The sequence below is a fragment of the Burkholderia sp. HI2500 genome (assembly GCF_002223055.1).
Lineage (GTDB): Bacteria > Pseudomonadota > Gammaproteobacteria > Burkholderiales > Burkholderiaceae > Burkholderia.
Genome location: NZ_NKFL01000006.1, coordinates 2,347,125 through 2,572,445 on the forward strand (window position 1 = coordinate 2,347,125; position 225,321 = coordinate 2,572,445).

At 66.3% G+C, this 225,321-nt stretch carries 213 protein-coding genes and 2 riboswitches (2 of these 215 running past the window's edge); of the genes, 92 read left to right on the forward strand and 121 right to left on the reverse strand.

From position 1 onward, the window contains the following. On the reverse strand, positions 1-601 hold the beginning of the coding sequence (locus CFB45_RS28210) for an MFS transporter (RefSeq protein ID WP_069252842.1). Its footprint begins 692 nt before the window's first position; only the first 601 of its 1,293 coding nucleotides appear in the window; its start codon is at positions 599-601; the stop codon falls past the left edge of the window. Between the two features lie 322 nt (positions 602-923). On the opposite strand from CFB45_RS28210, the gene CFB45_RS28215 reads away from it, so the two are divergent. Further along, on the forward strand, positions 924-2,402 hold the full coding sequence (locus CFB45_RS28215; RefSeq protein ID WP_089428367.1) for a bifunctional transcriptional activator/DNA repair enzyme AdaA: 1,479 nt from the start codon (positions 924-926) through the stop codon (positions 2,400-2,402). Beyond that, positions 2,399-2,932, forward strand: a complete 534-nt coding sequence (locus CFB45_RS28220) for a methylated-DNA--[protein]-cysteine S-methyltransferase (RefSeq protein WP_089428368.1) — start codon at positions 2,399-2,401, stop codon at positions 2,930-2,932. The genes CFB45_RS28215 and CFB45_RS28220 overlap by 4 nt, the downstream gene beginning before the upstream one ends. Positions 2,933-2,951: 19 nt before the next feature. Here CFB45_RS28220 and CFB45_RS28225 read toward each other — a convergent pair whose 3' ends face one another. Then, positions 2,952-3,770, reverse strand: coding sequence for an AraC family transcriptional regulator (locus CFB45_RS28225; RefSeq protein WP_069250717.1), 819 nt, complete (start codon positions 3,768-3,770; stop codon positions 2,952-2,954). 77 nt (positions 3,771-3,847) lie between these two features. On the opposite strand from CFB45_RS28225, the gene panB reads away from it, so the two are divergent. Next, entirely contained in the window at positions 3,848-4,705 is an 858-nt protein-coding gene (gene panB, locus CFB45_RS28230; protein ID WP_089428369.1) for a 3-methyl-2-oxobutanoate hydroxymethyltransferase, read from the forward strand. 59 nt (positions 4,706-4,764) lie between these two features. Here panB and CFB45_RS28235 read toward each other — a convergent pair whose 3' ends face one another. Next, complete coding sequence (locus CFB45_RS28235; protein WP_089428370.1) at positions 4,765-5,256, reverse strand: Lrp/AsnC family transcriptional regulator; 492 nt, start codon at positions 5,254-5,256, stop codon at positions 4,765-4,767. 156 nt (positions 5,257-5,412) lie between these two features. Here CFB45_RS28235 and glmS point away from each other — a divergent pair, with 156 nt between their 5' ends. After that, entirely contained in the window at positions 5,413-7,242 is a 1,830-nt protein-coding gene (glmS, locus tag CFB45_RS28240; RefSeq protein ID WP_089428371.1) for a glutamine--fructose-6-phosphate transaminase (isomerizing), read from the forward strand. A 619-nt stretch (positions 7,243-7,861) separates the two neighbouring features. Here glmS and CFB45_RS28245 read toward each other — a convergent pair. From CFB45_RS28245 to CFB45_RS28270, 5 genes are all read right to left on the reverse strand, one after another. Further along, on the reverse strand, positions 7,862-8,656 hold the full coding sequence (locus CFB45_RS28245; protein ID WP_256978384.1) for a hypothetical protein: 795 nt from the start codon (positions 8,654-8,656) through the stop codon (positions 7,862-7,864). Between the two features lie 238 nt (positions 8,657-8,894). Next, positions 8,895-9,230 carry a hypothetical protein gene (locus CFB45_RS39160; RefSeq protein ID WP_179255107.1) on the reverse strand — a complete coding sequence of 112 codons (336 nt, stop codon included), beginning with the start codon at positions 9,228-9,230 and terminating at the stop codon, positions 8,895-8,897. A 42-nt stretch (positions 9,231-9,272) separates the two neighbouring features. Continuing rightward, positions 9,273-9,376, reverse strand: a riboswitch (SAM-I-IV-variant riboswitch). Positions 9,377-9,627: 251 nt separating this feature from the next. Then, positions 9,628-10,716 (reverse strand): hypothetical protein, encoded by a 1,089-nt coding sequence (locus tag CFB45_RS38630; RefSeq protein ID WP_144025238.1) that lies wholly within the window; start codon positions 10,714-10,716, stop codon positions 9,628-9,630. A 211-nt stretch (positions 10,717-10,927) separates the two neighbouring features. After that, positions 10,928-11,350 (reverse strand): hypothetical protein, encoded by a 423-nt coding sequence (locus tag CFB45_RS28265; protein WP_089428375.1) that lies wholly within the window; start codon positions 11,348-11,350, stop codon positions 10,928-10,930. 13 nt (positions 11,351-11,363) lie between these two features. After that, positions 11,364-11,543 carry a hypothetical protein gene (locus tag CFB45_RS28270; protein ID WP_089428376.1) on the reverse strand — a complete coding sequence of 60 codons (180 nt, stop codon included), beginning with the start codon at positions 11,541-11,543 and terminating at the stop codon, positions 11,364-11,366. A gap of 226 nt (positions 11,544-11,769) precedes the next feature. Between CFB45_RS28270 and CFB45_RS28275 the strand changes: the two genes are divergently transcribed. Beyond that, positions 11,770-12,972 carry a helix-turn-helix transcriptional regulator gene (locus tag CFB45_RS28275; protein WP_306427042.1) on the forward strand — a complete coding sequence of 401 codons (1,203 nt, stop codon included), beginning with the start codon at positions 11,770-11,772 and terminating at the stop codon, positions 12,970-12,972. Between the two features lie 93 nt (positions 12,973-13,065). Here CFB45_RS28275 and CFB45_RS28280 read toward each other — a convergent pair whose 3' ends face one another. The 3 genes from CFB45_RS28280 to CFB45_RS28285 all read right to left on the reverse strand — a co-directional run bounded on the left by CFB45_RS28280 (position 13,066) and on the right by CFB45_RS28285 (position 15,330). Then, positions 13,066-13,956, reverse strand: coding sequence for a hypothetical protein (locus CFB45_RS28280; RefSeq protein WP_144025239.1), 891 nt, complete (start codon positions 13,954-13,956; stop codon positions 13,066-13,068). Between the two features lie 122 nt (positions 13,957-14,078). After that, positions 14,079-14,243, reverse strand: a complete 165-nt coding sequence (locus tag CFB45_RS39165; protein WP_179255108.1) for a hypothetical protein — start codon at positions 14,241-14,243, stop codon at positions 14,079-14,081. 49 nt (positions 14,244-14,292) lie between these two features. After that, positions 14,293-15,330: a hypothetical protein gene (locus CFB45_RS28285; RefSeq protein WP_218828879.1), complete on the reverse strand. Its 1,038-nt coding sequence runs from the start codon at positions 15,328-15,330 to the stop codon at positions 14,293-14,295. A gap of 12 nt (positions 15,331-15,342) precedes the next feature. On the opposite strand from CFB45_RS28285, the gene CFB45_RS39295 reads away from it, so the two are divergent. Continuing rightward, positions 15,343-15,720 (forward strand): hypothetical protein, encoded by a 378-nt coding sequence (locus CFB45_RS39295; protein ID WP_218828880.1) that lies wholly within the window; start codon positions 15,343-15,345, stop codon positions 15,718-15,720. 65 nt (positions 15,721-15,785) lie between these two features. Here CFB45_RS39295 and CFB45_RS28290 read toward each other — a convergent pair whose 3' ends face one another. Continuing rightward, a complete protein-coding gene (locus CFB45_RS28290) occupies positions 15,786-16,646 on the reverse strand; it encodes a hypothetical protein (RefSeq protein WP_089428379.1) in 861 nt (286 codons plus the stop codon). Positions 16,647-17,022: 376 nt separating this feature from the next. Here CFB45_RS28290 and CFB45_RS28295 point away from each other — a divergent pair, with 376 nt between their 5' ends. Together CFB45_RS28295 and CFB45_RS28300 are read left to right on the forward strand one after the other, a co-directional pair. Beyond that, positions 17,023-17,931 carry a 5'-nucleotidase gene (locus CFB45_RS28295; protein WP_089428380.1) on the forward strand — a complete coding sequence of 303 codons (909 nt, stop codon included), beginning with the start codon at positions 17,023-17,025 and terminating at the stop codon, positions 17,929-17,931. A gap of 16 nt (positions 17,932-17,947) precedes the next feature. Beyond that, entirely contained in the window at positions 17,948-18,334 is a 387-nt protein-coding gene (locus CFB45_RS28300) for a hypothetical protein (RefSeq protein ID WP_089428381.1), read from the forward strand. A 31-nt stretch (positions 18,335-18,365) separates the two neighbouring features. Here CFB45_RS28300 and CFB45_RS28305 read toward each other — a convergent pair whose 3' ends face one another. From CFB45_RS28305 to CFB45_RS28350, 11 genes are all read right to left on the reverse strand, one after another. Next, positions 18,366-19,454: a porin gene (locus CFB45_RS28305; RefSeq protein WP_089428382.1), complete on the reverse strand. Its 1,089-nt coding sequence runs from the start codon at positions 19,452-19,454 to the stop codon at positions 18,366-18,368. 196 nt (positions 19,455-19,650) lie between these two features. Continuing rightward, a complete protein-coding gene (locus tag CFB45_RS28310; protein WP_089428383.1) occupies positions 19,651-19,986 on the reverse strand; it encodes a Rieske (2Fe-2S) protein in 336 nt (111 codons plus the stop codon). 3 nt (positions 19,987-19,989) lie between these two features. Next, the gene (locus CFB45_RS28315; RefSeq protein ID WP_011356327.1) at positions 19,990-20,301 is read right to left on the reverse strand and encodes a YciI family protein; all 312 of its coding nucleotides are present in this window, start codon (positions 20,299-20,301) and stop codon (positions 19,990-19,992) included. 5 nt (positions 20,302-20,306) lie between these two features. Then, positions 20,307-20,450 carry a hypothetical protein gene (locus CFB45_RS38635; protein ID WP_254600266.1) on the reverse strand — a complete coding sequence of 48 codons (144 nt, stop codon included), beginning with the start codon at positions 20,448-20,450 and terminating at the stop codon, positions 20,307-20,309. 28 nt (positions 20,451-20,478) lie between these two features. Next, positions 20,479-21,546 (reverse strand): maleylacetate reductase, encoded by a 1,068-nt coding sequence (locus CFB45_RS28320; protein WP_089428384.1) that lies wholly within the window; start codon positions 21,544-21,546, stop codon positions 20,479-20,481. An 8-nt stretch (positions 21,547-21,554) separates the two neighbouring features. Then, positions 21,555-23,021, reverse strand: coding sequence for an aldehyde dehydrogenase family protein (locus CFB45_RS28325; protein ID WP_089428385.1), 1,467 nt, complete (start codon positions 23,019-23,021; stop codon positions 21,555-21,557). A 51-nt stretch (positions 23,022-23,072) separates the two neighbouring features. Further along, positions 23,073-24,092: a hydroxyquinol 1,2-dioxygenase gene (locus CFB45_RS28330; RefSeq protein WP_089428386.1), complete on the reverse strand. Its 1,020-nt coding sequence runs from the start codon at positions 24,090-24,092 to the stop codon at positions 23,073-23,075. A 38-nt stretch (positions 24,093-24,130) separates the two neighbouring features. After that, positions 24,131-24,625: a hydroxyquinol 1,2-dioxygenase gene (locus tag CFB45_RS28335; protein ID WP_089428387.1), complete on the reverse strand. Its 495-nt coding sequence runs from the start codon at positions 24,623-24,625 to the stop codon at positions 24,131-24,133. 115 nt (positions 24,626-24,740) lie between these two features. Then, positions 24,741-25,670 (reverse strand): LysR family transcriptional regulator, encoded by a 930-nt coding sequence (locus CFB45_RS28340; RefSeq protein ID WP_089428388.1) that lies wholly within the window; start codon positions 25,668-25,670, stop codon positions 24,741-24,743. A gap of 145 nt (positions 25,671-25,815) precedes the next feature. After that, positions 25,816-27,072 carry an MFS transporter gene (locus CFB45_RS28345; RefSeq protein ID WP_089428389.1) on the reverse strand — a complete coding sequence of 419 codons (1,257 nt, stop codon included), beginning with the start codon at positions 27,070-27,072 and terminating at the stop codon, positions 25,816-25,818. 548 nt (positions 27,073-27,620) lie between these two features. Beyond that, entirely contained in the window at positions 27,621-28,040 is a 420-nt protein-coding gene (locus CFB45_RS28350; protein ID WP_089428390.1) for a hypothetical protein, read from the reverse strand. Between the two features lie 511 nt (positions 28,041-28,551). Here CFB45_RS28350 and CFB45_RS28355 point away from each other — a divergent pair. The 7 genes from CFB45_RS28355 (at position 28,552) to CFB45_RS28385 (ending at position 37,902) form a co-directional block, all read left to right on the forward strand. After that, positions 28,552-31,314, forward strand: coding sequence for a type VI secretion system Vgr family protein (locus CFB45_RS28355; RefSeq protein WP_089428391.1), 2,763 nt, complete (start codon positions 28,552-28,554; stop codon positions 31,312-31,314). A 19-nt stretch (positions 31,315-31,333) separates the two neighbouring features. Then, on the forward strand, positions 31,334-33,646 hold the full coding sequence (locus CFB45_RS28360) for a T6SS effector phospholipase Tle3 domain-containing protein (RefSeq protein WP_089428392.1): 2,313 nt from the start codon (positions 31,334-31,336) through the stop codon (positions 33,644-33,646). A gap of 134 nt (positions 33,647-33,780) precedes the next feature. Next, positions 33,781-35,124: a virulence factor gene (locus CFB45_RS28365; RefSeq protein WP_089429184.1), complete on the forward strand. Its 1,344-nt coding sequence runs from the start codon at positions 33,781-33,783 to the stop codon at positions 35,122-35,124. A 65-nt stretch (positions 35,125-35,189) separates the two neighbouring features. Next, positions 35,190-36,533 carry a virulence factor gene (locus tag CFB45_RS28370; RefSeq protein ID WP_089428393.1) on the forward strand — a complete coding sequence of 448 codons (1,344 nt, stop codon included), beginning with the start codon at positions 35,190-35,192 and terminating at the stop codon, positions 36,531-36,533. Between the two features lie 79 nt (positions 36,534-36,612). Beyond that, positions 36,613-36,870 (forward strand): PAAR domain-containing protein, encoded by a 258-nt coding sequence (locus CFB45_RS28375; protein WP_089428394.1) that lies wholly within the window; start codon positions 36,613-36,615, stop codon positions 36,868-36,870. Further along, positions 36,871-37,203 carry a TrfB-related DNA-binding protein gene (locus CFB45_RS28380; RefSeq protein ID WP_174975079.1) on the forward strand — a complete coding sequence of 111 codons (333 nt, stop codon included), beginning with the start codon at positions 36,871-36,873 and terminating at the stop codon, positions 37,201-37,203. It abuts the gene before it with no gap. Between the two features lie 57 nt (positions 37,204-37,260). After that, the gene (locus CFB45_RS28385) at positions 37,261-37,902 is read left to right on the forward strand and encodes a hypothetical protein (RefSeq protein WP_089428395.1); all 642 of its coding nucleotides are present in this window, start codon (positions 37,261-37,263) and stop codon (positions 37,900-37,902) included. A gap of 110 nt (positions 37,903-38,012) precedes the next feature. On the opposite strand, the gene CFB45_RS28390 is transcribed toward CFB45_RS28385, so the two are convergent. Further along, a complete protein-coding gene (locus CFB45_RS28390; RefSeq protein ID WP_089429186.1) occupies positions 38,013-38,627 on the reverse strand; it encodes an NIPSNAP family protein in 615 nt (204 codons plus the stop codon). Positions 38,628-38,826: 199 nt separating this feature from the next. Here CFB45_RS28390 and CFB45_RS28395 point away from each other — a divergent pair, with 199 nt between their 5' ends. Beyond that, a complete protein-coding gene (locus tag CFB45_RS28395) occupies positions 38,827-40,317 on the forward strand; it encodes an aminotransferase class V-fold PLP-dependent enzyme (RefSeq protein WP_089428396.1) in 1,491 nt (496 codons plus the stop codon). A 96-nt stretch (positions 40,318-40,413) separates the two neighbouring features. On the opposite strand, the gene CFB45_RS28400 is transcribed toward CFB45_RS28395, so the two are convergent. Continuing rightward, entirely contained in the window at positions 40,414-40,677 is a 264-nt protein-coding gene (locus CFB45_RS28400; protein WP_256978385.1) for an MmyB family transcriptional regulator, read from the reverse strand. Then, positions 40,661-41,617 carry a LysR family transcriptional regulator gene (locus tag CFB45_RS28405; protein WP_089428397.1) on the reverse strand — a complete coding sequence of 319 codons (957 nt, stop codon included), beginning with the start codon at positions 41,615-41,617 and terminating at the stop codon, positions 40,661-40,663. Before CFB45_RS28405 ends, CFB45_RS28400 begins: the two co-directional genes overlap by 17 nt. A gap of 157 nt (positions 41,618-41,774) precedes the next feature. Here CFB45_RS28405 and CFB45_RS28410 point away from each other — a divergent pair, with 157 nt between their 5' ends. Next, entirely contained in the window at positions 41,775-42,329 is a 555-nt protein-coding gene (locus CFB45_RS28410; protein WP_089429187.1) for a flavodoxin family protein, read from the forward strand. 27 nt (positions 42,330-42,356) lie between these two features. Further along, a complete protein-coding gene (locus CFB45_RS28415; RefSeq protein WP_089428398.1) occupies positions 42,357-42,656 on the forward strand; it encodes a superoxide dismutase in 300 nt (99 codons plus the stop codon). A 126-nt stretch (positions 42,657-42,782) separates the two neighbouring features. Here the strand turns inward: CFB45_RS28415 and CFB45_RS28420 are convergent, their stop codons facing one another. Next, positions 42,783-43,883 carry a DJ-1/PfpI family protein gene (locus tag CFB45_RS28420; protein ID WP_089428399.1) on the reverse strand — a complete coding sequence of 367 codons (1,101 nt, stop codon included), beginning with the start codon at positions 43,881-43,883 and terminating at the stop codon, positions 42,783-42,785. A gap of 88 nt (positions 43,884-43,971) precedes the next feature. Between CFB45_RS28420 and CFB45_RS28425 the strand changes: the two genes are divergently transcribed. Both CFB45_RS28425 and CFB45_RS28430 read left to right on the forward strand, forming a co-directional pair. Further along, the gene (locus tag CFB45_RS28425) at positions 43,972-44,982 is read left to right on the forward strand and encodes a GlxA family transcriptional regulator (RefSeq protein WP_089428400.1); all 1,011 of its coding nucleotides are present in this window, start codon (positions 43,972-43,974) and stop codon (positions 44,980-44,982) included. A gap of 355 nt (positions 44,983-45,337) precedes the next feature. Continuing rightward, positions 45,338-46,870, forward strand: a complete 1,533-nt coding sequence (locus CFB45_RS28430; protein ID WP_089428401.1) for an amino acid permease — start codon at positions 45,338-45,340, stop codon at positions 46,868-46,870. A gap of 129 nt (positions 46,871-46,999) precedes the next feature. On the opposite strand, the gene CFB45_RS28435 is transcribed toward CFB45_RS28430, so the two are convergent. Together CFB45_RS28435 and CFB45_RS28440 are read right to left on the reverse strand one after the other, a co-directional pair. Next, positions 47,000-47,779 (reverse strand): SDR family NAD(P)-dependent oxidoreductase, encoded by a 780-nt coding sequence (locus CFB45_RS28435; protein WP_089428402.1) that lies wholly within the window; start codon positions 47,777-47,779, stop codon positions 47,000-47,002. Between the two features lie 33 nt (positions 47,780-47,812). Continuing rightward, positions 47,813-49,060 (reverse strand): D-arabinono-1,4-lactone oxidase, encoded by a 1,248-nt coding sequence (locus tag CFB45_RS28440; protein ID WP_089428403.1) that lies wholly within the window; start codon positions 49,058-49,060, stop codon positions 47,813-47,815. A 176-nt stretch (positions 49,061-49,236) separates the two neighbouring features. On the opposite strand from CFB45_RS28440, the gene CFB45_RS28445 reads away from it, so the two are divergent. Continuing rightward, positions 49,237-50,241 (forward strand): helix-turn-helix domain-containing protein, encoded by a 1,005-nt coding sequence (locus CFB45_RS28445; RefSeq protein ID WP_089428404.1) that lies wholly within the window; start codon positions 49,237-49,239, stop codon positions 50,239-50,241. An 80-nt stretch (positions 50,242-50,321) separates the two neighbouring features. Here the strand turns inward: CFB45_RS28445 and CFB45_RS28450 are convergent, their stop codons facing one another. Continuing rightward, the gene (locus CFB45_RS28450; RefSeq protein ID WP_069250688.1) at positions 50,322-50,753 is read right to left on the reverse strand and encodes a 2-oxoglutarate dehydrogenase; all 432 of its coding nucleotides are present in this window, start codon (positions 50,751-50,753) and stop codon (positions 50,322-50,324) included. A 53-nt stretch (positions 50,754-50,806) separates the two neighbouring features. Next, positions 50,807-52,651: a S10 family serine carboxypeptidase-like protein gene (locus CFB45_RS28455; RefSeq protein ID WP_089428405.1), complete on the reverse strand. Its 1,845-nt coding sequence runs from the start codon at positions 52,649-52,651 to the stop codon at positions 50,807-50,809. Positions 52,652-52,885: 234 nt separating this feature from the next. Here CFB45_RS28455 and CFB45_RS28465 point away from each other — a divergent pair, with 234 nt between their 5' ends. After that, positions 52,886-53,116 (forward strand): hypothetical protein, encoded by a 231-nt coding sequence (locus tag CFB45_RS28465; protein WP_254600269.1) that lies wholly within the window; start codon positions 52,886-52,888, stop codon positions 53,114-53,116. A 245-nt stretch (positions 53,117-53,361) separates the two neighbouring features. Here CFB45_RS28465 and CFB45_RS28470 read toward each other — a convergent pair whose 3' ends face one another. From CFB45_RS28470 to CFB45_RS28505, 8 genes are all read right to left on the reverse strand, one after another. Beyond that, positions 53,362-55,176, reverse strand: a complete 1,815-nt coding sequence (locus tag CFB45_RS28470; RefSeq protein ID WP_089428406.1) for an ExeM/NucH family extracellular endonuclease — start codon at positions 55,174-55,176, stop codon at positions 53,362-53,364. Between the two features lie 219 nt (positions 55,177-55,395). Further along, complete coding sequence (locus CFB45_RS28475; protein ID WP_089428407.1) at positions 55,396-56,337, reverse strand: CopD family protein; 942 nt, start codon at positions 56,335-56,337, stop codon at positions 55,396-55,398. Next, complete coding sequence (gene copC, locus CFB45_RS28480; protein WP_089428408.1) at positions 56,334-56,714, reverse strand: copper homeostasis periplasmic binding protein CopC; 381 nt, start codon at positions 56,712-56,714, stop codon at positions 56,334-56,336. The genes CFB45_RS28475 and copC overlap by 4 nt, the downstream gene beginning before the upstream one ends. A 14-nt stretch (positions 56,715-56,728) precedes the next feature. Beyond that, on the reverse strand, positions 56,729-57,076 hold the full coding sequence (locus tag CFB45_RS28485) for a copper-binding protein (protein ID WP_089428409.1): 348 nt from the start codon (positions 57,074-57,076) through the stop codon (positions 56,729-56,731). A 68-nt stretch (positions 57,077-57,144) separates the two neighbouring features. Further along, complete coding sequence (locus CFB45_RS28490; RefSeq protein WP_089428410.1) at positions 57,145-58,440, reverse strand: multicopper oxidase family protein; 1,296 nt, start codon at positions 58,438-58,440, stop codon at positions 57,145-57,147. Position 58,441: 1 nt separating this feature from the next. Further along, the gene (locus CFB45_RS28495; RefSeq protein ID WP_089428411.1) at positions 58,442-59,938 is read right to left on the reverse strand and encodes a TolC family protein; all 1,497 of its coding nucleotides are present in this window, start codon (positions 59,936-59,938) and stop codon (positions 58,442-58,444) included. Then, positions 59,935-60,216, reverse strand: a complete 282-nt coding sequence (locus CFB45_RS28500) for a hypothetical protein (RefSeq protein WP_089428412.1) — start codon at positions 60,214-60,216, stop codon at positions 59,935-59,937. The genes CFB45_RS28495 and CFB45_RS28500 overlap by 4 nt, the downstream gene beginning before the upstream one ends. Positions 60,217-60,306: 90 nt before the next feature. Next, entirely contained in the window at positions 60,307-60,705 is a 399-nt protein-coding gene (locus CFB45_RS28505) for a hypothetical protein (protein ID WP_089428413.1), read from the reverse strand. A gap of 244 nt (positions 60,706-60,949) precedes the next feature. Here CFB45_RS28505 and CFB45_RS28510 point away from each other — a divergent pair, with 244 nt between their 5' ends. Beyond that, entirely contained in the window at positions 60,950-61,621 is a 672-nt protein-coding gene (locus CFB45_RS28510) for a heavy metal response regulator transcription factor (RefSeq protein WP_069250678.1), read from the forward strand. Further along, entirely contained in the window at positions 61,618-63,027 is a 1,410-nt protein-coding gene (locus tag CFB45_RS28515; protein ID WP_089428414.1) for a heavy metal sensor histidine kinase, read from the forward strand. The genes CFB45_RS28510 and CFB45_RS28515 overlap by 4 nt, the downstream gene beginning before the upstream one ends. A gap of 19 nt (positions 63,028-63,046) precedes the next feature. Here CFB45_RS28515 and CFB45_RS28520 read toward each other — a convergent pair whose 3' ends face one another. From CFB45_RS28520 to CFB45_RS28535, 4 genes are all read right to left on the reverse strand, one after another. Then, positions 63,047-64,255: an MFS transporter gene (locus CFB45_RS28520; RefSeq protein WP_089428415.1), complete on the reverse strand. Its 1,209-nt coding sequence runs from the start codon at positions 64,253-64,255 to the stop codon at positions 63,047-63,049. A gap of 85 nt (positions 64,256-64,340) precedes the next feature. Further along, the gene (locus CFB45_RS28525) at positions 64,341-64,526 is read right to left on the reverse strand and encodes a DUF1289 domain-containing protein (RefSeq protein ID WP_089428416.1); all 186 of its coding nucleotides are present in this window, start codon (positions 64,524-64,526) and stop codon (positions 64,341-64,343) included. A 2-nt stretch (positions 64,527-64,528) separates the two neighbouring features. Continuing rightward, the gene (gene dmeF / locus CFB45_RS28530) at positions 64,529-65,800 is read right to left on the reverse strand and encodes a CDF family Co(II)/Ni(II) efflux transporter DmeF (protein WP_089428417.1); all 1,272 of its coding nucleotides are present in this window, start codon (positions 65,798-65,800) and stop codon (positions 64,529-64,531) included. A gap of 12 nt (positions 65,801-65,812) precedes the next feature. Continuing rightward, positions 65,813-66,088 carry a metal/formaldehyde-sensitive transcriptional repressor gene (locus tag CFB45_RS28535; protein WP_089428418.1) on the reverse strand — a complete coding sequence of 92 codons (276 nt, stop codon included), beginning with the start codon at positions 66,086-66,088 and terminating at the stop codon, positions 65,813-65,815. A gap of 119 nt (positions 66,089-66,207) precedes the next feature. Beyond that, a riboswitch (yybP-ykoY riboswitch) is annotated at positions 66,208-66,383 on the forward strand. A gap of 73 nt (positions 66,384-66,456) precedes the next feature. On the opposite strand from CFB45_RS28535, the gene CFB45_RS28540 reads away from it, so the two are divergent. After that, positions 66,457-67,467 carry a sodium:calcium antiporter gene (locus CFB45_RS28540; protein ID WP_089428419.1) on the forward strand — a complete coding sequence of 337 codons (1,011 nt, stop codon included), beginning with the start codon at positions 66,457-66,459 and terminating at the stop codon, positions 67,465-67,467. A gap of 90 nt (positions 67,468-67,557) precedes the next feature. Here CFB45_RS28540 and arsH read toward each other — a convergent pair whose 3' ends face one another. The 10 genes from arsH to CFB45_RS28590 form a co-directional block, all read right to left on the reverse strand. Then, positions 67,558-68,280 (reverse strand): arsenical resistance protein ArsH, encoded by a 723-nt coding sequence (arsH, locus tag CFB45_RS28545; protein ID WP_089428420.1) that lies wholly within the window; start codon positions 68,278-68,280, stop codon positions 67,558-67,560. Further along, positions 68,273-68,695: an arsenate reductase (glutaredoxin) gene (arsC, locus tag CFB45_RS28550; protein ID WP_089428421.1), complete on the reverse strand. Its 423-nt coding sequence runs from the start codon at positions 68,693-68,695 to the stop codon at positions 68,273-68,275. The genes arsH and arsC overlap by 8 nt, the downstream gene beginning before the upstream one ends. A gap of 20 nt (positions 68,696-68,715) precedes the next feature. Continuing rightward, positions 68,716-69,786: an ACR3 family arsenite efflux transporter gene (gene arsB / locus CFB45_RS28555; RefSeq protein ID WP_089428422.1), complete on the reverse strand. Its 1,071-nt coding sequence runs from the start codon at positions 69,784-69,786 to the stop codon at positions 68,716-68,718. Continuing rightward, positions 69,783-70,115, reverse strand: a complete 333-nt coding sequence (locus CFB45_RS28560) for an ArsR/SmtB family transcription factor (RefSeq protein ID WP_089428423.1) — start codon at positions 70,113-70,115, stop codon at positions 69,783-69,785. Before CFB45_RS28560 ends, arsB begins: the two co-directional genes overlap by 4 nt. Positions 70,116-70,309: 194 nt before the next feature. Next, on the reverse strand, positions 70,310-70,681 hold the full coding sequence (locus CFB45_RS28565) for a copper-binding protein (protein ID WP_089428424.1): 372 nt from the start codon (positions 70,679-70,681) through the stop codon (positions 70,310-70,312). Next, on the reverse strand, positions 70,678-73,884 hold the full coding sequence (locus CFB45_RS28570; RefSeq protein ID WP_089428425.1) for an efflux RND transporter permease subunit: 3,207 nt from the start codon (positions 73,882-73,884) through the stop codon (positions 70,678-70,680). Before CFB45_RS28570 ends, CFB45_RS28565 begins: the two co-directional genes overlap by 4 nt. Beyond that, positions 73,881-75,410, reverse strand: coding sequence for an efflux RND transporter periplasmic adaptor subunit (locus CFB45_RS28575; protein WP_089428426.1), 1,530 nt, complete (start codon positions 75,408-75,410; stop codon positions 73,881-73,883). Before CFB45_RS28575 ends, CFB45_RS28570 begins: the two co-directional genes overlap by 4 nt. A gap of 11 nt (positions 75,411-75,421) precedes the next feature. Then, entirely contained in the window at positions 75,422-76,714 is a 1,293-nt protein-coding gene (locus CFB45_RS28580) for a TolC family protein (RefSeq protein ID WP_306427043.1), read from the reverse strand. 92 nt (positions 76,715-76,806) lie between these two features. Then, positions 76,807-77,190: a hypothetical protein gene (locus tag CFB45_RS28585; protein ID WP_089428427.1), complete on the reverse strand. Its 384-nt coding sequence runs from the start codon at positions 77,188-77,190 to the stop codon at positions 76,807-76,809. An 87-nt stretch (positions 77,191-77,277) separates the two neighbouring features. Next, entirely contained in the window at positions 77,278-77,910 is a 633-nt protein-coding gene (locus CFB45_RS28590) for a glutathione binding-like protein (RefSeq protein WP_089428428.1), read from the reverse strand. Between the two features lie 136 nt (positions 77,911-78,046). Between CFB45_RS28590 and CFB45_RS28595 the strand changes: the two genes are divergently transcribed. The 4 genes from CFB45_RS28595 (at position 78,047) to CFB45_RS28610 (ending at position 81,312) form a co-directional block, all read left to right on the forward strand. Further along, on the forward strand, positions 78,047-78,439 hold the full coding sequence (locus CFB45_RS28595) for a winged helix-turn-helix transcriptional regulator (protein WP_089428429.1): 393 nt from the start codon (positions 78,047-78,049) through the stop codon (positions 78,437-78,439). Between the two features lie 31 nt (positions 78,440-78,470). After that, positions 78,471-78,839, forward strand: a complete 369-nt coding sequence (locus CFB45_RS28600) for a hypothetical protein (protein WP_089428430.1) — start codon at positions 78,471-78,473, stop codon at positions 78,837-78,839. A gap of 47 nt (positions 78,840-78,886) precedes the next feature. Then, on the forward strand, positions 78,887-79,744 hold the full coding sequence (locus CFB45_RS28605) for an XAC2610-related protein (protein WP_089428431.1): 858 nt from the start codon (positions 78,887-78,889) through the stop codon (positions 79,742-79,744). 182 nt (positions 79,745-79,926) lie between these two features. After that, entirely contained in the window at positions 79,927-81,312 is a 1,386-nt protein-coding gene (locus tag CFB45_RS28610) for an MFS transporter (RefSeq protein WP_089428432.1), read from the forward strand. A gap of 84 nt (positions 81,313-81,396) precedes the next feature. On the opposite strand, the gene CFB45_RS28615 is transcribed toward CFB45_RS28610, so the two are convergent. From CFB45_RS28615 to CFB45_RS28630, 4 genes are all read right to left on the reverse strand, one after another. After that, entirely contained in the window at positions 81,397-82,473 is a 1,077-nt protein-coding gene (locus CFB45_RS28615; RefSeq protein WP_089428433.1) for a C45 family autoproteolytic acyltransferase/hydolase, read from the reverse strand. 67 nt (positions 82,474-82,540) lie between these two features. Next, positions 82,541-84,121, reverse strand: coding sequence for a DUF3138 family protein (locus tag CFB45_RS28620; protein WP_089428434.1), 1,581 nt, complete (start codon positions 84,119-84,121; stop codon positions 82,541-82,543). Between the two features lie 98 nt (positions 84,122-84,219). Beyond that, the gene (locus CFB45_RS28625) at positions 84,220-85,335 is read right to left on the reverse strand and encodes a polyamine ABC transporter substrate-binding protein (RefSeq protein ID WP_089428435.1); all 1,116 of its coding nucleotides are present in this window, start codon (positions 85,333-85,335) and stop codon (positions 84,220-84,222) included. A gap of 216 nt (positions 85,336-85,551) precedes the next feature. Further along, positions 85,552-87,285, reverse strand: a complete 1,734-nt coding sequence (locus CFB45_RS28630; protein WP_089428436.1) for an amidohydrolase — start codon at positions 87,283-87,285, stop codon at positions 85,552-85,554. Between the two features lie 238 nt (positions 87,286-87,523). Between CFB45_RS28630 and CFB45_RS28635 the strand changes: the two genes are divergently transcribed. Continuing rightward, the gene (locus CFB45_RS28635) at positions 87,524-88,354 is read left to right on the forward strand and encodes a helix-turn-helix transcriptional regulator (protein ID WP_089428437.1); all 831 of its coding nucleotides are present in this window, start codon (positions 87,524-87,526) and stop codon (positions 88,352-88,354) included. A gap of 176 nt (positions 88,355-88,530) precedes the next feature. On the opposite strand, the gene CFB45_RS28640 is transcribed toward CFB45_RS28635, so the two are convergent. From CFB45_RS28640 to CFB45_RS28655, 4 genes are all read right to left on the reverse strand, one after another. Further along, positions 88,531-89,451 carry a LysR family transcriptional regulator gene (locus CFB45_RS28640; protein WP_039353976.1) on the reverse strand — a complete coding sequence of 307 codons (921 nt, stop codon included), beginning with the start codon at positions 89,449-89,451 and terminating at the stop codon, positions 88,531-88,533. A 133-nt stretch (positions 89,452-89,584) separates the two neighbouring features. Next, positions 89,585-90,775 carry an MFS transporter gene (locus CFB45_RS28645; RefSeq protein WP_089428438.1) on the reverse strand — a complete coding sequence of 397 codons (1,191 nt, stop codon included), beginning with the start codon at positions 90,773-90,775 and terminating at the stop codon, positions 89,585-89,587. A gap of 106 nt (positions 90,776-90,881) precedes the next feature. Continuing rightward, complete coding sequence (locus tag CFB45_RS28650) at positions 90,882-92,339, reverse strand: NAD(P)/FAD-dependent oxidoreductase (protein ID WP_089428439.1); 1,458 nt, start codon at positions 92,337-92,339, stop codon at positions 90,882-90,884. 83 nt (positions 92,340-92,422) lie between these two features. Beyond that, positions 92,423-92,767 (reverse strand): cupin domain-containing protein, encoded by a 345-nt coding sequence (locus CFB45_RS28655; RefSeq protein ID WP_089428440.1) that lies wholly within the window; start codon positions 92,765-92,767, stop codon positions 92,423-92,425. Positions 92,768-92,965: 198 nt separating this feature from the next. On the opposite strand from CFB45_RS28655, the gene CFB45_RS28660 reads away from it, so the two are divergent. The 3 genes from CFB45_RS28660 to CFB45_RS28670 all read left to right on the forward strand — a co-directional run bounded on the left by CFB45_RS28660 (position 92,966) and on the right by CFB45_RS28670 (position 96,471). Then, complete coding sequence (locus tag CFB45_RS28660; RefSeq protein ID WP_089428441.1) at positions 92,966-93,850, forward strand: helix-turn-helix transcriptional regulator; 885 nt, start codon at positions 92,966-92,968, stop codon at positions 93,848-93,850. Positions 93,851-94,016: 166 nt separating this feature from the next. Continuing rightward, the gene (gene speB / locus CFB45_RS28665) at positions 94,017-94,967 is read left to right on the forward strand and encodes an agmatinase (RefSeq protein ID WP_089428442.1); all 951 of its coding nucleotides are present in this window, start codon (positions 94,017-94,019) and stop codon (positions 94,965-94,967) included. 22 nt (positions 94,968-94,989) lie between these two features. Then, positions 94,990-96,471, forward strand: a complete 1,482-nt coding sequence (locus CFB45_RS28670) for an aldehyde dehydrogenase family protein (protein ID WP_089429189.1) — start codon at positions 94,990-94,992, stop codon at positions 96,469-96,471. 141 nt (positions 96,472-96,612) lie between these two features. Here CFB45_RS28670 and CFB45_RS28675 read toward each other — a convergent pair whose 3' ends face one another. After that, positions 96,613-97,539, reverse strand: a complete 927-nt coding sequence (locus tag CFB45_RS28675) for a patatin-like phospholipase family protein (RefSeq protein WP_373558420.1) — start codon at positions 97,537-97,539, stop codon at positions 96,613-96,615. A 46-nt stretch (positions 97,540-97,585) separates the two neighbouring features. Continuing rightward, positions 97,586-97,774 (reverse strand): hypothetical protein, encoded by a 189-nt coding sequence (locus CFB45_RS38640; protein WP_143329861.1) that lies wholly within the window; start codon positions 97,772-97,774, stop codon positions 97,586-97,588. 181 nt (positions 97,775-97,955) lie between these two features. Between CFB45_RS38640 and motA the strand changes: the two genes are divergently transcribed. The 4 genes from motA to CFB45_RS28695 all read left to right on the forward strand — a co-directional run bounded on the left by motA (position 97,956) and on the right by CFB45_RS28695 (position 102,057). Continuing rightward, positions 97,956-98,825, forward strand: a complete 870-nt coding sequence (gene motA, locus CFB45_RS28680) for a flagellar motor stator protein MotA (RefSeq protein WP_089428444.1) — start codon at positions 97,956-97,958, stop codon at positions 98,823-98,825. Positions 98,826-98,835: 10 nt separating this feature from the next. After that, positions 98,836-99,798 carry a flagellar motor protein MotB gene (motB, locus tag CFB45_RS28685; protein WP_089428445.1) on the forward strand — a complete coding sequence of 321 codons (963 nt, stop codon included), beginning with the start codon at positions 98,836-98,838 and terminating at the stop codon, positions 99,796-99,798. Between the two features lie 234 nt (positions 99,799-100,032). Beyond that, the gene (locus CFB45_RS28690; RefSeq protein ID WP_089428446.1) at positions 100,033-100,590 is read left to right on the forward strand and encodes a hypothetical protein; all 558 of its coding nucleotides are present in this window, start codon (positions 100,033-100,035) and stop codon (positions 100,588-100,590) included. A 120-nt stretch (positions 100,591-100,710) separates the two neighbouring features. After that, entirely contained in the window at positions 100,711-102,057 is a 1,347-nt protein-coding gene (locus tag CFB45_RS28695; protein WP_089428447.1) for a DUF2325 domain-containing protein, read from the forward strand. 74 nt (positions 102,058-102,131) lie between these two features. On the opposite strand, the gene CFB45_RS28700 is transcribed toward CFB45_RS28695, so the two are convergent. The 4 genes from CFB45_RS28700 to CFB45_RS28715 form a co-directional block, all read right to left on the reverse strand. Next, on the reverse strand, positions 102,132-102,455 hold the full coding sequence (locus CFB45_RS28700) for a winged helix-turn-helix domain-containing protein (RefSeq protein WP_034188511.1): 324 nt from the start codon (positions 102,453-102,455) through the stop codon (positions 102,132-102,134). Positions 102,456-102,560: 105 nt separating this feature from the next. Continuing rightward, complete coding sequence (locus CFB45_RS28705; protein ID WP_089428448.1) at positions 102,561-103,052, reverse strand: molybdopterin-dependent oxidoreductase; 492 nt, start codon at positions 103,050-103,052, stop codon at positions 102,561-102,563. A 141-nt stretch (positions 103,053-103,193) separates the two neighbouring features. Then, positions 103,194-103,961, reverse strand: a complete 768-nt coding sequence (locus CFB45_RS28710) for a DeoR/GlpR family DNA-binding transcription regulator (RefSeq protein ID WP_089428449.1) — start codon at positions 103,959-103,961, stop codon at positions 103,194-103,196. A 43-nt stretch (positions 103,962-104,004) separates the two neighbouring features. After that, the gene (locus CFB45_RS28715; protein WP_089428450.1) at positions 104,005-104,685 is read right to left on the reverse strand and encodes an MgtC/SapB family protein; all 681 of its coding nucleotides are present in this window, start codon (positions 104,683-104,685) and stop codon (positions 104,005-104,007) included. Positions 104,686-104,953: 268 nt separating this feature from the next. On the opposite strand from CFB45_RS28715, the gene CFB45_RS28720 reads away from it, so the two are divergent. The 4 genes from CFB45_RS28720 (at position 104,954) to CFB45_RS28735 (ending at position 109,404) form a co-directional block, all read left to right on the forward strand. Then, the gene (locus tag CFB45_RS28720) at positions 104,954-105,898 is read left to right on the forward strand and encodes a choline ABC transporter substrate-binding protein (RefSeq protein WP_089428451.1); all 945 of its coding nucleotides are present in this window, start codon (positions 104,954-104,956) and stop codon (positions 105,896-105,898) included. Between the two features lie 23 nt (positions 105,899-105,921). Next, positions 105,922-106,602 (forward strand): HAD family hydrolase, encoded by a 681-nt coding sequence (locus CFB45_RS28725; protein ID WP_089428452.1) that lies wholly within the window; start codon positions 105,922-105,924, stop codon positions 106,600-106,602. Between the two features lie 169 nt (positions 106,603-106,771). Further along, the gene (locus CFB45_RS39605) at positions 106,772-106,909 is read left to right on the forward strand and encodes a hypothetical protein (RefSeq protein WP_241022396.1); all 138 of its coding nucleotides are present in this window, start codon (positions 106,772-106,774) and stop codon (positions 106,907-106,909) included. Positions 106,910-106,953: 44 nt separating this feature from the next. Next, the gene (locus tag CFB45_RS28735; protein ID WP_089428454.1) at positions 106,954-109,404 is read left to right on the forward strand and encodes a phosphocholine-specific phospholipase C; all 2,451 of its coding nucleotides are present in this window, start codon (positions 106,954-106,956) and stop codon (positions 109,402-109,404) included. A gap of 150 nt (positions 109,405-109,554) precedes the next feature. Here CFB45_RS28735 and CFB45_RS28740 read toward each other — a convergent pair whose 3' ends face one another. Continuing rightward, positions 109,555-110,718, reverse strand: a complete 1,164-nt coding sequence (locus CFB45_RS28740) for a porin (RefSeq protein ID WP_089428455.1) — start codon at positions 110,716-110,718, stop codon at positions 109,555-109,557. A 749-nt stretch (positions 110,719-111,467) separates the two neighbouring features. On the opposite strand from CFB45_RS28740, the gene CFB45_RS28745 reads away from it, so the two are divergent. Further along, positions 111,468-112,058 (forward strand): GNAT family N-acetyltransferase, encoded by a 591-nt coding sequence (locus CFB45_RS28745; RefSeq protein ID WP_089428456.1) that lies wholly within the window; start codon positions 111,468-111,470, stop codon positions 112,056-112,058. A gap of 40 nt (positions 112,059-112,098) precedes the next feature. On the opposite strand, the gene tam is transcribed toward CFB45_RS28745, so the two are convergent. Further along, complete coding sequence (gene tam, locus CFB45_RS28750) at positions 112,099-112,884, reverse strand: trans-aconitate 2-methyltransferase (protein ID WP_089428457.1); 786 nt, start codon at positions 112,882-112,884, stop codon at positions 112,099-112,101. Between tam and CFB45_RS39610 the strand changes: the two genes are divergently transcribed. From CFB45_RS39610 to CFB45_RS28760, 3 genes are all read left to right on the forward strand, one after another. Continuing rightward, a complete protein-coding gene (locus CFB45_RS39610) occupies positions 112,883-113,014 on the forward strand; it encodes a hypothetical protein (protein WP_256978391.1) in 132 nt (43 codons plus the stop codon). The genes tam and CFB45_RS39610 overlap by 2 nt on opposite strands. A gap of 16 nt (positions 113,015-113,030) precedes the next feature. Further along, positions 113,031-113,921: a LysR family transcriptional regulator gene (locus CFB45_RS28755; RefSeq protein WP_089428458.1), complete on the forward strand. Its 891-nt coding sequence runs from the start codon at positions 113,031-113,033 to the stop codon at positions 113,919-113,921. Positions 113,922-114,066: 145 nt separating this feature from the next. Then, positions 114,067-115,350: a cystathionine gamma-synthase family protein gene (locus CFB45_RS28760; protein WP_089428459.1), complete on the forward strand. Its 1,284-nt coding sequence runs from the start codon at positions 114,067-114,069 to the stop codon at positions 115,348-115,350. A gap of 140 nt (positions 115,351-115,490) precedes the next feature. On the opposite strand, the gene CFB45_RS28765 is transcribed toward CFB45_RS28760, so the two are convergent. The 4 genes from CFB45_RS28765 to CFB45_RS28780 form a co-directional block, all read right to left on the reverse strand. Beyond that, positions 115,491-115,925, reverse strand: coding sequence for a GNAT family N-acetyltransferase (locus CFB45_RS28765; RefSeq protein ID WP_089428460.1), 435 nt, complete (start codon positions 115,923-115,925; stop codon positions 115,491-115,493). 172 nt (positions 115,926-116,097) lie between these two features. Then, entirely contained in the window at positions 116,098-116,937 is an 840-nt protein-coding gene (locus CFB45_RS28770) for an ABC transporter permease subunit (protein ID WP_089428461.1), read from the reverse strand. Then, complete coding sequence (locus CFB45_RS28775; protein ID WP_089426498.1) at positions 116,934-117,920, reverse strand: ABC transporter permease subunit; 987 nt, start codon at positions 117,918-117,920, stop codon at positions 116,934-116,936. Before CFB45_RS28775 ends, CFB45_RS28770 begins: the two co-directional genes overlap by 4 nt. A 10-nt stretch (positions 117,921-117,930) precedes the next feature. Continuing rightward, a complete protein-coding gene (locus CFB45_RS28780; RefSeq protein ID WP_256978446.1) occupies positions 117,931-119,052 on the reverse strand; it encodes an ABC transporter ATP-binding protein in 1,122 nt (373 codons plus the stop codon). Between CFB45_RS28780 and CFB45_RS39170 the strand changes: the two genes are divergently transcribed. Beyond that, complete coding sequence (locus CFB45_RS39170) at positions 119,000-119,392, forward strand: hypothetical protein (RefSeq protein WP_179255078.1); 393 nt, start codon at positions 119,000-119,002, stop codon at positions 119,390-119,392. The two genes, CFB45_RS28780 and CFB45_RS39170, sit on opposite strands and share 53 nt — an antisense overlap. A 162-nt stretch (positions 119,393-119,554) precedes the next feature. Here CFB45_RS39170 and CFB45_RS28785 read toward each other — a convergent pair whose 3' ends face one another. From CFB45_RS28785 to CFB45_RS28795, 3 genes are all read right to left on the reverse strand, one after another. Beyond that, positions 119,555-120,022 (reverse strand): nucleoside deaminase, encoded by a 468-nt coding sequence (locus CFB45_RS28785; protein WP_089428463.1) that lies wholly within the window; start codon positions 120,020-120,022, stop codon positions 119,555-119,557. Positions 120,023-120,129: 107 nt separating this feature from the next. Continuing rightward, positions 120,130-120,600: a cyanase gene (cynS, locus tag CFB45_RS28790; RefSeq protein WP_089428464.1), complete on the reverse strand. Its 471-nt coding sequence runs from the start codon at positions 120,598-120,600 to the stop codon at positions 120,130-120,132. 35 nt (positions 120,601-120,635) lie between these two features. Then, positions 120,636-121,295, reverse strand: a complete 660-nt coding sequence (locus CFB45_RS28795) for a carbonic anhydrase (protein ID WP_089428465.1) — start codon at positions 121,293-121,295, stop codon at positions 120,636-120,638. Positions 121,296-121,408: 113 nt separating this feature from the next. Here CFB45_RS28795 and cynR point away from each other — a divergent pair, with 113 nt between their 5' ends. Then, a complete protein-coding gene (gene cynR, locus CFB45_RS28800; protein WP_089428466.1) occupies positions 121,409-122,305 on the forward strand; it encodes a transcriptional regulator CynR in 897 nt (298 codons plus the stop codon). A 75-nt stretch (positions 122,306-122,380) separates the two neighbouring features. On the opposite strand, the gene CFB45_RS28805 is transcribed toward cynR, so the two are convergent. Both CFB45_RS28805 and CFB45_RS28810 read right to left on the reverse strand, forming a co-directional pair. Further along, entirely contained in the window at positions 122,381-122,584 is a 204-nt protein-coding gene (locus tag CFB45_RS28805) for a hypothetical protein (protein ID WP_089429190.1), read from the reverse strand. Between the two features lie 34 nt (positions 122,585-122,618). After that, a complete protein-coding gene (locus tag CFB45_RS28810; protein ID WP_089428467.1) occupies positions 122,619-123,938 on the reverse strand; it encodes a DUF3422 family protein in 1,320 nt (439 codons plus the stop codon). Between the two features lie 161 nt (positions 123,939-124,099). On the opposite strand from CFB45_RS28810, the gene CFB45_RS28815 reads away from it, so the two are divergent. Then, entirely contained in the window at positions 124,100-124,975 is an 876-nt protein-coding gene (locus CFB45_RS28815; protein WP_089428468.1) for a LysR family transcriptional regulator, read from the forward strand. On the opposite strand, the gene CFB45_RS28820 is transcribed toward CFB45_RS28815, so the two are convergent. The 3 genes from CFB45_RS28820 to CFB45_RS28830 form a co-directional block, all read right to left on the reverse strand. Then, entirely contained in the window at positions 124,976-125,536 is a 561-nt protein-coding gene (locus CFB45_RS28820; protein ID WP_089428469.1) for a hypothetical protein, read from the reverse strand. It abuts the gene before it with no gap. A gap of 148 nt (positions 125,537-125,684) precedes the next feature. Then, the gene (locus CFB45_RS28825) at positions 125,685-126,035 is read right to left on the reverse strand and encodes a hypothetical protein (protein ID WP_089428470.1); all 351 of its coding nucleotides are present in this window, start codon (positions 126,033-126,035) and stop codon (positions 125,685-125,687) included. 224 nt (positions 126,036-126,259) lie between these two features. Further along, complete coding sequence (locus tag CFB45_RS28830; protein WP_089428471.1) at positions 126,260-127,180, reverse strand: LysR family transcriptional regulator; 921 nt, start codon at positions 127,178-127,180, stop codon at positions 126,260-126,262. Between the two features lie 325 nt (positions 127,181-127,505). Between CFB45_RS28830 and fae the strand changes: the two genes are divergently transcribed. From fae to CFB45_RS28850, 4 genes are all read left to right on the forward strand, one after another. Continuing rightward, the gene (fae, locus tag CFB45_RS28835; RefSeq protein ID WP_011356415.1) at positions 127,506-128,030 is read left to right on the forward strand and encodes a formaldehyde-activating enzyme; all 525 of its coding nucleotides are present in this window, start codon (positions 127,506-127,508) and stop codon (positions 128,028-128,030) included. A 48-nt stretch (positions 128,031-128,078) separates the two neighbouring features. Continuing rightward, positions 128,079-129,101, forward strand: coding sequence for an aldo/keto reductase (locus tag CFB45_RS28840; RefSeq protein WP_089428472.1), 1,023 nt, complete (start codon positions 128,079-128,081; stop codon positions 129,099-129,101). A gap of 53 nt (positions 129,102-129,154) precedes the next feature. Further along, the gene (locus CFB45_RS28845; protein ID WP_089428473.1) at positions 129,155-130,606 is read left to right on the forward strand and encodes an NAD-dependent succinate-semialdehyde dehydrogenase; all 1,452 of its coding nucleotides are present in this window, start codon (positions 129,155-129,157) and stop codon (positions 130,604-130,606) included. Between the two features lie 167 nt (positions 130,607-130,773). Continuing rightward, entirely contained in the window at positions 130,774-132,108 is a 1,335-nt protein-coding gene (locus tag CFB45_RS28850) for an MFS transporter (RefSeq protein ID WP_256978447.1), read from the forward strand. 161 nt (positions 132,109-132,269) lie between these two features. Here CFB45_RS28850 and CFB45_RS28855 read toward each other — a convergent pair whose 3' ends face one another. Both CFB45_RS28855 and CFB45_RS28860 read right to left on the reverse strand, forming a co-directional pair. After that, complete coding sequence (locus CFB45_RS28855) at positions 132,270-132,563, reverse strand: type II toxin-antitoxin system RelE/ParE family toxin (protein WP_089428475.1); 294 nt, start codon at positions 132,561-132,563, stop codon at positions 132,270-132,272. A gap of 2 nt (positions 132,564-132,565) precedes the next feature. After that, a complete protein-coding gene (locus CFB45_RS28860; RefSeq protein WP_089428476.1) occupies positions 132,566-132,823 on the reverse strand; it encodes a type II toxin-antitoxin system ParD family antitoxin in 258 nt (85 codons plus the stop codon). A 229-nt stretch (positions 132,824-133,052) separates the two neighbouring features. Here CFB45_RS28860 and CFB45_RS28865 point away from each other — a divergent pair, with 229 nt between their 5' ends. The 3 genes from CFB45_RS28865 to CFB45_RS28875 all read left to right on the forward strand — a co-directional run bounded on the left by CFB45_RS28865 (position 133,053) and on the right by CFB45_RS28875 (position 134,956). Then, positions 133,053-133,772: a hypothetical protein gene (locus CFB45_RS28865; protein ID WP_089428477.1), complete on the forward strand. Its 720-nt coding sequence runs from the start codon at positions 133,053-133,055 to the stop codon at positions 133,770-133,772. A 75-nt stretch (positions 133,773-133,847) separates the two neighbouring features. Next, the gene (locus CFB45_RS28870) at positions 133,848-134,606 is read left to right on the forward strand and encodes a hypothetical protein (RefSeq protein ID WP_089428478.1); all 759 of its coding nucleotides are present in this window, start codon (positions 133,848-133,850) and stop codon (positions 134,604-134,606) included. Then, positions 134,603-134,956 carry a hypothetical protein gene (locus CFB45_RS28875; RefSeq protein ID WP_089428479.1) on the forward strand — a complete coding sequence of 118 codons (354 nt, stop codon included), beginning with the start codon at positions 134,603-134,605 and terminating at the stop codon, positions 134,954-134,956. The genes CFB45_RS28870 and CFB45_RS28875 overlap by 4 nt, the downstream gene beginning before the upstream one ends. A gap of 168 nt (positions 134,957-135,124) precedes the next feature. Here the strand turns inward: CFB45_RS28875 and CFB45_RS28880 are convergent, their stop codons facing one another. Then, the gene (locus CFB45_RS28880) at positions 135,125-136,000 is read right to left on the reverse strand and encodes a LysR substrate-binding domain-containing protein (RefSeq protein ID WP_089428480.1); all 876 of its coding nucleotides are present in this window, start codon (positions 135,998-136,000) and stop codon (positions 135,125-135,127) included. A 222-nt stretch (positions 136,001-136,222) separates the two neighbouring features. Between CFB45_RS28880 and CFB45_RS28885 the strand changes: the two genes are divergently transcribed. The 7 genes from CFB45_RS28885 (at position 136,223) to CFB45_RS28915 (ending at position 145,285) form a co-directional block, all read left to right on the forward strand. Continuing rightward, complete coding sequence (locus CFB45_RS28885) at positions 136,223-137,161, forward strand: LysR substrate-binding domain-containing protein (protein WP_011356424.1); 939 nt, start codon at positions 136,223-136,225, stop codon at positions 137,159-137,161. A 312-nt stretch (positions 137,162-137,473) separates the two neighbouring features. Further along, positions 137,474-138,898: an aldehyde dehydrogenase gene (gene aldA / locus CFB45_RS28890; RefSeq protein WP_089428481.1), complete on the forward strand. Its 1,425-nt coding sequence runs from the start codon at positions 137,474-137,476 to the stop codon at positions 138,896-138,898. 133 nt (positions 138,899-139,031) lie between these two features. Beyond that, a complete protein-coding gene (locus CFB45_RS28895) occupies positions 139,032-140,363 on the forward strand; it encodes an MFS transporter (RefSeq protein ID WP_256978393.1) in 1,332 nt (443 codons plus the stop codon). After that, a complete protein-coding gene (locus tag CFB45_RS28900; protein ID WP_089428483.1) occupies positions 140,360-141,577 on the forward strand; it encodes a mandelate racemase/muconate lactonizing enzyme family protein in 1,218 nt (405 codons plus the stop codon). Before CFB45_RS28895 ends, CFB45_RS28900 begins: the two co-directional genes overlap by 4 nt. Positions 141,578-141,591: 14 nt before the next feature. Beyond that, positions 141,592-143,259 carry a GMC family oxidoreductase gene (locus CFB45_RS28905; protein ID WP_089428484.1) on the forward strand — a complete coding sequence of 556 codons (1,668 nt, stop codon included), beginning with the start codon at positions 141,592-141,594 and terminating at the stop codon, positions 143,257-143,259. A gap of 79 nt (positions 143,260-143,338) precedes the next feature. Continuing rightward, a complete protein-coding gene (locus tag CFB45_RS28910; protein WP_179255109.1) occupies positions 143,339-143,926 on the forward strand; it encodes a class I SAM-dependent methyltransferase in 588 nt (195 codons plus the stop codon). A gap of 426 nt (positions 143,927-144,352) precedes the next feature. Continuing rightward, positions 144,353-145,285, forward strand: coding sequence for an MBL fold metallo-hydrolase (locus CFB45_RS28915; protein WP_089428486.1), 933 nt, complete (start codon positions 144,353-144,355; stop codon positions 145,283-145,285). A 153-nt stretch (positions 145,286-145,438) separates the two neighbouring features. On the opposite strand, the gene CFB45_RS28920 is transcribed toward CFB45_RS28915, so the two are convergent. The 3 genes from CFB45_RS28920 to CFB45_RS28930 all read right to left on the reverse strand — a co-directional run bounded on the left by CFB45_RS28920 (position 145,439) and on the right by CFB45_RS28930 (position 148,347). Further along, positions 145,439-146,260, reverse strand: a complete 822-nt coding sequence (locus tag CFB45_RS28920) for a quaternary amine ABC transporter ATP-binding protein (protein WP_089428487.1) — start codon at positions 146,258-146,260, stop codon at positions 145,439-145,441. A gap of 14 nt (positions 146,261-146,274) precedes the next feature. Beyond that, the gene (locus tag CFB45_RS28925) at positions 146,275-147,240 is read right to left on the reverse strand and encodes an ABC transporter permease (RefSeq protein ID WP_089428488.1); all 966 of its coding nucleotides are present in this window, start codon (positions 147,238-147,240) and stop codon (positions 146,275-146,277) included. A gap of 69 nt (positions 147,241-147,309) precedes the next feature. Further along, a complete protein-coding gene (locus CFB45_RS28930; RefSeq protein ID WP_089428489.1) occupies positions 147,310-148,347 on the reverse strand; it encodes an ABC transporter substrate-binding protein in 1,038 nt (345 codons plus the stop codon). Positions 148,348-148,917: 570 nt separating this feature from the next. On the opposite strand from CFB45_RS28930, the gene CFB45_RS28935 reads away from it, so the two are divergent. The 3 genes from CFB45_RS28935 to CFB45_RS28945 all read left to right on the forward strand — a co-directional run bounded on the left by CFB45_RS28935 (position 148,918) and on the right by CFB45_RS28945 (position 152,332). Next, complete coding sequence (locus CFB45_RS28935; protein WP_089428490.1) at positions 148,918-150,069, forward strand: porin; 1,152 nt, start codon at positions 148,918-148,920, stop codon at positions 150,067-150,069. A 317-nt stretch (positions 150,070-150,386) separates the two neighbouring features. Further along, entirely contained in the window at positions 150,387-151,196 is an 810-nt protein-coding gene (gene blaOXA / locus CFB45_RS28940) for an OXA-1043 family class D beta-lactamase (protein WP_089428491.1), read from the forward strand. Beyond that, entirely contained in the window at positions 151,193-152,332 is a 1,140-nt protein-coding gene (locus CFB45_RS28945) for an acyltransferase family protein (protein WP_089428492.1), read from the forward strand. The genes blaOXA and CFB45_RS28945 overlap by 4 nt, the downstream gene beginning before the upstream one ends. Before the next feature lie 124 nt (positions 152,333-152,456). Here CFB45_RS28945 and CFB45_RS28950 read toward each other — a convergent pair whose 3' ends face one another. From CFB45_RS28950 to CFB45_RS28970, 5 genes are all read right to left on the reverse strand, one after another. Continuing rightward, the gene (locus CFB45_RS28950; RefSeq protein WP_089428493.1) at positions 152,457-153,197 is read right to left on the reverse strand and encodes a hypothetical protein; all 741 of its coding nucleotides are present in this window, start codon (positions 153,195-153,197) and stop codon (positions 152,457-152,459) included. Between the two features lie 33 nt (positions 153,198-153,230). Further along, positions 153,231-154,622, reverse strand: a complete 1,392-nt coding sequence (locus CFB45_RS28955; protein ID WP_089428494.1) for an alkaline phosphatase — start codon at positions 154,620-154,622, stop codon at positions 153,231-153,233. A 32-nt stretch (positions 154,623-154,654) separates the two neighbouring features. Then, positions 154,655-156,088 (reverse strand): alkaline phosphatase, encoded by a 1,434-nt coding sequence (locus CFB45_RS28960; RefSeq protein WP_089428495.1) that lies wholly within the window; start codon positions 156,086-156,088, stop codon positions 154,655-154,657. Between the two features lie 154 nt (positions 156,089-156,242). Continuing rightward, positions 156,243-156,833, reverse strand: coding sequence for a class I SAM-dependent methyltransferase (locus CFB45_RS28965; protein WP_089428496.1), 591 nt, complete (start codon positions 156,831-156,833; stop codon positions 156,243-156,245). 226 nt (positions 156,834-157,059) lie between these two features. Further along, complete coding sequence (locus tag CFB45_RS28970) at positions 157,060-158,043, reverse strand: aldo/keto reductase (RefSeq protein WP_089428497.1); 984 nt, start codon at positions 158,041-158,043, stop codon at positions 157,060-157,062. A 119-nt stretch (positions 158,044-158,162) separates the two neighbouring features. On the opposite strand from CFB45_RS28970, the gene CFB45_RS28975 reads away from it, so the two are divergent. Then, positions 158,163-159,080 carry a LysR family transcriptional regulator gene (locus tag CFB45_RS28975; protein WP_089428498.1) on the forward strand — a complete coding sequence of 306 codons (918 nt, stop codon included), beginning with the start codon at positions 158,163-158,165 and terminating at the stop codon, positions 159,078-159,080. Positions 159,081-159,118: 38 nt separating this feature from the next. Here CFB45_RS28975 and CFB45_RS28980 read toward each other — a convergent pair whose 3' ends face one another. The 3 genes from CFB45_RS28980 to CFB45_RS28990 all read right to left on the reverse strand — a co-directional run bounded on the left by CFB45_RS28980 (position 159,119) and on the right by CFB45_RS28990 (position 162,131). After that, entirely contained in the window at positions 159,119-159,559 is a 441-nt protein-coding gene (locus CFB45_RS28980) for a GNAT family N-acetyltransferase (RefSeq protein WP_089428499.1), read from the reverse strand. Between the two features lie 106 nt (positions 159,560-159,665). After that, positions 159,666-161,387 carry a ubiquinone-dependent pyruvate dehydrogenase gene (gene poxB, locus CFB45_RS28985; protein WP_089428500.1) on the reverse strand — a complete coding sequence of 574 codons (1,722 nt, stop codon included), beginning with the start codon at positions 161,385-161,387 and terminating at the stop codon, positions 159,666-159,668. Positions 161,388-161,630: 243 nt separating this feature from the next. Continuing rightward, positions 161,631-162,131 carry an Lrp/AsnC family transcriptional regulator gene (locus CFB45_RS28990; protein WP_089428501.1) on the reverse strand — a complete coding sequence of 167 codons (501 nt, stop codon included), beginning with the start codon at positions 162,129-162,131 and terminating at the stop codon, positions 161,631-161,633. Positions 162,132-162,328: 197 nt separating this feature from the next. Here CFB45_RS28990 and CFB45_RS28995 point away from each other — a divergent pair, with 197 nt between their 5' ends. From CFB45_RS28995 to CFB45_RS29060, 14 genes are all read left to right on the forward strand, one after another. Continuing rightward, a complete protein-coding gene (locus CFB45_RS28995; protein ID WP_089428502.1) occupies positions 162,329-163,345 on the forward strand; it encodes a 1-aminocyclopropane-1-carboxylate deaminase in 1,017 nt (338 codons plus the stop codon). A gap of 594 nt (positions 163,346-163,939) precedes the next feature. Beyond that, entirely contained in the window at positions 163,940-165,352 is a 1,413-nt protein-coding gene (locus CFB45_RS29000) for an undecaprenyl-phosphate glucose phosphotransferase (RefSeq protein ID WP_089428503.1), read from the forward strand. A gap of 52 nt (positions 165,353-165,404) precedes the next feature. Then, positions 165,405-166,574, forward strand: a complete 1,170-nt coding sequence (locus CFB45_RS29005; RefSeq protein WP_089428504.1) for a polysaccharide biosynthesis/export family protein — start codon at positions 165,405-165,407, stop codon at positions 166,572-166,574. After that, positions 166,571-167,050, forward strand: a complete 480-nt coding sequence (locus tag CFB45_RS29010) for a low molecular weight protein-tyrosine-phosphatase (RefSeq protein WP_089428505.1) — start codon at positions 166,571-166,573, stop codon at positions 167,048-167,050. Before CFB45_RS29005 ends, CFB45_RS29010 begins: the two co-directional genes overlap by 4 nt. After that, on the forward strand, positions 167,047-169,341 hold the full coding sequence (locus tag CFB45_RS29015) for a polysaccharide biosynthesis tyrosine autokinase (protein WP_089429191.1): 2,295 nt from the start codon (positions 167,047-167,049) through the stop codon (positions 169,339-169,341). Before CFB45_RS29010 ends, CFB45_RS29015 begins: the two co-directional genes overlap by 4 nt. Then, on the forward strand, positions 169,338-170,585 hold the full coding sequence (locus tag CFB45_RS29020; RefSeq protein ID WP_089428506.1) for a glycosyltransferase family 4 protein: 1,248 nt from the start codon (positions 169,338-169,340) through the stop codon (positions 170,583-170,585). Before CFB45_RS29015 ends, CFB45_RS29020 begins: the two co-directional genes overlap by 4 nt. Continuing rightward, on the forward strand, positions 170,582-171,784 hold the full coding sequence (locus CFB45_RS29025) for a polysaccharide pyruvyl transferase family protein (protein ID WP_089428507.1): 1,203 nt from the start codon (positions 170,582-170,584) through the stop codon (positions 171,782-171,784). Before CFB45_RS29020 ends, CFB45_RS29025 begins: the two co-directional genes overlap by 4 nt. Then, on the forward strand, positions 171,778-173,070 hold the full coding sequence (locus tag CFB45_RS29030) for a polysaccharide biosynthesis protein (protein ID WP_089428508.1): 1,293 nt from the start codon (positions 171,778-171,780) through the stop codon (positions 173,068-173,070). Before CFB45_RS29025 ends, CFB45_RS29030 begins: the two co-directional genes overlap by 7 nt. Then, positions 173,060-174,187 (forward strand): hypothetical protein, encoded by a 1,128-nt coding sequence (locus CFB45_RS29035; RefSeq protein WP_089428509.1) that lies wholly within the window; start codon positions 173,060-173,062, stop codon positions 174,185-174,187. The genes CFB45_RS29030 and CFB45_RS29035 overlap by 11 nt, the downstream gene beginning before the upstream one ends. A 7-nt stretch (positions 174,188-174,194) precedes the next feature. Continuing rightward, positions 174,195-175,226, forward strand: a complete 1,032-nt coding sequence (locus CFB45_RS29040; RefSeq protein WP_089428510.1) for an acyltransferase family protein — start codon at positions 174,195-174,197, stop codon at positions 175,224-175,226. A gap of 486 nt (positions 175,227-175,712) precedes the next feature. Then, positions 175,713-177,215 (forward strand): ShlB/FhaC/HecB family hemolysin secretion/activation protein, encoded by a 1,503-nt coding sequence (locus CFB45_RS29045; RefSeq protein ID WP_256978395.1) that lies wholly within the window; start codon positions 175,713-175,715, stop codon positions 177,213-177,215. A gap of 81 nt (positions 177,216-177,296) precedes the next feature. Beyond that, complete coding sequence (locus CFB45_RS29050; RefSeq protein ID WP_256978396.1) at positions 177,297-180,857, forward strand: GLUG motif-containing protein; 3,561 nt, start codon at positions 177,297-177,299, stop codon at positions 180,855-180,857. 176 nt (positions 180,858-181,033) lie between these two features. Next, positions 181,034-183,733: a two-partner secretion domain-containing protein gene (locus CFB45_RS29055; RefSeq protein ID WP_089428513.1), complete on the forward strand. Its 2,700-nt coding sequence runs from the start codon at positions 181,034-181,036 to the stop codon at positions 183,731-183,733. A 149-nt stretch (positions 183,734-183,882) separates the two neighbouring features. Continuing rightward, positions 183,883-184,293 (forward strand): ESPR domain-containing protein, encoded by a 411-nt coding sequence (locus CFB45_RS29060; protein WP_089428514.1) that lies wholly within the window; start codon positions 183,883-183,885, stop codon positions 184,291-184,293. Here CFB45_RS29060 and CFB45_RS29065 read toward each other — a convergent pair. From CFB45_RS29065 to CFB45_RS29125, 14 genes are all read right to left on the reverse strand, one after another. Then, on the reverse strand, positions 184,260-184,928 hold the full coding sequence (locus CFB45_RS29065; protein WP_254600291.1) for a hypothetical protein: 669 nt from the start codon (positions 184,926-184,928) through the stop codon (positions 184,260-184,262). The genes CFB45_RS29060 and CFB45_RS29065 overlap by 34 nt on opposite strands. Before the next feature lie 77 nt (positions 184,929-185,005). Beyond that, complete coding sequence (locus CFB45_RS29070; RefSeq protein WP_089428515.1) at positions 185,006-185,554, reverse strand: hypothetical protein; 549 nt, start codon at positions 185,552-185,554, stop codon at positions 185,006-185,008. Positions 185,555-185,562: 8 nt separating this feature from the next. Beyond that, positions 185,563-186,291 carry a hypothetical protein gene (locus CFB45_RS38650; protein ID WP_143329859.1) on the reverse strand — a complete coding sequence of 243 codons (729 nt, stop codon included), beginning with the start codon at positions 186,289-186,291 and terminating at the stop codon, positions 185,563-185,565. A 378-nt stretch (positions 186,292-186,669) separates the two neighbouring features. After that, positions 186,670-187,143, reverse strand: a complete 474-nt coding sequence (locus tag CFB45_RS29075) for a hypothetical protein (protein WP_089428516.1) — start codon at positions 187,141-187,143, stop codon at positions 186,670-186,672. Beyond that, positions 187,143-187,829, reverse strand: a complete 687-nt coding sequence (locus CFB45_RS29080; RefSeq protein WP_373558421.1) for a pilus assembly protein — start codon at positions 187,827-187,829, stop codon at positions 187,143-187,145. Before CFB45_RS29080 ends, CFB45_RS29075 begins: the two co-directional genes overlap by 1 nt. Before the next feature lie 4 nt (positions 187,830-187,833). Beyond that, complete coding sequence (locus tag CFB45_RS29085; RefSeq protein WP_089429194.1) at positions 187,834-189,993, reverse strand: TcfC E-set like domain-containing protein; 2,160 nt, start codon at positions 189,991-189,993, stop codon at positions 187,834-187,836. 249 nt (positions 189,994-190,242) lie between these two features. Further along, complete coding sequence (locus CFB45_RS29090; RefSeq protein WP_089428517.1) at positions 190,243-190,791, reverse strand: CS1 type fimbrial major subunit; 549 nt, start codon at positions 190,789-190,791, stop codon at positions 190,243-190,245. Positions 190,792-191,271: 480 nt separating this feature from the next. Continuing rightward, the gene (locus CFB45_RS29095) at positions 191,272-194,286 is read right to left on the reverse strand and encodes a hybrid sensor histidine kinase/response regulator (RefSeq protein WP_089428518.1); all 3,015 of its coding nucleotides are present in this window, start codon (positions 194,284-194,286) and stop codon (positions 191,272-191,274) included. 136 nt (positions 194,287-194,422) lie between these two features. After that, positions 194,423-195,097 (reverse strand): response regulator, encoded by a 675-nt coding sequence (locus CFB45_RS29100; protein ID WP_089428519.1) that lies wholly within the window; start codon positions 195,095-195,097, stop codon positions 194,423-194,425. A 465-nt stretch (positions 195,098-195,562) separates the two neighbouring features. After that, positions 195,563-195,748, reverse strand: coding sequence for a hypothetical protein (locus tag CFB45_RS29105; protein ID WP_174975451.1), 186 nt, complete (start codon positions 195,746-195,748; stop codon positions 195,563-195,565). Positions 195,749-195,866: 118 nt separating this feature from the next. After that, positions 195,867-198,926 (reverse strand): ATP-binding protein, encoded by a 3,060-nt coding sequence (locus CFB45_RS29110; RefSeq protein WP_179255110.1) that lies wholly within the window; start codon positions 198,924-198,926, stop codon positions 195,867-195,869. A gap of 338 nt (positions 198,927-199,264) precedes the next feature. After that, positions 199,265-200,293: a hypothetical protein gene (locus CFB45_RS29115; protein WP_089428522.1), complete on the reverse strand. Its 1,029-nt coding sequence runs from the start codon at positions 200,291-200,293 to the stop codon at positions 199,265-199,267. Positions 200,294-200,415: 122 nt separating this feature from the next. Further along, positions 200,416-201,243 (reverse strand): hypothetical protein, encoded by an 828-nt coding sequence (locus CFB45_RS29120; RefSeq protein ID WP_089428523.1) that lies wholly within the window; start codon positions 201,241-201,243, stop codon positions 200,416-200,418. A gap of 121 nt (positions 201,244-201,364) precedes the next feature. After that, complete coding sequence (locus CFB45_RS29125; RefSeq protein WP_089428524.1) at positions 201,365-201,952, reverse strand: tetratricopeptide repeat protein; 588 nt, start codon at positions 201,950-201,952, stop codon at positions 201,365-201,367. A 360-nt stretch (positions 201,953-202,312) separates the two neighbouring features. Here CFB45_RS29125 and CFB45_RS29130 point away from each other — a divergent pair, with 360 nt between their 5' ends. From CFB45_RS29130 to atsR, 3 genes are read left to right on the forward strand one after another with little or no spacing between them, the layout of a single operon-like run. Beyond that, on the forward strand, positions 202,313-203,185 hold the full coding sequence (locus CFB45_RS29130) for a response regulator (protein ID WP_089428525.1): 873 nt from the start codon (positions 202,313-202,315) through the stop codon (positions 203,183-203,185). Positions 203,186-203,227: 42 nt separating this feature from the next. Continuing rightward, on the forward strand, positions 203,228-203,731 hold the full coding sequence (locus tag CFB45_RS29135; RefSeq protein WP_089428526.1) for a molybdopterin-dependent oxidoreductase: 504 nt from the start codon (positions 203,228-203,230) through the stop codon (positions 203,729-203,731). Continuing rightward, entirely contained in the window at positions 203,728-205,548 is a 1,821-nt protein-coding gene (atsR, locus tag CFB45_RS29140) for a hybrid sensor histidine kinase/response regulator AtsR (RefSeq protein WP_089428527.1), read from the forward strand. Before CFB45_RS29135 ends, atsR begins: the two co-directional genes overlap by 4 nt. A gap of 34 nt (positions 205,549-205,582) precedes the next feature. Here atsR and CFB45_RS29145 read toward each other — a convergent pair whose 3' ends face one another. After that, positions 205,583-206,002 carry a secondary thiamine-phosphate synthase enzyme YjbQ gene (locus CFB45_RS29145; protein ID WP_089428528.1) on the reverse strand — a complete coding sequence of 140 codons (420 nt, stop codon included), beginning with the start codon at positions 206,000-206,002 and terminating at the stop codon, positions 205,583-205,585. Positions 206,003-206,012: 10 nt separating this feature from the next. Next, positions 206,013-206,339 (reverse strand): thioredoxin family protein, encoded by a 327-nt coding sequence (locus tag CFB45_RS29150; RefSeq protein ID WP_039369742.1) that lies wholly within the window; start codon positions 206,337-206,339, stop codon positions 206,013-206,015. 227 nt (positions 206,340-206,566) lie between these two features. Between CFB45_RS29150 and CFB45_RS29155 the strand changes: the two genes are divergently transcribed. From CFB45_RS29155 to CFB45_RS39615, 5 genes are all read left to right on the forward strand, one after another. Beyond that, a complete protein-coding gene (locus CFB45_RS29155) occupies positions 206,567-207,268 on the forward strand; it encodes a flavin reductase family protein (protein ID WP_089428529.1) in 702 nt (233 codons plus the stop codon). Between the two features lie 198 nt (positions 207,269-207,466). Then, a complete protein-coding gene (locus CFB45_RS29160) occupies positions 207,467-207,799 on the forward strand; it encodes a DUF2322 family protein (protein WP_041493406.1) in 333 nt (110 codons plus the stop codon). Between the two features lie 108 nt (positions 207,800-207,907). Next, on the forward strand, positions 207,908-208,777 hold the full coding sequence (locus CFB45_RS29165) for a hypothetical protein (protein WP_089428530.1): 870 nt from the start codon (positions 207,908-207,910) through the stop codon (positions 208,775-208,777). Between the two features lie 209 nt (positions 208,778-208,986). Beyond that, positions 208,987-209,619, forward strand: a complete 633-nt coding sequence (locus tag CFB45_RS29170) for a LysE family translocator (RefSeq protein ID WP_089428531.1) — start codon at positions 208,987-208,989, stop codon at positions 209,617-209,619. Positions 209,620-209,621: 2 nt separating this feature from the next. Beyond that, complete coding sequence (locus CFB45_RS39615; RefSeq protein ID WP_256978398.1) at positions 209,622-209,858, forward strand: hypothetical protein; 237 nt, start codon at positions 209,622-209,624, stop codon at positions 209,856-209,858. Positions 209,859-209,961: 103 nt separating this feature from the next. Here CFB45_RS39615 and CFB45_RS29180 read toward each other — a convergent pair whose 3' ends face one another. The 3 genes from CFB45_RS29180 to CFB45_RS29190 all read right to left on the reverse strand — a co-directional run bounded on the left by CFB45_RS29180 (position 209,962) and on the right by CFB45_RS29190 (position 212,060). After that, complete coding sequence (locus CFB45_RS29180) at positions 209,962-210,663, reverse strand: YebB family permuted papain-like enzyme (RefSeq protein WP_089428532.1); 702 nt, start codon at positions 210,661-210,663, stop codon at positions 209,962-209,964. Between the two features lie 137 nt (positions 210,664-210,800). Continuing rightward, positions 210,801-211,370: a hypothetical protein gene (locus tag CFB45_RS29185; protein ID WP_069252831.1), complete on the reverse strand. Its 570-nt coding sequence runs from the start codon at positions 211,368-211,370 to the stop codon at positions 210,801-210,803. A gap of 231 nt (positions 211,371-211,601) precedes the next feature. Continuing rightward, positions 211,602-212,060, reverse strand: a complete 459-nt coding sequence (locus tag CFB45_RS29190; protein WP_006486309.1) for an Lrp/AsnC family transcriptional regulator — start codon at positions 212,058-212,060, stop codon at positions 211,602-211,604. 124 nt (positions 212,061-212,184) lie between these two features. On the opposite strand from CFB45_RS29190, the gene CFB45_RS29195 reads away from it, so the two are divergent. The 3 genes from CFB45_RS29195 (at position 212,185) to surE (ending at position 214,180) form a co-directional block, all read left to right on the forward strand. Next, positions 212,185-212,919: an AzlC family ABC transporter permease gene (locus tag CFB45_RS29195; RefSeq protein WP_089428533.1), complete on the forward strand. Its 735-nt coding sequence runs from the start codon at positions 212,185-212,187 to the stop codon at positions 212,917-212,919. Continuing rightward, positions 212,912-213,220, forward strand: coding sequence for an AzlD family protein (locus CFB45_RS29200; RefSeq protein ID WP_011356491.1), 309 nt, complete (start codon positions 212,912-212,914; stop codon positions 213,218-213,220). Before CFB45_RS29195 ends, CFB45_RS29200 begins: the two co-directional genes overlap by 8 nt. A 180-nt stretch (positions 213,221-213,400) precedes the next feature. After that, positions 213,401-214,180, forward strand: coding sequence for a 5'/3'-nucleotidase SurE (surE, locus tag CFB45_RS29205; RefSeq protein ID WP_089428534.1), 780 nt, complete (start codon positions 213,401-213,403; stop codon positions 214,178-214,180). A gap of 231 nt (positions 214,181-214,411) precedes the next feature. Here the strand turns inward: surE and CFB45_RS29210 are convergent, their stop codons facing one another. The 6 genes from CFB45_RS29210 to CFB45_RS29230 all read right to left on the reverse strand — a co-directional run bounded on the left by CFB45_RS29210 (position 214,412) and on the right by CFB45_RS29230 (position 222,956). Continuing rightward, positions 214,412-215,233, reverse strand: coding sequence for an SDR family NAD(P)-dependent oxidoreductase (locus CFB45_RS29210; RefSeq protein WP_089428535.1), 822 nt, complete (start codon positions 215,231-215,233; stop codon positions 214,412-214,414). A gap of 14 nt (positions 215,234-215,247) precedes the next feature. After that, on the reverse strand, positions 215,248-215,388 hold the full coding sequence (locus CFB45_RS39175; protein WP_179255111.1) for a hypothetical protein: 141 nt from the start codon (positions 215,386-215,388) through the stop codon (positions 215,248-215,250). 224 nt (positions 215,389-215,612) lie between these two features. Continuing rightward, entirely contained in the window at positions 215,613-218,279 is a 2,667-nt protein-coding gene (locus CFB45_RS29215; protein ID WP_089428536.1) for a GH92 family glycosyl hydrolase, read from the reverse strand. A gap of 67 nt (positions 218,280-218,346) precedes the next feature. Further along, positions 218,347-220,818, reverse strand: coding sequence for a GH92 family glycosyl hydrolase (locus CFB45_RS29220; protein ID WP_089428537.1), 2,472 nt, complete (start codon positions 220,816-220,818; stop codon positions 218,347-218,349). A gap of 327 nt (positions 220,819-221,145) precedes the next feature. Continuing rightward, entirely contained in the window at positions 221,146-221,613 is a 468-nt protein-coding gene (locus tag CFB45_RS29225; protein WP_089429195.1) for a cupin domain-containing protein, read from the reverse strand. Between the two features lie 119 nt (positions 221,614-221,732). Further along, on the reverse strand, positions 221,733-222,956 hold the full coding sequence (locus CFB45_RS29230) for a Zn-dependent hydrolase (RefSeq protein WP_089428538.1): 1,224 nt from the start codon (positions 222,954-222,956) through the stop codon (positions 221,733-221,735). A 144-nt stretch (positions 222,957-223,100) separates the two neighbouring features. On the opposite strand from CFB45_RS29230, the gene CFB45_RS29235 reads away from it, so the two are divergent. Continuing rightward, complete coding sequence (locus tag CFB45_RS29235) at positions 223,101-224,018, forward strand: LysR family transcriptional regulator (RefSeq protein WP_089428539.1); 918 nt, start codon at positions 223,101-223,103, stop codon at positions 224,016-224,018. Between the two features lie 3 nt (positions 224,019-224,021). Here CFB45_RS29235 and CFB45_RS29240 read toward each other — a convergent pair whose 3' ends face one another. Beyond that, positions 224,022-225,321, reverse strand: partial view of a pyridoxal phosphate-dependent decarboxylase family protein gene (locus CFB45_RS29240; protein WP_089428540.1) — the 3' portion only. The gene runs 53 nt beyond the window's last position; 1,300 of the gene's 1,353 nt are visible here — the last part of the coding sequence; its start codon lies beyond the right edge, outside the window; the stop codon is at positions 224,022-224,024.

The window sequence follows — 225,321 nt, forward strand, 5'->3', positions numbered from 1 at the left end:
CGCGCGTATCGGCCTGGCGATAGAGCACGAGCCACACCGCGAGCCACACGATGCCGATCGCGCCGACGATCACGAACGCCGCGCGCCAGCCGTAGGCCACCGCGATCGCCGGGATGATCGCCGGTGCGAACACCGCGCCGATGTTCGCACCCGAGTTGAAGATGCCGGTGGCGAGCGCGCGTTCGCGGCGCGGGAACCATTCGGCCGTGGTCTTGATCGCGGCCGGGAAGTTGCCGCCCTCGCCGATGCCGAGCAGCGCGCGCACGAACGCGAAGCCCATCACCGAGCCGACCGCCGCGTGCAGCATCGCGGCGATGCTCCACACCAGCATCGCCAGCGCATACGAGATGCGCGTGCCGAGCCGGTCGACGATGCGCCCGAAGCCGAGCAGGCCTAGCGCATAGAACGCGGAAAACGCCATCACGATGCGGCCGTACTGCACCTGGCTCCAGCCGATGTCGTGCTGGAGCATCGGCGCGAGCAGGCCGAGGATCTGCCGATCCATGTAGTTGATGACGGTCGCGAAAAACAGCAGCGCACAGACGGTCCAGCGGTAGCGGCTGGCGGCCGCGCGCACGGCGCCGACGACGGCAGATTGCATGAATGTCTCCGATGCGCGGCCGCGCCCGTCGCGCCGCACGTTGTTCGTTGACCGGCGACCGGCGCCGGGGCGGACGGCGGTGCGCCTGTCGCGCACGGCCGATTCCGTCGATCAATCTGGAAAACGTTTTTCAAAGAATAGGACGTGCGCCCCTGCCCTGTCAGTCGGGGATTTCGATGAGTCATCTCAAATTAGTCAACCGCAAAAGAGACGACTGTTTCACTACATGGCATTAACCGTTTTTCCCCGATTTTCCCGACCGGCGTGCGCGAGGGCGGCCGCCGAGACACATGTCCGATTCCAGCCAGAATCGGCGGGCGGGATGGTTTACAGTCGTCTCATGCGCCTCGATCCCGACACCTGCTATGACGCCCTGCTTTCGCGGAACCGCCGCTTCGACGGCTGGTTCTTCGTCGGCGTCGCGACGACGGGCGTGTATTGCCGCCCCGTCTGCCCGGTGAAGCCGCCGAAAGCGCAGAACTGCAGCTACTACCCGAGCGCCGCGGCCGCCGAGAAAGCCGGCTTTCGACCCTGCATGCGCTGCCGCCCCGAGCTCGCGCCCGGCCACGGACTGCTCGACCTGTCCGGCACGCTCGCCGACGCGGCCGCCACGCTGATCGAGGACGGTTTCCTGAACGCGCATTCCGTCGATGCGCTCGCACGGCGTGTCGGCGTGACCGAACGCCACCTGCGCCGGATCTTCGGCGCGCAGTTCGGTGTGTCGCCGGTCGAGTTCGCGCAGACGCACAGGTTGCTGATGGCCAAGCGGTTGCTGACCGATACCGCGCTGCCGGTGGCCGTCGTCGCGTCCACGGCCGGGTTCGGCAGCGTGCGGCGCTTCAACGACCTGTTCCTGCAGCGGTACGGCCTCAATCCACTCCGGCTGCGCAAAGGAGCCCGCGCGTCGGCCGATGGCGACATGACGTTCCCGCTGCCGTATCGCCCGCCGTTCGCGTGGGACGACCTGATGCGCTTCCTTGCGCAGCGGCAGATCGACGGTGTCGAGCGGATCGATGCGCAGGGTTATGCGCGTGTCGTCGAATTGCCGAACCCGAACGTCAACGACGGTAGCGGGCGTATTGCCGGCTGGCTGTCCGTCGCGCATGTGCCGCAGCGCTTCGCGCTGGCCGTCACCGTGTCGCCCTCGTTGACGCCGGTCGTACCGGCCGTACTCGCGCGTGTGCGGCGGCTGTTCGATCTCGACAGCCGCCCCGACGTGATCGACGCGCATCTCGGCGAACTCGCGAGCGGCTCGCCGGGCCTGCGTGTTCCCGGCGCGTTCGACGGCGTCGAGATCGCGATCCGAGCGATTGCAGGCGAACAGCTTGCGGCGACGCATGCGGGCGCGCCGGTGCTGGCGCGCATCGCCGAACGTTTCGGCACATCGATCAAAGGCGCGCCGCCGGGCCTCATGCACGCGCTGCCCTCCGCCGCGACGCTGGCCGCCCTGCCGCCTTCCGCGCTTGAAACGATCGGCATCGCGCGCGAACCCGCACGGGCGATCGTGTCGCTCGCCCGCGCCGTCGACGACGGCACGCTCTCACTCGAACCGATGGCGCCGCTCGACATGACGCTTGACGCATTGCGCGCGCTGCCCGGCTTCGACGAGCACGCGGTGCAGTACGTCGCGATGCGCGCGATGGCCTGGCCGAATGCGTTCCCGGCCGACGATGCGTGGCTGCCCGCGCGCAGCGAGCGCACCCGTGTGCCATCATCCGCGCCGCATGCGGCGCGCTGGGCGCCGTGGCGCGCGTATGCCGCACTGCACGTGTGGCGCCTTCATGGAGATGTGTCGCGATGACTCCCGCTCACCTGATTCCGAGCCCGCTGGGCGACATCGCCGTGCGCATCGAGGACGATGCGCTGACGGGCCTTTACTTCGTCGGCCAGAAATACTTCCCGCCGGTTGCGATCGTGACCGAGGCAGACGCGCTCGCGATGTCGCCGCTTGCGCGCAAGGTCGCGGAAGAAGTCGCCGAGTACTTCACCGGCATGCGCGAGACATTCTCCGTGCCGATTCACCTGCGAGGCACCACGTTTCAACGACGCGTATGGAAGGAACTGCTCGCGATTCCGTTCGGCGAACTCGTGACGTACGGCGACATCACCGAGCGCGTCGGGTTGCCGATGAGCGGCGCGCGCGCCGTGGGCGGTGCGGTCGGCCGGAACCCGGTGTCGATCATGGTGCCGTGCCATCGCGTGGTCGGCGCATCGGGCAGCCTCACCGGCTATGCGGGCGGCATCGATCGCAAGCGCGCGCTGCTGTCGCTCGAAGGCGCGGGGTTCGAGCGCGGCGCCCACCATCCGGTGCAACAGGCGCTCGCGTTCTGAGTGGAGGCGTGCGGCCGCGTCACGCGTTCAACACGGGCCGGCGCGCTTCACGCTTCGCATACGCGCCGGGCGTCACCTGAAATTTCGCCTGGAACAGCGCGATGAACGACGACGTCGAGTCGTAGCCCAGTTGCGCGGCCACCGCGCCGATCGGCTCGCCCGCATCGAGCAGCGGCAGCGACGCCAGCAGCCGCACCGCCTGCCGCCATTCGGTAAACGACAGCCCCGTGTCCTGCCGGAAGAGGCGCGACAGCGTGCGTCGCGTCGCGCCGACCTGATGCCCCCATTCGTCGAGATTGCGCGTATCGCCCGGATCCGCATGCAACGCCCGCGCGATTTTCAGCAGACGCGGATCGCGCGGCAGCGGCACCGTCAGCGGCGCCTGCCGCATGCGTGCGATCCGGTCCGCGATCAGGCAGACGAGCGCACCGTCCGGCCCCGTCTCGTCGTAGTTCACCGGCAATTCGGCCGTAGCGAGCACCAGCTCGCGCAGCAGCGGCGTCATGCAGAGGATCGCGCAATCGTCGTGCACGTCGTCGCGCGCGATCGCCGCATCGAGATACAGGCTGTGGAACGCGACGCAATCGCGCGTCGACACCGCATGCGGCACGTGCGGCGGAATCCACATCGCATAGTGCGGCGGCAGCAGGTGCCGGCCCGACGGCGTCGACACCTCGAGCACCCCGCTCGTCGCATACATCAGCTGCGCCCACGGATGACTGTGCGCGTCGATGCTCACGTTGCCGGGAATCCCGAACGCACGCACATACAGCGGCCTCGGCAGGCGCGCCATCGGCGGCACCGCGTAAGGGTCACCCGATTGTCCCGCCAGCACCATAAGACGTCCTCCGAAGGTCATTGCACGAACGAGCGCGATGCTACCGTGGCGGCTCTTCTTTCACACGGCTTCCGCTCATGAGCGCTCATACCCGCACCACCCGCAAGACCGTCACCGCGATCCGTTCGACCAAGGGCATCGGCAGCCTCGTGTCGCTGACCGCGTATTCCGCGCCGATGGCGAAGCTCGTCGACGAGGTGGCCGACGTGATCATCGTCGGCGACTCCGTCGGCATGGTGCTGTACGGGATGCCCGATACGCTGCGCGTCACGCTCGACATGATGATTGCACACGGTGCGGCCGTCGTGCGCGGCGCCGCGCAGGCATGCGTCGTCGTCGACCTGCCGTTCTCGACGTACCAGGAATCGCCCGCGCAAGCGTATCGCTCCGCCGCGCGCCTGCTCGCCGAAACCGGCGCGCAGGGCGTGAAGCTCGAAGGCGGCAGCGAGATGGCCGACACGATCCGCTTCCTGACCGAGCGCGGCATTCCGGTGATGGCGCACGTCGGCCTCATGCCGCAACGGGCCAACGCGACGGGCGGCTTCCGCGCGCAGGGGATGGACCCGCGCTCGGCCGCGCAGGTGTTCGATGCCGCATGTTCGGCGGAACGGGCCGGCGCGTTCAGCGTCGTCGTCGAAGGGACGGCCGAAGCGCTTGCGCGCCATATCACCGAAACGCTGACGATCCCGACGATCGGCATCGGCGCATCGCCCGCGTGCGACGGGCAAGTGCTCGTGACCGAGGACATGATCGGCGCGTTCGATGCGTACACGCCGCGCTTCGTGAAGCGTTATGCCGATGCGAATGCGGTGATGCGCGAGGCGATTCGTCAGTACGCGCACGACGTGCGGCAGCGTGTGTTCCCGGAACCCGCGCATTGCTTTGGGTATGGCAAGCCGCTGCAACGGATGGGCGCGGATGATGCGGCTGCGTGATGACGTGATGACGTCGCGCAGGCATTCGTGAACGCATGGCGAATGATGGTGCGATCACCTCACACGCGCTTGCGCATCGCGTGCGTGACCCGGGCGTTCGCTTCGAACTTCGCGCGATGCGTCGAGAAGAACGTCCGCACGTTGCGGACGTTCGATGCGCCGGTGAACAGCCGCCGCGCGAATTCGTCGTATTCGGCGACGTCGGCCAGATCGGCCACCACCACGAAATCCGGCCCCGGCGACACGCGATAGCACTGCGTGACGGCCGGCTCCGCGCACACGTACGTTTCGAACGCGTCGTAGTCTTCGGCCGTCTGCCGGTCGAGGCTGATCTCGATCAACGCGGTGACGGCCGTGCCGATCGCCGCCGGGTCGAGCACCGCGACCTGCCGACGAATCACGCCGGCTTCCGTCAGCCGGCGCACACGGCGCATGCAGGTGGGCGGCGACGACAGCGCCCGCTCGGCCAGTTGCAGGTTCGACACCGACGCGTCGTCCTGCAGGATCGCGAGGATGCGCAGGTCGAGATCGTCGAGGGTGATGCCGGCCATTGGCGGCTCCTTCCGGTCAGGGCGTGAAATTTAATTTCAACATGATAAATGATCTGCCATTCGTTTCATTTGTTCTTATATTTTGAAATTTAATTCCATTTGGCTCGCCCTACCATCGCTGTCACTGATCCAGACAGGACATTTACGGAGCGCGATATGTGTGGAATTGTCGGGGCGGTCGCCCAGCGGGACATCCTGCCGAACCTGGTCGACGGCCTGAAGCGGCTCGAATACCGCGGCTACGATTCGTGCGGCGTCGTGGTGTACCGCGACCGGGCGCTGGCGCGCGCCCGCAGCGTCGATCGTGTGGCCAACCTGCAGCGCGAGATCGCCGCGCATGCGCTGTCGGGCTACACCGGCATCGCGCATACGCGCTGGGCCACGCACGGCGCGCCCGTCACGCTCAATGCGCATCCGCACTTCTCGCCGAGCGACGCCAATGCGCGCATCGCGCTGTCGCATAACGGGATCATCGAGAACTGCGATCAACTGCGTGCGGAACTGCAGGCGCATGGCTACGTGTTCGCGAGCCAGACCGACAGCGAGGCGATCGCGCACCTGATCGATCATCTTTACGACGGCGATCTGTTCGATGCCGTGCGGCGCGCGGTTGCGCGACTGCGCGGCAGTTATGCGATCGCGGTGATGTGCCGCGACGAACCGCACCGGATCGTCGGTGCGCGTGATGGCATGCCGCTCGTCGTGGGTGTCGGCGAAGGCGAGAATTTTCTGGCGTCGGATGCGATTGCGCTGTCGGGGATTACCGATCGCATCGCTTACCTCGAGAACGGTGATGTTGCCGATATCCAGCTGCATCGCTACTGGATCGTCGATGCGGCCGGCCAGCGTGTCGAGCGCGCGGTGCAGCGGGTCGCCGCGCATAGCGGTGCGGCCGACCTCGGGTCGTATCGCTACTACATGCAGAAGGAAATCTTCGAGCAACCGCAGGCGGTGGCCGATACGTTGCTCGATGTGTCGTCGATCATGCCGGAGTTGTTTGGTGATGGTGCTTGGCGGGTTTTCAATGACGTCGATTCGGTGTTGTTGCTCGCGTGTGGCGGTAGTTATCACGCGGCGCTCACGGCGAAGTACTGGATCGAAAGCATCGCGAAGCTGCCGGCCAGCGTAGAAATTGCCAGCGAGTTTCGGTATCGCGATAGTGTGCCGAATCCGCGTACGCTCGTTGTCGCGGTGTCGCAGAGCGGCGAGACGGCTGATGTGCTGGGTGCGGTGCATGTCGCGAAGCGCATTGGGATGATGCATACGCTCGCGATCTGCAATGTCGCCACGAGCGCGTTGATGCGGGAATGTGCGCTGCAGTTTGTCACGCGCGCAGGGATCGAGATCGGGGTGGCTTCGACGAAGGCTTTCTCGACGCAGCTCGTTGCGTTGTTTCTGCTGACGTTGTCGCTTGCGCAGGTGCGTGGGCGGTTAAGCGACGACGACGAGAAGGAGCATCTGCGTGCGCTTAGGCATCTGCCGGATGCGATGTCGAAAGTGCTCGCGCTCGAGCCGCAGATCATGGCCTGGTCGGAACTGCTCGCACGACGCGACAACATGCTGTTTCTCGGGCGCGGGATGCATTATCCGATCGCGCTGGAAGGCGCGCTGAAGATGAAGGAGATTTCGTATATTCACGCGGAGGCTTATCCGGCGGGGGAGCTTAAGCATGGGCCGTTGGCGTTGGTGAGTGACGAAATGCCGGTGATTGCGGTGGCGCCGAACGACATGCTGCTTGAGAAGCTACGCTCGAACATGCATGAGGTCAGTGCGCGGAATGGCCGGCTTTTTGTGTTCGCGGATGTGGACTGTGGGTTGGTGCCGAGCGAAGGGATCGAGGTGATTCGGCTGAACGAATACTACGGGCCGCTTTCGCCGATCCTGCATACGGTGCCGATGCAACTGCTCGCGTATCACGCTGCACTGGCAAGAGGGACGGATATCGATAAGCCAAGGAATCTGGCGAAATCGGTGACGGTGGAGTGAGGGTGGACCTATCCGGGGCCTAAGGGCCCTGAGTCTTCCAGTACATACCTCCGGCATATTTCACAGCCTCGGATTTCGTCCGACAGGACTCGTCGAACACGGTAGACGAGTCGATAGCCTGACGAGCAGCATTGTCCGAGAGGGGCAGGTACTTGAGCATTAGCCGTAGAGATCTGTTTTTTGTAAAATAAACGGCCAATCTTTATAAATCAATAATTTACGATGATTCCAAGAGGTGTTCTGGCCGCTTGGCCGCTGAGAAACTTCGGAAAGCTCACCGGGGGTCCCCGTCCGCGCTAGATGGAACGTTCGAACGGTTGAACTAGCACGTCGCTGTACAGAAAAACAGGCTGTATGCACGACACGTACACCCCAGATCGCCTCATGTGACAAGGGTCTCGCGGTGCTGTACTTTCCACAGAAAGTACAGAAAATCTAGGGCCCGACCGGTGTGAGCCGATGGCCTCATGCAATCGGTATCGACAGATCACCCGCTTCGGCGTCATGCCCACATCGCTGGAAAACGCTGCTGCAGCGTGCGCGCGCTCAACCCCGCACACTCGACATGTTCCGTTGCGGCGCCCCCTTTACCGGCGCAAAGCCTCGCGCAAGCAACCCGCTATTTCGACAGACTCAGCTTCTTCAACAACACCGCCCCACTCGCCTGACTCACGAGCGAAATGGATTCGACATCGAGATACAACCTCGAAGTTCTCGTCGTGATGTCGGTCGGCTCGTCGTTGTTCGGCTCGGCGTGCTCGACGTGTTCGGTCAGATACGGCCGGACCAGGCGCCCGGAAAGAGCCAACACGAACCCGCCCTGCGCTTGCGCGTACGCAGCGGGTGACAGCCTCACGCTGCCGCGCACCGTGGACTTCCTGCCTTTTCCGGGATCGAGTTCGATGATGTCGATCAGCTGGATATAGCCTTTTGCCTTCGCCTCGGGTGCGATCACGAGCCCTCGCCCCCGCGGCCCGGTAATGACCTTTCTGAGCAGGATGCCTGTCCGGCCTTCGCCGTCGGCGTCGACCAGGTCGACGTTCACCTTCAACAGATGCTTCTGCGACTGATATCGCAGCCCGTACGACACCGGCACCAGGAAAGTGACCTCACGATCCAGGTTGACCGCGGCCAGGTCGGCGTTCTGGCCATGTTTGTCGGGCACGCCGGGGATCAGGCCGCGGACGCGATCGCTCAGGGACGGGGACGCGCTTTTGACGTGCAGCTTCTCCAGCGCTTCCCGAATCGCAACCGGATCGTCGCCGACGATCGGCCGTGTGAGCGACGTGTTGGCCGAAACGGCAGGCGCGACGCTCGCCGTTTCGTTGACATGGTCGGCCGCTGCACGCGTCGCGACCGGGGCCAGCATGGTCGCCACGGCGACGACGCACGCCACGTTCCTACGGCCCAACATGGATCTCCGGTGAATCACGACACACTCCTGATTTTCTAGCGAATCGGTCGACGATGAGATCGGCAGGCTCAAACGATCGGTAACGGTCCAACCGTTCGAGTTCACCGGCCCCCTGCGCGACACATCATAGGATCATTGCCAGTTCGACGGCAGGCCGGTGCGCCACACTATCGTATTGCCCAGACTACAACAATTCCCGACACGCGAGCAGCAGCGCGACGGGCGGGGGCAGTGACATTCAGTTGCCCGTCGCCGACCCACCCCGCACGAAATGATGCTCCACCTTCGTGCGCAGTACGCCATCGAGCGCGGCCAGCCGCTCGCGCAGTCGAACCGCTTGCCCCTCCGTCATTTCCCCGAGAACGATCTTTTGCTCGAGAACGTCACCACAGCGGGTGATGGCCCACCGATCGACCGTGGCGGTTTCGCCTTCGAGCACGGCAGCCGCGGTCGAGACGATGCCCGGATTCCGTCTCGACACGAGATGAACCGTATGCGTCAGCGTGAAACCAGGGAGGTAGTGTGACCAGTCTTCACAGACCGTCGGACAGGAGGCAGAGGTAGCTTGACGCATGGTTGCTCCGGATGAGTGGTTATCGAACCGGTGCCAGCCATGCTGCTCCCGTTTCGTTGCCGTAAATCGGCCGCATCGCCTCAGAGGCGTCCACCTTGCCCGGGAGGGCAGGTTGGCGTCGGAGAATCCGACTCTGGATGCTTGACTTCTTATGTTCGACATTCCGAACGTTGGTTCATTATACCGAAAACCCGATATCAGGCAAGGCGTGCCCGGAGAGCGACATTTTGGCCGGACGGCGCCACCGATCCAGCCCGCGCACCGGTGGCGCCCGTAGACGTTCAAATTGCGGGCGCCCAGCAGACGCTACGTGAAGGAAATGGTGAGGTGGCAACCTTAATTATTCTCACCGCACGCCGACGTGCGCGGTAAGACGAGTGGGGTCTCCATCAAGTCCTTACGGACAGGCCCGACTTTGGCTATCGCATCGCCACCGGACATCGTAGCCAATCATGAACAGCGCTTTCTCCGCCAGCAGGAATTCGGACTTGCCGACGATCCGGTCGATGCAGTAAGCGCCCAGGCGTGCGAATCTCGCCCGCTCGACGTTGCTCAGGCTGTGCAAGTTCGGCAACGTAAGATGCGCGCATGACGCGTCGCGGCGACGCTTCGATTCCCGGCTTGACGGGAAACGGAACGCGTCCGGCAGTGCGTGGGAAACGCGGCGTGCGATGAGGCCAAGCGCCCCCGTGACACGACCGTCGAAAATGAGCACGTCTTGCGTGGGCGCGAACCATCCTGCAGAAAAATCCATTGCCGCGGCCGCAAAGATTTTCGTCGTCCCGGACGTCATCGGAATGCCACCCTCCGAAAACACCGCATCGAGACTCGACGTCGACGTTGCGCGCAGCGCGCGCGTCGCGGTGCGAATGCTCGATATCAGGTTTCCCCGTTGCGTTTGTTCGTCGAGCCACTCGACGCGAGCAGCATGCGGACGGCCGCGAACGCCTCCCCAATCCAGAATCTTCCGGCACACCACATTCGTTGTCGCTTCATTTCCGGCGCGCATCGCGCCTTGGAGCGCGGCGCTCAACTGTTCGAACGTCCCAGCGGGATGGTTCGGCCACGAGTAGCGATGTCCGGCCTCCTGCAAACTCGAACACCACCACGTGACCGCGCCGCTGCTCTGACGTCGCCACGGCTCCCAGACGCGCGCCCCCTTCCCCCTTGTAGTGGTTTTGTAGCAGTGGAAATGGCCCGCGTTTCCGCAGTGGCCGGGGCCGCTGCTGGCAGGCTCGTCGACATCGGTGCCGAGCCAAAGTTTTCTGACGGCATCGACGTATGCGGCGGAGAGTTCCGGCCGCACTTCCTCTTGATTCAAGTCCGGACCATCGACGACTGCAGCCCACTTGTCTCGATACGGCATCAACCCTTCGATCGGCTGCCAGTCGACGACCGCCTCGCTCCGCGCAATGTCGTCGAGGCCCTTATTCGCTTCAGGGCCCGTCCATCGAGATTCGAGTTGCTTCAGTTCTTCCAGATTCACATGCCCCCCCGTAAAAACAGCACATGCGTCATTTCAATACCCGTGCACGTGAACACCGGGACCATATTGAAGCGATCGTCGTAGAGAAATGGCGAGCCGATGCAAAGTGCCATCGGGCAATGCGGCAGCGCAGAAAAGACAAAGAGCGCACAAGCGCCCTTCACTGTCGACCGCAAGCCCGACTTCGCGTTATCGAAGCAACTGCATCCCGTTAGTCATGAAACGCACTGGATGGGCGGGAACTGCGCAAGCTTTCGATCTGGCTCTCCAGTTCTTCACGCCTGTAATCGTCCTCGGGAAGTTCCTTGAGCTTCAATTCCAGATCGGAAATTTTCCAGTCGACATCGCGAATCTTTTCGTGGCGCTCACGTACCTGCCGGCCACTCTCGGAAAGCTCCTCGGCGCGCGCGATCTGCTCCGACGACATGTTTTCCCGATTCTTATCGAGATGCTCTTCCGCCCGCTTCCCTGCCTGTGAAACCATTCCCGGCACAACCTCGGTCACCGCGAATTTCCCGACGTTGAACAACCCTTTCCCGAGCAGCTTCAAACCGGCAGTAGCACGATCCCCGCCGCTCCGGTAGCTGCCTGTCAGTTCCTTCCAGTCGTCGCCCAGACCAAAGTACTTACCCATGTCGCGTCTCCCGTTACCGGATCTCGATCAAGTTGAATTCATAACCGCTGGAGAATTTGCTCGAGTGCTGGCTGCGCGCCTTGCCTTCGGCCTGCTTCATGGCCATGAAATCCGATTCGGCCTTGACCATGACGGTATATCGGCTGGCGCTCGAACCTTTGCGCAATTCGTAGGATACGGTGTAGTTCTTCATTTGACTCTCCTTGAATCGAGTGATCAGACACGATGCTTCAATACATAAATAACTATCGACAATCAGCACCGCAACTTTAGTGAGCGGTTCGCAAATTCCCGAACTTTCTGCGTCACAAAGGACCCGCAAACGCTTGCGGCCCTTTCAACCTTCCCCGCAATGCATCGCCCGATCGCAATCCCGACACCAAACTGCCGAACAGTATCGATGTGCATCGGAACAATTTGTGTCCCGATCGTACGTAGAATCCGATTCTTCTTTAGCATCGACGTCATCGCGCGCAATCGCATCGACGGTGCGCGGAGAAATCGACCAAAAAAGCGTGATCGAGGGACCAGTGACAACATCATTAGACGAAGCAATTCTGCGCATCCTGCCGACCCACCGCGATGCGACGGACTGGATTTCCACGTCTGAAGTCCGGCAACAGCTCGAAGAGCGAGGACACCGCACGAAATACCCGAAGAAGGTCTTGCGGGAACTGATGAAGCTGGAGAAGGACAAGGTCGTCATCTCGACCTCTCGTGGACGCGAATTGCTCTGGCAGCGCAAGCCGTGGCTGCAAGGCACGCGCGACAGCCCGAGTCTCATGGGCGCGGCCGAGGCCGTTGCGTTCCACATCCTCCAGCGCTTCGCAGGGACCAAGCTCCCGGCCGCGGTGACCAAGGATCTCGAACCGCTCTTCGCCGCAGCCGACGTACGGCTGTCGCAGGAGAAGGCCGACAGCCGGATCTACCAGGCGTGGCCCGACAAGGTCGATTCGGTCGACGGCAACTTCACCCTCATCCGCCCCAACCTGAGTGAAGAGATCTTCCAGGTCATTGCGACCGCAACGTTCTTCGAGCGCGAAGTGCTCGTCAAGTATCGCCCGGCCGGCAAGCCCGACACGGAAGACCTGAAGCCGAAGATCCTGTGGCCGCTCGCCCTGGTGGAGTCGGCCGGCGTGATGTACATGGTGGCGCAGGATCCGTCATTCGAGCCACGCAAGGACAAGCCGAGAATCCAGTGGCTTCGCAGTCTGTTCCGGCTGGACCGGATCGTGTCGGCGAGCGAATCCGGCAAGACGTTCAACTATCCTGGCGATTTTCATCTGCGCACCTATATCGATGGAGAGCAGGCTTTCAACTTCCTGACCGAGCCGGCCATTCACCTGAGCATCGCGTTCGACGGCAGCGCCGGCAACCATCTCAAGGAAACGCCGATGGCCAGGGACCAGAAGCTGGAAACCCTGCCCGATGGAAGACTGAAAGTGAGCGGCACCGTCATTCCGAGCCTGAAGCTGCGCTGGTGGCTCCGCTCCTTCGGGGCGAATGCGGAAATCCTCGCGCCGGCGTCCCTGCGCGACGAATTCGCACGCGAGTACGAACGGCTTGCCGCACGATACGGCGCAGCCCGAACCACGCAAGCGTGTCCACCAATGGCGTCGTGACCCCGACAGAAGGATCGACCGTCAACCGAGGGTCGGCAAAAGCCGCCCTCTCCTTCGTCTAACGCGCGCCGGCACGACCGGCCGAATTCGACGTCAGTACGTTTTGATGCGCTTGATCTTGGGAAGCAAGGGTATCGCATACGTACCGATATCCGGCACCGGCGGCATCGACGGCATCTTTTCCGACGAAGCCGCCGGGCCGACGACGTCGAGCGCGCCGCCGTTCTGCACCGTGTGGTACGCCTTCTCCCGGATGTAGGCCACCTGGACGACACACGGGACGGAGACGCGATAGGCGGGCCCCGCCAGCGCCACCGCACCGAACACCAGCCCGAGCGGGGCAACGACACTCGCGGCAGCAGCCACGGCGCCGGATGCGAGCATGGTCGACGCCGCGCCGGCTTTGCCCGCGATGGCAAGCCCCCGGCCGAGAACGGTCGCAGCCGTCGACTCGGCGACGAACGCCGCCACCTTCACCCGGATGTCGCCGTGAGCGGGCGCTTCGCGCAACGCGGCGGCAATCTCCGCGCGCCCGAAATCGGCCAGCGCGCCGAGGCCGACATCCGACAGGATGGTTCGGCGCATGTCGCCGGTCATCGCATCGAGCGCATTCAGAAACAGCTTGCGAAGCATCTGCGTCTCGACAGAAAGCGCCGACTCCCAGCTTTCCACATCGATCTTCAGGTGCTTCGCCACGTCGACGACGAGTTCCTGGTACGACACGCCTTCGCCGCCGCGCATGGCATTGGCGATGCTGTTGCCGCCAAACAGGCGGATTTCGCTCGCGATGTCGTTGCGGTCGACGTGCCCGAATACGCCCGATTCGCAACAGGCCGTCAACTGCGCGAGCCGCGTGCCCGACAGCGCACTGCGGCCCTTCCCCTTGTCGGTCAGGTGCTCGGCCAGGATGGCGAGATCGTCGTCGTCCGCCACTTGCAGCAGCGCGCTCAGGCTCCACCATTTCTCAACAAATTCGTAGGTCATGTTCTTTTCGTTTTCTTGTGTCGCCGGGGACGACAGATCCATTCGTCGGCCGAACACGGGCCGCTGCCCGAGTCCGGATCGTTCAATCGCTGCTTCGATGCGCGCCGTGTGCCCACCGGGCATTACGCAGCCGCGGGCTCGCCCTTGAACATCTCGATCACCATCGCAATCAGCGCGGCGATCAGAAAGCAGATGAAGGTAGCCGCCAGCGCCGTGCCGAGGAGGGTCCCCAGAATCTCGAGGCATCCATTGAGCGCCGTCATCAGCGCAATCCAGAAAATCGTCATGTCGAGCGTTCCTTCATGTCGAGCGTTCCTCAGTGGTTGTCGACGCGGCTTACCGCCCCGTCATGAAAGCGTCCAGGTCGGCGTCGCCCTTGATCAGCAGCGATTCGCTCACGCCGTGTGCACGGGCAAGCGTCAGGCTCGACTCGAGCAGACGCACGTTGGCCTTGAGGTCGAACGCCGCCGTGGTGAGCTCGCCCAGCCGCTCGAATTCCGCTTCGAGGAACGCGAGGGCCTTGCGGACCTCGGCATCGAGCGCGGCCACGATTTTTTTCGTGCGCTCGGCGAGCCTGTCGGTCACTTCGCGCGCCTTCTTCCCGATGAAGGTCGACAGGAACTTGCCCGCGATGGAACCCAGGACGGCGCCCAGCACCGGCACCGGAATCAACGCCTGACCTGCCGCCGTGCACAGCCCCACGATCGCCGCGTCGCTGCAAACGAACATCCCGTTGTCGATGAGCGCGTCGACCGAAATCTTCCCCGACCGATAGTCGGCCACGAGCACCGCCATCCCTTTGGCGGCGCTGACGAAAGCCCCCGCGAAAGGCGCGGACATCTCGGCGCAGTTCGTCAGCGCGTAGATGGCCCCGCCGGCAATGGCGCCACCGGCCGCTCCCTTTGCGGTGGACAGGCCGACCTCCGCCCAGTCTTCGGCGTTGAAGTCGCCGGCGAAAATGTTCTTCCCGTCCCGATACTTCTGCCACAGCTTCGTGGTCAGGCTGACCGCCGCGCCAACCGCCGCCGCGCCGCCTGCTGCCTTCAACCCTTCGGCGACGGAAGGCTCGTGTTCGATGCGGATCTGGTCCTTGAGCGTCTCGTTCTGCTGCTTGAGATCCTGTTCATGGCCGTTGACCGTTTCGTCGACCTTGCCGAGTTGAACTTCACTGTAGGTCGATACCGACGGCTGCACGACCGCCGAAAACGGCTTGCCGCTCGCCAGTTCGATTTGCGCGACCTTCTCCTGAATCGCACGGATCGTCTTGTCGCTCAGTTCGCCGGTATTGCCCTTCAGCACCTCGAGAATCTGCGCGTGCTGGTCCTTCGGGATGTGATAGACGCCGTCGGTCGGGAAATCCTTGTACTTGCCCATATGCTCGAGCACATGCGTCAGCCCCTTGCTCGAACCGTTGATGAACTTCGACTGAAAGTCGATGCCGTCGATTCGATAGTCCATCGGCGCCGTTCGCCCGACACCCTCGAAGGTCGCGCCGGGTGCGACCTGCGCGAGGAAATCGCGGGCGCGGCGAACCGCGACTTCGACCTGCTCCGCGATCTCGCCGTGCTTCGTGTCCATCCGGCCGAGAATCTTCCCGGGTTCACCGATGAATTCGCGCAACGTGTTCATTGCGTCCATCGCGCTGTCGAACGCGCGATCCTGCGCCGACTGCAATGCCGCTTCGGCGGCCACGCGCGCACTGTTGATCGCATCAACCACGACACCCGCGGCCTGGTCGGCCAGGCTCGACGTGCGAGGGAATGAAGCGGCCTCGGGCAACGCGTCGCTCCCGCCAAGGTCCGCTGACGATTGAGTTGTCATGTTCGGGCTCAGGCTGCCTCGGCCAGGATGGTTTTGTTCAACAGCGCGGACAGTGCGCGCACGTGATTGATGAGGGCGCCCAGCGCATCCTTGCTTTCCGCCGAAAACTGGCCGTAGTCGGTCGGCGCGGTTTGCTTCAGCGCGGCAAGCAAGGATTTCATGCCGGCCGAATGGGTCAGCGTCAGCGTCTTGAGCCCATCGATTTCGCCTGCGGCCATCCGGAGCGACGCGATCCCTTTCTCGATCGGGATACGCCGCTGGTGTGCTTCCTCCGCGACCTTCGCATTGGCGCGCCACATGAACACGCCGCCACCCACGACCGCCGCGCCGGCCAGCGTCCAGCCCACCGGGCCGGCCAGCGCGAGAAGCGCGCCGCCCGCGGACATCCCGCCGCCGCCCGCCGCCAGCGCGCCGCCACCCAGCCACGCCAGTGCGGCGTTGGTCGCCGCGGCGCCGGAGAGCGATGCGATTGCCGTGCCCGTCGACGCCGTGCCGAACGTGGTCGCGATGGCCATCGCCGCCGTCGGCGCCAGCAACGCGGTCGATGCGCCGGCGGCCACACCCATGCCCGTCGCCGCGCCGCCCGTCACGTTGATGTCGTGCATTTGCCGGTCGACTTCGGTCACCACGCCTTCGAAGGTCCGGTATTCGACCTTGTATTCAGCAAACGCGCGATCGAACTCCTTCGGCGTCGATGCCAGGCTGTTGACGTAGGCCTCGACTTCGCCGATCAGCAGTTCACTGCTCTCGCGCCGCAGCGTGTAAAGCTCCGTCGCGAGCGCCTGCACCGCACCCTGGCGCTTGTCGTATTCCTTGGCTGCTGCCTCGAGCTGGCTGCGTGCGGTCGCTGCCGCCTCTCTGTTAAGCATGTCAATCTCCGGTCTGTATCGTCATTCCAACGCCACCCGTTCACGTCGGGCATGCGTCGGGCCGCAACGGCGGCTGTGGGGGGCATGCGCATCTCGCGCCTGAAGCCGAGAAATATTCCATCGACTTAACGGCGCCAACAGCAGCCAACTTTAGGTTCGCGGCCGCCTCTTTGATCGATGCGTCAGGCCGGATCGTGATGTTCGTTCGGGACAATTCATGTCCCGAACGAGCATGCTGCGAAAGACTGCGCTTCAGACGCGCGTCGGATGATGCCGCGCAGAACACTTTCGACCACGCGACACGATTCCGCGGGACTATCAGGACACGATTTGTCCCAGGTGGGCCGCATCCTCGCCTGCAGTCATTGGAGAGCCCATGAATTCAGGCATGAAAATCACCGTTGCGGTTTCCGCGCGGGCACTGTTCGACTTCGACGCGGAGCATCTCGTGTATCGGGACGATGATCCGTCGGCTTACCGAGCGCTGCAGGCGTCGAGACTCGACGTGCCGGCCAGCCCCGGTGTCGCGTTCCCGCTGGTGCGCAAGCTGCTGGCATTCAATCGCGACGACGAGGCAACCGTTGACGTCGCGATTCTGTCGCGCAACGACCCCGCGACCGGCCTCCGGGTGTTTGCGTCGGCGCGGCATCACGGGCTGGCGATTCACCGGGCGATCTTCACCGGCGATGCACAGCCTCATCGCTACCTCGCACCGCTGGGCGCCAACCTGTTCCTTTCGACGCATGCCGGGGATGTCGAGAACGCGATGGCCGCCGGGTTCCCAGCGGCCTGCCTGTATCCGGCGCCAGCCTCTGCCGGCTGCACGCACGACGACGAATTGCGCATCGCCTTCGACGGGGATGCCGTCCTCTTCAGCGATGAAGCGGAGCGCGTGTTCCAACGGCGTCGGCTGTCCGCATTCAACGACCATGAAATGCGTCATGCGCACGCGCCGCTGCAGCCTGGCCCGCTCAAGCCGTTCCTCGTTGCCCTGTGTGCGCTGCGCGGCCTGCGCGCATCCGGCATCAACGTGCGCACCGCGCTGGTGACCGCACGCAGCGCCCCGGCACACGAGCGCGCCATTCGCACGCTGATCGCGTGGGGTATCACGGTCGATGAAGCAATGTTCCTCGGAGGCAGGAACAAGGCTGGCTTCCTCGCGGAATTTCGCCCCGACATCTTCTTCGACGATCACGTCCGCAACTGCGAATCAGCCGCACACCGGGTCGCGACCGGCCACGTGCCATACGGCATCAACAACGAATCCGGGCTGATTCTTCATTGAACGAGCGAATTTGCAGATGAATCGAGAACTCGAAAACAAGCTGGTCGACACTTACCCCACCATCTATCAGGCGCTGGCGCCCCGGTTCTCCGGGAGTTGCCTGTTCGAATGCGACGACGGCTGGTACGCGATCATCGACCAGCTGTCGTGCCGGCTCGAAGCGCAAGCCCGCAAGTCGCTGCTGCTCGTGCTCGAAGTGAAGGAGAAGCTCGGCGGCCTGCGTTTCCGCATGCGCGGCAACGTGACCCGCGAAGTGGACGGCTGGCTCGCCTCCGCGGCGGACCTGAGCCAGTGCACGTGCGAGCGTTGCGGCGATCCGGCCACGTTGCGCGGCCATACGGATGGCCGCGTTCGCACACTCTGCCCGTCATGCGCCGCGACGATGCGCTATCTGCTGGAATAGCGCGGCGCGTGATTCGGGGCGGATCGGCTCGTCAAAACACCGTATGCACCCCCACCCGCGCCACCGTCTGACTCGCGGAACTCGACGCCCCGTTCGGATCCAGCACGCCATTGACCTGCGCATTCGCGCCATTGTTCGCGCGCTGGTAGTCTGCCGACACATACACCATCGTCCGCTTCGAGAACAGGTACTGAAGCGCCACGCTGACCTGATGCGCGTGGTTGTTGTTCACGGCTTCATTACCTTTCATGTACATGTACTTCGCGCCCAGCACGACATCCGGCCTGACGTGCCACAGCCCACCCGCTTCGGCCATCCACACGCCGGCATCGTTGAATGAATTGCGCACGGTCGTCATCAGCGCGTTCGCGGTCACGACACCGAAGTCGTAATGCATCCCGACGCCCCAGTTGCGCACACTGGTGGACGGCACGCCGGGCGCGGGGCCGTACTTCTCGTTCGTGTAGGCCGCGCCCACCCCGAACGGCCCCATCTCGTAGTTCACCCCGGCGCTGACCGCATTGTCCGCCCCGACCGACCCGGCCACCCCACCAAACGCATACATCGCGCCGCCGGAAAAACCCGACACCGTCGGCGAACTGTACTTGACGGAATTCGCGATCGGTTTGCTACCCGCCGTGCGATCCCAATCGAATGCACCGGTCGGATTGTCCGGAAGCGTGAGACGTTGAAACGGGCCATTGCGAAAGCCGTACAACCCCGAGATATCCCGTGAAATCGCGTTGTTCTTCGAAAACAGCGAATCCACCATGAAGTCATACTGATTGCCCAGCGTGATGCTGCCGAACCGATTGCTTTCAAGGCCCACGTACGCATTGCGCCCGAAAATCCCCGTGCCGATGATCGCGCCGTTCGCCATCGAGAACTGGTTCACCAGCGCAAAGATCGCGCGATATCCGCCCCCGAGGTCTTCCGTGCCGCGAAAGCCGAAGAGATTGGGCGCGAATATGCCGTCGTCGAACTTGACGTTCTTTCCGCCACCTTCGTTGCTGACATAAGAGACGCCCGCGTCGATCAGCCCGAACATCGTCACGCTGCTCTGCGCCCATGCGCCCTGCGCCACGGCGAGAATCGCCACTGCTCCAAACCTGAGTTTCATTCCGTCTCCGTCTTTTTATGAAAAAGCGAGGCCACCACCTGCTATGTGGCGGGTGCTCGCTCGTTGCTGCACAAGGAATCGATGTCGTTCAGGTATCGATTACCAGACACCTGAAATATGATTAGCTTTACTGATCGACAAACACGATGGCCGTCACATTGAACGGCCCTGCTCGCCCTTCATCAAAACACCGGAATCAAGCGCCTCGATAGACGACCCACGCGGCAGCATCCACCTCCACCGCCACAGCCTCCAGCGCCGAACCCGAGCACGGCCCGTCGATACACAAGCCATCGTCGAACCGGAACAGCGCGCTGTGATGGGCGCACATCAGCACCTGCGACCGATAGCACGAAACGCTACCCGGCACGAAATCGAGCGGCACCGAAAAGTGCGGGCAACGATTCACATAAGCCCACACCTGCTCACCGCGTCTCACGACGATCACAGGGCGCCCGATGCATGCTTCGTCGACGACCCGCGCGCCGCCGTCGGGCACGTCGTAAAACCGGCAGAGTTGTCGTGCGTCCATGATTCACACTCTGTGCTCGGGGTTGCCGAGGCTCCAGTCCCACGGCCGCACCTCCACGTGCGAGAACAACCCTTCCTTCACGTACGGGTCGTTGCCGATGAACTGCATCACCGCCTGAATGTCGTCCGCCTCCACGACGAGCAGCGTGCCGTTCATCGCGTCGCCGTGCGGGTCCAGCGTCGGGCCGCCGAGCCGCACCACCACGCCGTGCTGGTCGGCCGAGCGCAGGTAAGTCCGGTGAATCGGCCGCACGCGATCGCGCACGTCGCGCATGCCCGGCTGGTCCGTCGCAAACACCGCAAAAAATCTTGCCATGGCGGTCAGCTCCGATCGAGGACGAACGCATGCAGATGCCGCACACGGCGCTGCATCAGCGCACGCAAGCGCGGCCCCGGCATGCCGTCGAAGCGGGCGACGGCCGGCTCGGCCAGCGTGGTGTCACCGTCATGGTGGTCAAGGCTCATGGTTGTCTCCGTTGGCGTATCCGGCCGCTCACTGCGGCGCGCACCCTTCCCATGCACGCTGAAGCAGCGCGCGAATCGCGTCGCGTTCGATCGGCCGCGGATTCACATACGGGTTGCGGCATGCGAAGTCGGCCGCTTCGTCGAGGCCGGCCTCCGGCATCCCGAGGTCGGCCAGCGCCGGCGCGATGCCGAGCCGCGCGTTCAGCGCGAACAGCAGCGGGCCCGCTTCGGCTGCGTCGTTCCCGCCCAGCGCGCGCGCCACGCGGCGCAGCGCATCGGGCGCGGCTGCGTGGTTGTAGTGCGCGGTATGCGGCAGCATCGCCGCATGCGTCTGCGCGTGCGGCAGGTTGAAGGTGCCGCCGAGCGTGTGGCACAGCTTGTGATGCAGCGCCATGCCGACCGCGCCCAGGCAGGTACCCGCGAGCCACGCGCCGTACAGCGCGCGGCTGCGCGCGTCGCGGTTCGCCGGATCGCGCACGACCACGGGCAGCGCTTCGCCGAGCGCGCGGATCGATTCTTCCGCCATCAGGCTGATCACCGGATTCGCGTCTTCCGCGTACAGCGCCTCGACGGCATGCGCCATCGCATTGATGCCCGATGCCGCGGAAATGTCCGGCGGCAGCGACAACGTCAGCGACGGGTCGTAGAGCACCGTCCGCGGCAACACGCGCGCGTCGCGCCCGGTGCGCTTCAGACGGCCTTCCGTGAGCCCGAAGATCGGCGTCATCTCCGAGCCGGCGTACGTCGTCGGCACGGCCAGGATCGGCAGCACCGATTCGAGCGCAATCGCCTTGCCCAGCCCGATCGTCGACCCGCCGCCGATCGCCACGCAGCAGTCCGCTTCCAGTTCGCCAGCCATCTCGCGCGCCGCATGCGCGACCTCGATCGGCACGTGCATGACCGCCTGCGCGCAGATGCCGGCCGCACGCTCGCCCAGGATCGCCGCCACGCGCTCGGCGAGCGGCCGCTGCTCGGGCGTCGACAGGATCAGCGCGCGGCGGGCGCCGAGCGTCGACAGCTCGTCCGGCAGCCTGTCGAGCGCGCCCCATTCGAATACCACGCGGGACGGGGTGCCCTGATAGACGAAGCGATCCATGGCGAACCTCAGCGCTTGAAGTGCGGCGGCACGTTGCCGTCGACGTTGACCCACACCGACCGCGCCTCGGTATAGTCGTGCATCGCCTCGAAGCCCATCTCGCGGCCGTAGCCCGACTGGCCGACGCCGCCGAACGGGCTGCCCGGATTGACGCGCTTGTAGCAGTTGATCCAGCACATGCCCGCGTTGATCTGCGACGCCATCTTGTGTGCGCGCGAGAGATCCTTCGTCCACAGGCCGCTGCCCAGCCCGTATTCGGTTGCGTTCGCAATGGCCAGTGCTTCGTCGTCGCTGCCGAAGCGCAGCACCGTGACGAACGGGCCGAACACTTCTTCCTGTGCGATACGATCGGTCGCGCTTTTCGCCTCGATGACCGTCGGGCGCACGTAGTAGCCGTTGGCGAGCGCGGGGTCCTGCGGCGCGCTGCCGCCGGTGAGCACACGGCCGCCCTGCTCGCGCGCGACATCGACGAACGCCAGCACACGATCGAGGTGCTGCTTCGACGTGAGCGGCCCCATCTCGGTGTTCGCATCGAGCGGGTTGCCGATCCGGATCGACGATGCGAGCGCCACGAAGCGCTCGAGAAACGCATCGGCGATGCGTTCGTGCAGCACGAGACGCGAGCCGGCGATGCACGCCTGCCCCTGGTTGTGGAAGATCGCCCACGCGGCGCCGTTGATGGCCGCGTCGAGATCGGCATCGTCGAACACGATGTTGGCGCCCTTGCCGCCCAGTTCGAGCTGCACGCGCTTCAGGTTGCCCTGCGACGCTTCGACGATCCGGCGGCCGGTGGCCGTCGATCCGGTGAACGCGATCTTGCCGACGCCCGGATGTTCGGCGAGCCGCTGGCCCGCCGTATGCCCATAGCCGGGGACGATGTTGACGACACCCGCCGGAAACCCGACCTCGGCCATCAGCTCGACGATGCGCAGCGTCGACAGCGGCGTGATTTCCGAAGGCTTGAGCACCACCGTGTTGCCGGCCGCGAGCGCCGGGCCCATCTTCCAGCTCGTGAACATCAGCGGAAAATTCCACGGCACGATCTGGCCGACGACACCGATCGGCGCGCGCTGCACGTAGTTCAGGAAGCCGGTCTCGACAGGAATCACCGAGCCTTGCAGCTTGTCGGCCATGCCGCCGAAGTAGCGGAAGCACGCGGCCGTGCGCGGCACGTCGAGCGCACGCGAATCGCGGATCGGGTGGCCGGTGTCCAGCGATTCGAGTTGCGCCAGCTCCTCCGCGTTGGCTTCGATCGCATCAGCCAGGCGCAGCAGCAACCGGCCGCGTTCGGCGGCCGGCAGCGCCGACCATTTGGGGAACGCGCGCGTCGCGGCTTCGACGGCCAGGTCGACGTCCGCCGCGGTAGCGGCCGCGATCTTCGTGATGACGGAGCCGTCGTGCGGGTTCAGCACGTCGATCGTGCCGCGGTCGACGGCGTCAACGAAGCGCCCGTCGATGAAGAGTTGGGTTTGCATGAATCGTCCTCGGTGTATGGCGTGAAGCGCAAGCGGAAACCGACGCGCCGCTCAGAACGCGATCGGATACGGCGCGAGCTCGCCGCTCTCGTAGCGCTGCGGCAGGTTCGGTGTCGCGTTTTCCCAGACCAGCAGCATCGACCGCTTCGTGGAGTAGCCCTGATGCCGGATGTCGGCGGGCATCGCGCAGATGTCGCCGGCGCGCATCGTCACGCGGGCGCGCGGCGCGCCGGTGTTCTTGTCGCCGATGTCCCACACGATTTCGTCGGATAGTTGCAGGAACCATTCGACGCGGTCGTTGCCATGGAACACCGGCAGGATGAATTCCTCGGTGGTCGGGCAGAACAGGCTGCGCCCGCACACCGACGTGACCGACGGATTCCACGTCACGTCCGAACGCGACAGATACTTGAACAGGTTGAATGCGTGCAGCTCGCCTTCGAAGCCCGGCTCGACGTGCACTTCCGGCTCGTCCTGCGCGACGTCGAGGAACGCGCGGTTGACCGGCAGGTCGTCGCGCAGCGGCGAATCGCCTTCGAGGCCCGGCATGCGGCGCGTCGCGATCCGCGTGCGCTCGATCGCCGAGCCGTTCTCGCCGTGCTTGCGCCCGAACGCGGTGCCGGTTTCCTCGGGCGCCGCGAACGGATCGAAGCCTTCGTTCGTCCAGTCGTGCAGCATCGCCTTGAAGGTCGCCATGATCGTGGGCGTGTCGAAGGTCTCGGTGTAGTCCACGCCGGCGTCCTTCAGGATGCCGTTGAAGGTGCCCGCATACATGTCCACCTTGCCGTAGTGGTTGCGCGTGCCGAACACGTGATCGAAGTTCACCCAGCCGTAGAAGAAGCCCCATGCCACGTCGCGCATCATCGCGCGCAGGAACGCGTCCGCCGGCATCGCGTGCGTGCGGGTCTGGCCTTTCGCGGGCCAGCTGATCTTCACGAAATATTCGTCGCGCTGGAATTCGAATGCGCCGAGCTGGAAGCGGCGGTAGCCGGTGACGGCATCGGCTTCGGTGGCTTGCACCAGATCGGCGGCGAAGCCTGCGGAGGTATCGAGGGTGTCGAGAGTGGCCATAACGTGTCTCCTGGAAGTGTCGAATGAGGTCAGACGAATCAGTGCAGGCAGATGTCGGCCCACTTCTCCACGGACAGCTCGCCCAGGATGGTCTGCACGAGTGCGACGCCCGGCTTGCCGGCGGTGAAGCGGTATGCACAGCCGGCCGGCAGCAGCGCCTGATGGCCCTGGCGCAATACGACGTAGCCCATCTTGCGGCCGGCCGGTTGCGTGCCGGCGTTCACGGTGCCGCGGCCCGATTGCGGCGGCGTATCGAGCTTGATGAATTCGATCCGGACTTCGCCATCCATCTGGATCACGAACTCGTCGTGCGCGCACGCGAACCACGGCGACTGGCCGTCGGTCCGCAGCACTTCGATCACGTATTCGAGGTTCTTGCCGGCGACGACCTTTTCATAAGGGGCCGACTTCGATGCGACCTCGAAGACATTCGAGAACGCGTAGTGTTGAGCGCTGCCGCTCGTGATTTCGATCTCGCCTTTCTTGTAACTGTCGAGCGAGCCAAAGACGGTGTGGAATGCCGTGTCGGTCATTTCTGTCTCCTGAGTTGAACCGCTTGTTGGATTCCACTCTAGGGGCAAGGGACCACCGCAACAAGGCACGGGACGGCGACTACGGCATTTGCGTTTCGCGAATAATCCGCGCGCTTCAACGCACCCAGCCACGCTCCAGAAGGGGGCGATCCCACGGCGATTCGTCGCCGATGGTTTCCGCGAGGAACTCGACCAGCGCCTTCACTTTCAACGCCTGTCGCTGCGTTGCGGGATAAACCGCGGCAAAGCTCAGCGGCGCGAGCTGAAAGTCGGTCAGGATCGGCACCAGCCGGCCCGCGACGAGCGCCTCGCTCGCCACGAGCGTCGGCAGGCACACGACGCCGCCACCGGACAGCGCGTACTCGCGCAACAGGTGCACGGAGTTCGAGCGGATCATGCCCGGCAGCTCCATTTCGACGACCTCGTCGCCGCGCGTCATCGTCCAGCGGTTGCGCGACGGATAGCCCGAATAGAGCGCGGTGGTGTGCTGCAGCAAATCGCGCGGATGTTGTGGCGCACCATGCGCGTCGAGGTACGCTGGCGACGCGCAGAAGAGGCGCTTGACGGTGAACAGCCGCCGTTCGATCAGCGACTCGGAGATCGGCGGAAAGATCTGGAACGCGATGTCGAACCCTTCTTCGACAGGGTCCACGACACGGTCATTGACGATGACGTCGAGCTGGATGCCCGGGTAGCGCCGGTTGAACTCCACCAGCGGCGCGCCGAAGTGATCGAGCGCGAAACCGGGCAGCATCTGGATGCGCAGCCGTCCGGTCGGGGTCGCGCGCAGCTCGCGCATCTGGTCGGTCAGCTCGTTGACGCGCCCCACCACCTCCGCGCATTCGCGATAAAACGCCTCGCCCACTTCGGACAGGCGCACGTGGCGCGTGCTGCGATGGAACAGCGGCGCGTTGACGAACTTCTCGAGCTGCTGGATGCGGTTCGTCACGACCGAGCTGGTCACGCCAAGCTGCCGCGCCGCCTCGGCGAAGCTGCTCGCCTCCGCCACCCGGACGAATGCCTCGATGCTCAGGAACCGGTCCATACCGCGCCTTTTTTCGACAGCGAAACCGGCAGTCTACCCGTGCGGATCACGGGCTGTGTCATGCGGGAGGCGTCACTCTGTCACCCAATCGATGTCAATCGTCGATGACGCCGGCCCGCACGCACCGCCCAGCCCGCCCATGGCCTTACCGCGATTGCTCGCCCGCTGCCAGTTCCGGTTGCACGGCCGCCATGCGACGTTGCAGCACGGCCGGCGCGGTTTCCTTCAGCAGCAGGCTGACCACGATGCCCAGCATGACCGCGCACATCGGCAGCCACAGAATGTTCTGGATGCCAAAGTGTGCGGCGACGTAGCCGCCCATCGCCGGCGCGATGCCGCCGCCGAAGATCTCGCCGACCCCGACCACCACGCCGATCGACGTCGACACGAGCCCGATGGGCGCGGCCTCGGTCGCCACCGGGCCGGACAGCAGCGACACCAGCCCGAGCGTGAAGAACGACGCAACGAACAGCACGCCGAACAGGGCGAGCGGCTGCGGGCCGAGGCCGCGGAAGATATAGAGCATCACGGCCGTTCCCGCGAAGCCGACGATGCTCGCGAGGCGGCGGCCAACCAGGTCGGACAGGCCCGGCAACCCGAATTGCCCGAGAAAACCGCCGAAACCGATCGCCGACACGACGAGGCCCATCTTCTGCGTGCCGAGCGCCAGGTAGTCGGTCAGGTACAGCGGCAACAGCGCGCCGAGCACGAATACGCCGGTCATCGCGCAGCACAAGGCGGCCATCGCCACGAGGATGTTGCGGCTCTTGAGCACATGGCCGAGCGACGCCGGCGCATGCTCCGACGCGACGGCCTTCGTGACCTTCGGCTCGCGGATCACGAAGAACATGATCGCGCCGAGGATCAGGCCGGGCACGGCGACGAGCGCAAAGACCCAGCGCCACGACACGAAGCCGAGCAGCTGCGTCGCGATGATCGGCGACAGCGCGAGCCCGAACAGCGCGAAGCCGCTTTGCTGCAGGCCGAGGTTCAGCCCGCGCCGCCGCGGATGTGATGCGTCGGCCGTCGCGGCGAAGCTCGTCGGGCAGAACGAGCCCTCCGCGACGCCCATCAGGCCGCGAATCGCCATCAGCCCGAGCAGGCCACCCGCGAGCCCCGAGAAGCCCGACAGCAGCGAGAACGCGATGATGGCCGGAATCAGCACCTTGCGGCGGCCGATCTTGTCGGAGATGCCGCCCATCAGCGCCGCGAAGATGCCCCACGACAGGCCGAGCACGCCGATGCAGTTGCCGACGTCCTGCGCGTTCAGGTTGAGGTCCTTCATGATCGAAGGGAACAGCGGTGCAATCAGCCAGCGATCGAGGCCGACCAGCCCGAAGCCGAGCGCCAGCAGCGTGACCGCCTTCCATTCGTATGAGGTATCCCACTCGTTTGCTTTCATGTCCGTCTCCGTGGACACAGGTTCGCCTGCGCGCGCCGCAGCGCCTGCGCATGAGCCCGGTCCGATGTCTTTTGTGTGCGACGCGAATCGCGAGGAAGTGCCGGCCGGCGTTCGGGTGCGACGCGTTGGGTTCAATCAGCCGACGTCACCACGATAGGTGCACGGCCGCCAATCGGGTATGGAACAACCGGCGAACGCGCCATTCGCGAAACGCAAATAATCGGGCGGTGTGGGCAGAAAGGGGCGGCGGAAGGGCGTGGAGAGGGTGCGCGCAAGATAGACGTGGCGCTCGCTCGTACGTGGCGGGGGAATCCCTCATAGACATCGCGAACGCCTACGCTTGGCCCGCTCACGCGGGCCATGCAACACCATCCGACAGGCTGGGCAGAGGTCTCGTCAAGCCGGTAGAGGGTGCGATTCACCCTGTATCGCTCGAAGCGCAATCGGGGCCAAACCCCTTGCAGGCGAGCTTTTCAGCTATGGAAACGGCCGCGCCCGAAAGAAGCGAACGATGGCGGGATCACTCGTCACGCCATCCGGCCGCGGGCCTAATGCGTTTTCTTGCGAATCTGGTTGACCTTTGGCAAATACGTCAGGACCGCATGGGATCGGTCGCCACCGGTCGCCACGATCGTGATGACCTCGTGTCCGGACGCACTCAACGCGCCCGTGCTCAGATCAATCGACACGACGAAGCTCGTCCCGTCCGCATACGTCCCGCGGGTGACGCGCTTGCCGTCCTCGAACGTGACGGCGAATGACGCGAGTTCCAGAATGTTCGCGCGAATGTCAGTTACGGGAAGGGTCGGCTCGAATGCGACCACACCATCGGCTTGCAGTTGGGCACACCCGTGTCGGCCCAAACTGACGTGCATTTCCGTATCGCTGTTGACAGCCACCCGCATGCGCGGGTCGTCGTACTGCGTATCGTCGGCGAACAGCAACGCTTCCTTCTCTTTCGAACTCATCACGCCTCCTGTTTCGGCTCGCGAATGACTTTCCGGCTCCATGCAGGCGACCTATAGCGAGCCATGCAAAAAAAGCCGCCCACGGACGGCAGGCAGCGAACGACCCAACGCTGGAACACACCACCGCACCCGGGCCATACGAGCGCGATCCTAGTCGCATCTTTTCGGATGCCGCAACACGGCGCGATTCATTCGATATAAGACAAATACTATATTTGAATAATCCGGCTTCGATTAGAACAACAAGAAATGCTCCCAACCGATTACCACACCCGCCTCCAGTCACGACCAACACGCCTCGAAGCAAGACCTCCGTTAAATAAAACAATCATCAAAAACGTCAAATACCGTTTCACCAACACTAAAACGTTATATAAAAATAAAAATTCATTTCATATTCACTGCGAGATTGATATTCTCCCCCACACATTTCCGAGCACATTCGTTTATTGCACTGAGAGACCCGTTCGAACCAATACGAATCAAGAACATAAATCATGAGATCGTAGTGATGTCGATAACAAAAGCATTCCGGGATTTTGCGTCCGGTCTGGCCGTCGGGAACAAGCGGCCGGTCGATCTCCATTTCGGGCGGGCGCAACGCGCGGTCGGCCATCTGCTGGCGCTCCATCACGCCAATATCCGCGAAGGGCTGATGTCGGGCATCGAAGGGCAACTGACCTGCGTGTCGACCTACGATCACCTGCCGCCTTCGCTGTTTCTTGGTTTGCCCGTATCGGTCCGGCTGACGACCGATCGGGGCAACATCCGGGCCATCAACGCGATCGTGCACGAAGTGCGAACCGGTCAATCCGACGGCGAACTCACCGTGTATCAGCTGCATGTATGCGATGCCCTGTCGCTGATGGATCGTCGCACGAACGCTCGCCTGTTCCGCTCGCGCAGCGTGCCGGAGATTCTGGCGACGCTGATGAACGAGTGGAAACAGCGTAGCCCCGCACTCGCGCGAGCGTTCGATTTCGACCTGTCGACGTTGCAGGCCGATCGGTATCCGGCACGCGAGCTGACGCGGCAAGTCAACGAATCCGACGCCCGCTTCATCCGGCGGCTGCTACGCCGGGAAGGCATCACGGTCTTCGCGACGGCCGCGCCAGTCGACGGAAGGCGCAGCGTGACCGATGAGCGGCCGATTCACACGCTCGTGTTCTGCGACGATCCGCATCGTCTGCCGGACGCGCCGGCCGGTATCGTACGCCTTCACCCGCGCGACGCCGGCGCCGAGCAACGTGACACCGTCACCCTCTTTGCGTACGACCAGAGCCTGTCGCCCGGCAAGGTCCGCCGCCCGTCGTGGGATTACAAGACCGCTCGTATGGACGACTTCGAGGCCGTCACCGGCATCGGCCAGGGCGAGTCGGGGAACGACCTTGCGCGCCTGCTGACCGACGTCGCGATCGACATCCCGCACGTCGGCGACTCGTGGAACGATCACGCGCGCATCGCGCAAGACCGGATGCTGGCCCATCAGTTCGAAGCCGCGCACTTCGACGGCATCGGCACCGTGCGCGACATGCTGGTGGGACACGGGTTCACGCTGGCGGGCGATCCCGAACTGGATATGAAGTCGATCGATCGCCGTCGGTTCGTCGTCACGTCGATTCGACACGTCATCTGGAACAACCTGCCGACAGGCTTGTCGGGTCGCGCGAGCGGGCTGTTCGCGGCAAGCCGCAATCTGACGCCAACCGCCCCGCCGCCCGATGCATCGGGATCAACGGACACGCGCTACGAGAACAGTTTCACGTGCGTGCAACGGGGCGTGCCGCTGAAGCCGGCCTACGATCCGGCGATCGACGTGCCGCCGGTTCACCTGCTGACCGGGACGATCGTCGGCACGCAGGGCGAAGAGGTGTTTTGCGACAAGGCCGGCCGCGTGCGTGTGCAGATTCATGGGCTGGACCCGGCGGACCATGCGCACGCGCAAGGCGCCGGCACGAACGGCCTGGCCGGTGACAGCGCGCCGATTCGCGTCGCGGCAAGTCTCGCGGGCGAATGCTTCGGCGCGCTGTTCCTGCCGCGTGTCGGCATGGAGGTCTTGCTGGGGAACCTGTCGGGCGATCCCGACCGTCTGGTGATCATCGGCGTGTTGAGCAACGGCGCGAATCCGCCCGCGACTTTCAGCCATACCGGCGGGCTTCCGGGCAACCGCTACGTGTCCGGGATCAAGACGCGGGAAATCAGGGGCCGCCGGCACAACCAGCTTCGACTGGACGACACGCCGTCACAAATCTCAGCGCAGTTGGCAAGCGAACATGCGCATACCCAGTTGAATCTCGGCTACCTGACGCAGCCGCGCAAGGACGGACACGGGAGCGACCGGGGTGAAGGCGCGGAACTGCGCACCGACGCCGCTGCGGCGTTGCGCGCCGCCCAAGGCATGCTGTTGACGACCTATGCGCGGTCGCACGCGACCGGCGGTCAGCTCGACCGCGATGAGCTGATTCACTTGCTCGACCAATGCACGGAGTTGTTCAAGTCGCTCGGTGATTATGCCGGCCAGCATGGTGGGCAATCCGCCGACACGGCCGGCCAGGACAATCTCGCCAACGCATTCCGTCACTGGAAACCCGACGGATCGGAAGCGGGCGCGGCAAGTGAAGCCTCCGCATTCATGGCGTTCGGCGCGCAAGCGGGGTCGCTGAACGTCACGCCGAAAACGCACGTCATGTATGCGGGCGAGAACATCGATCAGATTGCGCAGCAACACATGCAGATCACGAGCGGCGAGCGAATCAATCTGCATGCAGGACACGGCGTCGCGATGTTCGCGCACGGCAACGGCGTATCGGCGATCGCGCATCAGGGGAAAGTCGCGCTTCAATCGCAGAACGGCGACACGCAAATCGAGTCCGGCAAAAACATCCGGTTGACTGCGGCCGACGGCAAGCTTGCCGGCACGGCAAGCGACGAAGTCGTATTCGTCACGTCCGGCGGCGCGTATCTCAGGCTGCATGGCGGCGATATCGAACTGGGATGCCCTGGCAAGTTCACCGTGAAATCGGACGGTCATGCCTGGGATGGCCCCGCAAGCATGAGCGTCGACTTGCCGACATTCGATCAACGTCCGCTCGGCCGCGTCCCGAAGCTGATTCGTCCAACGGACGGTAACGCCGCACCGGGGTTCGACGGACAGGTACGCAAGGCATCGGGAACGCTGTCGAGTTTGACGACCGACACGGCAGGGGAACTGCCGGCCGTCGATACCGACCGGTTCGAGAGGCTGGCGGTGAAGTTCACCAAGAAGAATGTTTAACGAAAGCGCAGGAGTCCGGATGAACGACTCATCTCTCGATCCTCGACCGGAAGAGGACACCCGCACCAATCAGCACGCCGCGAAGACCGATGTGCCCGACGCGGCTGCGTCGCGTCCTGAGCCGCCTCAGATCGTCGTCGGCCGGAGCGACGGGGTCTCGATGTGGACGAAAGACACCCGCCTGATCTGCCTCAAGCAAATGCCGTTGCCCGGTATCGTCATCTTCGTGCATGGGGTGAACTCCGAAGGCGAATGGTTCGAAGCCGCCGAGCAGGGGCTGTGCGCTGGCCTGAATCGCCGGCTCGGGCGGCTGGACGATCAACTCAAGTATCGCGGCATCGAGGCCGGGCAACTGGTGCCCGCGAAGTACACGGAAAGCGTGACGCCGGACGGGTTTCTGAATCCGAAGCTCTGGTCCGGCAACTACATCAAATCCGACCCGTCCTTCTCTCCCGTCGTTCATTTCCGATGGGGCTATCGGGCGACCGCCGCTGAGCTGAAAGAGTATGGCGACAAGATCTTTCTGAACGAGAAGGACTACTGGGGCGGCGGCCCGTTCACGAACGGTTGCGCGAGCCTGCCCGATCTCTGGCACGGCGGCCTCGACGACCGCGCGGCCGGGTGGTTGACCGTCCAGGGGATCAACCCGACCAATCGACCGCTGTATCGCGCGCCGCCCCGCGCGTATGGCGTGCTCGCGGCGTTGCGTCTTGCGAGGTTGATCGAGTCGATTCGCCGCATGCAGGCCGACGTGCCGATTACCGTCGTGTGCCATAGCCAGGGCAACATCGTGGGCCTTACCGCAGCCTTCTTCGGCGATGCACTACCCGATGTCGAAGATCCGTGGGGACGTAGCGGGCATTGCGTGGCCGACGCCTACGTGCTGGCGAATGCACCGTACAGTCTTGCGCGCGCAGACGGCCCGAATCCATCCGATACGTTCATGGATACCTGGTCGCAACGCGCGACCAGGGACGGCAGCGGTCGTCGCGGGCGGCAGACCTACACCGCCCGCACGAAAACGTTCGGCAAGTTCCTGTCGATCATCGGCACTCGGAAGGCCTATGAACTTTCCGCAGACAAGATCGATGAAGACATGGCGAACGAACGGGTATCGCCGACCAGCAAGCGGTCTTATGCGGCACAAGAGGATCGGGTACGCCACGGCCTGAACGGATCGACGTATGGTCGCGTCACCGCGTATTGCTGTCCGCACGACCAGGTGATTTCGGCGATCACGGTTCAAGGCATCGGCTGGCGTGGCATCGACAAGAACGAGCTGAACGATATCAACGTCTCCGGCGTGCTGACGCAGCGCGTCTTTGCCTCCGGCTTCCACGTCGGCGTGCAGGAGAAATATCGGTATTGGGAAGATGACTGGCGGCATGTACAGAAGGGAAAGACGTCGGGATTCTGGTATCCGCCTTCGCCACCTGCCAAATTCAACCTCATCGGTGCGCTCAAGGGAAACGAGTCCGTGTTCGGGATAGCGGCCACGCTTGCATCCGCGCCGATCATGTTTTTCGTGACCCAGATCAGCTCGGCATTGAATATGTTCCGCGTGAACGCCAATCCGCCGCAGGGCTGGACCGTGGTGGCGGACGCGCCGGCACTCGACGAACCGTTCCCGCCGAAGGCGTTGCGGTTCGGCAAGCCCATCGAAACGAAGGACGGCAATGCGACCAGCGACTTCAACGAAGGCAACGATCCGCCGGCCGCATGGCGCGACGCAAGCAAGAGCGAGGCAGACAAGCGCGCGGACGATCCCTACGATCAGTACGAGGCGAAGAACAATGACAGCGTCGCGCAAGGCACGGCAGAGAGCGAAGCCGGACAGCGTTACGAGGACCGCGCGTTGATGCGGATGGAGGCCCGGCGCACGCTGAATACGGAATGGCTCGATGGTGATGGCCACGTGATCGGCGAGGACGGCAAGAGCGAAATGCCGGAGGGCTACAAGGAATGGCGCGACAAGCAGATTGTCGACTGGCTCGATCGTGGCTCGACCAACAGCCCGACGAATCACTCCACGACGATGACCAATCCGGAGCATGCGAAAAAGGCGCTTGCGTACGATGTGGCGATCGGGGTTTGCTATCTGACGCCAGAGCAACTCTATGACTTGCGAATTGAGGCGGATTGGCGGATAGGCAAAGGTATTCCAGAAGATAGTTCGAACAAAAAATACTATGAATATTTCTCGCGCGGCGAAATTGACAATCTGCCTGTGCAGGAATGGGTACATATAGTGAGAGGCGAAGGAAATATGCCCGACGCGATTGTGGACGAACGTGAAGGCGATTTCTATCTGAAGGTCGGGGGAGTGATTTGAAAATTCTAATCGTCACACGGTCGCGACGCGTCGCCGTCGCCGTTTCGACTTGGCTGATCGCAACCGTACTCATGGCCTCGCTGATGGCGCACGTAGAACAACCCAACCCGGCACATTTGGAGATAGGAGATTGGATGAAACGATTCATTGTAGTACCCGGCCTCGCTGCACTCATGGTGTTTCTATTCATCACCGCACTGATGCGCCCAGCACAAGCCGGGCCTGTCCAGCAGCCTGCAGAGAATGCAGCTCCGGCAGCCGAAGAACCGGCGAAGCCCTTCGTCGCACAGGTCGTGGGCTTGATCTGGTTGAATCCATTGCAACGCATGGACTACCCCACCCAATGGCAATTGTTGTGGACGCAAGGACTTGCCGTTCCAAACAAGAATGACGATATGGTTCGCACTGATCCGAAGTCGTTTACCACCTTGCAATCGGTAGCTGGTATCGCATACGGAAACAGAGGCAAGGAAACATTTAGAGGCTTCTATCGCAAGTACATGTTCGAGTTTCCTCTAATAATTCGTTCACGCTATTTCGCCAATCCAAAATATTTCTACACGGTAGGACCAAACGACAAAGGAGAGTGGCGCGAATTGGCGGGAATTCATGTTGAGCTTTCGATTCCGAATCGACTTGATTCGGCTGAATCGCAAAGCTACTTGCGCGACTCAATTCGAAAGTCATTCTCGATCGGCAACCCGCATTTCCGAGAAATGTGGAGCCGCGACACGCCCCCCGACGTGCAAATCACCCAAGGCGGCGCGAACGCAGGCTTTACATCGCTGAACAAGGCACTGGACTACTTGCAGGAAAACCCCGACAAGACCGTATGGGCGATCAACTGGGACGCGCCCAACTTCCCGCCCACGGACGCGCAGATCAACGAGAACCTCGTCGTGCTGTTCCTCGCCGGCCCGACCTTCAACACCGAGCGTGAACCACTCGCCTGGATCAGCAAGGCCGCGACCGGTAACACGCTTGATTTTCCGAAGAAGGTCGGCACGACCCGCGCCGTGCAGGCGTGGAAGGCGACCATTGACCAAGCGGCGCGCAACGCCGGCATCGCGGCCGCCGACCTCGACTACATCGTTCACGACGCAGGTAAAGGCAGTGACGCATCATCGGCACGTCTTGCGGTGCTCGGACAGACCTTGACCGAAACCCTTCCCGAATACGACCACCGCAAGCAGACATTCAACACAACCGCCCTACTCGGCGACATGGGAACCGGCAGCGCATTGACCGACGTCGCGCTCGCCATCGGCCGGATCAATCACTTCGGCGGCAACGCATTGGTCGCCGGCACGACCGATCCCGAGCATCCCGTCGCGGTCGTTGTCCGGCCGCCGTCGAAGCTCACGCCGATCGATCCCGACAAGGACTGGTTCCGCGCACGCGGCGGAAACAACGCCTACCTGCCGTGGTGGGGGCGTCGGCACGATACCAATTACGGCATGCAGGGCTATTCATGGTGATGCGCACCGGCGCGGCCGCGCGTTACATGTGAACGTATCTGCCACGTCGAGCAGCAGGAGATTCGATGAAACGATTTGTAGTTGTACCCAGTTTGGCAGCACTCGTGATTTTTCTGTTCACGACGACCATGATCCGGTCGGCGCATTCCGCACCTGTCCCGCAGCCAGTAGGAAATGCAACTCCGACCACCGAAGAATCGGTGAAGCCGGTTGTGGCACAGGTTGTCGGGTTGATCTGGCTGAATCCGTTGCAACGCATGGACTACCCGACCGAATGGCAACTGCTGTGGACGCAAGGGCTTGCCTCGCCGAACAAGAATGACGACATGGTGCGCACAGATCCGAAGTCTTTCACTACGTTGCAATCGGTAGCCGGAATCGCTTATGGAAATCGTGGCACGGAGACATTCAAGGGCTTCTACCACAAGTACATGGAAAAATTTCCCCGCTTGCTGAGTAGTCGTTACGCGATGAACGCCAAGTATTTCTACACAGTAAAACCGGATGACAAGAAGGATTGGCGCGAACTTTCCGGGATTCGCATCGAGGGTGCAGTTCCTGAGCGCCTTGATCCGGCTATCGCGCGCGAATACCTGGCAGAGCCGATCCGAAAAACCTTCTTTATCGGCAACCCGCATTTCCCGACGATGTGGAGTCGCAGTGCGCTCCCCGACGTACAAATCACGCAAGGCGGTGCGAACGCCGGCTTCACATCGCTGAACAACGCGTTGGACTACTTGCAGGCGAACCCCGACAAGAGCGTCTGGGTAGTGAACTGGGACGCACCCAACTTCCCGCCCACGGATGCACAGATCAACGAGAACCTTGTCGTGCTGTTCCTCGCCGGCCCAACCTTCAACACCGAGCGTGAGCCCCTCGCCTGGATCGGCAAGGCCGCGACCGGTAACACGCTTGATTTTCCGAAGAAGGTCGGCACGACCCGCACCGTGCAGGCGTGGAAGGCGACCATTGACCAAGCGGCGCGCAACGCCGGCATCGCGGCCGCCGACCTCAACTACATCGTTCACGACGCAGGTAAAGGCAGCGACGCATCGTCGGCACGGCTTGCGGTGCTCGCACAAACCTTGACCGAAACCCTTCCCGAATACGACCACCAGAAGCAGACATTCAACACAGCCGCCCTACTCGGCGACATGGGCACCGGCAGCGCATTGACCGACGTCGCGCTCGCCATCGGCCGGATCAATCACTTCGGCGGCAACGCACTCGTCGCCGGCACGACCGATCCGGATCACCCGGTCGCGGTCGTTGTCCGGCCACCGTCGAAGCTCACGCCGATCGATCCCGACAAGGACTGGTTCCGCGCACGCGGCGGCAACAACGCCTACCTGCCGTGGTGGGGCCGCCGACACGATACGAATTACGGCATGCAAGGCTATTCATGGTGATGCACACCAGCGCGGCAGATTGCTTCATCCGAGCGTGATCGCCGCGTCAGACCTCAAACCATTTGGAGGACGAAATCCCATGCGGGGAATTATCCGGGTAGAAGATACGCACACCCACGGCGGCCGGGTCGAATCCGGCGCCCGAAAAAGCACGGTGATGGGGCGCGCGGTCGCCCGCATCGGCGACCCATGCTCGTGTCCGATTCATGGCGCTTGCGAGATTGCCGAGGGCGACACGGCATTCAAGGTCGAAGGTCGAGACGCTGCCTTCGATGGTCACAAGACTTCATGCGGCGCGACCTTGATTTCCTCCCTTCACACTTCCGGGCGAGCTTGAATGCAAAAGACCCGACGCATGACTGCCGAACAGTTCCGCCTGTTGCGCGTGCAAAATACACGAATCAAGCCCTTGAACCAGTGGGCTCTACACGAGATTTTCGTCAAGGGCCGATCACAGCGGGCTGTGGCGGCGGAAGTCGGCATGACGTGTTCCGCGATGTCGCAGCTCGTACGAAAGGTGTGGCAGCGGTATCTGGAGCTCCCGGGAAACTGCACGCGGCTCACCACCCTCACGATCACGATCCCGGCCAGATATGAGCCCGCACTCCAGGCATGGGTGCGGGATGCCTATCGATTGGCGATTCAGAACGAACAAGATACGGCGACCTGATCGATTCCCGCCCCCGGAACTTCTCTCAAACCCCATTCACAACGGTTTTTACGTCCCATGAAGTTTTCGATCAATCCGGATGCGGCACGGTACGCGACGATCGTATCGATCGTTTCCGCCGGCATTTCCATCGTCTCGGCGTGGTCCGCTCACGAGGCGATGAAAAGTAACGAACTCATATACCGACCCTATGTCGTGGCAACACAGCACTTCGACGACGCCGAAAACAGGCGAGGCATTTATCTTTCAAATGCAGGGCTGGGGCCGGCCATCATCAAGAATATGACCGTGACGATCGGAACCCGAAAATACACCGGCCTCGGCCCCAGTATCTGGTCACGCGTCCAGTCCGATGCAGGCGTCGGCGCCACGCGATGCTTCAGGACCGGCTGGCCGCGCCCCGACGATCCGCTGAAAGCCGGCGAGATCGTCCCGCTTCTGGCCTTGTCGGATAAGGCGCCCCCTCCATGCGTACCCATCCTGCTCAAGCTGCTGGCCATGAACGATATCGCTATCGATATCCAGTACGAATCCGTGCACGGAACGGCGTTCTCCTCGACGCGCGACGTCGGCCTTCACGATCCCGACGCAATGCAGATCGCACGCCAATATGACGACATCGAACGGCGCATGGCTGAACTGCTCAAGGGCATGGATGCCGTGCATGCTCCGCACGCTGCGTCCGCTGCGCAGCCCTGAATGCTGCTCGCGGCACGGCCGATCGCGTTGCGTGTCGGCGTGCCGGCGCCGCAATCCGGCGCTCAGGCCGGGCCGGCATTCCGCGACCTCTTCGACGCTTCACCAAAGATTCAACAAAGCGGAGACCACGCCTCCGGCAGGCAAATCGTCGACGTAGCCCGCTCGATCTGCTGCGGTCCGCCCTTGGGCGGCCAAAGCCCCTCGGCATAGTGGCGCGCGCGCAATGCCATGCGCTCCTCCAGGCTCGAGAACCCCCAGATATGGGCAATGCGAGGCGGGCCGTCGATCGCGTACATATTCGCGACGAGATGCGACGTATAGGCTTCGGCCGGGCCGACCGCCTGCTCCCACGCGGCGATCGTCGGCGCGATCCCGGCCGGCTTGAGCCAATAGCGGCGAAATTCGTAGAACCTGCCCAGTTTCGACGGCTCGATCGCGGGCAGGAACGGAAACAGTTCGTAGGTTTCCATGCTGAGACCCACGTGGTCCCCGTCGATATTGAACGGCCCGCCGCTCATCAACGCACGTCGACGCTCCTGCTGCAGTTCGTCGATATCGTCGAAGCCGCGCAACACGACGATCTGCCCCAACTCGCCGATTTCCGAACGCCATGCGCCAAGCAGACGCCCCGCGGCCCCCGGATCCGATACCCATCGATGCGCACCGGCGGAAACGGCATCCTGCGCCAGCAGCAAACACGACAACGTCGTCAGTTCATACTGCATCTCGATCATCCCTCGCAAAATGGGCCGCGGACACGCAAGTCGCACCCGCTCGCCGTCATAAAAATAAATTCCCCAAATCCCAATTCCGATAAAACGTTATTCCATATCAAGCTGAATCGCCAGCCAACTTTGGATCCTTTTTCCCTTCTGTCCCCCGTATCATTTCTTCCATTCCGAAAGAAACGAGCATGAGAAGGACATGAGCGACACCACCACGCTGCACTACCTCGACTACGCCGCCACGACGCCCGCCGATCCGCGCGTGATCGAAGCGATGACGGCCTGCCTCGGCTTCGACGGCATCTTCGGCAACCCGGCATCGAGCTCGCATGCCGCCGGCCGGCTCGCGAAAGACAAGGTCGAGCAGGCCCGCGCGCAAGTCGCCGCGCTGATCGGCGCGGACGCCGACGAGATCGTCTGGACCTCGGGCGCCACCGAATCGAACAACCTCGCGCTGAAGGGCTATGCGGAAAACGCGACCGGCAAGCGCCACCTGATCACGAGCCGTATCGAGCACAAGGCCATTCTCGACACGATGGCGAACCTGTCGAAGCACGGCTCGACGGTCACGTTCCTGACGCCCACGCGCGACGGCGAGATCACCGCCGACGCGGTCGCGGCCGCCATCGGCCCCGATACGGGCCTCGTGTCGCTGATGCTCGTGAACAACGAACTCGGCACGCTGACCGATATTGGCGCAATCTCGCGCATCGTGCATGACGCGGGCGCGCTGCTCCACGTCGACGCCGCGCAGGCGCTCGGCAAGACGCCGATCGACGTGCGCGCGCTCGGCATCGACATGCTGTCGATGTCCGCGCACAAGGTGTACGGCCCGAAGGGGATCGGCGCGCTGTTCGTGCGCCGCGACATCGCGGATCAAATCGCCCCGCAGATTCACGGCGGCGGGCACGAGCGCGGCTTGCGTTCGGGCACGCTCGCGACGCATCAGATCGTCGGCATGGGCGTTGCATGCGAACTGGCCGCTGAAAAGCTCGACGGCGAAGCCGCACGGATCGCGGCGCTCGGCGCGCGCCTGACGGACGCGCTGGTCGCCCTCGGCGATGTCACGCAGAACGCGGCCGCCGCGCGCCGCATCCCGCACACGCTGAGCCTGACGGTGAATGCGCCGGGCTTCTTCCCGTTCATGCTCGGTGAAGCGCTGGCCGTGTCGTCGACGTCCGCATGCAACTCGACCAGCGGCGCACCGTCCCACGTGCTGACCGCGATCGGCCTCGATGCGGAAACGGCCGGCCGCACCGTGCGCGTAAGCTTCGGCCGCTTTACGACGGAGCAGGACGTCGATTTCGCGATCGCCTGCTTCCGCCAGGCGATCGAACAGTGTCGCGCGACGGCGGCGAACGGCTTCTCCGCGTCGCGGCAGATCACGCCGGCGGACCTGAAGGCGATCCGCAATGCCGGCTTCCGCTCGGTCATCTGCAACCGGCCGGACGGCGAAGGCGACGCCCATCCGGCGTTCGACGAAATCGCCGCGGCAGCCCGCGAACTGGGCCTCGAAGCACGCTACCTGCCGGTCGAGCGCGACGGCATCGGCGATGCGGAAATCGATGCCTTCGGTGCACTGGTCGACACGCTGCAGAAGCCGGTGCTCGCGTACTGCCGCAGCGGCAATCGCTCCGGCATGCTGTGGAATCGCCTGTCCGCCCGGCGCACGGCCACGGCTTCGGCCTGAGCGGGAACACCACCCCGTCACGCTCCGCCACCCGCGTTCGCGCACGAAGCCGATGCTTCGATGCGCGGCCGGATGGCGGTGGCGATCAACGCAACGTCATTCCCCCTCATCCCCTCTCACCGGCGTGTAAATCGCCAGCTTCAGCGCGGGATCGTCGTTCGCCTGGAACGTCGCGTATTCATAATGCTGCGCGCCCCGTTGCGCATGCTCGAACACCTTCCTGCCCGACACGCCGCTGCGCACGTCATGCGCATCCCACCATTGCGCGAACGCGCTGCTGCTCGCGCGCAAGCGCGCCACCAGCGCGACGAACGCGGGATCGCTCGCATGGAACGCGCCGCCCTCACGCGCCGTACGCATCCAGCGCCCTCAACGGCACATGCAGGCTTTCGTTCGCGGCAAACGCGTCGAGCAGATAGTCGACCGTCGCCTGTACGCGCGACGCCTTCAATGCGCGATGCGGATACTGCATCGCCATTTCGTAGCTGCCGGGCAAGTGATGGCGGTGCAGCAGCACCTTCAGCGCGCCGGCGCGCAGATGCGCCCACGCGAGGTGCACCCCGACCTGCGCGATGCCCAGCCCGTCACGGGCGGCCTGCAGCACGGCCTCCGGCGCGGAGAATGTCAGCAGCGCCGTCTCGCCCGGATCGACCGCCACGATGCTCCCGCCGCGCATCCTGAAGCTCCACGTCGCGACTCCGCCACCGAGAAACCGGCGTGCGATCAGCCGGTGCGCAACGAGATCGTCCGGCGCGCGCGGAATGCCGTGACGCTCCAGATAAGCGGGTGATGCAACCAGCACCGTATTCAGGCGAAAGACCGGCCGAGACACCAGCGCGGAATCGTGGATGTTGCCGCCGCGGATGACGATGTCGTAGCCGTCGCGTACGACGTCGACGATCCGGTCGTCGAAATCGGCCTCCACCGACAAGCCGGGGTAACGCGCCAGCAACCCGGGCAGCACCGGTTGCAGATGCTCGCGCCCGAACGCGGCGCTGGTCGAGATGCGTACGCGTCCTTGCGGCCCGAGCCGCTGCGCGACGATGCTGTCGACCGCCGAATCGAGCGCGTCCAGTGCGACGCGCGCCTCGCGCAGGAACACGCTGCCTTCGTCGGTGAGCTTCAGCGTGCGCGTGGTGCGGTTCATCAGCCGCACGCCGAGCGCCTGCTCGAGGCCCGCGACGTTCTTGCTGACGGCGGCCGACGTGATGCCGAGCATGCGCCCGGCCGCCGCGAAGCTGCCGGCATCGGCCGCATGCACGAACGACAGGATCGCCCGCGTGCGTTGTGACACATCCAAAGCAGCCTCCTTCGATCGACACGTTGCACGGTACACCTTCGCCTGCCGCCGATTATCAACCTGAAGTTGAGAGCGACTCAACCCGGGCCCGACTTCCGGTTGCGACCCGCGCCGCCCACAATCAGCCCATCGTTCAACGGACTGCAAAGGAATGTCCATGCTTGCCACCATCGTTTTCGACAGCGGTCACGGTCACACCGAGCGACAGGCGCAAGCCGTCGCGGAAGGCGTGCGGCGCGTGCCGGGCGCGGAAGTGCGGCTCGTCGCGGTCGCCGACGGCGCGATTCCGTGGGAGACGCTCGCCGCGAGCGACGCGATCATCTTCGGCTCGCCGACGTACAACGGCTCGATCAGCTCGCGGCTCAAGAAGTTCATGGAGGACTCGACGCGCCCCGCGTGGATTCCGCAAGCCTGGCGCAACAAGGTCGCGGCCGGCTTCACCAATTCCGGCGCGCAGCACGGCGACAAGCTGAACTCGCTGATGACGATGACGCTGTTCGCCGCGCAGCACGGGATGATCTGGGTCGGGCTCGACCTGTTCGCCGGCACCGCGACGAACGAGCGCAACCGGATCGGCGGCTGGCTCGGCGCGATGGCGCAGTCCGACGACGTGTCGCCGGAACTGTCACCGATCGCGAGCGACCTCGACACCGCCGCGCACCTCGGGCAGCGCGTCGCCGAACTGGCGTCGCGGTTCGCGGCCAGCGCGTAAGCAGCATCCCATTCCCAGGAGATCGACATGAAACTGCTGTGCCTTGACGTCCCGCTGCCCGGCGCCCGCCCGGACGCGTATCAGCCGCACCTGCTCGACGAAGTGCGCTACGCGTGGCAACTGCTCAAGCGCGGGATCGTCCGCGATATCTATTTCCGTCAGGATCGCCCCGGCGTCGCGATCATCGCGGAGTGCGAGTCGATCGAAAGCGCCCGCGAAGCGCTGCGCGAGTTTCCGCTGGCGAAGGCCGGGCTGATCGACTGGGACATCATTCCGCTTGGCGCGTTTCTCGGCTGGGAAGCGCTGTTTGCGACGGATCACGCGTAACTTTCACGGTCGGTGGCGTGACGCGAACGCGGCGCGCAATCGGGCTTCGATCAGGCCAGCCCCGGCGCCGGCGAATTCCGTCACAAGCCAGGCACGCATTGCCAGCCTGGCGCGCACGACGCGCTGCTACCTCGGATACTCCAGCTGCAGCGCGACCCAGCCTGACGTCGCATCGCCATAGCGTGCCGCGATGTCGGCAAGCACACCGGGCAGCACTGCTTCCCCACGCCGGTCAGCCGGCACCGTCATGCGCGCGTGCCGCGCATTCGCCGGCTGCGCCAGCAACCGCAGCCCGTGCCTCGACTCGACCACGCGCGCGTCTGCCGTCGCGACGACGTCACTGCGCCAGGTCCGCGCCCACGCGTCGGCGGTCAACGCAACCGGAAGCTCGTCGAACCCGGTTTCGACCGGCAGATCGAACGTCTCGTGCCGCCAGAACGCGACGCGGTTCGTCAGCGCGACCGCCACCGCACGCGCCGTCAACGCGAACCGGCTACCGTCGTGAACGTCGCTCCATGACTGTGCGCCCACGCGCCGCGCCGTCTCGCGCGCCGCTGCCGGCCCGGCCAGCGCATTCACCAACGCCAGCGAAGCGGGAAGCGACGCCGACACGCCGGTCGTCGTCATGGCGTTGCCGTCCATCACATAGCGGCGATCGTCGACCCACGTCGTATCGGCAAAGCGGCGACGCAGGCCTTCACGCGAATACCAGTGGGACGTCGCCGTACGATGCCGCAGCACGCCGGCGTTCGCGAGCACTTCCGCGCCCTCGCAGATCGCCACCATCGTTGCGCCGGCGGCGGCCTGCTTGCGTAACCATGCCAGCACGGCCGGGCTGTCCGCGCGATGCAGCGCGGGCACGATCACCACGTCGGCCCCCGCAGGCGTCGCGGCATCGAACCGGTCGAACGTCGTATCGGCCAGCATGCGCAGCGCGGGCATCAGCTCGACCTCGCCTTCATCGGCCGATACGGCGACGACATCGGCCGCCCCGGACGTCTTCAGCAGCGTGTACGGCACGATGAAATCGGTCGTCTCCGTTCCGGCGTTGTCCGCGACGATCGCCACGAGCGGCCGCGTGCGGCCCGCCTTCGGCGCGCCGATCGTCAGCGCTTGGGCGACCGGCCGTGCGTCCTCCGCCTTCACCGGCACCTGCCATCCCGCTGTACTTGCGCCCAGCATCGCGCACACGAGCAGCACCGCCCCGCCTGTCTTCCGTCCCCGCATCGTTCACCCGCAGCCGTCGATTGCATGTCCGGAAAATTACAAGGATCATGCTCGCGGTCACAAGGACAACTCCACCGCACTTTCCGCCATGTCCCAGTCAACCTGTTCGGCACGCGACATCGTCGTCGTCGGCTTCGAAGGCGTCCAGTCGCTCGACATCACGGGCCCGATGGAAGTGTTCGCGGTCGCGAACCGTCATCTTCCCGACCATGCCGCGCCGTACCGGCTCACGCTCGCGTCGCAACACGGCGGCGACATCGTCACGCACGCGGGCCTGCGCCTCGCCGGCACGGCCGCGCTCGCGGCGCTGCCCGAGCGGATCGACACGCTCATCGTCGCCGGCGGCGATGAAGCGGCGCTGCGCCACGCCGCGTCGGAAGCCGGCGTGCTGCCGTGGCTGCGCACGCGGATCGCGGGCACGCGGCGCATCGCGAGCATCTGCACGGGCGCGTTCGTGCTGGCGGCGGGCGGATGGCTGGACGGCCGGCGCGCGACCACGCACTGGAACCAGTGCGCGATGCTGCAGGCGCTCCGTCCCGACGCGCGGATCGAACCGGACGCGATCTACGTCAGCGATCCGCCGTTCCATACGTCGGCCGGCGTGACGGCGGGCATCGATCTGTGTCTCGCACTCGTCGAGGCGGATTGCGGCGCGCCGACCGCGCTCGCGGTCGCACGCGAACTCGTGCTGTTCATGCACCGGCCCGGCGGACAGGCGCAGTTCAGCGTCGGGCTCGGCTCGCTGGCCAACGCGACGCCGCGCATGCGCGCGCTGCTCGCCGACATCGCCGACGATCCGGCCGGCGATCTCGGCGTCGCCGCGCTGGCCGCGCGGATGCACATGAGCGAACGCTCGTTTGCGCGCAATTTTCTCAAGGAGACCGGACGATCGCCCGCGCAGTTCGTGCTGGCCGCACGCGTCGAGCGCGCGAAGGCGCTGCTGGAGCGGGCCGACTGGCCGCTCGAACGCATCGCCGAGCGGTCGGGATTCGGCAGCATCGACGCGTTGCAGCGCGCGTTCGCGAAGCAGGTCGGCGTCTCCCCGCGTGACTATCGCGCCCGCTTCGGACCGCGACACGGCAAGCCGCAAACGGAATAGGCCGTCGCCGGTTCCCGCTTGCGTCCGGGGCCGCTTGCGTGACGGCGATCCGGCGATCGCCCGCCGCCGTCGCCACCGCCACCGCCGCCGCGCCTCCGTCACGCTCCCGCTCCTCCCGACGACGAAGCGGGCCGACACGCCCTGTTCCGGTGCATCCCTCGGGATTTTCACTCCATTGCCGAAATCTGATAGAGCCGGGAAATTTGATTTCATACCGTTCACGCATCGGACTGGAAAGCGATGGCCGCTCGACACGGCATCGCGAGCCGCCGACGAATCCCAGGAGCGGGCCAGGTTCCTTGGCCCGGGCGGCGATGACGGTCCTGCCACGCAGGACATTCGTGACGGAGCGACCATGGATGCAAAACGCCAGCCTGATTCAGGCACCGACAGTGACGTAAGCCTGCTGCACAAGATGGGCTATGCGCAGGAACTGTCGAGACGTATGAGCGGTTTCTCGAACTTCGCGGTGTCGTTCTCGGTGATCTGCATCCTGTCGGGCGGCATTACCGCGTTCCAGCTCGCGTTTTCGGCCACCGGCGGCGCGTCGATCGGCCTCGGCTGGCCATTGGGCTCGCTGTTCGCGCTGATCGTCGCGGTGTCGATGTCGCAGATCGCGTCCGCGTTTCCGACCGCAGGCGGCCTCTATCACTGGGGCGCGATCCTCGGCGGGAAGAAATGGGGGTGGATGACCGCGTGGCTCAACCTGATCGGCCTGATCTTCGTGATCGCCGCGATCAACTTCGGCACCTACGATCCGTTCTTCAAGACGCTGATCGCGCCGATGTTCGGCGTCAGCCCGGACAGCCTGACCTGGTGGCACCAGACGGCGTTCATCGCGTTCATCACGATCTCGCAGGCGATCCTGAATGCGCGCGGCATCAGGATCGCGAGCAAGATCACCGACCTGTCGGGCTACCTCATCTTCGTGGTGACGATCGCGCTGGTGGTGTCGCTGCTCTATTACTCACCGGTCGCGTTCGACGCGCATCGGTTGGTGACGTTCATCAATTTCACCGGCGTCGACGGCGGCGCATGGCCGAAGCAGGCCACGCCGCTCGCGTTCCTGTCCGGCCTGCTGCTCGTGACCTACACGATCACCGGCTTCGACGCGTCCGCGCACACGTCGGAAGAGACGCACGATGCGGCCAAAAACGTGCCGCGCGGCATCATCGGGTCGGTGTTCTGGTCCGCGGTGTTCGGCTACGTGATGGTGTGCGCGTTCGTGCTGGTGATGCCCGACCTGACCGCCAGCATGAAGCAGGGCACCGGCTTTTTCGAGGCGATTCTCGCGCCGATTCCGAAGGCGTTGCGCGTCACCCTCGAACTCGCGATGTTCTTCATCAACTACGTGTGCGGGCTCGCGGCGATCATGTCGACGTCGCGAATGGTGTACGCCTTTGCACGCGACGGCGGCCTGCCGGCGTCGAAGCTGCTGCGCAGCGTGAGCCCGACGCACCGTACGCCCGGCCCCGCGATCTGGACGTGCGCGGTGCTCGCGATCGTCGTCACGCTGTACGGCGACGCGTTCTCGGTGCTGAGCGCCGGCAGCGCGGTGTTCCTGTTCATCTCGTATGCGATGCCGATCGGCTCCGGGATGCTGGCCGAAGGACGCTCGTGGACCGACAAGGGCCCGTTTCAACTGGGAATCTGGTCGAAGCCGTGTGCGCTGCTCGCGCTGGTCGGCGCGTGCGTGCTCGCGTATGTCGGCATCCAGCCGCCGAACGAGAAGGTGCTGTACGTGCTCGTCGGTTTCGTGGTGGTGCTGATGGTGATCTGGTATGGCTTCGGCGTGCGAAACACGTTCGCGGGGCCGCCGGTGCTGAAGGACACGCGCAATCTCGAGCGCATCCGCGAACTCGAGGCGAACGTCGATCCGTCTGTCTGAAGCGGATTCGAAGCAGGTTGAAAAAAAACCGACTCGCCGGCTTCGTGCCGCGAGTCGGTTTTTTCATGTCTACGCGTCACGACGAGATTCAACCGCCTTGCAGCGGTTGAATCTGGCGAGCATCCGCGATCAGACGGCGGAGAAACAGTTGTCGACGAACAGGTGCGTGCCGTTGACGAAACTCGACTCGTCGGACGCGAGGAACAGTGCGGCGGCCGCGACTTCCGAAGGCTCGCACAGGCGGCCTTGCTGCACCGCGATCGCCGCCTCGGTCGCGTCGACGCCCATCGCCTGCAGGTCCTTCAGTTCGCGCATCCCGTGCGGCGTGCGGATGAACCCCGGCGCGAGCGCGTTGCAGCGAATGCCGCGGTCGCGATACTCGACCGCGATCGCCCGCGCGAACATGTGGCACGCGCCCTTGGTCGCGTCATACAGCACTTCGCCCGGCGTCGCGCACACCGCCGAAATCGACGACGTGCAGACGATGCTGCCCCGCCCCTTCTCCAGCATCTGCGGCAGCACCGCTTGCGTCATCAGGAACATGCTCTTCACGTTCACGCCCATCAACCAGTCCCATTCCGATTCCTCGATGTCGAGGAACGGTTTGACGATCAGCGTGCCGGCGTGATTGAACAGGATGTCCGCGTTGCCGTACTGCTCCCGCGCGGCACTCACGGCCCGCTGGACTTCCGCCTGATTCGACACGTCGGCGCCGAGGCCGATCGCCTGCAGGCCCGCATCGCGCAGCCGGGACGCGAGCGTATCGGCGGCGTCGCCGTCGCGGTCGATGATCGCGACCTTCGCGCCCTGGGCGGCGAACAGTTCGGACGCCGCGCCGCCGCAGCCGCCGGCACCGCCGCTCACGATCGCGACCTTGCCGGCCAGGCGGCCGTCAATCTTGACATTCATGTTGCGTGCTCCATTCTGGTTCGTTTGGTCGGCTCAACTGAACAACGTCCGCAGGTGATCGTTGAGGAAATAGCCTTCGGGGTCCACGCTGCGACGCAGCGCGCGGAACGCCTCGGCCTTGGGGAACCAGCGATCGACGTCCTCGCGGTTCGTGAAATGCAGCTTGCCCCAGTGCGGCCGCGAGCCGTAGTCGCGCAGGATCGTGTCGACGCCCTTCAGGAACGGCCAGTAGTCGACGCCGTTCGGGCCGCCCGAGCATGAAATCGTGACGCTGTCCTGGTGGTTGAACGGGCTGATCCACGCCGGATCGCCCTTCGTGAAGCGGTACTCGACCGGGAAAATGCAGTCGCGGTGTTTCGTGAGGATCAGCTCGCGCACGCGGCGCAGCGCTTCCTTGCCGTGTTGCGCGGGCACTGCGTACTCGAGCTCGTGGAAGTTCGGCACGTAGTGGATCGCATACACCTCCGAGCTGTAGGCAATCTTCTCGTGCTCGCCTTCATGGAACGTGCGCGCGTCGGTGATATCCATCACCTTGATTTCGCACACGTCGTAGTCCTTCTTCGAATTCGACACCTTCGTCGTGTCGGGCAGGCAGTAGAGATCACGGCTGGCCGACGTCGGGCACCAGAAGAAACCGAAATGCCGGTGCTTCGCGGCCAGGTCGTCGTACTGCTCCATCAGCGCGTCGAAGTCCTCGCGCCACACGCGGTCGTGCAGCCAGAACGCATCGGTCACCTGCAGCGTGATCTCCGACACCACGCCGAACATCCCGATGTTCACCTGTGTCGCATGCAGCAGGTCGAGGTCCTGCCGGTCACTCACTTTCATGATCGAGCCGTCCGGGCGCACGATGCGCATTCCGACGACCTGCGACGACAGGTTGCCCAACGTCGTCCCCGTGCCGTGCGTGCCGGTGGCCAGCGCGCCGGCAATCGCCTGCGAATCGATGTCGCCCTGGTTGACGAGCGACAGGCCGAGTGCCTTCAGGTGGCGCGTCACTGCATTGATTTTGGTGCCGGCCTTCACGGTCACGCGCTTGCGCGCTTCGTCGACCTCCACGATGCCCTGGTAGTCCTGCAGCGACAGCAGCAGGCCGCTGGTGGCCACCACGGGCGTGAACGAGTGCCCCGACCCCGCGCACCGCACGTGCTTGCCTTGCCGCGTCGCGGCATGCACCAGTGCCGCGATCTCGGCCTCGCTGGTGGGCGACGCCAGGTGCGCGGCCACGCACGATTGATTGCCGACCCAGTTTCTCCAGAATCCGCCACGGGGAAGTTCCATCACGTCTCTCCAGCGTCGTATGGGTGCCAACGGTAAGGTACCGAAAGGTTTTCCACTATCGGATTTCGGCAAGTCAGGGTTTTGACGAGACGATACCCGTCCGGTGCTTTTTAACCGGCGCGACGAGCGGCTACAATGAATCGATCCAGCCCGCCCGTTCCCGCCCTCCGCCCTCGATGACGCCGTCTGCCCACCCGAGCGATTTCTCCGGCGATCCGCTGTTCGCGCGAACGGTCGCGTTCTGCGCGTTCACCGACGTGGAGGAACAGGCGCGCGCGTTCGACGGCTGGAACATGAACTACACGCAGATCTCCGGTGGGCGGTTTCACGGCTCGTCGTCGATCGTGTCGCTGGGCGGCATCAAGCTGCTGGTCGAGGATCTCGACAAGGTCATCCTGCAGCAAGGCGCGGTGCCGACGGAGCGGATCGCCGTGGCCGTGCCGCTGGAGCTGGAAGGGCATGCGCGCCTGTGCGGCGAGAAGAGCGGCCGCGACAGCCTGCACGTGTTCTCGAGCCAGCCGGCCTTCGAGTTCTACTCGCCCGACCGCCATCTGCTCGTGAACGTCGAGATCGAGCCGGAGAAGCTGTCGACGCAGGCGCTGCGCACGGTGGCCGCGTCGCTGCGTGCCCAAACCCATGCGCCTGTGATCCCGATGGCGACCGGCGTGGCCGATCATCTGCGCGACCTGCTGCGCCAGACACTGGCCGCCGCCGTAAAAACCACCCGCATCGACGACGTGACGACGCAGGACAGGATCGAACTGCTCGAACGCACCGTGCTGTACGCGATTTCGGAAGTGATGACGGCCGCGACGCCGGAGGCCGGCGCACAGATCGTGCGCCCGACGAAGTACTGGTCGCTGGTCAGTGCGGTGCGGGAGCGGCTGCAGGACGCATCGACCTGCCCGCTGTCGATCGCCGAGCTGTGCGTGGAACTCGGTGTGAGCCGGCGCACCGCGCAATACGCGTTCCAGGACACGTTGAACCTGAACCCGATCGCTTACTTGCGGGCCGTGCGGCTGAACCACGTGCGCCGCGAGCTTCGGCTCGGCGACTCGGTGACGACCGCGGCCACCAAGTGGGGCTTCTGGCACCTGAGCAGTTTTGCGCAGGACTATCGCGCGATGTTCGGCGAACTGCCGTCGGCCACCGCGAAGCGCTACGCGCGCCAGGCCCTCTAGCGCCTGTCGTCCACGCTGTCGTTCACCTTTCGGCGGCCGGTGCGCAAAAATCCGCACCGGCCACCACCCTGCCTGCTACGTCACTCGTCCTGCTGTTCCTGCTGCGCCTGCACCTGCCGCTGCTGGATGAACTGCCGCACATCGCTCATCGTCACGCGGCCGGTGTGCTTCGCATCGATCTCGTCGAAGTGCTTCGACACGAAGCCGAGACCGCTGCTCTGCGCCTGCGCCTTCGTCACGGCCGCGCCGTTGCTCAGCACCGTATTGGCGCCGAGCCGCGCATCGACACGCTGCTGCGCCTGCTGCTGCAGCGTCGCGCCGGTCGACGGCAACACCGGCGCCGCTTTCGTGGCGGGAAAGAACGGACCGTCGACACCGCGCCCGCCGTGCGGCAGCTTCACCGGCGCCACCGCCTGGGGCGGCAACGCGTAGGCACTGCTCATCACGGCACCGAGGACGATCAACGGAGACATACGCCGCATCAATTTGATTAGGGACATGATCACTCGCATTCAATGGATGAATAGAGGGTTCCTTTGACAAGGAGTCCGTCGCTCAGGCTCGCTCACGGGGCCGCCGCCAGCGTCGTCCCGGCGGTCGCGCCCGGGACGCTGCCGGTCGGCACGCTCGGCGGGTTTTCATCCGGCCACGGCGGCGGCAGCATGTGCAGCGTCAGCGCCGTCGGAATCCGCGCCCCCTTGTAGAACGTCTTCAGGTCCCGCTTCATCTGCGGACGGGCGACGTCGTCCAGGTAGGTCATGTGGCCGCCCTGGAAGAAGTTCACCTGCAGCTTCGGATTCAGGCCCTTCACCGTCTGCAGCCGCGCGAGTTGCTTCTCGGTGTTGAAGAACGGCGTCGCGAGATCGTGGAAGCCATTCTCCGCGAGCACGCGAAGCTTCGGGTTGAGCTGCAGCGCACCGAGCAGATCGGGGATCGTGTCGGGCATCGGCTGGCCGTCGTGCGTGAAGTCCCAGACGCCGATGATGTTGTCGTTCAGCGGCAGGTACGTCGCGTTCGGTGCGGTGTAGCCGAGGTAATCCGGCATCTGCGTCGCGAGCGCGTTCGTGAACGGCTGCGAGATCAGGATGTCGGACGGGTCGCCGTCGTTCTGCAGGCGCGGATCGGAATTCGGCAACGACACGCGTCCGTCATACCGGCCGATCGTCGTCCCGGGCAGCAGGCTCGTGCCGAACGGATTCGCGTTGAAGTAGCCGCGCAGCGCCTGTTGCGTGAGGCTCGACGGGATCGACCACAGCTTGAGCGTCGCATCGCTCGGGAACACCGGCGTGCCGAGCGCATCCGGAATGCCGAGCTGGCTCAACACCCACGACTGCGAGTACTTCTGCAGCTGGTTGTAGATCAGCGTCGTGAACAGTTCCGTCTGCAGTGCGTACAGACCGGGGTTCACCGGTGCCGGCGACACCTGGTTGAAGTACGCCGCGACCGCCGCATAACCCGGCAGGTAGCCGGCCACGGTATCGGTTTCGAGCAGCAGCCCCTCCGTCGACTGCGTGATCGCGACGGCTTCCACCGCATCCGCGAAGTAGTTCAGGATCGCCGACTGCAGCACGATGCCCGTCAGGTGCACGCCGGCCGATTCGAGTGCCAGCGCGAGCATGTCGGTACGCGGCGTGCCGTACGATTCGCCGTACAGGTAGATCGGCGACGTGCCGCGGCTGTTGACGTTCAGGTAGCGCTGGATGAAGTCGCGCATGATGTTCACGTCCGCATCCGAACCCCAGTACTTCTGGTTGGTGTTCGGCAACACGGCTTCCGACAGCCCGGTGCCGGGCGGGTCGATGAACACGAGGTCGGTGGTGTCGATCAGGCTTTCGGCGTTGTCGACGAGCGGATAGTTCGGCCAGTTGCTGCCGAACAGCGGATCGGGCGTGGCCACGCGGGTCGGCGCGAACGAGCCGAGCCGCAGCCAGATCGACGACGAGCCGGGGCCGCCGTTATAGACGAACGTGACGGGGCGCGGCTTGCCGTTCGTGCTCGGCGCGGTGTACGCGACATACGACATCGACGCTTCCGGGTTGCCGCTCGCGTCCTGCGCGGTCAGGTGGCCGGTGGTGGTCGTGTAGTTGACGGTCGTGCCGCCGTTTTTCCACTGGTAATGCATGACGGCGGCTTTCTCGGACACCTGCCCGGGGGCCAGGCCGTCGGTCGCATTCATCGAATACGCAACCGGGTCGACGTACGGCTGGTTGGCTGGCGTCTGCCCGGCCGCCTGTTGCGCGCTCGCCTGCTGGCTGGCGGTGGCCTGCGCGAGGCTCGACGCACCGACGGACGACGAATCGTCGCCGCCGCATGCCGCGAGCGCCAGTGTCATGACGGTCAATGCACCTAGCCCGGCCAACCGGCCGTGACGGCCACGGCGGCTGCCGGTACAGCTCCTGTCTGGTTTCATCTCTGTCCTTTGATTCGGATACCGTTTCACACAGGCCGCCAACGCCTGCGAAACGCGCAGGCGAACCCGCCACTCGCGTTGCACGGTCGGCAGTCGGCGGTTGGGGATTGGACTTCCAAGAGACTGAACTTGATACAGACACAGCAAACTGCTGGCGAGAATGGTGCTCGGACGCCCCCTGCAGTTTGGACAACTTTTATATGACCCAAATTTACGACAACACAAAAATAGGCGGTGCTGCGCCGCGTTGTCAAAGATCATTCGGATATTAAAAAACCCGCAATGATGCTAACGGCGGACAGTGTCTGGCAATTGAAAGAAAACGGGATTATTCGCGCATTGCGCGCTCTATCGACAATAATCCGCCGAATCTGCCGCTTTTATCGCACAACCGGCAATCCTTTACCCGCGTTGGTGTTGCGCTTCGAAAGCCTTCAGATCGCCGGAATCATTCTTTCATTTTAATTATCCGGGATCGATTAATTCGGCGTGACGGCATGCATGCGCCGCCATTCGATGATTCAAGTCACTTCAGCCATTCTTCAATCGATGCGCTTATCCGCACCGCGTCATCCATAAAATACCGATTTCTCCAATTCTATAAAATTCAGCGGAATTATTTACCCTTTCTATTGCTGGCCTTCCAGCAGGGATGAAGCGCGACATGCAGCCTCGCCGCACGCCGCGCTTCATCCGCATTCAATCCGCCATTACTTCCCGCCGCCCGGCAGCGCGATATCGATCAGCACCGGATCGTGATCCGACGAGCGATATGCATCCGGCGCGTAGAACGTCTTCTGCTGCTCGGCCGACTTGTACGCGAGCGTGTACTGCAGCGCAAGCGGCTCGTCCGCGTTGATGTGCCATTCGTGCACGGCCTTCACGTGCGATGCGAGCGGCAGCGTCGCGAGCGCGTGATCGAGGTAGCCGGCTTCGCCGTTGTACACGTAGCTGTACGCATTCGCGCCGATCCAGCGTGCGACGAGGTTGCGGTAGCCGCGCGATTCGAGCGTGCGGATCGGGTCTTCGTACGTGTAGCTGTTGAAGTCGCCGATCAGCAGCACGCCCTGGCCGGCGACGCCCGTCGGGTTGCCGGCGAGCCAGTCGGCCACCTTCGCCGCCGCGCGCGTGCGCGTCGGGTTCCAGCAGCCCTGGCCGTCGCCCTGGTCGAGATCGTCGTTCGCGGCGTCCGGGCAGTTCTTCGACTTCAGGTGGTTCACGGCCACCGTCAGCGACTGCTTGTTGCCGTTGATCAGCCGGAACGACTGCGCGAGCGGCTGGCGGTTCTTGTCGTCGATCGCGAGCGTCGCCGCGCGGCCGACCGGTTCGACCTTGCGGCTGTCGTAGATCATCGCGACCGTGATCGCATCGCCGCCGAGGCGCGACACGCCCGGATCGACGACGCGCCACTGGTTGCCGAGCTTCGCCGCGAGCTGGCGCACCGCGCTCAGTTCGCCGTAGCCGTTGTTCTGGATTTCCATCAGACCGATCACGTCGGCGTCGATCGCCTTCAGCGCGCTGACGATCTTCGCTTCCTGGCGCTGGAATTCCTGGAAGTTCTTCGCGCCGCGATTGTTCGGATCGTCGAAGCCGCCGCCGAGACCGTTGCCGTTGAAGTAGTTCAGGACATTGAACGACGCCACGCGCAGGTTCGATTTCGGATCGCGCGCCGGTGCGTTGGTGCGCGGGTTCGTGCGGGCTTCGAATGCCGGCACGGCGGCGCCCGGCAGCGGCTGCACGCGCCATGCGCCGTAACGCACTTCGAGCACGCCTTCGACGTCGCGCACCGTGTAGCCCGCGCGCAGCGTGTTCGCGGCCGACAGGCCCGGCGCCGGGTACGGCACGGTCGCGGGATTCTGCTTGTTCGAGCCGTCGTCGAGGATCAGGCGGTTGCGTGCGTTCGCCTCGATCTGCGTCTGCGCCTGCGCGGGCGGCACGACGCTCGTCGGCGTGCGCAGGCGGCCGTTGCTGAGCATCACGCTGCCGTAGCGGCCGAGCTCGTAGTTGTCGGTGACGTTCAGCGTCTGCGGCAGGCGCACCCGCATCCCTTCATACGCGGCGAACGCGTTCGGGCTGTCGACCGGCAGCGTGAGCGTCACGGGCGTGACGGTCTGGTTGTTCGCGCACACCGCGATCGCACCCGACTGCGTGAGCTGCGTCTGGCCGTATTTCTCCTCGACCTTGCCCGTCACATGCACGAGGTCGCCCGCTTTCGCCCGCACCTTCGGCGCGTAGACGAACAGCCCTTCCGACACGCCCGGCTGGTTGCGGCGCTGCGCGTCGGCCTGCTGGACGAAGAAGCCGCCGAAGCCGTCCGTGCCGCCGAAATCGGCGGTGACGACCGCTTCGATCGACACGTTCTGGCCGGCGAGCGGCGACGGCGCGCCCGGCCCCTGGATATCGGCGATCGGCGTCGTGCTGCCGCCGCAGTTCGGGCTGACGGGCGCGGCCGTGGCGGCGAAAACCGGCGCAGCGAGCGTCGGGAGCAGCAATAGCGGGGTGAAGAGGCGGATTGTCGAGCGCATGACGGGGAATCCCGGTTGTGAGGGTGGCGAAAGCTTAGCGGCGCTCAATGACAGTTTTTGGTAATCGAAAGACAGGCGGATGTAATTGTCGTCATCACGCCGCGATCGCCGTCGAGCGTGCGTTTACGCCTGAAAAGCGGGGCAATCGTCTGATGAAAATCCACCATGCCCGTGACGATTGCCCCGCGTGGTCTTGCTGCGCGGCTCCGCGCTGTCTCGCTACACCGTGCCCGGCAACGCGCTCGACACAAGCACGGCCGCGACCATCAGCACGCCGCCGAGTACGACCGCCTCGATCCGCAGCACTGTGCCGAATCGTTTCAGCGAACCAGCCGGCATCGAGGCGGCCGGATCCTTCAACGCAGCCAGCAACGTTGGCATCCCGAAGAAGCGATTGTGTCCGCCGAGCGCCGCCGCGATCAGCACGAGCGCGAGCTTCAGCAGCAGGATCTGCCCGTACGTCGATGCGAGCAGATTGGCGGGCGTATCGACGCCGCGCCAGCCGTTGTACGCACCGGTCGCGAACAGCACGATCAACGCGTAAGTCGATGCATCGGACAGCGACTGCACGAACGATGCGCCGGTCGTGCGTTCGCTTGCGGGCATCGTGGCAAGCCTCGGCATCACGCTGAATGCCGTCACGAGCACGAGCCCGACCCATGCGCTGATCGCCAGCAGATGCAGCCAGTCGATCCACACCGGCACGCTGAACAATCCGGCATCCACCGGATGTCCGCCGTTGCTGCGTGCGAGCGCGACGCAGGCCAGCGCGGCCCACATCGCAAACGGCCAGCGCGACGCGTTCGCGTGCCGGACGAACGACAGCACCACGACAACGAGCATGAACACCGCGCCGGCCAGCCACGCATGACCGAACCCGGTGCCCGCGAGCATCGCGCAGACGGCCGGCCCCGCTTCGAGCAACGACACCTCGCTCATCAGCGCGCAGTGCGCCCAGAACGCGGTGACGCTTGCGAGCAGCGAGATGACGGACGCGATGCGCAGCGTCGCGACGAGCCGCCGCCCGATGCCGTGCTGCCACGCCGACGCGCCGCGCGCGAGCCAGTGGCGGCCGAGCAGCGCGCCGATGACGACGGCGAACCCGGCGTTCTGGATCGCCACCGATACCAGCCGCAGGAGACCGATGAAACCGTCGTTCACCCCTTCACCCTGAACGTATAGGTGCCTTTCGTGCGATGCGCGTCGGCCGTCATCGCCACCCACTGCACCGTGTACGCGCCGGGCGCGAGCTTCGGCATCGCGACGGTCATCACGCGCGGGTTCGCCGCATCGACCTTCGCCTTGTCCTGCGTGACGGCGTTGCCGTTCGCATCCGATACCTTCACCGAGCTGAACGCCGGTTCGAGGTCTTCATTGAAGGTGAGCCGCACCGTGTCGGGCGCGGTGTCGACCGTGCTGCCTGTCGCCGGTGCCGCGCTTTCCAGCTTGCCGTGCGCGGATGCCGCGATCGGTGCGGCGGCGAGCATCGCACCGGTCGCGACGATCGCGGCCAGCCGCGTGAGGGTCGTGATCTTCATGTGCACGCTCCGCGTCACGGCTTCTTCAGCTCGACGACGGTCAGCGCACCGTCCACGTCTTCCGCGACGAAGTCGATCTTGTCGCCCGCTTTCACCTGCGACAGCATCGCCGGGTCCTTCACCTTGAACACCATCGTCATCGCGTCCATCCCGAGGTTTTCGAGCGGGCCGTGCTTGATCGTCAGCTTGCCGGCGGCCGTGTCGACCTTGCGGATTTCGCCGTGCGACATGCGCTGCGCCGCCGCGGCTTCCTGCTTCGCACCGCCGCTCATGTCCATGCCGGCCATGTCGCCGGCCGCGTACGATGCGCCGGAAAACACCAGTGCACACCCCATTGCCATCGAAACCAGTCCCTTCTTCATCGTGTCGACTCCCAGTGAATGAAACGAAACCGGCGGCCGCATGCACGCATGCCGCCGCATGCTGCTGCTCAACCGTCCGGCAGTTCGCCGGTGTACTCGTATGCGACGGTGCCCTTCGGATGTTTGAACCAGCCCGGATCGCGATAGTCGTTACGGCCGAGCCCCTGCCGCACCTTGCAGACCGTGAACATGCCGCCCATCTCCAGCGGCCCGAACGGGCCCGTGCCCGTCATCATCGGCAGCGTGTTGTCGGGCAGCGGCATCTCCATGCCGCCCATCGCGCCGCCGGTGCTGCCCATCGCCATGTAGTCGGGCACGAGCTTGCCGATGCGCTGCGCGAGATCCTTCTGCGGCACGCCGATCAGGTTCGGCACCTGGTGGCCCATCGCATTCATCGTGTGATGCGACTTGTGGCAATGGAATGCCCAGTCGCCCGGGCGATCGGCGGTGAACTCGATCGCGCGCATCTGGCCCACCGCGACATCCGCGGTCACTTCCGGCCAGCGCGCGGCCGGCGGAATCCAGCCGCCATCGGTGCCCGCGACTTCGAAGCTGTAGCCGTGCAGGTGGATCGGATGGTTCGTCATCGTCAGGTTGCCGAAGCGAATCCGCACGCGGTCGCCCGCGCGCACCGGCAGCGGATCGATGCCCGGGAACACGCGCGAGTTGAAGGTCCACATGTTGAAGTCGGTCATCTCGTTCACGCGCGGCGTGTAGCTGCCCGGATCGATGTCGTATGCGGCGAGCAGGAACACGAAATCGCGATCGACCGGCATCGTGCCGCGATCCTTCGGGTGCACGATGAACATGCCCATCATCCCCATCGCCATCTGCACCATCTCGTCGGCGTGCGGGTGGTACATGAACGTGCCGTGCGCTTCCAGCTGGAACTCGTAGACGAAGGTCTTGCCGGGCGGGATATGCGGCTGCGTGAGGCCGCCGACGCCGTCCATCCCGTTCGGCAGCCGCAGCCCGTGCCAGTGGATCGTCGTGTGCTCGGGCAACCGGTTGGTCACGAAGATGCGTACCTTGTCGCCTTCGACGGCCTCGATCGTCGGGCCCGGCGACTGGCCGTTGTAGCCCCACAGGTTCGCGTTCATGCCGGGCGCCATCTCGCGCACGACGGGCTCGGCCGTCAGGTGGAATTCCTTCCAGCCGTTCTTCATCCGCCACGGCAGCGTCCAGCCGTTCAGCGTCGCGACGGGCGTGTACGGGCGGCCGTTCGGCGGCACGAGCGGCGGCTGTGTGGCCGTTTTCGCCATCGTGGGCGCTTCGGGCAGCGACGCGGCGCCGGCCTTGCTGACCATCGCGGCGCCCAGCAGCGCGGCGCCCGAGCCGCTGAGAAATTGTCGACGGGACACCATGTCAATGACCTTCCGGATGCGGTTGTGTCGCGGGCGCCGGTTGCGCCGCGGATGAAGAAGCCGGCTGCGGCGCAGCGTCGGCGTGTGAAGGGGATGCGGGTTCGACGGATTGCGTCGCGCGCGGCGTGGCACCGTGGGTCGGCAGCCGGCCTCCGACGGCCATCTGCAGATCGGTTTCGGCGAGCCAGTAATCCTTCAGCGCATCGATGTAGCCGTTGACCGCGCCGACCTGCTCGCGCGCATCGGTCAGCAACTCGAACACACTCGCGAGCATCCCGTTGTAGCGCAGCAGGAGTTCGTCGGAGATCGTCTTGCGCAACGGCACGACTTCGTCGCGATAGTGGGTCGCGACGTCGTAGCTCGTCACGTACGCCGCATACGATTCGCGCACGTCGGAGCGCGCGTCGATGGCCGCTTTAGCGAGCCGGTTCGCCGATTGCATGTACACGGCCTCGGCGCGCGCGACCTTCGCGCCGCCCCAGTCGAACAGCGGAATCTCGACGCTGATCTCGTAGCCGTGCTCGTGCCCCTTGCCGGTCTCGTAGTTGTTCACGTAGCCGAGGTCGACCGCATTGACGAAGCGCGTCGCCTTGCTCAGGCCGAGCGACGACGCGACGCCCTGCGTCTGCAGCTTCGCGGCCTGGATGTCGAGGCGGTTGCTCATCGCGAACCGCTCGAGATCGGGCAGGTTCGGCCGCGCTTTCGGCAGGTCGGGCAAGCGCTCGGGCAATGCGTACCGTGTGCGTTCGCCCCACAGGCCCATCGCGCGCGTAAGCTTCTCGCGCGCGGCGACGGCCTGCTGGCGCGCCTTCGCGTGCTGCGCAACCGCATCGGCATGGAACGCCTGCTCGCGCGCGTAATCGAGGCGGCTGAAGTTGCCGGCCTGCCGCATGCGCTGCGCGAGTTCGGCGGCCGCGCTCGCGGCATCGCGCACCTGTTGCGCATAGTTCGCGGCCTGCTCGGCCGCGACGGCCTCGACGTACGCACGGCGTGCGTCGGCTGCGACCTTCAGCATCGCGTCGGCCGTTTCGAGCTTGGTCTGCTCGAAGCGGCGGCGTTCGATGTTCGTCGCGAGCGGCATCGTCAGCAGCGCGAACACGTTCGCCGAGAACGTGCGGCCGAGCGTCAGCTCGCCGTCGCCGGCACGGGTGCGGCTGAACGCGAATCGCGGATTCGGCAACCGGCCGGCCTGGACGAGATCGGCTTCCGACAATCCCAGTTCCGCATATGACGCCTGCAGGCCACGGTTGTTCAGCAGCGCGACCTGCACCGCGTCGTCCATCGACAGCGGCTTCGCAAGCAGCTCCTTCGTGCGCTTGTCGACGGCTTCGCGGTCGGCGTCGGTCCTGACCACGACCGCGTCTTTCCCGATGCGTTCCGACGCGGCGGACGACACCGCGTCGAAGCCACCGTCCTTCGAAAACGTCGTGCAGCCGGCAAGGAAGGCCAGCACGGCCGCCGCCGCGGCGATCCTCGGCGATATCGCAAGCATCGTCATTGCGCGCTGCCTCCGTGCTTCGAATGCGCGGCGCCGCTTCCGGCCGCGCCGCCCGTCGCACGGCCCTTCGCGGGCCGTTCCATCACGTCGCGGTTCAGTTGCTTCCAGCCGGGGCCCTCATCGTCCCGATACGGCCGGTAGCCGTCGAATACGGATGTCACGGTGATATCCGGCACGGCCACGGTGGCATCCGCTGGATCAGGCAGTGGGGTTTGCGCTGGCGCGAGCGACGGCACGAGGGCCGCCACGCTCAACAGCGCCGCAGTAATGAATCGCATGAATGGGTCTCGTCATGAGTCGTCCGGCGGTCGTGATGCGGATGCCGGAACGGATTGCAGAGCGCGGCAGGTCGAAGCCGCAGGCGGGGTCTAGACGAGATGCCCGCGTGGCGGCCTGTCGATGCCGCCGGTCAGGAACGACACGACGACCGGCGTCGGAGCGAAGGAAGCGAGCCCGACACCGATACCCGACGCAACGGACATCGCGGGAAGATCCGCCATGCCAGCGCCGAGGCAGCAGGACCCGCATGCGGAACATGGCTGCGCATGTCGCGCATGATCGTCGTGCGCGTGCTCGTCTTTATGCTGGCCAGCAAGCGCGCTCGGCATCGCACGCGGCGCGACCGCGTCATCGGCGCTTGCCCCGTCCCCCGCGTGCGGCATGGCCACGACCGCCCCCGCGCACACCATCGACACAGCCGCGAACGACTGGATCGGCAGGCTCAGCGCCAGCAGCACGACGACGAGGAATTTGCGCCAGTACGACATGGATGCGGAATCACGCAGGCAACGACCGGATGGGCCGGCGCAGCGCCGCGACGGCGCGCCCCGGGGACACGACGGCCGCAGCTTATCGCCGCCGCGGTGACGACGACATGGCCGAAACATGACCGGCATTTCATGACAATTCCGTCATCCGGCGGTCACCCTTCGCGCACGCACGGCGCCCTAAGCTCACGCGTTACACTGACCGGCTGGAATCACGGATGAACCACGGACAGCCTGCCTCACCATGCGAATACTGATAGTCGAAGACGAACCCAAGATGGCGTCGTACCTCCGCAAGGGGCTGATGGAGGCGAGCTACACGGTCGACGTCGCGGAAAACGGCAAGGACGGGCTGTTCCTCGCGCTGCACGAGGATTTCGATCTCGTCGTGCTCGACGTGATGCTGCCGGAAATGGATGGCTTCGAGGTGCTCAAGCGGTTGCGCGCGCAGAAGCAGACGCCCGTGCTGCTGCTCACGGCGCGCGAGGCGATCGAGGACAAGGTCGCCGGGCTCGAGCTGGGCGCCGACGACTATCTGCTCAAGCCGTTCGCGTATGCCGAGTTCCTCGCGCGCATCCGCTCGCTGCTGCGGCGCGCGCCGCGCAACGTGCGCGACATCCTGCAGGTCGCCGATCTCGAAGTCGACCTGATCCGCCGCCGCGTGCGGCGCGCCGACACCCGCATCGACCTGACCGCGCAGGAATTCGCGCTGCTGCAGTTGCTCGCCGAACGCGAGGGGGAAGTGCTGACGCGCACCTTCATCACGTCGCAGATCTGGGACATGAATTTCGACAGCGACACGAACGTCGTCGATGCGGCGATCAAGCGCCTGCGCGCGAAGATCGACAACGCCTACGAGAAGAAGCTGATCCACACGATCCGCGGGATGGGCTACGTGCTCGAGGATCGTTCGTGACACGCCGCCCCGGCTCGTATTCGCTGCTGCGGCGCCTGACGCTCGCGTTCGCCGTCGTCGCCGCGCTCGTGTTCGCGCTGACCGGCGCGTACCTGTATCGCTCGCTGTCCGCCGAGCTGACGCGGCGCGACGACATCGAGATTTCCGGCAAGCTCAACCAGTTCCTGCAACTGGCGCACGCGAGCGGATCGATCGCCGCGCTGCGCGCCGATCCGGCCGTGTTTCACGAGGTGCTGCTGTCGCACCCGGGCGTGTATCTCGGCATCTACGATGCGCAGAACCGCGCGCTCGTCGAGCATTCCGACGAAGCCGGCAATACGCTCGCGTCGGTGATCGCGGCCCCGCATCCGGCCAGTCGAGCCGGCGGGCCGTTCACCTGTTCGCCGTCCGGCATCGGCACGTCGCGTTGCGTGTACGCACGCGAAACGCTGCCGTCCGGCGACGCGATCCAGGTCGCGCTCGCGCGCACGGCGACCGATCGCCAGTCGCTGCTCGAAAGCTATCGCGTCGACATCTGGCTCGCGGCGGCCGTGGGCGCGCTGCTGGTCGGCGCGCTCGGCTATGCGGTTGCGTCGCGCGGCCTGCGCCCGGTCGAGAGCTTGGGCCGGCAGACGTCGCGCATCGAGGCCCACAACCTGAACGCACGGCTCGACGCGCGCGGCGGCCCGGTCGAGCTGCGTGAACTCGCGACGTCGGTCAACCGGATGCTCGACCGCCTCGAACGCGCGTTCGTGCGGCTGTCGCAGTTCTCGTCCGATCTCGCGCACGACATGCGCACGCCGCTCGCCAACGTGATCAGCGCGTCGCAGGTCACGCTGTCGCGCGCGCGCACGACCGAGGAATACGAAGCGTTGATCGATTCGAACATCGAGGAATGCGAACGGTTGCAGCGGATGATCGAGAACATGCTGTTTCTCGCGCGCACCGATAACGCCCGGCAGCACCTGAAGACCACCGAGCTCGATGCAGGCAGAGAACTGCGCCGGCTCGCGTCGTATTTCCAGGCGCTGGCCGACGAAGCCGGCGTGCGGATCGACGTGCACGGCGAAGCGCCGGTGGTCGCGGACGCGACGCTGTTCCGGCGTGCCGTCAGCAACCTTACGTCAAACGCGCTCGAACATGCGGAAGCCGCGTCGACGATCGAGCTCGCGGTGTCGGCGCAAGGCCGCTACGCGGTCGTCGAAGTCACGAATCGCGGCGCCGCGATTCCGCCCGAACAGGTCGACAAGATCTTCGAGCGCTTCTACCGGATCGATTCGTCGCGGCACGGCGCGGCGCGCAACGCGGGGCTCGGGCTCGCGATCGTGAAGTCGATCATGGAGCTGCATCGCGGCAAGGTCGAGGTCGCGAGCCGCGACGGGCGCACGACGTTCGCGCTTTATTTTCCGCGGGGCATGGATAGCTAGACCGTTCGCCGCCTTCCGGCTAGCGATCCTGAACGGCCGCAAATGACGCGCGAATGCAGACGAGCAACACGATGGTCACCGCGCTGAACACGGCCCCGGCGTAGAACGTGGCTGCTGCACCCACCCGGTCCCACAGGATGCCCGCGACGACGCTCGACACGAGCGTCACCACGCCGCTGAGCAGATTGAACACACCGAACGCCGTGCCTCTCAATGCGGACGGCGCGGCATGCGCGACCATCGTCGCGAGCAACCCCTGCGTCATCCCCATATGGAGCCCCCACAACGCGACACCGACGAGTACGGTTCCCCAATGCGCGCCGTGTGCGAGCACGATATCGGCGGCGATCAGCAGGACGAGCCCGGCCACCATCAGCGTCTTGTGGCTCGTCGTGTCGGCGAGCTTGCCGAACGGGTAGGCCGACAATGCGTACACGACGTTCATCGCCACCATCACGAGCGGCACGAATGCGACGGGTACGCCACTGCCCATCGCGCGCAGCACCAGGAACGCTTCGCTGAAGCGGGCCAGCGCGAACACGGCGCCGACGGCGACGACCCACCAGTAGCGCGCGCCGAGCTGCGCGACGACATCGCGTCGGATCGGGTTGACGCGCGGCTCGCCCGGCGCACGCGCCGGCTCGTCGATGCCGAACGCGAGCAGCGCCACGGCCAGCACGCCGGGAATCACGGCCAGCCAGAATGCAAGGCGGAAATCGTCGTGCCACCCCAGCATGATGAGGACGGCCAGCAACGGCCCGAGGAACGCGCCCACCGTGTCGAGCGACTGTCGCAGCCCGTAGGCGGCGCCGCGCAGGTGGACGGGGGTGACGTCGGCCACCAGCGCATCGCGCGGCGCCCCACGAATCCCCTTGCCGATCCGGTCGACGATCCGTGCCGTCACGACGACGCCGATCGTCGGCGCGATCGCGAACAGCGGCTTGCTGAGCGCGCCGAGCCCGTATCCGGCCACCGCCAGCCATTTGCGATTGCGCAGGTAGTCGCTCAGCGTGCCGGAGAACACCTTGACGACCGGCGACGTCGCCTCGGCGATCCCCTCGATGACGCCGATCGCGGTCGCGCTCGCGCCGAGCCCCGCCATCAGGAACATCGGCAACAGGCTGTGGATGATTTCCGACGACACGTCCATCAGCAGGCTGACGCAGCCCAGCAACCAGACACTGCGAGGAATCTGGCGAAGAACGCCGGTCGACGGTTCGGTCTGCATGGGTCGCTCCCGGTTCAGGAATCCCGACACGGGATGCCGGTGATACTACTGCAGTCTGGTGACACGACACACATGCCGGCCCGCGCTATTCCCCCGTCTCGCGCCGGATCTTCGCCTGGCGGCGATGGCGGTCGTTCAGTATCTGGTGCCGACGATGGTCGGTCAGTTTCTTCCAGTCACGTGCCTCGTCGCGCGTCCTCAAGCAGCCCGTGCAGAATCCGGTGCGGCCATCGAACGCGCACAGCTCGATACACGGCGATTTCACCGCCACGGTCAGGCTGCCTTTGCCGACGTCATCACTTCGACGGTCACGTGCGACACGCCGTCGAAGCCTTCGACCAGTGCATGGTAGAAGCGCGCGTCGCGCGCCGCATCGACGGTCTCGACCGACACGATCGCGCTCATGTGGCCGGGACCGACCCGCCACACGTGAAGATCGTTGACCTTGTCGCCGAACGCCTCGATCGCGTGACGCACGCGCTCCGCCAGCTTGCGATCGACATTGACGTCGAGCAGGATGCCGCCCGTATCGCGCATCAGCCCGTACGACCAGTTCGCGATGACGAGCGCGCCGACGATGCCCGCGACGGGGTCCATCCAGACCCAGCCGAAGGCGCGCGCGAGCAGCAACCCGATAATGGCCAGCACCGACACCGCGGCATCGGCGATCACGTGAATGTAGGCCGACCGGATGTTGTGATCGCGGGCCGCGGCAGCGTGCGCGCCTTCATGATGATCGTGTTCGACGAACGTCAGCGCGTGCTCGTGGCCGTTGAGCGTCACGATCGCCTCGAACGCATGGGGCTCGGGAATCGTCTCCCGCGACTCCAGGAAGCCGTTCCGCGCCACCATCGTGAAATGCTGTCGCGACTGGTCGGGACGGACGGTCGTGATCGATGCAGACACCCCGTCGACGCTCGATCCGCCGGTGGCAGGCGCGATCCGGAACACCGGCGGCACACCGTCCTCGAACACCGATACGTCGAACACGCCGGTTGTCGAGAACACCCGCATGGCTTCGTCCGCGTGATCGTCGTGCGCGTGCCCATGGCCGTGTCCATGCCCGTGATGGTGCCCGTGATGCCCGCCGCTCAGCAGCCACACGCTCGCCAGGTTGACCGCGAGACCGAGCACCGCGATCGGAATCGCCTCGCCGAAATGGATCGGGACCGGCGCCAGCAACCGCGCAACCGCCTCGTAGCCGATCAGGATCGCGATCATCGCGAGCACGATCGCGCTCGTGAACCCGGCCAGGTCGCCCAGCTTGCCGGTGCCGAACACGAAGCGCGGATCGTCGGCATGCCTGCGCGCATAGGTATAGGCCAGCGCGGCGATCAGCATCGCGCCTGCGTGCGTCGACATGTGCAGCCCGTCGGCGACGAGCGCCAGCGACCCGAACAGCGTGCCGCCGACGATCTCGACCATCATCATCGCCGCGCACAGGCCGATCACCATCCACGTCCGCCGCTCGTTCTGCTCGTGCGCGGCGCCAAGGAAGATATGGTCGTGCCCCGCGCCGAACGCGTCATTCGTGAAATTGCTCATGCTCCACCCCGATCACTTGAAATAGCTGTGCACCACGTCGATCAGCTGCTCGGTCGCGCTGCCTTCGTGCTCGTCCGGCCCATGTGCATCGACCATGTGCTCGCGAATGTGGTCTTCCAGCACGACGGCCAGCAGCCCGTTCATCGCGCCGCGACAGCTCGTGATCAATTGCAGCACCTCGTTGCAGCCGCGCTCGTCACCGAGCGCGCGCTCGATCGCCTCGACCTGGCCCTTGATGCGGCGCACGCGGTTCAGCAGCTTCTGTTTTTCACGAACGGTATGACTCATCGATGACGGACTCCTGCATAGGGAGGGGGAGTATATCTCCGGAAGGCTGCCCCTATAGGGGAGAGGGGTATATTTTTTGAGATGAAGGCTTGTCGAAAGCAATCCGCTCGACTAGACTGCCCTTCGTCTTTGGGGAGTAGCCTGCTTTCCATCCCCGGAAAGCGAACGCGTCAACACACTCGGCCTGCGGCCGTGGCGCGTTCAGCCTGATTGGCCTGGCGAGACCATGGGCGCATCGCGTCGTTCCTGGTCGGACGTCGGCGGATGCGCCATGGTTTGTCAGCGTCCGACCACGGAGTCCCCATGTTCCCCACCGCCCTCTCCCCGCGTTTCGCCGCCGTCCGCGCGCATGCCTGCGGAGGTGCCGCATGACTTTCATGTTTGTCGAACTGGCGTTCATGCTGGTCGTCATCCTCATCGCCGCCGAGGTCTTCACCAACGCGCTCGAACATCTCGGCGAACGCCTGAAGATTTCCGAAGGCGTCACCGGTTCGCTGTTCGCGGCCGTCGGCACCGCGCTGCCCGAAACGATGGTGCCGCTGCTCGCGCTCGCCGGCGGCACGGCGAACCAGGCCGTGAACGAGGAGATCGGCGTCGGCGCGATTCTCGGCGCGCCGCTGATGCTCGCGACACTCACCACCTTCCTGATGACGCTCGCCGTGATCCGCTCGCGCGGGCTGCGCGGCACGATCGCGCCCGAACGCACCGGCTTCGTGCGCGACATGAACTACTTCCTCGCCGCGTTCTCGCTGGCCACCGCCGCGATGTTCGTCCCGCATCACAACGGGGCCGTGCGCGCGCTGCTCGCGGCGATGCTGGTCGGCATCTACGTGATGTATGTCGTGATGACGTTCCGCGCGTCGAGCCAGCTCGTCGATGCCGGGCACGGCACCGAGGCGCCGCACACGATGTTCCTGTCGCGCCTCGGTGTGCCGACCAACCTCGCGACGATCGCGCTGCAACTGCTCCTCGGCGTCGCGCTGCTGGTCGGCGGGGCGAAGGGCTTCATCCACGGCGTGGAAGGCGTGTCGCACGTGCTGGGCGTATCGGCGCTGCTGCTGTCGCTGATCATCGTGCCGATCGCGACGGAACTGCCGGAGAAGGTCAACAGCGTGCTGTGGATCCGCCGCAGGAAGGACACGCTCGCGTTCGGCAACATCACCGGCGCGATGGTGTTCCAGGGCACGCTGCTGCCGGCGATCGGCATCATGCTGACGCCGTGGGAGCCGCGCCCCGAAGTGCTGACCGGCGTGATCATCACGCTCGCGGCGGCGGCGTGGCTGCGCGTCAATGCGCGCACGCGCGGGCTCGCGATCTGGGCGTTGCTCGCGAACGGCGCGGGGTATGCGGGGTATCTGTTCCTGACGCTGGCGCGCTGATCCTGCTCAACGGACTCAACGGACGCGCCGGGCACGATCCCGCTGCCCGGCGCGAACGAAGCATCGTCGCGTCACCGGCCCGCAAGCGATTCAGATGCGCGTCTGGTTCACACGCTGCGCCAGTTGCTCGGCGCTTTCCTTGCGCTCGCTGTAGCGGTCCGTCAGGTACGCACCGACGTCGCGCGTCAGCAGCGTGAATTTGACCAGTTCCTCCATGACGTCGACGACCCGGTCGAAATACGCGGACGGCTTCATCCGGTCGTCGTCGCCGAATTCCATGAACGCCTTCGCGACGGACGACTGGTTCGGGATGGTCAGCATGCGCATCCAGCGTCCGAGCACGCGCATCTGGTTGACCGCGTTGAACGACTGCGATCCGCCGCTGACCTGCATGACCGCCAGCGTCTTGCCTTGCGTCGGCCGCACCGCGCCGACCGACAGCGGAATCCAGTCGATCTGCGCTTTCATCACGCCGGTCATCGCGCCGTGCCGCTCGGGGGAGCACCACACCATGCCCTCCGACCATTGCACGAGCTCGCGCAACTCGGCCACCTTCGGGTGGTCGTCGGGCGCATCGTCAGGCAGCGGCAAGCCGGCCGGATTGAAGATCCTGGCTTCGGCGCCCATCGCCGCCAGCAACCGCGCCGCCTCCTCGACCAGCAACCGGCTGAACGAGCGCGTGCGCAATGACCCGTAGAGCAACACGATTCGAGGCGGATGCGTCGACGGCCGCGCGGGCTGCAGCCGGCTCGCGTCCGGCACGCGAAAGAGCGTGGCATCGAGTTGCGGCAAATCGTTCAGTCGGTCAGACACGCTTGCCCTCCGCATCGATCACGATTTCGCCGTCTTCCTTCGCAAACGGCCCCTTCTGCGGATCAGGCAGGATGTCGAGCACCTGCTCGGACGGACGGCACAGCCGCGTGCCGAGCGGCGTGACGACGATCGGGCGATTGATCAGGATCGGGTGAGCGACCATGAAGCCAATCAGGTCGTCGTCGCTCCACTTCGGATTGTCGAGATCGAGCGCTTCATACGGTGTCCCCTTGCGCCGCAGCACGTCGCGCACGGGCATGCCCATTGCCGCGATCAGCGCGCGCAGTTCTTCGTGTCCCGGCGGCGTTTCCAGATAAAGCACGACGCGCGGCTCGACGCCGGCGTTGCGAATCATCGCCAGCGTGTTGCGCGACGTGCCGCAATCGGGGTTGTGATAGATCGTGATGTCGGTCATTTCCGGATTCCTGAATGGTTTCACGCGCACTCGTACCAGCGCTTCGAACGGTTGACGACACGCACGACGAGCAGCATCACCGGCACTTCGATGAGCACGCCGACGACGGTCGCGAGCGCGGCGCCCGAGTGGAAGCCGAACAGGCTGATCGCGGCGGCCACGGCCAGCTCGAAGAAATTGGACGCACCGATCAACGCCGACGGACACGCGATGCTGTGCTTCTCGCCGACGAGACGATTGAGCCCATAGGCGAGCGCTGCGTTGAAGAACACCTGGATCAGGATCGGCACCGCGAGCAGCGCGATCACCAGCGGCTGCTTCAGGATTGCCTCGCCCTGGAACGCGAACAGCAGCACCAGCGTGGCCAGCAGCGCGGCGATGGACCACGGGCCGATCTTCGCCATCGCGCGGTCGAATGCCGGCGGCCCCTTCGCGAGCAGCAGCCTGCGCCACACTTGCGCGAGCATCACCGGGATGACGATGTAGAGCACGACCGACGTGAGCAGCGTCGCCCACGGCACCGTGATCGCGGACATCCCCAGCAACAGGCCCACCAGCGGCGCGAACGCGATCACCATGATGCTGTCGTTCAGCGCGACCTGCGACAGCGTGAACAGCGGATCGCCGCCCGTCAGCCGGCTCCACACGAACACCATCGCCGTGCACGGCGCGGCGGCCAGCAGGATCAGGCCGGCGATATAGCTGTCGATCTGGTCGGCGGGCAGCATCGGCGCGAACAGCTGCCGGACGAACAGCCAGCCGAGCAGCGCCATCGAAAACGGCTTGACGAGCCAGTTCACGACGAGCGTGACGCCGATCCCCCGCACATGCTGCCGAACCTCATGCAACGCGCCGAAATCGACCTTGACCAGCATCGGCACGATCATCACCCAGATCAGCAGCCCGACGGGCAGGTTGACCTGCGCGTATTCCATGCGGCCGATGTGCTGAAAGAGCCCGGGCAGCGCCTGGCCCAGCGCGATGCCGAGCACGATGCACAGCGCCACCCACGCGCTCAGGTAGCGCTCGAAGAAGCCGATGGCGGGCGGGGCCGCCACGGCTTGCGGTTGTGCAACGTCCGAGCCGGTCATGCATCGCCTCCGCAGCAATCGGGCGCCGTCGGCACGCCGCAGGCCGCGCCGGCGCAGCAGTTCTCGGTCAGGAACCCGATGAGCCCGCTCATCGATTCGAAATTCGCCGCGTAATAGATGAACCGGCCGTCCTGGCGCGCGGTGACCAGGTCGGCATGCGACAGATCCTTCAGATGAAACGACAGGCTCGATGGCGACAGCCCGATCTGCTGGGCGATCGCACCAGCCGACAGCCCTTCGGGCCCGGCCACGACCAGCGCGCGAAAGATGGCCAGGCGCGCTTCATGAGCAAGCGCGCCCAGGGCGCGCACGACGAGATTGGAGTCCATGGCGCGAAGGATAGCGCCATCATTTCGATATTTCAAGCATTGTTGAAATGATGGTGCGGATCCCGTGCTTGGCCGCTCCCCAGCCCTTCGCGCACTGACAAACCCGGCCGCACTCGCGGCTTCCGGCCCGACACGCACGGCACCGGTGCAGCCGCCCGCCTCGCGGACGGGCGACGCACCGGCATGCGCTCAGGTCAGGACGCCTTCACCAGCTTGACGATCGTCAGCGTGCCGTCGACCTTCTCGATCCGCACCTTGACCTTGTCGCCCGCACGGGCGTGCTCGAGCATCGCCGCGTCCTTCGCCTTGAACGCCATCGTCATCGGTGGCATCCCGACGTTCTCGAGTGCGCCGTGCTTCAGCGTGATCTTGCCGGTCGCGGCATCGACCTTCTTCACTTCGGCGTCGGTCAGCGCGGCATTCGACTCGGCCATGCCGCCCGACGACATCTTCATGCCGGACATGTCCATGCCGGCCATGTCGCCGGCTGCAAAGGCGGGGGTGACGAGCGTGCCGACAGCAAGTACGGCGGCAGCAGCAACGGTGACGGTAATCAACTTCTTCATCGGGATTCTCCGGTTGGGATGGATGGCACGTTCGTGCCGTGAGGAACTGCTTCGGAATGCCGCGCATGGCCCGCGCTTCGCGCACGACGGCGCTGCAGCAGGAGCCAGGCGGCGGGAATGACGAACATCGACAGCAGCGGCGCGGTGACCATGCCGCCGACCATCGGCGCGGCGATGCGCTGCATGACTTCGGAACCGGCACCGTGCCCGACCATGATCGGCACGAGGCCGGCGAGCACGACGGCCACCGTCATCGCCTTGGGCCGCACGCGCAGCACCGCGCCTTCGCGGATCGCGTCGAGCAGCAGCGCATCGTTGAGTGGTTCGCCGGCGTCGAGCCGGCGCTGCAGCGCGCCCTTCAGGTACAGCAGCATCACGACGCCGAATTCGGCGGCCACGCCCGCGAGCGCGATGAAGCCCACCGACGTCGCGACCGACACCGCGTGGCCGAGCGCCCACACGAGCCAGAAGCCGCCGACCAGCGCGAACGGCACCGTCGACATCAGCAGCAGCGCATCGGCCGCCGAGCCGAACGTGAGGAACAGCAGCACGAAGATCACCACGAGCGTCACCGGCACGACGGTGCGCAGCTTGGCCGCCGCGCGTTCGAGATACTCGAACTGCCCCGACCACGCGATCGAATAGCCGGGCGGCAACGCGACCTGCCGCGCGACGGCCTGCTGCATCGTGCGGACGGCGGTGCTCAGGTCGACGCCGCGGAGATCGACGTACACGTAGCCGGACAGTCGCGCGTTCTCGCTGCGGATCATCGGCGGGCCATCGGCGATCGCGATGCGTGCGACGTCGCCCAGGCGGATCTGCGCGCCGCGCGCGGTGACGACCGGAAGCTGCCGCAGGTTCTCGACCGAATCGCGCACCTCGCGCGGGTAGCGGAGGTTGATCGGAAAGCGCTCGCGCCCCGCGATCACTTCGCCGACATCGTCGCCGCCGACCGCCGTCGACACGACCGACTGGATGTCGGCCACCGACAGCCCGTAGCGCGCGGCCGCGAGCCGGTCGATGTCGACGTCGATATAGCGGCCGCCGTTCAGCCGTTCCGCGAGCGCGGACGTCACGCCCGGCACGGGCTTCACGGCGGCCTCGACCTGCTTCGCGATCGCGTCGATCCCGGCCAGGTCCGGCCCGGCAATCTTCACGCCGACCGGCGTCTTGATCCCGGTGGACAGCATGTCGAGCCGGTTGCGGATCGGCGGCACCCACACGTTCGACAGCCCCGGCACCTTCACCGTGCGATCGAGTTCGTCGACGAGCTTCTCCGGCGTCATGCCGGGCCGCCAGGCGCTGCGCGGCTTGAAGCGGATCGTCGTCTCGAACATCTCGAGCGGCGCGGGATCGGTCGCGGTATCGGCGCGGCCCGATTTGCCGAACACCGTGTCGACCTCGGGCACGGTCTTGATCAGCCGGTCGGTCTGCTGCAACAGCTCGCTCGCCTTGTCGGCGGAGATGCCGGGCAGCGCGGTCGGCATGTACAGCAGGTCGCCTTCGTCGAGCGGCGGCATGAATTCGCCGCCGAGCCGCGACAGCGGCACGGCCGTCAGCACGAGCGCGACGACCGCGATGCCGATCGCGACCCACGGGCGCCTGAGCGTCGCTTCGAGCAGCGGCCGGTACGCGCGAATCAGCACGCGGTTGATCGGGTTCGCGTGCTCGTGCGGAATGCGGCCGCGCACGAGATAGCCCATCAGCACCGGCACCAGCGTCACCGACAGGCCGGCGGCGGCGGCGATCGTGTAGGTCTTCGTGAACGCGAGCGGCGCGAACAGCTTGCCCTCCTGCCCTTCCAGCGAAAACACCGGGATGAACGACAGTGTGATGATCAGCAGCGAGAAGAACAGCGCGGGCCCGACCTCCGCGGCCGACGTCGCGACGAGTTCCCAGCGTCGCGCGGCCGTGATCGGCTCGCCGGGATGCGCGTGGTCGTACGCTTCGAGATGCTTGTGCGCGTTCTCGATCATCACGATCGCCGCGTCGATCATCGCGCCGATCGCGATCGCGATCCCGCCGAGCGACATCAGGTTCGCGTTCACGCCCTGGTAGCGCATCACGATGAACGCGGCCAGCACGCCGAGCGGCAGCGACAGGATCGCGACGAACGCGCTGCGCAGGTGGAACAGGAACACCGCGCAGACGATGCCGACGATCACGAACTCCTCGATCAGCTTGTGCTTCAGGTTGCCCACCGCGCGCGCGATCAGCTGCGAGCGATCGTAGGTCGTGACGATCTCGACGCCGGGCGGCAGCGAACGCTTCAGGTCGGCGAGCTTCGCCTTGACCGCATCGATCGTGGTCAGCGCGTTCTTGCCCGAGCGCATCACGACGACGCCGCCCGTCACCTCACCCTGCCCGTTCAGCTCCGCGATCCCGCGCCGCATCGCCGGGCCGACCTGGATGCGCGCGACGTCGCCGAGCAGCACCGGCGTGCCGGCGTCGTTCGTGCGCAGCACCACGTGCCGGAAATCGTCGAGCGTGCGCAGGTAGCCGGTCGAGCGCACCATGTACTCCGACTCGGCCAGCTCGACGACCGAACCGCCGGACGCCTGGTTCGCGCTGCCGAGTGCGCTCGCGACTTCCGCCTGCGTGATGCCGTATGCGCGCAGCTTGTCGGGATCGAGCACGACCTGGTACTGCTGCACCATGCCGCCGATGCTCGCGACTTCCGACACATCGGGCACCGCCTTCAGCTCGAACTTCAGGAACCAGTCGTTGAGCGCGCGCAGTTGCCCGAGATCGTGACGGCCGGTGCGATCGACGAGCGCGTACTCGACCACCCAGCCGACACCGGTCGCATCCGGCCCGAGCGACACCGTCGCGCCGGCAGGCAGCCGGCTCTGCACCTGGCTCAGGTATTCGAGCACACGCGAACGCGCCCAGTACGGATCGGTGCGGTCGTCGAACAGCACGTAGACGAACGCGTCGCCGAACGACGAATACGCGCGGACGGTTTTCGCGCCGGGCACGCCGAGCAGCGTGGTCGTCAATGGATAGGTCACCTGATCCTCGACGATCTGCGGCGCCTTGCCCGGATATGACGCCTTCACGATCACCTGCGTGTCCGACAGGTCGGGCAATGCATCGAGCGGCGTCTGCCGCAGCGAATGAACACCCCATGCGGCAATCAGCACGGTGGCGAGCAGCACGAGGAAGCGGTTGTGGACGGACCAGCGAATGACGTGCGCGATCATCGTTCGCCTCCCTGCGGTTCGACCTTCGTCAGCCGGTAACCGTCGTCGCCCTGCGTGAACGCGAAGCGCACCGTCTGGCCCGGCTTCACGTCCGGGAACGCGGTGGCCGACGGCTTGCCGAACGCCATCGTCATCGCGCCCCAGCCGAGCGCCGGAACGGGCTGATGCGAGAACGTGATGTCGTCGGCCGTGACCTGTTCGACCTTGCCGGTGGTTTCGTAGACCGGTGTCGCCGCTTTCGGCGTCGACGCGGGCATCGCCGCTGCCCCGCTCGCGCCGGTGCCGCTTTCCAGCCGCGGCAACACGCTTTTCAGGCTCGCCTCGGAATCGATCAGGAACTGCCCCGATGCGACGACCGTGTCGCCTTCGTTCAGCCCGCCGAGCACTTCGGTGTCGCTGCCGACGTCGTTACCCACCGTCACCGTCACGGGCTGCAGCCGGCCGTCGCGATTCTTCACGATGACGATCGAGCGCTTGCCGGTCGCGATCACCGCTTCGGACGGCACGAGCAGGCGCGACACGGTCTGCCGTGCGGCGACCCGCACGCGCATCAGCATGCCGGGCGTGAGCTTCAGCGCCGCGTTGTCGATCTCCACGCGCGCCTGCAGCGTGCGGCTGCTCGCGCTGATGCCGGGCAGCACTTCGCGGATTCGTCCGGTGAAATGCTGTGCCGGGTCGCCCGCGAACGTCGCATCGACCGCCATCCCCGGCTGCACGGTCAGCGCAAGCGCTTCCGGCACCTCGACGATGAGCCACAGCGTCGACAGCCCGGCGATCTTCGCGAGCGTCTGGCCGGGCGCGACCATCGCGCCGTCCCGCACGTTCAGCTCGCTGACGACGCCGGTTTCCGGCGCGGTCAGCACGACATGCGTCTGCACGCGGCCGGTGCGATCGAGGCGCGCGATCATGCCGTCGGGAATCGACAGCGCCCGCATCCGTGCACGCGATGCATCGAGCAGGCTGGCGTCCATCCCGCCGCGCTTGAGCGCGAGGTATTCCTCCTGCGGCGCGAGCCAGTCGGGCACGAACAGCGATGCGACCGGTGCGCCTTTCGCGATGCGCTGCATCGGTGCGCGCGCATGGAGACGGTCGATGTAGCCGGTCACGCGCGACTGGACGACGTCCGCGCGCGATTCGTCGAACTGCGTGGTGCCCACCGCATCGAATCCGGCCGCCGTCTGTTGCCGGCGCACGGTCGCATAGCGGATGCCGAGGTTCTGCTGCAGGCCCGGATCGATCCGGATGCCGGACGCGCCGCCGCCTTCGTCCGCGTAGACGGGTTGCAGTTGCATGTCCATGAAGGGCGACTTGCCCGGTTTGTCGAAATGCTGGTTCGGCACCATCGGGTCGTGCCAGTAGAGCACCTTTCGGCCGCTCGTCGAACCGGGCTTGCCGGTCGAGGCCGACGCGGCGGCGTCAGTCGCCGCGCTTGCCGCATGGCGTGCACCCACGAAATAACCCGTGCCGAGCAGCGCGGCACCGGCGAACGCCAGCACGGCCGCGCGGGCCCATGTTTGCTTCGTCATGTCGTTCTCCTTTATTGCGCGGCGGCCAGCGTCGACGGCACGACCTGGTATTCGAGCTGCGCCCAGGTCTGCGACACCTCGCGCCGGAGATCGAGCACCTGCAATTGCACATCCAGTTGCGCGCGGCGCGCGGCGAACGTATCGGCGAGCGAACCTGTGCCGGCACGGTAGGCCGCGTTCGCCAGTTGCACGCGCTGGTCGGCGGCGGGCAGCAATGCGTCGCCGAGATTCGCGATGCGCGCACGACCGCTCGCGAGCGTCGCGGACTGCGTGCGGATATCGGCCTGCACCTGGCGCAGCGTGTCCTCGTACATCAGGCGCGCCTTCGTCGCGAGCGCGGCCTTTTCGGCGACGTCGCGGTTCTGGCGGTTCTTGCGATTGAGCGGCAGCGGAATCGTCACGCCGACGGACACCATGTTCGAATACGCGCCGCCACGCTGCTGGTACGCGACTTCCCACGTCCAGTTCGGGCTGCGTTCGCTGTTCGCGACGGCCGTATCGGCCTCGGCCACCGCGATATCGTCGGCGGCGGTGATCAGCGCCGGCTGCGACAGCCGCAACTCGTCCGGCGGCAGCGACGACACGAACGATTCCGGCGCGGGCGGCGCGCCCGCAACGTCGTCGACCGGCACGGCGGTCCAGCGCGACAGCGCGATGAGCGCGGTCTGGTAGACCTGCCGCGCTTTCAGCAATTGATCCTGCGTCTGCGCGAGCATGGCCCGCGCCTGGACGACATCGGCCGCACTCGCCTTCGCGCCGCGATACGACGCCTTCGTCGCTTCAAGCTCATGGTTCATGTGATCGAGCAGCGCCTGCTGCAGCGCGAGCGCCTGCTTCGCGTAGACGGCGTTCAGCCACGCCGTCGCGGTTTGCTGGCGCACGCTCGCGAGCTGCGCGAGATAGCCGGCGCGCTCGCGCCCGACCTGCTCGTTGGCGAGCGCCGAGCGCAGGCGCCGCTTGTCGCCGGACACCCACTCCTGCTCGATGCCGATGCGGCGCATCGTCATGAAGTCCTGGCCGACGGTGAAGCGCTGGCCGCCGTTGACCGGCAGGTTGTCGATGCCGGCCTTGAGCATCGGGTCGGGCAGCTGGCCGGCCTTCACGGCCGCCTCCGCGCTCGCGCGCACCGACGCTTGCGCGGCCTGCATCGAAGCGGAATGATCGGTGGCGGACTGCAGCGCGGCGTCCAGCGTGACAGGCGATGGCTGCGCGTGAACGGCGCCCGCCACCAGCAGCGCCGCCCAAAGCATGGGCGCGCGCCGACGTGCACACCGCGCAAGCGGCATGCCGGGATGGAATGACATGGTTGAACCCCAACGGCGGAACCCCATAGGGATTCCACGTCCTGATACAGGACGAACCTCACCGCGAATGCGGCGAACCTATCGGATCGGGATCAGCTGATGCGTGGAGGGCGCCACAATCCGTTCGGATCGCGGACCGGGAGGATTTGCGCGTAGTGGAACGCGACGGTGCTGACGAATGCCGCGGGACGACTGACTTCGGCGCGCGCGGCCGGATGATAGAGACTGCCGAACTGGCATTGCGCCGTCAGCTTGCAGGCCGTGCCCTTCGCTTTCGCGTGGGCCTTGCCAGCGGACGACGACTGCATCGAATCGCAGCCCGGCATGTCGGCGGACATGCCGGCGTCCATGTCCATCGACATCGACATGCCCTGCTGCATCATCGGACATTCCCCTGCCAGGCCGCTGGCTGCCAGCCCGCTGATGGGCAGCACCGCGCAAAGCAGCAGCAGGATGAGCGTCCGGAGGAATTTCATGGCGGGGATTATAGCGCGGGGTTTTGCTGTGTGGCGGCGCGTCGATGAAGCGTAACGACGTGCCGACTCCGCGACCGCCGTCGCCTGCTACCGCGCGAGCCCGTCGGCCTCCAGCACCGCCTGCACCGCCGGCCGCGCCCGCACCCGCTCGTGCCACGCACGCAGATGCGCATAGCGGGTCAGGTCGATATCCGCGTGGTACACCGACCGCAGCCATTCCGCCTTGCCCCAGCCGGTCAGCGCGAACAGGTATGCATCGGCGAGCGTGAACGAGTCGCCCATCAAGAACGTATTGCCGTCGAGCTGGCGATCGATCCAGGCAAAGCGGCTGTCGAGCTTCGTTTTCGCCGGGTCGACGTATTTGCCCGCCTGCACCGCGTACAGCAGCGGAATGAAGCCCTTGTGGATTTCCGCCGTGAGAAAGTTCAGCCACTCCAACAGCCGATAGCGCGCGAGCGTGCCGTAGGCGGGCGCAAGCGCCGCCTGCGGACACAGATCCGCGAGATACTGCGCGATCACCGGCCCTTCGCGCAGTCGCGTGCCGTCGTCGAGCTCGAGCAGCGGCACGTAGCCGAGTTCGGTCACATCGTAGTAATTGCGCCCGTCTTCAATGACATGCTTGCGCGCGTCGACCTTGATGACTTCCGCGTCGATGCCGCCTTCGCGCAGCACGATGCAGATGGCCTGCGAACAGCTTCCGGGAGCGTGATAGAGCTTCATGCGTGTCCTTCGTAGGTTGTCCATGTATCGATTCGCCGCGACGCGGGCGCTAATATCTCGCATCGGCGCAGGGCTGAGAAGACGGCAGTCGTTTGTGCCGTAGTCACAAAAAATTTACCGACCAGGATTCGCCACGATGAAAACGAGTGCGACCGGATGTTCCGTTGAAGAAGCGATGCGCCTGCTCGGCGGCCGCTGGCGGCTGCTGCTGGTGTCGTATCTGCTCGACGGGCCGCGACGCTTCAGCGACCTGCGGCGCGACATGCCGGGCATCTCCCAGCGCATGCTGACGCTCGACCTGCGCGCGCTCGAAGACGCCGGGCTCGTGCGGCGGACCGTCTATCCGGAAGTGCCGGTGCGGGTCGAGTACGATCTGACCGCCGACGGCGACCGGCTGCGGCCCGTCGTCGAAGTCATGCGCGAATTCGGGCTGTGGCTGAAGGCGCGCGATGCCGATGCGTCGTGCGATATCGGCGTCGCGCCCGATGCGGCCGCCGCGATCGAAACAGCACACCACTCCACCCGATAACCCCAACTCCCATACGCAGGAACCCACACTCATGGAACTTCACGCCACCATCGGCGCGGCGACGTCCGATCTCGACGACGACGAAAGCTTCGCCAACATCTACTGTCACGACGCCGAGCAGGACTATTGCTTCGCGCTGTCGCGCTTTCCGGACGACGCGCTGATCGAAGTGATGGTGCGCGACCAGGTCAACGCGCGCGTCAAGGATCTGTCGGTGCGCCTGACGGACGACACGATCGACGTCGAGATCGAACCCGCGCTCGCCGCGCGGCTCGACGGCCAGACGCGCTACGTGATCCATCTCGCGCCCGGCCAATACGACCCGGTCACGCTGCGCGCCGCGCTGAAGGAGATCTTCGTCGGCAAGAATGGCTTTCAGGACGACAGCACGCGCGGCTAGGCAGTCGCCAGCCGGTTCTTCCTCGACTTTCGCTCTTACGCCTGCTCATGACGCGCTTCCCGCTTCCCAGTCTTGCCGCGACCGCGCTGCTGCTCGCCGCGTGCGCATCGCTCGCGCCTGCCGCGCACGCGGCCAAGCCGCTGCTCACGTTCAAGGTCGACGACACCGTCACGGCCCGCGTCGAACGCGCGGACAGCGCGCACATCACCGTGCGCTTCCTGCCGAGCGGCAAGACGCAAACGCTCGACGTGATCGCCGCCGACGAGGAAGGTCACTATCACCTCTCGTCGGACGACTACAACTTCGACGGCCACCGCGATCTCGCCATGCACGCGACGCTCGGCATGGTCAACGACAACTACGGCATCTACCTGTACGACGCCGCGCGCCAGCAGTTCGAGCCGCTGCGCATGCCGGCGAGCAATATGCGGCATGGCAACTGCGACGACCTGGTCAACGTGGTCGCGAAGCCGAAGGAACGCACGCTGTACAGCTCCTGCCGCGGCGGCCCGATCTGGTACACCGATGCGTACCGCTACGATGCGCGCGGCAAGCTGTATCTGTACCAGTCCAGCGAAGCGATTCCCGACGACCTGCGCGACCTGATCGATGCGGATTCCGGCCCGTCGTCGATGCTGCTGACCTACGACGCGCAAGGCAAGCGCGTATCGCGCCGCCCGGACGCGTACGGCGGCGGCACCGTCACGTTCAAGGTGCGCCCGGCGCGCCTGCCGCTGCACGATACGATGAACGATGCGCCCACGCGCCGCTACGTCGTCGCGGGCGACACGGTCGAGCTGATCGACGCGAGCGCCGATTTCCAGTGGTTGAAGGTGCGGTATCGCAACCCGCAAGCGGGCGCGGTGCAGGGCTGGGTCAGCGCGAAGGAAGCGACGGCCAACTGATGTACGCGGCGGCGTGATCGCCGCTCATTCCCACATATTGAGCGCGTCACGTCCCATTAATAGGGATGCCTGTCCAAATGTTGACGTGCTTCCCGCCACGGCTCTAACGTTCGCCCCAACGCCATTCGATTCGGCCGCCCCGTTCGCGGGCGACGGCCGGGCACCGAACACAGGAGACAACCGTGGCCCATTCCGCGTCGCGCACCCACGCCCACCCGCCGGAACAACCGCCCGCGCGCGCCGGCATCGCATCCGATCCCGCCGCCCGTTCGGCCGCGGCACCCACCACGCCACCGAGCCGCAAGCGGCTGCTGATCCTCGCGTTGCTGTTCGTCACCGTCGTGATCAACTATCTCGACCGCAGCAACCTGTCGATCGCCGCGCCCGCGCTGTTCAAGGAGCTGAACATCGATCCGGTGCGCGCGGGCCTCGTGTTCTCCGCGTTCGGCTGGACCTACGCGCTGATGCAGGTTCCGGGCGGCTGGCTCGTCGACAAGGTATCGCCTCGCGTGCTGTATGCCGGTGCGCTCGCGCTATGGTCGGCCGCGACGCTGCTGCTCGGTTTCGCGGGCTCGTTCGTCGGGTTGATCGTGCTGCGCCTCGCGGTCGGTGCGCTCGAAGCGCCTGCCTATCCCATCAACAACCGCGTGGTGACGACCTGGTTCCCGACCCGCGAACGCGCAAGCGCGATCGGCGGCTACACGTCGGGCCAGTTCGTCGGCCTCGCGTTCCTCACGCCGGTGCTCGCGTGGCTGCAGGTGCATCTCGGCTGGCACATGGTGTTCGTCGCAACCGGCCTCGCGGGCATCGTGTGGGCCGCGATCTGGTATGCGGTATATCGCGAGCCGCGCGCGTTTCGTGGCGTCAACGCGGCCGAGATCGCGCTGATCCGCGACGGCGGCGGGCTCGTCGATCTCGAGGATCGCGTCGCGGCACGCACCGAACGCGCGCCGTCGACGTGGCGCGACCTCGGTGTCGTGCTCGGCCGGCGCAAGCTGTGGGGCATCTATCTCGGCCAGTTCGCGCTGAACTCGACGCTGTGGTTCTTCCTCACGTGGTTCCCGACCTACCTCGTCAAGTATCGCGGAATGGACTTCATTAAATCGGGCTTCCTCGCGTCGCTGCCGTTCCTCGCCGCGTTCGTCGGCGTGCTGTGCTCGGGCGTGCTGTCGGACTGGCTGATGCGCCGCGGCGCATCGCAGGGCTTCGCGCGCAAGCTGCCGATCATCTCGGGGCTGCTGATCTCGACCTGCATCATCGGCGCGAACTACGTGACGTCGACCGGCTGGGTCATCGCGTTCATGACGATCGCGTTCTTCGGCAACGGCTTCGCGTCGATCACGTGGTCGCTCGTGTCGGGGCTCGCGCCCGCGCGGCTGCTCGGCCTCACGGGCGGCGTGTTCAACCTGATCGGCAACCTGTCCGCGATCGCGACACCGATCGTGATCGGGCTGCTCGTGGACGGCGCCGACTTCTCGCGGGCGATCACCTACATCGCCGCGATGGCGCTCGCCGGCAGCCTGTCGTACGGGCTGCTCGTTGGCAAGGTCGAGCGCATCGACGCGTAAACGTCACGAGGGCGGCACGCACGTGCCGCCCGGTCTTACCGCTACCGCTGACCGCGCGTCGTGCATCGTGCGTCGTGCGTCACGTCAGAACCGCAGAGCCCCATCCCGCGCGAGGTCGTGCGGATTGCCCGCCACGTAGTCGAGCGCGCACGCATCGGTGTCGATGCCGACGGTCAGCAGCGTTTCCCAGCGCTCGGTGTCGGGCATCGACAGGTCCGGATGGAAACACACGACGGCCTGGTCGCCGGCCGCCCCGCACATCGCCGCCGCGCGCTCGCGCACATCGGCACTCGTCATCCCGTTCACGACGTCATTCAGGTGCGCGAAGCGCTCGCGCGTGGTCGAGCTGTCGGGCATGCACTCGCCGCCGCTCAACGCGCGATCGAGGAAGTGGTTCGTATGCAGCAGCCAGCCGTCCGGACGCGGCACCACCACACCCACGCCTGACGGGCTCAGCTCGATGCTCGCCGCACGCGGGTTCGCGTCGTGCCGCGTAAACACGGTCAACACCGTCGACGCGCTCACGCGTGCGGTGCGCGCGATGTCGATCGCCTCCTGCACCGTCGTCGCGTCTTCGAGCAGGCGCCGCGCGATCGCATGCACGGGTACGCCGGCGCTGTCGTTGTCGCTCGCGTGATGCAGGATGTTGAAGTGCAGTCCGAGCCCCGCGCTGTTCACGCCGAGCTTCGCCAGCATCCCGAATTCGGAGAACAGCTTGACGGTGCGGCCGTGCGGCGTCGCGATCTGCATCAGCAGCCCCTGCGGTGCGAGGCTGTCGTGCCAGTCCCACGTCTGCAGCGTGCGCGGTGCGTGCGGGCCGGCCGGCGCATGGACGGTCGTCGAGCACTCGCCTTCGGCCGATGCGGGTGCGGTGGCGAGAATCTCGGTGCGTGCATTCAGGCACGCGAGCTGCCAGCGCGGCAGGTCGACGCCGTCGGCGATCTCCTCGACTTCGGCGGCAAGGCGCGGGCACCACGCGCCGAGCGTGGCGAGACTCGCTTCGCCGATCTCCCGTGCGCGCTGCGGCGCGATGCCGAGCTTCGGGAAGAACGCGAGATACAGCGCGACCGTCTCGCGGATCTCCGGCGCGAAGCGCTCGCCGATCAGGCGGCCGCGCTCGCGCGGATCGGTGATGTCGGTCACGAAGGTGTGCAGCTTCAAGGTCAAATCTCCTGGGTTGAATGCGCCGGGCCCGCGCGGCCCGGCGCGTGAGGCATCGTGCGGCCGGTCAGAACGAGTAGATGAACTGCATCCCGGCCAGGTCGTTGCTGCGCGCGTACGTGCCGTTGCTCTTCAGGAACACCGGATGGTTCGCCGCGTCGTGGCGGTATTCGAGCTTCACGGTGATCTGCTGCGTCGGATAGAACAACAGGTCGGCCGTGATCGCATAACGCTGCGCGCCCTTGCACTCGGTGCCGTTCGTCGACGAACCCTGGAAGCACGCCGGATCGATGCCGAAGCCGCTCGACCCGTTCACCGACGGGTTGCCGCCCGCGAGCCCGTACTGGGTGTTGGTGCCGCCGCCGCCGTTCGACGTGTTGTTCAGGTAGTCGAAGCGCAGCGTCGCGCCCATGCGGCCGACCCACGACGTCGTCCACTTCGTATGGCCGAGCAGCGACATCCCGTACCAGCGCGCGGTGCCGCCGTTCCATGCGCCCTTCTGCAGCTCGCCGTAGTCGACCTGCGCGTTGACCTGCGTCTTGTCGTGCGTATAGGTCACGTCGGCTTCCACGTACTTGTAGAGGCCGGTCGGCGACGCGCCGTTGCACTGGTAGCCGTAGCCGCCCGGCTGCGCGCACGGCGAGAACAGCGACTGCCGGCCGAGCATCCCGGAGAGGCCGAAGTCGAAGGCGGTCGACGTCGCGTTGTCGAAGCGCGCGGTGATCGTCGGCGTCCAGTTGGTCTTCGTCGTGTTGTTCGCCGCATTCGCGATCGCGCCGGCGGTGCGCAGCACCTCGTTGCCGATCACGACCTGCCAGAAGCGCATCATCGCCGCGTTGGAGCCCTTCAGCCCGACGCCGATCAGGTTGCCCGGCTCGCTGAAGTCGTACAGCAGCCCGTGCGTGAGCGTCAGCATCTGCGTCGACGGCTGCACCTCGTAGCCGGCGAGGCTCGGCATCATCCCGATCTCGAAGGTGTGGGTCGTGCTGAGCGGCACGGTGACCACCGCCTGCGTGACGATGTTGTTGCCGATGCCGCCGTGCGCGTTGCTGAACACGTTGCCGAAGCCGCGGTTCGGCTGGATCACGACCTCCGCCGCCGGCGCCATCGGGCCGACGCCGAAGGTCTTCTTGATGTCGAGGTAGACGTCGCCGATCGTGCTGTTGAAGTAGTCGTACGCGCCCGGGTCGTGGTTCAGGAACTGGAAGCCGGACGTGCGCTGCGCGCGGTTGAACAGGTACACGGGATCGACGTAGCCGGTGATGCTCAGGCCCGCGAGCGGGCCGGTGGTCGCCGCTTCCTGCAGCGAGTCGACCTTCAGCGACGCGTTCGCGATCTGCTCGCGCATTTGCTGCAGGTCGTCGTTCGTGAAGGCCGGCGCTGCATCCGCGGCCGGTGCAGCAGCCGCCGCCGTGTTGATCGTGCCGATCTTCGCGCCGCCCGAGGCGGCGGTGGCGGTCGTTGCCGCGCCGGCCGGCTTCGCCGCCAGCATGCTCGCGCGCAGCTCGTTCACCTGCTGCTGCAGCGCGGTGACCTGCGCCTGCAGCGCCTTCATCCGGCTCGCGTCGGTCGCCTGCGGCGTGTGCGCGAATGCCGCGGCGGCGTCGAACGCCAGCAGGCACAGCGCCGTCATGTGTGTGATTTTCATGGTGTGGGTGATCGTCGGGACGCGCGCGCCCCCGCCCGCCGCGATGAGCGGCGGGGCGCGCGAAAGGTGGTCGGGAATGGGGAGAAGCGGCGGCCGGCTTACTCGGTCTTCAGCTTCGTCCAGAGACGGTTCTGCAGACGCATCAGCTCAGGCGGAACCGGCTTGCTGAGGCTCAGCTTGCGGATCACGTCGGCGGGCGGGAACACGGCCGGATCGCTCGTCACGTCGGCGCGCACCAGATGCTTCGACGACGGCACGGCCGACGGGTACGACGTGTCGTTGGTCAGGTTCGCGCTCTCCTTCTCCGACAGCACGAAATTGACGAACTTCAGCGCGGCGTCCGGATGCGGCGCATCCTTCGGCACCGCCATCATGTCGAACCACATCGCGCTGCCCTCGGTCGGGATCACGTACTTGATGTGATACGGCTTCTTCGCGGACGCGGCCGCGATCCGCGCGGAGTTCACGTCGCCCGACCAGCCGAGCGCGAGGCAGATGTCGCCGCCCGCGAGGTCGTTGATGTAGCTGCTCGAATTGAACTGCGTGATGTACGGCCGCACCGTCTTCAGCAGCTCGTATGCGGCCTGGTAGTCGGCCGGGTTCGTCGTGTTCGGATCCTTCTTCAGGTAGACGAACGCCATCCCGAACGCATCGACCGGCGAATCGAGCACCGAAATGCCGCAGTGCTTCAGCTTCTGCGCGTACTTCGGGTCGAACAGCAGCGCCCAGCTGTCGAGCGGCGCATCGTTGCCGAGCGCGGCCTTCACCTTCTCGACGTTCATCCCGAGCCCGTCGGTGCCCCACGTCCACGGAATGCCGAACTGGTTGCCCGGATCGTCCTTCGCGAGCACCTTCATGATTTCCGGATCGAGCAGCCCGTAGTTCGGCACCTGGCTCTTGTCGATCTTGCGGTAGATGCCGGCCTGCAGCTGCCGCGCCCAGAAGATGTCGGACGGCACGACGACGTCATAGCCCGACGTGCCCGACAGCAGCTTCGCCTGCAGCGTCTCGTTCGAATCGAACTCCTGGTAGACCACCTTGATGCCGGTCGCCTTCTCGAAGTTCGCGATCGTCGCCTTGCCGATCGAGTTGCCCCAGTTGTACACGTTGACGACGTCCGCCGCGTGCGCCGCCGGCACGCCGGCCCACAGTGCACCGCCCAGCGCGAGCGCCGCGCATGCCGTTTTCAGATGCTTGCTCCAATCCCCTGCCATGGTTTCCTCCGTCGATGTCATGATCCGCTCGCGATGAACGGTGTGTGCTTCGGTCCGGAAAAATGTAGCCAGAGGAAATTGGCCGGTCTGCCCTGCCGTTAGGGGGACACGCCGCACAATCGGGGCACCCGGTTCCGGGCGGATGCCCCAATCGACCCAACACGGAAGCGATTTGAAAGCTTCCGTCGTCACTTCGTCACGCCAACCGAAAACCGCTCAGGATGCCTGCACGCCCGTGCGCGCGCCGAAGTCCTCGCCCACGTGCGTGACGCGGCCGTCCATCATCGTCAGCGCGACGTCGATGCGGCCAATGTCGTACTGGCCGACCTCGAACAGGTCGTTCTCCAGCACGACGAGATCCGCACGCTTGCCGGGCGTGAGCGAGCCGACCTCGTGCTCCATCCCGAGCTGGTACGCGCCGTGGATCGTGTACGCGGCGATCAGTTGCGGAATGCTCAGGCGCTCGGCGATGTCCGGGAACACCGGCGCATCGGGCTCGCCCGCGAGCTGACGCGTATGGCCCGACTCGATGTGCTCGAGCGGCTTGTGCTGGCAGCGGCACTGGCACGCGAGGCCGTCCATGCCGATCGACACCGTCACGCCTTCGTCGAGGAACGTGCGGAACTTGTACATGTTGCTCCAGCGCGCGTGGCCGTAGTGGTCGCGCAGTTGCTCGGTGTACGCGTCGACCACGCCCCACTGCAGCTGCGTGTTCGCCATCACGCCCGCGCGGCGGAAGCGCGGGATGTCGTCCGGATGCGTGAGGAATGCATGCGTGATCACGTGGCGGCGGTCGCGCGGCGGGTTCGTGCGGTTGACCGCGTCGAAGCCGTCGAGCGCCATCCGCACCGCCGCATCGCCGACGCAGTGGACCATCACGTTCGCGTTCACGCGATCGGCTTCGACCAGGTAGTGGTTGAACGTGTCGGCCGGCATCGTCGGCGCGCCGCAGGTGTCGGGGCGGTCCGCGTACGGTTCGAGCAGGTACGCGGTGTGGTTCGCTTCCGTGCCGTCGAGGAACAGCTTCAGCGCGCGCGCCTTCACGAGCGGTGAGTCGTACTGCTCGCGGTATTTGACGAGCGTGCCGACAGGATCGTCGATCTCGCCGATCACCGCGACGCTGCCCACCACGCGCAGCTTCAGGTCGCCCGCGCGCTCCATCGTCTGCAGCGTCTCGTACAGCAGCGACTGGTCGCCGCTCGCGTCGAAGAAGCCCGCGTCGAACACGGTCGTCACGCCGGCCGCGCACAGCTTCTTCTGCCACGGCGGGATCGATTTCAGGTACAGGTCGATGCCGGTCGGCAGCAGGCCGGCCGCGCTGATCCGTTGCATCAGCAACGAATACGCGGCGCCGTCGACGATCAGGCCGGTCGGCTCGCCCGTCACCGCGTCCTTCTCGAACCAGCTCGCGCCTTCCTGCACGGGCGGCGTCGACGCGTCGATACCGGCGATCTCCAGCGCCTTCGAGTTCACCCACATCGAATGGAAATCGGTCGACAGCAGGCACACGGGGCGATCCGCGCAGATCGCGTCGAGCGTCTCCTTGCGCAGCAGCGCCGGCGGAATCGTCGCCTGCACCCAGCCCATCCCGGTGATCGCCGGCTCGTCCGGATGCGACTCGACGTACTCACGCAGCACGGCGAGCACCTTCTGCGGATCCTCGTAGTTCACGAACGCCTGGAACGCGAACGCGGTCGTCTCGAAGTGCCAGTGCGATTCGACGAAGCCCGGCAACACGAGCCGGCCGGCCGCGTCGACGACCTTCGTGTCCGCGCCGACGTACGCCTGCACGGCCGCCGTGTCGCCGACGTGGACGATCCGGCCGTCGCGCACGGCGACCGCCTGTGCCCACGGCTTGTGCGGATCGACGGTGTAGACCTTCGCGTTGGTCAGAACGAAATCCGCCGGCGTTGAATCGTTGACGGCGGCGCGCGTCGGTTGCATCTGCATGGCCTGTCCTTTCTGTTGATCAGGTTTTCGAAGTGCTTTCACTATAGGCAGACGATTCACGGCGGTATGCCCCCCCGCTGCCGGGGCTTGGACGAATTCCGGCCGCCGCGGGCACGGTCTTGTCATCGTTTTGGGGACAACGCACGAAATTGGTGGGGTTGATTCGGTGAATTCCCGGCTGACGCGTGCACGGCGTTCGCGTAACGTCGTGCTGTCCCCTGACCGCCCACGCCCGACCATGCGACTTCTCCAGCCCGACCCGGCCGCCCGCGGCCACTACCTGATCGGTGTGCGCCCCGACACGCTCGGCGCGACGTTGCGCGCGGTCGGCACGCCGGATTTCGTCGGTGCGATCACGGAGTTCGTCAACGACAGCATCGACGCCGACGCCGTCCACCTCGAACGCTGGCGCGCGGATACGGGCAGCACGTCGGGCTTCGTCGTCGAATGGATCGGCAGCGGCAGCCTGCGCTTCGCAGCCGATACGCTGCGCGTGATGGATGTCTATTACCAGGACTACTGCCAGGTCGATCCGCTGGTCGCGCCGCTGCGCGGCAAGGCCGGCACGCTGCTGGTGCAGCGTCACGTGGAAGGCATCGCGCACGGCGAATTCCGCCGCCGGATCTTCGATGAGCCCGGCATCGAGCAGGAATGCATGCTCGTGCACGGCAACGCGCACCTGCAATACGCACTCGGACTGGCGCGCACCGTCGGCCGGCCCGCGTTCACGATGGACGAGCTGTTCCACTTCCGGCAGATGGTCGACCTGCTGTTCCCGATGTTCGAGCTGCATGCACGCACCTGCGCGGCGCGGCGCGTGGCGTCGGGGACGGTGAACACCGCGTCGCAGGCGGGCTTCGACGCGCGCCTGGAACGGCAGGACGTGCAGCTGTCGCGCCGCGAGCACGAGATCTGCCGGCTGATGCTGTGCGGGCGCTCGGTGCCCGAGGCCGCACAGCAGCTCGATGTGAAGCTGTCGACGGCGGAGTCGTACGTGAAGCGCGCGTTCGCGAAGCTCGGCGTGCGCACGCGCCGCGAGCTGTTCGACTGGGTGCTGGTCGACTGCTGAACGCGCGCCGCGGGCTTAGGGCCTGTTCACGCTAATAACGGGCTTGCGCTGGCCACCAGAAGGGCCGAGCGCAAGGATTGCGACGAAGCGAATACTCGACGTATTCGCGAGGAGCGTGACGCGGCGATCGGCCCTTCTGGTGGCCAGCCCCACGAATGAATTTTCCCGAACAGGCCCTAAGCGGCCAGCGCGGCCGCCTTGATGTTGAACGCGCGCAGCAGGTCCTCGCAGAACGCGTCGACGATCGGCTTGTCGCTCGCGCTGCGCTTCATCGCGAGATGCAGCGGCACGTCGAAGCTGAACGTCGTGCGGCCCACCGCCTTCACGAGCCCGCGCTGCTCGAACGGCTCCGCATAATGCGCGGGCAGGTAGCCGAGATGGCCGCCCGACAGGATCAGGATCGTCGCGGCCTCGATGCTGTCCGCGCTCGCGGTCACGCGCCGCTCGGGCAGCGGATACTGTTCCTCCGGCACCGGATAGGTACGCCAGACCCAGTCGTGAAGCTGCAGGTCGTCGGCGGTCACGGGCCGCGATGCATGGAACAGCGGATGCCCGCGCCCGCAGTAGATCACCTGCTGCTCGGTGAACAGCGGCGTGTAGAGCAGCCCCGGCACGCGATGCCAGAAATAGCCGATCGCGAGATCGAGCTGGTTGTTGACGAGGCTCTCCTCGAGCTCCTGCGGCGACGCGACCTTCATCGCGAACGTGACGGCCTGGTCGCGCTTGCGGAACGCGCCGATCGCATCGGCCACGCGGGCGTTCTCGACGAGCGGCGCCTGGCCGATCAGGCCGATCGACAGCGTGCCGACCAGCTTGCGGTCGATGTCGCGCACCCGTGCGACGAATTCGGAGGTGGCCGCGACGAGCGTGCGCGCGGTGGCCGCGAAGCGCTCGCCCTTCGACGTCAGGCGAAAGCCGCCGCGCCCGCGATCGCACAGCTTGAAGCCGACGCGCGCTTCGAGCGCCGACAGCTGCGTGCTGATGGTCGACTGCCGCACGCCGAGCGACGCCTCGGCGGCCGTGATGCCGCGTGCGTCGACGACGGCCAGAAAGACCCGGATGAGCCGGAGATCGAGATCGGAAGTATTCGAGAACATGCTTCAAGCCGCTGCGCGTGTGCGCGTTACCCGGCCGGCTGGCACGACGCGCCTCGCACGTCACGCTCGCCGCCTGCGCCGATGAACCGAACCGGACGCGCGCCGCCATCGGCAGCGGTGCGCGTCGCCACCGTCATTCAGATGCCACCGCGAGCGCGCGTTCCATGCCGAACACGGCCGGCCGCAGCCGCCGGTAGCAGAGGAACGCCACCGCGCACAGCACGATCGCCGCGATCAGCGCCGACTGCGTGCCCGCGCGCTCGATCAGCGAGCCGCCCGCGACCGAGCCGACGCCATAGCCGAGCGCGACGCAACCCGGCGACAACGCGGCCGACTTGCCGACCAGGTCGTACTGCGGAATCGTCGCGTAGATCAGCAGCGCGCCGCCGGTCCAGCAGCCGATGAAGACGATCGCGCCGAGCGTGAACGTCGCAGCCGAGGCCGGCAGCGCGAGCAGCACGGCCGCGACCGCGCAACCGCCGAGGTTCACGAGCGCCCAGCGGCGCAGGCCCGCGCCCGCGCCGAGCTTCGGCATCGCCGCACAGATCACGAGGCTCGCGATGTTCGCGGCGCCGAGCACCAGCGACACCGACTGGCCGCTCAGGCCCGCCGCGGTGCCGATCTTCTCGAGGAAGGTCCACACGACGCCGACGCCGCCGTACAGCGCAAGCTGCGCGCACAGCACCAGCATCGCGCCGTTGCGGTCGATGCGGCCGGCCACGCCTTCCGGCGCCGGTGCGGCCAGCGTCTCGCCGCGGCGAAACAGCGGCGTCGCGAGCACGAACACGCCGAGCACGCACGCGACGAACCCGAACACGCCGTGCGCGCCCCAGGTGTCGCTCAGCATCGGGAAGATATAAGCGAGCAGCACCATGCTCCACGTCACCTGCCCCATCAGCATGATCCCGAGATTGCGTTCCGGCGCGCGCGAATACGACAGGTAGCGCAGCGCGATGCCGTTCAGCCCGCCCGAGCCGACGCCCGCGATGAACTGCAACGCCGAATACGCCACCAGCCCGTGCGTCGCGAGCGTGCCGAGGTTCGCGCCGGCCGCGAGCGTCACCGCGCCCGCGAGCACCCACCGCACTGGCTGGCGGCCGAGCACGAACGCGACGAGCAGCGTGCCTGTCGATTCGCCGAGCACTTCGATGAAGCTCGACAGTCCGAGCGCCGCTTCGCCGAAGCCCCAATGACGCTCGACCTGCCCGACGATCGCGGGCAGGCCGAGGAAGACCGTCGGCCCGAGCATGCCGAGCAGCAGCATCACGACGACGAACAGCGCGCTTTCCTGCCGCGCTTCATCCTGCAGGTTGACTACATTCATCTGGTGTCTCTCTCCGTGTCCGCGGCGCGAACCGTGTCCTCTGGGGATCGTTTTTTGTTGTGCCGCCATGACGGGGCGCCCCGGCGTGGGGCCGCCCCGTCGTCGTCTACATCGGGAAGCCCATCGCCTTGATGCCGCTGATCCATGCGCGCTTCCAGCCGCCTTCCGCATCCGCGCCGTCGAACGCATGGAACGTGATTTTCGCGGCGACCCAGCGCATCGGCTCGGGCGGGATGTAGCTCGGGCTCTGGTTCGCGATGTCGAGCTTGCGCTCGGGGCTGTCGCGGTCGAACAGGATGTTCAGCCCCATGAACGCGCCGAACCGGCTCGCCGCGACGCCGAAGCCCGTATAGCCGGCGACGAACACGGCCTTGTCGCCGAGGTAGCGCTTCGCGAATACCGAGCCGCGCGAGCAGTAGTCGATCGGGCCGCCCCACGCGTGCGAGAAGCGCACGTCGCACAGCTGCGGGAACGTGCGGTAGAACGCTTCCGCGAGCCGGTAGTAGGTTTCGCGCTGGCCGTCCTGGTGCGGTTCCGGGTCGCCGTCGAAGTGATAGCTCACCAGCCCGCCGAAGATGATGTTGTTGTCCTTCGTCAGCCGGAAATAGTTGAGCTGCGTGCGCGTGTCGTACACGCCCTGTCGATTCTTCCAGCCGATGCGCGCGAGCTGCTCGTCGGTGAGCGGCTCGGTCGCGAGCACGTGGTCGCGCACCTGCATCACGCGGCGGTTGATGTCGGGAATCCCGACCTTCGCGGTGCCGCTGCCGAACACCACGCGCGGCGCGCGTACGCTGCCCTTCGGCGTCGTCACGAACACCGTGCTGCCTTCGTCGGTCACGGTCACGAGCGGCGTGTGCTCGTACAGCTTCACGCCGAGCGTCAGCGCCGCGCGCTTCAGCCCCCACGCGAGTTTCGCCGGATGCACGATGCCGCTGCGGTTGCGCGACCACAGCGCACCCGCGAACAGCGGCGAATTCAGTTGTTCGAGCGTTTCCTCGCGGTTCAGCAGCACGACGTTGTGCCCGTACTCGCGATGCAGGTCGTAGTCGCCCTTCAGGTGCGCGATGTGCTCGGGATCGACCGCCACCGTCATCTCGCCGTTCCACTCGATATCGGCGTCGATGTCGTAGCGCTTCAGCGTGTCCTCGAAACCGTCGAGGTTGTGATGGCCGAATGCCTCGAGCTGCGCGATGTCGTTCGGGAACACGCGCACCGCGTTCGGCAGCCCGTGCATCACCGACGTCGAGATGATCCCGCCTGCGCGGCCCGACGCGCCGTGCGCCACCTTGCCGGCCTCGATCAGCACCACGTTCAGGTGCGGCATCTGCTCCTTCGCCTGCACGGCCGCCCACAGCCCCGTGAAGCCGCCGCCGACGATCAGCAGGTCGGCCGTCACGTCGCCGACGAGTTCCGGCTCGGTGGCCGGCGCCGCCGGGTTGTCGAGCCAGTACGGGAACAGCTTCGTATTCGCGAGCGCCGCCTCGACGCCCAGTGCGACCGGCGCGCCACGCATCGCGTGCGCCTCCTCCGGTGCAGTCTCTCTTGTCTTGACTTCCATTTCCATGATCCCAGCCATCACACGCGAACAGCGAAACCGCCGCCGGGCGCGCGTCACACGGACGACGCGCTCGGCGGCGGCTTCGGACATCACGACTTCTCGAGCAGCACGTAGAACTTCTTCGCGTCCTCGATCGTCTCCCAGCGGCCCGCGAAGCCGGCCGGCAGCAGGTAGCCCTGGCCCGGCGTGAATTCCTTGCGGTTGCCTTCGACGTCGGTCAGCGCGATCCGGCCCTCGACGAGCCACACGGCTTCGTCGGCCGCGGTTTCCGGAAACTCCACCGAGCCGGCTTTGCCTTCCCACCAGCCGATGATGTAGTTGCCGCTCTTGCCTTCCGCCGCGCGCCAGTCGCTTTCGTCCATGCCGAAGTCGAGCTTCGTGAATTCGCCGATGCCTGCGCCGAGCGGCAGGATGTCCTTGATCAGTTTGGTCATGTGAATCTTTCGTCTCTTGATTGAAAAAAGCAGAAACAAAGTTACTCATTTACACTGCCCCGGTATGCCCCCCTCCGGGGGGGACAAGCGGTGTTTTCCGGGGCAAACGGGTCGGCAGGACAACCGACGGTGTTTCCCCTTAATGACGTTTTCGGTTGCGAACGCTACAATCGCGCCGCTTTTCACCCGGGGAACCGCATGCTGCTCAACGTGAACCCCTTCCACCGCGACAACGACCGCTTCAACGTGTCGTTCAAGGCGCTGGGCGAGCTGATCGAGACGGTCGGCACGCCGCACTTCGTGCCGCGCCTCACGCAACTGCTCAATGAAGTCGTGCCGCTCGACGTCGCACACGTCGAGCGCTCACGCGTCGACGGCTCGATGCCCACAGGCTATCGATGCGAATGGATCGGCAGCAGCGGCATCGATACCGAATCCACCGAAATCTCCGACGTGATGACGCTCTACTACGAGCGCTTTCTCGACAGCGACCCGCTGTTCGCGGGGCTGCGCGGCAAGACGGGCACGATGCTGGTGGTGCGCGACATCGCGGCGATCCCGCCCGGCGAATTCCGCCAGCGGCTGTTCGACGACGTGCGTATCGGGCACGAATGCGTGCTCGCGCGCGGCACGCGCTATTCGCAGCATTCGATCGCGCTGGAGCGCGGCCGCGACCGGCCGCCATTCACGCTCGCCGAGATGAACCGCTTTCGCAGCATCAGCGACGTGCTGTTCCCGCTGCTCGAACTGCATGCGTCGACCACGGCCGTGCGGCGCGTCGCGCACCCGATACCCGACGTCCATCCGCTCGCGCAGTTCGATGCGCGGATCGCGGCCGACGGCGTGAAGCTGTCGAAGCGCGAATACGAAACCTGCAAGCACCTGCTCTCCGGCAAGACCGTGCCGGAGACGGCCGAGATCCTCGGCGTGCGGGTCGCGTCGGCCGAGTCGTACGTGAAGCGCGCATTCGCGAAGCTCGGCGTGCGCACGAAGCGCGAACTCGCTGCGTGGGGTTCGGCCACCACCACGCTCCCTTCCGCCGGCGCGCACGACGGCACCGCATCGCCGGGCATCTCACGCTGACACACCCGGCCGCACTGCGCGGCCGCGTTCGGTTGCGCTGCGTCGATGCGGTAGCGCCACTTGCATCGAAGCCCGTCGATGTAAACGTTGCGACTTCAAAATCTTCGCGCGCGTGTTCTCCTCTACCATCGGCCGATCGCTTGACCTCAAATAAAGGAGACGGCCCATGCCCCGCGAACTGAATCAACCGATGGGCGGCAACGAGATGCCGCGCTTTGGCGGCATCGCCACGATGATGCGGCTGCCGCAAGCCGCGACGACCGACGGCCTCGACGTGTGCTTCGTCGGCGTGCCGCTCGATCTCGGCACGTCGAACCGCTCGGGCTCGCGCTTCGGCCCGCGCCAGATCCGCACCGAATCCGTGCTGCTGCGCCCGTACAACATGGCCACGCGCGCGGCGCCGTTCGATTCGCTGCAGGTGGCCGACATCGGCGACGTCGCGACCAACCCGTACGACCTGAAGGACTCGGTGCGCCGCATCGAGGAGGCGTACGACGAGATCGTCGCGAACGGCTGCCGGCCGATCACGCTCGGCGGCGACCACACGATCGCGTGGCCGATCCTGCGCGCGCTGCATAAAAAGTACGGCAAGGTCGCCGTCGTGCACGTCGACGCGCACGCGGACGTGAACGACACGATGTTCGGCGAGAAGATCGCGCACGGCACGCCGTTCCGCCGCGCGGTGGAAGACGGGCTGCTGCAATGCGACAAGGTCACGCAGATCGGCCTGCGCGGCACCGGCTACCACGCGGACGATTTCGACTGGTGCCGCCAGCAGGGCTTCACCGTCGTGCAGGCTGAAGAGTGCTGGAACCAGTCGCTCGCGCCGCTGATGGCGCAGGTGCGCGAACGCGTCGGCGACACGCCGGTCTACCTGAGCTTCGACATCGACGGCCTCGATCCGTCGTTCGCGCCCGGCACCGGCACGCCGGAAATCGGCGGCCTCACCGTGCAGCAGGGCCTCGAAATCGTGCGCGGGATGAAGGGCCTGAACATCGTCGGCGCGGACCTCGTCGAAGTCGCGCCGCCGTACGATCCGACCGGCACCACCGCGCTCACCGGCGCGAACCTCGCGTTCGAGATGCTCTGCGTGATGCCGGGCGTCGCCTACCGCTAACCCGACCGACAGGATGACCTTCATGTCCACCGCCGAGCTTTCCCGTTCCACCGCCACGTCCGTGCTGCCTGCCGCGCATATCGCCGGCCAGCCCGTGCACACGCCTGCCGACGCGCCCGGCGCGCCGATCTTCGACGCATCGACGGGTGCCGCGATCGGCTGGCAGGCATTCGCGACAGCCGCGCACGTCGACGCCGCGGTGCGTGCCGCGCGCGACGCGTTCGCCGGCTGGCGCGACACGCCGCCGGCCGAACGCGGCCGGATTCTCGCCAAGATCGCCGAGCGCGTCGAGGCGTCCCGCGATCGCCTGGCCGCGCTGCAGATGCAGGTGAGCGGCAAGCCGCCGTTCGAGGCCGACGCCGATGTCGGCGACGTCGCCGCGACGTTCGCGTACTACGCGAAGCTGTGCGAGGACCCGGCGCTGTTCACGGCCGAACCGGTCGCACTGCCGAGCGACGCCGTCACCGCCGAGCGCTTCTACGATTCTGTCGGCGTCGCGGCGCTCGTCATGCCGTGGAACTTCCCGATGGTCACGACCGCGTGGAAGCTCGCGCCCGCGCTCGCGGCCGGCTGCACGGTCGTGCTGAAGCCGTCCGAACTCACGTCGCCGACCGAACACGCGCTGCTCGACCTCGTCGCCGAAGCCGGTGTACCGGCCGGCGTGGTCAACGTCGTGAACGGCGGCGCCGACGTCGGCGCGGCGCTGACCGCGCATCCGCTGATCAACAAGATCTCGTTTACCGGCAGCACCGCGGCCGGCCGCAAGGTCATGCAGGCCGCCGCCGTCGACATGAAGCGCGTGACGCTCGAACTCGGCGGCAAGTCGTCGCTGATCGTGCGCGACGACGCCGACCTCGACGTCGCCGTGTCGCTCGCGGTCGCGGGCGCCTTCACGAACGCGGGCCAGATGTGCTCGGCCACCGCGCGCATCCTCGTGCACGACAGCGTGTACCGCAGCTTCATGGCCGCGTTCGAGACCGCCGTGCGCGCGCTCGTCGTCGCGCCGCCGGCCGCGGAACAGGTCGCGATGGGGCCGCTGATCTCGGCCGCACAGCGTACGCGCGTCGAAGCGATGCTCCAGCACGGCATCGATGCGGGCGCACGCGTCGCCTTCAGCGGCCGCGTGGCGGATGCCGGCGGCGACGGCTTCTTCATGGCGCCCGTCGTGATCGCCGAGCCGGCCGCCGACAACCCGCTGTGGACCGACGAAGTGTTCGGCCCCGTCGCGTGCGTGAAATCGTTCCGCACCGACGACGAAGCGATCGCGCTCGCGAACGACACGCGCTACGGGCTCGTCGCGACCGTCGTGACGCGCGATGCGGCTATCGCGAAGCAATTCCAGCAGCGCGTGCGCGCGGGGCTCGTGTGGATCAACGCGCCGCAGCTCATCTACCCGCACGTGTGCTGGGGCGGCTTCGGGCTCAGCGGAATCGGGCGCGAACTCGGCGTGGCGGGGCTGCGCAGCTATCAGGAGCTGCGCCACGCGATGCACGCGATCGACTGACCAGTGGAGCCTTCGAGGCCGTTGGCGGCACCGTGTCTCGCGGCACGGTGCCGTCTTTTTTACCGATTTATGGACCGAGGCCCAGGCGGCCCGGCAACCGGCGTTCGTCGGCCCTGCGGCTGCACGGTGCGTGAGCAACGATCAATGCGAATGCACCGCAGCATGATCGTGTTCGCGCAACTGGCCTGGAATCGCACACGCCGCGAGGCCGCCCTCCTCGATCCACGCGCGGGTGCGTGCCGCGGCCTTGTCGATCAGTTGCGCACACTGCGAGTAGTCATAGGACGACACCTCGAGCGGACAGAGCGGCGGCACGACATGAATGTGCGCGCGCGCCCCGTATAGCTCCAGATCGCGCACCAGTTGCCGCGCGATCACGAGTGTCAGCGCGTGCGTCGCATGCGCGATCGGGCTGCGTGGCGGGACGCGCAACGCGCAGGCGAACCCGGCCGGCAGCACGACGATCCGCTTGGCGCCGAGCGCGATCGCGACCGAGATCGGCGTGTTGTTCGCGACGCCGCCGTCGACGAGTTCCATGCCGTCGATGCTGACCGACGGAAACACGCCGGGAATCGCCGCGCTGGCCAGCACCGCATCCACGACCGGGCCGGCCGACAACACGACTTCGCGGCCGCTCAGCACGTCGGTCGCGACGATGTGGAGCGGCAACGCGGCCTGCTCGATCCGGCGATACGGCAGGTTCTTTTCCAGCAACAGGCGCAGCGCGTCGGCCTCGACCAGATGCGGCCGGTTGCGCAGCAGCATCGCGATGAGGCTGCGCATCGAGAACGGCATCACGTCCTGGCGGCGGATCCTGCACCACAGCGCTTCAAGCATCGCGATGCCGTCCGCGTCCGGCCGGCCGGCGAAATAGGCGGCATTGATCGCGCCCGCCGACGCGCCGATCACGCAATCGGGCCGTTCGCCGCTCGCGACCAGTTCGCGAAGCATGCCGACCTCGATCGCACCCAGGCTGCCGCCGCCGGCGAACACGAAGGCGGTCGAGGGAATGGAATCGGACGTCACGGTGCGCCCTCCTGCGGTTGGCTGCGATAGCGCTTTCGCCATGATGGATCGTGCGGCGCCTCGGTTGTCCTGATGAAAACCCTGCCGTTCAACCGGCGATGCACGCCACGTTGCCCGGCATCCCGCGCCATCCTTTTTCGGAGACGGCTGCATCACTCCCGCCCCGTTTCCCGCTCACATCCGCCCGGTCGTTCACGCGACGGCCGCGCATTTTTTGACTTCGATCAATAAAGTTGCGCACATCGGCACGCGCAAACGTGTGCAGCTCATGCGCCACGCGGGATCCGTGCAATCACGGGTTCAGTTGTCCAGACGATCGCCGTTATTGCATCAACACCCGCCGATCGACGTCGTCTTGCAGCGAACCGGCGCCATCGCGGGCATGGAGCGGGACAGCCGGGCGCCCCGCTCGCTATTGAACAACGGATGCAGCAGCGCAAGTCGCGGACGAGGTAATCATGTTTGTAGCCATCGGGTGGATCGTCGTGATCGGGTCGGTGATCGGCAGTTTTGTCGGTGTGGGTGGCCATGTGCCGGCCCTTCTCCAACCGTTCGAGCTGCTATGCATTTTCGGCGCCGCGCTGGGTGCGTTCGTCGTCAGCAATCCGGTCACGACGCTGAAGAAGACACTCAAGACCCTGCCGACCTGTTTCAAGGGCGGCGGCTATACGAAGCAGCAATACGTCGAACTGATCGCGCTGCTGTACGAGCTGCTGCAGAAGGCGCGCCGGGACGGCATGATGGCGCTCGAGGCCGACGTCGATGCGCCCGAGCAAAGCCCGCTGTTCCAGAAGTATTCGCACGTGCTCGAAGACCATCACCTGCTCGACTTCATCGTCGACTACCTGCGGATGATGTCGGGCGGCAACGTGAACGTGCTGGAGATGCAGGACCTGATGGACGAGGAACTGCATACGCACCATGCGGAGGCGTCGGTCGCGGCCAATGCGATCCAGAAGATGGCGGACGGCCTGCCGGCGTTCGGCATCGTCGCCGCGGTGATGGGGGTCGTGCACACGATGGGCTCGGTCGGCGCGCCGCCCGCCGTGCTCGGCAAGATGATCGCCGGCGCGCTCGTCGGCACCTTCCTCGGCATCCTGCTCGCGTATGGCTTCGTCGGTCCGCTCGCGGATCTGCTCAACGCGAAGGGCCGCGCCGCGGCCAAGCCGTTCCAGTGCGTGAAGGCCGTGCTGCTCGCGTCGATGAGCGGCTACGCGCCGCCGGTGGCGGTGGAATTCGGCCGCAAGGTGCTGTTCACCGCCGATCGCCCGAGCTTCAAGGAGCTCGACGAGGCCGTCCGCGCGACGAAATCGCCCAAGGCCGCGTAACGGAGGCGCCATGGCCGACAGTCGCTCCAACCCGTCGAAACCGTCCGTCGCGGCATCGCTCGTCGTCGTGCGCCGCAAGAAAGGCGAGGACCACGACGCCCATCACGGCGGCGCCTGGAAAATCGCGTACGCCGATTTCGTCACGGCGATGATGGCGTTCTTCCTGCTGATGTGGCTGCTCGGCTCGGTCTCCAAGTACGACAAGCAGGGCATCGAGGACTACTTCAACACGCCGCTGTCGACGTTGCTGTCCGGCGGGCAGGACGCGCAGGCGCCGCGCCCGAGCGTGGTCCAAGGGGGCGGCCGCGACATGTCCGACCCGACGCCGGCGATCAACGCGAAAGCGCAACCGGTGCCGGCCAGCTCGCCCGCGGCACTCGCCGGCATCGTCGATACGCAAAAGCTCGAACGCCTGAAGGCGAAGCTGACCGCGGCGATTGCACAAAGCCCGTCGTTGCGCGCGTACCAGGACCAGATCCGGATCGCGATCACCAACGAGGGCTTGCGCATCGAGATCGTCGATTCGCTGAAGCGCCCGATGTTCGCGTCGGGTAGCGCGCAACCCGAAAACTATGCCACCGCGATCCTCACCCAGATCGGGTCGGCGCTCGACGATGTCGACAACCGCGTGTCGATCGCGGGGCATACCGATTCGACGCCGTATCCCGACGGCTCCACGGGCTATTCGAACTGGGAGCTGTCCAGCGATCGCGCGAACGCGGCGCGGCGTGCGCTGGTCGCGGGCGGGTTGCGGGAAGACAAGTTGCTCCAGGTGCGCGGGCTCGCGGATGCCCTGCCGCTCGACAAGAATGTGGCGGACGAGCCGATCAACCGCCGCATCAGCATCCTCGTGATGAACAATGCCGCCGAGCAGGCGTTCTTTCACGACGGTGGCCGGGCGACCGTGGATCAGACGGCGGGTGCGCGGGCTGTCGTGTTGCCGGCGGCGGTGGCGGTGGCACGGCAGCATTAGGCACGTTCGCTGCTTTGGGCCGGATGGGGGGTCCTGCCACTCGCCGATCCTCCTGCCCGGCGGCAGGTCCCTCCGCGTCACGGCCGCGTCCGGAACGGCCGTAAGCGATATCGACTGACCAGTCGGCCGCTCCGGCCGTTGACGGCACCGCGTCTCCTCCACGGTGCCGTCTTTTTCTGCGCACTCGATATATTCCTTAGAATATATCGATACCCGCACTTCCGGAGACTCGCCATGCCCCGCACGCCGACGGATCGCGCCCCGCAGCGCGCCGCACGGGAACAGCCGCTCGCGCGCAAGATCCACGCGCTCAGGCCGCTGTCGAGCGACGCGCGCGCACAGCAGGTCACGGATGTCGTCGACGCGTTCCGGCGCCTGCGCGGCAGCGTCGTGCGCTTCATCCGGATGTTCTCGGCGGCGCATGCTGAAGGTTGGCCGGACGATGCGCTGTCCGCGATGGGCTTTCGGGAACTGCTGTCGACGCTCGAACACGCCGCCCGCGCTGCCCGCTTCACGCGCCTGCCCGAACTCGAACGGGTGATCGGCCACGCGCGCCGCCTCGAACGCACGCGCGACGACGTGTTTTCCGACTCGTTCAGCAACGACCCGGCCGCGATGCGCGACGCGGTCGCCGCGCTGGAGCGTGTCGACGTGCTGTTCGTCGGGTTGTGCGTCGAGTACGTGATGGCACGTCACGCGCCGCCATCGCTCCCCGTTTCGCCCGAAGCACCGGCACCGGCCCCAGCCCCCGCCGCACTGCCGCTCACCGACGATTCAACCGCGCTCTGCTGACCGCGCCGCGCGGCCTTGCTCCGTGATTTCCCCGGAATTTCCAGCGTTATATTCCGTGGTATATTTCGCAAATCTTTCGCGCATCCGTCCCCGGCCCGACCAGGCCGGACAGAGGTCAACATGCACGCTCCGCCTTTTCGCCTTGCCCGCACGGCGGATCTTTCGACGCCCGGCGGTACCCTGCCCGCGGCAACCGGCACGCGGATCGACGCATGCTGCGCGCCGTCGCGCGCGCAACTGACCGAGCTGAAGCGCCGCGCGCGCCTGTCCGAACTCGATGCGAACCTGCACTGCTCGATCATCGGCACCTGCCTGACCACGCACGAACTGCGCAGGCTCGTGCCGAAGTTCACCGACCTCGATCGCCAGCGCGCGACCGACCTCGAAATCCATCACGCGGCCGTCGAACTCGCCATCGACGGCACGGCCGGCGCGAAGGCGCTGCACAAGGCGCTCGACGAGCGCTACGCCGGCGCGATCCGCGCGTTCGACAGCGCAAAGGATGCGGATGAACTCCTCGCGCGCTGGAAGGAAGCGCTGAAGAGCGGCGATATTCCACCTGCATACTGGGCGCTGATGACGCATCCGCGCACGACGATGGGCGTGCGCCAGGCCGCGTTCGGCGACCTGCACATGCTGTCGCACCTGGTCGGCGCGGCCAATCGTGCCGATATCCGGCGGCTGGTCGCGCTGGAGGAAGAGAATGCGGCGCTGCACGCGAAGATCGAACGGCAGCAGGTGCGTCTGCACGAAATGAGCGCGCAGCGCGACGCGGCGCTGCAGGAACGCGATGCCCTCGCCGCCCGCCAGAGCGCGCAGCCGCTGGCGGCGGAAAGCGTCCTGCGCGACGAAGTCCACGAACTGCGCGAAGCACTGGCCGCGCGCGACGAACGGCTCGCACTGCACACGAGCCGCCGCGAGGCAGCCGAGCAGCGGATCGCCGCGGAACAGGCGAGCGCCCGCGCGATGCGCGCGCGGCTCGACGAATTGATGGCGATGGTGAAGACGCTGCGCGCCGAAGCAAGCGCGATCGAACAGGCGGTGCAGGCGTCGGCGGACGATCCGGCCGAACGCGCGGCCGATCCGCTGTCGATGCTTCAGGGTACGCGTCTGGTGTACGTCGGCGGGCGTCCCGGCTCGAATCGCGCAATCAAGCGGATCGTCGAAACGGCGGGCGGCGAGGTGACGCTGCACGACGGCGGCATCGAGGATCGCAAGGGCCTGCTGGCGGCGACGCTACCGGGCGCGCGGATGGTCGTGTTCCCGGTCGACTGCATCGACCACGATTCGATGAACCTGCTCAAGCGCATCTGCGAACGCCACCACATCGCGTACTACCCGCTGCGCACGGCGAGCGTCGCCAGTTTCGTCGAGCTGATCGGGCGGCTCGATGCGCAGTCGCGCGACGGGATGGCATCGGATGCCGCCACGGGCGACGCGTCGCGCTTTTGCCTGCGGCACGGCTAGGATCTGATTCGCTTCGCCGCATGGGTGGCCCTTCAGGGAGCCCGTGAAAGCCCGTTGTCAGCGTCCGCGCACCTTCAGCGCCGGACCATTTTCGTGAGCGCGGCGATGTCGTCGGCGCAAGCCGCGTAAGCGCGCGCCTCGATCCCGCGATAGAGGCGGATGATCTCCTCGCCGACCGGCGTGAGCACGCTGCCGCCGCCGCTCTGCCCGCCATGTTCGGACACCGTCGCCGGCGATTTCAGCGAGCGGTTCAGTTCGTCCATCAGCAACCACGCACGCCGGTACGACATCTTCAGGCTGCGCGCTGCCGCCGAAATCGAACCGTGCTCGCGCACGGCTTCGAGCAGCGCGACCTTGCCCGGCCCGAGCGCGATCGTGTCGGCTTGCTGGATACGCATCCTGAACCGCACCTCAGGCTTGGGGTGTGCCGGTGTCTTCATGTTGTCCTGCCCTTTGAACGATGCGGGCAAGCATACACGATGGCCGGTGCGGCAGGCGCCGGTTCAGACCTCGAGTACGCGCGCGACGATGCCGGCCAGCCGCTTCACGTGGCGCGGTGCGGGCAGGCGGTCGGCACCCGAGAACAGCAGCGGCGCGCCGTCGTCGATCGACAGCGGCGCGTCGCCGCATTCGAACGCGACGATCACGTGTTCGCCGACGGGCGTGTTGAACAGTTCGTGCCAAGAGAACGTGACCGCGTAGCCGTCGTGCGCATGCGCGATGAACACCATGCGCTTGAAGTCGCCCGGCGCGTCGTTGCGCAGCCCGGCCGCGTCGAGCAGATCCTTCAGCCGCGCGCCGCGATACGGCGCGACCGAGCGGATGAAGCGGTTCGTCGTGAAGCAGCGCAAGTCGAACGGCTCGGCCGTCGCGCTCGCGTGCCGGCGCAGGTCGTCGAGCGTCACCGTCATCGGCCGCTCGAATGCGCCCGTCAGCGCGATCGAGCCTGCCTCCGCCTGATGCGCCGAGGGCGCCGCCGTCCCTGCCATCTCCATCGCCCGCCTCCATGACGGCCCGTCGGTGGACAGGCCTGCGTTGTATCGGCGGATATATTACGCCGCTAAAAAGCCGGCCGACAGAAGGTGCGCCGCATGGGCGGCATAACGGCTGCCGATCATGCCCCGCACTGCGTGGCGCTACGCCAGCACGACGTGCTTGATGACCTTCTTGAGGCCCTTGTAGCTGTCGACCGATTCCGCCTTCGGGTCCGTCACCAGTGTGCCGATCCGCGCCGGCTCGCAGAAGCTGATCCGGCTGTTCGTGCCGAGCTTGCTGAAATCGGCCAGGATCGCGACGTCCGCCGCGTTGCTGACCATCGCGCGCGCCACTTCGGTTTCCATCCGGTCGTAGTTGGTCGCACCGCGCACGGCATCGACGCCCACCGGTGACAGCAGCGCGAGATCGGCGCGGTAGCGGAAGATCTCGGCAACCGTGCCGTCGCCGACGGTCGCGGCCGCACGGCTGCCGATCATCCCGCCGAGCAGGATCGTTTCGTTCCTCGCTTGCCCCGGGTCGCTCGACCGCATCTTCAGCGCGACGTCGATCGAGTTCGTGACGATCGTGAGGCCCGACAGCTTCGCCAGTTCCTCGGCCAGCAGCGTCGTGGTCGTGCCCGCATCGATGAACAGCGTCTGCGAGCCCGCGACCAGCCTGGCCGCCGCGCGGGCGATCGCCAGCTTCGCCTTCACGTGCGTCTGCGCGCGCTCGGCGATCGGCGCTTCGTCACCCACCTGCACCGCGCCGCCATGTACGCGCTTCAGTTCACCGAGCGCCTCGAGATCGACGAGATCGCGCCGCACGGTTTCCCGCGACACGTTCAGGTCGGCCATGATCCGGTCGGTCGACACGCGCTGCATCTTCGATAACAGAAGCCGGATCCTCTGGTATCGCTCTTCTTGCCACATGGAATGTCCTCGGAATGAACGCCAATGTTATTCGAACGGCGGACTACGCTGCGCTCTCCTCCATCTTTTTGATGCCGACGAGGGTCTGCAGGGATTGACGGACTGCCTGGAACTCGCGGCTCGTCATCTTTGAAAACACCACGTGGATGCGGTCGTCGTCCGGCTCGGCGTCGTCCTGCTCGATGATGAACTGGACGATGCGCGCCGGGTCGAGGCCGGGCATCGCCTGCAGCGACGTCAGCTTCACCGCGCCGCGGCTCGCGAGGATGCGCACGCCCCAGCGCTGCCGCGCGGCGAAGAAGCGCTTCTCGATCGGCTTCAGGCCGGCCAGGATCGCGAGCACGATCGCCGTCGCGGCGATCGCGGCGACATACATGCCGCCGCCCACCGCGAGCCCGACCGCCGCGACGACCCACAGGCTCGCCGCGGTCGTCAGGCCGCGGATGATCTCGCCGCGCAGCATGATCGACCCGGCACCGAGGAAGCCGATGCCCGACACCACCTGCGCGGCGACGCGCGACGGGTCCAGCGACACGTTCTTCGCGTCCTGGATATCCGCGAAACCGAACGCCGACACGACCATCACGAGCGCGGCGCCCACCGCCACCAGCATGTGCGTGCGCAATCCGGCGGCCCACGACAGGCGCTCGCGCTCGATGCCGACGATGCTGCCGAGCAATGCCGCCAGCAACAGGCGGGACACGATTTCCAGCTGACTGATCATGTGAAGTCTCCTTGCTTTGCCTGGCCTACCTGATGAAGCACGGCCCGCCTGGGCCGCCGCCCGACTCTTCCTGCCCTCGCCCGCCCGTGGCCAACCTCGGCAACCGGCGAGTTGTATTTTTGTGCGTTCTTGCGATTTTGTGGTTTCTAATATACGGTACGCAAAACTACAAAGCCAGACCCAGGTTCGCTTGTTTCATCCGATCGGCACGATCAATCGTCAGACCATTCAGGCTGCACGATTCGGAACACTTGCTTAGGAGACCCACATGATGAAGAAGGCATGGATGCTGGCCGCCACACTGCTGGCGGCGCTGGCGACGGCCCCCGGTCACGCGTCGGAAGGCGACGTCTGCAGGAAGGTGACGCTCGGCGATGTCGGCTGGAGCGATATCGCCGCTACCACCGGCGTCGCGATGATGCTGCTCGACGGGCTCGGCTACGAGGCGACCAAGACGATCGCGTCGCCGCCGATCGTGCTGGCCGGCGTGAAGAAGGCGCAGATCGACGCGTTCCTCGGCTACTGGGATCCGAGCATGACGCCCACGGTGAAGCCGTTCGTCGATGCCGGCGCCGTCCACCAGCTGCCGCAGCCGAACCTGATCGGCGCGCGCTACACGCTGGCCGTGCCGCAATACGCGTCGGACAAGGGCCTCAAGAGTTTTGCCGATATCGCGAAGTTCCGCGACCAGCTCGACGGCAAGATCTACGGGATCGGCGCCGGCAACAACGGCAACGCGCTGGTGCAGCGGATGATCGACAAGAACGAGTTCGGGCTCGGTGGCTTCAAGCTGGTCGAATCCAGCGAGGCCGGAATGCTCGTGCAAGTGACGCGCGCGGTGCAGGAGCACCGGATGATCGTGTTCCTCGCGTGGGAGCCGCATCCGATGAACATCAACTACAAGATCGCCTATCTCGACGGCGGCGACAGCGTATTCGGCCCGAACTACGGCTCCGCGAAGGTCTATACGCTCGTCACGCCCGGCTATCTCGAACGCTGCCCGAACGTCGGCCGGCTGCTGACCAACCTGACATTCACGACCGACGAAGAGAACCAGCTGATGGTGCCGATCATGAATCACGCCGATCCGGTCGCCGTGGCGAAGGAATGGGTGAAGAGGAACCCCGGCGTGCTGTCGAAGTGGCTCGACGGTGTCACGACCATCGACGGCAGGAACGCGAAGGACGCGATCGAGAAGCGCATCGGCGCGTAAGCACGCAACCCAAGGAACCACCCATGTACAAGCATCTCGCGCTGTTCGACCTCGACCACACGCTGCTGCCGCTCGACAGCGACCAGGCCTGGAGCCGCTTCATCACGCGGGTCGGCTGGCGGGAAGACGACGCGCACGTGGCGCTGATCGACGAGCATTACGGTCACTATGCGGCGGGCACGCTCGACATGGACGCGTATCTCGCCGTGACGCTCGCACCGCTCACCCGCTATCCGCGCAAGGTGCTCGAACGCTGGCATGCGCGGTTCATGGACGAAGTGATCCGCCCGGCGATCACGCCGCAGGCGCGCGAGCTGGTCGACCGCCATCGCGAGAACGGCGATCTCTGCTGCATCGTGACGGCGACCAACGTCTTCGTCACGCGGCCGATCGCGGCGGAATTCGGCATAGAGCACCTGCTCGGCATCGAGCTCGATACCGACGACGGCACGCCGGGCGGCGCGTTCACCGGGCGCAGCACGGGCGTGCCCAGCTTCCGCGAAGGCAAGATCGTGCGCACCACCGCATGGCTGGCATCACTTGGCTACGCGCCGTCCGATTTCGAGCGCACCTACTTCTACAGCGATTCGATCAACGACGTGCCGCTGCTGGACTACGTCACGCATCCGGTCGCCACCAATCCCGACTCGAAGCTGTTGCACGTGGCAGGCACGCGCGGGTGGCCTGTCATGAAGTTGTTCTGATTCGGGCGATATCCTCTGCTGTCCATTTTTCATGTCTGGAGGGGTAATGAAATACGGAGCACGCAGCAACAGTCTCGATCATTCAGGAATCCGACTCGAATCGGATCGAAAGCCCATCGTCAAGTCGCATCGGTCGGAAAGCCGCTTTCCGCACTGGCGCGGCGTTTTCATGATCGCACTCCTGTGCACGCTGGCCGCTTGCGGTGACGGCGACTCGGGCACGCCAGCCAGCATGGCGGCCGCGCGCGCGGCCGCACCGGGCTCGGCGTCCACGCCCGTCCTGCACTGCGCGAGCGCGTGCCACTGACCGACGCCGGCCCCCGGGCCAGCCATCCAAGACAGAGAGCGATCATGCAAAACAAACCCACAACCCGACGTCAATTCATTGCCGATGCGCTGAAGCTCGCCGGCGCCACCGCGATCACGGGCATGCTGCCCGAAAGCATCGCGCGCGCGCAGGCCATTCCCGCTGCCACCGTCACCGGCACGATCCAGGACGTGAAGCACGTCGTGATCCTGATGCAGGAAAACCGCTCGTTCGACCACTACCTCGGCACGCTGGGCGGTGCACGCGGCTTCGGCGATCCGCGGCCGGTCGTGATTTCGAGCGGGTATCCGGTGTGGCGACAGCCCTGGATGCTGTCTTACGTGTTCCCGTTCAACCCGTCCCCGCCCTTCGGCACGGCGAACGGCGACACCTACTACGGCGACCTCGACCACAGCTGGAGCGGCACGCACAGCGCCTGGAACAACGGCCGCTACGACAACTGGGCCGGTGCAAAGACCAGCGGCACGATGTACTACTTCACGCAGAACGACATTCCGTTCTACTACGCGCTGGCGAGCGCGTTCACGGTGTGCGACGCTTACCACTGCTCGATGCTCGGCCCGACGGACCCGAACCGCCTGTATCTGTGGACCGGGTGCTGCGGCAACGTCACCGGCTATGCGCCGTACACGACCAACACGATGACGGGCACCGGCTGGACCACGATGCCGGAGCGCCTGAACACGGCGGGCGTGACGTGGAAGTTCTACCAGGACAAGGGCAACGGCCTGGATGCCGGTCATGGCTACGGCGAATACAACGGCTCGAAAAGCGATCTCTGGTGGAACGGCAATTACGGCGACAACGTCATCCTGAACTTCAAGCAGTACCAGAACCTCGGCGCCGGCGATCCGCTCGCGCCGGCGCTCAACGGCACGCAGATCGACCCGTCAGGCGGCGGCAAGGAATACGACACGAACCTCTTCAGCCAGCTGCGGGCCGACGTCGCCAACGGCACGCTGCCGCAGGTGTCGTGGATCGCCGCCCCCTACGCGTACTGCGAACATCCGTCGTGGGCCGCGAGCGGCGGCGAATGGTACGTGAGCAACGTCCTCAATGCGCTGACGTCGAATCCGGCGGTGTGGGCCAGCACGGTGCTGCTCGTCATGTACGACGAGAACGATGGCCTGTTCGATCACATGCCGCCGGCCGTCCCGGCCAGCGCCGCTGCCGGCACCGGGCAGTCGACGGTCTCGACGGCCGCAGAATTCGTCGCGAGCAGCGGCGCCGCATCGGACGGCTCGGCCAGCGGCGACGTGCCGATCGGGCTCGGCCCGCGCGTGCCGATGTTCGTGATCTCGCCGTGGTCGAAGGGCGGCAAAGTCAACTCGCAGGTGTTCGATCACACGTCGGTGATCCGCTTTCTGGAAGCGCGCTTCGGGCTGCAGGAAACCAACATCACGCCGTGGCGACGCACGGTGTGCGGCGACCTGACGTCGGCCTTCGATTTCTCGAACGCCGACCAGGCGGTTCCCGCGATCCAGCCGCCCGCGAGCAACATGAACCCGAACGGCCCGGCCGTCCCGATCCCCTACCCGACCACCACCGCGGTGCCGGCGCAGGCCACCGGCCGCAGCACGGCCTGCCGCCTGCCCTACGAGTTCTTCGTGCAAGGCAAGGTCAACCGCGCCGGCCGCGCGCTCGCGCTGACGATGACCAACACCGGCACCGCGGGCGTGCACCTGCAGGCATGGGTCGACGGCACGAGCACGATCCCCCGCCACTACACGATCGCGGCCGGCGCGAGCCCGTGCACGAACCTGTCGGATTCGCTCGCGCTGAACAGCGGCGGCGGCTACGACTATTCGGTCTACGGCCCGAACGGCTTCCTGCAGACGTTCCGCGGCAGCATCGGCTCGTCCGGCAACACGGGATCGACCGCCGAAATCAGCCTGTGCTACGACGTGGCGAACGGCAACGTGCAGATCACGCTCGACAATTCGGCGGGGACCAGCGCGACGACGTTCCAGCTCACCGACAACGCCTACGGGATGAACACGCGGCAGTCGTACACCGTCGCCGCCGGCGAGACGCAGGCCGTCACGTGGTACGGCGACGGCGGCTGGTACGACGCCAGCATCCGCGACGCGAACGATCCGAACTTCCTGCGCCGGGTGGCCGGCTGCGTGCAGACGCAATCCGGCACGCTGCTCACGGATTCGGCGATCGGCAATACCAGCAAGAAGTTCGTCGCGGCGCTCGCGGCGCAGGGCTCGACGTTCGGCACGTTGCGGTTCGACTACGTCGCGCCGCCGTGGAGCCACAGCCCGAAGAACTGGGTGGGCATCTTCGCGCATGGCGCGCAGCCGACCAAGGGCAGCTACAAGTCGTGGGCGTACCTGCCGAAGAACTGCGGCTCGCTGCTGTTCTCGTCCACGGCCAACAGTTCGCTGGCGTCGGGGCAGTACGATGCGTGGTTCCTATTCGACGACGGCTACACGCCGCTCGCGGGCCCCGTCACGATCAACATCTGACGGTACGGTCAGCCGGTGTCGGCCGCCCGCACGGGGCCGACACGCATTCGGGCGCGACGTACCCCGTCGCGCCCGAATGCTTTTCCGGCCACGCGGCACGCGCTAGACGAGCCGAGCGTCGTGGAACGCGCCGAACGGCCGTGCCGGATATCAGAACTTGTGACGCAGGCCGATCCGCGTGACGAACTGCGTGTTCGCGCCCGCGTTGCCGATGAACGATCCCGACGAGCCGATCTCGGCCTGCACCGGCACCACGCGGCCGTTGATCGTGTTGCTGCCCGACGCCTTCTGGTAGGCCGCGCTCACGTACACGTCCGTGCGCTTCGACAGCGCATAGTCGAGCGCGGCGTTGACCTGGTGCCACTTGCCGTCGAAGCGGCCGTCGAGCTTCGAGAACGTATAGCCGAGACCGCCGCTCAGGGCCGGCGTGAACGCATAGCGGCCGCCGATTTCGTAGTTGTTCAGCTTCGACGTCTCGCCCGACAGCGGCACGAACTTCGTGTGCGTCCAGTTCGCCCACACGAGGGCCGCCGCGATCGCATAGCGCGCGCCGACGCCGACCGTCTCGAGGTCGCGCAACCCTTGCGTGTTGAGGTTCGCGATGCTCACGCCGAACGCGGGCTGCGCGCCGTTCGGGAAACGGATGTTCGTGTACGCGGCGCCGATGCCGAACGGCCCTTGCGCGTAGTTCGCGCCGAAGCTGTACGCGCTCGACGAACCCTGCGAACCGTTCGCGCCGGTCGTGGTCGGCGTGCCCGCGAACTGCGTCGAGTTCGAGAAGCCGTACATCGCACCGAACGTGAGGCCCGCGAAGTTCGCGCTCTGGAACTTCACCGCGTTGTTGATACGGCTCGACGTCAGCTGGTCGAGATCGTTGATGTGATACGCGTAGTTGCCGGCGGGCGTCTGGCTGCCCATCGAATAGTTCGCGCCGATGTAGTCGGTCGAGAACGAGTACTGGCGGCCGAACGTCAGCGAGCCGATGCCGTTCTTCGACAGGCCGACGAATGCCTGCCGGCCGAAGATCGCACCGCCCTGGCCGATCGAGCCGTCGCCGCTGCTGAAGCCGTTCTCCAGCACGAACAGCGCCTTCAGCCCGCCGCCGAGATCCTCGGTGCCGCGGATGCCCCAGCGGCTGCCCGATGCGACGCCGTCACCGTACTTGACGAGCTTGTCGTGCCCGCCCGTCGTCGCGACCTTGTTCGAATACGTGATACCCGCATCGATCAACCCGTAGAGCGTGACGCTGCTTTGCGCGTGCGCGGCGGTGCCGAACATCCCGAGTGCGGCCGCGGCCACGATGGTCTTTTTCATGCTCACTTCCTTTTTGTTGTTGACGCGCGCGCCTGCGTCGCAGCGTGACGCGCGGCGTGTTGACGAAGAACCGGCTGATGAACGAGCGCAAGCCACCGGATCGCCGCACGCAGCACTACCTCATGCGCGTGCACGATGTTTCGTTTCGATGCCAGTGTGGGCTTGCGGAAGCGGCATGCCGTGGGGCGGCCGCTCGTGTTGCAGCGTCGACAAGCGCGCGCACCGGTTGCGCATGCCGCGACGACGCGTTGCTCCGGCGATGCAGGTCAGAATCTCTTCCGGCTTTCGTGGAGCGGGTGGACGACGTGGCGCCTGACGACGCCACGACCTTCGATATATTTCACGAAATATATCGAGTTGTCACGCAACCGTAAACAGTTATTCGGGTTCCTGTCGTCTTTCATCCACATGCGATCGACGGCCATGCGGATCGAAGACACGACACGCGACGGCCGTCATCGCAGCGATGCGAGTACAGGGCCACCGCCGAAATCCAGCATAATCGGGCGAGTGAACGAGCGCCTCGGCGAGCGCGCGAACCTCGCACACGTTTGCGCGTCCGTCAGGTTCGGCGCTCGACCTCATTCCGTCGCCTCGAACGCAGCCGGTCTGTGCCGGTCTCGCGCGCGGCGAATTGTGCAGGTGCATGAAAGCGAAGCCAGAACACACTCCATGCGGCGCATATCATGGCGCCGACAATCGCATCACGGACACCACCACGCATCCCGCAGAAGACAGGACACCGACACATGGACCGAGCCGAGCACATCAGCATCGAACAGACGAGCGGGCTGCCCGCCGACGAGCTGGACCGATGCGACTTCTCGTTCGACATCGCCTGGGAATTGAACGCGCCGTATCAGGACTTGCTCGATCTTCGCGCGCTGCCGACGCGGCGCAAGAATTACGGCTTCGATCCGGCTGGCTGGGCGGACGAGGCGTCCGGCAAGACGGCGCTCTTTCGCGCGACGGCCGGCGGCCGGCTCGCCGGGTTCGTGGCCATCGGCCAGAGCTGGAACGGGATGGCGGAGATCGCGGAGCTGGCCGTCGACCGCCCGTGCCGGCGGCAAGGCATCGGGCAGTTGCTGCTGGCGACCGCCGAATCGTGGGCGCGCGGCCACGGGTTCGGCTTCATGCGGCTGGAAACGCAGTCGAACAACGTCGCCGCGTGCAGCACGTATGCCCGCTCGGGCTTCGTGCTGGGCGGACACGATCGCCTGCTGTACGCGGACGACGAGAACGACGGCGAAGTGGCGCTGTTCTGGTACAAGGACCTGCGCGACGGGCAGACCGCGCGAATCCGCACGGTCGACCCGGAATCGGTGCGGCCAGTGCGCTGACGCACGGCCGCCCGCGTGTCATGGCCGAATCAGTGTCGCGTTACGCCCGCGTCGCGACGATGAACAGGCGCGGGAACGGCAGCAGCACGGTGCCGTCGGCGAGCGCCGGATAGCCGCCCGGGCCGGCGAGCGCATCGCGATACTGCGCGAGAAACGCCGCACGCTCGCCGTCGTCGAGCGCCGCGAGGAACGGCCGCAGCGCGCTGCCCTTGAACCACTCCACGACCGCGTCGGCACCGCCAAGCAGCGGGTGGTAGTAAGTCGTGCGCCATACGTCCACCCGCGAGCACAGCGGCGACAGCAGCGCGTGGTAGTCACGCGCATCGAACCGCTCGGTGCGCGCAGCCCCCTTCAGCTTGTCCGCCCACGGCCCGGCCGCGGCGACCTCGCGCATCAGCCGGTGCGCGGGTTCGTCGAGGTTGTCGGGCATCTGCACCGCAAGATGGCCGCCGGGCGCGAGCCGGCCGACAAGTGCCGGAAACAGCGTGTCGTGCGCGGGCACCCATTGCAGCACCGCATTCGCGAGAATCAGGTCATAGCCGCCCGGATCGTCCCAGGTGGAGATATCCACGACATCGAAACGCAGGTCCGGCAGGCGCGTGCGCGCGGCGTCGATCATGTCCGCCGATGCATCGATCCCGTGGACGGTTGCGTCCGGCGCACGCGCGATCAGCGCCTCGGTCGAATTGCCGGGCCCGCAGCCGATGTCGATCGCGGTATGGATCGGCGTGTTCGGCACGGCGGCCAGCAGGTCGCGGATCGGCCGCGTGCGTTCGTCCTCGAATTGCACGTACTGGGCCGCGTATCGGTCGAGTGGGGTCGTCATGTCGTTTCTCCTGGTCGGCGTGGTCGGCGTGGTCGGCGTTGCATTCGATGCGAACGGGATGCCGGTGGCCGTCGATGCACCGCATTCTGCGATCGTCACCGAGTTCAGTAAAATGAATTTAATTTCGTGATTGATTCAAATCTCTAATGAAAATCGACACGCTCGGTGTCCAGGCCTTCGTCGCCATCGCCGACGGCGGCAGCTTCCGGCAGGCGGCCGACACGCTGCACGTCACGCAGACAGCCATCACGCAGCGGCTGCGCAAGCTCGAAACCTTCCTCGGCGTCGCGCTCGTCGAGCGCACCACGCGCCGCACCACGCTCACCGAAATCGGCCGGCGTTTCCTGCCGCAAGCGCGCCGGCTGCTGAACGAGCTGTCCGATGCGCTCACCGAAATCCGCGAAACCGGCCTGAGCCAGCGCGGCGACGTCACCATCGCGTGCGTGCCGACGGTCGGCGTGCAATACCTGCCCCGCATCCTGCGCGCGTTCTCCGCGCACCGGCCGCACGATCGCGTGAAGATCCTCGATCATGCGTCGGCGTCGGTGCTGCAGGCCGTGTTGCATCGCGAGGCCGAGTTCGGCATCGGCATCGCCGGCGACCAGCATCCGGAGCTGGTCAACGTGCCGCTGACGAGCGACCCCTATGTGCTGGTGTGCCGCGACGATCATCCGCTCGCGAAGCGGCGGCGCATTCGCTGGGCCGCGCTGCAGCCGCATCCGCTGATCTTCGCCGGTGAAGTGAGCGGCAATCGCGGGCTGCTCGACGGCGCGCTGAAGACGAGCGGCGTGTCGCTGCATTCGTTCTACGAAGTGCAGCGCAGCTCGACGGCGCTCGGGCTCGTCGCGGAAGGGCTCGGCGCGGCCGTGGTGCCGAAGCTCGCGATCCAGAAGAACGCGTATCCGATGATCCGCACGATCGAGCTCGTCGAGCCGGCGGTGTCGCGCACGCTCGTGCTAGTCACGCGCAAGCGCGCGCAATTGTCGCCGGCCGCGCGTGCGTTGTACGACATGATCGTCGAACAGGCGACACCCTGACGACTGTGTAGGGGTGCGTCACGAAGCAGCGCCTTCGGGGTAGTATCGCCACACGCGGTCGCAACGGCCGGTGCCTATCCGGCGCCGCGCGCGTCATGCCACCGCTGCAACGGCCGTTCCTCCCCCCCCCTGCACGGAGCACCGCATGGCCTATCGCAACTACCACAAGCGCAAGATTGCAGACCGGGAACTTCATCCCGAAACCCAGATGATGTCGTACGGCTACGATCCGTTCCTGTCGGAAGGATCGGTGAAGCCGCCCGTGTTCCTCACGTCGACGTTCGCGTTCCGCACGGCCGAGGACGGCGCCGAATTCTTCGACGTCGTGGCCGGGCGCAAGCCTTCACCGGAAGGCGAAGGCGCGGGCCTCGTCTACAGCCGTTTCAATCACCCGAACCTGGAGATCGTCGAGGATCGCCTCGCCCTGCTCGACGATTCCGAAGCGGCCGTCGTGACGTCGAGCGGCATGTCGGCCATCGCCGCGATCCTGCTGACCTTCCTGCGGCCGGGCGACTGCGTCGTCCAGTCCGTGCCGCTTTACGGCGGCACCGAAACGCTGATCTCGAAGTTCCTGCCCGAGTGGGGCATTCGCTCGGAAGTGATCGCCGACGGGCTGTCCGCCCACGCGATCCGCGCCGCGCTCGAAGCGGCCGCGCAAAAGGGCCACGTGCGGATGTGCTACATCGAGACGCCCGCGAACCCGACCAACGCGCTGTTCGACCTCGAAGGGCTGCGCAGCGAGATCGACGCGTTCGAGGCGCGCCACGGCTATCGCCCGCTGTCGGTCTGCGACAACACGTTGCTCGGCCCGCTGTACCAGAAGCCGTCGCGGCAGGGCATCGACCTGAGCGTGTACTCGCTGACGAAGTACATCGGCGGGCATAGCGACCTCGTCGCCGGCGGCGTCACGGGCGCTCGTGCGCTGATCACGAAGATCCGCTCGGTCCGCAGCACGCTCGGCTCGCAGCTCGACCCGCATTCGTCGTGGATGATCACGCGCTCGATGGAAACGCTCGTGCTGCGCATGCAGCAGGCGGCACGCAGCGGCAGCGCCGTCGCCCGCTGGCTCGCCGACAATCCGCATCGGCCGGTGCGCGTGCTGCACCCCGAGCTCATCGACGATCCGGCCTACCAGGCTGTCTATCAACGCCAGTGCACCGGGCCGGGCTCGACGTTCGCGTTCATCCTCGACGGCGGCCGCGAGCAGGCGTTCCGGTTCATCAACCACCTGACGCTCTTCAAATCGGCGGTCAGTCTCGGCGGCACGGAGTCGCTGATCTGCCATCCGGCGTCGACCACGCATTCGGGCGTGCCGGCCGGCGCACGTGCGGCGGCGGGCGTGTCGGAAGGGTTGATTCGCGTGTCGGTCGGGCTCGAACATCCGGACGACCTGATCGCCGACCTGTCGTACGCGCTGGAGCATTGCTGACGCGGGGAAGGTGCGCCCCGTGGCGGTTCGCACGGGGCGGCTCCCGCGGGCCCGGGGCCGGCATTCGCCGCCTCGCCCGGATACCGGCGCTCGCGCGGCGCCACCTTACTTGCCGCGCGACACGAGCCTGCTGAACCGCCTCAAAGCACCTTCACCATGAACACGCGCGACGTCCCTTCCGGCTCGCACGGCACTTCGCCGAACGCTTCGTAGCCCTGCTTCCGGTAGAAATCCAGTGCCTGGAACGAGATCGTGTAGAGCACGGCACGCGCGCATCCCCGTCGTTTCGCCTCCGCCTCGGCCTCTCGCAGCAGCCGGCTGCCGAAGCCGCCGCCGCGCAGCGATTCGGGCAGGTAGAACAGATCGATGAAGAAGAGGCCGAGCGACGTGCGCCCCGTGAGGCCGCCGATGATCTCGCCGGTCGCGGGATCGGTGACGTACACGTCGAGCGTGGCCGCATCGGCGCGCCCCGTCATCGCGTGATTGAATTCGCCGAGCTTGCGGCTGATGAAGTCGTGTGCGGCCGGCTGTTCGGTGTCGGTGAGCCGGATGGAAACGTCGGGTTGCGTTGTCATGGGGCAGGTTCGGTCGAAGAGAGACACCGCCGGGCATGCAACGCCCCGCGCGGGAATCGTACGACTATAGCGCGGCGGCGGGCATGCCGTGCTGGCTCACCCGTCGCCTTCGTCACCCGTCGTCACGCATCACGTGGCCGGCCGCGTTCATGCCCTTGCCCCACCCCTGCCCTCACGCCACCGCGAACACCGCCTTCATGTCGGCGATGCGGCGCCGCTCACGCGCGATCATCATCCGGTTCACGACGATCACGCCGATCGTCACCGCCGTGATGAACAGCGTCGCCAGCGCGTTCATCTCCGGGTTCAGCCCCAGCCGCACGCGCGAGAACACCACCAGCGGCAGCGTCGTCGAGCCCGGCCCGGACAGGAACGCCGACAGCACCAGGTCGTCGATCGACAGCGTGAACGACAGCAGCCACCCCGACAGCAGCGCCTGCGAGATCAGCGGCAGCGTCACCACGAAGAACACCTTCAGCGGCGTCGCGCCCAAATCGAGCGCCGCTTCTTCCAGCGACTTGTTCATCTCCTTCACGCGCGACTGCACGATGATCGCCACGTACGACACGCACAGCATCACGTGGCCGATCCAGATCGTCACCATCCCGCGCCCCTTCGGCCAGCCGAACATCTGCTCCAGCGCAACGAACAGCAACAGCAGCGAGATGCCCTGGATCACTTCCGGGATCACCAGCGGCGCGTTGATCATCCCCGTGTACAGCGTGAAGCCCTTGAAGCGGCCGAAGCGCGCGAGCACGAAGCCCGCCCACGTGCCGATCACGACCGATGCGGTGGCCGTCAGCAGGCCGATCTTCAGCGACAGCCACGCGGCGCTCAGCAGCTCGTCGTCGTCCAGCAGCGCCGCGTACCACTTCAGCGAGAAGCCCGACCACACCGTCACCAGCTTCGACTCGTTGAACGAGTACACGACCAGGCTGATGATCGGGATGTACAGGAACAGGAAGCCGAAGGCGAGGACGCCCGTCGACAGCGGTTTGCTCGGCTTGATCATTTCGCGTCCTCCAGTTCCTTGACCTGGTAGTACTGGAACAGCGCCATCGGCACCAGCAGCAGCAGCACCATCGCGACCGTCACCGCGGACGCCATCGGCCAGTCCATGTTGTTGAAGAATTCATCCCACATCACGCGGCCGATCATCAGCGTGTCGGCGCCGCCGAGCAGCTCCGGAATCACGTACTCGCCGACTGCCGGGATGAACACCAGCAGGCTGCCGGCGATGATCCCGTTCTTCGACAGCGGCAGCGTGATCCGCGTGAACGCGACCCACGGTTTCGCGCCGAGGTCGTACGCGGCTTCGAGCAGCGTGAGGTCCATCTTCACGAGGTGCGCGTACAGCGGCATCACCATGAACGGCAGGTACGAATAGACCATCCCGATGTAGACGCCCGCATCGCTGTGATAGAGGCGCAGCGGCGTATGGATGATGCCGAGCGCGATCAGCGTGTGGTTCAAGAGGCCGTCGTCCTTCAGGATGCCGATCCATGCGTACACGCGGATCAGGAACGACGTCCAGAACGGCAGCATCACGGCCATCATCAGCACGTTGCGGCGGTTCGGTTCGGAGCGCGCGATGTAGTACGCCATCGGATAGCCGATCAGCAAACACAGCACCGTCGACACGGCGGCCATCTTCAGCGAGCTGAGGTAGGTCGCGATGTACAGGTCGTCCTGCAGCAGGAACGCGTAGTGCGACAGCTGCAGCGCGAAGTGCACGACGCCGTCCTTGATCTCGACGAGCGACGTGTACGGCGGAATGCCCATCACCTGGTCGGCGAAGCTGATCTTCAGCACCAGCACGAACGGCAGCGCGAAGAACACGGCAAGCCATACGAACGGCACGCCGATCGCGACGCTGCGGCCCGACGGCAGGAAACGCGACAGCGCAGCAAAGCGGCCCGGGCGGGCGCGGCCGGTGCCGGCGCTCGCGGCGCCGGTCGGCACCGGCGCGGACGGATTGGAGGCGGAGGTTCTCATCGTGGCGTCCTCACTGCGTCAGCACGACGCCGCTGGCCGGCGACCACGACACGAACACGTCGTCGTTCCACGCCGGTGCGTTCTCGTTCATCAGGTGCGAGCTCGACAGGTTCGACACGACCGTCTTGCCGCTCGGCAAGCGCACGTGGTACAGCGAGTAGCTGCCCATGTACGCGATGTCGGTCACGACGCCGCGCGCCCAGTTGTGTTTCGAGCCCGGCTTCTCGCGCGACACGTGAATGCGTTCCGGGCGCACCGAGATGCCGACCGGCATGCCGAGCGGGCCCGTGACGCCGTGGCTCACGTACATGCGGGCTTCGAGGTCGTCGCTTTCGACGAAAATGTGATCGGGCTCGTCTTCGACCACGCGCCCTTCGAACAGGTTGGTCGAGCCGATGAATTCGGCCGAGAAGCGGCTGTTCGGAAACTCGTACACCTCGCCCGGCGCGCCGATCTGCACGATCTTGCCTTCGCTCATCACCGCGAGGCGGCTCGCCATCGTCATCGCCTCTTCCTGGTCGTGCGTGACCATCACGCAGGTCACGTCGACCTTCTCGATGATGTTCACGAGTTCGAGCTGGGTTTTCTGGCGGATCTTCTTGTCGAGCGCGGACATCGGCTCGTCGAGCAGCAGCAGCTTCGGGCGCTTGACCAGCGAGCGCGCGAGCGCGACACGCTGCTGCTGGCCGCCGGAGAGCTGATGCGGCTTGCGCTGCGCGTACTTGCTCATCTGCACGAGCGCGAGCGCGTCGGCCACGCGCTCCTTGATCTCGTGCTTCGGCGTGCCTTCCTGCTTCAGGCCGAACGCGACGTTCGATTCGACCGTCATGTGCGGGAACAGCGCGTACGACTGGAACATCATGTTCACCGGCCGGCGGTACGGCGGTAGCGACGCGAGGTCCTCGCCGTCGACGAAGATCTTGCCGGAGGTGGCCGTCTCGAGGCCCGCGAGCATGCGCAGCAACGTCGACTTGCCGCAGCCCGAGCTGCCGAGCAGCGCGAACAGCTCGTTCTTCGCGATCGTCAGGTTCACGTTGTCGACGGCGGTGCTGTCGCCGAATTTCTTCACGACGTTTTCGATGCGCACGAACGTGGCGTTCGGCTTGAGCATGTCCGTCGTCGGGCGATGCATCGCATCAGGTGTACTGAATGAATCCCGTTTCATGATGGTCCGTTGTAAGCAGGTAAGCGAATCTCAGGCGTCAGGCGCGAACGGCTGGGCAGCCGCACGGTGCTGGCGGAGAGGAATCGAGCGATTCCTCGTCCGGAACGTATGGCGCAACGAAACAGGGGTGGGGAAACGCACGGCGATCGGCGGCCATCCGTGGCGACCGACCGAGGTCGCTGCGCAGGCTGACATGAAGATTTCATCGGTTTTCATCGGGCTTTCCGCACGTTTCTTTCGTCTCCAGTGCGAATTTTTAAACCCGTCAAAAAGCTTTTGGATCGCGGATTTCGGTTCCGGACATTGAACGGGATCGATGTTTGGCGAGGCAGGAAAACGGGGGCACGAGCCGGCCCCGTGCGGCAGTGCGGGTGCCCGGCGGCACGGGCGCCGTCGGGTGGAACGGAGGGTGGGGAAAACGAGCAGCCGGGCGGCTGCCGGGCGCTGCCGGTGCGCCGCGCGGGTCACGTCACTTCGCGTTCAGTTCCTTCCAGCGCCGGTAGACGTTGATCGCATCGCCGTGCTTCTGCTGCACCATCGGCAACCGGCGCTCGTCGATCGGCTTCGCATATTCGGCGTAGAACGTGTCGAGCTCGAAATACTTGCGGTCGTCGCGGTAGAACGGCGCGTAGTCCTCGCGCGTCGTGATGTAGACCACGCGCTTCGGGCTGCAGTAGTACAGCGAACCGAGGCACATCGGGCACGGGCTCGCGAGAATGTAGATCTCGCAGTCGCTCAGGTGCTCGGTGCCGAGCGTGCGGCACGCATCGCGCACCGCGAGGATCTCGGCGTGCGCGGTCGGGTCGCTGGTTTGCGCGACGAGGTTCGGGCTTTCCGCGACGATCTCGCCGTCGCGGACGATCACCGTCGCGAACGGGCGGCCGCCCTCTTCCACGTTCTTCATCGCAAGGTCGATCGTGCGTTTCACAAAATCCATGGCTGCGTCCTCGTTGAAACGGAATGGCGGGAACGTGCGCCGGCCGGCGGCCCACGCACGTCGGGCGGGAACCTGCGCGGCACCGCTGCCGCGGCGCCGCGCCGGCGTCAGAACGGCTTGGTCGGCAGGTACTTGCCGTCGAGCGTGATCACCGCGCGCGAACCGCCTTCGGGATCGTCGACCTTCTTCACGTCGAGCCGGAAATTGATCGCGCTGATGATGCCGTCGCCGAACTTCTCGTGGACCAGCGCCTTCAGCGTCGTGCCGTACACCTGCAGCATTTCGTAGAACCGGTAGATGGTCGGGTCGGTCGGCACGCGATCGTCGATGCTGCCGCGCAGCGGGATCATCTGCAGCAGCAGCACCGCATCGTCGTCGAGGCCGAGCTTGTCGGCAACGCTGCGTGCGGCTTGCGCCGGCAGCGCGTGCTGGCCGAGCAGCGCGGCCGTCACGAACGCTTCGCTCAGGCCCGTGCCTTCGGTGAGCTGCGCGAACGACAGGTTCTTGCGCGCCTTCGCGAGCACGATGGTTTCGGCAAGTGCGTGGCGGGCGGTCTGGCTGTGCTGGGACTGGATCATGGCAATTCCTCGTGGTGGGTGGGAGCAATCCGGATTCAGGCCGCGACGGCAAGCGTCGCGGGCGTGGCGCGGACCTCGGGGTGGTCCGCCAGGGAGACGAACCGGCCGGTTGCGCCGTCGTAGGCGTCGATGCAGCCCGATTCGATGTCGTAGACCCAGCCGTGCAGCGCGAGGCGCCCTTCTTCGAGCGCGAGCCGCACGGCAGGGTGCGTCTTCAGGTTCGCCAGTTGCGCGACGACGTTCTCGCGCACCATCGAGTCGATCCGCTCGCGTTCGCTGCGATGCGTGCGCGCCTCGTTCACGACGCGCGCCGAATCGGCGTAGCGCAGCCAGTGGCCGACGGCCGGCATGTGATCCATGCACTGGCAGGTGGCGATCGCGGTCATCGCGCCGCAATCGGAATGGCCGCAGATCACGACGTCGGTCACGCGCAGCGCGGCCACCGCGTATTCGACCGACGCCGATACGCCGCCCGGCTCGGGGCCGTACGACGGCACGATGTTGCCGGCATTGCGGATCACGAACAGGTCGCCCGGTTCGCGCTGCGTGACGAGTTCGGGCACGAGCCGGCTGTCCGAGCACGAAATGAACAGCGCCCGCGGGTTCTGGCTGCGCGCGAGATCGCGGAACAGTGCGGCGCGCTCCGGATAGGCGTCGCGCTGGAACTTCAGGAAGCCTTCGATGATGTCCTTCATCGTGTGTTCTCCGGGGCAGGTGGAATCGATGAAGGGCAGGTTACGCCGGACTTCCAATAACGTAAAAGACTGATTTATGATCTACCCGATAAGCAGGACTTATAGGAACCGCCATGCTGCTGCGCCATATCCACTACTTCCTCGCCGTCGCCGAGCACCGCAGCTTCACGCGCGCGGCCGCCGCGCTGCACGTGTCGCAGCCCGCGCTGTCCCAGCAGATCCGCCAGCTCGAGGAGACGCTCGGCGCGCAGCTGTTCGACCGCACCGGGCGCGTGACGCGGCTGACCGACGCCGGCGACGTGTATTTCCGCTATGCGCGGCAGGCGCTGCACGATCTCGCGGAAGGCCGGCGCGCGATTCACGACGTGCAGGACCTGAGCCGCGGCTCGCTGCGGATCGCGGTCACGCCGACCTTCACGAGCTATCTCGTCGGGCCGCTCGTCGAGGCGTTTCACGGCCGCTATCCGGATGTGTCGCTGTCGGTGCGCGAGATGTCGCAGGAGCGCATCGAGGCGCTGCTCGTCGACGACGAGCTCGATGTCGGCATCGCGTTCGAGGACGTGCAGACGGCGGATATCGAAGCGCACACGCTGCTGGTCGAAACGCTCGCGCTCGTCGTGAACCGCAAGCACTCGCTCGCCGGGAAACGCAAGGCCGGCCTGCGCGCGCTGCACGATGCGTCGCTCGTGCTGCTCACGGCCGAGTTCGCGACACGCGTGCAGATCGACCGCTATTTCCGCGAGCACGACGTGCGGCCGCGCGTGTTGATGGAAGCGAATTCACTGGGGGCGGTGATCGAGATCGTGCGCCGCACGAACCTGGCGACGCTGCTGCCGGCGACGATCGCGACCGGGCACGACGATCTCGCTGCCGTCGCGCTCGATCCGGCCGTCCTGCGGCGCACGGCCGTGCTGCTGCAGCGCAAGGGGGCGTACCGAAGCGCGGCCGCGCGCGCGTTCGTCGAACTGGCGCTGGCGCAGCAGGCGGGGAAAGGGGGAAAAGGAAAGTGAACCGCGCCCGGCACGTCTCGAGACGTGCCGGGTCATGAAGGCCGGCGTTGCCCCGTACCGGGGCATGCCATCGCGTCAGTTGTACCCGAGAATCGCCACCGCCGCGACGTCCGGCCGATCGATCGTATTCCCGACGAGCGACGTCATCGGCTCCTGCAGCACGGCCTGATACGACGTCACGCGCGGCTCGTCCGGCGCGCCCGGCTCACCCGGTGCCGGTTCGTCGAACGCGGCATCGAAACCGCTGTAAAAGCCCGCTTGTGTCTGCGAAAAAGTCATCTCCATTCCTTTCATTGATTGTGTTTTAGATGTTCTAACCAGCCTGCTTCAACGCCGCCGCATGCACCGGCGCGCCGTCATGCGCAGCCTCCGATCGCGCCAGCTGCGCGCGCGTGCGCCGCGTGATGTGAATCACCGCGAACACGACCGGCGCGATCAGCAGGCCTTCCGCCAGCTCGGGATCGACCGGCAGGTTCATCACGTGCAGCGCCTTGAACGCCGCCGTCGCCAGCGACAGCACGTAGTACGAAATGGCCGCCACCGACAGCCCTTCGACCGCGTGCTGCAAGTGAAGCTGATTGCGCGCGGTGCGCTCCATGCCCGCCAGCAGGCGCGTCACGTCCTTTTCCTGGGCAAGGTTCACGCGCGTGCGCAGCAGGTCGACCGCCCGCGCGATCCGCGCAGCGATCTGCTCGTGGCGCGCCCATACGCTGCGGCAGGTTTCCATCGCCGGCGCGAAGCGGCGCTCCATGAATTCGGCGATCGTCGGCATCCCTTCGATGCGCTCCTCGCGCAGCTCGTGGATGCGCGCCAGCACGAGCTTTTCGTACGCCCGCGACGCGCTGAAACGTGCGCCCGATCCCGACAGCGATTCGACCCGCACCGCGAGATGCGTGAGCTTGACGAGCAGCGCCGTGTCGTCGCCGTCCGCGCCGCTCGCGTCCATCCGCTGCATCAGCGCGTGCAGCGCCGCGTGGATCTCGTCGAGCTCGCGGCTCATCCGGCGCGCGACGGGCAACGCGAGCAGCGCCATCATCCGGTAGGTTTCGATTTCATGCAGGCGCTGCAGCAGCCGGCCGCCCTGCTCCTCGCGGAAATCCTCGTCGACCACGAGAAAGCGCATGAAGCCGTCGTCGCGCACGTGCCAGTCGCAGAACACCTTGCCGCCGCCGAGCACGTTGCTGCCGACGAGCGCGGGCCCGTCGATCCAGCGGCGCAGGTCGCCGCACACGAGCCGCGCGGCGTCGCCCGACAGCAACTCCATGCGCACCGCGACGAAGCGGATGCCGGCCAGCCGCGCGAACCACGCGGCCGGAATGCCTTCGATCGCGAGATCGTCGAAATAGCCGGTGTCGCGACGCGGCGCGACGAACGTGAAGGTCGAGAATTCGGTGTGACGTTCCCACTTCAGGTGCCAGCCGCTCGGCGACTGCACTGCGTAGTGTGTCGCGCCTTCGTGCGGCGCGGCGATGCCGGTGTCGCGGCACAGCGCGTGCAGCAGCGTTTCGTGGATGTCGGACTGGCCGTCCGCGTAGATCGCGTAATGCGTGAGCGACACGGCTTCGGCGAGCCGCAGGAACGGCCGGGCATGCAATTCCGCGGCCAGTGCGGCGCGCAACGGATGGTCCATCATCGAGACACCACGCTTTCCTGTTCAGTGCTGCACGCCGGCTCGGCCGGCCCGAACGCCACGCCACCCTCGGGCGAAACGTCAGCGTGATCGCACTATGGCAGACACACAGCAACAATAAAAACGCATAATGCTGATCGTTACGTTCAGTTTTCCTTATACCTATGAAGATGCTCGATCACGACGTGCTGGCCACCGTCGTCGCCGTCGCGGAAACCGGCAACATGACCCGCGCCGCCGAGGCCGTGAACCGCTCGCAGTCGGCCGTGAGCATGCAGATCAAGAGCCTGGAAGACGCGATCGGCCGGCCGCTGTTCGTGCGCAAGCCGCGCAGCATCGTGCTGACGCGCGAAGGCGAGGTGCTGCTGGGATTCGCCAGACGAATGCTGGCGCTGCGCGACGAGGCGTGGGCGGCCGTGGTGCGGCCGGAAGTGACCGGCAAGGTCGTGATCGGCGTGCCGGACGACTATGCGTCGTCGCTGCTGCCGTCGGTCCTGAAGAAATTCTCGGCAACCTACCCGAAGGTCGAGATCCAGGTGATGGGACTGCCGAGCAGCGCGCTCGCGCCGCTGATCAAGGACGGCACCGTCGATCTCGTGTGCGGCACCCGCATCAAGGGGTTGTCCGGCGACTTCATCCGCCACGAGCCGATGGCGTGGGCCGCGATGACGAACGGGCCGCGCGTGTGGGAAGAACGGCCGCTGCCGATCGCGGTGTTCATGCCGGGCAGCGTCGCGCGCGAGAACGCGATCCGCAGCCTGGAACGCGCGAAGGTGCCGTACCGCACCTCCTATGAAAGCCCGAGCCTGCTCGGGCTGCTCAGCATGGTCGAGGCCGGCCTGGCCGTCGCGCCGCTCGCGCGCTGCGCGATTCCCGCGCAGCTGTCGATGCTCGGCCGCTCGCACGGGCTGCCCGACCTGCCGCCGCTCGAGCTGATCCTCGCGCGCAGCACCAAGTCGAAGCGGCCGCCGTGCGACTTTCTCGCGGAACAGCTGATGGAAGACCTGCAGCGGCAGACCGGGCAGACCGGCGAAGCCTGATCAGCGCGTCGCGCCGAACCCGGCCGCGCCCAGCGCCGCGTTGACGTTCGCGGCGACCGTATCGACGAGCGCCTCGAGCGTATCGCCGCGCACGTGCCGGTGTTCCGGCGCGACGTGCTCCTTGCGTTGCCAGCCCCACTGCGCGCCCGACGCGACCGACAGCGTCGCGCCGAACACGTTGCCGTGGCGGAGGCCGAAGGTGCTCACGCACCGCCCGGCCACATAGTCCTGTTCGGGCAAATAAAGCCGGATCTCGACCGCGACCTGGTCGCGATCGTTGACGCGCGCGGCCGGGCTGACCGTCGACGCGAACGTCTTGCCGATCCGCCAGGTCACGCAGGTTTCCCACGCCGCGAGCGGCCCGCCGGCCGCGTCGACCCGTTCGGTGTCGACCGACCACTGATGCCGGTCGGGCACGACGATCGCCTGGTGCAGCAGCACTTCGGCCACGCGCACCGTCGTCACGAGCTGACGCGCGAGCTGCTGGCCCGACGGCAACGACGCCGTCCGTACGCGGCGGCTCTCCGGCCGCGCGACAGGTACTGCTTCCATGAGGTGCATGACCCCTCCGTATTCAGGATCGGCGCCGCGCACGCGGTGTCGCGCGCGTGTCCGCCGTCGGTCGACGGACAGCACGGCGACCGGCAATCGGCAATCGGGCGGCGCATCGGACCAGCCACCCACGAGCGAGCAATAACCGTTCCCCGACTTACCGCGCGTTCGGCCCGATGCGCAGGCGGCGGGCAACCGGCCCGATCACCGCATCGGCCTGCTGCGCGATCAGCATGTGCAGCGTGAAATCCAGGTCTTCCGGCGCGATGTCGAAGTGCACGTGAACCACGTCGCGCACGGCACGCGCGCTGACGACGTACACGCCGAGCGGGGAATGCAGCAGCGCCGCGAGGCGCGCGTGCGCGTGCTCGCCGGAGTCGGCCGTCAGCGTGACGGGCAACTGCAGGCGCGGGCGCGGCGGCGGGAACGGAATGACGTTGTCGGGTGCGCCGGCGCGCAACGGGCGGCCGGCGACATGGAAAGCGGGAACGGGGTGAATGAAGGTCATGGAGCGGACGGAAGCCGTCTCGGCTGTTCGACACATCCCCAGCTTAGAAGAGACGACATAAACGTCGTGCAAAAAAACGCTGCGGCAGTGCAAAAAACGGCATAGGGGACACAACACGCCATCGGCCGGCAGCTGGCCGCGCGATCGTCATGGGTGCGCGGTGGTCGCGCGCCACGGCGCGCGTCAACCTCGCCTGCGCCGCGTTCGCCCGTCGGTTCGTCCCGTTACGCGGCGAAAGCGTCGAGCGACGCGCGCCGCCGCTCGTCGACCATCGATTCGATCAGCGACACCAGGTCGTCGGTCAGCGGATCGCAGATGCCCGGCGAGCGATGCAGTTCGAGGTCGGCCGCCGGCAGCGACGGAAAGCCGTCCGCCTCGTCGAGCACGCGCCAGTTCCCGGGCAACGTGCAGCGGTCGATCATCGTCACGGCCGCGCCGTGGTTCACCGCGATCTTGATGCCGGTCGGGCTCTGGCTCGTGTAGACGACGTGAAACGACCGGTCGGCCGTCGCGAGGGCCTGCAGCCCGCGCTGCCGGTAGCAGCACGTTTCCGGGAACAGCGCGAGCGGCACCGACGCATGGCGGTCGAGCGCGAAATCACGGTGCGCGGCCCACACGACGTCGTGCCGGCCGAGCACGCGCCCGCCCGCGCCGGGCCCGTGCCGCACGACGAGCGCCACGTCGAGCTCGCCGGCCTGCAGCCGGTCGAGCAGTTCGAGCGACATCCGGCAATGCACGTGCAGGCGCGCGCCCGGCCGCATCGCATAGAACGACTTCAGCAGGTCGGGCAGCCACAGCTCCGCGTAGTCCTCGGGCAGCCCGAAGCGCACGACGCCGCGGTCGCTGCTCGCCTGCTTCAGCGCGAGGATCGCGTCGTTCTGCACCTGGATGATCCGGCGCGCGTGGATCAGGAAATTCTCGCCGTCGCGCGACAGCTCGAGCCGCCGGCTGTTGCGCATGAACAGGTGCGTGTCGAGCCGTTCCTCGAGCGTGCGGATGCGCAGGCTGATCGTCGATTGCGTGCGATGCAGTTGCCGGGCCGCCGCGGTGAAGCCACCGCTTTCGACGACCGCGACGAACGCCCGGATCAGTTCCGGATCGAGCGAACTGAGCTTCGACCAATCGGGCTTTTGAATGGCAGCCATCGAAATTACTCGCTTTCGAAAAAAGAAGGGAAGACGAAAGATAGGGCTCGGAGTACGCCGATTGTTGTCCGGATGCGCTCGGCCCTCCAACCCCTGCCCGGGTATGACAAACCCGGAGCCGGTACGCGCATGCCCCCCCGCCGCTCCCGCCCCGCCCGCCGTCACGACCACGGCCGAGGCCCGCCCGGCGGGCGTGCGCGGGCCGGCTTCAGGGCTTTCCCGGAGACGACGAAAACTCATGGCCCGATCAGAAAACATCGATTCACCGGCCGCCTCACGGCCCACCACAATCGCCTCACCCTCACCTCATCGACGAGACACCGCAATGACCGCATCTCAACCCAGGCAGCTTTACATCGGCGAAGGCTTCGAAGGCCCCGGCGTCAACCTCGCGCACATCAACGTGCTGGTCGGCCCGCGCAACGGCCCGGCGGGCCAGGCGTTCGCCACCGCACTCGCGACGCCGTCGGCCGGCCATGCGCCGTTCGTCGTGATCGCGCAGCCGGGCGTGCCGACCAAGCCGCTCACGCTGTACGTGAACAAGGCGCAGATCGCCAGCGATTTCCACGGCAATGCCACGTGGGGCGCGTCGCAGGCCGGCATCGCAAAGGCCGTGGCCGAAGCGCTCGAGAACGGCACGCTGCCGCCCGAAGCGGAGAACGACTGGGTCGTCGTGTCGGCGAACTGGGTGAACCCGCAAACGGACGACCTCGACGCCGTGTTCGAGAACAACTACCGCGCGTGCCGCAACGCGATCGTCGCGGCGATGGAAGGGCTGCCGCATCGCGACGCGGTGTTCGCCGCCGCCCGCGACGTGTCGAACCCGTTCTACACCCCGAAGAAAAACTGACGACGACAAGCGGCCGACGCGCGACGGACGGCCGCATCTGGAGGAAACATGGAATACGTCCGCCTCGGCCAGTCCGGCCTGAAGGTGTCCCGCCTGTGTCTCGGCACGATGAACATGGGCACCCCCGAATGGAAGCCCTGGATCTTCGACGAAGCGCAGAGCGAGCCGATCGTGCGCCGCGCGCTCGACGCCGGCGTGAACTTCATCGATCTCGCGGATTTCTACTCGACGGGCGTCGGCGAGGAAGTGGTCGGCCGCATCCTGAAGCGCAACGCGCGCCGCGAGGAGCTCGTCGTGACGACCAAGGTCGGCTACGACATGGGCAGCTATCCGAACGCGGGCGGCCATTCGCGCAAGCACGTGCTCGACGGCATCGACGGGTCGCTCAAGCGCCTCGGGATGGATTACGTCGACATCTTCATGCTGCACTTCTTCGACGTGAACACGCCCGTCGAGGAAACGATGAGCACGCTGCACGACATCGTGCGGGCGGGCAAGGCGCGCTATATCGGCGTATCGACGATGTACACGTGGCAGTTCGCGAAGATCATGCAGGCCTGCGAACGAAACGGCTGGGACAAGCCGATCAACATGCAGCTGCAGCTGAACCTCGCGTATCGCGAGGAAGAGCGCGAGATGGTGCCGTACTGCATCGACCAGGGCGTCGGCGTATCGGTGTTCAGCCCGCTCGCGCGCGGCCTGCTCACCTGCGAGCCGCAATCGACGCGCAACCAGACCGACTTCTTCACCGCGCAGATGTACGGCGATGCGTCGTCGCTCGCGATCGCGGCATCGGTCGCGAAGGTCGCGAAGCGGCGCGGCGTGCCGCCCGCGCAGATCGCGCAGGCATGGGTGCTGAGCCGCCCCGGCATCGCGAGCATGCTGGTCGGCGCGGATTCCGTCGCGCAGTTCGACAGCGCGCTCGGCGCGCTCGAAACGCACCTCACCGACGAAGAGCTGCACGAGCTGGAACGCAACTACACGCCGTGCGACCTGATCAACGACTACACGGCCGGCAAGCGCATCGCGCGCGAATCGCGTCCGGCGCAGGGCAGCTTCGCGACGGACTGAAGCACTGATGCACTGAATCACGAAGCTCCGAGGCACTGAAGGAACGACACACAATGAATGAATTTCTGAGGACCGGCCATTTCATCGGCGGTGAATGGCACGAATCGCATGGTGCGAGCGATGCAACCTATCCGGTGCTGAACCCGGCGACCGGCGAGACGATCGCGAAGGTCGCGAAAGGCGGCGCCGACGACACGCAACGCGCGATCGATGCGGCAGCACACGCGTTTCCGGCATGGCGCGCATTGACCGCAAAGGAACGCGGCGCCCGCGTGAAACGCTGGGGCGAGCTGATGCTCGAAAACCGTGATGCGCTCGCCGAGCTGCTGACGCGCGAGCAAGGCAAGCCGCTCGCGGAAGCGCGTGGCGAAGTCGCGTATGCGGCGAGCTTTCTCGAATGGTTCGCGGAAGAAGCGAAGCGCATGTACGGCGACGTGATCCCGAGCCCGAAGCCCAACGCGCAGATCGTCGTCACGCGCGAGCCGGTCGGCGTGGTCGCGGCGATCACGCCGTGGAATTTCCCGCTGGCGATGATCACGCGCAAGGCCGGCCCCGCGCTCGCGGCCGGCTGCACGATGGTGTTGAAGCCGTCCGAGGAGACGCCGCTGTCGGCATTCGCGCTCGCGGTGCTCGCCGAGCGCGCGGGCGTGCCGGCCGGCGTGTTCAACGTGGTGTCGGGCGACGCGGTCGCGATCGGCGAAACGCTGACGAGTTCGTCCGTCGTGCGCAAGCTGTCGTTCACGGGTTCGACGCGGGTCGGCAAGCTGCTCGCGAAGCAGTCGGCCGACACGCTGAAGAAGCTGTCGCTCGAACTCGGCGGCAACGCGCCGTTCATCGTGTTCGACGATGCCGATCTCGATGCGGCGGTCGAAGGCGCGATCGCATCGAAGTTCCGCAACACGGGCCAGACCTGCGTGTGCGTGAACCGTTTCCTCGTGCAAGACGGCGTGTACGACGCGTTCACGCGCAAGCTCGCGGATGCCGTGCGCAAGCTGCGCGTCGGCAACGCGCTCGCGGGTGAAGTCGACCAGGGGCCGCTGATCAACGAAGCGGCGCTCGGCAAGGTCGAGCGGCACGTGGCCGACGCCACCGCGAAGGGCGCGCACGCGCTCACCGGCGGCAAGCGTCACGCGCTCGGCGGCACGTTCTACGAGCCGACCGTGCTGACCGGCATGACGGCCGACATGCTGATCGCGGAAGAGGAAACCTTCGGCCCCGTCGCCGGCTGCTTCCGCTTCGCGACCGAGGAAGAAGCCGTGGCCGCGGCCAACGACACGCCGTTCGGGCTGTCCGCGTACTTCTACACGCGCGACCTCGGCCGTGCATGGCGCGTGTCGGGTGCGCTGGAGAGCGGGATGGTCGGCGTCAACGACGGGATCATCTCGACCGAAGTCGCGCCGTTCGGCGGCGTCAAGCAATCGGGGCTCGGCCGCGAAGGCTCGAAGTACGGCCTCGACGAGTACGTGGAACTCAAGTACACGCTGATGGCCGGCCTCGGCCGCTGACCGCCGGCCGCTCCCCGCGGTCGACCCGCGCCGCGCGCCGTCCGGCCGCGCGGCGCCCTGCACGGCACGCGCGGCGGCGCTCCGCCCGCGCGCGCCGCCGCGCGCCCGATAACCATCCAGGAGACAGCTTGACTCAAGCCAACGTTCAATCCGGCACCGCACGCGCGTTGCCGCTGTCGCGTGGCGCCGATGCGCCGCACCGCCCCGTCGCGCTCGACGACGTGCCGCTCAACCGCTTCCACGTGAAGATCGCCGGCCTGACGTTCGGCGCGCATTTCACCGAGGGCTACACGCTCGGCACGATCGGCTATGCGCTCGCCGCGCTCGGCCGGCAGATGCCGATCGACGCGTTCTGGATGGGGATGATCGGCAGCTCCGCGCTGATCGGCATCTTCTTCGGCAGCCTCGTGTTCGGCTGGCTGTCCGACCGGATGGGCCGGCAGAAGATCTTCCTGACGAGCTTCGTGATCATCACGGCGGCCGCGTTCGCGCAATGCTTCGTCACGTCGCCGCTCGAACTGTGCGTGCTGCGCGTGCTGATCGGCTTCGGGATGGGCGGCGATTTCACGGTCGGCCATGCGATCCTCGCCGAATTCTCGCCGCGCAAGCATCGCGGCGCGCTGCTCGGCTCGTTCAGCGTGATCTGGACGATCGGCTATGTCGCCGCGAACGTGCTCGGCCTCGCGTACAGCGACGCCACGCCGGATGCATGGCGCTGGCTGCTCGCGTCGGCCGCGTTGCCTGCGCTGATCGTGCTGGTGCTGCGGATCGGCACGCCCGAATCGCCGCGCTGGCTGCTCGGCAAGGGTCGGGAGAAGGAAGCACGTGCGATCGTCGCGAAGCATTTCGGGCCGCACGTGATGCTCGATGGTTCGACCGAGCCGCATGCGCACGGCGGCTTCGCGCGGCTGTTCCAGCGTGACCTGATCCGCCGCACGATGTTCAACTGCGCGTTCTTCGTGTGCCTCGTGATTCCGTATTTCGCGATCTACACGTTCCTGCCGACGATCCTGAAGACGATCGGCCTCGCCGAAGGTTTCGGCGCGGACCTGCTGCTGAACGGGTTCCTCGTGCTGGGCGCGCTGATCGGCATCTGGCTGACGATCCGGCTGTCGCGGCGCGGCTTCCTGATCGGCTCGTTCGCGGTGACGTGCGCGTCGCTCGTCGCGCTGGCGGTGCTGCCGTCGTCGGCGGCCCTCGCGATGATCGTCGCGTTCGCGATCTTCACGCTGACGATGTCGGCGTTCAGCAACCTCGTCGGCGTGTTCCCGCCCGAGTGCTTCCCGACCGAAGTGCGCGCGAGCGGCGTGGGGCTCGCGATCGCGTGCAGCCGGCTCGGTTCGGCGATCGGCACGTTCCTGCTGCCGGTCGGCATCGCCACGCTCGGCTTTCACGCGACGATGTTCGCGTTGGCGGGCGTGCTGCTGGTGGGGATGATCGTGTCGATCGCGTGGGCGCCGGAGACGAAGCATCTGACGCTGGAGGAGGCGTCGGGGCATTGATGAGGGCGGCGGGTTGTGTGGCCGCCAGCTTCATCGTGCTCGATGGAGGCTTTCGTGTCGACAAGCCGCTGATACGCTGCGGCGATGCTGCGCTCGATTCGAACGAACCCGGCCGCGGCCGGGTTCGTTCATTTGGGACGCGATGCGATGCGCACGTTCGCTCAGAACAGGATCGATGCGTAGTCCCGCGCGCCGTGCAGGATGTGAAGAATGTCGATCCGCGCAGGCGGATCGCCGACGACCCGATAGAAGATCTGGTAGTTGCCGTACACGCGGTGCCGCACGCCGTGGCGCTCGTAGCGCGGCACCAGCGGAAACGCCAGCGGCATCGCGGCCAGGCTCAGGCATTTGTCGCGAATCTCTCGCACGAACATCACGGCACGTTGCGGGTTGTCGCGTGCAATGTAATCGGCGATCGCTTCGAGTTCGGCAATCGCAAAGTCGGACAGGCGCACGGTCAGGCCTGCCGATCCGCCTGGGCCCGATACTTCGCCTCGAGCCGATCGAAGACTTCCGCTGCGTCGGCGCTGTGCCCTGCTTCCGCATCGGACAGGCTGCGTGCAATCACGGCGTCCAGCGCGTTCAGCTGTGCCTCGCGATCCTGGATGAGGCGTACACCTTCGCGAAGCACTTCGCTCTTGGATCCGTAGCGGCCTGATTCGACCAGCTTCGTGACGTAAGCCTCCAGTTGCTGCCCCAGTTCCGCACTGATCATGTCGACCTCCCGACCGGATTGAATTCGATCCATCGAGCGTATCGCGCCTATCAACTATTATCAAGAAGAGGGTCTCCCAAAGATCGGCGCGAATGCTTTCGACGTGCCGATCGGGCGGAGGGACGGAACCGGACGCGCTTCAGGCAGGCTGCTTTGGCGCCGGACATTCATCCGGTTTTCGTGCGCACTCGTGTAGCCTTACCGGACCCTCACCGTGCGAGCAGCGATCATGATTGAAGACATCGTCACGCCACAACCTGGCCTGAAGGTCTACCCGCCAGACGCCGACGTCTTTGCCGAGCCGCATGCCGCACTCGCGCGCCACCTGCATCCGCTGGTGTCGATCGACCTGTCGACGGTCAATCCGTCGTGGGAGGGCTGGATCCACCTGCTCAGTCCCGTCGAACCGTACGACGGGCTCGTCGGGCAGGACACGGCCGCGTATCACAACGACTATCTGCGCGCGAACTGGATCGGGTTCCGGCTCGACGAGAACGACCGCTACACGCTGCTGGGCGACCCGCGCTACTTCTATCTGGAAAACCCGCCCGGCACGCATGACGCGGGCTATCGCGCGGAACTGGAGGCGCACTACGCCGAGCAGCAGGCCAGCATCGAAGCCGCGCGTCGGCGGTTCGCCGAATACGGCGTGCTCTACTCGTCCAACCAGTACGCGCCGGACGAGCGCGATTTCAGCCAGGAAAAGCCGTGCAACCTGATCGACCAGCTCGGCGGATCGGTCGGCTGGGGCAACTGGTCGGGCACGTCGGATTTTCCGGTCGACGACCGCAATCCCGACGACATCCGGCCGCTCGGCCCCGACGGTGCGCGCTTTCGCTTCGTCGCCCGCGTCACCGGCTGGGAATACCGCGCGATGGGCGCGGACTCGATTCTCCTGTTTTACGAGCCGGCCAGCCGCGTGGCGCTGCTGACGTTCGACTGGTCGTAGGGCGGGTGGGACGGGCGGTCACTCCGTCTCGTGATTGGCCGTTTGGCAGACTCTGCCCGCGGGATTCGCGCCGATATGCTGGGGGCTTTCCATTCATCGCTGGAATCCATGCCCGCTCGCCCCGTCGATCTCAGTCATGTTCTGCCCTACGAAACGTCGCACTTCGACGATCGGCTCGAGGTCGATCGAAACGACCTCGATATCGCCGCGTTGCTCGGGGTGAGCGGCAGCGTCCCCGACGAACTGCTCGTTTCGTTGTGCGGCGCGCCGGCCGGATCGGAAATCCAGGCCTATCTCGACAGCAGAGGCCGGTTGACGCTCTCGGTCACGCACCCTACCTGGATCCGATCCGAAAACCGCGTATTGGTCCGTCGAGAATCGGACACATCCCTACTCGAGCTCAAGACAATCGATCTCGTCGATAACGCAGTCACGGGACTCGGCGCGGCGATGCTGTGGCGAATCGTCAGGGCATCCGATAAGTTGGGCATCAGCCGAATCATTGCATTCGCAGCGGGGGGCCGGAAGGCAGCGCCCAAACCGGGCGGGCGCCGGCTATTCGGGTACTACGCATGGCCACGGTTCGGCTTCGACGCGCCCATTCCGGACAAGTGCGGCGATGAAGCGGCGCTGTTCCAGTATTTCCAGGGGCACCCGGTCGGTCTTGCCGACGGATCACTCCGGTCGCTGCGTGCGCTCTATGCGACGCGATTCGGGCGGGATTTCTGGCGCGTAGCGGGATCACATCGCTGGATGACATTCGACGTCACACCGCACGGCATGTCCGTGCGGGCGCTGCAACGTTACTTGATCGAAAAGGGGATTTACGAATGAACGCAAAGCACACGCCAATCGCCGGATTCCGGATCACGCGCCCCACGGCGAAGCGTGGCCGGCCGTCGAGCCGGCGTCCTCTCGCCCTCAGCGCCGAAGCAAGGCGTCTCCTCGATGCGCTCGTCACAACCGAGCTCCATCACAGCCTGGCGCGTGTCATGCGCAAGTCCGCCGTCGGGCACGACACGCGGACGGCCAACATGCCGGTATCCCCGCCGCGACGCGCCGTCTTCAACGTCGGGCGTATCGATCTCTCGAAGTGCCAGTTGCCTGTCGAATCGATCGCCGACATAGAATTCTGGGGGCGCCGGGAAACACTCATGCACTTCGGGCACGACCCCGACCGGTAGCCGGCAACGACGACGAAGCCGCATGGCCCAGGCCGTCAACGATCGTGACTATCGCCGTTCCCCGTAACGATCGTTGACAGACGCCAACACCGCGAGAACAGCAGGACTGGCTCGGACTGATCCGATTTTTCCAGCATTCCGATCAGCCGCGTCCCACCGGCAGCGGTCCTACCCCCTCCTCCCCGCCTGCTCCCTCAACCACGCGGCAAACGCGACCACCGGCTCGACCGCCACACTCTCCGGCTCGACATCGAGCCAATACCCGAACGGCCCGATCGGCTGCACCGGTGACAGCCGCACGAGGCTGCCCTCGCCGATCTCCTCCTCGATCATGTTCAGGTCGACCACCGCGAGCCCCGCGCCCTTGCGCGCCGCGCGGATCGCCTGTTCGAGCGTCGAAAACTCGATGCCGTCGCCGATCCGCGCCGGCGGCACGCCCGCCTGCTCGCACCAGTCGGCCCACAGCGTCAGGCGCTTGCCTTCGTGCAGCACATGCAGCGACGGCAACCGGCCCAGCAGCACATCCAGCGCATCGCCGCGATAGCGCGGCGCGCCGACGAGCGCATGCCGCTCCATCATCAACAGCTCCGACTGCATCCCGGCGCGCGCCGCGCGCCCGAAGCGGATGTGGCAATGGCAATCGTCATCCGGCTCCGTGCGGATCGACAGCTCGACGTCGGGCAGCGCCTCCGCGAGCGTGCCGAGCCGCGGCGAAAACCACTGCGTCGCGAACGTCGGCGGCAGCGACACCGTCAGCCGCCGCTTCGCACCCGGCCGCGTGGCGACGATTTCGCCGACGCCCCGTTCGATCGTGTCGAACGCCTGCCCGATGAACGGCAGCAACCGCTCGCCGGCATCGGTCAGGCGCACGCCCTTGTGATCGCGCTCGAACAGCCGCGCGCCGAGCGCTTCCTCGAGCAGCCGGATCTGCCGGCTCACCGCCCCCTGCGTCACGCACAGCGAAACCGCCGCGCGGTTGAAGCTCAGGTGACGCGCGGTCTCCTCGAAAAATCGCAGTGCGATCAACGATGGCAGGCGTCGCATGATGTGTGTCCCCTTCGTTCGTATCGTTTGTATCGTTCGTGTCGTTGCCGGCCGGCACCGCCGGCCCGCCTGCGGGCAGCCTTGTCACGACGAGGCACGCCAGCCGCCCTACCGTAAAACCCCCGCGCCCAACGTCGCTGCCATTCAGCGACCCCGCGCCCGCGCCGCCCGCCTACAATAAGCATCCCGCACCAAACACGACACCGCCCCGTGAGACGCAAGATGCCGGCGCTGAATGCGCTGAAAGCCTTCGAGATGGCCGGCCGCACCGGCAGCTTCACGCGCGCGGCCGAGCTGCTCAACGTGACGCAGAGCGCGGTGAGCCGCCAGGTTCGCCAGCTCGAGGGCCAGCTCGGCGAAACCCTGCTCGAGCGCCGCCATCACCAGCTCGAACTGACCGCGGCCGGCCGCGTGCTGCTGCGCGCGCTGCAGCAGTCGTTCGACAAGATCGAGCTGACCGTGCGCAGCCTGCAGGAAAAAACCCACCTGAACCGCCTGCGCGCGAACGTGCCGCCCACCTTCGCCGCGCGCTGGCTGATGCCGCGCCTCGGCCGGCTGCGCGACGCGCATCCCGAATTCGAGCTGAGCCTTACGACCCGCATCCACGACAGCCTCGGCGAATCGCGCGTGCTCGACTGCGCGATCCGCTTCGGCGACGGCGAATGGGACGGCTTCGACAACGCGCTGCTGATGCAGGAGCAGCATATCGCCGTCTGCGCGCCCGCGCTGTATGCGCGGCTGCGACAGGACGGCGCGCCGATCGACCTGAACCGCTTCACGCTGCTGCACGTGCTCGCCACCGACGACCAGCGCTACCTGACCTGGCAGCACTGGCTGAAAGCAGCCGGCATCGCCGACGTCGACACGCGCGGCGGCTACGAATTCGACCTGCTCGACCATGCGATCCGCGCGGCGATCGACGGCCTCGGCATCACGATCGCCGACCGCCACATGGTCGCGCGCGAACTCGCGACCGGGCAACTGATGCAGGTGCTCAACGTGCACGTCGACGGCCACCAGTCGTACTGGTTCGTCACGCGGCCCGAGCAGACGAACCTGCCGCACATCGTCCAGTTCCGCGACTGGCTGCAGCAGGAAGTGTGGCTCGCGAAGCGCCATCTCGAACCGTCGTCGCCGCTGCCGCAGGTGCCGCTGGCCTAGCGCGCGACCCGCCCCGGCCACCCTCGACCTGCGGCCGCGGGCGACACCTTACCGGCTTCCGCGCCCGTCCGCACTCGGACCAGTCGGAAAATACGACAGCCCTCCGCCCGCTCCCCCCGGGCCCACGCCACGGCAGCCTTGCCGGACGGGCGACTCCAGCCGATTCGCCGAGTAACGTGCGCTTTTCTCATGTTCGACGCGAAAATAAGTCGTTTGTCGTGCGCTAAACGCATGAACAGAATGGCCGCTATCCCGTGCCACGCGTGTCGCCACTCGAAGCGATCCGCCTGCATTCATCGGAGGAGTCACTTCATGCGCACCGAACGCAACTACGTGAACGGCCGTTTCGTCGCCCCGGAAAGCGACACGTTCATCGTCGTCCACAATCCCGCCACCGAAGCGCCGTTCGCGCGCGTGCCGGCCGCGACACCGGCCGACGCGCTCGCCGCCGTCGACGCTGCGGCCGCCGCGCAGAAGGCGTGGCGCAAGCTGCCGAGCGCCGAACGCGCCGCGTACCTGCACCGCTTCGCCGACGCGCTGACCGCACGCGCGCCCGACATCGGCGCGGCGCTCGCGCGGGAATCCGGCAAGAGCGTCGCGGACGCGTCGAACGAAGCCGTCTACGCGGGCCAGATCACGCGCTACCACGCCGAGTGGGCGCGCCGGATCGAGGGCGAGATCATCCCGAGCGACACGCCCGACGAGAACCTGTTCCTGCAGCGCGAGCCGATCGGCGTCGTCGCCTGCCTGATCCCGTTCAACTACCCGGTCTACACGCTGCTGCGCAAGGTCGCACCCGCGCTGATCGCCGGCAACACCGTGGTCGTGCGGCCGAGCAACCACACGCCGGTGTCCGCGTTCGAGATCGCGAAAGCCGCCGACGATGCCGGCTTCCCGCCGGGCGTCGTCAACATCCTGACGATGGACCACGCGACGGCCGAAGCGCTGTGCACGCATCCGGCCGTCGGCATGATCACGCTGACGGGCAGCGTGAACGCCGGCCGCAAGGTGCTCGACTACTGCAAGGCGAACATCGCGAAGCCGTCGCTCGAACTCGGCGGCAAGACGCCCGCGATCATCGAGCCCGACGCCGACCTCGAACGCGCGGCCGCCGCGCTCGTCGCGTCGAAGACGACCCATTGCGGCCAGCTCTGCACGGCCATCGAACGCGTGTACGTGCACGACAGCGTGCACGACCGCTTCGTCGCGCTGCTGAAGGAGAAGATGGCGGCCGTGCGCATCGGCGACCGCGCGGAAGACGCGTCGCGGGTGGGTCCGCTCGTCAGCGCATCGGCGCGCGCGCACATCCACGGGATGGTCGAACGCGCGATCGCAGCCGGCGCGACGCTCGAAACCGGCGGCGCGATTCCGGCCGGCCCCGGCTTCTTCTACCCGGCCACGCTGCTCACCGGCGTGCGGCAGGACATGGAGATCGTGCAGGAGGAAACCTTCGGCCCGATCATGCCCGTGCTGCGCTACACGACGCTCGACGAGGCGATCGGGTTCGCGAACGACCACCAGTTCGGCCTGTCGTCGGTGCTCTACACCGAGCGCTACCGCACCGCGATGACCGTCGCCAACGCGATCGAAGCCGGCGAGCTGTACGTGAACCGCACGCCGGCCGATCCGTACCAGGGCTTCCACGCCGGCTGGAAGCGCTCGGGCCTCGGCGGCGACGACGGCAAGCACGGGATGCTCGAATTCACGCAGACGCGCCTCGTCGTCATGAAGTACTGACGCCGTCACGCCAAACGCACCGTTTCCGGCGCGCGCACTCAAATACCACGCCGCGCGCGCCGCCCCTGACCCAACCAGAACATAAAAAATCTGCAGGCGTCCGCGTTAAGGATGCCTGATGGAGGAAGACATCATGCCGACCCAACCGTCGACACCCGCCGCGTCGCTCGCATTGCAGGACAAAGCACTCGACGCACACGCGTCGCAGCATTCCCGCGCGCAACGCTACCTGCAACTGCTGCTGCTCGTGATCGCCGCGGGCGCGATCTACCCGATGCTATATCTGCGGCAGGTGTACCAGCCGACGATGCTGCAGTTCTTCCATATCGACGACGTGCAGCTCGGCTACCTGTATTCGTCGCTCGGCACGATCTTCCTGATCAGCTATTTGCCGAGCGGCTGGCTGGCCGACCGCCTGTCGCCGCGCTGGCTGATCTGCTTCTCGCTGCTCGCCACCGGCGCGCTCGGGCTCGTCTACGCGACCGGGCCGTCGTTCGAGCTGCTGGTGCTGATCTTCGGCGGCTGGGGGCTGACCACCGGCCTCACGTTCTGGGCCGCCGTGATCAAGCGCGTGAACATGATCGCGGGCCCCGACGAACAGGGCCGCTTCTTCGGCCTGCTCGACGGCGGCCGCGGCCTCGTCGAGGCACTGCTCGCGACGATCGCGATCACGCTGTTCGCGTACGTCACGCAGGCACGCGGCGGCACTGACGCAGCCGGCTTCAAGCTCGTCGTCCACCTGTACGCGTTCTTCTGCATCGCGCTCGGCGTGTTGCTCGCGCTGGTGAAGGATCCGTCGAGCACGGGCGACCGTGCAGCGGCCACGAAGCGCGCCAAGGGCAACGTGCTGACCGACCTGAAGACGCTCGCGGCGATCCCCGAGCTGTCGCTCGTCGCCGCGATCGTGTTCTGCGGCTACCAGGTGTTCTGGGCGACCTACAGCTTCTCCGCGTACCTGCACGAAGGCAACTTCGGGCTCAGCGCGACGGCGGCCGGCTTCATCACGACGCTCAAGCTGTGGATGCGCCCCGTCGGCGGCATCGGCGGCGGCTTCCTCGGCGACCGCGTATCGAAGGTGTCCGTGCTGTTCTGGGCGCTGGTGCTCGCCGCGCTGTCGCTGGTCGGGCTGATCGCGGCACCGGCACACAGCCCGCAGGCGATGCTCGTCGTGCTCGTGCTGTTCATCGGCATCCTCACCTATGCGATCCGCGGCCTGTACTGGTCGCTGCTCGACGACTGCAAGGTGCCGACGCATTGCGCGGGCCTCGCGATCGGCCTGATCTCGGTGCTCGGCTATTCGCCCGACGTGTTCGTGCCGCTGATCAACGGCTACGTGACGCAGACCTACCCGGGCGCGCACGGCTACCAGCTCTATTTCGGCTATATCGCGGCCATCGCGCTCTGCGGCGCGGGCGCCGCCGCATTCCTCAAGTACCGCCTCAATCGCATCCAGGAGTCCGCATGAAGATCGTTTCGCTCGAAACCCATATCGTTGCCGTGCCGCCGCCGCATGTCGGCGGGATGTACTGGATCTTCGTGAAGCTGAAGACGGACGACGGCATCGAAGGCGTCGGCGAGATCTATTCGGCGACGTTCGGCCCGAAGGCGATGGCGCCGATCATCGACGACGTGTTCGAACGCCATCTGCTCAACCGCGACCCGCATCACGTCGAACGGCTGTTCCGCCAGGCTTACTCGAGCGGCTTCACGCAGCGGCCCGATCTCACGATGATGGGCGTCGTCAGCGGCCTCGAGATGGCGTGCTGGGACATCATCGGCAAGGCCGCCGGCAAGCCCGTGTACGAACTGCTCGGCGGCAAGATCCACGAGCGGCTGCGCTCGTACACGTACCTGTACCCGAAGAGCGCGAAGGGCGAATACGACTACGACGATCCCGACCTCGCGGCCGAATGCGCAGCCGAGAACGTGAAGCTCGGCTTCACGGCCGTCAAGTTCGATCCGGCCGGCCCGTACACGGCTTACTCGGGCCACCAGCTGTCGCTCGAGGTGCTCGACCGCTGCGAGCTGTTCTGCCGTCGCGTGCGCGAGGCCGTCGGCAGCAAGGCCGACCTGCTGTTCGGCACGCACGGGCAGATGGTGCCGTCGTCGGCGATCCGGCTCGCGAAGCGGCTCGAGAAATACGACCCGCTGTGGTTCGAGGAGCCGGTTCCCCCCGGCCAGGAAGAAGCGATCGCGCAAGTCGCGAAGCACACGTCGATTCCGATCGCGACCGGCGAGCGCCTGACGACCAAGTACGAATTCCACAAGCTGCTGCAAGCGGGCGGCGCATCGATCCTGCAACTGAACGTCGCGCGCGTGGGCGGCCTGCTCGAAGCGAAGAAGATCGCGACGCTCGCCGAAGTGCACTACGCGCAGATCGCGCCGCACCTGTACAACGGCCCGGTGGGCGCGGCCGCGAGCATCCAGCTCGCGACCTGCACGCCGAACTTCCTGATCCAGGAAAGCATCATGACGTGGGGCGGTTTCCACGCGGAAGTCGTGAAGACGCCGATCCGCTGGGAAGACGGCTACATCATCCCGTCGACCGAACCGGGCCTCGGCATCGAGCTCGACATGGACGTCGTGCGCCGCCACACGCCGTACACCGGCGAACGGCTTCACCTGCAGATGGGCGAACACCCTGTCGACGTGAAGGATCTCGCCCCCGCGAAGGGCTGAGCGCAAGGACAGACATGAGCTACGACTACATCATCGTCGGCGCGGGCTCGGCCGGCTGCATCCTCGCGAACCGCCTGAGCGAATCGGGCCGGCACTCGGTGCTGCTGCTCGAAGCGGGCGAACGCGACGCGTCGTTCTGGTTCAAGGTGCCGGTCGGCTTCACCAAGACCTACTACAACCGCCGCTACAACTGGATGTACTACAGCGAGCCCGAGGCGCAGCTCGCCGACCGCAAGCTGTACTGCCCGCGCGGCAAGGTGGTCGGCGGCTCGGGCTCGATCAACGCGATGGTCTACGTGCGCGGCCAGCGCAGCGACTACGACGACTGGGCAAACGCCGGCAATCCGGGCTGGGCATACGACGACGTGCTGCCGTACTTCCGCAAGCTCGAAACCCACGCGGCCGGCACGACCGATCCGCAGCATCATGGCTCGACCGGGCCGATCCACATCACGTCGATGAAGGCCGACGTGCATCCGATCGTCCACGAGTTCCTGAAGGGCTGCGGGCAACTGAACCTGCCGCGCACCGATGATTTCAACGGCGCGCGGTTCGAAGGCGCGGGCATCTACGACCTGAACACGAAGCACGGCGAGCGCTGCTCCAGCAGCTTCGCGTACCTGCGCCCCGCGCTGGGCCGCGCGAACCTCGCGCTGCGCTCGGGCGTGCTCGTGCGGCGCGTGACGTTCGACGGCACGCGTGCGACCGGCGTGGTCGTCGCGGGCGAGCACGGCGACGAAACGCTCGTCGCCGCGCGCGAGGTGATCCTCGCGGCCGGCGCGGTCGATACGCCGAAGCTGCTGCAACTGTCGGGCGTCGGCGATCCGTCGCTGCTCGCGCGCCGGCGCGTGCCGCTCGTGCATGCGCTGCCGGCGGTCGGCCGCAACCTGCAGGACCACCTGTGCGTGAGCTTCTACTTCAAGGCGAACCGGCCGACGCTGAACGACGAGATGGGCACGCTCATCGGCAAGATGAAGATCGGCTTGCGCTACCTGCTGACGAAGCGCGGCCCGCTCGCGATGAGCGTGAACCAGGCGGGCGGCTTCTTCCGCGGCACGGACGACGCGCAAGAGCCGAACCTCCAGCTCTACTTCAACCCGCTGTCGTACCGGATCCCGAAGAGCGATCGTGCGAGCATCAAGCCCGAGCCTTATTCGGGCTTCCTGATCGCGTTCAACCCGTGCCGGCCGACGAGCCGCGGCACGATCGAGATCGCGTCGAACCGCGCGGAAGATGCCGCGAAGATCCACATCAATGCGCTCACCACGCAGAAGGATCTCGACGAAGCCGTGCAGGGCAGCAAGGTGATCCGGGCGCTGATGCGTGCGCCGGCGCTGAAGTCGATGACCGTCGAGGAGATCTCGCCGGGGCCGCAGGTGGATTCCGACGAAGCGATGCTGCAGTACTTCCGCGAGCAGTCGGGTTCGATCTATCACCTGTGCGGCTCGTGCGCGATGGGGCCGGACGCGGCGACGTCGGTGGTCGATGCGTCGCTGCGCGTGCACGGGCTGCAGGCGCTGCGGATTGTCGATGCGTCGGTGTTTCCGAACATCACGTCGGGCAACATCAACGCGCCGACGATGATGGTCGCGGAGAAAGGCGCGGACCTGATCCTGGCGGATGCGCTGCACGGCGACAGGACGGGCACGCAGGCCGGCGAACGGGAAACCGTCGCACACTGAAACGGTAGCCGCCGTGTTTTCCCGGGTGCCGCGCATGCGGCACGCCGTTTGCTCGCGGGCAAACCGGAAGGAGAACGCCATGACCACTCATCTCAGGCAACCCGGCCGGCCGCGCGGCCTCGTCGGATGGATCGTGGGCCGCATCATGCGCCGGGTCAACCGGGCGGACAACGTGTGGACGCTGTCGCTGCTCGCGATCGGCGACGGCGAGCGGGCACTCGAAGTCGGGTTCGGCCCCGGCGAGGCGATCAGGCTCGCCGCTGAAGCCGCCCGATCCTGCCGCATCGCCGGGGTCGATCATTCCGCGACCATGCTGGCCGCCGCCAGGCAGCTGAATCGCGCGTTCATCGAGCAAGGCCGCGTACGGCTCTCGCTCGGCTCCGTCGACGCGCTTCCGTTCGCGGACGACGCGTTCGACAAGGTCTTCTCGATCAACTGCATCTACTTCTGGCGCAACCCGGCGCTCGGCCTGGGTGAATTGCGCCGCGTCGTCAGAAGCGGTGGCATCGCCGCGATCACCGTACGCGACATCGAGCGTGCGCCGTACGACGCGTACCGACCCGACACGCTGGCTCGCCTCATGACCGAAGCCGGCTTCGCGTCGGTGGTCATCCATCGCAACGGGGTACCGTCGCATCCGCTCGCTTGCGTGCTCGGCACGAAGTAGCGGCCGCACGTCGAAACCGGCGACGCTCGCCGCACGCCGACAAACATGGGGCTTCGGCGTTTCGCCGGGAGAATCCCGCTCGCAGGCGGACGGGCAAGCGCATGCGCGTCCGGCCCGATCACCACCGGCGCAGCGTGCAGCCGCCCTGCAACCGTCCGCGGATAGGAAGCGTCGCGGTCGGTGAACGGCGCGTCGATCCATCCGCCCGTCGCCTTGCCCGTCGCTTCCTGCCCGTCGTCGATTGTTGCCGGTCGAACAACATGATGTGTGCGCTCCCGGTGCTTCCGCCTTTCATCCCCCTGACTACAATCCTTCTTACGCCCGGTTGAAAGGCGAGCGAAGCGAAACGCGCGAAATTCGTGGTCGTGCTCGTGACCCGCACCCTGCAGTGCGACTTACCCCACTCGATGAATAGGACTATTGATGATGAGCGAAACCACCCGCAATGTTCAGCCGGTTATCTCCGACCTCGGCAAGCCAGGTTCGGGCGAACTCGTGCCGTCCCGCTACGCCGTCCGCGTGGGTGACGTCGACGTCGTGCTGATCAGCGACGGCATTCTGCCGCTGCCGACCTCCACCATGTCCACCAACGTGAGCGAAGCGGACCGCAATGCCTGGTTCGACGGCCGTTTCCTGCAACGCGACATGTTCGACTGGGCGCTGAACATCGCGCTCGTGCGCAGCGGCGAACGCCTGATCCTGATCGACTCCGGCGTGGGCGACGGCTTCGAATACTTCACGCGCGCCGGGAAGTCGGTGATGCGTCTGGAATCGGCCGGCATCGACTTGTCCGCGCTCACCGATATCGTGATTACCCATATGCACATGGATCACGTCGGCGGGCTGAACGTCGACGGCGTCAAGGCCAAGCTGCGCCCGGACGTGCGCATTCACGTGTCGGCCGCGGAAGTGGCGTTCTGGAAAAATCCGGACTTCAGCAAGACGGTGATGCCGGAAACGGTGCCGCCGGCCCTGCGCAAGGCGGCCGAGAAGTTCGTGACGCTCTACGGCGAAAACATCGTCCAGTTCGACCAGACCGTGGAAGTCGCCGCAGGCGTGTCGGCGCGCGTGACGGGCGGGCACACGCCCGGGCACTGCGTCGTGGACATCGCATCGAACGGCGAGAAGCTGACGTTCGCGGGCGATGCGATCTTCGAAGTCAACTTCGATCATCCCGAGTGGCAAAACGGCTTCGAGCACGATCCTGAAACGGCTGCCGCCGTGCGTATCGCGCTGTTCAATGAAGCCGCCGAGACCGGCGCGCTGCTGGCCGCCGCGCACGTCGCGTTTCCGTCCATCGGTCATATCGCCAGGAACGGCGACGGATTCCGGTTCGTGCCGGTTCTGTGGGATTACTGATTACTGGTCACGGATCGGTGTTCGACGATCACGACGAGACCGCCGCACGTCCACGAGACTTGCGGCGGTTTTTCGTGGGCGATCGCGTGTCGTCGCCATGGCGCCGGAAAAAAGCACGCCGCCCGTCGCGGCGCGCCGTTCTTCATGCTCCCGTCAGTTCACACTCGTGCGCTTCTCCACGAACCGCCGGACATAGTCATCCGCCGGCCGCGACAGGATATCGTCCGGCGTCCCGACCTGTACGAGCGTGCCGTCGCGCAAAATCGCGATCCGGTCGCCGATCCGCAGCGCTTCGTCGAGATCGTGCGTGATGAACACGATCGTCTTCGCGAGCGTCGCCTGCAGTTCGAGCAGCTGATCCTGCATCTCGGTACGAATCAGCGGATCAAGCGCGGAGAAAGCCTCGTCCATCAGCAGCACGTCGGTATCGGCCGCCAGCGCGCGCGCGAGCCCGACGCGCTGCCGCATCCCGCCCGACAGCTCGTCCGGATAGTGATCGCCATAGCCGTCGAGCCCGACCTTCGTCAGCCAGTTGCGCGCGGCCTCGGCCGCATCGTGCCGCTTCTCGCCGCGCGTGCGCAGCGCGTACGCGGCGTTGTCGAGCACGGTCTGGTGCGGCAGCAGCCCGAAGTTCTGGAACACCATGCTGACCTTGAAGCGGCGCAGCTCGCGCAGCCCGTGCGCGTCGAGCTTGATCACGTCGCTGCCGTCGATCACGATCTCGCCGGCCGTCGGCTCGATCAGCCGGTTGAAGTGCCGCACGAGCGTCGATTTCCCCGAGCCCGACAGCCCCATGATCACGAAGATCTCGCCCGACTCGATGCCGAGGCTCACGTCGTTGAGCCCGACGTTGCAGCCCGTTTCGGCCAGCACCTCGGCCTTGCGCTTGCCCGAGCGCAGCAGGTCGAGCACGCGCGCATGCGCGGCCTGCGGCCCGAACAGCTTGTACACGTGTTTGACGTCGATGGTCGCCATGTCTGTCTCCGTTCCTATGCCCGCGACGACTGCGTCGCCTGATTCGAATCGACGCCCGCCGACTGCGCCTTGCGCGGCAGCCGGTACGGCACGCGCGACGCGCCCTTCTGCCGGCGCTGCTGCGCGAGCCGCCGCCGGGCGCGACGCTCCTGGCCGAAGCCCTGGCTGATCCGGTCGATCACGATCGCGAGAATCACGATCGCGAGGCCCGCCTGCGTCCCCTTGCCGACGTCGAGCGTCTGGATGCCCGCGAGCACGTCCTCGCCGAGCCCGCGCGAGCCGATCATCGACGCGATCACGACCATCGACAGCGCCATCATCGTCGTCTGGTTGATGCCGGCCATGATGCTCGGCCGTGCGAGCGGCAACTGCACGTTGACGAGCAATTGCCAGCGCGTCGTGCCGAATGCGCGCGCGGCTTCCGTCACGTCCGGATCGACCTGGCGGATGCCGAGATCGGTCAGGCGGATCAGCGGCGGCAGCGCATAGATGATCGTCGCGAGGATCGCGGGCACCTTGCCGAGGCCGAACAGCATCAGCACCGGGATCAGGTACACGAAGCTCGGCAGCGTCTGCATCACGTCGAGCACCGGCAGCAGCATCCGGCGCAGCCACGCGCTGCGCGACGCGAGGATGCCGACCGGCACGCCGATCGCGACCGACAGCACCGTCGCGACAAGCATCAGCGCGAGCGTCTGCATCAGCTTGTCCCACAGCCCGAAGCAGCCGATCGCGTAGAGCAGCAGCATGAAGAGCGCGCCGAGGCCGATGCGGCGCGTCGCGTTCCACGCGATCGCGCCGACCACCAGCAGCACGAGCCACGGCGGCGCCACGCGCAGCGCGCCTTCGAGCGGCACGAGCAGGTAGCGCAGCACCAGCACGCTGAAGTGATGGAAGCCGTCGCCGTATTGCGCGACGAACGTCTCGAGCGCGCCGTTCACCCAGTCGGCGATCGACAGGTGCAGAAAGAAGCCGTTCATTTGATTCTCCGTCGCGCCGCGAAGGCGCGTGACGGCGGCGGCGGGCGCGGGCCCGCCGCCGCGCGCAGGTTACGCGCCCTTCAGGCTGCCGGCGATCTTCTGCGCGACGTCGGCCGGCACCCACTGCTTCCACATGTCCTGGCGGGTCTTCAGGAACTGCGTGGCCATCGCCGCGCCGTCGATCTTCTTCGTGGTCATCTCGAGGATCGTCTGGTTCAGGAAGTCCATCGGGAAACGCACCTTGCCGAACACCCCGACGAGATCGGGGTTCGCATCGGCGAACGGCTTCGACACGCCGACCGTCAGCCGCGACACCATGTACGACGACGCGCACTGGTGCGTGCTGCTCTCGTCGCGCAACGTCTTCCAGCAGGCGTCGTTATAGGCCGGCATCTTCAGCGCGGTGAACTTGTATTTCGCCATCAGCGCGGCCGGGCCCCAGTAATAGAACACGATCGGCGCGCCGCGCTGGTACGCGGACGCGATCGCCGCGTCGAGCGCCGCGCCGGTGCCCGGGTGGAAGTTCGTGTACGACTGGTCGAGCTTCAGCACGCGCAAGAGGCGCGTGTTCACGCGCTCGCAGTCCCAGCCCGTCGGGCAGTTCAGGAAGCGGCCCTTGTCCGGCTCCTCCTCGTCGGCGAACACCTGCTTGTACTTCGGCAGATCGTCGACCGACACGAGCCCCGCCGCGACCGGCTTGATGTTGCGCGCCGGATCGCCCTTCACCACGTAGTCGGGCACGAACCAGCCTTCCGTCGTGCCGCCCGGCAGCGTGTCGCCGATCAGCTTCACGGCGCCCGACGAGACGGCCTTCGCGGTGATCTCGCTGCGGCCCGTCCACTGCTCGGCCCAGATCTGCAGGTCATTGCGCGCGAGCGCCGTTTCGGTGGCGGCCGTGCTGCCCGGCACGACGTCCGTCTTGCAGCCGTAGCCCTTCTCCATGATCTGCCGCAGCACTTCGGTCGCGAACGACCCGCTTTCCCACGTGATGCCCGCGAAATGGACCGTCTTGCCGTCGGTGCACGCGCCGCCGGCCGCGTGGGCGGCAGGTGCGGACAGGATCGCCGCGGCGGCGAGAAGGACCGTTTTCAGTCGTCGAATCTGCATGGTGGGTCGTCTCCAAATCGAATCTGTTGTTTGTGCGTCGCGGCATACGCGGCGACCGGCGAAGCGTGAACGTATCCACGTCCGGTCAGCCTGCATGTTTCCGCCGCCAATTTGTTTAGGGAAACGAGTAATTCCGATCATTGCAATCGGCGGCGTCGATCGATCCCTGGGCGCCCTGTCAGGCCCGCCGGACAGGCCTCGCGGCCGATTTTCCGAGCCCGTGCATGGCCCGGCGCGGGCTGCGTCGCTGCCACGTTCGGCCGATGCGCGGCCGGCGTTGCAGCGCGGCACGGCGCCCCCGTTTCGACTGTCGAAACGGGCCGTCGCGACCCCATTGGCGAACCCGATCCCATCCATCGAAATTACTCGCTTTCGGTTCCTTGCCGGCTTGGGAAGAATGCGCGGTGTCATCGGAGGAGACACGACCCGACGCTGCCGGTTGCCGCGCCGCCGCGCGTTGCGCGCCCCGGCGCCGCACGCGCTGCATCGGGTCGCCCCGGATGACGGGGCGCGCCTCGCCGGACGCGCTCACGACAACCGATACCAGCTGGATATCACGGAGATCTCTCAATGAAAAAGACCCTGACGGCGCTCGCCGTAACGGCAACCTTCGCGGCCCCCGTGTTCGCGCAAAGCAGCGTCACGCTGTACGGCGTGATCGACGAAGGCCTGAACTATACGAACAACGTCGGCACCGGCCACGTCTACGAGATGGCGAGCGGCTACGCGCAGGGCAGCCGCTGGGGCCTGAAGGGCAGCGAGGATCTCGGCGGCGGCATGAAGGCGATCTTCCAGCTCGAAAACGGCTTCGACGTGAACAGCGGCCGGCCCAACCAGGGCGGCCGCATGTTCGGCCGCCAGGCGTACGTCGGCCTGAGCCAGGCGCAGTACGGCACGCTGACGTTCGGCCGCCAGTACGACTCCGTCGTCGACTATCTCGCGCCGACCACGGCCAACGGCAACTGGGGCGGCTACCTGCTCGCGCACCCGTTCGACAACGACAACACCGACAACTCGTTCCGCCTCGACAACACGGTGAAGTACGCGAGCCCGAACTTCGGCGGCTTCCAGTTCGGCGGCGCATACAGCTTCAGCAACAGCACGAGCTTCTCGGACAACCGCGCGTACAGCTTCGGCGCGCAGTACCAGAACAACGGCTTGCTGATCGGCGCCGCGTACCTGCAGGCGAACCATCCGGGCAACGGCTCGGCCGGCGCGATCACCGCGAACGACGCGAGCTACATCGCCGAGCGCATGCGCGTGTTCGGCGCGGGCATCAACTACACGTTCGGCCAGGCGACGGTCGGCTTCGCGTACACGAACTCGAACTACAAGAACCCGACCGGCAACGGCTACCTCGGCACGCCGGGCGCGATCATCGCCCCGGGCGCGACGGTCAGCGCGATCAAGTACCAGAACTTCGAGGTGAACGGCTCGTACCAGGTCACGCCGGCGTTCATGGTCGGCGCGCAGTACGTGCTGTCGCTCGAGAAGTACGACGCATCGACCGGCAACGCGAAGCCGAAGATCCATTCGGCCGGGCTGATGGCCGACTACAACCTGTCGAAGCGCACCGACGTGTACGTGCAGGCCGCGTACCAGCACATCGCCGGCGACAAGACGAACTCGATCCTCGACAACGCGTTCATCCCCGGTACCGACGCGCCGTCGTCGACGTCGAACCAGGTGGCCGTGCGCGTCGCGCTGCGCCACAAGTTCTGATGTAACCCGGTTCTCCGTTCTTCACGCGACACCCGCGCGGGTCTGCCCGGGGTGTCTTTGCCCGCCCGCAAGCGCAAGCCTGCCGGCGGGTTTTTTCATTGGCGCCGTCACGCGCGACCCGCCGATGTTGCCGGAATCGGCAAAAAGCGCCCGCTCGTCCCGTCAACCGTGACAGGTCAACGGACGACCATCCGCCGATACACTGTGGATCTCCGCGACGGCCGCCATCCCCACGATCCCCGATGCCGGCCGTCGCCTTCATTGCGCCCGGCCTGCCGCCTTTCGCGCACCCACAGCCCATCCCCGAGGAGTGTCACTTGAAGCACTGGCGCCGCGCGCTGTTCACCTTCGCCGCCGGCCTCCTGGCCGCCGCGACTTCCGATGCCCGCCCGATCTGCACCGTCGTCGCCGACGCCGCCACCGGCCAGCTGCTCGTGCAGCAAGGCGACTGCGCGACCCGCGTGACGCCGGCGTCGACGTTCAAGGTCGCCATCAGCCTGATGGGCTTCGATGCGGGCGTCCTGAAAGACATGCACACGCCGACGCTCGACTTCCACGCCGGCTACCCCGACTGGGGCGGCGCACCGTGGCGCGAGCCGACCGACCCGGCGCGCTGGATGAAGCTGTCGATCTTCTGGTACTCGCAGCAGGTCACGCAGGCGCTCGGGCAGGCACGCTTCCAGCAGTACACGACCGCATTCGGCTACGGCAACGAAGATGCGACCAGCCCGACGGGCGAACTGAACGGTGTGATGGGCGCGTGGGTCAACGCGTCGCTGCGCATCTCGCCGCTCGAGCAGGTCGCCTTCATGCGCAAGATCGCGAACCGGACGCTGCCCGTCAGCGCACACGCGTTCGACATGACCGAGCGCATCACGCTGATCGACACGCAGCCCGACGGCTGGATCGTGCATGGCAAGACGGGCACCGGGTCGCCGGGGCGCAAGTACGATGCGTCGCACGCGTACGGCTGGTTCGTCGGCTGGGCGGCCAAGGGGCCGCGCAAGGTCGCGTTCGCGTACCTGATCCAGGACGACGAGCGGCAGACGCCGAACGCCGGCCTGCGCGCACGCGATACGTTCCTGGCGACACTGCCGGCCCTCGCCGAACCGGGCAGGCCGCAATGAGCACCGGCCCGCGCAACGCGCGGATCGACCTGCTGCGCGGCGTGTCGATCGTGCTCGTCCTGCTGCATCACTTCAACATCCCCTACTCGCTGCGCGACACGTCGCTCGCACGCGTATTCGGCTGGGATGCCGTGCATGCGATCGCGCGCAACGGCAACTACGGCGTGACGATGTTCTTCGTGATCTCCGGCTACCTGATCACGTCGAATGCGCGCCGCCGCTGGGGCAGCCTCGGCGCGGTCGACGTGCGTGCGTTCTACGTGTCGCGACTCGCGCGCATCGTCCCGTGCCTGGTCCTGCTGCTCGCGCTCGTCAACGGCCTCGCGGCGGCCGGCGTGCCGATCTTCCAGAACCATGCGCCGGAGGGCATCGCCGTGTCGTTCTGGCTCGTGAACCTCGCGTCGCTGACATTCTGGATGAACGTGCTGATCGGCGCGTACGGGTGGGTCAACTACGCGCTCGGCGTGCTGTGGTCGCTGTCGGTCGAAGAGGTGTTCTACCTGTCGTTTCCGCTGCTGTGCATCGCGTTGCGCCGCGATGCGCGGCTCGTCGCGTTCTGGGTGGCCATCGCCGCGATCGGGCCCGTGTACCGCTTCACGCATGCCGGTGATGAAGGCGGGTTCCTCTACGCGTACTTCGCGTCGTTCGACGGCATCGCGATCGGCTGCTGCACCGCGCTGCTGGCCGAGCGCGTGAACGGGCGGCGGCTGGCCGCGCCGCTCGTGCAGTGGCTCGTCGCAGCGGCGATGGCCACGCTTTATCTGGCGTGGCCGATCGCGGAAAGTCATGTCACCGGCGTCACCGCGATGGCGCTCGGCACGGCCGTGCTGCTGATCGGCGCGCACGTCAACGGCGAGCGCGTGCACGGCCGCCTGCTCGCGCCGCTGGGCCGTGCCGGCAAGCTGAGCTACGAGCTGTACCTGTTCCACCTGATCGTGCTCGGCGGGCTGCGCACGTTCTGGCCGCCGTCGGCCACGCACGGCGATGCGAAGCTGGTGCTGCTGATTGCGTATCTGGTGTTGTCGGCGGCGCTGAGCGCGGCGATCGCGCGCGGCTATGCGACGCCGCTCGACCGCCTCATCAAGCGAGTCGCGTCGCGGCCTTCAACGCGCGTGCCGGATGGTGCGCGCTTCTAGCGTGTCATCGGCCATCGCTGCCGGGTCGCCGGGAGAAAAAAATCGGCCAGGGCCCGGCCGTATCGCTTGACGATACCGGCCGGCCTGACCGCAAGCCCCGCGTACAGACGGTCGACCTCGTCGATCAGTCGAGATAATCCGCGTATTCCTTGCGCGTATAGCTGGCGAGCGCCTGCCACGGCAACGTCTCCCGCCGCGCGGCCGCCGCCGGTGTCAGGGTCAGCTTGCGCACGACGCGGCCGTCGGCGCTCCGGTACTCGACCGACAGCGGCGCCTGCAGCGTCTCGCTCCACAGGATCCGGTTCACGCCGCGCGCGCCGGGCGTGTCGACCGCCTGCTCGTACCAGCGGGTGCCGGGCACGTCGCCGCGCTTCGCCACCGCGAGCCGCTTCAACTGCGACGGCGGCGTGACGTAGTACGCGTTGTCCCACGAGCCGTCGAAGCCCGTGGTTTCGTACTCGGCCGGCGGCACGCTGACGACCGTCCGGTTCGCCGCGTCCACGTACTCGATGCGCGCCGTCTTGCCGTCGTACGTCACGTGCCGCGCGGCCGCCTGGAAGTTGAAGTGCTTGTGGCCCGCGTGGGCAGCGGCCGGCTGCACGCCGGTGCGAACGCCCGCGTCGTGGTCGTGGTCGTGGTCGTGATCATTACCGTGACCACCCGCCGCCGCGACGGGCAGCACGCGTTCGACCCACACGTGCCCGTCACGGCGCACCATCCGTTCGCGATACATCGTCGTGCGCGTCACGCCGTCGGCCGACACCGTGCGGCTCTCGTGCAGCAGCACGGCGTCGAGATCGGCCGCTGCGAGGGCCGGCAGCGCAACCCACCCACAGGCGAGCACGCAGAGAAGCTGACGTTTCATCGGGCGTTCCCGTTCCTCATGCAGTCAACGGAGTCAGAAACCGAACGCCGAGCGCACGAGACCGAACACCTTCGTGTTGTCGATCGTGCCCTTGAACGCCTTCGCGTCCGCGCCGTCGGCGAACAGCATCACGTCGCCGCCGCCGTGCGTCTCCGAGCCTGCGCTGCCCATCCGCACCCCGACTTCCTGCAGATACGCCTCATTCGTCGCGGTGGCCGAGTCGACCGACGCGCGCACGTTCGGCCGGTTCGCGCCGTTGCCGAACACCAGCGTCGTGTAGGTGTTGCCGTCGGCGTCCTTGCTCGGCTGGCCGTCGCGATAGTTGCGGCTGATGTCGAGAATCGGGTTGCCGCGCTTCGAATAGCCGTTGATCGTCATCGTGTGGTCGTGGTCGGCCGTCACGACGATCAGCGTGTTCGACAGGTCGACCTTCGACAACGCGACGCGGATCGCCTCGTCGAACGCCGCCGTGTCCTCCAGCGCACGCTTCGCGTTGGTGCCGTGCAGCGCGTGATCGATCCGGCCGCCTTCGACCATCAGGAAATAGCCGTTCGAATTCTTCGACAGCACGTCGATCGCCTTCGACGTCATCTCGGCGAGGCTCGGCTGCGTCGGCCCTTCGCCCTTGCCCGCGACACGGTCGAGTTCGTACTCGAGGTGGCTCGTCGAACTGAAGAGACCGACCAGCTTGCCGTTGCCGGCCTGCGCGAGCTGATCGCGGGTCGCGACGACCGTGTAGCCCTTCGCCTTCATCTCGTTGAGCAGGTTGCGCCCGTCCGCGCGGCCGCGCTTGTTCGCCACCGGATCGAACGGCGTCCAGTGGTTGCGGCCGCCGCCCATCAGCACGTCGACGCCGTCGCCGAGCGCCGCGTTGTAACCCGCGCCGCCCGGCGCCGCCTGCGCGGCGATGTCGTACTGCGCGTCGCGATGGCAGATGTGCGAATAGGTCGCGGCGGGCGTCGCGTGCGTGAGTTCCGTCGTCGTGATCGCACCCACCGCCTTGCCGCGCGCCTTCGCGAGTTCCAGCAGCGTCGCGACCGGCTGGCCGTTGCCCGGCGCGCAGTTGTTGACGGTCTTGTTGCCGTTGACGTCGTTGCCCGGCGCGACCGCGCGCGTGTCCGACGACATCGACAGCACTTCGTTGTTCATCTTCACGCCGGTCATATACGCGGCCATCGACGGTGCGCTGTCGGTCGTCTGCGCGTCGTTCGAGAAGGTCTTGACGCGCGCGGTGCGGGCCAGCTTCTCCATCGTCAGTTGTCCCGACTCGCCGACCTTGTAGATCCGGCTCGCCGTCACGGTCGTCGGCCCCATGCCGTCGCCGAGAAAGAAAATCACGTTCTTCGCCTGGCCGGCGGCCTGCGCCGCGCCGCACGCGAAACCCGCGACGGCCAGCGCCGCCGCGATGCACTTGATGGTCGACATCCTGTATTCCCCTGTACCCGTTTGGTCGGCGCTCACAGCTGCACCGCGTTGCGCACCAGCTCGAAGACCTTGTTGTTCTCGATCACGCCGTGGAACGCATCCGCGCCGCGGCCGATCGCACCGAGGAACACATCGGTGCCGCCGTGCGTCTCGCTGCCCTTGTCCATGCGCACGACCGCCTCCTGGCGATAGTCGTCGGCGCCCGTCACCGCGTCGGTGAGCGCGGTGCCCGCGCGGCTGCCCTGCACGCGGTTCTCGCCGTTGCCGAAGCCGATGATCGTGTACGGCGCGCCGTCCGCATCCTTCGCGACCGCGCCGGTCTGGTAGCTGCGCAGCACGCCCAGCACGCCGGGCTTGCCCGCCTCGGTCTTGCCGGTGCGCGCCGCATAGCCGTTCAGCACCAGCGTGTGGTCGTGATCGGCCGTCACGACGATCAGCGTGTTCTTCAGGTCGGGATCGGTCTTGCGCACCTTGTCGATCGTGGCCTTGATCGCGTTGTCGAACGCGACCGTGTCCTGCAGCGCGCGCTTCGCGTTGGTGTCGTGCAGCGCGTGGTCGATCCGGCCGCCTTCGACCATCAGGAAATAGCCGTTCGGGTTCTTCTGCAGCACGTCGAGCGCGCGCGTCGCCATGTCGGTGAGGCTCGGCTCCTTGGTCGCGCCGCGATCGAGGTCGTAGCTCATGTGGCTCGACGCGAACAGGCCGACCAGCTTGCCGCCCTTCGTCGCATCAGCGGCCAGCAGGTCGTCGCGGTTCTGCGCGACCGCATAGCCCTTCGCCTTCAGCTCGTTGACCAGGTTGCGGCCGTCGGTGCGCTTGCCGCCGCCGTCCTTCGGCACGAAGAATTGCGTGCCGCCGCCGAGCACGACGTCGACGCCGTCGCCCAGCGCGCCGTTGTAGCCCGCGCCGCCCGGCACGAGCTGCGCGGCGATGTCGTTCTCGGCGTCGCGATGGCACACGTGCGCATACGTCGCCGCCGGCGTGGCGTGCGTGACGCGCGTGGTCGTCACGACACCGGTGGCCAGCCCCTGCGCCTTCGCGATCTCGAGCAGCGTCGCAGCCGATTTGCCGTTGTTCGCGCCGCAGTTGCCGGTGAGGCTCGCGGTCGGCTCGATCGCCTTCGTGTCGGGCGACATCGAGATCACTTCGTTGTTGGTCTTGACGCCGGTCATGTACGCCGACATCGACGGTGCGCTGTCCGTCACCTGCGCATCGTTGGAATAGGTCTTCACGAACGCGGTTTCGGGCAGCGTGTCGATCGTGAGCGCGCCGTCTTCACCGACCGCGTAGATGCGCGCGGCCGTCAGCGTCGTGATCCCCATGCCGTCGCCGAGGAAAAAGATCACGTTGCGCGCCGCCGCCTGCACGGGCGCGGGCGCCGTGCTGGTCGGGCCGTCGTCGCTGCCGCATCCGGCCAGTGCAAAGGCGCCCGCGCACAGCAGCGCCGCCAGTTTGATTCGATTCATGTTGCCCGCTCCCCCCGCCATTGATGCTTTCGAAATGAAAGGCGATGGTAGGAACCTGATGTGACGGCAATATGAATGGCAATTGGAAGGATTAGAAGGATTTATGAAAGGCGAGAGCGAGGCGCCACGATCGGGCGCCCCACGCGCGACGACGTCATTCCGCGTGTTCGGCGGCGACGCTGCGCACGGTCACGATGCGCGCGGGCGGTATGTTTGCCCACACGATCCGGCTGCCGCAGGCAACAAATGCCGAATCGCCGAGCGGATGACGGCCGGGCGGCCGCAGGTCGTACGTGAACTGAATCATCACGCCGTCGGCCGACAGCACGCGATGGCACTGGTCGATGATGGCCGTCACGTCCTGACGCGGCAGCGTGCGCAGCGGCAGGCACGACACGATCGCGTCGACGCGTGCCTCGGTCGGCAGCAGCCGTTCGAGCTGCCGCGCGTCGCCCGACACGATCGTGATGCCCGGAAAGCGTCGCCGCAGATGCTGGACGAACGCCGGCGAACGTTCGACCACCACGAGCCGCCGCGGCGCGACACCGCGTTCGAGCAACGCCGCGGTGATCGCGCCGGTACCGCCGCCGAGCTCGACGACCAGCCCGTGGCCGTCCGGCACCGCGTCGGCCATTTCGCGCGCCAGCTGCCGCGAACTCGGGCACAACGCGCCCACCGCGGCCGGACGGCCGACCCACTCGCGCACGAACAGTGCCGAGACACGCCACGCGTTCGGCCACATCATCGGCGGGCCTCCGGCGCTTGCGCGGTCAGCGGCGGCGTGCCGATGACCGCGCGGAACTGGGCTACGGCGAAACGGGTAGGGTTCATGCGCATCCTCCTGGGCGAATCGGTCCGTCGCTGTACACGCGACGGTCAATCGATTCTAGGAAACGCAAACTTAAGCTGACGTGAAGATTGACCCTGATTTGCCTGACCAATTCGTGCCGGATCAGCTGGCGCACGCCCGGTCAGCGGTCGATGCGCTGCTGGAAATGCGCGGGATAGCGCTCGCCGACGACCCGGATCTGCTGCAGTGCGGTCTCGATCGCGGCAAGATCGTCGGCCGTCAGCACGACGGCGGCCGCGCCCACGTTCTCGTCTAGCCGGTGCAGCTTCGTCGTGCCCGGGATCGGCACGATCCACGGCTTGCGGGCCAGCAGCCACGCCAGCGCGATCTGCGCGCGCGTCGCGCCCTTGTCGGTCGCGATCCGGCCGAGCAGGTCGACGAGGCCCGCGTTCGCCTTGCGGTTCTCCTCCGAGAAGCGCGGCACGACATTGCGGAAATCGTTCTCCGCGAACGTCGTGTTCGCATCGATCGCGCCGGTCAGGAAACCTTTGCCGAGCGGGCTGAACGGCACGAAGCCGATCCCGAGTTCCTCGAGCGTCGGCAGGATCCGCGCCTCCGGCTCGCGCCACCACAGCGAGTACTCGCTTTGCAGCGCGGCGACCGGCTGCACCGCGTGCGCGCGGCGAATCGTCTGCTCACCGGCTTCCGACAGCCCGAAATGCGCGACCTTGCCTTCGCGGATCAGGTCCTTGACTGTCCCGGCTACCTCCTCGATCGGCACGTTCGGATCGACGCGATGCTGGTAGAACAGGTCGATGCGATCGACCTTCAGCCGCTTCAGCGCCGCGTCGGCCACCTCGCGGATATGCGACGGCCGGCTGTCGACGCCCTTCATCGGCTGGCCGTCCTCGAAACCGAACTTGGTGGCGATCACGACCTGGTCGCGAAACGGCGCGAGCGCCTCGCCGACCAGTTCCTCGTTGACGAACGGGCCATACGCTTCCGCCGTGTCGAAGAACGTCACGCCTCGCTCGAACGCCGCGCGGATCAACGCGATGCCGCTCGCGGTGTCGGTCGCGGGGCCGTAGCCGTAACTCAATCCCATGCAGCCCAGCCCGATTGCCGAGACTTCGAGGCCGCTCTTACCAAGCATGCGCTTTTGCATGACGCTCTCCTGCTGAAGTTGAAAAGGATCGACGGGATGCCGAGGAAGCCAGTGTAGGTTGATGGATACGGCTCAACAATCGGCGTACCATTTCATGCGTTACTGAGGAAAATTCACAAATGCTCCGCACCGGCATCGGCGAACTGACGACCTTCATCACGATCGCGGAACAGCGCAGCTTCAGCGGCGCGGCGCGCATCCTGGGCGTATCGCCGTCGGCACTGAGCCATGCGGTCCGCCACCTCGAAGCGCGGCTCGGCGTGCGTCTCTTCAACCGCACCACGCGCTCTGTCGCGCTGACGGAGGCCGGCGAGCAGTTGCTGCTGCGTGTGCGGCCCGCGGTGGCCGATCTCGAAGACGCGCTGAACGACGCGGCCACCGCCCGCAACCGGCCATCCGGCCAGATCCGCATCAGCGCATCGGAAGCGTCGGCGCGCCCGCTGATCCGGCATGTGCTGCCCGCGTTCGTCGCCCGTTATCCGGACATCCACGTCGAATTCGTCACCGATTCGCGGCTGATCGACATCGTCGAGCACGGCTTCGACGCCGGCATCCGCGTTCACGAAGACGTGCCCCGCGACATGATCGCGGTGAAGTTCGGCGACACGATCCGCTTCGTCGCGGTGGCGTCGCCCGACTACCTGTCACGGCACGCGCCGCCGGCCCGCCCGCAGGATCTCGTGGATCATCGGTGCATCCGCTACCGGTTCGAAAGCGGCGCGCTCTATCGATGGGACCTGATCCGCAAGGGCAAGCGCGTCAGCGTGGACGTCGACGGGCCGATGACGCTCGGCAACCAGGGGCTGATGATCGACGCCGCGCTGGCCGGCATCGGCATCGCGTGGGTCACGGAATCGCGCGTGGCCGATCATGTCGCCGCCGGGCGGCTCGTGCATGTCTTGCCGGAATGGAGCCAGGATTTCGGCGCGCTGTACCTCTACTATCCGGCGAACCGGCATCCGCCGGCGGCGCTGCGGCTGTTCGTCGAGGCCGTGCGTGAGTGGGTGGCCGCGGGGCGCGAAGCAGCGCCTGCCTGAGCGCAATCGCGGCTGATGCCCGGCCGCGCAGCACACGCTCAGCGCGTGGCGCGCATCAGGATGTTCGCGAACGGCAGGCCTTCGTCGTCCTCGTCGCGCCGCGAAATTTCGTCGAAGCCGAGCCGTGCATAGAACGCGCGGGCATCGCGATTGTCGGCATACACCTCCAGATCGAGCGTGCCCTTGAGCGCGAGCGCATGCTCGACCAGCGCGCGGCCGATCCCGTGGCCGTGCAACGCCGGCGCGACGAACAATCCGCCGATTGAACCATCGAGCAGACCGATGAAGCCGACCGGTTCGCCGCCACGCCACGCGACCCAGGTTTCCGCGTTGGGTAGATAAACCTGTTCGATCAGCGTGCGCTGCTCGCGCAGCCGCGCCTCGCCGAGAAACGGATGCGCAAGCAGCGACGCGTCGAACCAGATGGCCGACAGCGTGTGCAGGTCGGATGCCTCGTAGGCGCGAATCTCGATTGCCATGTTGCTTGTGTTGTTCAATGCGTGCTGCGAAGACGAACGCACCCCGGCACGTTCGTCGATGGGTTACGCCGCGCGCGCTGCCCGCAGCATCGCGCGCGGCACCGCATTACCGCAGATTGGTTCTCGCCAGCTCGACGATCTCGTCGCCGCGTCCGCTGAGGATCGCGCGCAGCATGAACAGGCTGAAGCCCTTCGCATGCGCGAGTTCGATCTTCGGCGGCATCGCGAGCTCGTACTTCGACGTGACGACGTCGACGACCGCCGGCCCGTCATGCGCGAACGCCATGCGCAGCGCTTCTTCGACGTTCTCCGAGTGCTCGACGCGCACGCTGAAGATGCCCGCGCCCTTCGCGATCGCCGCGAAGTCGGTCGGGCTCAGGTCGACGTTCGTGTCGAGATAGCCGGCCGCCTTCAGCTCCATCGACACGAAGCCGAGCAGGCTGTTGTTGTACACGACGATCTTGATCGGCAGCTTGAGCTGTCGCGCGGTCAGCAGATCGCCGAGCAGCATCGACAGCCCGCCGTCGCCCGACAACGACACCACCTGACGCCCCGGATGCGCCCCCTGCGCGCCGAGCGCCTGCGGCATCGCGTTCGCCATCGAGCCGTGATTGAACGAACCGTGCAATTGACGCTTGCCGTTCATCGTCAGGTAGCGCGCGGCCCACAGCGTCGGCGTGCCGACGTCGGCCGTGAAGATCGCGTCTTCCGCCGCGACTTCGTCGACGATCTTCGTCAGGTATTGCGGATGGATCGCGCGGCCCGGCGGCTCGGCCACCGCGAGATCGTCGAGCCCCTTGCGCGCCGCCGCGTAGTGCTTCAACGCATTCTCGAGGAAACGCCGCTGCGTCTTGCGCGTCAAGCGCGGCAGCAGCGCCGCGATCGTTTCCTTCACGGTGCCGACGAGGCCGAGCGCGAGCGGCGCGCGATGGCCGAGCTGCGAGCCCTTCCAGTCGATCTGCGCAATCTTCGCGTTCGACGGATAGAACGGCCGGTACGGGAAATCCGTGCCGAGCATCAGCAGCGTGTCGCACGATTCCATCGCGTGATAGCCCGAGCTGAAGCCGATCAGCCCCGTCATCCCCACATCGAACGGGTTATCCCATTCGACGAACTGCTTGCCGCGCAGCGCATGCACGACCGGCGCGCCGAGCGTATCGGCCAGCGCGACCACCTCGTCGTGCGCGCCCTGCGTGCCGCTGCCGCACAGCAGCGTGACCGCGTCGGACGCGTTGAGCAGCGCCGCGAGCCGGTCGAGATCGGCATCGGCCGGCAGGATCGACGGCGGCGCCGCTTCGCTCCACGCCGCCGGCTCTTCCGGGCCGTCGCCGAGCGCGATGTCGCCCGGCAGCACGATCACCGCGACGCCGCGCTCGTCGATCGCGGTGCGCATCGCGCGCGCGAGCACGCGCGGGAACTGCGACGCGTTCGTCACCAGCTCCGCGAAATGGCTGCATTCGCGGAACAGTTCCTGCGGATGGGTTTCCTGGAAGTAGCCGAGGCCGATCTCGGTCGACGGAATGTGCGCGGCGATCGCGAGCACCGGCTGGTGATTGCGGTGGCAGTCGTAGAGGCCGTTGATCAGGTGCAGGTTGCCGGGGCCGCAGCTGCCCGCGCACACGGCGAGCCGCCCGGTCGACGCGGCATCCGCGCCGGCCGCGAACGCGGCGCTTTCCTCGTGCCGCGTATGCATCCAGCGGATCGAGCCGATCTGGCTCAGGCTGAACGACAGGCCGTTCAGGCTGTCGCCCGTCACGCCCCAGATGCGCTCGACGCCGGCTGCCGCCAGCGTCTTCGCCAGATACTCCGCCATCGTCTGTTTGGCCATGCTGTCCTCGCTCGTTGATGGGTCGTCACACGAATGAATCGGCTGCGGTGGCCGCCTGCGCCACCGAACGGACGAGCATACGCGATCGTTTCGCGCCGCGTCGTGAAGATGCGACGCGCTTGGGTGCGTCTCGTTCGGTCCCTTTCGGCGGTGTCGGGCGACTGTCGCCGTTTCGTCGGCAAATGGACGGGTTGACGGGGATGGCAAGCGCCAGTCCGGCGCGCATTCGTCGAACACGCCTGTTTACAACGGCAGCGCATGCGTCGACAGAATCTCCTTGAGCACCATGAACGAGCGCACCTGCCGCACCCCCGGCAGGTACAGCAGCTGTTCGGCGTGCAACCGGTTGAAGCTGTCGTTGTCGCGCGTGCGCACCAGCATGAAGTAGTCGAATTCGCCGGTCACGACGTGACACTCGACGCACCCCGACACTTTCTGCGCGGCCTTCTCGAACGCGGCGAACGCTTCGGGCGTCGAGCGATCCAGCACGAAGCCGATCACGACCAGCATCCCCGCACCGAGCAGCTTCGGGTCGAGCAGCGCAACGATGCCGCGGATCAGCCCCATTTCCTTCAACCGCTCGACGCGCCGCAGGCACGCCGGCGCACTCAGCTTCACCTTCGCCGCGAGGCTCACGTTGGAGATCGACGCGTCCTGCTGCAACTGCCGCAGGATCGCGCGGTCGATGCGATCGAGCGCCGGTGCGGCGTCGGCCGGCGATGCGCTGTCTCGATCTAATTTCATTGCGTCGCCCTCCTGTTCTGCGAATCAAAATTGCTTGTCATGTTCTCGTATCGTCCATAACGTAGGCCGGTGCAATTTATTTCGCAAGCTCATTTCTCGCGCTTCTGCCTATCATTTTTCTGGTCGGAACACGGCCTGCCGGCCGCAACCGAGCGAACCGATTTCCCGCCCTGCCCCCTGCTTTCCGGAGCCCGCCGATGAACCTGCAACGTTTCGCCCGTTATCCGCTCACGTTCGGCCCGACGCCGATCCAGCCGCTCAAGCGCCTGAGCGAACACCTCGGCGGCAAGGTCGAGCTGTATGCGAAGCGCGAGGACTGCAACAGCGGCCTCGCGTTCGGCGGCAACAAGACGCGCAAGCTCGAATACCTCGTCCCCGATGCGCTCGCGCAGGGCGCGGATACGCTCGTGTCGATCGGCGGCGTGCAATCGAACCAGACGCGCCAGGTCGCCGCCGTCGCCGCGCATCTGGGGATGAAATGCGTGCTCGTGCAGGAGCACTGGGTCAACTACGACGATCCGGTGTACGACCGGGTCGGCAACATCCAGCTGTCGCGCATGATGGGCGCGGACGTGCGGCTCGTGTCCGACGGCTTCGACATCGGCATTCGCCGCAGTTGGGAAGAAGCGATGGAGCGCGTGCGGCAGGCGGGCGGCAAGCCTTACCCGATCCCGGCCGGCTGTTCCGAGCATCCGCTCGGCGGGCTCGGCTTCGTCGGGTTCGCGGAAGAAGTGCGTGCGCAGGAGGCGCAACTCGGCTTCAGGTTCGACTACATCGTCGTGTGCTCGGTGACGGGCAGCACGCAGGCGGGGATGGTCGTCGGCTTCGCGGCCGACGGGCGGGCCGACCGCGTGATCGGGATCGACGCATCGGCCACGCCCGAGCGCACGCACGAGCAGATCACGCGCATCGCGCGGCACACCGCCGAACTCGTCGATCTGGGCCGGCCGATCACCGCCGCGGACGTGGTGCTCGACACGCGCTACGCCGGCCCCGAATACGGGCTGCCGAACGACGGCACGCTCGAAGCGATTCGCCTGTGCGCGCGGCTCGAAGGCATGCTGACGGATCCGGTCTACGAAGGGAAGTCGATGCACGGGATGATCGACAAGGTACGGCTCGGGGAATTCGAGCCGGGGTCGAAGGTGCTGTATGCCCATCTCGGCGGCGTGCCGGCGTTGAGCGCGTATAGCGAGATTTTCCGGAACGGTTGAGGCATTCGAGATGAAACGCCGGTGCGCCAAAGTCGCGCGCCGGCACCTGGATCACGGCGATCGCCCGGATCGCCGTTGTCGTTGTCGTTGTCGTTGTCGTTGCCCCCTACACACGTCCGCCCTCCCGCACGCCATTTCTTCGGCTGCCCCCAACCCTCGCTGTCTAGCCCGCCGCTTTCCTTCCGTTGCGAATCGTTCGCCTCGGCGCGCCGACATCGCGCGTCTTTCTAAAGACGTGTCCGACTCGTCAATCGCCCATTCGGACAGCAATCCGGCTTATTCGTACACGTACTAATCCTTTTACACGGCATTTAGTAGGCGTTCTATTTAAATCGGGCCCCCGCTTCCCGAAAATTGACCCTGTCGTGTCGGCCGCAACGTTTCGCAAGCATTCGTCCTTCATCGCGCGAGGCTCGGATAGCACCGTTGCGGCGCATCAGGTCGACCGGCACCCCAGGCAGCGTCTCCTTCCCCGGTGGCATTTCCCATGCAGTGGAAACAGCGGCCGCGCTCCGCTACGGCCGAGCGTGCGGTTTCGCGTCGCGATCGGAACGACGGGCGTCCCTTTAAATCAGAACGGCAGCAGAAGGGTATATGGATATGTCATTCGAACCACGGCACGCGCACACAGCGCGTACCGCCGGCGGCCTGATCGCGCGTATCGCTGACGTCGCACTGATCTCGTTCGGCGCGCTGGCCGCCGCGCTCGTGTTGCATGGCCCGGACGTCGATCGGTCGTCGGAACTGGCCGCCGTTGCCTGCGCGGCGACCTTTGCGCTGCTGCTGTTTCCCGCATTCCGCCTCTATCACGCGCCCGCCCGTACCCCCACGCACCGCACCGCGCTGCTGACCGCGTTCGCGTGGCTGGCGGCGCAGGCCGGCGCGGCGCTCGTGATGCGGGTGCTCGCGCCGACGCTGGCCATTCCGCTGCCCTGGTACCTGCTCTGGACGGCGACGAGCGGCATCGCGCTCGTCGCATCGCGCGTCGTCGCCGGCACGACGCTCGAACGGATCGGCCGCCCGCAGGAAAGCGATCGTCTCGTCGCGATCGTCGGCACCGGCGCCCATCGCGACGCCGTCCTCGACCGCATCGCCAGCGCACCGTCGGCCGGATTCCGCGCAGCCGCGACGTTCGATATCGCCAGCGCCAACCCGACGAGCCCCGACGGCATGCCGCGCTTTTGCGATCTCGATACGTTCGCCCAGCATGTCCGCACGCACGCGATTCCCGAAGTCTGGCTCGCGCTGCCGATCGGCGAGGCGCGCATCGTGATGGCCGTGCTCGACGCGTTCCGCGACGATCTCGTCAACATCCGCTTCGTGCCCGACGTCAGCAAGCTCGCGATGTTCGACGGCGAGATGATCGACCTCGTCGGCGCACCGGCGATCAACCTGGTCGCGTCGCCGCTGTCGTCGCGCGCGCTGCTGCACAAGGCGATCTTCGATCGCGTGTTCGCGGCCACCGTCCTCGTCGGCCTGGCGCCGCTGCTGCTCGCGATCGCCGCGGCGGTCCGGCTGTCGTCGAACGGCCCCGTGCTGTTCCGCCAGCAGCGCAAGGGCGCGGACGGCCAGGCGTTCACGATCTTCAAGTTCCGCACGATGCGGCTGCACGACGCGGGCGGCGAAGTGTGCCAGGCGACGCGCGCCGATCCGCGCATCACGCGGGTCGGCGCGTTCCTGCGTCGCACGAGCCTCGACGAGCTGCCGCAGTTCCTCAACGTGCTGCGCGGCGAGATGTCGGTCGTCGGCCCGCGCCCGCACGCGCTCGAACACGACGACCTCTACCGGAAGATCGTCGACGGCTACATCCACCGCTACCGCGTCAAGCCCGGCATCACCGGATGGGCGCAGATCAACGGCCTGCGCGGCGAGACCGACCGCGTCGAAAAAATGCAGCGCCGCGTCGAAGCCGATCTCCACTACCTGCGCAACTGGTCGTTCGCCCTCGACATGCGCATCGTCCTGGCCACCGCCCTGCGCGGCTGGTCTCACCGCAACGCGTACTGATACGCACGCGGCACCGCCATCGCGCGTCGCCGCACCACGATAAGGATGACTGATGACTTCCGCCACGATCGAGCGGGCTGGATCCGCACGTCCCTACCGCGTGCGCACGCTGCTGGCCGCAGCGGTCAGCGTCGCGCTGTCGGCCTGTGCATTCGCACCCGGCATGCAGATGAGCGCACCGACCACCACGACCGACGGCCGGCCGGCCGGGCACGCTGACGCCAACGCGAGTGCCCTGCCGTTCCGGATCACGACGATCGACGCCAGCCTGATCCGCCAGCTCGACGCGCAGGCCGCGCAGCAGCCGAACCTGCCGCCCGGCCCGCTGGCAGCCACGCCCGGCGCTTACCGCCTCGGCGCCGGCGACGTGCTGCAGATCACCGTCTGGGATCACCCCGAACTCGCGGCCGCGCAAGGCGCCGCGCAGCAGAACGCGCCGCGCGCGGCCGACCCGGTCGCGGGCTTCGTCGTCGATCCGCACGGCAACGTGGCGTTCCCGTTCGCCGGCAGCGTGCCAGTCGCGGGCCTCACGGCCGACGCCGCGCAGGCCCGCCTCGCCGCCGCGCTGTCGCGCGTCTATCGCCATCCGCAAGTGACGCTGCGCGTCGCGTCGTTCCGCTCTCAGCAGGTCTATATCGACGGCGAAGTCCGCACGCCCGGTGCGCAGCCCGTCAACGACGTGCCGATGACGCTCTACGAAGCGCTCGGCCGCGCGGGCGGGCTCGGCACGGGCGCCGACCAGAGCCGCATGACGCTGGTGCGCGACGGGGTGTCCTATCCGCTCGACCTGACGCGCATGCTGCGCGACGGCCGCAATCCGGCCGACGTCGTGCTGGCTGCCGGCGACCTGCTGCACGTGCCGTCGCGCAGCGATTACGGCGTGTACGTGATGGGCGAAGTGAACAAGCCGTCGCTCGCGGTGCCGCTGCGCGACGGCCGGCTGACGCTGTCGGACGCGCTGTCGCAGGCCGGCAGCGTGAACGCGAATACCGCCGACGCCGCGCAGATGTTCGTGATCCGCGGCTCGCAGACGGGCGATCCGCAGGTGTTCCACCTCGACGCGCGCTCGCCGGTGTCGATGGTGCTCGCCAACGAGTTCGCGCTGCAGCCGAAGGACATCGTCTACGTCGACGGCAACGGCCTGGTGCGCTTCAGCCGCGTGCTGAGCCTGCTGCTGCCCGGCGTCAACACCAGCGCCACCGCGGCGCTCGCCGTCAAATGAGCGCCATCGCCACGCTGCTCGTCGTGTGCGTCGGCAACGTCTGCCGCAGCCCGATGGCGCAGGCGCTGCTCGGCGCGCGCCTGCCCGGCGTCGACGTGCGGTCGGCCGGCATCGGCGCACTCGACGGCCAGCCCGCCGACCCGCACGCCATCGACCTGATGGGCGAGCGCGGCCTCGACCTCGCCCCGCACCGCGCGCGCCAGGTGTCGACACGGCATGTCACGCGCGCCGACCTGATCCTGACGATGGACCTCGAGCAGAAGCGCTGGCTCGAGCGCCGCCACCCGTTCCTGTGCGGCCGCGTGTTCCGCCTCGGCGCCGCCGCGCATGGCTTCGACATCCCCGACCCCTATCTCGGCCCGCGCGCGTCGTTCGAACACAGCCTGCAGCTCATCGAGCGCGGTGTCGACGCGTGGTGCGCGCGCATCGCGCCGGCCGCTTCCTCCTCCACCCCGCTTTCCGGACCGAATCGATGACCTCACCCGTTTCCCGCGAACGATCGCACGATCGCGGCGCCGAGCTCGACCTCGCCGGCGTCGTCGACGTGCTCGCCGCCCAGCGCTGGCTGATCGCGCTCGCTACCGCCGCCTGCGTCGGCGCCGGCACGCTGTACGCGTTTCTCGCCCCGCCGCAATACCAGGCCGACATCCTGCTCCAGGTCGAGGACAGCGGCGACACGTCCGCTGCAAAAAGCATGCTCGGCGACGTGTCGTCGCTGTTCGACATCAAGTCGAGCGCCGCGGCCGAAGCGCAGATTCTCGCGTCGCGGCTCGTCGTCACGCGCGCCGTCGACGAGTTGCGCAGCTACATCGTCGCGCAGCCGAAGCGCTTTCCGCTGGTCGGCGATTTCGTGTCGCGCTTCAACACCGGCCTCGCGCCCCCCGGCCTCCTCGGTTTCGGCGGCTATGCGTGGGGCGAGGAAGCGATCGTGGCCGCCCGCTTCGACGTCCCCCGGGCACTCGAGGGCGAGCGCTTCGAACTGACGCGGCTCGACAGCCAGCGCTACCGGCTGACCGGATCCGCGCTGCCGTCGGCCGTCACCGGCCGCATCGGGCACCTGGAGATGTTCCCGACCGCCAGCGGCCCGATCGCACTCGAAATCGCGCACATAGACGCGAATCCTGCCACCCGCTTCACGCTCGTACGCGAATCGCGTGCCGAGACGATCGACACGCTGCGGCGCGGCCTCGACGTGCAGGAGAAGATCAAGCAGTCGGGCGTGATCGTCGCGACACTGCGCGGCCCCGACCCGCAACGGATCCAGTCGCAGCTTCAGGCGGTGGCGAACCACTACGTGCGCCAGCACATCGAGCGCAAGTCCGCCGACGCGGCGCAATCGCTCGCGTTCCTCAACGCGCAACTGCCGGTGCTCAAGCGCCAACTGCAGGACTCCGAGCAGCGCTACACAGACCTGCGCAACGCGAACGGCACGATCGACCTGACCGAGGAAGCGAAGCTGATCCTGCAGCAGACGGCCGACGCGACCACGCGCCGCCTCGAACTGCAGCAGAAGCGCGACGAAATGGCCACGCGCTTCGCGCCGGGCCACCCCGACATGGTCGCGCTCGACGCGCAGATCGCCACGCTCGGCCGCGAGCAACGCGGCTTCGAGCACCAGGTGCGACGGCTGCCCGACCTGCAGCAGAACGCCGTGCGGCTGATGCTCGACGTGAAGGTCGACACCGATCTCTATACGGCGCTGCTCGCGAACACGCAGCAGCTCGAACTGGTCAAGGCCGGCAAGACCGGCAGCGTGCGGCTCGTCGATACGGCGATCGTGCCCGAGGATCCCGTGCGCCCGAAGCGGCCGTTCGTCATCGCAGCGGCGGCGCTGATCGGGCTCGCGTTCGGCATCGCGCTCGCCTTTGCGCGCGACTTCCTGTTCGGCGGCGTCCGCCACGCGGACGAGATCGAGCGGCATCTCGACATCGACGTCTACGCGACGATTCCCGACTCGGCGGCGCAGCGGCAGATGGCGCGACGCATCGCGCAGCACGCACCGGGGCCGAACCTGCTGAGTGCGCGGCACCCGCACGATCCTGCCGTGGAAAGCCTGCGGAGCCTGCGCACGGCGCTGCGCTTCGCGATGCAGGGCGCGCGCAACAACGTGCTGCTGCTGACCGGCCCCGCGCCGGGCGCGGGCAAGTCGTTCGTCGCGGCGAACTTCGCGGCGCTGCTCGCGGCCAACGGCGAGCGCGTGCTGCTCGTCGACGGCGACCTGCGCAAGGGTCATCTGCACGAATCGCTCGGCGTCCCGCGCGAGCGCGGCTTCGCCGAGTTGCTGTCCGGCACGGCCGCGCCGGCCGACGTGACCCACCGCGACGTGGTGCCTTGCCTCGACTTCATCCCGACCGGCGCGGTGCCCGCGCATCCGTCCGAACTGCTTGACGACGAACGCGTCCCCGCCCTGCTCGACGCGCTGTCGGCCCGCTATGACGTCGTCGTGATCGACGCGGCGCCGATTCTCGCGGTGACCGACGCCGTCACGCTCGGCCGCCACGCCGGCACCGTGCTGCTCACGGCGCGCGCCGCGTCGACACGCGTCGCCGAGCTGGACGAAACCATGCGCCGCCTCGCGCACAACGGTGTCGCCGCGAGCGGCGTGCTGCTCAACGGCGTCGATCCGCACGTCGGCCGGTACGGCTCGCGCTACGGCGCCTATCGCTATACGCAATATCGTTACGCGCCGTCGCGCTGCGGACTGGCCTCGTCGGTCGTCCGCACGCTGCGCGCACTCGTGTCGCACCGCCGGGGAGAGCCGCGATGAGCGATACCCGTCACCTCGAACGCGCCGCAAGCCACGATGTCGCACCGGCAGCCGCTTCCGCCGCAACCGGATTGCGCGCCCGGCACGCGCCGGCCCGCGCGGCGCGCCTGCGAATCGCCCTCGTCGTCGAAGCCGCGGGCGGCGGCGTGGCCGTCCATCTCGCCGACCTGATCGACGGACTGAGCGCCGCCGACGATATCGAACTGCACCTGATCGTGCCGCACGGCCCGCGTTTCGACGCCACGATCCTCGATGCGCACGTGCTGTCGCGCTGCGCAAGCGTGCAGGCGGTGCCGATGCAGCGCGCGGTCGGCTGGCGCGACGCGCTCGCGGTCGGCCACGTCTATCGCCACCTGCTGCGCATCCGTCCCGACATCGTGCACAGCCACAGCTCGAAAGCCGGGGCGATCGCGCGCCTGTGCGTCGGGCCGTGGCGGCAGGTCTACACGCCGCACGCGGTCTATACGCTGAACCCGACGCTGGGCAACCGCCAGCGCCGCGTCTACGGAACGATCGAGCGGCTGCTCGGCCGCCTCTGCACGCACCGGATCGTCGCCGTGTCGCACGACGAGGCGCAACACCTGAACGAAGCGCTCGGCATTCCGGCCGCACGGATCAAGACGATCGTCAACGGCGTCCGGCCGCCCGCCCTGATGTCGCGCGAGGAAGCACGACACGCACTCGGCATCGCGCTCGACGCACGCGTCGTCGGTTTCGTCGGGCGCTTCGATCATCAGAAAGGCATCGATCGTCTCGTGCGGATCGCGCGCGGCGTGTATCGCCACTGCGGCCGCTCGGTGCAGATCGTCGCGATCGGTTCCGGCGACTTCATCGCAGCGGCCGGCGACGAGGCCGACGATCTGCCGCCGAATCTTCACGTCGTCGGCCGCGTGAACCAGGCGAGCCGCTATTTCTCCGCTTTCGACCTGTTCGCGTTGCCGAGCCGCTACGAAGGCTTTCCCTACGTGTGCCTCGAAGCGATGGCGGCCCGCGTGCCCATCGTCGCCACGCAGGTGTCCGGCGCGACCGAGCTGATCGCCACGCATGACATCGGCGTCGTGGTGCAGAACGAAGACGACACCACGCGTTTCGCCCGCGCGATCGTCGCGCTCGCCAACGATCCGGCCGCACGCGACGCGATGCGCGCGAACTGCGCAGCGGCCTTCGGTCACTTCTCCGCCGAAACGATGGTCGCGCACACGCTCGACCTCTATCACACCCTTTCCAGACGAGGTCCGGAATGACGCACCCTACTCACGTCGCGCTGCTGCACGCGTATAGCGCCCGCAATTCCGGTGACGGCCTGCTGGTCGACCTGTCCGTCGGCCTGCTCCGTGAAGCCTTCGGCGATGCCGTCCGCGTGTCGATCGTCGCGGCCGATCCGGCTTCGTTTCCGGCGTACGACGACGTATGGGCAGCGCCCGTGCTCGCGGAACGCGGCAAGCGCCGGCTCGTCGGTGCCGCCGCTGCCGCGCTGCCCATTCGAATGAACCGCAGGTTGAACGCACTGCGCGGCCTGCTCGACGAAGTCGACCTGATCGTCGGCGTCGGCGGCGGCTATCTGCGCGCACGCACCGCCCTCGAAGCGCTCAAGCTCGAAGCCGGCCACCTGCTGCAAATGCGGGCCGCGCGCGCGTCCGGCAAGCCCGCCGTCTATCTGCCGCAAAGCATCGGCCCGGTGCTGTCCTCGCGCGCCGTCGGCACGCATCTGCAGTCACTGCTCGGCGCGTTCGATACGGTGTTCGTGCGCGACGACCGTTCGGCCGCCTTCCTCGCCGCGAATCCCAACACGCGGCGCGCGCCCGATCTCGCGGTGCTCGACTTCGGACATCGCGGCGAGTCCATCCTTCGGCAGGCCGCGCCGACGCGGGACACCGTCCGCCATGTCGCCTTCGTGCTGCGCCGCGCCCCCGCCTGGAGCGCGACACGACGCGCGCGCTATGACGCATCGATCGCGCAGCTGGTCGAACAGGTGCGCGCGACGTGCCGGGTCAGCTTTGCCGTGCAAAGCACGGGGCGCGGCAACGACGACCCCGCGTACTACCGCAGCCTCGGCATCGAGGAACCACTGACGCCGCTCAAGACGCTTCTCGAAACCGACCGGCCGGACGTCACGGTGTCGGTTCGCCTGCACGGCGCGCTGGAATCGATCCTGCATGGCGTCCCCGCGTTCCACGTCAGCTATGAACGCAAGGGCTTCGGCGCGTATGCGGACATGAAACTCGATGACTGGGTCGTCAACGGCGCGGAGTTCGATCCGGCGCGCGTCTGCCGGACGATCCTCGCGCCCGGCGCGGCTACGGCGTTCTGGCAGGCCGCGCAGGGCGGCTTCGCACGCATCCGCGCCGCACGCGCGCGCGTGATCGACACGCTGCGCGCCGCCCATCGGGCCGATTCCGACATCGATACGGCCATCGAAGCCGACGAGGTCACGCCATGCTGACGCGCCTGCTGCTGCGCGGCCTGGCGCTCGGCCTGAAATTCGCGCTCGCGATCGTCGTCGCGCGCACGCTCGGCTTCGACGCGGTCGCCGCGTACGGGCTTGCGGTCGCCGCGACCGTGATCGCGTCGAAACTGCTCGGCCTCGGCTTCAGCCCCGAACTCAACCGGCGGCTCAGCGAAGCCGATCCGTTGTCCGCGTTCGGCGCGATGCGCACCCTCTGCCTCGCGTACGGCGGGCTCTACCTGCTGCTCATTGCGACGCTCGCCATTGCGACGAGCAACGGCGACGCCGGCCTGCTCGTCCGCTTCGGCCTGTCGACGCGGCTCGCGTGGTGCGTGCTGTTCGTCGCGCTGTCCGAGCACGCGGCATTCGAGGCGAACGGCTGGCTGTTCTCGCTGCATCGACCGCGCGCCGGCTCGCTGCTGCTGTTCGTCCGCACGGGCGCGTGGGCCGGCCTCGCGTGCGCGGGCCTGCTCGTCGGTGCGCTGGATTCGATCGATGCGGTCCTGGCCCTGTGGTTCGCGGCCAATGCGTGCGTCGTCGCGCTTGCGTGGTGGCGTATCCGCCGGGCGGCACGCGAGGCGCGCGGCAGCCCGCGGACGGCTCACGCACCGGCCGCGCGCGAACGCGGCGTGGTGTCGGTCTGGTGGCATGGGTTGCCGTTCTACGTGGCCGGCATCGTCCTCGCGTCGCTGCAATACGCGGAGCGGTTCATCGGCGGCGGCCACCTGAGCGCCGATGCACTCGGCCGGTACGTGTTCGCGTGGTCGATCGCCAACGCGATCCAGGCACTCGCGTTCTCGAGCGTCGTCGTGACGGCCGGCCCGCGCTTCGTGCGCGTGCTGGCCGACGCGCCGCATGCCTTCTCCCGGCTGGCCGCTCGAGCGACGATGGCCAGCGTGGCCGTCACCTCGATCGCGGCGGCCGCGGTCCTTGCACTGCATCGCGACCTGCTCGCGCTCGCGCACGAACCGGCCGCCACCGGCCAGTTCGCGCTGCTCGCGACCCTGCTCGTGTCGTTCGTGCTGCGCGGCGCGGCGGACGTGCTGTGGACGGCCGCGATCGCGCTGCGTACCGGTGTCGCCGTGATGCTGTCGATGATCGCGCTCACGCTGTCGTACCTGCCGCTTGCGTGGACCCTGATCGCTCACGCCGGCGCGATGGGCGCGGCCATCGCGCATCTGGCAGCCAGCGCCGGCATCGTCGCCACGCTGGCGCTGATCGTCGCGCGCACCGGCCGGTCCCGCGCGGCCACGCGCAAGGAGGCGGCCCTGCATGCTGCGTAACCTGATTGCCGGTGGCCCGGCACTGAGCCGCGGCGTGACGCGCGCGGTCGGCGCGATGATCGTGTTCGTCTACTGGATCGTCTACGCGAAGGCCGACACGTTCCTGCCCGAGTTCGTGTTCCGCGATGCGGAGAAGATCCAGAGCCAGATCGGCGGCGGCAGCACCTACGAGGGCACCTCGTTCGATGCGGTCGCGAAGTTCTATGCACTGCTCGGCCCGGCCGGCACGTCGCTGTTCGTTGCCGCGATCGGCACGGTGTTCATCTGGCGGATCGTCGGCGAAGGCCGGCGCCTCGGGTCGCTGGCCGCGACCGTCGTGCTGCTGGCGCCGTGCGTGTTCTTCAACCTGTTCGTCGCGAGCAAGGACACGCTCGTCGTGCTGATCGCGCTCGTGCTGGCCGGCATCGCGCAGCGGCGCTCGACCGCGTGGACCTTCGTGGCCGTCGTTGCGCTCTATGCCGGCTACGCGGCCGTCGTGCGCAGCTACTTCGCGCTGATTCTCGCGATCGCGCTGGCCGCGTTCCTGTTCCGGCACGTGTCATGGCGCGGCAAGACGCTGCTGATCGGCGCGGGTGCGATCACGCTGTTCCTGCTGCCGTCGGACGTGTACTACCTGCTCCAGCATCCTCGCGACATGGCGGCCGACTATCTCGCCTATGGTTCGCCGTTCGGCGCGCGCACGAGTTTCTACAACCCGGTCGTGCCCGATTCGTTCGTTGCCTTCTGCGCGAACTATGCGTATGGGGTGCTGCGGTTGAATCTGCCGCTGCTGTTCGACGTGGGACCCAAGGAACTCGCGATGCAGCTGTTCGTGTGGATCGTGCTGGCCGCCGTGTGGCGTCGTGCACGGCATGGCTCGCATCCGGCGCGCGACCTGCTCGCCTGTGTCGTCATCGGGCACGTCGCCGTATCGATGCTGTTCGAACCCGATCTCGGCAGCTACACACGCCACCTGTCGAGCGTCGCGTTGCTGTGCGCGCTTCAGTTCGCGGGATTCGATTCGCGGGCCGGTCGGTGCCGGTCGAAGCGCGATGCAGCGATGAACGGGACGCGGCAACCGAACGCGCCAACCAAGCCGAAGGTCGATCACCGGCCGCACACGGACACCACCCGCTGAACTCGACATGCAGACCTTCCCCTTCCATTCCGGCCTCTTCCGTAACCTCCAGTGCGCACGTGCGTTCGCGGCGCTCGCCGTCGTCGGTTATCACATGGGCGTGCTTCCGTTCGGACAGGCCGGTGTCGATGTCTTCTTCGTCATCAGCGGCTTCATCATGTCCGTCGTCACGCCGCGCGAGGGACGCGACTTCCTGCGCAAGCGCCTGATCCGGATCGTGCCGCTCTACTGGCTGACCACGCTCGGCGTGTTCGCGATCGCGGTCGTGAAGCCTCACTGGCTGAATTCGACGACGGCCGGCATCGACTATCTCGTCAAGTCGCTGCTGTTCGTGCCCTACGTGAAGGAGAACGGCCATTGGGGGCCGCTGAACCTCAACGGCTGGACGCTCGAATACGAGATGCTGTTCTACCTCGTCATCGCCGGATCGATGGGGTTCGTTCGCGCCCGTCATGCAACGACGTTCTCGGCGCTCGCGCTTGCGCTGCTCTGCGCATACGTGGCCGCCGGCGGCCCGGCTAGCGAAGTCGTCGCCCATCTTGGCCAGCCGTTCGTGCTCGAATTCGGGCTCGGCGTGCTCGCCTGTCGCCTTCTGGAAACCGGCATCGCGGGAAGTCTTCCGCGCGTCGCGTGGCTCGCGGTGGCCGCAACGGCGCTCGCGGCGATACCGCTCGCCGCCACCCTGTTCGGCACGCCGGCCGGCTTTGAACGTGTCTTCTGGTGGGGCGTGCCGGCCTGCGTATTGATCGTCGCCGCGGTCGCGCTCGACCGGTGGGGCTGGACCATTCGAAACGCGACGCTCGCCCGGCTCGGCGATGCGAGCTATTCGATCTATTTGCTGCATCCGTATGTGATCGGCGCGACGAACAAGATCGTCGGCGTGCGTCTCGATGCCGGCACGGGGTCGGGCATGGCGGCCGTGGTCGCGACGCTGGCCGCTGTTTGCGCGTGCGGCTACGCCTGTCATGCATGGATCGAGCGACCGATGCTTGCTGCATTGAAGCGGCTGTCGTGGAGACGCCACGCATCGGCATCCTGAGCTCGGATGCAAGTGAATCGAATAATCTGACAAGAATGAATGATGGGGACAAGTCACTCGTACTTGTTCCATATTCATCCAAGGAAGCATTTCGTAACATCCTCGGCATTCCAAACGGCCGAGGCGAAAGACCATGCATCGGCCCAAAGGCGCAACCGATCGAGGTCGAAAATCCGCATCATCTATTCTCTTGACGCCGTGCCCGGGACGCCCGCGATGCCGGCGCAATTACCTGCCCCTCCTCCCGCCACGGTTGCGGTTGCGGTTGCGGTTGCGGTCGCGCTCCGTGCCTGCCCGCCAGGCCACGCCAAACCAGTCACCGAAAGGCGATCAGGCCGGTTCCGCATCGCGTGCCTGACCAGCCTCGCGCTATCGCTTCACGCTGTCGCGCATGCACAGGTCCAGGTGCCCAATGCGGGCCAGTCGCTACGCGACGTCGAGACACTCCGCCCGGCACTGCCCGCTCCTGCCGCACCGGATCTCGCGATGCCCGCACCAGGCGAAGAGCCCTCGCCTGCCGCGGCTGACGGCCTGCGCATCCCGGTCAGCGCATTCGCGATCGAAGGCAACGCAGCGATTCCTGCCACGCGACTCGACGCGCTACTCGTCGATCTCGTCGGCCGCGAGCTGAGCTTCGGCGACCTGCAACAGGCCGCGGGTCGAATCACAACCTACTATCGCGAACACGGCTACGTCCTCGCCCGCGCGTATCTGCCGCGCCAGGACATCGAACACGGCGTCGTGCGCATCGCCGTCGTCGAAGGCCGCTACGGGCAGATCGAACTGCACAACCGCACGCGCGTGCTCGATCGCGCGCTGCGTCAGCCGCTTGCTTCACTACAGCCCGGCGAAATCGCTCACGGCAACCGTCTCGAGCGCAGCCTCATGCTGTTGAACGAGATGCCAGGCGTCGATGCGAAGGGCACGCTGCGCCCCGGCGGCGAACCCGGCACGACCGACCTCGTGATCGATGCCGAACCGGCCCGCTTCGCCACCGGCTCGATCGAGCTCGACAACTTCGGCGATCCGCTGACCGGCCGCTATCGCGCGACCGGCAGCGTCGACGTCAACGCGCCGCTGCGCCTGGGCGATCGCTTCTCGCTGCGCGGCCTGACGAGCAACACGAACCAGCGCTACTACCGCGCGGCGTATCAGGTGCCGGTCGGCCCCGCATCCACTCGCGTCGGCGTCGCCTATTCCGACATGAACTACCGGATCGGCGGCAGCCTGAAGGAACTTCGCTACCACGGCGGCGCCGACGTCCGCTCCGCGTTCGTCACGCAGCCGCTGCTGCGCAGCCGGCGCACGAGCGTCGACGCGCAGGTCGTCTACGAAAACAAGCACCTGCGCGACGTGTACGGCGCGTTCGACGTGGTCAACGACAAGACCGTCGATCTGTGGTCGTTCGGCGTGAGCGGCAACCGCCAGGACAGCCTCGGCGGCGGCGGCCGCACCGGCTTCTCCGCGACCGTCGGCATCGGCCACCTGAGCGGCAACGATCCGCTCGACATGGACTACTACGTCCACACCATGGGCCAGTTCGCAAAACTGAATGTCAGCGCACTGCGACTGCAATCGCTCGGTTCGCGATTCCAGCTCTATACGCAATTCAGCGCACAACTGTCGTCCCGCAATCTCGACTCGTCAGAGAAATTCAGCCTCGGCGGCCCGTACGGCGTGCGTGCGTTCGCGCTCGGCGCCGGCAGCGGCGACCAGGGCTGGCAGGCCACGGCCGAACTGCGCTATCTCGCCTCGCCCGGCTTGCAGCTGAGCGCATTCGCCGATACGGGCCGCATCCAGCTCAGCAAGCAGCGCTGGTCGCGCGAGCGCAATACCGTGCAATTGTCGTCGCTCGGTATCGGCGCGAGCTGGTTCGGCACGCGCCATCAAATCAGCGTCACCGCCGCGCTGCCGATCGGCTACGCCGATCCGGTCGCATCGGCCACGCGCTCGCCGAGCGTCTGGTTGCAGGCCGCCCAGTATTTCTGAGCGGCATTCGACGAGCGGCTCGTCGGGCAGGGATGGGCCGCAAGTAGCACGGGCGGCGCAACCGCCTGCACCATCGGAAACGTGCATGCCACGTCTTTCCGCCTTCACCGCTTCGTTAGGTATACAAACCAAGTCGAAGCGATCTCCCAGTCCTTTTTCAAAGGGAAAAAACTCATGAACAAGACCTACGCACTGGTCTGGAACCAAGCCCAAGGATGCTGGAGCGCCGTCGGGGAAACCGCGCGCCGGCGCGCCAAACCCGGCAGCGCCAAGCGCGTCGCCGCCGCCCTCTCCCTGCTCGGCCTGACCTCGCTGCCCGCCTTCGCGCTGCCCACCGGCGAAAACATCACCGCCGGCAAGGCCGACATTCTGCGCGACGCAGACGGCAAGTCGATGTCCATCAACCAGCACACCGACAAGCTCATCACCAACTGGAACGACTTCAGCATCGCCGGCAACGAGCGCGTGTCGTTCCATCAGCCCGGCAAGCAGTCGATCGCACTGAACCGCGTGGTCGGCAACAACGGCAGTCAGATTCAAGGCCAGCTCGACGCCAACGGCAAGGTCTTCCTCGTCAACCCCAACGGCGTGCTGTTCGGCTCCGGCGCGCAGATCAACGTCGGCGGCCTCGTCGCCTCCACCCAGAACATCGCCGACGCCGACTTCCTCGCCGGCAACTATCGCTTCTCGGGTAACTCCACCGCATCGATCGTCAACGACGGCCGCATCGCCGCCGCCGACGGCGGCAGCGTCGCGCTGCTCGGCGCGCGCGTGTCCAACAACGGCGTGATCCAGGCGAAGATGGGCCGCGTCGCGCTCGGCGCCGGCAATGCGTTCAAGGTCAACTTCGACGGCAACGACCTGCTCAGCCTGCAGGTCGAAGGCGGCGCCGTCGACGCGCAGGCCAGCAACGGCGGCCTGCTCAAGGCCGACGGCGGCGAAGTGCTGATGACCGCGCGCGCCGCGGGCAACCTGCTGAACGCCGTCGTCAACAACACCGGCACGATCGAAGCGAAGGGGCTCGTCACCGACCTCAACGGCAAGATCGCGCTCGACGGCGGCAAGATCACGCTCGACGGCGACACGGTCACGGTCGCCGGCAAGCTCGACGCGAGCGCCGCCGAAGCCGAGGCACCGGCAGGCTCCGTCGTCACGCGCGGCCAGCAGGTTCGCGTTGCACGCGACGCCACGGTCGACACGCGTGCGGGCAACACCGCCGGCACCTGGACCATCGAAGCGGCCAATGCAGGCGTCGCAAACAACAAGATCGACAGTCTCTATCCGGCCAACGCCTCGATCGATGCCGATACGCTGTCGAACAACCTCGGCACCACCAACGTCGCGCTCACCAACACGCAGGGCGACCTGACGGTCGGCGGCCCGGTCGCGTGGAACAGCGACCGCGCACTCACGCTCACGTCGCAGAAGGGCAACGTCGATCTGCAGCAAACGGTGTCCGCCACCGGCGCGAACGCGAGCCTGAACGTCAACGCCGCCGACAAGATCCGTATCGACGAGGCGGTCAAGCTCACCGGCCGCCATGCACACCTCGAACTCAATTCGAAGAACGGCCATACGCTGAACAACGGCGCTGCCGTGACGCTGTCCGGCGACAACGCGTCGTTCCGTTCGAACGGCGAGGACTACAAGGTGCTCCATACCGTCGCCGACCTGCGTAACGTCGATTCGAACCGCGGCGGCCGCTACGTGATCGGCAACACGATCGACGGTGCCAATACGAGCCTCCGCAGCATCGGCGGCAACCAATCGTTCTACGGCGTATTCGACGGCCTCGGCAACACGGTCGAGCGCCTGCGCATTTCCAACCCGGGCCAGACGACCGTCGGCCTGTTCTCGCACAACGCCGGCCGCATCGCCAACCTCAACCTGCGCGACATCGCGACGACCGCATCGGGTCTGCCGTACGGCTATCCGATTTCCGTCGGCACGCTCGCCGGCAGCAACTCGGGCACGATCTCGAACGTGACGGCCGACAACGTCGCAGTCTCGGCGACGGGGACGGCGATCATCGGCGGTCTCGTCGGCTCGAACTACGGCGGCACGATCGAGCACGCCAAGGTGTCCGGCCGCATCGACGGCGATCGCTACGCGCAGTCGATCGGCGGCCTCGTGGGCGAGAACCTGACGCTGCTGAACAAGCCTCCGGTATCGGCGATGATCCGCGACAGCCAGGCCAACGTACAGATCAACGCCGCGCACGACAGCGCCACGGGCGGCCTGGTCGGGCGCAACACGGGCATGATCGAGCGCTCGTCGAGCACCGGCAGCGTGAACGCGACGGGCAGCCAGTCGATGGTCGGCGGGCTCGTCGGCATGAACGACGGCAGCGGCATCGTCAAGCAGTCGTCGTCGTCCGCGAGCGTGACCGCGCGCAACAATGCCGTGGCGGGCGGGCTCGTCGGTCTCAACCTGGCCACCATCGCGGATTCGCGCGCCAGCGGCAAGGTAAGCGTCGGCGAGCGTAGCGTCGCAGGCGGTCTCGCAGGCGTGAACCTGGGCAACATCGACGCGTCCACGGCCGACAGCGACGTGTTCGCGGCCGCATCGAGCACCGTCGGCGGTCTCGTCGGCACGAACAGCGGCCGGATCATGAAGTCGCAGGCCAACGGCAACGTGACGGCGGGCAGCAAGGCGGCGGCCGGCGGCTTCGCCGGCTACAACGACGGCGACATCGACGAATCGACCGCGACGGGCAACGTCGTCGCCGGCGCCGACAGCCTCGCCGGCGGCTTCGCCGGGCGCAACGGCAAGTCGGGCCGCATCCATGCGTCCGACGCGCAAGGTCAGGTCCGGGCCACGGGCAAATCGACGCTCGGCGGCTTCGCGGGCGCGAACGACGGCTTCATCGAGACGTCCCTCGCCAGCGGCAACGTGACCGGCGACCAGAACAGCACGGTCGGCGGCTTTGTCGGCACGAATGCCGGCATCATCGAGGCGTCCGACGCATCCGGCAACGTGGCCGCGGGCGACAACGGCACAGCAGGCGGCTTTGCCGGGGTCAACACCGGCACGCTGGATTCCGCCAACGCATCGGGTACCGTCACCGTTCGGAACGCCGGCACGGCGGGGGGTCTCGTGGGGCTCAACCAGGGCCTCGTCCGCACGTCGAGCGCAAACGGCAAGGTCCTGGCCGGGCAATCGAGCTACGCCGGCGGCCTCGCAGGCCGCAATACCGGGACGATCGCCGATTCCCGTGCCACGGGCGCGGTGAAGGCGGGCGACTTCTCGTCGGCCGGCGGCCTCGTCGGCCGTAACGAGAGCGGCACCGTCGCACGCTCGACGGCGTCGGGCGACGTCGAAGCCGGCACGCAGAGCAATGTCGGCGGCCTCGTCGGCCTCCTGGCCGGGCAAGTCGACCAGTCGCGCGCGACGGGTTCCGTCAAGGGCGGCGATGCCAGCTACGTCGGCGGCCTCGTCGGCAACAGCGGCGGCCTCATTAATGCGTCGTCGTCGAGCGGCACCGTCTCCGGCGGCCGCTACGCACGACTGGGCGGCCTCGTCGGCGGCAACTTCGGCTTCGTCTACGGCTCGTCGAGCACCAGCCGCGTCGACGTGAAGGCTGGCTACGACCAGTCCTACGGCGCACTGATCGGCGTGAACTACGGTCGCGTGAAGCCCTGACGTGAACCCGGACGGCTCCGGCTCCGCCGCCTGAGCGGCATGCCGGATGCCGTCGCCTGATGCGAGCGGTCCGACCGCTCGTCGCCGGCGGCCGCGAGGCTGCCGATTGTCACCCTCCGGCCGATCGGCCTTCGAGGTCGGCCGGACTTCCGAAAAACAACCAGGAAGACCGAACCATGAACAGAACCTACGCACTGGCCTGGAACCAGGCCCAGGGATGCTGGAGCGCCGTCGGGGAAACCGCGCGCCGGCGCGCCAAACCCGGCAGCGCCAAGCGCGTCGCCGCCGCTCTCTCCCTGCTCGGCATCGTCAGCCTGCCCGCCTTCGCGCTGCCCACCGGCGAGAACATCACCGCCGGCAAGGCCGACATCATTCGCGAAAACGACGGCAAGTCGATGCTCGTCAACCAGCACACCGACAAGCTCATCACCAACTGGAACGACTTCAGCATCGCCGGCAACGAGCGCGTGTCGTTCCATCAGCCCGGCAAGCAGTCGATCGCGCTGAACCGCGTGGTCGGCAACAACGGCAGCCAGATCCACGGCCAGCTCGACGCCAACGGCAAAGTCTTCCTCGTCAACCCCAACGGCGTGCTGTTCGGCTCCGGCGCGCAGATCAACGTCGGCGGCCTCGTCGCCTCCACCCAGAACATCGCCGACGCCGACTTCCTCGCCGGCAACTATCGTTTCTCCGGCAACTCCACCGCGTCGATCGTCAACGACGGCCGCATCACCGCCGCCGACGGCGGCAGCGTCGCGCTGCTCGGCGCGCGCGTGTCCAACAACGGCGTGATCCAGGCGACGATGGGTCGTGTCGCGCTCGGCGCCGGCAACGCGTTCAAGGTCAACTTCGACGGCAACGACCTGCTCAGCCTGCAGGTCGAAGGCGGCGCGGTCGATGCACAGGCCAGCAACGGCGGCCTGCTCAAGGCCGACGGCGGCGAAGTGCTGATGACCGCGCGCGCGGCAGGCAACCTGCTGAGCGCCGTGGTCAACAACACCGGCACCATCGAAGCGAAGGGCCTCGCCAGCCATGGCGGCAAGATCACGCTCGACGGCGGCACCGTCAAGGTCGCCGGCAAGCTCGATGCGAGCGCGGCCGAAGCCGGCGCACCGATTGGCTCAGTCACGACGCACGGCGAACGTGTCGACATCGCGAACGACACGATCGTCGATACGCGTGCTGGCAACACCGCCGGCACCTGGACCATCAAAGCGGCCAACGGCGGCGTGAACGGCCCGAGCGTCACCGGCGAGTCGATCGACGCGGACACGCTGTCGCGCAATCTCGGCACGACGAACGTCGCGCTGAAGAACACGCAGCTCGTACTGATGGTCGGCGGCCCGGTCACGTGGAACAGCGACAACGCGCTCACGCTGACCGGGATCTACGTCTCGCTGTGGCACCCGATGTTGGCAACCGGCACGAACGCCAGCCTGACGGTCGACGCCTACAACCTCCGCCTGAACGATGCAGTGAAGCTCACCGGTCGCAATGCTCATGTTGATCTGACCACGACACACCTCGGGTTCATGCATGACCAAGCCGCCCTGATGCCGTCCGGCGAAAATGCATCGTTCCGCTGGAATGGCGAGAACTACAAGCTGCTGCACACCCTCGACGATCTGCGCAATATCGACGCGAACCTGGGAGGCCGTTACGCGCTCGGCAACACGATAGACGGGGCCGGTAGGGAATTCCGCAGCATCGGCGGACAATCGGCGTTCTCCGGCGTGCTCCAGGGTCTCGGCAATACGATCAGCGGCCTGAGAATTTCCAATGCCGACCACAACTTCGTTGGCCTGTTCGCGGCGAACGCCGGCTACATTACCAGCCTCAACTTGCGGAACATCACGACGCTCGCATCGAGCCAACCGTACGGCTCGCCGGTCTCCGTCGGGACCCTGGCCGGCTACAACGTCGGCACGATCGATTACGTGACCGCCAAGGACGTGGTCGTCGCGGCCAACGGCCGCGCGAACGTCGGCGGTCTCGTCGGCTACAACGTGGGAAACATCGACGTAGCGACCACAACAACCAAAGTATTCGCCGACTCGGGCAGCGTCGCGGGCGGCCTCGTCGGCTACAACCGAGGGAAGATTAACGCGCTCGTAGAAAGCGACGTCATCGCCGGTACGGGCAGCGTGGCAGGCGGCATCGTTGGGCACAACGACAAGACTGGCATCGTCAACGGGCGCGCCGAAGGCAACGTGACAGTTGGAGACAAATCGACGGCCGGCGGCGTAGCCGGTGTGAACGACGGTTCCATAGGCGGGGGGGCCGGAGTGAATGTGACGGGTAAAAACGAAAGCACGCTTGGTGGCATCGTAGGCCGCAACACTGGCCGCATCACCGGATCCACAGTATTCGCCAATATCACCGGCGGCATCGGCAGCATCATAGGCGGTGCTGTCGGCGAAAACACAGGCGTCATCGCGGCGCGCTGGGGCGGCGACATACTGGCCGGGCTCGGCAGCAAGGTCGGCGGTCTCGTCGGCCGCAATACTGGAAGCATTGAATACGGCATGATCCGCTATGACGGCGTTGTGAAAGCGGGCGCTCAATCCCTCGTTGGCGGCGTCGTCGGAGAAAACGCTGGTGGCACCATCACCTCTGTGGCCGCGTACGGAAATGTCGAGGGCGGCGACTACAGCTTCGTCGGCGGCCTCGTCGGCTACAACGGCGGCCTCATTAATGACTCGTGGTCGAGCGGCACCGTCTCCGGCGGCCGCTACGCCATTCTGGGCGGGCTCGTCGGCGTGAACTTCGGTCTCGTCTCTGATTCGTCGACCAACACCAGCGTCGACGTGAAGGCGGGCTACAACCAGATATACGGCCCGCTGGTCGGCCTCGACTACGGCCAGGTGAAGCCCTGAGCATGAACCGCGACGGATCCGGCCGCGCCGCATAAGCGGCCTGCCGGATTCCGTCTCCTGAAGCGAGCGGCGCCGCCGGTTGTCACCCTCCGGCCGATCGGCCTTCGAGGTCGGCCGGACTTCCGAAAAACAACCAGGAAGACCGAACCATGAACAGAACCTACGCACTGGCCTGGAACCAGGCCCAGGGATGCTGGAGCGCGGTCGGGGAAACCGCGCGCCGACGCGCCAAACCCGGCAGCGCCAAGCGCGTCGCCGCCGCTCTCTCCCTGCTCGGCATCGTCAGCCTGCCCGCCTTCGCGCTGCCCACCGGCGAGAACATCACCGCCGGCAAGGCCGACATCATTCGCGAAAACGACGGCAAGTCGATGCTACGGAGCGATCCAAACGGAGACGCCAAACCGGGACTCGATAAGATAGAGAGGAGTGTCGTTATCCGAAACATCGGCATGCATGGCGGCTGCAGCACCGGTACGCGATTGCGTGCCTCCCCGAGTACCGCGCATGCATCTTCAATCGGGCGGGCTTACTTCGCAGCCGCCCCGTCGCAGCGGGAATGACCGGGAATGTCGACGATGCGCCCGGACACGGGAAGCGGGACACCCGGATACACGTTGAAAGCGTCGAGATCTTGTCCGTCCGATTTGGCGCCTTCCACGCGATAGTGGACATTACCGGTGGCCGTCAGCCGTGCACCAGACGCTTCGCACGTGACGGCGAGCGTCGCCCGGGTTTTAGACGGCAACTGGCGTACGATCCCGCTGAACGCGAGGTTGGCAACGATACTGGCGGACGGCTTCGTATGGCCGGCGCCGAGCACCTTGATGACCGGCTTCACGTCGAGTCGGTAGACCGTTTCCGTGTCGACCGCACGCAATGCCTTGATCGTGATGGTCTTCGTCTGGCCAGGCGCCAGCGTCATTCGGAACGGATACGCATAAAGGGACGGCTGTGCGACATCGCCAACGGCTTCGAGACGCTCGCTTTCCAGCGGCACGCCGGGGTTCAGCAGGCGCGACAACGACACACTCACGTACTCGGTGCGCGCTCCGTTATTGACCACCTGGACCGAGTCGACGTCGTGTTTTAGTGTGATGTCCTTCGGAATCAAGTCAATCGCAGCGGCGGCTGATACGGGAAAGGCTAGCGCAGCCACGCGAGCAACCTGCAACAGCGCGCCTGAAATTCGTTTCATAGATAAATCTCCTTCGGCCGGTGTCCGCCCGATCTCCGACGACGCTGATTGATGCGTGCTCGATCGCACGTCGACCATCAAGGCGCCTTGATCACCGGTTCGAACGTCATCGACAGCACACCGCTATATGTACCTACGGTAGATTTGAAATCCCCAGCGGGCGGGTATGCCGACACATCGAGGTTGTAATAACCAATCGAATCGGTACCCGCCACCGGCGGCGCAGGATTCTGAAATTCCGTGCCCTGTCCGACCGCAATCGGCTTCAACACGCCGCCATCCGGCCCCAGCTGAACAACCGGCCTGCGAAAGACAAGTTCTGGATTCGACCGATGCGTAATCGTCAAAGGCGAATCGAGGCGCACCTGGAATTTCCCGCTGGTCGAAACGACCTTCAAGCGCGCCTGCACGTCGTAAGGTGTATCCCACCCGCCGAGTTGCTGCATCTCCATGCCCTGCTCGAACCAACCGCCTTTGTCGTCGGTCACGATCAGCTTGTTTGGTTTGACGACTCGTGCGGTCACCTTGCTCGTGAACTTGCCGTCCAGCACCACCGACTCCGCGGATACTGCGGCCGACACGCCGATCAACCCGGCACACACGCAACGTTGAATCACCTGTTTCATACGCGCTCCTACGCTTTCGTCACAACCGTAAAAACAAGAACGTCGTTGTAGTCGCCCTCTTTCAGTTCGCGCCCCACCGTCGTCTTGAACGTCGGCGCGAAACAAGTCTTTCCCGAACTGTTGAGAGACAACGCCGTGTTATTCGTATTCGGTAGATGAGTGGTCGACGAACCGCTGTTCAATGTCACGTCATACGGGATGAATTGTGTTGCGTCGCTCACATTCCTTAACCTGTAGCGATTCCCGACAACACCATTAACGCTGGTCGCATCGATCACGAATTTCTTGCCACTGACAACAGGACCATCATACGTAAAACAAAGCTGATCCGCGCCGGACAGCATCTTTTCCGAATCACCTTCCGGCAACTCGCCAAGGTTCCAATCAGGTGCGTTCATCTTGAGCACGATCGGGGGGGATGGCGGCGTCTCTGGATCAACCACCGTGCAGTTACTAGCAGTTCCGAAGCGCCCCAGATATGCCCCTCCCGTGGCTTCCACGACATGCGTATCGTCCGTGTAATTACCCGCTCGAATAGATAACGCGGGCCAATCCGAGACGACACTGTTGTTGATCACAACTTCCACATCAGCGACAAAAGCCCCTCTCTTATTCCATTCCGGCGTCTGATTCGAAGCCAACCCTCCGGTGTACATCAAGTATCCGTACCCGCCCTGCCAAATCGCCTTATTGTGCACACCATTCATTGTGACCGAATTTGCCGGAGTAGAAGACAAGTTCATATTTCCATACTTGTCGTATGTATAAAGCAAGATCCCACGACTCTGGAAGATCCCCCTGGGGGGTACATCCCACCCCGGTTTAAAATCCATTCTTACTCTTAGCGTACTGGTCCCATCGCCGTTCTCGCTCCAAGAACAAGATCCGTATCTATCGATCACCGAACCCGGTATCGCAGTACTCCATGCAAACGCACTATCGGCAAATACCGAGAGGATCGAAAGAAGGAAAGCCGTTTCGATCCACTTGAATACTCGTCCTTTAGATGTCATTTTTCCACCCATTGTCAAATCATTTCGGCCGTTCGCGCTGAAAGCCAGGAGGTATTCGCGCCGCCCCCGCCGCCAACTACCCGTCAACTACTCTGATGCCCCTTACTTGCCCATGTTTTTAAGCTGATAGATCACCACGCCGTAGCCGATACTGACGAACAGCGGCGCCGTTGTGTCGCCGTCGCGACCAGCGTCAACGACAACGTGCTCGCGGGGCCGGAATGTCACTCGCCACACTTGAGGCTCATCCGGTGTGGAAAGCGCTTTCAACGCCATCCGGTATTTCTGCCCCGGCGACAGCACTAGCCGATTGGGCAAGACCAGCAACGTCGGCTGCGACACCTCTTCGACCGGTACGAGCTGCTCCGGCATGTACCCCGGATTCGAGACGCGCTGCTGCGAGATGTCGAGATACAACGGCGTATCGCCGACGTTTTCCACCCACAGTTCGCTCGCGGGTTTGTCGGGCGACAACGTGAGCTCGGTGCGAGACAACTTCAGGATGCCCGCGGCAAAACTGCCGCTGCAGCAAAGCAGCGCCAACGCACCCAGCGCCCAGCACAGCGTGCGCTTCATCACGGACAGTGCAGCGTGTTGGGTGTACCGTCGACACTGAGCGTCATGCGCTTGGTCGCGAAATGCTGCGGCGTGCCCGGGAATACCGCGATCGTCTGCGGCTGCTTCACACCGTCATACGACACGTCCGAGAACAACGTGCGCACATTGCCGGTGCTTTCCAGCGTCATGCCGCCCTCCTCGCAGCGATGGGTCCATGCCACCTTCAACTTGCCGGGCGGTGGCAAATGCCGGACCAGCACGCCATAGCCGATTGCCACCGACATCGGCGCGGTAATCTTGTCTTTCGGCGCGTCGTCCACCTTCAGCGACCTGATCGGCACCACGTACAGCCGGTAGAGCTCTTCCTGCGCGGGTTCCATCAACGACTTCAACTCGATCTGCCGGCTCTGGCCCGGCCCGAGCGTGAGCTTGTCCGGGCTGGCGAGCACGCCCGGATTGTCCAGTTGCCCGAGGTCGACTTTCTTCTCGGGCGTCACGCCCGGATTCATGATCTTCTGCAGCGTGATCGACAAGTAGAGCGGTGCGTCGCCCATGTTTCGCACGGTCACTTTCTGATCGTGCGTGGCGTACACGCGGGTCGCGGCCGGCATCACCATCAGTTCGCCTTCCGCCTGCGCGGGCTGCACGGTCGCGCAAGCCAGCGCAACGCAAGCGAACATCCAATGCTTCACGTTGAATTTCATATGCTTACTCCTTTGATTCATTGAGCCCGGGCAATGTGCAGCGGAAATCGCTGCCACTTGCATCCTTGAGGCTGCAGGTGTACCGATGCCCGCCCTGGTCGACCGTGATCTGCGACAGCAGCGTCTTGCTGACGATCGAGAACAGGCCGTTGCGATGCGCGACGTCCCCCGTCTCGACGATCTTGCCGCTGACAGGCTTGCCATCGGCATCCTTCAGGAAGCCGCTGTAGATCATGTTGATGTCGACCTTCGCATTGGCCGCATACACCTGGCCCGGATGCGCGCGGACGATGTTGGCGGGCACTTCGATATTCATGTCGAGCTTGTCGTTGTTGCTGTACACGCGCGCGAATGCAACGTCGGAATACGTATTCAACGGCACCGCATAGGTGCTGCCGCCGCCCACCGGATTGCCTTCCACGTTGAAGCCGTAGTTCATTCCGTCGAGCTTCGGCGTGCGCAGCAACATCGCGCTGCCGCCATTGCTGTAGCGACCGAATGCGACGCCATCGCGGCTGGCCGCGACCATGCCGCGATAGTTGAAATCGACGTTGGAGGCATCGCCGTTGTAGCCGACGTTCAGCGACGCCTCGCCGCGTGTGCCCGAACGCGAGCCATATACGTTCACGCCGTAATCGGAATTGATGCGGTTGCCCGTGACCCCGAGCGTCGTCGTACCGAATCCGTCCTGGAAATCCTTCCGGTAGTCGCCGCTCAATTGCGTCTGGCCGCCGGAGCGCGCGGCGCTGAAGCTCGCCTGAACCTTATCGAGCTGCATGGTCATGTTGAAATACACGCCATATCCGTCGCTCGTGCGGCTGAAGCTGCCCTTCTGCACGCCGAGCGCGAACGTTGCCCACAAACCGTTCGGCCGATAGTTCCAGCGCACTTCCGCCTGGTGCGTCGCACCGAAACCCGACTGCTGGTAGTTGTAGCCGACGGTCGCCTTGCGCAGCGTGCGGCTGTACGACACGCTGGTGCTCGACGTGCCTGCATAGAACCGCGACACCTCGTTGTTCAGATAATGACTGGCCGAAAGGCTGCCGAGGGCTTCGCTCGATGCGGCCATGCTGACGTAGCCGCCCGCCTTGCGATCGCCCGCCAGCACGCCGAGCGTGGGGGTGATGTCGACGTCGCCAATCTGCGTCGGGCGCGTGACGTTCACTTCCGCCGCCCAGTCGCCACCGCGGCCGACGAGCGTCGACGCGTTCATGTAGAACTGGCGGAAGTTCCGGCTCATCGCGGCTTCCATCAGGAAGCCGCCGCGCTCGCTCATCTCCTTGCCGACTGTGAAATGCCACGCATTGCCGCTGGCGGCGCCGAAGTTGACGTTGTTGATCTCGCGGATTTCCTGCGTGATCACGTTGCCGTTGCGGTCGACCAGGCGCACCTGCACCGGGTAATAGCCGCCGGGCAGATCCGCGAAGCTGATCTCGTTGCGGCCGAGCACGGCCGGGCGCTTCATGATCAGGCGGCCGTTCCGGTAAAACTCGTAGTTGCCTTCCGCCGTCGCATACAGCACCAGCGAACCCGCGCTGCGATCGACCTGCAGGTTGCTCTGGCTGCCGAATGTCACGAACTGGTCGAAACTCGGTGACAGCAGCGTGCTGACCGAACCGGACGCGTAGTCGATGCTGTTCTGCTTACCAGCCCGCACGTAGGTTCGCGCGAAGTTCTTTTGCAGGTAATACGACGAGACGCCCTGCGAGCCGTAGCTCGAGCCGCGCGTTTCCGTGCGGTTCGCGTACCAGCTGACGTAGCCGAAGCTGCGCGACGGCAGGCCGACCCAGGTCGCGCCATTCAGGTTGGCGGCACGATAACCGTCGGACGACGCGCGGAAGTCGGCCGACTGGTTGTTGACCAAGCCGAAGCTCGTTTGTGGTGCGAAGTAATCCTCGCGCGTATCGCGAATCGATATCGAGCGCTTGAGCTTGTCGATCGTGACGTAATAACCCTCAACCTCGATATCGCAGCCCTTGCTGCACCGCTTGTAGTCAACCTTGGAAATGACGTTGCGAATAATATCGACATCATCCGGCGAAACGCCGTTTGCCGCGTACTTTGCCGCGTCGAAATCGAGCGCTGCTTCCGTCGCCGAATAACGCACGAAACCCGGCAACGTCTTGCCGTTGAACGTCGCGACATAATTCGCGCTATCGTCCATTTCAGCGGCGCTGAACCCCTCAGGCACGCCATACGACACCTTGACTTCGGCAAACGACTGCGACGAGATGAGCACGAATGCACCGAGCCACAGCCTATTGAACGGAAACGGAGCTCGATAGGTCAACACGCTATTCTCTTGGCAACAGGAACGAAATCGGAATCCAGAGTGGAAATGCCACCTGGGCGCAGAAACAAGGCGCGGGAGCGAAGCCCCCGAGGCGGGGCTTCGCGAGGGAACTACTGAGAGTTACTTCGTGGCCGGCGTATCACCACCGCCGGCTGCCGCGACCGGCTCGAACACCATCACGAGATCGCCGCTGTAGCTGCCGTTGGTGCTGTTCGAACCGACCATCTTCGGTGCGTCGACCTTGATGTTCACGTTGTGGATTTCGTCGAAGCCACCGTTGCCCGCGACCGTTTGCTTGATCGGCTGGACCGCGCCGAACTTGACTTCCTTTTCACCCGCGGCACTGCCGAGCGTGATCACCGGGCTCGTCATTTCGTAGTTGCCATTCGACAGCTTCAGCGGCTGTGCGAGCGAAATGTTGAAGTCGGAGTTCTTCGTGAACACGCGGATCGGCAGCGACTTCGAGAACTTCGTTTGCGTGTAGTCGGTGGGCTGCAGCTCTTCCGTGCTGTACCACGTCGAGCCGTCCGGCTTCGACACGAAGATGCCGTCGTTGATCTGCGCGGTCAGCGTGATCTTCTTCGACACCGATTCGGCTTGAGCCGTGTGCGCCATGCCGAACAGTGCCGTGGTGACGCCCATTGCCAGAACGAGTTTGCTGAGTTTCATCGATGGATCTCAATTTAAAAGATTGATTTACAGAGATCGAATACCGACTAATTAATCAATCAGTATTCAAACGTGTGGAAGATCAATTCCACTGACGTAATTTTCGATGAGCAGCTGCAAGTGGGCGATAGGACAACCTTTCACAACGACTTCAAAATACCTAGTACAAGTATGAAATTAAAATATTTGTCGCGTTAATTCGTTGATTGTCAGGCCGTTTTAAAGATTTGTTCGTACCGGTCGTGCCACGGCGGGCGGCGGAACACCATCACGATGACCTGTCCGCTCATCGGACAGGCGCATCCGTCAATGCGCTGCGGGGCCACGCGATCGCGACCCATCCCCGTGCGGCGCGCTTGTTTTCTTTTAATGAAGTCGCCGCTATCCGATTTTGCTGCGGGTCATTTCAATCCGCGCGTCGAACGGCATCATGGCGTGCTGTCCGACAGGTGGGCGATCCTTGACGATCGCCGCGGCAATTCAATGGGCGATCCGCTCCAGTGCATGTTCGATCTCGCCCCTGAACGCGTCCCAGTGCGATTCGAACGCCGCCGCGCCGCCCGTATTCACGGTTGTTTCCATCTGTGCACATGCGTCGCGCGCGACACTGTCGCCGGCCAGCGCGAAACCGCCGCGCATCGAATGCAGTTCCACTGCAAGCGCATGCGCGTCGCCGTTCGACAGCGCCGCCTCGATCGTGCCCAGCGAGCGCAGCGTGGCTTCGCGCAGGGTGCGGCGAATTTCGCCGGTGACGACCGGCGCCTGCACACGCGTATCGGCCTGCGCGTGCGCCGCCGTCTCGCCGTGCCGCCCGTCATGCCGACGCAGCACCGCGTCGAGCACATCGATCGACAACGGCTTGAGCACCACCTCCGCCGCGCCCACCTGCACGCAGCGGCGCCGGTCTTCATCGGTCGCATGCGCGGTCATCGCGATCACCGGGACCTTCTCACCCTGCTCGCGCAGGAAATTCGCCAGCGCAAAACCGTCGAGCTGCGGCATGCTCAGATCGGTCAGCACGATATCGAACGGATGCACGAAATACGCGCGCATCGCTTCCATCCCGTTCTCGACGATCGTCGCGTCGTGGCCGAGCGCGTCGAGCTGATCCCGCAACAGCGCGCGGCTGGCCGGGTGATCCTCGGCCACCAGCACGCGCAGCGGTTCCACGTCATCGCGCTGGTCCGGCGTGCGCGCATCGTGCGCCGCATCCGGTTCGGGCTCGATGCTCCGCCAGCCGGCCGGTGCCTCGGGCAACGGCAGTGTTGCCGTGAACGTCGAACCCTCGCCCACCCGGCTCTCGACCGTCAGTTCGCCGTGCATCAATCGCGCAATACGGCGACACAGCGGCAACCCCAGCCCGGTGCCGCCGAATCGGCGATAGATCGACGCATCGGCCTGCATGTAGACGTCGAACAGTGTCGGCAACGCGTCGTCGGGAATGCCGACGCCCGTATCGCGCACGGCGATTTCGACGTCGCGCACGCCGGCGTCGCCGCACGCGAGTCGCGCATCGATCGCGATGCCGCCGTGCTCGGTGAACTTGATCGCATTGCCCACGAGGTTCGACACGAGCTGGCGCAAGCGCGTCGGATCGCCGATGTAGCCGTCGGCCAGGTCGGCCGCGACACCGCATTCGAGCGCCAGCCCCTTCGCTTCCGCGAGCGGCCGGAAGATCGCCGCGACCTCCGTCAGCACGCGCCGCGGATCGAACGGGATCTGCTCCAGCGCCATCTGGTTCGATTCCGCCTTCGACAGGTCGAGCACGTCGTTGATCACGCGCAGCAGCGCATCCGACGACGACACGATCGTCTTCAGGCGGCGCCGCTCGACCTCAGGCAGTTGAACTCGCTCCATGAGCTCCAGGTTGCCGACGATCGCATTGAGCGGCGTGCGGATTTCGTGGCTCATCGTCGCGAGGAACGTCGATTTCGCCTTGTTCGCATCGTCCGCCGCGATGCGCGCTTCCCTCAACTTGTCCTCCGTCAGCTTGCGGGCCGTGACGTCGGTCAGCGTGCAAAGCAACACATCGACGCCGCGGAACTTGGTCCTGACGACGTGAACGGCAAGATAGACCGTCTCGCGTCCCGCCCGCTCGACGGCGAACTCGTGCTGCACGATGCGGCGCCGGTCGCCTGTGCCGTCGTCGCGCTCCCGATAAGCCTGCCAGATGCGCTTGCCGAGCGGCAGCCCCGTTGCGTCGCTGTCGTAGGCAAGCACGGCTTCGTTGCACACCACCGTATCGCCGTCGGCCACCGACAGCAGCAGCAGCCCGGCCGGCGCATGGCGAATCAACGTCCGGTTGAACGCCTCGCTTTCGATCAGGCGGATCGCGCGCCGGTTCGCCGGAAGCAGGGCGCGACGGTCGAACAGGACGATCGTGAACCAGAGCAGCGCAATGCCGAACAGCGCCGTGCCGAGCGTCACGCTCACGCCGACCCACGTCGCTTTCGCCACGCTGCGCCACGAGAAAGTCGTCATCAAGACGAGACTCGAATCGGGCAGGCGGTCGCTGACGACGAACCGCGTGCCGACCCGGCGCACGGTCACGTGCTTGCCGAACGGATCGCGTGCGCCGGCCAGCGCGTGCCCGATCATCGCCGGATCGCGCAACCGCCCGAACACGATATTCCGGCTCGCATCGACGACAGCGACATCCTCGTCGTCCGAGTCCGGCGACATGACGTCGCTGAGGTTGAACGTGCCGGCGAACACGAGCCAGCCGAATGGCCGCCCGGCTTCATCGTCGAGCCGCCGGGCGAACCGCACGAGCGTGCGCCCGGCGATCGGATCGAAGCGGCGATCGAGCATGAACGTGACGTTCTCCATGTCGGGCTTCTGCTTCGCCGCACCGGTGGGCATCAGCCCGGCAATCAGCGCCGTCACGTCCGTATCGGGTGGAAGCGCACGCGTGCGCGCAACGAGCCCTTCGCCCATCACGGCGAGGAACGGTGCGTCGAGTCCGATCAGATAGCCGCCGAAGGGTTCGGCACCGGCCGGCTGAGGCCGATATCGCGTATACGAACCGACCAGCCCGAGCACGGTGCCGAGATACCGCGTATAAGATTCGGCGGAATGGCCCGCCCCGATCCCGGCCAGCAAAAAGATCGGCTGCCCTCCGCCCCCGGTCCGCACGGGCAGCCGGCCCTGCTCCGCTGAAAATGAGTGGAACGCGTCCGGCGACGGTTGCACGTCCCGGTTCCAGACCTGTTCCACCCGGTTCCCGAGGTCCAGTAGCAACCGGTCCGTGGTCCGCTGCGTCGCGTAAAACACGGTTTCGCGCTGCAGAAACGTCGAACGCGCGCGCGAGTAATAGTCCTGCACGTCGAGCCGCACGACAAGCGCCGCACAGACGAGCATGAACAGCGTGACCGCCGTGCCGCCGCCGTACAGCAGGAACTGCTGTTGACGCCGGACCCGGTGCGGATCGAACGCCTTGTTGCCGGTCACGGCCGTGGCCGCGTGCGACGCGAGTCTTTTCAGTTTTGCGGGCATGGATCGTTATCGGCGGCGCCGGACGGAAAGGTCACATTCGGTGCGCATGGCGTCCGGCTTGCCGCCCGGCCGGACTGTCCGCCGTCGTGCGGTGCGGCTTCCGATGCATCCGGCATGACGATGCGCGGCGTACTGGCTATTCGCCGGCGGCCGGGCCATCGGGCGCCGCCACGTCGGCCAGATTGCCGTCGCTCGCATAGCGGATCAGGTCGGCGTCGCGCGCGATGCCAAGCTTCTTCATCGCGCTCGTTTTCTGCGAACTGATCGTCTGCTTGCTGCGATGGAGCTGCGTGGCAATCTCGCCGACCGTATAGCCGGCGCCGAACAGCCGCACCACCTCGATCTCGCGGATCGTCAGCGGGCGGCTCGTATCCGACGTGCCCGCCGACTCCAGCAGTTGCTTGATATGCGGCGACAGGTAATTGGCGCCGACGTATGCCGCGTGCACCGCGCCGACGAGGTGGGAAATCGCATCCGACTTGCTCAGGATGCAACCGACGCCCTGCTTGCGGATCGCATGCAGCACGCTGGGGTTGTCGATCATCGTGATCGTCACGAGCTTCAGCGCCGGGTAGCGACGCTGCAGGAACGACAGCAGCACGAGCCCGTCGCCGAACTTGCCGCCGGGCATGACGTAGTCGACCACCAGCACGTCGCTCGGTTTCTCGTCGAGCGCCGCCACGAGATCGGTCGAATTGGACACGGAACCGACGAGCCGGATCGTGCTGCTGTCGGCAAGCGCCTGCGACATCCCGATCGCGGCTGATGGGTGGTCGTCCGCCACCATCACACGCACAAAGAATTCATCCATCGTCCCATTTCTCCCCGAGGCTTTTGATCGCGCACTCACCGACAGCCGCAGGATGCGGGCGGGCAACCGTTCCGGTTCCGTTCCATCCAACCGACGGGCCGTCGATTCGACCCGCCGCATTCGACACATCGGAGAATGCAAGCGCGACTCGATTTTAAGATAAAACGTGGGCAAGACCGTAAGCATCGGCCGACAGGCTGATGCAGACGGTAAATCGCGTCGCCGTGCGACATGCCCTGCACGGGCACGACAGCCGCGCGCGCGCAGGCTGTTGCCGATCGGCATGCCCTTCCGGGCCGGCACTACGCATGTGTACGAGACACGCGCCGACGCATGCAGTGGCTTCCCGGGCCGGAACGCAGCGCCGGGCTCGCCCTGTCCCGTCCCGATCCCTGTCCCATTGCAACCACTCGCGCAGCAGCGAGCCGGCCGCGCATCGAGCGCTTGCCGGCATCCGAATCGCCGTTAGGGTCGGTGGACACCTTCGCCCGATTCGCCCCGTTCCTCGATCGTCTGCTTCCATTCGGTGATCGCGCGCCGCTTCTGCATCGGCGACATGATCAGGAATTCGTTCATCCTGCCGAGAAAATCCCGTCTGGATTTCTCGGGAAGCGTGGCGAAATCGAGCAACATCACGAAGACTTTCACCATGTAGCGCACGGTCTTCCCCTCTTCTCACCTGATTGATCTACGCCGCCGTAGCCCGTGCGACGCGCTGCCTTCCATCCTTCGGACCTCGTCGGGCCCGCCCACGACAATCGACACGCGTTCATGCCGTGCCACCGTGTGCGAAGTGCGCAACGTCCTGTTCTTGTGTCCCGACTCCCCGCTCCGGCGCACCGCGCCGTCGAGCGATGCCTGCCAACGCGCCGCGCAGGTGCGCGAGCGTCACCGGTTTCGTCAGCACGCAGTCGATGCCCGCGTCCGCATACTGCCGCCGGTCGGCGGGCGCGACATGCGACGTCACGACCACCACGTCACCGCCCATGCCGAGATCGCGCACGGCGTTCGCCAGCGCGCAGACCGACATGTCCGGCAGGCCGGCGTCCACCAGCAGCATGTGCCACGCTCCGGTGGCCAGCAGGTCGAGCGCCGCTTCGGCCGACCCGGCCGTCTGCACCTCGCAGCCCAGCACGTCAAACTGCTCACGCAACAGGGTGCTGGTGACGGAATCGATGCCGGCGAGCACCACACGCCATGCGCCCGGACGAGCGGCTTCCACGTGCGTGAGCGCCGGCCGTTGCGCGGCAAGGCCGCCGGTGTCGGTCATCGCTTGCCCGAGCGCGGCCTTGAAGCCACTCAGCGCATAACTCGACACGCGTATCGTCCTGCCCGCCCGATAGGCTCGCAGCGGGCCGTCCGGCGTGGCGAGCACGACCGGGCACGCGCCGCCCAGGCCGTCGAGCTCCACGCGCGACCAGGCGTCCGAATCGCCGAACAGGACGATCGCGGCAGCCCGCGCACGACGGTCAGCCGGGATCAGTGCCGGGCGCTCGTAACCGTGGACGTCGAAGCCCCATGCGCGCAGATGCGGCAACGCGAAGCGCTGCCATTCCGTGCGCCCGACGACGATCACCGGCGCGCGCACGCCGCGCGCGGAATGCGCGTCGAGCGGCACGACCGCCTCCCCGAGCGGCACCGTCAACGTGAAGCGGCTGCCGGTGCCCGGCACGCTCGCCACGTCGATCCGTCCGCCCATCGCGACCGCGAGGCGATCGCACAGCGCAAGCCCCAGCCCGGTGCCGCCATAGCGGCGCGTGATCGACGCATCGACCTGCGAGAACGCCTTGAACAGCTTGTGCCGATCGGCGCCCGCGATGCCGATGCCGGTGTCCTCGACCGCGATCGACAACTCGGCGTCGCCGCATCCGGCCGACGCAATCGACACGCGCACCAGCACGTGCCCGCTGGCGGTGAACTTGATCGCGTTGCTCAGCAGGTTGCCGAGCACCTGCCCGAGCCGGGTCGGGTCGCCGCGCATTCGCTGCGCATCGCTCGCGTCGATTTCGCAGAACAGCGACAGCCCCTTCGCCTTCGCGACCGGCGCGAACGCGCCGAGCGTGCGCTCGATCACGCCGATCACGTCGAATTCGATCGCTTCGACGGTCATCGCACCCGCTTCGATTTTCGAGAAATCGAGGATGTCGCTGACGAGGCCGAGCAGCCCCGATGCAGCGGTACGCAGCGTCTGCACGCGGCCGTGCTGTGATGCATCCAGCGCGGAACGATCGAGCAGTTCGAGATTGCCGAGGATCACGTTGAGCGGCGTGCGGATCTCGTGCGTGATCGCCGCCAGGAACGACGACTTGGCCGCGTTCGCCGAATCGGCCGCGCGCACGGCTTCCTCGAGTTGACGAACGAGTTGCCGCCGAGCGGTGACGTCGGCAACCGCGACGATCAGCACGTCGATCTCCTGGTAGCGCGCGCCGCTGGCGCTCACCTCGAGATGCAGCGGCGCCGCGCCGGCATCCGCATCGGCCAGCACGAAATCGGTCTGCATCGTGCCGCCGGCCGCGCCGCCTTCGATGAACGCGTCGTAGCGCGCCACCGCCTGCGCGGACAGCGCGCGATAGTCGCTGCCGAGCCGCGCGAGCATCTCGGCCAGCGCGGGGCTGACGAGCATGAAGTGGCCATCGGCGCGCGAGATCAGGCCGAGGCCGATCGGCGCCGTCTCGATCACGCTGCGGCACAGCGCTTCGCTGTCGAACACGCGCTGCGAGCGCGCATAGACGGACGCGAACACCCGGCGATGGAAGCGCACGAGCAGGATCCACATGATCGCGATGGTGAGCAGCGACGCGCCGAGCAGCAGGCTCGCCCGCCACGCGACGTTCGCGACGACGTCCGTCCACGGCAACGCATACGCCAGCGTCCAGCCCGTTGCATCGAGGGTGCCGTGGAAAATCACGAAGCCGTCGCGGAACGCAGCCTGCTCGGGCTTCGTGCGATCGCGCGACGGATCGAGCGCCAGCAGGCGGCCGGTGCGTGCTTCATCGCCGGCCACGCCGGCGCTCGCCGCGACGAGACGGTTGTCGCCGGTCGTCACGAAGAATACGCCGTCGACCGGATGCTCGATCTGCCACGACAGCAGGTGCTCGGGCGCATATTCGGTGACGAGCACCGCGAACGGCTCGCCGTCGACCTGCGCCTGCGCGGCGAGCCGGATGCGCGCGGCGCCCGATATCGGATCGACGAACGGCGGCAGCCAGTGCACGTGCGGGCGGCCGGTGGTGCCGGCCGCCCGCGCCGGGCCTGTGCCGAAATCGATCCGCAGCGCATCCATCACGCGCGCGCGGCCTTCCGGCGTCGCAAGCACCCCACCGCCGGCGCCCGAATCCGGCACGAGCCCGAGCAGGCCCGTGCGCGTGCTGTAGTGATAGCCGACGAGCGTGTGCCCGCGATTGATCGAACTCGCCGCGCAGATGCGCGCCAGCAGCACCGACAGCGACAGGTAGCGGGCCACCTCGGCTCGGTCGGCAGGCTGCTCCGATACGCCGAACACGACAGATGGATAAGGCTTGATCGCGGTGCGCTCGCCCGCTTCATAGAACGCGTCGACCACCTCGTCGGGCACCGGCCCGGTTTCGCGCCAGATCAGCTGTGCATTGGTCACGCCGTTGCGGAACGACGTCTCGCTCACCTTGATCTCGTTGAGCGTCTGCACCATGCCCGTCAGGAAGTTGTGCCGCTCACCATCGAGATAGCCGTACACGATCGAACCCATCCCGAGCGCGCAGGCGATCAGGATCAGGATCGTGACGACGATCCCGCCGCCGAACACCGAGATGTTCTGATAGCGGCGAATGGATTGGAGCGGACTGTTTGGCATGTCGCAATGCGACGACGCCGGGGCACCGGAACGCGTCTGCATCCGGCTCCGGTATCGCGGACGAAAGTGGCCCAGGGAATTGGAATGCCACGATCATGCCAAACGGTTTTCCTAAAATCAGTCCGAAATGAACGGTTTAGTACACGTCCAATATAAATTAATTACTATTTGGAACTTGAACTAAATCCCCATCCCGATTCGGTCAGCGAGGGTCGGAACGACGTACGTGATCGCCGGGTCCGTGCCGGATGCAAAAAAGCAGGGCAGTGCCATTCTCCGGCCCTCGCCCCGCTTCGAAAAATGCCCGGGCCGGCGGCTGTCGCAGCCGCGTCGTTCGCTCAGTTCTGCGTGAGCGGATTCAGCGTCGTGCACAGGAAACCCGTGCAGTTCTTCGGCGTGAAATAGAACGATGCCATCGCGAGCGGCGGCGTGGTGCCGAGCGCCATGTCGCTCAGATACGCGCTGCCCTGCCCGCCGAACGTGTTCGACTGCTGGACGAAGCTCGCACCGGTCGACTGGATCGCGGCCGACTGGTACGTGAAGGTCGGCGACTGCGTCTGGTCCTTCACGTAGACCCATGAGATCGCCGCGCCGAACGCCATCGCACCCTTCGCGCGATACCCCTTCGCCCCTTCGCTGTTGGCCTGCGCGATGAAGTCGCTGACGGTCGACGCCGGCGCCAGCGCGTCGTACGTATAGGTCGCGCTCGACGCGTTGTTCTTCATGTAGATGTTCGCCTGCACCGATGCCACCGCGATCGGCCCCAGGAACCAGTAGCCCGACTGGCCCTGGCCGTTTGCCTGCGTGAGGAACGCATTCGCGTCGGCCGGCAAGCCCGTCGTCGTGTACGTGTACGTGGCTGACGAGCCGCCGTCCTTGCGATAGAGATCGCCGTACGTGAGCGGCCCTTCGTAGCGGTAGCCGCCCGCCCCTTGCGCATTGGCCGTGTTGACGAAGGACGTCAGGTCGGCCGGGGCGTTCTGCAGCTGGTACGTGTAGGTTTGCGCGGTGCCGTCGTTCACGAAGATCGATTGCGTCCCGCCGTTGCTCGCGCTGTAGAAGTAGTCGCCCAGATAGCGGTAGCCCTTCGCGCCTTCGCTGTTGACCAGCGTCAGGAAGCTCGCCTTGTCGGCCGCGACGGGCTGCGCCTCGTAGCGCCACGTCAGCGTGGCGCCGCCCGAGCCGCCCGAGCCGCCGGAACCACCGCTGCCCCCGCTTCCCGTCCCGCCCGAACCCGTGCCGCCGGTTCCACCGGTGCCGCCGTTGTTGCTCGAGCCCGATCCGCCCGACGCCGCGGGCGAGGAATCGTCGCCGCCGCAAGCGGTCAGCGCCAGACAGGTCAATGCGATCAGGGCAACGGCTTTCATCGGGATCACCTCAATGCAAAAAGGACGAACGAAGCCGGTACGCGCGGATCACGCCGCGCGCACGGACAGTCACGAATCAGGAATCACGAATCGGCCGGCGGTGCATCGCCGGCCCGGGGACGTCAGTTGACCTGCAGCTGGCCACCGCGGCCGAGGCCGCCCTTGACGTCCTGCGCCTTGTAGCTGCGCAGCGCAACGACCATCTTGTTGTATGCGTCGATGAACGCGACAACGGTCGCCTTGCCTTCCGGCGTCGACGAGAAGCCGGCGAGCGCGCCGCCCACGCCGCCGCCGAAGCCGCCCAGCGCCGCACCGTAGTTGGTCGCCGTCGAGCTGCCTTCCGATGCCGCGATCTGCACGGCCGAGCGCACGTCGAACAGCGTCAACGTGACGACCGAGGCCTTCGTCTGCAGGTGGCCGGCCACCGCCGCGACCGCGCTGTTGCCGATCAGCCCGCCGATCATGCTGCCGATGCCGCCGATCGGCGAATCGTTGATGACGATCTGCGGTTCCATGTAATAGTCGGCCGCGACACGCTGGCCCTTCTGCTGCTTCGAGCCCGCACGGTATTCGCCCGAGTTGCGCTGCAGCTGCGTGATGCGCGACAGGCGCGCGTCGCTCTTCTGGTTGCCGATCGACGTGATCACGAAGCAGTTCGACTGTTGCACGGCCAGGCGCAGCAGCGGGTCGATCGTCGTCATCTTGGTCGCGCTGCCGAACGGGCCCCACCAGTCGGCGTTGCGCCCGTCGTCGACCGCGATCGTGCCCAGCGGCGACGTGCAGCGCTGCAGTTGCGAATCGGCGCCGGCGCTCGCGCCGCCGGCCGCCGCGCCCGTCACGCCGGCGTTCTGGCCGCCGGGTGTCACCACGCCGCCGCAGCCTGCCACGGACGCGCACAGCGCTGCCGCCAGCGCACCTTGAGTGAGACGTTGGGAAAGGTTGGTCTTCATGTCGTTGTCGATCGATTTAGAGTCGTTGTTCGGCTTATGTGTTCGTGCGAACTTCGATAAGCCCCCCGGCTGGCGCGCGATGGTGGTCTCCCCGCGACTGCCCCCGTTGCTTCAGGCCCGGTCAGTAGTACCAGTACGTCTGTTGCCAGACGCCGTAGTACGGATAGCCCGAGTACCAGTAGCCGTAATAGCGGTCACGCCATTCCGTGCGCCATTTCCAGTCTTCTTCGTCTTCCTTCTTGGCCTTGCGCGCCAGATCGAGCAGCTTCTTCGACTCCTTGTCGCCGCGGCCGGCCGCGATCGACAGCCACTTCTCCGCTTCGCGCGCGTCGGAGCCCATTTCCTCGAGGCCGAACAGGTAGAAACTGCCGAGCGCCTTCTGCGCCTGCAGGTCGCCACGCTCGGCGGCCTCGCGCATCCACTTGAGTGCCTGGTAGCTGTCCTGGCGCACGCCGTCGCCACGGAAATAACGCAGGCCGAGGTCGTAGGCGGCCTTCGGCTGGGTCTTCGCGGTCTGCTTCAGCGCAGCGATGCGCGGGCTTTCCTGGTCTTCCGAATCGTCCCTATTTTGATAGGAGACCTGATCTTTAGGACGGTCGGAACAGCCGGTGTCGTCGCAGATCCGCACCGTGTTGCTGGTGAGGGACGGATCCTGCGCGCACGCGGCCAATAGCAACAGCAGCCCCGGTGCGATCAAACGGCGGTACATTGTTACTTTCCTCAGGTTTTATTGGCGCCGCAATTCTTCGAGCTATCCCACCCCCGTGAGCTCGCACCCGGTGGCGTGCGGCGCAACGGATACGATCCGCCGACGCCGACACGCACTCCAAGGCTCTCTCAGGTTCTCTCTTCGAATCGTTCCGTCACTGCTTCATTGCTGTCGCTTTTCGTTGTTCCGGCTGTTGCCGGCATCGATCTCCAAACATGACGCGACAAACAATAGTGACGTGGTGAGCAATAATAATGAAGAAAAAAGGCATGTCAAGGTCATTCGCTTTTTCAAAGCTTGCATGACACGTCAGTTTTGATATGCTCACCCTCGCCAAAAACCCCTGGAGACCCCATCGAGATGCCCAACAGCGAGCAGGCCAACGTCGATCTGATCACCGCCAACAAGGTGCGCGACCTACTGAACCGGAACGGGATTCCGCCGCGAAGTCACAACACGACGATCGCGAACGTGCTCGGCCTGAGCTTCTCGGTCGTCACGCGCAAGATGAAAGGCCTGATCCCGTGGAACCTGTCGCAGTTGCAGGACATCGCGACGCACTTCGGCGTGCCGCCCGCGATCCTGCTCGACGACAAGGGCACGCAGCCGGCCGCCGCCGAGATGATCGACGCGACGCTCGTGATCGAGTCGCGGCGCTTTCGCTGCCGCGCCGCGATCTCGACCAAGGCCAGCAGCCAGAGCGAGACGGATTTCGTCGCGCTGCAGTGGCAGGGCGAGTGGCTGATCACCGAGCGTCAGCACGCGCGCGAGGGCCGCACGTATCCGGTCGACGTCATCGAACTGCGCTCGACCCAGCCGAACGTGTATGCGGCGCGCATCGCCGTGGTCGACGATTCGCAGGATGTCGCTGAAACGGTATGTGAATATTTCATCGAAAAAGGCGTGAACGCGATTCCGTACTTCGACGGCACGGCGTTCCGCAAGGCACTGGAGGTCGAGGATTTCGACGGCTACATCCTCGACTGGATGCTCGGCGACCAGACCGCCGCCGAACTCGTGCGCGGCATCCGCTCGAGCGAGAACAGCGGCGCGCCGATCTTCCTGCTGACCGGCAAGATCTCGACCGGCGAAGCCAGCGAGGACGAAATCGCGCACATCGTGTCGCACTACAACGCGCGCTGCGAGGAAAAACCGGTGCGCCTGCCGATCCTGTTCGCCGAAGTGGCGCGCGAACTGAAAATCACGCTGCCGGCCACGGCCGCCGCGAACTGAGACCACAACGACACATCACCATCGCACGACCGAGGGCAAGACATGCGAATCTCGACCATCTGGACCAAGCGCCTGCTGACGGCCTGCCTGCTCGGCATGGCCGCCGCGACCTGGGCCGCTTCGTCGTTCACGTTCACCGTCGACGGCAAGATCGACAAGCACAACCAGCAGGGCAAGACAGCGTACGTGTTTTCCGAGCAGGCGCTGATGGCGCTGCCGCAGCACACGATCGTCACGTCGACGAGCTGGACGCCGAAGGCGGCCTTCACCGGACCGCGCCTGTCCGACATCCTGAAGGCCGTCGGCGCGCACGGCACGCAGATCGAGTTTCGCTGCATCGACGAGTACACGTTCACGATTCCCGTGTCCGACGCCGATCGCTACGGCGTGATCCTCGCGCGGACGATGAACGGCAAGGTGCTCGGCAACGACAACTACGGCCCGCTGTGGATCATGTACCCGCGCGACCAGTATCCCGATGAACTGAAGACGCCGCTCGGCGAAGCCAAGTTCGCGTGGCAGATCATCGGCCTGACGGTGAAATGAAGCGCCGGCGATGGAAAAATAGAAAAATCATCCTGGTCCTCGGCGCGCTGTGGATCATGGGGTTCGCCGCGTGGGCGTTCCTGCTATGGGACCTCCTCGCCACCTCGGTCAACGAAGGCGTGCTCGAAGGGCCGCGCGAAGGCGTGTTCTGGACCGCCGCGCAATACCGCAACGTCTATACGCGGTTCGACCGGCAGTTGATCCTCTACGCGACGCACCAGGACGACGACTTCAATCACGTGCAGATGCAGCTCGACAGCCTGTCGGTGTCGTTCGGCTTTCTGCAGCGGCCGTCGGAAGTATCCGAATACTGGCTGCGCATCCCGCGCGCGCGCAACGAGATCGACGCGCTCGGCGAATTCATGACGCGCCTGAAGCGCGAAGTGCCGTTGCTGCGCGATTCGCCGAAAGACGCGCAGCAGGTGATCGACGAGGTCAATGCGTACTGGCCGAAGGTCAACGGCCTCGCGAACTATTTCCGCGCGATCGAGATGGCGCAGCGCGACTTCACGTTCCATCAGCTGAAGGAAAAGCAGCGCGCGATCCTGATCCTCGGCATCGTGCTCGGCGTGATCCTGTGTGCGCTGTTCCTGCTGCTGTTCTATACGATGCGCACGCGTGACGACCTGCTCGAGCGGCAGGACGCGGCGCTCGACGCGGAACGCAAGGCGTCCGACCGCGCGTTCGAAATGATCGAGGCGAAGAACGCGTTCCTCGGGATGGTCAGCCACGAGTTGCGCACGCCGCTGCAGGCGATCTGCGGATCGGTCGAGATCCTGCTCGCGCGCCCGCAGTCGGAGGCGAACCTGAAGACGATCCGGCGGCTGCAGAATTCCGCGTTGTCGCTCGAGGCGCTCGTCAAGGATCTGACCGACTACATCAAGCTGCGCTCGACGAAGCGCCTCGCCGAACGGGAAACCGTCGGCATGGCGTCGCTGCTCGCCGAGGTGCTCGATCCATTGCGCGAGAAGATCGCGGCGAAGCGGATCGCGATCGCGCAGCAGGTCGAGCCGCACGACCTCACGATCCGTTCGGATCGCAAGCTGCTGCGCCAGGTGCTGTCGAACCTGATCGAGAACTCGGTCAAGTACACGCTCGGCGGGTCGATCGACGTGTCGATCACGCTCGCCGACGCGCCGGCCGGCCCGCAATTGAAGATCGCCGTGCGCGACACGGGCACCGGCATCGCGAAGCCGCACCTGTCGAAGATCTTCGAGCCGTTCTATCGCGCGAACGACGCGGTCGGGCTGCATGTGGACGGGATCGGCATGGGGCTCGCCGTCGTGCGCGAAATCGTGACGACGCTGCGCGGGCATGTGGACGTGCGCAGCGTCGTGGGCGAAGGCAGCGAGTTCGTCGTGACGCTGCCGGCCGAAGTGCCCGGCATCGACACCGCCGGCCACGCGGCCGGCGACGCGCTCGCGCTGCCGCACGCGGCCGTACACCGCGACCGGCGCGCGCTGGTGGTCGACGACGACGACAACGCGCGCGAAACGCTCGGCGCGATGCTGTCGGCGCTCGGCCTCGACGCCGATCTGTGCGGCACCGGGCAGGGCGGCGTCGCGCGCTTCGGTACGGGCCATTACGACATCGTCGTGATCGATCTCGAACTGCCGGACTTGAGCGGCTTCGAAGTCGCGCGGCGCATTCGCACGGTCGCGGTACCCGACGACGACGGCCGGCATCCGGCGATCCTCGGCGTCAGCGCATATGAATCGGCCGCGCTGCGCGAGAACAAGCAGGTGTTCGACGCATTCCTGCCGAAGCCCGTCCACCTGCGCGAACTCGGCACGCTCGTCGAGAAGCTGCTCGCCTGAGCCGGTGTGCCGGCGATGCGCCGCTGGTTGCCGCTTACTCGCCGATCAGGTGCAGCACGATATCGCGGCGGTGCGCCGCGCGGCGATGCTCGAACAGGTAGATCCCCTGCCACGTGCCGAGCACCATGCGCCCCTGCTCGACCGGGATCGACAATTGCACCTGCGTGAGCGCCGTGCGCAGATGCGCCGGCATGTCGTCGGTGCCTTCGGTGTCGTGTTCGTAGCGCGTGGCGTCCTCGGGCGCGAGCGTCGCGAAGTAGCGCTCGATGTCGCGCTGCACCGACGCATCGGCATTCTCCTGGATCAGCAGCGATGCCGAGGTATGGCGACAGAACACGGTGAGCAGGCCGGTGCTGATGGCCTGCTGGTCGACGAACGCGCGCACCTGCGACGTGAATTCGACGAGGCCGCTGCCGCGCGTGTCGATGCCGATATGCGTGATCGCCTGTTGCATCGTCGTGACCTCAGGCAAGTGCAGCGAAGCCGTCGGCTTCGATCTGCTTCGCGTCGGCGGGGCGCACGACGCGCGCGACTTCGACACCATCACGCAGGAACACCAGGGTGGGCCACAGCTTCACGCCGAACGAGCGGCCGAGCGGGCGGCCCGGGCCATCCTCGATCTTCAGGTGCCGCACGGCGGGATGCGCGGAAAACGACGCGACGATCGCCGGCTGCGCGCCCGCGCAAATCCCGCACCAGTTCGCGCCGAATTCGATGACGGTCGGGCCGCCCAGTGCGTCGACTTCCGCGCGCGTCGGCGCGTTGGCGGTGTAGCGTTGCTCGGTATCCATCAGGCCCTCGTGTGCGTTGGCGGAACGAGGCCGCGCGTGCCCGTGTGACGCGGCGGGCGCGGCCTGCGATCTCCTACTGTAGCGGAAAAGCGCGCGCGATGCCGGGCGGTCCTGCCCGGTGCAAATGCCGTTCCTGCCCCCTCCGGAATGACACGACAAGATTCGGAGCGCCACGCCGTCGCGACAGGATCAGCATGCGGACTGATCCCTCAACGAAGGCACCGATCATGAACGCTCCGCATTGCGTCACCGAACCGAACATCCTCTATTTCGGCACGCCCGTCGTGCTGGTCAGCACGCAGAACGAAGACGGCACGGCCAATCTCGCGCCGATCTCGTCCGCGTTCTGGCTCGGCTGGCGCGGCGTGATCGGCATCGCCGCCAGTTCGCAGACCACCCGCAACCTGCTGCGCACCGGCGAGTGCGTGCTGAACCTGCCGTCGTCGGCACAGGCGCACGCGGTCGACCGGATCGCACGCACGACGGGCACCTACCCGGTGCCGGACGGCAAGCGCTCGAAGGGCTACGTGTACGAACCCGACAAATTCGGCACGGCCGGGCTCACCGAGGCGGTATCGCAAACCGTCGCGCCGCCGCGTGCGCTCGAGTGCCCGGTGCATATGGAAGCGGTCGTCGCGGCCACGCATGGGATCGGTGAGGAAACGCCCGACGTGCGTGGCCACATCCGCGTGTTCGAGTTGCGCATCCAGCGCGTGCACGTGCATCCCGACCTGCTGATGGACGGTCATGCGGACCGCATCGATCCGGACAAGTGGTCGCCGCTTATCATGAGCTTCCAGAAATTTTACGGCCTTACGCCGCATCAGGTGCATGCATCTCGGCTCGCCGAGATTCCCGAGCGCGCGTATCGCAGCCCGGACATCGAGCGCTCGCGCGATGCGGGCGTGCCGGCCGGCGCGGGGCGGTAGTGGCGTGGGGCGCAATGGCCGGCGCGTTGGGGCAACGACCGCGTATGCCTGAACCGCATCGTTGCCGCCGGACGATAGCGCGGCGCTGGCGTGGCACTCGGCCGGCGCCCGCGTGCCGGCCGGTGCGCAGAGGCCGATCGGATAAGATACGGCCGGCCATGCTCATTGGCCCCTGACCGAACCGACGGAGTGTTTTCAGTGATTCAACCGACCCAAGTATTCAAGGACAACCTCGCGCAACTGCCGGCCATCGACGGCGTCGCGCGCATCGATCTCGTCGGCGCGAACGGCGACGTGGTCGCGACCATCGAGAACCAGCCGGGCAAGCAAGGCTCGCTCGCGGTGTACCACTACCTGAAGCAGGCATTCGGCACGCTCGACGCGAAAGCGGCCGAGCACGGCCTCGCGGTGTTCGCCGAACATACGGCCGACGCACGCAACCGCCCGGGCGCGCATCCGAACGTCGATCGCCTGCTGGCCATCGTCGACGGCGGCGAAGCGCTGCGGATCGACGTCGTCGCGAAGGGCTGAGTCGTCGGGGGCGTGCAGGTGAACTGCCGGCCGATGCGCGCGATCGTGCTACGCGGGCGAAAACCCGCGATCATCGCTCCCGTACCCCTTTTCCCGGAGACAGCCTGCGTGTCCCGTTTCGTTGTGTTGCCGTTTGCCCGCGGTCTGGCTTCGATCGTTTCGATCGCGGCCGTTGCATGTGCCGCGCTCGGCGGTACGGCATCGGCCGAAACGCTGCGTACGACCTCCGATATCGCGGGCGCGTCACTGGTACCGCTCGGCGTGCTGCCGCATTCGCCGGAGAACGGGTCGCTCGACCCGTTCTGCACGCAATATCGCGCGAAGACGACCACCGCGGCCGGCCGTGAAGTCGCGAAGCGCGACTGGATCGTGACTTCAGAAGCGCCGCTCGGCCGCTACACGGTCGTCACGTTCGCGAGCGGATTCAGTGCCGGCACGAGCGCGATCTGTTTCGCGCGCAACGGCAACGTCGGCGTGTTCGACGGCACGACGCTCGTCGCGCTCGGCTACACGGCGCGCAAGGCGGGCTGGCAGCTCGGCACGGCCGATCGGCTGGAAAGCGGCGCGCTGCTGATCTGGGGCGGCGACGGCCCGGCACCGCCCGTCGGCGAGTTGCATGAAGAGAACGGTGGCCTGCGCTTGACCGGCGTCGCGGCTGAAAGCACATACTGCCAGGGCCGCGCGGTCGTGCCCAACGTGTACGGCAAGCCGCTCGACGTCGCGCGCCGGATCCTGATCGCGAAAGGCTGGCAACCGCTGCGCCCGCGCGAGAAGCCGGATGCGATGGACGGCGCGGCGACGCTCGCGAAGCACGGCATCATCGAAGCCGAAGCATGTTCGGGCACCGGCATGGGCTATTGCGCGCTGCGCTACCGGAGCGCCGCCGGCGTGCTCGGCGTGACGACGGTCGGCGGCGAGCCGGACAAGCCGTCCGCGAACACCGTGATCGATTATCAGGTGGCTTGCCGCAAGCGTTGAACGATGCGGCGGTCGCGCACGCAGGCGCTGCATCGGTGTGTGCCGTTGATACAGCGTCGAGCACGATCGGCGTGCCGCAGGCAGCGCGTCTGGGTTGACGATCGACCTCGACGGCCCGCCAGACCATCGTCCGTTCGTTCGATTGACCGGCCTCGCGCGCCCTCCTAAACTGACCTCCCTTTTACGCAGCATCCACAAAAGGGGCTCCCATGCTCGACCTCTCCACGCTCGCACTGTTCTCCGGCGCGTGTCTCGCGCTGACCGCCACGCCGGGCCCCGACATGCTGCTGATCGCGTCCCGCAGCGTGAGCCAGGGCCCGCGGGCAGGCTTCGCGACACTCGCGGGCATCCAGGCCGGCACCTACTGCCACGCGCTGGCGGCCGCGCTCGGGCTGTCGCAGCTCTTCGTCGCGGTGCCGCTCGCCTATGACGCCGTGCGCTTCGCGGGCGCCGCCTATCTGCTGTATCTCGCGTGGAAGACATTCCGTTCGGATGCGACCGCACTGTCGCCCGTCGCGTCGCCGCGACGCCACTCGAGCGCGGCGATCTTCCGCCAGGGGCTGACGACGAACCTGCTGAACCCGAAGATGGCGCTGTTCGTGCTCGCGCTGTTTCCGCAGTTCGTGCGGCCCGAACATGGTTCGATCGCCGTGCAGATTCTCGTGCTGGCGACGGTGCTGAACCTGATCGGCATCGTTGTGAACGGCGCGGTCATCCTGTCCGCGAGCCGGCTGAGCCAGCGGATCGGCGCGCGCCGCCGCCCGTCGAAGCTGCCGCAATATCTGCTCGGCTCGGTGTTCGTGGGGCTGGCGGCGCGGTTGGCGGTGGCGGGGCGGCAGTAGTCATGAACCTGTCGGAGAATCACGCTGGCGCAATCGAATTGATGAGGTTTGATATGGGAACGTATGACGATCTGCGCAAACGCGCATTGTCCGACCCCGAGTCGCGCGCTGAATACGAACGACTGAACCGCGAGGAATTTGCAGCGCTCGACGCAATGCTCGCTGCCCGGCGAGCGGCCGGCGTAGCGTCGACCGATATCGTGGAAAGCACGGAGCCGAGCGCGCCCACTGTGGAGTAACACCGGCTCGCGTTCGTGGCGAGCCGGCGTGCGCCATCACTCGATACGCTGCTCAAGCGGGCGTCGGCCGGTGACAAAAGGTTCGTGTCCCCGCTCGCTTGAGTCAAACGCTATCCGGATCGTCACCTTCGGACACGTTTTCAACGTGCTTGCGCGTATCCGCCACGACCTTCAACGCCGCGCTGTCGAGCAAACTCGCCGGCGTCACCGTGCGGCGGCGCCACGGAATCCGGCCGAAGTACCAGACCCGCCAGAAGCCGAGCGGATGATCGGGATTCCGGCGCAGCAGCCTGTCGAAGGTCTCGACGTCGCCGAGCACGATCCGCGTCGCATCGCGCACGACTTCGCGCACGAACCGCGAGCAAAACTGCCGGCGCGACGCAAGATTGAACCCCGTGTCGTAGACCACGCCGATCCGGCGCATCGCCGCGTCAACAAGCCGGCGCCGCTGCGCGGCATCGAGCGGCTGCTTCAGCCGCGCGATCACGCACGCGCCGCGATCGGAGCGCGCAAGAAACCGCGACATCGTCGTGACGCGCGATAGCGGAAACGTGCTCTCCGCAATCAACGGCTCACCGCCGCGCTCGCCGACGACGATCCCGACGTGATTCGTCCACGAACGCGTCGCGCTCGCCACTTCGAGAAACGGCCGCACGGTCACGCGGATAAAGACGATGTCGCCGATCTCTGGCTCGATCGGCAACCGCATGTCATGCGGATCGTGTGAACCCACGGAGAAGAGACGCCGCCGGCCCGCTTCCGGCGAACGGATCATGAGCGGCTGGCAGCCGGTATCGACACGCATACGGACCTCGCGCGAGTGGGGATGCCGCGAGCATGTCAGCCGCCGCCGCGCGCCGCATCCGCTTCTTGCGCAAGGGCGGGTATCCGCGCCGCCGGGTGGCGGATTTCGATACCCGTGCGCGTACCGCCGCGCTTCGTTCAGCGCGTCGCGCCCAGCGCCACGCGCAGCCGCTCCATCAACTGCGTGTAGTACCGCAGCACGTCGTCCTTCGGCACGACATTCGCCGTCGCGAAACGGTCCGACCACGCCGGCTTCCATTCATACGAGCCGTGCACGCTGCGATCGCCGTCGGGCGCCTGGACCAGCGAACGGATCCGCGCATCGCGGCCCGGGCCCGTATGCACGTCGAACAGCGCGTGGATGTACGTGTGATACGCGTCGTACACGTCGTCGTCGAACAGGTAGCGGTAGATATGGAACGTGCGGTCGAGGTCGCGCTTCGCGCGGATCACGTCGTCCGGCGAGATGTCCTTCCAGTAGCCGATCCACGTGTAGAAGCACAGCAGCGCATTGAGCTGCGGCGCGACCGCGTCGTACAGCGCGAGCCGCTTCTCGATCAATCGCTGGTTGGTCCACTGCACGAGTTCGAGCCGCTTCAGCCGGCGCGCGACGAGCCAGCCGAGACACGCGACCGACAACGGCGTCAGCACGCCCAGCACGAGCTTGACGATTTCCAGCGAATTCCACGGAGTGTTGATTGGCTGCATGAATGGCTCGACAAGAAATAACGCATTCGCGCCGACGCACGATCCGGCGCGCAGCGCCGCCTGCCCGATTGCGTCGACATTGACCGTTAGTTGCTTGCGCATCGAACGTCGCGCAACCACTCAGGCAACAGGTTCGAAGCAGCGTGATTCGTCAGTCTATCGGACGATTGTCACCGAGCCGTGACCGCTCGTCGACCCGTCGTCGTCGCGTGGCCATGCACTCGCGTCACGCTAGGTCGGGAGCGCCGACGTGAGCTTGACCTTCTGCATCGGGATGTCGGTCTTCACGCTCAGCACACCCGGAATGCGCGTGAGGTATTCCATCTGGAAACGCCGGTAATCATCGATGTCGGCCGCGACGACGCGCAGCAGGAAATCGCAATCGCCCGCCATCAGGTGGCATTCGACGACTTCCGGCATCTGCTGGACGGCCTCCGCGAAACGGTTCACCGATTCTGCGTCCTGCCCCTTCAGCCACACGCGCGTGAAGATCGTCAGCCCCTTGCCGACTTTCGCGGGATTCAGCACGGCCACGTATTTCTCGATCACGCCGGCTTCCTCGAGGAGGCGCACGCGCCGCAGGCACGGCGACGGCGACAGCCCGACCTCGTGCGCGAGTTCCACGTTCTGCATGCGGCCGTCGCGCTGGAGCGCGCTCAGGATCCGGCGGTCGATGGCGTCAAGTTTCATTGGCATTCGATTCCAAAAAATTTTCAAATCACGCGTTCAGTGCCAAATTCTGAGAAAAATCTGGCCACAACGCAACCCGATTCGAGTCAAAAAAGCAGACAATTCCTCCCCCGAAGGAGGAGTAATGAGCAGTAGCGTTTCAACGTCGTCAGGGCTTCGCGACAAGCCCGCCTATGTCGCCGAGATGGGCCGCGGATTGCGTGCGGCGCTGCCCGTCATGCTGGGTTTCGTGCCGTTCGCGCTCGTGCTGGGCGCGCAGGCCGCGCAGAAAGGGCTGAGCCTGTTCGAAGTGCCGATGATGACCGGCATGAACTTCGGCGGCGGCTCCGAATTCGCGGCGATCCATCTGTGGTCATCGCCGCCGCACATCGCGCTGATCGTCGCGATGTCGTTCCTCGTGAATTCGCGCCACATCCTGATGGGCGCCGCATTCGAGCCGTATATCCGCCGCCTGCCGCGCCGCCGCGCGTTCTTCGCGCTGTTCTTCATGTGCGACGAAAGCTGGGCGATGTCGCTCGCCGACGCCCGGGCGCGCTCGGCCACGCACATCAGCGTGCCCTATTACGCGGGCATCTGCATGGGGCTCTACCTGACGTGGATCTCGATGACCACGCTCGGCGCGGCGGTCGGCCCGACGATCGGCAACGTCGAGCAATATGGCTTCGACATGGCGTTCACGGCCGTGTTTCTGGTGCTGCTGCGCGGGATGTGGAAAGGAATGCGGGCAAGCCGCCCGTGGTTCGTGAGCCTCGTGGTCGCAGCGGCCACACACCTGGCCGTGCCCGGCGCATGGTACGTCGCGACCGGCGCCTGCGCGGGGCTGATCGCCGCGCTGCTGTGGGAGCCGCGCGATGCCTGATTTCCCGGATTTCAGCACGGTCGCGACGATCGTGCTGATGGCGTCGACCACCTATCTGTCGCGCATCCTCGGCTACGTGCTGCTGCGCAACCGCACGCTGAGCCCGCGGATGGCGTCGGTGATGGAGAACGTGCCCGGCTGCGTGCTGATCTCGGTGATCGCGCCGGCCTTCGTGTCGACGCGCCCGGCCGACCTGCTCGCGCTGGCCATCACGCTGATCGCGGCGACGCGCCTGTCGATCCTGCCGACCGTCATCGTCGGCGTCGTGTCGGCCGGCCTGCTGCGGCACCTGCTCGGCTGAGCGGTTCCGACCCGCCGCGCGCACCGCGGCACGGCCACCGACGAACGGGCGCGCGATGCGCCCGTTTTCACATCCGCGCCCACCGCGCGACACGACGATCCTCACGCGGGAATGCTAGCCTTGTGGCTTGCGCCACGCTGCATTCCCCTCTCATTGCCCAACTCCGCGAGGATCGTCCCGATGCCAGAAACCCGCCCGCTGTTCGACCGCGTCCTGCTCACCAACGACGACGGAATCGACGCCCCCGGCCTTGACGTGCTCGAACAGGTCGCCACGCAACTGGCGCGCGAAGTGTGGATCGTCGCACCGGCGGAAGACCAGAGCGGCACGTCGCACTCGCTGAGCCTGCACGAACCGCTACGCGTGCATCGCAAGGGCGAACGCCGCTTCGCGGTGCGCGGCACGCCCGGCGATTGCGTCGCCATCGCGATCAGCCACCTGATGAAGGACGCACGGCCCGACATCGTGCTATCCGGCGTCAATCGCGGTGGGAATCTCGGCACCGAAACGGTGTTTTCCGGCACGGTGGGCGCCGCGATGACGAGCATGCTGGTCGGCGTGCCGGCCATCGCGCTGAGTCAGGCCTTCATCGATCGCAACGCGGTGCCGTGGGACACGGCACGCACGCTTGCGCCGGACGTCATTCGCCAGCTCGTGGCCGCGGGCTGGGACGGCGACGCCTGCCTGAACGTGAATTTCCCGCCGCGGCCCGCGCAGGACGTGCGCGGCCTCAAGGTGACGAACCAGGGCGCCGGTACGCTGCAGGGCGTCGAGATCGTGTCGGGGCGCGACCCGCGCGACCTCGAGTATCACTGGCTGAAGCTCTCGCGCGCGCCGCGCGACGACGATGCGGATTCGGAAACGGTCGCGCTGGGTGACGGGTATGTCGCCGTCACGCCGCTGAAGTTCGAGCGCACGCACGATCAGGCACTCGCGCAACTGCGGTCGCGGCTCGGCTGATCGCGTCGTTTGGCAAGTTAGCGGTCGCGGTAATCGCGCAGGTGACATCTGCGCGCGGGTTCGCGGCCGCTTCACTGCATTACTGCATTCCCGCTTCTCCGCTTCTCCGCTTCTCCGCTTCTCCGCTTCTCCGCTTCTCCGCTTCTCCGCTTCTCCGCTTCTCCGCTTCTCCGAGTCTTCGAGTCTTCGAGTCTTCGAGTCTTCGAGTCCCCGAGTCCCCGAGTCCCCGCTTCAAGTCAGGTTCATTCCCCCGTCGAGCATCACGATCTCGCCCGTCACGTAATCGGACGCGACGAGCATCGCGACCGTCTGCGCGATGTCATCCGGCGTCGCCGGACGGCGCATCGGCGCGCGCTCGCGCCAAAGCTGCTGCGCATCCGTCCAGTCGGCCGTGAGCGGCGTATCGACGAGCCCCGGCGCGACCGCATTGACGCGAATCGCCGGCGCGAGCGTTTTCGCGAGCAGCCGCGTCGTGTGATTGAGCGCGGCCTTCGCCGCCGCATACGGAATCGACGCGCCTTTCGGCCGCACGCCCGCATGCGAGCTGACGTTCACCACGCACCCGGCCCGCCCATGCGACGCCGCCTCGCGCAGCGCGGCCTCCGCCTCGGCGACGAGCCGGAACGGCGCAATCACGTTGATCTCGTGCATCTCGCGCCACACGTCGGGCGTCGCCGCAGCGAGATCGTCATGCGGAATCACGCGGCTGACGCCCGCATTGTTGACGAGCACGTCGAGCCGCCCGTGCATGGCCACGGCTTCGCGGATCAGCCGCACACGCTCGTTATCGTCGGCGAGATCGGCCTGCACATAGGCCGCACCGAGTTCGCGCGCCATCGCACGTCCCTCGTCGGCCGAGCGGCGCGAATGCAGGATCACCGCGTAGCCGTCCGCCGCCAGACGGCGCGCGATCGCCGCGCCGATCCCCGACGTCGATCCGGTGACGAGCGCGACCGGCCGATGCACGCGCGATGCGCGCGGCTCGGCGACGGTTTCGGTTTCAGGTTCCGTTTCGGAAATCGGGGCAGACATCGGCGGGAGCGGCGCGTCCATATCGGGGAACCCTGTCAGTGGCGTTCCCGCATCATAAGCGCGACGACGCCCCATGACACGAACGTGACGGCGACCACCACCGGGATTGAATCGGTCAAGCCGAAGCGGCCGGCCGTCAGGTGCCGGATCCATTCGATGCCGAGCCGGAGCGGCATGAGCGATCTGCCGGCCGGGACGGAAACCATCGCCTGCTGTCGCGCCCCGTTTGCGTGTGAGCCGCCGAAGCAGTCACCGCGTTGGCGCATGGCGTCCCCGCCGCGCGGCCCAAGGACAGATCCCCGGGGCAGGCCGCTTCCTGCCTCGCGGCCGCGGCCCGCACCGTCGCGTCAAATGAAGGGGAAGAGACGCGGCCCGCGTCGCAGCGGGCCGCTAGCAGCCGCTACGTGCCGGCCAGCGCCAGCGACGGCGCGAGCGCGCTGTTCGGATCCTGCCCGTTCCAGGTGCTCACCCATGCGTCGTTCGGCGTCGACCCCATCACGAAGTCGAGCGTGCCGCCGGCCTTCATCTCGTCGTACGTGATATACGGCCGATGCAGCGGCGTGCCGTTCAGGCTGACCGACTGGACATAGCGATTGACCGATGACGGCGCGCCGCCGCCGGCCGTATGCGCGGTCACCTTGAAGCGCCGCGTCGCGCCGAACTTCAGGCTCTTGCCGTCCCCGCCGCCCGACGCCACCGGAATGTCGATCGTCGCCTCCTCGAACAGCGGCGTGCCGAGGTAGAACACGCCGCCCACCGGATTCAGCGAATAAATGCCAAGCGCGGACAGCACGTACCACGCGGACAACTGCCCGCAATCGTCGTTGCCGGGAATCGCCGCATCGCGCACGCGGCGCGGATCGGCCAGCGTGGCCTTCAGGCTGTCGCCACTGAGCAGCGCGCGATCGCCGGCCGTCAGCGTCAGCGAGTACATGTCGTCCATCACCGACCGCACGCGATCCTGCGTCTTCGACGGCATCCCCGCGACGTCGTACAGGTACGGCAGGTGGTTCGCCGGCTCGTTCCCCGCGAAGAACTGGCCGCTGCGTCCGGTCAGGTCCGGAAAGCCCTGGTTGTTGAGGAAGGTCAGCGGATTGGCCGGATCGAACGTGCGGTCGAGCTGCGCGATGAACTGGCTCTTGCCGCCGAGCAGCGCCACGAGGCCGGGGAAGTCGTGGAAGATGTTCCACGTATCGACCCACGAATTCGATTCGGAGAAGTCCGTCTTCTCGGCGGCCGTCGGGTCGAAGCCCGCGACCCAGTTGCCCTGCGCATCCTTCGGCTGCGCAAACTTCCAGCCGTTGTTCGGCACCGGGTTGAACACGTTCCGGTAGTTCTGGCTGCGCTGCAGGTAGGGCCGGTAGTCGGCCGTGCTCTTGCCCGCCGCCTTGCCGACCGCGGCCGTCGCCCAGTCGTCGAACGAATAGTCCTGCGTCGTCGACACCGATGCGTTGTCGCCCGCGGTCACGTAGCCGCTCTGCCGGTACTGGTCGAAGCCGTGCGCGCTCGCGTTCTGCGTGGTCGTCAATGCAGTCCAGATGTCGTCGATGCCCGCGCTCGTCAGGTGCTTCAGGTATGCATCGGCGATCAGCGGGATCGACGGGTGGCCGGCCATCGTGAAGGTTTCCGTCTGCGCGAGCGGCCACACCGGCAGCTCGCCCTTGCCGTTCTGCCTGAACTGCGTGAGCAGCGACTTCACCCAGCCGTCGACGCGCTCGGGCTGCACCAGCGTCATCAACGGCGACTCGGCGCGGAAGGTGTCCCACAGCGAGAACGTCGACGAATAGTCGAAGCCCGGATTCGCATGCTTGCTCGTGGTCGGCGGCGACGTCGTGCCGTCGTTGGTCGAATCGGTGCCGACGTAGCTGCCGTCCGCATTGTTGTAGACGGTCGGCGCGAGCATCGTGCGGTACAGCGACGTGTAGAACATCGTCCGCTGGTCGGCGCTGCCGCCCTTGATCCGGATCCGGTCGAGCGCGGCGCTCCACACGCGCTCGGCCGCGCCGCGCACCTGGTCGAACGACTTCGCGCCGACTTCCGAGGCGAGATTGGCCTGCGCATCCGCGACGCTCGACGGCGAGATGCCGACCTTCACCGTCACCGCGCCGCCGCTGTCGTTGCCGTCGGCGAACGTCAGGTAGGCCTTGAAGCCGTCGGCGCTGAATGCAACGCGCTTCGTATCGAACGGCTTCGAGAAACGCGCGACGAAATACGTCGGCTTGTTGTTCGCCCAGTTGTTCGTGATCTCCCAGCCGGCGATCGTCTGCGCATCGATCACCTGGAGCTTGCCGCTCGCGGTCGAGCCGCCGATCGGGTTGTCGATGCTGACGATCATGCTGCGCTTCTGTGCGGCCGCGCTCGGGAAATACGTGTAGCGATGCACGCCCGCATGCGCGGTGGCCGTCATCTCCGCGAGGATCTTCGCGCCCTGCACGTTCCACGGCGTGTTGCCGCTGCCGACCGGCGCCATCTTCACGCGGTAGTAGCCGGGGCTCGCGGTTTCGTCGTCGTGGCTGAACGACGCGTTGTAGGTGATCGACGAATCGGCCGCGACCTTCGCCAGCGTCGCGGTGTCGACCGGCGCCAGCGTCGGCAGGAACCGCACTTCGCCGCCCGAGCCGATGCCGGTGCCCGACAGGTGCGTATGCGTGAAGCCGGTGATGAACGGATCGTCGTACTGGTAGCCCGACGTGCGATCCCAGTTCCACGGCAGCGTGTGCGCACCGCCGGTCGTGTCCGGCCCGAGCTGCACCATCCCGAACGGCACGGTCGCGCCCGGGTACACGTGGCCGTGGCCCCGCACGCCGCTGCTCCAGTCTGCGTTGATGTCGAGATTCGCGGTACCGATCATCGGATCGACGCTGTGCAGCACCGACCGCTTGGCCGCGCCGCCGTTTTCGCCTTGATCGTTCTGATCGCCCTGGTCGTTCTGGTTGCCTTGATCGTTCTGGTTGCCCTGCACGTTCGACCGCTGCGCGAGCACGCTCGCATCCGTCGAACCCTGATCGCCGCCGCACCCCGACAACACGGCAAGGCACCCGATACCCACCACATGACGTAGCTTCATCCGTTCGTCCCTCCCTCTCTCTGCGTCGATCCTGTTGGCAAGAACCGCTCGTTGATCCCCCTGGCCGTTACGGCGCGCTGGCCGCCCGCGGGAACGACGGCATCGCCGATGCGTCGGTGCCCCAGGTCGTGGCGCTCGCGTCGGCCGTCATCGCGTACGACAGCTTTCCGCCCTTCGCGATCTGCTCGAACGGCAGCCACGCGGTGGAGTAAGGTGCGCCGTTCAGCTTCAGCGACTTCACATAGAACGACGCGTTGTCGCCCGAGCCTGCACCCGGCGCGACGATGTGCAACAGTCGGTAGCTGCCGTCCTTCTGCCCGACGCGCACCGTGATCTTCTCGAACTGCGGGCTCGACAGCGCGACGCCGCTGACGCCCGGCACGACCGGATAAAGACCGAGCGCGGCCCACACGTACCAGCCGGAGATCGCGCCGAGATCATCGTTGCCCGGCAGCCCGGCCGCGCCGGTGCCGAACTCGTTCGCGAGCGACGCGTGCAGCACGCGCTGCGTATGCGACGGCGCGCCGGCCCATGCGTAGACCCACGGCACGGCCATCGTCACTTCGTTGCCGACGTAGAAATACGGCTGCACGGTGCCGATGTTCAGGTGCGTGAAGAACGTGTCGAGGCGCTTGACGACCGGCGCGGCGCCGCCCGCCTGCGCGACCACGCCGGCGAGATCGTGCGGCACGTACCACGTGTACTGCTCGGCATTGCCTTCCATGAAGCCGGTGCCGTCGGTGACCCACGCGCCGGCCGACGTCTTCGGCTGGATCGCGCCCTGATCGAACAGGTTGTGCCAGTTGCCGCTCGACTTCAGCAGCGCACCGGCCGTCGTCGTGTCGCCGAGCGCCGTCGCGAAGCGCGACACCGCGAAATCGCGCACCGCATATTCGAGCGTGTTCGACGCGGTCTGGTTGTCGCCCGAGCCCGACGACGGCACGTAGCCGAGCCGGTCGTAGTCCGCGCGGCTGCCCATCACCGGCGTGCCGGCGCACGCGGCGCCCGGCGCCGTGCTGTTCTTCATGATCGACAGCGCGGCCTGCGTGTCGAAGTTCGTCGCACCGAACGCATGGGCGTTCGCGACGATGATCGAGCCCGCATCGCCCGGCATCACGGCCGTCTCGGTATTGAAGTACGCCCAGCGCGGGAACGCGCCGCACGCCTTCGCATCGAGCACGAGCGACTGCACGATGTCGCTGGTGCGCACCGGGTCGAGCAGCGCCTGCAGCTGGATGAACGAGCGGTCGATGTCCCAGCCGGAGAAGTTCGCGTACATCGTGCGGCCTTTCTCGACCTGACGTGTCGGCGCGGCCGCTGCGCCGTTCGACGCGTAGAAGTCCGGATACTGGCCGTTCACGTCGTTGAACACGTTCGGGTGCAGCGACGCGTGATACAGCGCGGTGTAGAACTTCGTCTTGTCGGCGTCGCTGCCGCCGGTGACCTGGATCGCGTTCAGGCGCGCGTTCCACGCGGTGCTCGCCGCGCGGCGCACGGTGTCGAATCGCCAGTTCCGGTTGCCTTGCGCATCCGTCTCCGGATTCTCCGCGCGCAGGTTCGCCTTCGCATTCGCTTCGCTGACGAACGAGATGCCGAGCTTCATCATCACGTCGGGATGCTTGCGGTCGACATTGAACGTCACCGTCACCGGGCTGTTGTTCGACAACGCCGGCTTCGACGCGAACGGCTGGCTGAATTCCGCGTAGTAGTAGACGGGCACCGCATGCCCGGCCCAGCAGAATCCGCCGCCCGCGATCGTGCCCGACAACGCGCGGTCGCCGACCTGGCTGATTGTGTCGGCCGTCGTGCCCTGCGCGCGGTTGTTCAGCACGGTCGGATCGATCGCGATCGTCGCCTGCTGGCCCTGCGCGAGTGCCGGATACGTGAAGCGGGCGAAGCCGGTGCGCACCGTCGTCGTCAGCTCGGCCTTGATGCCGTTGCCGAGCGTGACGCCGTAATAGCCGGCCTGCGCGGTTTCGTTCGCGTGAGTGAAGCTGGCCGGCGTGCCGGCGTCGCCCGGTGCGAGCTGCGGCATCACGTTCAGGTAGCCGCCGTTCGCCCAGCAGCCGGTGCCGCTCAGGTGCAGGATGCTGAATGCATTGATCGACGTGTCGCCGTACCAGTAGCCGCCGGAGAAACCGGAGCCGTCGCCCTTGCTGCTGTCGTATTGGGCAGTCGGCGTCATCGGGCTCCATTGCATCATCCCGAACGGGACCGTCGGCCCCGGGAACGTGCCGCCGCCGAGACCCGAGCCGACCGGGTCGGCCGGCTGGTCGGTCGCGTAGTCGGTGCCGATCAGCGGATTGACGTATTGCGCGACGCGGATGTCGGCGTTTTTCTTCGACGACTCGTTGCCGTTGCTGTTGTCGTTTTCGTTACCGTTGTCGTTGCCGCCGTTGCCGTTTTCATTGCCCTGCGACTGCGCGGCAGCCGACAGGTTCGCCGCGGCCACCGACGGTGAATCGCCATCACCACCGCAGGCAGACAAGACCACGCACAGCGCCAGCAGCGCCGTTCCCAACCCCCAGTTCCTGGACATCGCCCGTCTCCGTATCGTTCTTGAATCAGGATGGTGATTCGAACTACTGAGCTTTAAATCAGGATGCTTTTGATGAATTCCGCTTGCCCGGCCGATCGGTCGAAAATCCCGGGGGCGTGTCGTTATTGCCGAATGCGCACACCGGGAAAAAGACGCGCCGGCATGTGGAAATACCGGCGCCCAGGAGCGGACAATGCGCACAAGCGTGCCCAAATAAACGCGATTTCTCTACCCCGTGTTTTTACGAATTTTTATTTTGTTTATCTAAACAAGCGGTTATTGATTCGGTTTTTATGTGGAATGGGGCATTGAATGCGCGATTGGCGATCAAGGCTGCTTCGGCAAATCCACATAGTCTTCGAGCTCGCCGGCGATATACAGCCGCTTGCCGAGTCGCGGGTATTCGCAGACGTCGTGTTCGAGCCGTTGCCCGCCAACGAGCAGCTCAAGCGGCGTATCGCCGGTGTTCTGCACCGTATGCGCTTCACCGCCGCGCGGAAAGCCGATGAAATCGCCCGGCCCGATTTCACTGGCGCGTTCGCCGATCGTGACCGCGCCCGTCCCGGACAGCACGTACACGAACTCTTCTTCGTACAGGTGACGGTGATACTCGGCCGATTCGTGACCAGGCATCAGCGTGAGCAGGTGAACACCGAATTGCGTCAAGCCGGTCAGGTCGCTGAGTTGTCGCTTGAGACGAACGGCATTGGGATTCAGCGAATGCACCGCGCGCATCGGTTCCATCTTCGCGATATCGGCGGCCTTCAGCAGTTCCCGGGGAAAGGGAGTCGACATGGGGATCTCGCAAACGTGAATGCTTTGGTTGAACGCGGCGCCGGCGTGGCGCGCGCAGCGGCCATTGTCCGACATTTTCACGCTTGCGGAGGAGTCGCGAACTCCGCCATCGCGCGTGCCTAGCGCGCGCAATCGGCCAGCAGGTTCGCCAGCACCGACGCGCCTTGCGCGAGGTGCACCGGATCGGCATCTTCCGCTTCGTTGTGGCTCAAGCCGGCCTTGCACGGCACGAACACCATCGCGGAAGGCGCGACGTACGACAGGTTCACCGCGTCGTGCCCCGCACCGCTGCACATCTCCTTGTACGGATAGCCGGCGGCAGCCGTTGCCTGCCGCACGCGCTCGACGCATGCCGCATCGAACACCACCGGCTCGTATTCGGCGATCGTCTGTACCTGCACGCTCGTGCCGCGCAGCGCGGTGCGCTGCATGCAGATCGCTTCGATGTCGGCGACCAGTCGCTGCAACGCCGGTCGCGACGGGTGGCGCACGTCGACGCTGAACCGGACCTTGCCCGGAATCGTGCTCGGCGAATTCGGCTGGCACGCGACATGACCGACCGTCACGCGCGCATCGTCGTCGAAGGTGTGACCGTGCTCGACGATCGCAGCGATCATCGCGGCCGCCACGCCCATCGCGTCACGGCGCACGCTCATCGGCGTCGTGCCTGCATGCGACTCGAAGCCGGTCACCGTGACGTCGAGTTCGTAGATGCCCTGCACGCCCGTCACGACGCCGATCGGCAAGCCGGCCTGCTCCAGCACCGGCCCTTGCTCGATATGCGCTTCGAAATACGCCTTCGGCATCTGCCGCTCGCGCGCAGGGCCGGCGAAGCCCGTGCGTTCGAGTTCGTCGCGCAGCAGCGCGCCCGTCTGCATGCACGGGCGATCCAGTGCGTAGTCGAGATCCAGCGCGCCGGCATAGACGGCCGAGCCCATCATGCCCGGCGTGAAGCGCGAACCCTCTTCGTTGGTCCACGCGACGACGTCGATCGGATGTCGCGTTTCAATGCCGCGCTCGTTCAGCGTACGAATCGCTTCGAGGCCCGCGAGCACGCCAAAGACGCCGTCGAATCGGCCGCCGAGCGGCTGCGTGTCGAGATGGCTGCCGCACGTCACGGGCGGCAAACCCGGTTCCGTGCCCGGCCGGCGAGCGAACACGTTGCCGATCGGATCGATGCGGATCTCGCAACCGGCTGCTTCGCACCACGCGATGAAGCGGCGCCTGCCGCGCGCGTCGTCGTCGCTGAGCGCGAGCCGGCAGCTGCCGCCGTGCGCGGTCGCGCCGATCGTCGCCATCTCCATCAGCGAATCCCACAGCCGTTGCTGGTTAACGAGAATCATCGTGACCGCTCCTGAAAAGCACCGAGCATATACACTCGACCCAATAAGAAAAATCCAAGATTTCGTTGTGGTCGATAACTTTTTCTTGTCACCCGGCGTTCGACCCGGCAGCCCGCGCTTTCTTCGTATTCGGATCGGTCATTCATGAAGCTCAAGCAGCTCGATGCGTTTCTCGCGGTCGCCGAGCATCGCACCATTCGCGGCGCGGCGCGCGCGCTCGGCGTCACGCAACCGGCCATCAGCAGCATCGTGCGCGAGCTCGAACAGGAACTCGGCGTGCCGCTCGTCGTCCGCAGCGTAAAGGGAATTGCGCTGACCGATTACGGCAGCGCGTTTGCGATTCGCGCGCGGCTGATCGTCGAGGAGATCCAGCGCACGCGCGACGAAATCGAGCAGTTGCGGCTCGGCACGACCGGCTCGGTGTCGATCGCGGTCAGCCCGACCGTCGCGCTGACGCTCCTGCCGCGTGCATTCACCGCGTTCTCGCGCGACCTGCCCGGCGCGACGCTGAACGTCGACGATGCGCTGACCGCGACGGATCTCGCGCGACTGCGCGACGGCTCGCTCGACTTCATCGTCACGCATCAGTTGTCGAATGCGATACCGGACCCCGACGAATTCGCGAGCATTCCGTTGTTCCGGACGGCGTTCGCGGTCGTCGCGAGAAGCCGGCATCGGCTCGCGCGCGCCCGCTCGCTGCGCGAGCTCGTCGATGCGCAATGGTGCGTGCCGCGCTACGGCGACGAGGGAGACGATCTGGTGCGCTCGATCTTCATGCCGTTCGGCATCGACGTACCGAAGCGGGTAATCCACTGCCCGTCGTTTGCCGCGACGCTCGGGCTCGTGTCGCAAACGGATGCGCTCGGCGTGTTCGCACGGCCGCTCGCCGACGTCGAACGCAAGTCACGGGGCATCGTCGCGCTGGATCTTGCCGAGCCGATGCCCGCGTTGACGGTCGCGATCGTGATGCGGCGGCATGCGTTGCTGACGCCCGCCGCGCTGCATTTCATCGAGTGCCTGAAGGGGGCGGCTGCAACCGTTCAGGGCGCGGACGGCGCATGATGCTCAGCGCACGTGCACGCCGCGCAGCTCCGTCAGCAACGCCACGAGACGATCGATGTGCGCGTCTTCGGTGCGCCACGACGACACGCTGATCCGGAACGCCGGCCGCCCCTGCCACACCGTCGCGCCGAACCACACGTCGCCCGACGCCTGCGCGGCCGCGAGGATCGCCGCCGTTTCATCGTCGGTGCCGGCGCGCACCAGCACCTGGTTCAGCACGACGCGGTTCAGCACATCGTAGCCGGCGGCACGCAGGCCGTCCGCGACCCGCGCCGCCTGCGCGCAATGCCGCTCGACCATCGTGGCCACGCCGGCGCGGCCGAGTGAACGCAGCGCGGCCCATACGGGGATGCCGCGCGCGCGCCGCGAGAATTCGAGGTTCAGGTTCTTCTGCGCGTCCTGCGCGCCGCTCAGGTACACGGCGTCGCTGTTCATCGCGGTCGCGAGCGCGGCCGCGTCCCGGCAGATCACCATCGCGCCGTCGTACGGCGTGTTGAGCCACTTGTGGCCGTCGGTGGTCCAGCTGTCCGCGCCGTCGATGCCGTCCGTCAGCGCGCGCTTCGACGAGGCGCGGGCCCACAGGCCGAACGCGCCGTCGACGTGCACCCACGCGCCGGCCGCCTTCGCGGGCGGAATCAGCGCCGCGAACGGATCGAACTCGCCCGTGTTCACTTCGCCGGCCTGCACGCAGAGGATCGTCATGTCGTCGAGGGGCGGCAGCTGTGCCGGATCGATCCGGCCATGCGTGTCGACCGGCGCGACGACGAGGCGCTTCATCCCGAAACCGAGCACGCGCAGCGCCTTCTTCACCGTGATGTGCGCCAGCTCGGAGATCACGACCTTCACCTCGGGCGCGCCGATCAGGCCGTCCGCGTCGACGTCCCAGCCCTTGCGTGCGAGCAGCGCGCGCCGCGCGGCCACCAGCGCGACGAGCGTGCAGGCCGTCGCGCTCGTGCCGAACCCGACCGCACTGCCTTCGGGTAATCCGAGCACGTCGACGACCCAGCGCGCGGCCTGGCGCTCGATCGTCGCGGCCACCGGTGAATTCGCATACGACGACGCGCACTGGTCCCACGCGAGCATCAACCGCTCGGCCGCCGCCGCGGCCGGCAGCGTGGCGCCGATCACGAAACCGAAGTAGTTCGGGCCGTTCGACGCGACGGTCGCGGGCGTGCCGCGCTCGTCGAGCAGGCGCAGCACGTCGTCGGCGGGGCGGCCCGCGTCGGGCAGCGGCTCGTCGAACGCCGCCAGGCCGGCCAGTGCGGCCGCGTCGGGAAACGCGCGCCGCTCGTTCGTCGCGGCC

What these genes read in the sequence shown, in the direction of transcription:
- CFB45_RS28215 (WP_089428367.1), top strand. Translation starts at nt 924, where the DNA reads ATGGTTTACAGTCGTCTCATGCGCCTCGATCCCGACACCTGCTATGAC.
- CFB45_RS28220 (WP_089428368.1), top strand. Translation starts at nt 2,399, where the DNA reads ATGACTCCCGCTCACCTGATTCCGAGCCCGCTGGGCGACATCGCCGTG.
- CFB45_RS28225 (WP_069250717.1), bottom strand. Translation starts at nt 3,770, where the DNA reads ATGGTGCTGGCGGGACAATCGGGTGACCCTTACGCGGTGCCGCCGATG.
- panB (WP_089428369.1), top strand. Translation starts at nt 3,848, where the DNA reads ATGAGCGCTCATACCCGCACCACCCGCAAGACCGTCACCGCGATCCGT.
- CFB45_RS28235 (WP_089428370.1), bottom strand. Translation starts at nt 5,256, where the DNA reads ATGGCCGGCATCACCCTCGACGATCTCGACCTGCGCATCCTCGCGATC.
- glmS (WP_089428371.1), top strand. Translation starts at nt 5,413, where the DNA reads ATGTGTGGAATTGTCGGGGCGGTCGCCCAGCGGGACATCCTGCCGAAC.
- CFB45_RS28245 (WP_256978384.1), bottom strand. Translation starts at nt 8,656, where the DNA reads ATGTTGGGCCGTAGGAACGTGGCGTGCGTCGTCGCCGTGGCGACCATG.
- CFB45_RS39160 (WP_179255107.1), bottom strand. Translation starts at nt 9,230, where the DNA reads ATGCGTCAAGCTACCTCTGCCTCCTGTCCGACGGTCTGTGAAGACTGG.
- CFB45_RS28265 (WP_089428375.1), bottom strand. Translation starts at nt 11,350, where the DNA reads ATGGGTAAGTACTTTGGTCTGGGCGACGACTGGAAGGAACTGACAGGC.
- CFB45_RS28270 (WP_089428376.1), bottom strand. Translation starts at nt 11,543, where the DNA reads ATGAAGAACTACACCGTATCCTACGAATTGCGCAAAGGTTCGAGCGCC.
- CFB45_RS28280 (WP_144025239.1), bottom strand. Translation starts at nt 13,956, where the DNA reads ATGACCTACGAATTTGTTGAGAAATGGTGGAGCCTGAGCGCGCTGCTG.
- CFB45_RS39165 (WP_179255108.1), bottom strand. Translation starts at nt 14,243, where the DNA reads ATGACGATTTTCTGGATTGCGCTGATGACGGCGCTCAATGGATGCCTC.
- CFB45_RS28285 (WP_218828879.1), bottom strand. Translation starts at nt 15,330, where the DNA reads ATGGGCAAGTACAAGGATTTCCCGACCGACGGCGTCTATCACATCCCG.
- CFB45_RS39295 (WP_218828880.1), top strand. Translation starts at nt 15,343, where the DNA reads ATGCGTCAGCCCCTTGCTCGAACCGTTGATGAACTTCGACTGAAAGTC.
- CFB45_RS28290 (WP_089428379.1), bottom strand. Translation starts at nt 16,646, where the DNA reads ATGCTTAACAGAGAGGCGGCAGCGACCGCACGCAGCCAGCTCGAGGCA.
- CFB45_RS28295 (WP_089428380.1), top strand. Translation starts at nt 17,023, where the DNA reads ATGAATTCAGGCATGAAAATCACCGTTGCGGTTTCCGCGCGGGCACTG.
- CFB45_RS28300 (WP_089428381.1), top strand. Translation starts at nt 17,948, where the DNA reads ATGAATCGAGAACTCGAAAACAAGCTGGTCGACACTTACCCCACCATC.
- CFB45_RS28305 (WP_089428382.1), bottom strand. Translation starts at nt 19,454, where the DNA reads ATGAAACTCAGGTTTGGAGCAGTGGCGATTCTCGCCGTGGCGCAGGGC.
- CFB45_RS28310 (WP_089428383.1), bottom strand. Translation starts at nt 19,986, where the DNA reads ATGGACGCACGACAACTCTGCCGGTTTTACGACGTGCCCGACGGCGGC.
- CFB45_RS28315 (WP_011356327.1), bottom strand. Translation starts at nt 20,301, where the DNA reads ATGGCAAGATTTTTTGCGGTGTTTGCGACGGACCAGCCGGGCATGCGC.
- CFB45_RS38635 (WP_254600266.1), bottom strand. Translation starts at nt 20,450, where the DNA reads ATGAGCCTTGACCACCATGACGGTGACACCACGCTGGCCGAGCCGGCC.
- CFB45_RS28320 (WP_089428384.1), bottom strand. Translation starts at nt 21,546, where the DNA reads ATGGATCGCTTCGTCTATCAGGGCACCCCGTCCCGCGTGGTATTCGAA.
- CFB45_RS28325 (WP_089428385.1), bottom strand. Translation starts at nt 23,021, where the DNA reads ATGCAAACCCAACTCTTCATCGACGGGCGCTTCGTTGACGCCGTCGAC.
- CFB45_RS28330 (WP_089428386.1), bottom strand. Translation starts at nt 24,092, where the DNA reads ATGGCCACTCTCGACACCCTCGATACCTCCGCAGGCTTCGCCGCCGAT.
- CFB45_RS28335 (WP_089428387.1), bottom strand. Translation starts at nt 24,625, where the DNA reads ATGACCGACACGGCATTCCACACCGTCTTTGGCTCGCTCGACAGTTAC.
- CFB45_RS28340 (WP_089428388.1), bottom strand. Translation starts at nt 25,670, where the DNA reads ATGGACCGGTTCCTGAGCATCGAGGCATTCGTCCGGGTGGCGGAGGCG.
- CFB45_RS28345 (WP_089428389.1), bottom strand. Translation starts at nt 27,072, where the DNA reads ATGAAAGCAAACGAGTGGGATACCTCATACGAATGGAAGGCGGTCACG.
- CFB45_RS28350 (WP_089428390.1), bottom strand. Translation starts at nt 28,040, where the DNA reads ATGAGTTCGAAAGAGAAGGAAGCGTTGCTGTTCGCCGACGATACGCAG.
- CFB45_RS28355 (WP_089428391.1), top strand. Translation starts at nt 28,552, where the DNA reads ATGTCGATAACAAAAGCATTCCGGGATTTTGCGTCCGGTCTGGCCGTC.
- CFB45_RS28360 (WP_089428392.1), top strand. Translation starts at nt 31,334, where the DNA reads ATGAACGACTCATCTCTCGATCCTCGACCGGAAGAGGACACCCGCACC.
- CFB45_RS28365 (WP_089429184.1), top strand. Translation starts at nt 33,781, where the DNA reads ATGAAACGATTCATTGTAGTACCCGGCCTCGCTGCACTCATGGTGTTT.
- CFB45_RS28370 (WP_089428393.1), top strand. Translation starts at nt 35,190, where the DNA reads ATGAAACGATTTGTAGTTGTACCCAGTTTGGCAGCACTCGTGATTTTT.
- CFB45_RS28375 (WP_089428394.1), top strand. Translation starts at nt 36,613, where the DNA reads ATGCGGGGAATTATCCGGGTAGAAGATACGCACACCCACGGCGGCCGG.
- CFB45_RS28380 (WP_174975079.1), top strand. Translation starts at nt 36,871, where the DNA reads ATGCAAAAGACCCGACGCATGACTGCCGAACAGTTCCGCCTGTTGCGC.
- CFB45_RS28385 (WP_089428395.1), top strand. Translation starts at nt 37,261, where the DNA reads ATGAAGTTTTCGATCAATCCGGATGCGGCACGGTACGCGACGATCGTA.
- CFB45_RS28390 (WP_089429186.1), bottom strand. Translation starts at nt 38,627, where the DNA reads ATGCAGTATGAACTGACGACGTTGTCGTGTTTGCTGCTGGCGCAGGAT.
- CFB45_RS28395 (WP_089428396.1), top strand. Translation starts at nt 38,827, where the DNA reads ATGAGCGACACCACCACGCTGCACTACCTCGACTACGCCGCCACGACG.
- CFB45_RS28400 (WP_256978385.1), bottom strand. Translation starts at nt 40,677, where the DNA reads ATGCGTACGGCGCGTGAGGGCGGCGCGTTCCATGCGAGCGATCCCGCG.
- CFB45_RS28410 (WP_089429187.1), top strand. Translation starts at nt 41,775, where the DNA reads ATGCTTGCCACCATCGTTTTCGACAGCGGTCACGGTCACACCGAGCGA.
- CFB45_RS28415 (WP_089428398.1), top strand. Translation starts at nt 42,357, where the DNA reads ATGAAACTGCTGTGCCTTGACGTCCCGCTGCCCGGCGCCCGCCCGGAC.
- CFB45_RS28420 (WP_089428399.1), bottom strand. Translation starts at nt 43,883, where the DNA reads ATGCGGGGACGGAAGACAGGCGGGGCGGTGCTGCTCGTGTGCGCGATG.
- CFB45_RS28425 (WP_089428400.1), top strand. Translation starts at nt 43,972, where the DNA reads ATGTCCCAGTCAACCTGTTCGGCACGCGACATCGTCGTCGTCGGCTTC.
- CFB45_RS28430 (WP_089428401.1), top strand. Translation starts at nt 45,338, where the DNA reads ATGGATGCAAAACGCCAGCCTGATTCAGGCACCGACAGTGACGTAAGC.
- CFB45_RS28435 (WP_089428402.1), bottom strand. Translation starts at nt 47,779, where the DNA reads ATGAATGTCAAGATTGACGGCCGCCTGGCCGGCAAGGTCGCGATCGTG.
- CFB45_RS28440 (WP_089428403.1), bottom strand. Translation starts at nt 49,060, where the DNA reads ATGGAACTTCCCCGTGGCGGATTCTGGAGAAACTGGGTCGGCAATCAA.
- CFB45_RS28445 (WP_089428404.1), top strand. Translation starts at nt 49,237, where the DNA reads ATGACGCCGTCTGCCCACCCGAGCGATTTCTCCGGCGATCCGCTGTTC.
- CFB45_RS28450 (WP_069250688.1), bottom strand. Translation starts at nt 50,753, where the DNA reads ATGCGAGTGATCATGTCCCTAATCAAATTGATGCGGCGTATGTCTCCG.
- CFB45_RS28455 (WP_089428405.1), bottom strand. Translation starts at nt 52,651, where the DNA reads ATGAAACCAGACAGGAGCTGTACCGGCAGCCGCCGTGGCCGTCACGGC.
- CFB45_RS28470 (WP_089428406.1), bottom strand. Translation starts at nt 55,176, where the DNA reads ATGCGCTCGACAATCCGCCTCTTCACCCCGCTATTGCTGCTCCCGACG.
- copC (WP_089428408.1), bottom strand. Translation starts at nt 56,714, where the DNA reads ATGAAGATCACGACCCTCACGCGGCTGGCCGCGATCGTCGCGACCGGT.
- CFB45_RS28485 (WP_089428409.1), bottom strand. Translation starts at nt 57,076, where the DNA reads ATGAAGAAGGGACTGGTTTCGATGGCAATGGGGTGTGCACTGGTGTTT.
- CFB45_RS28490 (WP_089428410.1), bottom strand. Translation starts at nt 58,440, where the DNA reads ATGGTGTCCCGTCGACAATTTCTCAGCGGCTCGGGCGCCGCGCTGCTG.
- CFB45_RS28495 (WP_089428411.1), bottom strand. Translation starts at nt 59,938, where the DNA reads ATGACGATGCTTGCGATATCGCCGAGGATCGCCGCGGCGGCGGCCGTG.
- CFB45_RS28500 (WP_089428412.1), bottom strand. Translation starts at nt 60,216, where the DNA reads ATGCGATTCATTACTGCGGCGCTGTTGAGCGTGGCGGCCCTCGTGCCG.
- CFB45_RS28505 (WP_089428413.1), bottom strand. Translation starts at nt 60,705, where the DNA reads ATGTCGTACTGGCGCAAATTCCTCGTCGTCGTGCTGCTGGCGCTGAGC.
- CFB45_RS28510 (WP_069250678.1), top strand. Translation starts at nt 60,950, where the DNA reads ATGCGAATACTGATAGTCGAAGACGAACCCAAGATGGCGTCGTACCTC.
- CFB45_RS28520 (WP_089428415.1), bottom strand. Translation starts at nt 64,255, where the DNA reads ATGCAGACCGAACCGTCGACCGGCGTTCTTCGCCAGATTCCTCGCAGT.
- dmeF (WP_089428417.1), bottom strand. Translation starts at nt 65,800, where the DNA reads ATGAGCAATTTCACGAATGACGCGTTCGGCGCGGGGCACGACCATATC.
- CFB45_RS28535 (WP_089428418.1), bottom strand. Translation starts at nt 66,088, where the DNA reads ATGAGTCATACCGTTCGTGAAAAACAGAAGCTGCTGAACCGCGTGCGC.
- CFB45_RS28540 (WP_089428419.1), top strand. Translation starts at nt 66,457, where the DNA reads ATGACTTTCATGTTTGTCGAACTGGCGTTCATGCTGGTCGTCATCCTC.
- arsC (WP_089428421.1), bottom strand. Translation starts at nt 68,695, where the DNA reads ATGACCGACATCACGATCTATCACAACCCCGATTGCGGCACGTCGCGC.
- arsB (WP_089428422.1), bottom strand. Translation starts at nt 69,786, where the DNA reads ATGACCGGCTCGGACGTTGCACAACCGCAAGCCGTGGCGGCCCCGCCC.
- CFB45_RS28560 (WP_089428423.1), bottom strand. Translation starts at nt 70,115, where the DNA reads ATGGACTCCAATCTCGTCGTGCGCGCCCTGGGCGCGCTTGCTCATGAA.
- CFB45_RS28565 (WP_089428424.1), bottom strand. Translation starts at nt 70,681, where the DNA reads ATGAAGAAGTTGATTACCGTCACCGTTGCTGCTGCCGCCGTACTTGCT.
- CFB45_RS28570 (WP_089428425.1), bottom strand. Translation starts at nt 73,884, where the DNA reads ATGATCGCGCACGTCATTCGCTGGTCCGTCCACAACCGCTTCCTCGTG.
- CFB45_RS28575 (WP_089428426.1), bottom strand. Translation starts at nt 75,410, where the DNA reads ATGACGAAGCAAACATGGGCCCGCGCGGCCGTGCTGGCGTTCGCCGGT.
- CFB45_RS28580 (WP_306427043.1), bottom strand. Translation starts at nt 76,714, where the DNA reads ATGTCATTCCATCCCGGCATGCCGCTTGCGCGGTGTGCACGTCGGCGC.
- CFB45_RS28585 (WP_089428427.1), bottom strand. Translation starts at nt 77,190, where the DNA reads ATGAAATTCCTCCGGACGCTCATCCTGCTGCTGCTTTGCGCGGTGCTG.
- CFB45_RS28590 (WP_089428428.1), bottom strand. Translation starts at nt 77,910, where the DNA reads ATGAAGCTCTATCACGCTCCCGGAAGCTGTTCGCAGGCCATCTGCATC.
- CFB45_RS28595 (WP_089428429.1), top strand. Translation starts at nt 78,047, where the DNA reads ATGAAAACGAGTGCGACCGGATGTTCCGTTGAAGAAGCGATGCGCCTG.
- CFB45_RS28600 (WP_089428430.1), top strand. Translation starts at nt 78,471, where the DNA reads ATGGAACTTCACGCCACCATCGGCGCGGCGACGTCCGATCTCGACGAC.
- CFB45_RS28605 (WP_089428431.1), top strand. Translation starts at nt 78,887, where the DNA reads ATGACGCGCTTCCCGCTTCCCAGTCTTGCCGCGACCGCGCTGCTGCTC.
- CFB45_RS28620 (WP_089428434.1), bottom strand. Translation starts at nt 84,121, where the DNA reads ATGAAAATCACACACATGACGGCGCTGTGCCTGCTGGCGTTCGACGCC.
- CFB45_RS28625 (WP_089428435.1), bottom strand. Translation starts at nt 85,335, where the DNA reads ATGGCAGGGGATTGGAGCAAGCATCTGAAAACGGCATGCGCGGCGCTC.
- CFB45_RS28630 (WP_089428436.1), bottom strand. Translation starts at nt 87,285, where the DNA reads ATGCAGATGCAACCGACGCGCGCCGCCGTCAACGATTCAACGCCGGCG.
- CFB45_RS28635 (WP_089428437.1), top strand. Translation starts at nt 87,524, where the DNA reads ATGCGACTTCTCCAGCCCGACCCGGCCGCCCGCGGCCACTACCTGATC.
- CFB45_RS28640 (WP_039353976.1), bottom strand. Translation starts at nt 89,451, where the DNA reads ATGTTCTCGAATACTTCCGATCTCGATCTCCGGCTCATCCGGGTCTTT.
- CFB45_RS28645 (WP_089428438.1), bottom strand. Translation starts at nt 90,775, where the DNA reads ATGAATGTAGTCAACCTGCAGGATGAAGCGCGGCAGGAAAGCGCGCTG.
- CFB45_RS28650 (WP_089428439.1), bottom strand. Translation starts at nt 92,339, where the DNA reads ATGGAAATGGAAGTCAAGACAAGAGAGACTGCACCGGAGGAGGCGCAC.
- CFB45_RS28655 (WP_089428440.1), bottom strand. Translation starts at nt 92,767, where the DNA reads ATGACCAAACTGATCAAGGACATCCTGCCGCTCGGCGCAGGCATCGGC.
- CFB45_RS28660 (WP_089428441.1), top strand. Translation starts at nt 92,966, where the DNA reads ATGCTGCTCAACGTGAACCCCTTCCACCGCGACAACGACCGCTTCAAC.
- speB (WP_089428442.1), top strand. Translation starts at nt 94,017, where the DNA reads ATGCCCCGCGAACTGAATCAACCGATGGGCGGCAACGAGATGCCGCGC.
- CFB45_RS28670 (WP_089429189.1), top strand. Translation starts at nt 94,990, where the DNA reads ATGTCCACCGCCGAGCTTTCCCGTTCCACCGCCACGTCCGTGCTGCCT.
- CFB45_RS28675 (WP_373558420.1), bottom strand. Translation starts at nt 97,539, where the DNA reads ATGGCGAAAGCGCTATCGCAGCCAACCGCAGGAGGGCGCACCGTGACG.
- motA (WP_089428444.1), top strand. Translation starts at nt 97,956, where the DNA reads ATGTTTGTAGCCATCGGGTGGATCGTCGTGATCGGGTCGGTGATCGGC.
- motB (WP_089428445.1), top strand. Translation starts at nt 98,836, where the DNA reads ATGGCCGACAGTCGCTCCAACCCGTCGAAACCGTCCGTCGCGGCATCG.
- CFB45_RS28690 (WP_089428446.1), top strand. Translation starts at nt 100,033, where the DNA reads ATGCCCCGCACGCCGACGGATCGCGCCCCGCAGCGCGCCGCACGGGAA.
- CFB45_RS28695 (WP_089428447.1), top strand. Translation starts at nt 100,711, where the DNA reads ATGCACGCTCCGCCTTTTCGCCTTGCCCGCACGGCGGATCTTTCGACG.
- CFB45_RS28700 (WP_034188511.1), bottom strand. Translation starts at nt 102,455, where the DNA reads ATGCGTATCCAGCAAGCCGACACGATCGCGCTCGGGCCGGGCAAGGTC.
- CFB45_RS28705 (WP_089428448.1), bottom strand. Translation starts at nt 103,052, where the DNA reads ATGGAGATGGCAGGGACGGCGGCGCCCTCGGCGCATCAGGCGGAGGCA.
- CFB45_RS28710 (WP_089428449.1), bottom strand. Translation starts at nt 103,961, where the DNA reads ATGTGGCAAGAAGAGCGATACCAGAGGATCCGGCTTCTGTTATCGAAG.
- CFB45_RS28715 (WP_089428450.1), bottom strand. Translation starts at nt 104,685, where the DNA reads ATGATCAGTCAGCTGGAAATCGTGTCCCGCCTGTTGCTGGCGGCATTG.
- CFB45_RS28720 (WP_089428451.1), top strand. Translation starts at nt 104,954, where the DNA reads ATGATGAAGAAGGCATGGATGCTGGCCGCCACACTGCTGGCGGCGCTG.
- CFB45_RS28725 (WP_089428452.1), top strand. Translation starts at nt 105,922, where the DNA reads ATGTACAAGCATCTCGCGCTGTTCGACCTCGACCACACGCTGCTGCCG.
- CFB45_RS39605 (WP_241022396.1), top strand. Translation starts at nt 106,772, where the DNA reads ATGATCGCACTCCTGTGCACGCTGGCCGCTTGCGGTGACGGCGACTCG.
- CFB45_RS28735 (WP_089428454.1), top strand. Translation starts at nt 106,954, where the DNA reads ATGCAAAACAAACCCACAACCCGACGTCAATTCATTGCCGATGCGCTG.
- CFB45_RS28740 (WP_089428455.1), bottom strand. Translation starts at nt 110,718, where the DNA reads ATGAAAAAGACCATCGTGGCCGCGGCCGCACTCGGGATGTTCGGCACC.
- CFB45_RS28745 (WP_089428456.1), top strand. Translation starts at nt 111,468, where the DNA reads ATGGACCGAGCCGAGCACATCAGCATCGAACAGACGAGCGGGCTGCCC.
- CFB45_RS39610 (WP_256978391.1), top strand. Translation starts at nt 112,883, where the DNA reads ATGTCGTTTCTCCTGGTCGGCGTGGTCGGCGTGGTCGGCGTTGCATTC.
- tam (WP_089428457.1), bottom strand. Translation starts at nt 112,884, where the DNA reads ATGACGACCCCACTCGACCGATACGCGGCCCAGTACGTGCAATTCGAG.
- CFB45_RS28755 (WP_089428458.1), top strand. Translation starts at nt 113,031, where the DNA reads ATGAAAATCGACACGCTCGGTGTCCAGGCCTTCGTCGCCATCGCCGAC.
- CFB45_RS28760 (WP_089428459.1), top strand. Translation starts at nt 114,067, where the DNA reads ATGGCCTATCGCAACTACCACAAGCGCAAGATTGCAGACCGGGAACTT.
- CFB45_RS28765 (WP_089428460.1), bottom strand. Translation starts at nt 115,925, where the DNA reads ATGACAACGCAACCCGACGTTTCCATCCGGCTCACCGACACCGAACAG.
- CFB45_RS28770 (WP_089428461.1), bottom strand. Translation starts at nt 116,937, where the DNA reads ATGATCAAGCCGAGCAAACCGCTGTCGACGGGCGTCCTCGCCTTCGGC.
- CFB45_RS28775 (WP_089426498.1), bottom strand. Translation starts at nt 117,920, where the DNA reads ATGAGAACCTCCGCCTCCAATCCGTCCGCGCCGGTGCCGACCGGCGCC.
- CFB45_RS39170 (WP_179255078.1), top strand. Translation starts at nt 119,000, where the DNA reads ATGCGCACGAACGTGGCGTTCGGCTTGAGCATGTCCGTCGTCGGGCGA.
- CFB45_RS28780 (WP_256978446.1), bottom strand. Translation starts at nt 119,052, where the DNA reads ATGCATCGCCCGACGACGGACATGCTCAAGCCGAACGCCACGTTCGTG.
- CFB45_RS28785 (WP_089428463.1), bottom strand. Translation starts at nt 120,022, where the DNA reads ATGGATTTTGTGAAACGCACGATCGACCTTGCGATGAAGAACGTGGAA.
- cynS (WP_089428464.1), bottom strand. Translation starts at nt 120,600, where the DNA reads ATGATCCAGTCCCAGCACAGCCAGACCGCCCGCCACGCACTTGCCGAA.
- CFB45_RS28795 (WP_089428465.1), bottom strand. Translation starts at nt 121,295, where the DNA reads ATGAAGGACATCATCGAAGGCTTCCTGAAGTTCCAGCGCGACGCCTAT.
- cynR (WP_089428466.1), top strand. Translation starts at nt 121,409, where the DNA reads ATGCTGCTGCGCCATATCCACTACTTCCTCGCCGTCGCCGAGCACCGC.
- CFB45_RS28805 (WP_089429190.1), bottom strand. Translation starts at nt 122,584, where the DNA reads ATGACTTTTTCGCAGACACAAGCGGGCTTTTACAGCGGTTTCGATGCC.
- CFB45_RS28810 (WP_089428467.1), bottom strand. Translation starts at nt 123,938, where the DNA reads ATGATGGACCATCCGTTGCGCGCCGCACTGGCCGCGGAATTGCATGCC.
- CFB45_RS28815 (WP_089428468.1), top strand. Translation starts at nt 124,100, where the DNA reads ATGAAGATGCTCGATCACGACGTGCTGGCCACCGTCGTCGCCGTCGCG.
- CFB45_RS28820 (WP_089428469.1), bottom strand. Translation starts at nt 125,536, where the DNA reads ATGCACCTCATGGAAGCAGTACCTGTCGCGCGGCCGGAGAGCCGCCGC.
- CFB45_RS28825 (WP_089428470.1), bottom strand. Translation starts at nt 126,035, where the DNA reads ATGACCTTCATTCACCCCGTTCCCGCTTTCCATGTCGCCGGCCGCCCG.
- CFB45_RS28830 (WP_089428471.1), bottom strand. Translation starts at nt 127,180, where the DNA reads ATGGCTGCCATTCAAAAGCCCGATTGGTCGAAGCTCAGTTCGCTCGAT.
- fae (WP_011356415.1), top strand. Translation starts at nt 127,506, where the DNA reads ATGACCGCATCTCAACCCAGGCAGCTTTACATCGGCGAAGGCTTCGAA.
- CFB45_RS28840 (WP_089428472.1), top strand. Translation starts at nt 128,079, where the DNA reads ATGGAATACGTCCGCCTCGGCCAGTCCGGCCTGAAGGTGTCCCGCCTG.
- CFB45_RS28845 (WP_089428473.1), top strand. Translation starts at nt 129,155, where the DNA reads ATGAATGAATTTCTGAGGACCGGCCATTTCATCGGCGGTGAATGGCAC.
- CFB45_RS28860 (WP_089428476.1), bottom strand. Translation starts at nt 132,823, where the DNA reads ATGATCAGTGCGGAACTGGGGCAGCAACTGGAGGCTTACGTCACGAAG.
- CFB45_RS28865 (WP_089428477.1), top strand. Translation starts at nt 133,053, where the DNA reads ATGATTGAAGACATCGTCACGCCACAACCTGGCCTGAAGGTCTACCCG.
- CFB45_RS28870 (WP_089428478.1), top strand. Translation starts at nt 133,848, where the DNA reads ATGCTGGGGGCTTTCCATTCATCGCTGGAATCCATGCCCGCTCGCCCC.
- CFB45_RS28875 (WP_089428479.1), top strand. Translation starts at nt 134,603, where the DNA reads ATGAACGCAAAGCACACGCCAATCGCCGGATTCCGGATCACGCGCCCC.
- CFB45_RS28880 (WP_089428480.1), bottom strand. Translation starts at nt 136,000, where the DNA reads ATGCGACGCCTGCCATCGTTGATCGCACTGCGATTTTTCGAGGAGACC.
- CFB45_RS28885 (WP_011356424.1), top strand. Translation starts at nt 136,223, where the DNA reads ATGCCGGCGCTGAATGCGCTGAAAGCCTTCGAGATGGCCGGCCGCACC.
- aldA (WP_089428481.1), top strand. Translation starts at nt 137,474, where the DNA reads ATGCGCACCGAACGCAACTACGTGAACGGCCGTTTCGTCGCCCCGGAA.
- CFB45_RS28895 (WP_256978393.1), top strand. Translation starts at nt 139,032, where the DNA reads ATGCCGACCCAACCGTCGACACCCGCCGCGTCGCTCGCATTGCAGGAC.
- CFB45_RS28900 (WP_089428483.1), top strand. Translation starts at nt 140,360, where the DNA reads ATGAAGATCGTTTCGCTCGAAACCCATATCGTTGCCGTGCCGCCGCCG.
- CFB45_RS28905 (WP_089428484.1), top strand. Translation starts at nt 141,592, where the DNA reads ATGAGCTACGACTACATCATCGTCGGCGCGGGCTCGGCCGGCTGCATC.
- CFB45_RS28910 (WP_179255109.1), top strand. Translation starts at nt 143,339, where the DNA reads ATGACCACTCATCTCAGGCAACCCGGCCGGCCGCGCGGCCTCGTCGGA.
- CFB45_RS28915 (WP_089428486.1), top strand. Translation starts at nt 144,353, where the DNA reads ATGAGCGAAACCACCCGCAATGTTCAGCCGGTTATCTCCGACCTCGGC.
- CFB45_RS28920 (WP_089428487.1), bottom strand. Translation starts at nt 146,260, where the DNA reads ATGGCGACCATCGACGTCAAACACGTGTACAAGCTGTTCGGGCCGCAG.
- CFB45_RS28925 (WP_089428488.1), bottom strand. Translation starts at nt 147,240, where the DNA reads ATGAACGGCTTCTTTCTGCACCTGTCGATCGCCGACTGGGTGAACGGC.
- CFB45_RS28930 (WP_089428489.1), bottom strand. Translation starts at nt 148,347, where the DNA reads ATGCAGATTCGACGACTGAAAACGGTCCTTCTCGCCGCCGCGGCGATC.
- CFB45_RS28935 (WP_089428490.1), top strand. Translation starts at nt 148,918, where the DNA reads ATGAAAAAGACCCTGACGGCGCTCGCCGTAACGGCAACCTTCGCGGCC.
- CFB45_RS28945 (WP_089428492.1), top strand. Translation starts at nt 151,193, where the DNA reads ATGAGCACCGGCCCGCGCAACGCGCGGATCGACCTGCTGCGCGGCGTG.
- CFB45_RS28950 (WP_089428493.1), bottom strand. Translation starts at nt 153,197, where the DNA reads ATGAAACGTCAGCTTCTCTGCGTGCTCGCCTGTGGGTGGGTTGCGCTG.
- CFB45_RS28955 (WP_089428494.1), bottom strand. Translation starts at nt 154,622, where the DNA reads ATGTCGACCATCAAGTGCATCGCGGCGGCGCTGGCCGTCGCGGGTTTC.
- CFB45_RS28960 (WP_089428495.1), bottom strand. Translation starts at nt 156,088, where the DNA reads ATGAATCGAATCAAACTGGCGGCGCTGCTGTGCGCGGGCGCCTTTGCA.
- CFB45_RS28965 (WP_089428496.1), bottom strand. Translation starts at nt 156,833, where the DNA reads ATGATGTGGCCGAACGCGTGGCGTGTCTCGGCACTGTTCGTGCGCGAG.
- CFB45_RS28970 (WP_089428497.1), bottom strand. Translation starts at nt 158,043, where the DNA reads ATGCAAAAGCGCATGCTTGGTAAGAGCGGCCTCGAAGTCTCGGCAATC.
- CFB45_RS28975 (WP_089428498.1), top strand. Translation starts at nt 158,163, where the DNA reads ATGCTCCGCACCGGCATCGGCGAACTGACGACCTTCATCACGATCGCG.
- CFB45_RS28980 (WP_089428499.1), bottom strand. Translation starts at nt 159,559, where the DNA reads ATGGCAATCGAGATTCGCGCCTACGAGGCATCCGACCTGCACACGCTG.
- poxB (WP_089428500.1), bottom strand. Translation starts at nt 161,387, where the DNA reads ATGGCCAAACAGACGATGGCGGAGTATCTGGCGAAGACGCTGGCGGCA.
- CFB45_RS28990 (WP_089428501.1), bottom strand. Translation starts at nt 162,131, where the DNA reads ATGAAATTAGATCGAGACAGCGCATCGCCGGCCGACGCCGCACCGGCG.
- CFB45_RS28995 (WP_089428502.1), top strand. Translation starts at nt 162,329, where the DNA reads ATGAACCTGCAACGTTTCGCCCGTTATCCGCTCACGTTCGGCCCGACG.
- CFB45_RS29000 (WP_089428503.1), top strand. Translation starts at nt 163,940, where the DNA reads ATGGATATGTCATTCGAACCACGGCACGCGCACACAGCGCGTACCGCC.
- CFB45_RS29005 (WP_089428504.1), top strand. Translation starts at nt 165,405, where the DNA reads ATGACTTCCGCCACGATCGAGCGGGCTGGATCCGCACGTCCCTACCGC.
- CFB45_RS29010 (WP_089428505.1), top strand. Translation starts at nt 166,571, where the DNA reads ATGAGCGCCATCGCCACGCTGCTCGTCGTGTGCGTCGGCAACGTCTGC.
- CFB45_RS29015 (WP_089429191.1), top strand. Translation starts at nt 167,047, where the DNA reads ATGACCTCACCCGTTTCCCGCGAACGATCGCACGATCGCGGCGCCGAG.
- CFB45_RS29020 (WP_089428506.1), top strand. Translation starts at nt 169,338, where the DNA reads ATGAGCGATACCCGTCACCTCGAACGCGCCGCAAGCCACGATGTCGCA.
- CFB45_RS29025 (WP_089428507.1), top strand. Translation starts at nt 170,582, where the DNA reads ATGACGCACCCTACTCACGTCGCGCTGCTGCACGCGTATAGCGCCCGC.
- CFB45_RS29030 (WP_089428508.1), top strand. Translation starts at nt 171,778, where the DNA reads ATGCTGACGCGCCTGCTGCTGCGCGGCCTGGCGCTCGGCCTGAAATTC.
- CFB45_RS29035 (WP_089428509.1), top strand. Translation starts at nt 173,060, where the DNA reads ATGCTGCGTAACCTGATTGCCGGTGGCCCGGCACTGAGCCGCGGCGTG.
- CFB45_RS29040 (WP_089428510.1), top strand. Translation starts at nt 174,195, where the DNA reads ATGCAGACCTTCCCCTTCCATTCCGGCCTCTTCCGTAACCTCCAGTGC.
- CFB45_RS29045 (WP_256978395.1), top strand. Translation starts at nt 175,713, where the DNA reads ATGCCCGCACCAGGCGAAGAGCCCTCGCCTGCCGCGGCTGACGGCCTG.
- CFB45_RS29055 (WP_089428513.1), top strand. Translation starts at nt 181,034, where the DNA reads ATGAACAGAACCTACGCACTGGCCTGGAACCAGGCCCAGGGATGCTGG.
- CFB45_RS29060 (WP_089428514.1), top strand. Translation starts at nt 183,883, where the DNA reads ATGAACAGAACCTACGCACTGGCCTGGAACCAGGCCCAGGGATGCTGG.
- CFB45_RS29065 (WP_254600291.1), bottom strand. Translation starts at nt 184,928, where the DNA reads ATGAAACGAATTTCAGGCGCGCTGTTGCAGGTTGCTCGCGTGGCTGCG.
- CFB45_RS29070 (WP_089428515.1), bottom strand. Translation starts at nt 185,554, where the DNA reads ATGAAACAGGTGATTCAACGTTGCGTGTGTGCCGGGTTGATCGGCGTG.
- CFB45_RS29075 (WP_089428516.1), bottom strand. Translation starts at nt 187,143, where the DNA reads ATGAAGCGCACGCTGTGCTGGGCGCTGGGTGCGTTGGCGCTGCTTTGC.
- CFB45_RS29080 (WP_373558421.1), bottom strand. Translation starts at nt 187,829, where the DNA reads ATGAAATTCAACGTGAAGCATTGGATGTTCGCTTGCGTTGCGCTGGCT.
- CFB45_RS29085 (WP_089429194.1), bottom strand. Translation starts at nt 189,993, where the DNA reads ATGGACGATAGCGCGAATTATGTCGCGACGTTCAACGGCAAGACGTTG.
- CFB45_RS29090 (WP_089428517.1), bottom strand. Translation starts at nt 190,791, where the DNA reads ATGAAACTCAGCAAACTCGTTCTGGCAATGGGCGTCACCACGGCACTG.
- CFB45_RS29095 (WP_089428518.1), bottom strand. Translation starts at nt 194,286, where the DNA reads ATGCCCGCAAAACTGAAAAGACTCGCGTCGCACGCGGCCACGGCCGTG.
- CFB45_RS29100 (WP_089428519.1), bottom strand. Translation starts at nt 195,097, where the DNA reads ATGGATGAATTCTTTGTGCGTGTGATGGTGGCGGACGACCACCCATCA.
- CFB45_RS29105 (WP_174975451.1), bottom strand. Translation starts at nt 195,748, where the DNA reads ATGGTGAAAGTCTTCGTGATGTTGCTCGATTTCGCCACGCTTCCCGAG.
- CFB45_RS29110 (WP_179255110.1), bottom strand. Translation starts at nt 198,926, where the DNA reads ATGCCAAACAGTCCGCTCCAATCCATTCGCCGCTATCAGAACATCTCG.
- CFB45_RS29115 (WP_089428522.1), bottom strand. Translation starts at nt 200,293, where the DNA reads ATGAAAGCCGTTGCCCTGATCGCATTGACCTGTCTGGCGCTGACCGCT.
- CFB45_RS29120 (WP_089428523.1), bottom strand. Translation starts at nt 201,243, where the DNA reads ATGAAGACCAACCTTTCCCAACGTCTCACTCAAGGTGCGCTGGCGGCA.
- CFB45_RS29125 (WP_089428524.1), bottom strand. Translation starts at nt 201,952, where the DNA reads ATGTACCGCCGTTTGATCGCACCGGGGCTGCTGTTGCTATTGGCCGCG.
- CFB45_RS29130 (WP_089428525.1), top strand. Translation starts at nt 202,313, where the DNA reads ATGCCCAACAGCGAGCAGGCCAACGTCGATCTGATCACCGCCAACAAG.
- CFB45_RS29135 (WP_089428526.1), top strand. Translation starts at nt 203,228, where the DNA reads ATGCGAATCTCGACCATCTGGACCAAGCGCCTGCTGACGGCCTGCCTG.
- atsR (WP_089428527.1), top strand. Translation starts at nt 203,728, where the DNA reads ATGAAGCGCCGGCGATGGAAAAATAGAAAAATCATCCTGGTCCTCGGC.
- CFB45_RS29145 (WP_089428528.1), bottom strand. Translation starts at nt 206,002, where the DNA reads ATGCAACAGGCGATCACGCATATCGGCATCGACACGCGCGGCAGCGGC.
- CFB45_RS29150 (WP_039369742.1), bottom strand. Translation starts at nt 206,339, where the DNA reads ATGGATACCGAGCAACGCTACACCGCCAACGCGCCGACGCGCGCGGAA.
- CFB45_RS29155 (WP_089428529.1), top strand. Translation starts at nt 206,567, where the DNA reads ATGAACGCTCCGCATTGCGTCACCGAACCGAACATCCTCTATTTCGGC.
- CFB45_RS29170 (WP_089428531.1), top strand. Translation starts at nt 208,987, where the DNA reads ATGCTCGACCTCTCCACGCTCGCACTGTTCTCCGGCGCGTGTCTCGCG.
- CFB45_RS39615 (WP_256978398.1), top strand. Translation starts at nt 209,622, where the DNA reads ATGAACCTGTCGGAGAATCACGCTGGCGCAATCGAATTGATGAGGTTT.
- CFB45_RS29180 (WP_089428532.1), bottom strand. Translation starts at nt 210,663, where the DNA reads ATGCGTGTCGATACCGGCTGCCAGCCGCTCATGATCCGTTCGCCGGAA.
- CFB45_RS29185 (WP_069252831.1), bottom strand. Translation starts at nt 211,370, where the DNA reads ATGCAGCCAATCAACACTCCGTGGAATTCGCTGGAAATCGTCAAGCTC.
- CFB45_RS29190 (WP_006486309.1), bottom strand. Translation starts at nt 212,060, where the DNA reads ATGAAACTTGACGCCATCGACCGCCGGATCCTGAGCGCGCTCCAGCGC.
- CFB45_RS29195 (WP_089428533.1), top strand. Translation starts at nt 212,185, where the DNA reads ATGAGCAGTAGCGTTTCAACGTCGTCAGGGCTTCGCGACAAGCCCGCC.
- CFB45_RS29200 (WP_011356491.1), top strand. Translation starts at nt 212,912, where the DNA reads ATGCCTGATTTCCCGGATTTCAGCACGGTCGCGACGATCGTGCTGATG.
- surE (WP_089428534.1), top strand. Translation starts at nt 213,401, where the DNA reads ATGCCAGAAACCCGCCCGCTGTTCGACCGCGTCCTGCTCACCAACGAC.
- CFB45_RS29210 (WP_089428535.1), bottom strand. Translation starts at nt 215,233, where the DNA reads ATGGACGCGCCGCTCCCGCCGATGTCTGCCCCGATTTCCGAAACGGAA.
- CFB45_RS39175 (WP_179255111.1), bottom strand. Translation starts at nt 215,388, where the DNA reads ATGCCGCTCCGGCTCGGCATCGAATGGATCCGGCACCTGACGGCCGGC.
- CFB45_RS29215 (WP_089428536.1), bottom strand. Translation starts at nt 218,279, where the DNA reads ATGAAGCTACGTCATGTGGTGGGTATCGGGTGCCTTGCCGTGTTGTCG.
- CFB45_RS29220 (WP_089428537.1), bottom strand. Translation starts at nt 220,818, where the DNA reads ATGTCCAGGAACTGGGGGTTGGGAACGGCGCTGCTGGCGCTGTGCGTG.
- CFB45_RS29225 (WP_089429195.1), bottom strand. Translation starts at nt 221,613, where the DNA reads ATGTCGACTCCCTTTCCCCGGGAACTGCTGAAGGCCGCCGATATCGCG.
- CFB45_RS29230 (WP_089428538.1), bottom strand. Translation starts at nt 222,956, where the DNA reads ATGATTCTCGTTAACCAGCAACGGCTGTGGGATTCGCTGATGGAGATG.
- CFB45_RS29235 (WP_089428539.1), top strand. Translation starts at nt 223,101, where the DNA reads ATGAAGCTCAAGCAGCTCGATGCGTTTCTCGCGGTCGCCGAGCATCGC.